This window comes from Streptomyces sp. NPDC057002 (assembly GCF_042673825.1).
Classification (GTDB): domain Bacteria; phylum Actinomycetota; class Actinomycetes; order Streptomycetales; family Streptomycetaceae; genus Streptomyces.
Genome location: NZ_JBHURZ010000005.1, coordinates 541,047 through 767,197, shown reverse-complemented (window position 1 = coordinate 767,197; position 226,151 = coordinate 541,047). Strand labels below are relative to the sequence as shown.

General features: G+C 70.1%; 204 protein-coding genes, 6 tRNA genes and 6 pseudogenes (1 of these 216 only partly in view). 112 read left to right on the top strand and 104 right to left on the bottom strand.

Annotated features, from left to right (window positions below; genetic code table 11):
* A protein-coding gene (locus ACFT32_RS27660) for a FadR/GntR family transcriptional regulator (RefSeq protein WP_382494422.1) crosses the window boundary here: on the bottom strand, positions 1–409 show its 5' portion. It extends 305 nt beyond the left edge of the window; the window shows 409 of its 714 coding nt (coding positions 1–409); its start codon is at positions 407–409; its stop codon lies off the left edge, out of view.
* Between the two features lie 241 nt (positions 410–650).
* A tRNA-Lys gene (locus ACFT32_RS27655) sits at positions 651–724 on the bottom strand.
* A gap of 202 nt (positions 725–926) precedes the next feature.
* Between ACFT32_RS27655 and ACFT32_RS27650 the strand changes: the two genes are divergently transcribed.
* The 5 genes from ACFT32_RS27650 to ACFT32_RS27630 all read left to right on the top strand — a co-directional run bounded on the left by ACFT32_RS27650 (position 927) and on the right by ACFT32_RS27630 (position 6,421).
* On the top strand, positions 927–2,273 hold the full coding sequence (locus ACFT32_RS27650) for a peptidoglycan-binding protein (protein ID WP_382494419.1): 1,347 nt from the start codon (positions 927–929) through the stop codon (positions 2,271–2,273).
* Between the two features lie 61 nt (positions 2,274–2,334).
* Positions 2,335–3,456, top strand: coding sequence for an SPFH domain-containing protein (locus ACFT32_RS27645; protein ID WP_382494416.1), 1,122 nt, complete (start codon positions 2,335–2,337; stop codon positions 3,454–3,456).
* Between the two features lie 101 nt (positions 3,457–3,557).
* Positions 3,558–4,163 carry a lytic polysaccharide monooxygenase gene (locus tag ACFT32_RS27640; protein ID WP_382494414.1) on the top strand — a complete coding sequence of 202 codons (606 nt, stop codon included), beginning with the start codon at positions 3,558–3,560 and terminating at the stop codon, positions 4,161–4,163.
* A gap of 109 nt (positions 4,164–4,272) precedes the next feature.
* Positions 4,273–4,716 (top strand): hypothetical protein, encoded by a 444-nt coding sequence (locus ACFT32_RS27635; protein ID WP_382494411.1) that lies wholly within the window; start codon positions 4,273–4,275, stop codon positions 4,714–4,716.
* A 40-nt stretch (positions 4,717–4,756) separates the two neighbouring features.
* On the top strand, positions 4,757–6,421 hold the full coding sequence (locus ACFT32_RS27630; protein WP_382494408.1) for a long-chain-fatty-acid--CoA ligase: 1,665 nt from the start codon (positions 4,757–4,759) through the stop codon (positions 6,419–6,421).
* Here ACFT32_RS27630 and ACFT32_RS27625 read toward each other — a convergent pair.
* The 6 genes from ACFT32_RS27625 to ehuB form a co-directional block, all read right to left on the bottom strand.
* A tRNA-Lys gene (locus tag ACFT32_RS27625) sits at positions 6,387–6,460 on the bottom strand. The genes ACFT32_RS27630 and ACFT32_RS27625 overlap by 35 nt on opposite strands.
* A 94-nt stretch (positions 6,461–6,554) precedes the next feature.
* Positions 6,555–7,313: an IclR family transcriptional regulator gene (locus ACFT32_RS27620; protein WP_382494405.1), complete on the bottom strand. Its 759-nt coding sequence runs from the start codon at positions 7,311–7,313 to the stop codon at positions 6,555–6,557.
* 196 nt (positions 7,314–7,509) lie between these two features.
* Positions 7,510–8,295: an ectoine/hydroxyectoine ABC transporter ATP-binding protein EhuA gene (gene ehuA, locus ACFT32_RS27615; RefSeq protein WP_382494402.1), complete on the bottom strand. Its 786-nt coding sequence runs from the start codon at positions 8,293–8,295 to the stop codon at positions 7,510–7,512.
* Positions 8,285–8,935 (bottom strand): ectoine/hydroxyectoine ABC transporter permease subunit EhuD, encoded by a 651-nt coding sequence (gene ehuD, locus ACFT32_RS27610; RefSeq protein WP_382494399.1) that lies wholly within the window; start codon positions 8,933–8,935, stop codon positions 8,285–8,287. Before ehuD ends, ehuA begins: the two co-directional genes overlap by 11 nt.
* Entirely contained in the window at positions 8,932–9,633 is a 702-nt protein-coding gene (ehuC, locus tag ACFT32_RS27605) for an ectoine/hydroxyectoine ABC transporter permease subunit EhuC (protein WP_382494396.1), read from the bottom strand. The genes ehuD and ehuC overlap by 4 nt, the downstream gene beginning before the upstream one ends.
* Positions 9,630–10,577, bottom strand: a complete 948-nt coding sequence (gene ehuB, locus ACFT32_RS27600; protein ID WP_382494392.1) for an ectoine/hydroxyectoine ABC transporter substrate-binding protein EhuB — start codon at positions 10,575–10,577, stop codon at positions 9,630–9,632. The genes ehuC and ehuB overlap by 4 nt, the downstream gene beginning before the upstream one ends.
* Before the next feature lie 106 nt (positions 10,578–10,683).
* Here ehuB and ACFT32_RS27595 point away from each other — a divergent pair, with 106 nt between their 5' ends.
* The gene (locus ACFT32_RS27595) at positions 10,684–11,178 is read left to right on the top strand and encodes a DUF3830 family protein (RefSeq protein ID WP_215121167.1); all 495 of its coding nucleotides are present in this window, start codon (positions 10,684–10,686) and stop codon (positions 11,176–11,178) included.
* On the opposite strand, the gene ACFT32_RS27590 is transcribed toward ACFT32_RS27595, so the two are convergent.
* Positions 11,159–12,568 (bottom strand): amidase, encoded by a 1,410-nt coding sequence (locus tag ACFT32_RS27590; RefSeq protein ID WP_382494388.1) that lies wholly within the window; start codon positions 12,566–12,568, stop codon positions 11,159–11,161. The genes ACFT32_RS27595 and ACFT32_RS27590 overlap by 20 nt on opposite strands.
* Before the next feature lie 17 nt (positions 12,569–12,585).
* Complete coding sequence (locus ACFT32_RS27585) at positions 12,586–13,533, bottom strand: D-2-hydroxyacid dehydrogenase (protein WP_382494385.1); 948 nt, start codon at positions 13,531–13,533, stop codon at positions 12,586–12,588.
* A 197-nt stretch (positions 13,534–13,730) separates the two neighbouring features.
* Here ACFT32_RS27585 and ACFT32_RS27580 point away from each other — a divergent pair, with 197 nt between their 5' ends.
* Complete coding sequence (locus tag ACFT32_RS27580; protein ID WP_382494382.1) at positions 13,731–14,546, top strand: aspartate/glutamate racemase family protein; 816 nt, start codon at positions 13,731–13,733, stop codon at positions 14,544–14,546.
* Positions 14,543–15,274, top strand: coding sequence for an aspartate/glutamate racemase family protein (locus ACFT32_RS27575; RefSeq protein ID WP_382494379.1), 732 nt, complete (start codon positions 14,543–14,545; stop codon positions 15,272–15,274). The genes ACFT32_RS27580 and ACFT32_RS27575 overlap by 4 nt, the downstream gene beginning before the upstream one ends.
* A gap of 60 nt (positions 15,275–15,334) precedes the next feature.
* Here the strand turns inward: ACFT32_RS27575 and ACFT32_RS27570 are convergent, their stop codons facing one another.
* Positions 15,335–15,469 (bottom strand): hypothetical protein, encoded by a 135-nt coding sequence (locus ACFT32_RS27570; RefSeq protein ID WP_382494376.1) that lies wholly within the window; start codon positions 15,467–15,469, stop codon positions 15,335–15,337.
* A 165-nt stretch (positions 15,470–15,634) separates the two neighbouring features.
* Between ACFT32_RS27570 and ACFT32_RS27565 the strand changes: the two genes are divergently transcribed.
* Positions 15,635–16,741: an LLM class flavin-dependent oxidoreductase gene (locus tag ACFT32_RS27565; protein WP_382494373.1), complete on the top strand. Its 1,107-nt coding sequence runs from the start codon at positions 15,635–15,637 to the stop codon at positions 16,739–16,741.
* On the opposite strand, the gene ACFT32_RS27560 is transcribed toward ACFT32_RS27565, so the two are convergent.
* Positions 16,717–18,576: a putative bifunctional diguanylate cyclase/phosphodiesterase gene (locus ACFT32_RS27560; RefSeq protein ID WP_382494371.1), complete on the bottom strand. Its 1,860-nt coding sequence runs from the start codon at positions 18,574–18,576 to the stop codon at positions 16,717–16,719. The genes ACFT32_RS27565 and ACFT32_RS27560 overlap by 25 nt on opposite strands.
* A gap of 277 nt (positions 18,577–18,853) precedes the next feature.
* Between ACFT32_RS27560 and ACFT32_RS27555 the strand changes: the two genes are divergently transcribed.
* Positions 18,854–20,146, top strand: coding sequence for a M6 family metalloprotease domain-containing protein (locus tag ACFT32_RS27555; RefSeq protein ID WP_382494369.1), 1,293 nt, complete (start codon positions 18,854–18,856; stop codon positions 20,144–20,146).
* A gap of 60 nt (positions 20,147–20,206) precedes the next feature.
* Here ACFT32_RS27555 and ACFT32_RS27550 read toward each other — a convergent pair.
* The 7 genes from ACFT32_RS27550 to ACFT32_RS27520 all read right to left on the bottom strand — a co-directional run bounded on the left by ACFT32_RS27550 (position 20,207) and on the right by ACFT32_RS27520 (position 26,724).
* Positions 20,207–20,280 (bottom strand) — tRNA-Lys (locus tag ACFT32_RS27550).
* Complete coding sequence (locus ACFT32_RS27545) at positions 20,271–20,870, bottom strand: bifunctional DNA primase/polymerase (protein WP_382494366.1); 600 nt, start codon at positions 20,868–20,870, stop codon at positions 20,271–20,273. Before ACFT32_RS27545 ends, ACFT32_RS27550 begins: the two co-directional genes overlap by 10 nt.
* Before the next feature lie 140 nt (positions 20,871–21,010).
* Entirely contained in the window at positions 21,011–21,379 is a 369-nt protein-coding gene (locus tag ACFT32_RS27540) for a hypothetical protein (protein ID WP_382494363.1), read from the bottom strand.
* Positions 21,380–21,536: 157 nt separating this feature from the next.
* Positions 21,537–22,898, bottom strand: a complete 1,362-nt coding sequence (locus ACFT32_RS27535) for an AAA family ATPase (protein ID WP_382494361.1) — start codon at positions 22,896–22,898, stop codon at positions 21,537–21,539.
* Between the two features lie 178 nt (positions 22,899–23,076).
* On the bottom strand, positions 23,077–24,669 hold the full coding sequence (locus tag ACFT32_RS27530; protein ID WP_382494358.1) for a hypothetical protein: 1,593 nt from the start codon (positions 24,667–24,669) through the stop codon (positions 23,077–23,079).
* Positions 24,660–25,781, bottom strand: coding sequence for a hypothetical protein (locus ACFT32_RS27525; protein WP_382494675.1), 1,122 nt, complete (start codon positions 25,779–25,781; stop codon positions 24,660–24,662). The genes ACFT32_RS27530 and ACFT32_RS27525 overlap by 10 nt, the downstream gene beginning before the upstream one ends.
* Positions 25,732–26,724, bottom strand: coding sequence for a phosphatase PAP2 family protein (locus ACFT32_RS27520; RefSeq protein WP_382494672.1), 993 nt, complete (start codon positions 26,722–26,724; stop codon positions 25,732–25,734). Before ACFT32_RS27520 ends, ACFT32_RS27525 begins: the two co-directional genes overlap by 50 nt.
* Before the next feature lie 189 nt (positions 26,725–26,913).
* On the opposite strand from ACFT32_RS27520, the gene ACFT32_RS27515 reads away from it, so the two are divergent.
* Positions 26,914–27,510 (top strand): histidine phosphatase family protein, encoded by a 597-nt coding sequence (locus tag ACFT32_RS27515; RefSeq protein ID WP_382494355.1) that lies wholly within the window; start codon positions 26,914–26,916, stop codon positions 27,508–27,510.
* Here the strand turns inward: ACFT32_RS27515 and ACFT32_RS27510 are convergent.
* On the bottom strand, positions 27,507–28,958 hold the full coding sequence (locus ACFT32_RS27510; protein WP_382494352.1) for a hypothetical protein: 1,452 nt from the start codon (positions 28,956–28,958) through the stop codon (positions 27,507–27,509). The genes ACFT32_RS27515 and ACFT32_RS27510 overlap by 4 nt on opposite strands.
* Before the next feature lie 297 nt (positions 28,959–29,255).
* Here ACFT32_RS27510 and ACFT32_RS27505 point away from each other — a divergent pair, with 297 nt between their 5' ends.
* Positions 29,256–29,606, top strand: coding sequence for a hypothetical protein (locus ACFT32_RS27505; protein ID WP_382494349.1), 351 nt, complete (start codon positions 29,256–29,258; stop codon positions 29,604–29,606).
* A 90-nt stretch (positions 29,607–29,696) separates the two neighbouring features.
* Positions 29,697–30,566: a spermidine synthase gene (locus tag ACFT32_RS27500; RefSeq protein WP_382494347.1), complete on the top strand. Its 870-nt coding sequence runs from the start codon at positions 29,697–29,699 to the stop codon at positions 30,564–30,566.
* A 61-nt stretch (positions 30,567–30,627) separates the two neighbouring features.
* Here ACFT32_RS27500 and ACFT32_RS27495 read toward each other — a convergent pair whose 3' ends face one another.
* Positions 30,628–31,149 (bottom strand): hypothetical protein, encoded by a 522-nt coding sequence (locus tag ACFT32_RS27495; protein WP_382494344.1) that lies wholly within the window; start codon positions 31,147–31,149, stop codon positions 30,628–30,630.
* Between the two features lie 99 nt (positions 31,150–31,248).
* Here ACFT32_RS27495 and ACFT32_RS27490 point away from each other — a divergent pair, with 99 nt between their 5' ends.
* The 8 genes and pseudogenes from ACFT32_RS27490 to dnaK all read left to right on the top strand — a co-directional run.
* Entirely contained in the window at positions 31,249–31,953 is a 705-nt protein-coding gene (locus tag ACFT32_RS27490) for a response regulator transcription factor (RefSeq protein WP_382494342.1), read from the top strand.
* On the top strand, positions 31,950–33,353 hold the full coding sequence (locus tag ACFT32_RS27485; protein ID WP_382494339.1) for a sensor histidine kinase: 1,404 nt from the start codon (positions 31,950–31,952) through the stop codon (positions 33,351–33,353). Before ACFT32_RS27490 ends, ACFT32_RS27485 begins: the two co-directional genes overlap by 4 nt.
* A 185-nt stretch (positions 33,354–33,538) precedes the next feature.
* Positions 33,539–34,852 (top strand): ABC transporter substrate-binding protein, encoded by a 1,314-nt coding sequence (locus ACFT32_RS27480; protein ID WP_382494337.1) that lies wholly within the window; start codon positions 33,539–33,541, stop codon positions 34,850–34,852.
* Complete coding sequence (locus ACFT32_RS27475) at positions 34,849–35,823, top strand: carbohydrate ABC transporter permease (RefSeq protein WP_382494334.1); 975 nt, start codon at positions 34,849–34,851, stop codon at positions 35,821–35,823. Before ACFT32_RS27480 ends, ACFT32_RS27475 begins: the two co-directional genes overlap by 4 nt.
* Positions 35,820–36,707 carry a carbohydrate ABC transporter permease gene (locus tag ACFT32_RS27470; RefSeq protein WP_382494331.1) on the top strand — a complete coding sequence of 296 codons (888 nt, stop codon included), beginning with the start codon at positions 35,820–35,822 and terminating at the stop codon, positions 36,705–36,707. The genes ACFT32_RS27475 and ACFT32_RS27470 overlap by 4 nt, the downstream gene beginning before the upstream one ends.
* 76 nt (positions 36,708–36,783) lie before the next feature.
* Complete coding sequence (locus ACFT32_RS27465) at positions 36,784–37,194, top strand: hypothetical protein (RefSeq protein ID WP_382494328.1); 411 nt, start codon at positions 36,784–36,786, stop codon at positions 37,192–37,194.
* A pseudogene (locus ACFT32_RS27460) lies at positions 37,181–37,810 on the top strand (caspase domain-containing protein); the annotation flags it as partial. The gene ACFT32_RS27465 and the pseudogene ACFT32_RS27460, both read left to right, overlap by 14 nt.
* Before the next feature lie 390 nt (positions 37,811–38,200).
* Positions 38,201–39,604: pseudogene (gene dnaK, locus ACFT32_RS27455) on the top strand (molecular chaperone DnaK); the annotation flags it as partial.
* 76 nt (positions 39,605–39,680) lie between these two features.
* Here dnaK and ACFT32_RS27450 read toward each other — a convergent pair.
* From ACFT32_RS27450 to ACFT32_RS27435, 4 genes are all read right to left on the bottom strand, one after another.
* Positions 39,681–41,120: a GH1 family beta-glucosidase gene (locus tag ACFT32_RS27450; protein WP_382494327.1), complete on the bottom strand. Its 1,440-nt coding sequence runs from the start codon at positions 41,118–41,120 to the stop codon at positions 39,681–39,683.
* Between the two features lie 114 nt (positions 41,121–41,234).
* Entirely contained in the window at positions 41,235–42,152 is a 918-nt protein-coding gene (locus ACFT32_RS27445) for a carbohydrate ABC transporter permease (protein WP_382494324.1), read from the bottom strand.
* 12 nt (positions 42,153–42,164) lie between these two features.
* A complete protein-coding gene (locus ACFT32_RS27440; RefSeq protein WP_382494321.1) occupies positions 42,165–43,178 on the bottom strand; it encodes a carbohydrate ABC transporter permease in 1,014 nt (337 codons plus the stop codon).
* A 5-nt stretch (positions 43,179–43,183) separates the two neighbouring features.
* Positions 43,184–44,509, bottom strand: coding sequence for an ABC transporter substrate-binding protein (locus tag ACFT32_RS27435; RefSeq protein ID WP_382494318.1), 1,326 nt, complete (start codon positions 44,507–44,509; stop codon positions 43,184–43,186).
* Positions 44,510–44,907: 398 nt separating this feature from the next.
* Between ACFT32_RS27435 and ACFT32_RS27430 the strand changes: the two genes are divergently transcribed.
* Positions 44,908–45,963, top strand: coding sequence for a LacI family DNA-binding transcriptional regulator (locus ACFT32_RS27430; protein ID WP_382494315.1), 1,056 nt, complete (start codon positions 44,908–44,910; stop codon positions 45,961–45,963).
* Positions 45,964–46,003: 40 nt separating this feature from the next.
* Here the strand turns inward: ACFT32_RS27430 and ACFT32_RS27425 are convergent, their stop codons facing one another.
* The 5 genes from ACFT32_RS27425 to ACFT32_RS27405 all read right to left on the bottom strand — a co-directional run bounded on the left by ACFT32_RS27425 (position 46,004) and on the right by ACFT32_RS27405 (position 50,233).
* Positions 46,004–47,194, bottom strand: a complete 1,191-nt coding sequence (locus ACFT32_RS27425; RefSeq protein ID WP_382494312.1) for an MFS transporter — start codon at positions 47,192–47,194, stop codon at positions 46,004–46,006.
* 96 nt (positions 47,195–47,290) lie between these two features.
* Positions 47,291–47,363, bottom strand: a tRNA-His gene (locus ACFT32_RS27420).
* Positions 47,364–47,479: 116 nt separating this feature from the next.
* Positions 47,480–48,082 (bottom strand): oligoribonuclease, encoded by a 603-nt coding sequence (orn, locus tag ACFT32_RS27415; protein WP_382494309.1) that lies wholly within the window; start codon positions 48,080–48,082, stop codon positions 47,480–47,482.
* 166 nt (positions 48,083–48,248) lie between these two features.
* Positions 48,249–49,523, bottom strand: coding sequence for a helix-turn-helix domain-containing protein (locus tag ACFT32_RS27410; protein ID WP_382494307.1), 1,275 nt, complete (start codon positions 49,521–49,523; stop codon positions 48,249–48,251).
* Positions 49,524–49,900: 377 nt separating this feature from the next.
* Positions 49,901–50,233 (bottom strand): hypothetical protein, encoded by a 333-nt coding sequence (locus tag ACFT32_RS27405; protein ID WP_189723843.1) that lies wholly within the window; start codon positions 50,231–50,233, stop codon positions 49,901–49,903.
* Between the two features lie 305 nt (positions 50,234–50,538).
* Here ACFT32_RS27405 and ACFT32_RS27400 point away from each other — a divergent pair, with 305 nt between their 5' ends.
* Both ACFT32_RS27400 and ACFT32_RS27395 read left to right on the top strand, forming a co-directional pair.
* A complete protein-coding gene (locus ACFT32_RS27400) occupies positions 50,539–51,066 on the top strand; it encodes a universal stress protein (protein ID WP_382494304.1) in 528 nt (175 codons plus the stop codon).
* 116 nt (positions 51,067–51,182) lie between these two features.
* Positions 51,183–51,746 (top strand): GPR1/FUN34/YaaH family transporter, encoded by a 564-nt coding sequence (locus ACFT32_RS27395; protein ID WP_382494301.1) that lies wholly within the window; start codon positions 51,183–51,185, stop codon positions 51,744–51,746.
* A gap of 157 nt (positions 51,747–51,903) precedes the next feature.
* On the opposite strand, the gene glmS is transcribed toward ACFT32_RS27395, so the two are convergent.
* Together glmS and ACFT32_RS27385 are read right to left on the bottom strand one after the other, a co-directional pair.
* Positions 51,904–53,721, bottom strand: coding sequence for a glutamine--fructose-6-phosphate transaminase (isomerizing) (gene glmS, locus ACFT32_RS27390; protein WP_215121199.1), 1,818 nt, complete (start codon positions 53,719–53,721; stop codon positions 51,904–51,906).
* A gap of 12 nt (positions 53,722–53,733) precedes the next feature.
* Entirely contained in the window at positions 53,734–53,991 is a 258-nt protein-coding gene (locus ACFT32_RS27385; protein WP_184592987.1) for a hypothetical protein, read from the bottom strand.
* Between the two features lie 165 nt (positions 53,992–54,156).
* On the opposite strand from ACFT32_RS27385, the gene ACFT32_RS27380 reads away from it, so the two are divergent.
* Positions 54,157–55,722 carry a fibronectin type III domain-containing protein gene (locus tag ACFT32_RS27380; protein WP_382494298.1) on the top strand — a complete coding sequence of 522 codons (1,566 nt, stop codon included), beginning with the start codon at positions 54,157–54,159 and terminating at the stop codon, positions 55,720–55,722.
* Between the two features lie 36 nt (positions 55,723–55,758).
* Here ACFT32_RS27380 and ACFT32_RS27375 read toward each other — a convergent pair whose 3' ends face one another.
* A complete protein-coding gene (locus ACFT32_RS27375; RefSeq protein ID WP_382494295.1) occupies positions 55,759–56,640 on the bottom strand; it encodes a DUF4429 domain-containing protein in 882 nt (293 codons plus the stop codon).
* A 95-nt stretch (positions 56,641–56,735) separates the two neighbouring features.
* On the opposite strand from ACFT32_RS27375, the gene ACFT32_RS27370 reads away from it, so the two are divergent.
* Positions 56,736–58,325 (top strand): beta-N-acetylhexosaminidase, encoded by a 1,590-nt coding sequence (locus ACFT32_RS27370; protein ID WP_382494292.1) that lies wholly within the window; start codon positions 56,736–56,738, stop codon positions 58,323–58,325.
* A gap of 135 nt (positions 58,326–58,460) precedes the next feature.
* Here ACFT32_RS27370 and ACFT32_RS27365 read toward each other — a convergent pair whose 3' ends face one another.
* The 10 genes from ACFT32_RS27365 to ACFT32_RS27320 form a co-directional block, all read right to left on the bottom strand.
* Positions 58,461–60,230 (bottom strand): IucA/IucC family protein, encoded by a 1,770-nt coding sequence (locus tag ACFT32_RS27365; RefSeq protein WP_382494289.1) that lies wholly within the window; start codon positions 60,228–60,230, stop codon positions 58,461–58,463.
* A complete protein-coding gene (locus tag ACFT32_RS27360) occupies positions 60,227–60,778 on the bottom strand; it encodes a GNAT family N-acetyltransferase (RefSeq protein WP_382494286.1) in 552 nt (183 codons plus the stop codon). Before ACFT32_RS27360 ends, ACFT32_RS27365 begins: the two co-directional genes overlap by 4 nt.
* Positions 60,775–62,052, bottom strand: a complete 1,278-nt coding sequence (locus ACFT32_RS27355; protein ID WP_382494283.1) for a lysine N(6)-hydroxylase/L-ornithine N(5)-oxygenase family protein — start codon at positions 62,050–62,052, stop codon at positions 60,775–60,777. The genes ACFT32_RS27360 and ACFT32_RS27355 overlap by 4 nt, the downstream gene beginning before the upstream one ends.
* Positions 62,036–63,478 carry a lysine decarboxylase DesA gene (gene desA, locus ACFT32_RS27350; protein WP_382494281.1) on the bottom strand — a complete coding sequence of 481 codons (1,443 nt, stop codon included), beginning with the start codon at positions 63,476–63,478 and terminating at the stop codon, positions 62,036–62,038. The genes ACFT32_RS27355 and desA overlap by 17 nt, the downstream gene beginning before the upstream one ends.
* A gap of 150 nt (positions 63,479–63,628) precedes the next feature.
* A complete protein-coding gene (locus ACFT32_RS27345) occupies positions 63,629–64,507 on the bottom strand; it encodes a siderophore-interacting protein (RefSeq protein WP_382494278.1) in 879 nt (292 codons plus the stop codon).
* Between the two features lie 124 nt (positions 64,508–64,631).
* Positions 64,632–65,675: an ABC transporter substrate-binding protein gene (locus ACFT32_RS27340; protein WP_382494275.1), complete on the bottom strand. Its 1,044-nt coding sequence runs from the start codon at positions 65,673–65,675 to the stop codon at positions 64,632–64,634.
* A 218-nt stretch (positions 65,676–65,893) separates the two neighbouring features.
* Positions 65,894–67,054 (bottom strand): acyl-CoA dehydrogenase family protein, encoded by a 1,161-nt coding sequence (locus ACFT32_RS27335; protein ID WP_382494272.1) that lies wholly within the window; start codon positions 67,052–67,054, stop codon positions 65,894–65,896.
* A 5-nt stretch (positions 67,055–67,059) separates the two neighbouring features.
* On the bottom strand, positions 67,060–68,019 hold the full coding sequence (locus ACFT32_RS27330; RefSeq protein WP_382494269.1) for a hydroxymethylglutaryl-CoA lyase: 960 nt from the start codon (positions 68,017–68,019) through the stop codon (positions 67,060–67,062).
* Positions 68,019–69,932 (bottom strand): biotin carboxylase N-terminal domain-containing protein, encoded by a 1,914-nt coding sequence (locus ACFT32_RS27325; RefSeq protein ID WP_382494266.1) that lies wholly within the window; start codon positions 69,930–69,932, stop codon positions 68,019–68,021. Before ACFT32_RS27325 ends, ACFT32_RS27330 begins: the two co-directional genes overlap by 1 nt.
* Positions 69,933–69,946: 14 nt before the next feature.
* Positions 69,947–71,563: a carboxyl transferase domain-containing protein gene (locus tag ACFT32_RS27320; protein WP_382494263.1), complete on the bottom strand. Its 1,617-nt coding sequence runs from the start codon at positions 71,561–71,563 to the stop codon at positions 69,947–69,949.
* 87 nt (positions 71,564–71,650) lie between these two features.
* Between ACFT32_RS27320 and ACFT32_RS27315 the strand changes: the two genes are divergently transcribed.
* The 3 genes from ACFT32_RS27315 to ACFT32_RS27305 all read left to right on the top strand — a co-directional run bounded on the left by ACFT32_RS27315 (position 71,651) and on the right by ACFT32_RS27305 (position 74,484).
* Positions 71,651–72,253: a TetR/AcrR family transcriptional regulator gene (locus ACFT32_RS27315; RefSeq protein WP_376388238.1), complete on the top strand. Its 603-nt coding sequence runs from the start codon at positions 71,651–71,653 to the stop codon at positions 72,251–72,253.
* 141 nt (positions 72,254–72,394) lie between these two features.
* Positions 72,395–73,552, top strand: a complete 1,158-nt coding sequence (locus tag ACFT32_RS27310) for an acyl-CoA dehydrogenase family protein (protein WP_382494260.1) — start codon at positions 72,395–72,397, stop codon at positions 73,550–73,552.
* A gap of 35 nt (positions 73,553–73,587) precedes the next feature.
* Positions 73,588–74,484, top strand: coding sequence for an acyl-CoA thioesterase (locus tag ACFT32_RS27305; protein WP_382494257.1), 897 nt, complete (start codon positions 73,588–73,590; stop codon positions 74,482–74,484).
* On the opposite strand, the gene ACFT32_RS27300 is transcribed toward ACFT32_RS27305, so the two are convergent.
* Both ACFT32_RS27300 and ACFT32_RS27295 read right to left on the bottom strand, forming a co-directional pair.
* On the bottom strand, positions 74,477–75,265 hold the full coding sequence (locus tag ACFT32_RS27300) for a phosphatase (protein ID WP_382494255.1): 789 nt from the start codon (positions 75,263–75,265) through the stop codon (positions 74,477–74,479). The genes ACFT32_RS27305 and ACFT32_RS27300 overlap by 8 nt on opposite strands.
* Before the next feature lie 93 nt (positions 75,266–75,358).
* The gene (locus ACFT32_RS27295) at positions 75,359–76,978 is read right to left on the bottom strand and encodes a PucR family transcriptional regulator ligand-binding domain-containing protein (protein ID WP_382494252.1); all 1,620 of its coding nucleotides are present in this window, start codon (positions 76,976–76,978) and stop codon (positions 75,359–75,361) included.
* Between the two features lie 144 nt (positions 76,979–77,122).
* Between ACFT32_RS27295 and ACFT32_RS27290 the strand changes: the two genes are divergently transcribed.
* The 5 genes from ACFT32_RS27290 (at position 77,123) to ppk2 (ending at position 82,702) form a co-directional block, all read left to right on the top strand.
* On the top strand, positions 77,123–78,613 hold the full coding sequence (locus tag ACFT32_RS27290) for a sodium:solute symporter (RefSeq protein ID WP_382494249.1): 1,491 nt from the start codon (positions 77,123–77,125) through the stop codon (positions 78,611–78,613).
* A gap of 56 nt (positions 78,614–78,669) precedes the next feature.
* Positions 78,670–79,653 carry an agmatinase gene (speB, locus tag ACFT32_RS27285; protein WP_376388231.1) on the top strand — a complete coding sequence of 328 codons (984 nt, stop codon included), beginning with the start codon at positions 78,670–78,672 and terminating at the stop codon, positions 79,651–79,653.
* Positions 79,650–81,335, top strand: coding sequence for a thiamine pyrophosphate-binding protein (locus ACFT32_RS27280; protein WP_382494245.1), 1,686 nt, complete (start codon positions 79,650–79,652; stop codon positions 81,333–81,335). Before speB ends, ACFT32_RS27280 begins: the two co-directional genes overlap by 4 nt.
* A gap of 99 nt (positions 81,336–81,434) precedes the next feature.
* Complete coding sequence (locus tag ACFT32_RS27275) at positions 81,435–81,677, top strand: DUF6411 family protein (RefSeq protein WP_184592951.1); 243 nt, start codon at positions 81,435–81,437, stop codon at positions 81,675–81,677.
* 32 nt (positions 81,678–81,709) lie between these two features.
* Positions 81,710–82,702, top strand: coding sequence for a polyphosphate kinase 2 (ppk2, locus tag ACFT32_RS27270; protein ID WP_382494242.1), 993 nt, complete (start codon positions 81,710–81,712; stop codon positions 82,700–82,702).
* A gap of 3 nt (positions 82,703–82,705) precedes the next feature.
* Here the strand turns inward: ppk2 and ACFT32_RS27265 are convergent, their stop codons facing one another.
* The 7 genes and pseudogenes from ACFT32_RS27265 to ACFT32_RS27235 form a co-directional block, all read right to left on the bottom strand.
* Complete coding sequence (locus ACFT32_RS27265; protein WP_382494240.1) at positions 82,706–83,134, bottom strand: ATP-binding protein; 429 nt, start codon at positions 83,132–83,134, stop codon at positions 82,706–82,708.
* Between the two features lie 97 nt (positions 83,135–83,231).
* Positions 83,232–83,840 (bottom strand): hypothetical protein, encoded by a 609-nt coding sequence (locus ACFT32_RS27260; RefSeq protein WP_382494237.1) that lies wholly within the window; start codon positions 83,838–83,840, stop codon positions 83,232–83,234.
* A 178-nt stretch (positions 83,841–84,018) separates the two neighbouring features.
* Complete coding sequence (locus ACFT32_RS27255; RefSeq protein ID WP_382494234.1) at positions 84,019–84,621, bottom strand: hypothetical protein; 603 nt, start codon at positions 84,619–84,621, stop codon at positions 84,019–84,021.
* Between the two features lie 130 nt (positions 84,622–84,751).
* Positions 84,752–86,908: an ArnT family glycosyltransferase gene (locus ACFT32_RS27250; RefSeq protein ID WP_382494231.1), complete on the bottom strand. Its 2,157-nt coding sequence runs from the start codon at positions 86,906–86,908 to the stop codon at positions 84,752–84,754.
* An 81-nt stretch (positions 86,909–86,989) separates the two neighbouring features.
* The gene (locus ACFT32_RS27245; protein WP_382494228.1) at positions 86,990–87,598 is read right to left on the bottom strand and encodes a hypothetical protein; all 609 of its coding nucleotides are present in this window, start codon (positions 87,596–87,598) and stop codon (positions 86,990–86,992) included.
* A gap of 93 nt (positions 87,599–87,691) precedes the next feature.
* Positions 87,692–87,916, bottom strand: a complete 225-nt coding sequence (locus ACFT32_RS27240) for a DUF397 domain-containing protein (protein WP_382494226.1) — start codon at positions 87,914–87,916, stop codon at positions 87,692–87,694.
* Positions 87,917–87,999: 83 nt separating this feature from the next.
* Positions 88,000–88,367, bottom strand: a pseudogene (locus ACFT32_RS27235) (Scr1 family TA system antitoxin-like transcriptional regulator); the annotation flags it as partial.
* Positions 88,368–88,538: 171 nt separating this feature from the next.
* Here ACFT32_RS27235 and ACFT32_RS27230 point away from each other — a divergent pair.
* The 7 genes from ACFT32_RS27230 (at position 88,539) to ACFT32_RS27200 (ending at position 96,939) form a co-directional block, all read left to right on the top strand.
* Positions 88,539–88,766 carry a hypothetical protein gene (locus ACFT32_RS27230; RefSeq protein ID WP_382494223.1) on the top strand — a complete coding sequence of 76 codons (228 nt, stop codon included), beginning with the start codon at positions 88,539–88,541 and terminating at the stop codon, positions 88,764–88,766.
* A 23-nt stretch (positions 88,767–88,789) separates the two neighbouring features.
* Positions 88,790–89,080 (top strand): hypothetical protein, encoded by a 291-nt coding sequence (locus ACFT32_RS27225; RefSeq protein ID WP_382494220.1) that lies wholly within the window; start codon positions 88,790–88,792, stop codon positions 89,078–89,080.
* A gap of 63 nt (positions 89,081–89,143) precedes the next feature.
* Positions 89,144–89,995, top strand: coding sequence for a serine hydrolase (locus ACFT32_RS27220; RefSeq protein ID WP_382494218.1), 852 nt, complete (start codon positions 89,144–89,146; stop codon positions 89,993–89,995).
* 71 nt (positions 89,996–90,066) lie between these two features.
* Positions 90,067–91,062, top strand: a complete 996-nt coding sequence (locus ACFT32_RS27215; RefSeq protein WP_382494215.1) for an esterase-like activity of phytase family protein — start codon at positions 90,067–90,069, stop codon at positions 91,060–91,062.
* 76 nt (positions 91,063–91,138) lie between these two features.
* The gene (locus ACFT32_RS27210) at positions 91,139–94,870 is read left to right on the top strand and encodes an ABC transporter ATP-binding protein (protein WP_382494213.1); all 3,732 of its coding nucleotides are present in this window, start codon (positions 91,139–91,141) and stop codon (positions 94,868–94,870) included.
* A gap of 135 nt (positions 94,871–95,005) precedes the next feature.
* Positions 95,006–95,398: a hypothetical protein gene (locus ACFT32_RS27205; RefSeq protein WP_382494210.1), complete on the top strand. Its 393-nt coding sequence runs from the start codon at positions 95,006–95,008 to the stop codon at positions 95,396–95,398.
* Positions 95,399–95,496: 98 nt separating this feature from the next.
* On the top strand, positions 95,497–96,939 hold the full coding sequence (locus ACFT32_RS27200; protein ID WP_382494207.1) for a S28 family serine protease: 1,443 nt from the start codon (positions 95,497–95,499) through the stop codon (positions 96,937–96,939).
* A gap of 26 nt (positions 96,940–96,965) precedes the next feature.
* On the opposite strand, the gene ACFT32_RS27195 is transcribed toward ACFT32_RS27200, so the two are convergent.
* The 5 genes from ACFT32_RS27195 to ACFT32_RS27175 form a co-directional block, all read right to left on the bottom strand.
* Complete coding sequence (locus ACFT32_RS27195; RefSeq protein ID WP_382494205.1) at positions 96,966–97,616, bottom strand: hypothetical protein; 651 nt, start codon at positions 97,614–97,616, stop codon at positions 96,966–96,968.
* Between the two features lie 128 nt (positions 97,617–97,744).
* Positions 97,745–99,580: a glycoside hydrolase family 3 protein gene (locus tag ACFT32_RS27190; protein WP_382494202.1), complete on the bottom strand. Its 1,836-nt coding sequence runs from the start codon at positions 99,578–99,580 to the stop codon at positions 97,745–97,747.
* 432 nt (positions 99,581–100,012) lie between these two features.
* On the bottom strand, positions 100,013–100,843 hold the full coding sequence (locus tag ACFT32_RS27185; protein WP_382494199.1) for a sugar phosphate isomerase/epimerase family protein: 831 nt from the start codon (positions 100,841–100,843) through the stop codon (positions 100,013–100,015).
* Positions 100,840–101,994, bottom strand: a complete 1,155-nt coding sequence (locus tag ACFT32_RS27180; RefSeq protein ID WP_382494197.1) for a dihydrodipicolinate synthase family protein — start codon at positions 101,992–101,994, stop codon at positions 100,840–100,842. Before ACFT32_RS27180 ends, ACFT32_RS27185 begins: the two co-directional genes overlap by 4 nt.
* The gene (locus ACFT32_RS27175; RefSeq protein WP_382494194.1) at positions 101,991–103,142 is read right to left on the bottom strand and encodes a Gfo/Idh/MocA family protein; all 1,152 of its coding nucleotides are present in this window, start codon (positions 103,140–103,142) and stop codon (positions 101,991–101,993) included. Before ACFT32_RS27175 ends, ACFT32_RS27180 begins: the two co-directional genes overlap by 4 nt.
* A 291-nt stretch (positions 103,143–103,433) precedes the next feature.
* On the opposite strand from ACFT32_RS27175, the gene ACFT32_RS27170 reads away from it, so the two are divergent.
* Complete coding sequence (locus ACFT32_RS27170) at positions 103,434–104,483, top strand: LacI family DNA-binding transcriptional regulator (RefSeq protein ID WP_382494191.1); 1,050 nt, start codon at positions 103,434–103,436, stop codon at positions 104,481–104,483.
* A 75-nt stretch (positions 104,484–104,558) separates the two neighbouring features.
* Here the strand turns inward: ACFT32_RS27170 and ACFT32_RS27165 are convergent, their stop codons facing one another.
* On the bottom strand, positions 104,559–105,296 hold the full coding sequence (locus ACFT32_RS27165) for a class I SAM-dependent methyltransferase (protein ID WP_382494189.1): 738 nt from the start codon (positions 105,294–105,296) through the stop codon (positions 104,559–104,561).
* A gap of 147 nt (positions 105,297–105,443) precedes the next feature.
* Here ACFT32_RS27165 and ACFT32_RS27160 point away from each other — a divergent pair, with 147 nt between their 5' ends.
* A complete protein-coding gene (locus tag ACFT32_RS27160) occupies positions 105,444–106,046 on the top strand; it encodes a dihydrofolate reductase family protein (protein ID WP_382494186.1) in 603 nt (200 codons plus the stop codon).
* Positions 106,047–106,143: 97 nt separating this feature from the next.
* Here ACFT32_RS27160 and ACFT32_RS27155 read toward each other — a convergent pair whose 3' ends face one another.
* A complete protein-coding gene (locus tag ACFT32_RS27155; protein ID WP_382494184.1) occupies positions 106,144–106,737 on the bottom strand; it encodes a dihydrofolate reductase family protein in 594 nt (197 codons plus the stop codon).
* A gap of 69 nt (positions 106,738–106,806) precedes the next feature.
* Between ACFT32_RS27155 and ACFT32_RS27150 the strand changes: the two genes are divergently transcribed.
* The 4 genes from ACFT32_RS27150 (at position 106,807) to ACFT32_RS27135 (ending at position 109,854) form a co-directional block, all read left to right on the top strand.
* Entirely contained in the window at positions 106,807–107,385 is a 579-nt protein-coding gene (locus ACFT32_RS27150) for a TetR/AcrR family transcriptional regulator (protein WP_382494181.1), read from the top strand.
* Positions 107,386–107,463: 78 nt separating this feature from the next.
* Complete coding sequence (locus tag ACFT32_RS27145; RefSeq protein WP_382494179.1) at positions 107,464–108,396, top strand: GNAT family N-acetyltransferase; 933 nt, start codon at positions 107,464–107,466, stop codon at positions 108,394–108,396.
* Between the two features lie 44 nt (positions 108,397–108,440).
* Entirely contained in the window at positions 108,441–109,244 is an 804-nt protein-coding gene (locus ACFT32_RS27140) for a sugar phosphate isomerase/epimerase family protein (RefSeq protein WP_382494176.1), read from the top strand.
* 106 nt (positions 109,245–109,350) lie between these two features.
* On the top strand, positions 109,351–109,854 hold the full coding sequence (locus ACFT32_RS27135; protein WP_382494173.1) for a GNAT family N-acetyltransferase: 504 nt from the start codon (positions 109,351–109,353) through the stop codon (positions 109,852–109,854).
* A 186-nt stretch (positions 109,855–110,040) separates the two neighbouring features.
* Here the strand turns inward: ACFT32_RS27135 and rbsD are convergent, their stop codons facing one another.
* From rbsD to ACFT32_RS27110, 5 genes are all read right to left on the bottom strand, one after another.
* Complete coding sequence (rbsD, locus tag ACFT32_RS27130) at positions 110,041–110,430, bottom strand: D-ribose pyranase (RefSeq protein ID WP_382494171.1); 390 nt, start codon at positions 110,428–110,430, stop codon at positions 110,041–110,043.
* Positions 110,427–111,329 (bottom strand): ribokinase, encoded by a 903-nt coding sequence (locus ACFT32_RS27125; RefSeq protein WP_382494168.1) that lies wholly within the window; start codon positions 111,327–111,329, stop codon positions 110,427–110,429. Before ACFT32_RS27125 ends, rbsD begins: the two co-directional genes overlap by 4 nt.
* Positions 111,330–111,411: 82 nt before the next feature.
* Positions 111,412–113,364: a substrate-binding domain-containing protein gene (locus ACFT32_RS27120; RefSeq protein WP_382494165.1), complete on the bottom strand. Its 1,953-nt coding sequence runs from the start codon at positions 113,362–113,364 to the stop codon at positions 111,412–111,414.
* Positions 113,354–114,874 (bottom strand): sugar ABC transporter ATP-binding protein, encoded by a 1,521-nt coding sequence (locus tag ACFT32_RS27115; protein ID WP_382494162.1) that lies wholly within the window; start codon positions 114,872–114,874, stop codon positions 113,354–113,356. The genes ACFT32_RS27120 and ACFT32_RS27115 overlap by 11 nt, the downstream gene beginning before the upstream one ends.
* The gene (locus tag ACFT32_RS27110; RefSeq protein ID WP_382494160.1) at positions 114,871–115,908 is read right to left on the bottom strand and encodes a LacI family DNA-binding transcriptional regulator; all 1,038 of its coding nucleotides are present in this window, start codon (positions 115,906–115,908) and stop codon (positions 114,871–114,873) included. Before ACFT32_RS27110 ends, ACFT32_RS27115 begins: the two co-directional genes overlap by 4 nt.
* Positions 115,909–116,126: 218 nt before the next feature.
* Between ACFT32_RS27110 and ACFT32_RS27105 the strand changes: the two genes are divergently transcribed.
* Together ACFT32_RS27105 and ACFT32_RS27100 are read left to right on the top strand one after the other, a co-directional pair.
* The gene (locus ACFT32_RS27105; RefSeq protein WP_382494157.1) at positions 116,127–116,492 is read left to right on the top strand and encodes a hypothetical protein; all 366 of its coding nucleotides are present in this window, start codon (positions 116,127–116,129) and stop codon (positions 116,490–116,492) included.
* Between the two features lie 82 nt (positions 116,493–116,574).
* A complete protein-coding gene (locus tag ACFT32_RS27100; protein WP_382494155.1) occupies positions 116,575–117,222 on the top strand; it encodes a dihydrofolate reductase family protein in 648 nt (215 codons plus the stop codon).
* 136 nt (positions 117,223–117,358) lie between these two features.
* Here the strand turns inward: ACFT32_RS27100 and ACFT32_RS27095 are convergent, their stop codons facing one another.
* Positions 117,359–117,790 carry a MarR family winged helix-turn-helix transcriptional regulator gene (locus tag ACFT32_RS27095; protein ID WP_382494669.1) on the bottom strand — a complete coding sequence of 144 codons (432 nt, stop codon included), beginning with the start codon at positions 117,788–117,790 and terminating at the stop codon, positions 117,359–117,361.
* Between the two features lie 83 nt (positions 117,791–117,873).
* Here ACFT32_RS27095 and ACFT32_RS27090 point away from each other — a divergent pair, with 83 nt between their 5' ends.
* Complete coding sequence (locus ACFT32_RS27090) at positions 117,874–118,746, top strand: alpha/beta fold hydrolase (protein ID WP_382494153.1); 873 nt, start codon at positions 117,874–117,876, stop codon at positions 118,744–118,746.
* Between the two features lie 16 nt (positions 118,747–118,762).
* Here ACFT32_RS27090 and ACFT32_RS27085 read toward each other — a convergent pair whose 3' ends face one another.
* Both ACFT32_RS27085 and ACFT32_RS27080 read right to left on the bottom strand, forming a co-directional pair.
* Positions 118,763–119,131, bottom strand: a complete 369-nt coding sequence (locus tag ACFT32_RS27085; RefSeq protein WP_382494151.1) for a DUF4345 family protein — start codon at positions 119,129–119,131, stop codon at positions 118,763–118,765.
* A gap of 48 nt (positions 119,132–119,179) precedes the next feature.
* Positions 119,180–119,473, bottom strand: a complete 294-nt coding sequence (locus ACFT32_RS27080) for a hypothetical protein (protein ID WP_382494148.1) — start codon at positions 119,471–119,473, stop codon at positions 119,180–119,182.
* A gap of 263 nt (positions 119,474–119,736) precedes the next feature.
* On the opposite strand from ACFT32_RS27080, the gene ACFT32_RS27075 reads away from it, so the two are divergent.
* Positions 119,737–120,561 carry a Scr1 family TA system antitoxin-like transcriptional regulator gene (locus ACFT32_RS27075; protein ID WP_382494147.1) on the top strand — a complete coding sequence of 275 codons (825 nt, stop codon included), beginning with the start codon at positions 119,737–119,739 and terminating at the stop codon, positions 120,559–120,561.
* Positions 120,548–120,766, top strand: a complete 219-nt coding sequence (locus ACFT32_RS27070; protein ID WP_382494145.1) for a DUF397 domain-containing protein — start codon at positions 120,548–120,550, stop codon at positions 120,764–120,766. Before ACFT32_RS27075 ends, ACFT32_RS27070 begins: the two co-directional genes overlap by 14 nt.
* Here ACFT32_RS27070 and ACFT32_RS27065 read toward each other — a convergent pair.
* The gene (locus ACFT32_RS27065; protein ID WP_382494143.1) at positions 120,744–120,914 is read right to left on the bottom strand and encodes a hypothetical protein; all 171 of its coding nucleotides are present in this window, start codon (positions 120,912–120,914) and stop codon (positions 120,744–120,746) included. The two genes, ACFT32_RS27070 and ACFT32_RS27065, sit on opposite strands and share 23 nt — an antisense overlap.
* Positions 120,915–121,416: 502 nt before the next feature.
* On the opposite strand from ACFT32_RS27065, the gene ACFT32_RS27060 reads away from it, so the two are divergent.
* Together ACFT32_RS27060 and ACFT32_RS27055 are read left to right on the top strand one after the other, a co-directional pair.
* Entirely contained in the window at positions 121,417–123,687 is a 2,271-nt protein-coding gene (locus tag ACFT32_RS27060) for an ATP-dependent RecD-like DNA helicase (protein WP_382494140.1), read from the top strand.
* 178 nt (positions 123,688–123,865) lie between these two features.
* Positions 123,866–125,155 (top strand): citrate synthase, encoded by a 1,290-nt coding sequence (locus tag ACFT32_RS27055; RefSeq protein ID WP_382494137.1) that lies wholly within the window; start codon positions 123,866–123,868, stop codon positions 125,153–125,155.
* A gap of 627 nt (positions 125,156–125,782) precedes the next feature.
* Here ACFT32_RS27055 and ACFT32_RS27050 read toward each other — a convergent pair.
* The 3 genes from ACFT32_RS27050 to ACFT32_RS27040 form a co-directional block, all read right to left on the bottom strand.
* On the bottom strand, positions 125,783–128,020 hold the full coding sequence (locus ACFT32_RS27050; protein WP_382494134.1) for a heavy metal translocating P-type ATPase: 2,238 nt from the start codon (positions 128,018–128,020) through the stop codon (positions 125,783–125,785).
* Positions 128,021–128,180: 160 nt separating this feature from the next.
* On the bottom strand, positions 128,181–128,420 hold the full coding sequence (locus ACFT32_RS27045) for a heavy-metal-associated domain-containing protein (RefSeq protein WP_382494132.1): 240 nt from the start codon (positions 128,418–128,420) through the stop codon (positions 128,181–128,183).
* An 83-nt stretch (positions 128,421–128,503) separates the two neighbouring features.
* Complete coding sequence (locus ACFT32_RS27040) at positions 128,504–129,169, bottom strand: TetR family transcriptional regulator (RefSeq protein WP_382494130.1); 666 nt, start codon at positions 129,167–129,169, stop codon at positions 128,504–128,506.
* A 163-nt stretch (positions 129,170–129,332) separates the two neighbouring features.
* On the opposite strand from ACFT32_RS27040, the gene ACFT32_RS27035 reads away from it, so the two are divergent.
* Both ACFT32_RS27035 and ACFT32_RS27030 read left to right on the top strand, forming a co-directional pair.
* Complete coding sequence (locus ACFT32_RS27035; RefSeq protein ID WP_382494128.1) at positions 129,333–131,543, top strand: MMPL family transporter; 2,211 nt, start codon at positions 129,333–129,335, stop codon at positions 131,541–131,543.
* Positions 131,544–131,618: 75 nt separating this feature from the next.
* Positions 131,619–132,662, top strand: a complete 1,044-nt coding sequence (locus ACFT32_RS27030) for a zinc-dependent alcohol dehydrogenase family protein (RefSeq protein ID WP_382494126.1) — start codon at positions 131,619–131,621, stop codon at positions 132,660–132,662.
* 66 nt (positions 132,663–132,728) lie between these two features.
* On the opposite strand, the gene ACFT32_RS27025 is transcribed toward ACFT32_RS27030, so the two are convergent.
* Together ACFT32_RS27025 and ACFT32_RS27020 are read right to left on the bottom strand one after the other, a co-directional pair.
* Positions 132,729–132,929: an AlpA family transcriptional regulator gene (locus ACFT32_RS27025; RefSeq protein ID WP_215121270.1), complete on the bottom strand. Its 201-nt coding sequence runs from the start codon at positions 132,927–132,929 to the stop codon at positions 132,729–132,731.
* Positions 132,930–133,246: 317 nt separating this feature from the next.
* Positions 133,247–133,498, bottom strand: coding sequence for a hypothetical protein (locus tag ACFT32_RS27020; RefSeq protein WP_382494124.1), 252 nt, complete (start codon positions 133,496–133,498; stop codon positions 133,247–133,249).
* Positions 133,499–133,781: 283 nt separating this feature from the next.
* Between ACFT32_RS27020 and iolC the strand changes: the two genes are divergently transcribed.
* From iolC to ACFT32_RS26990, 6 genes are all read left to right on the top strand, one after another.
* A complete protein-coding gene (gene iolC, locus ACFT32_RS27015) occupies positions 133,782–134,732 on the top strand; it encodes a 5-dehydro-2-deoxygluconokinase (protein WP_382494122.1) in 951 nt (316 codons plus the stop codon).
* Positions 134,729–135,610 (top strand): deoxyribose-phosphate aldolase, encoded by an 882-nt coding sequence (locus ACFT32_RS27010; RefSeq protein ID WP_382494119.1) that lies wholly within the window; start codon positions 134,729–134,731, stop codon positions 135,608–135,610. The genes iolC and ACFT32_RS27010 overlap by 4 nt, the downstream gene beginning before the upstream one ends.
* A 10-nt stretch (positions 135,611–135,620) precedes the next feature.
* Complete coding sequence (gene iolB / locus ACFT32_RS27005; protein ID WP_382494118.1) at positions 135,621–136,433, top strand: 5-deoxy-glucuronate isomerase; 813 nt, start codon at positions 135,621–135,623, stop codon at positions 136,431–136,433.
* On the top strand, positions 136,430–138,307 hold the full coding sequence (gene iolD / locus ACFT32_RS27000; protein ID WP_382494115.1) for a 3D-(3,5/4)-trihydroxycyclohexane-1,2-dione acylhydrolase (decyclizing): 1,878 nt from the start codon (positions 136,430–136,432) through the stop codon (positions 138,305–138,307). The genes iolB and iolD overlap by 4 nt, the downstream gene beginning before the upstream one ends.
* A gap of 14 nt (positions 138,308–138,321) precedes the next feature.
* Complete coding sequence (gene mmsA, locus ACFT32_RS26995; protein WP_382494112.1) at positions 138,322–139,824, top strand: CoA-acylating methylmalonate-semialdehyde dehydrogenase; 1,503 nt, start codon at positions 138,322–138,324, stop codon at positions 139,822–139,824.
* 194 nt (positions 139,825–140,018) lie between these two features.
* Entirely contained in the window at positions 140,019–141,419 is a 1,401-nt protein-coding gene (locus tag ACFT32_RS26990; RefSeq protein WP_382494110.1) for an APC family permease, read from the top strand.
* 7 nt (positions 141,420–141,426) lie between these two features.
* On the opposite strand, the gene ACFT32_RS26985 is transcribed toward ACFT32_RS26990, so the two are convergent.
* From ACFT32_RS26985 to ACFT32_RS26975, 3 genes are all read right to left on the bottom strand, one after another.
* The gene (locus ACFT32_RS26985) at positions 141,427–142,257 is read right to left on the bottom strand and encodes an aminoglycoside N(3)-acetyltransferase (protein WP_382494107.1); all 831 of its coding nucleotides are present in this window, start codon (positions 142,255–142,257) and stop codon (positions 141,427–141,429) included.
* On the bottom strand, positions 142,254–143,456 hold the full coding sequence (locus ACFT32_RS26980; RefSeq protein WP_382494666.1) for an FxsB family cyclophane-forming radical SAM/SPASM peptide maturase: 1,203 nt from the start codon (positions 143,454–143,456) through the stop codon (positions 142,254–142,256). The genes ACFT32_RS26985 and ACFT32_RS26980 overlap by 4 nt, the downstream gene beginning before the upstream one ends.
* A 74-nt stretch (positions 143,457–143,530) precedes the next feature.
* Positions 143,531–144,142: a hypothetical protein gene (locus ACFT32_RS26975; RefSeq protein WP_382494104.1), complete on the bottom strand. Its 612-nt coding sequence runs from the start codon at positions 144,140–144,142 to the stop codon at positions 143,531–143,533.
* Between the two features lie 374 nt (positions 144,143–144,516).
* On the opposite strand from ACFT32_RS26975, the gene ACFT32_RS26970 reads away from it, so the two are divergent.
* The 4 genes from ACFT32_RS26970 to ACFT32_RS26955 all read left to right on the top strand — a co-directional run bounded on the left by ACFT32_RS26970 (position 144,517) and on the right by ACFT32_RS26955 (position 150,560).
* On the top strand, positions 144,517–147,174 hold the full coding sequence (locus ACFT32_RS26970) for a CocE/NonD family hydrolase (protein WP_382494101.1): 2,658 nt from the start codon (positions 144,517–144,519) through the stop codon (positions 147,172–147,174).
* The gene (locus tag ACFT32_RS26965) at positions 147,171–148,037 is read left to right on the top strand and encodes an ABC transporter permease (protein WP_382494098.1); all 867 of its coding nucleotides are present in this window, start codon (positions 147,171–147,173) and stop codon (positions 148,035–148,037) included. The genes ACFT32_RS26970 and ACFT32_RS26965 overlap by 4 nt, the downstream gene beginning before the upstream one ends.
* Before the next feature lie 148 nt (positions 148,038–148,185).
* Complete coding sequence (locus tag ACFT32_RS26960; protein WP_382494096.1) at positions 148,186–149,697, top strand: von Willebrand factor type A domain-containing protein; 1,512 nt, start codon at positions 148,186–148,188, stop codon at positions 149,695–149,697.
* A 143-nt stretch (positions 149,698–149,840) separates the two neighbouring features.
* Positions 149,841–150,560: a chaplin gene (locus ACFT32_RS26955; protein ID WP_382494093.1), complete on the top strand. Its 720-nt coding sequence runs from the start codon at positions 149,841–149,843 to the stop codon at positions 150,558–150,560.
* Positions 150,561–150,750: 190 nt separating this feature from the next.
* Here ACFT32_RS26955 and ACFT32_RS26950 read toward each other — a convergent pair whose 3' ends face one another.
* Together ACFT32_RS26950 and ACFT32_RS26945 are read right to left on the bottom strand one after the other, a co-directional pair.
* Complete coding sequence (locus tag ACFT32_RS26950) at positions 150,751–152,019, bottom strand: FAD-dependent oxidoreductase (protein ID WP_382494090.1); 1,269 nt, start codon at positions 152,017–152,019, stop codon at positions 150,751–150,753.
* Entirely contained in the window at positions 152,019–153,287 is a 1,269-nt protein-coding gene (locus tag ACFT32_RS26945) for an ATP-grasp domain-containing protein (RefSeq protein ID WP_382494087.1), read from the bottom strand. Before ACFT32_RS26945 ends, ACFT32_RS26950 begins: the two co-directional genes overlap by 1 nt.
* 169 nt (positions 153,288–153,456) lie before the next feature.
* Between ACFT32_RS26945 and ACFT32_RS26940 the strand changes: the two genes are divergently transcribed.
* Positions 153,457–154,734 carry a glycoside hydrolase family 26 protein gene (locus ACFT32_RS26940; RefSeq protein WP_382494084.1) on the top strand — a complete coding sequence of 426 codons (1,278 nt, stop codon included), beginning with the start codon at positions 153,457–153,459 and terminating at the stop codon, positions 154,732–154,734.
* Between the two features lie 29 nt (positions 154,735–154,763).
* Here ACFT32_RS26940 and ACFT32_RS26935 read toward each other — a convergent pair whose 3' ends face one another.
* From ACFT32_RS26935 to ACFT32_RS26900, 8 genes are read right to left on the bottom strand one after another with little or no spacing between them, the layout of a single operon-like run.
* Complete coding sequence (locus ACFT32_RS26935) at positions 154,764–155,423, bottom strand: lipopolysaccharide biosynthesis protein (protein ID WP_382494082.1); 660 nt, start codon at positions 155,421–155,423, stop codon at positions 154,764–154,766.
* Complete coding sequence (locus tag ACFT32_RS26930; RefSeq protein ID WP_382494079.1) at positions 155,420–156,571, bottom strand: glycosyltransferase; 1,152 nt, start codon at positions 156,569–156,571, stop codon at positions 155,420–155,422. The genes ACFT32_RS26935 and ACFT32_RS26930 overlap by 4 nt, the downstream gene beginning before the upstream one ends.
* A 1-nt stretch (position 156,572) precedes the next feature.
* Positions 156,573–157,337: a polysaccharide deacetylase family protein gene (locus ACFT32_RS26925; RefSeq protein WP_382494076.1), complete on the bottom strand. Its 765-nt coding sequence runs from the start codon at positions 157,335–157,337 to the stop codon at positions 156,573–156,575.
* Entirely contained in the window at positions 157,321–159,024 is a 1,704-nt protein-coding gene (gene murJ, locus ACFT32_RS26920) for a murein biosynthesis integral membrane protein MurJ (RefSeq protein ID WP_382494074.1), read from the bottom strand. The genes ACFT32_RS26925 and murJ overlap by 17 nt, the downstream gene beginning before the upstream one ends.
* Positions 159,021–160,361, bottom strand: a complete 1,341-nt coding sequence (locus tag ACFT32_RS26915; RefSeq protein WP_382494071.1) for an O-antigen ligase family protein — start codon at positions 160,359–160,361, stop codon at positions 159,021–159,023. The genes murJ and ACFT32_RS26915 overlap by 4 nt, the downstream gene beginning before the upstream one ends.
* 3 nt (positions 160,362–160,364) lie before the next feature.
* A complete protein-coding gene (locus ACFT32_RS26910; protein WP_382494069.1) occupies positions 160,365–161,792 on the bottom strand; it encodes an exopolysaccharide biosynthesis polyprenyl glycosylphosphotransferase in 1,428 nt (475 codons plus the stop codon).
* Positions 161,789–163,039, bottom strand: a complete 1,251-nt coding sequence (locus ACFT32_RS26905; protein WP_382494066.1) for a glycosyltransferase family 4 protein — start codon at positions 163,037–163,039, stop codon at positions 161,789–161,791. Before ACFT32_RS26905 ends, ACFT32_RS26910 begins: the two co-directional genes overlap by 4 nt.
* A gap of 50 nt (positions 163,040–163,089) precedes the next feature.
* The gene (locus ACFT32_RS26900) at positions 163,090–164,175 is read right to left on the bottom strand and encodes a DUF3344 domain-containing protein (RefSeq protein WP_382494064.1); all 1,086 of its coding nucleotides are present in this window, start codon (positions 164,173–164,175) and stop codon (positions 163,090–163,092) included.
* Between the two features lie 401 nt (positions 164,176–164,576).
* On the opposite strand from ACFT32_RS26900, the gene ACFT32_RS26895 reads away from it, so the two are divergent.
* The 4 genes from ACFT32_RS26895 to ACFT32_RS26880 all read left to right on the top strand — a co-directional run bounded on the left by ACFT32_RS26895 (position 164,577) and on the right by ACFT32_RS26880 (position 167,663).
* Positions 164,577–165,287, top strand: a complete 711-nt coding sequence (locus tag ACFT32_RS26895; RefSeq protein ID WP_382494061.1) for a hypothetical protein — start codon at positions 164,577–164,579, stop codon at positions 165,285–165,287.
* Between the two features lie 200 nt (positions 165,288–165,487).
* The gene (locus ACFT32_RS26890; protein WP_382494695.1) at positions 165,488–166,084 is read left to right on the top strand and encodes a hypothetical protein; all 597 of its coding nucleotides are present in this window, start codon (positions 165,488–165,490) and stop codon (positions 166,082–166,084) included.
* Positions 166,085–166,279: 195 nt separating this feature from the next.
* Positions 166,280–166,813, top strand: a complete 534-nt coding sequence (locus ACFT32_RS26885; protein ID WP_382494058.1) for a tyrosinase family oxidase copper chaperone — start codon at positions 166,280–166,282, stop codon at positions 166,811–166,813.
* The gene (locus tag ACFT32_RS26880) at positions 166,797–167,663 is read left to right on the top strand and encodes a tyrosinase family protein (protein WP_382494055.1); all 867 of its coding nucleotides are present in this window, start codon (positions 166,797–166,799) and stop codon (positions 167,661–167,663) included. The genes ACFT32_RS26885 and ACFT32_RS26880 overlap by 17 nt, the downstream gene beginning before the upstream one ends.
* A 145-nt stretch (positions 167,664–167,808) precedes the next feature.
* Here the strand turns inward: ACFT32_RS26880 and ACFT32_RS26875 are convergent, their stop codons facing one another.
* Entirely contained in the window at positions 167,809–168,102 is a 294-nt protein-coding gene (locus ACFT32_RS26875) for a chaplin family protein (protein WP_382494053.1), read from the bottom strand.
* A gap of 446 nt (positions 168,103–168,548) precedes the next feature.
* On the opposite strand from ACFT32_RS26875, the gene ACFT32_RS26870 reads away from it, so the two are divergent.
* From ACFT32_RS26870 to ACFT32_RS26855, 4 genes are all read left to right on the top strand, one after another.
* Positions 168,549–168,827, top strand: coding sequence for a hypothetical protein (locus ACFT32_RS26870; protein ID WP_382494050.1), 279 nt, complete (start codon positions 168,549–168,551; stop codon positions 168,825–168,827).
* Positions 168,828–168,901: 74 nt separating this feature from the next.
* A complete protein-coding gene (locus ACFT32_RS26865; protein WP_382494049.1) occupies positions 168,902–169,180 on the top strand; it encodes a hypothetical protein in 279 nt (92 codons plus the stop codon).
* A gap of 171 nt (positions 169,181–169,351) precedes the next feature.
* On the top strand, positions 169,352–169,621 hold the full coding sequence (locus tag ACFT32_RS26860) for a hypothetical protein (protein ID WP_382494047.1): 270 nt from the start codon (positions 169,352–169,354) through the stop codon (positions 169,619–169,621).
* A 164-nt stretch (positions 169,622–169,785) separates the two neighbouring features.
* Positions 169,786–170,064: a hypothetical protein gene (locus ACFT32_RS26855; protein WP_382494044.1), complete on the top strand. Its 279-nt coding sequence runs from the start codon at positions 169,786–169,788 to the stop codon at positions 170,062–170,064.
* Between the two features lie 160 nt (positions 170,065–170,224).
* Here the strand turns inward: ACFT32_RS26855 and ACFT32_RS26850 are convergent, their stop codons facing one another.
* Genes ACFT32_RS26850 through ACFT32_RS26840 form a run of 3 tightly spaced genes read right to left on the bottom strand, consistent with a single transcriptional unit; the run spans position 170,225 to position 172,085 of the window.
* Complete coding sequence (locus ACFT32_RS26850) at positions 170,225–171,184, bottom strand: D-2-hydroxyacid dehydrogenase family protein (protein ID WP_382494664.1); 960 nt, start codon at positions 171,182–171,184, stop codon at positions 170,225–170,227.
* Positions 171,185–171,225: 41 nt separating this feature from the next.
* Entirely contained in the window at positions 171,226–171,945 is a 720-nt protein-coding gene (locus tag ACFT32_RS26845) for an FtsX-like permease family protein (RefSeq protein WP_382494041.1), read from the bottom strand.
* On the bottom strand, positions 171,942–172,085 hold the full coding sequence (locus tag ACFT32_RS26840; RefSeq protein ID WP_382494038.1) for a hypothetical protein: 144 nt from the start codon (positions 172,083–172,085) through the stop codon (positions 171,942–171,944). The genes ACFT32_RS26845 and ACFT32_RS26840 overlap by 4 nt, the downstream gene beginning before the upstream one ends.
* A gap of 419 nt (positions 172,086–172,504) precedes the next feature.
* Between ACFT32_RS26840 and ACFT32_RS26835 the strand changes: the two genes are divergently transcribed.
* Positions 172,505–173,089: a hypothetical protein gene (locus ACFT32_RS26835; protein WP_382494036.1), complete on the top strand. Its 585-nt coding sequence runs from the start codon at positions 172,505–172,507 to the stop codon at positions 173,087–173,089.
* Between the two features lie 43 nt (positions 173,090–173,132).
* On the opposite strand, the pseudogene ACFT32_RS26830 reads toward ACFT32_RS26835, so the two are convergent.
* Positions 173,133–173,300 (bottom strand): annotated as a pseudogene (locus ACFT32_RS26830) (VOC family protein); the annotation flags it as partial.
* Positions 173,299–173,671, bottom strand: a pseudogene (locus tag ACFT32_RS26825) (hypothetical protein); the annotation flags it as partial. The pseudogenes ACFT32_RS26830 and ACFT32_RS26825, both read right to left, overlap by 2 nt.
* Positions 173,672–173,673: 2 nt before the next feature.
* Between ACFT32_RS26825 and ACFT32_RS26820 the strand changes: the two are divergent.
* A complete protein-coding gene (locus ACFT32_RS26820) occupies positions 173,674–174,468 on the top strand; it encodes a hypothetical protein (protein WP_382494033.1) in 795 nt (264 codons plus the stop codon).
* Positions 174,469–174,731: 263 nt separating this feature from the next.
* Here ACFT32_RS26820 and ACFT32_RS26815 read toward each other — a convergent pair.
* From ACFT32_RS26815 to ACFT32_RS26805, 3 genes are all read right to left on the bottom strand, one after another.
* Positions 174,732–174,804 (bottom strand) — tRNA-Arg (locus tag ACFT32_RS26815).
* A gap of 70 nt (positions 174,805–174,874) precedes the next feature.
* Positions 174,875–175,063 carry a hypothetical protein gene (locus tag ACFT32_RS26810; RefSeq protein ID WP_382494030.1) on the bottom strand — a complete coding sequence of 63 codons (189 nt, stop codon included), beginning with the start codon at positions 175,061–175,063 and terminating at the stop codon, positions 174,875–174,877.
* Between the two features lie 104 nt (positions 175,064–175,167).
* Entirely contained in the window at positions 175,168–175,923 is a 756-nt protein-coding gene (locus ACFT32_RS26805) for a GntR family transcriptional regulator (protein ID WP_382494028.1), read from the bottom strand.
* Positions 175,924–176,001: 78 nt separating this feature from the next.
* Between ACFT32_RS26805 and ACFT32_RS26800 the strand changes: the two genes are divergently transcribed.
* The 9 genes from ACFT32_RS26800 (at position 176,002) to ACFT32_RS26760 (ending at position 186,744) form a co-directional block, all read left to right on the top strand.
* Entirely contained in the window at positions 176,002–176,280 is a 279-nt protein-coding gene (locus tag ACFT32_RS26800) for a hypothetical protein (RefSeq protein ID WP_382494662.1), read from the top strand.
* 523 nt (positions 176,281–176,803) lie between these two features.
* Positions 176,804–177,028 carry a hypothetical protein gene (locus ACFT32_RS26795; RefSeq protein ID WP_382494026.1) on the top strand — a complete coding sequence of 75 codons (225 nt, stop codon included), beginning with the start codon at positions 176,804–176,806 and terminating at the stop codon, positions 177,026–177,028.
* 7 nt (positions 177,029–177,035) lie between these two features.
* Positions 177,036–177,767, top strand: coding sequence for a GntR family transcriptional regulator (locus ACFT32_RS26790; RefSeq protein WP_382494024.1), 732 nt, complete (start codon positions 177,036–177,038; stop codon positions 177,765–177,767).
* Positions 177,764–178,066, top strand: coding sequence for a hypothetical protein (locus ACFT32_RS26785; protein ID WP_382494021.1), 303 nt, complete (start codon positions 177,764–177,766; stop codon positions 178,064–178,066). Before ACFT32_RS26790 ends, ACFT32_RS26785 begins: the two co-directional genes overlap by 4 nt.
* A 1,534-nt stretch (positions 178,067–179,600) precedes the next feature.
* Positions 179,601–180,209 (top strand): hypothetical protein, encoded by a 609-nt coding sequence (locus ACFT32_RS26780; RefSeq protein WP_382494018.1) that lies wholly within the window; start codon positions 179,601–179,603, stop codon positions 180,207–180,209.
* A gap of 692 nt (positions 180,210–180,901) precedes the next feature.
* Entirely contained in the window at positions 180,902–182,473 is a 1,572-nt protein-coding gene (locus ACFT32_RS26775) for an N-6 DNA methylase (protein WP_382494015.1), read from the top strand.
* A complete protein-coding gene (locus ACFT32_RS26770) occupies positions 182,466–183,638 on the top strand; it encodes a restriction endonuclease subunit S (RefSeq protein WP_382494013.1) in 1,173 nt (390 codons plus the stop codon). The genes ACFT32_RS26775 and ACFT32_RS26770 overlap by 8 nt, the downstream gene beginning before the upstream one ends.
* A 63-nt stretch (positions 183,639–183,701) precedes the next feature.
* Positions 183,702–186,059 (top strand): type I restriction endonuclease subunit R, encoded by a 2,358-nt coding sequence (locus tag ACFT32_RS26765; protein ID WP_382494011.1) that lies wholly within the window; start codon positions 183,702–183,704, stop codon positions 186,057–186,059.
* Complete coding sequence (locus ACFT32_RS26760) at positions 186,028–186,744, top strand: hypothetical protein (protein WP_382494008.1); 717 nt, start codon at positions 186,028–186,030, stop codon at positions 186,742–186,744. The genes ACFT32_RS26765 and ACFT32_RS26760 overlap by 32 nt, the downstream gene beginning before the upstream one ends.
* Before the next feature lie 101 nt (positions 186,745–186,845).
* Here ACFT32_RS26760 and ACFT32_RS26755 read toward each other — a convergent pair whose 3' ends face one another.
* Complete coding sequence (locus ACFT32_RS26755) at positions 186,846–188,924, bottom strand: AIPR family protein (RefSeq protein ID WP_382494006.1); 2,079 nt, start codon at positions 188,922–188,924, stop codon at positions 186,846–186,848.
* A gap of 1,054 nt (positions 188,925–189,978) precedes the next feature.
* Here ACFT32_RS26755 and ACFT32_RS26750 point away from each other — a divergent pair.
* Positions 189,979–190,668, top strand: a complete 690-nt coding sequence (locus ACFT32_RS26750; protein ID WP_382494004.1) for a DUF6338 family protein — start codon at positions 189,979–189,981, stop codon at positions 190,666–190,668.
* Between the two features lie 178 nt (positions 190,669–190,846).
* Here the strand turns inward: ACFT32_RS26750 and ACFT32_RS26745 are convergent, their stop codons facing one another.
* Positions 190,847–193,066 carry a caspase family protein gene (locus tag ACFT32_RS26745; RefSeq protein ID WP_382494002.1) on the bottom strand — a complete coding sequence of 740 codons (2,220 nt, stop codon included), beginning with the start codon at positions 193,064–193,066 and terminating at the stop codon, positions 190,847–190,849.
* 370 nt (positions 193,067–193,436) lie between these two features.
* A complete protein-coding gene (locus ACFT32_RS26740) occupies positions 193,437–193,901 on the bottom strand; it encodes an NUDIX hydrolase (protein ID WP_382494000.1) in 465 nt (154 codons plus the stop codon).
* Between the two features lie 18 nt (positions 193,902–193,919).
* Here ACFT32_RS26740 and ACFT32_RS26735 point away from each other — a divergent pair, with 18 nt between their 5' ends.
* The 11 genes from ACFT32_RS26735 to ACFT32_RS26685 all read left to right on the top strand — a co-directional run bounded on the left by ACFT32_RS26735 (position 193,920) and on the right by ACFT32_RS26685 (position 201,391).
* Positions 193,920–194,699: a GntR family transcriptional regulator gene (locus ACFT32_RS26735; protein ID WP_382493998.1), complete on the top strand. Its 780-nt coding sequence runs from the start codon at positions 193,920–193,922 to the stop codon at positions 194,697–194,699.
* Between the two features lie 138 nt (positions 194,700–194,837).
* Entirely contained in the window at positions 194,838–195,194 is a 357-nt protein-coding gene (locus ACFT32_RS26730; RefSeq protein ID WP_215121316.1) for a hypothetical protein, read from the top strand.
* Between the two features lie 2 nt (positions 195,195–195,196).
* Positions 195,197–196,552 carry an FtsK/SpoIIIE domain-containing protein gene (locus tag ACFT32_RS26725; protein ID WP_382493995.1) on the top strand — a complete coding sequence of 452 codons (1,356 nt, stop codon included), beginning with the start codon at positions 195,197–195,199 and terminating at the stop codon, positions 196,550–196,552.
* A gap of 83 nt (positions 196,553–196,635) precedes the next feature.
* Entirely contained in the window at positions 196,636–196,839 is a 204-nt protein-coding gene (locus ACFT32_RS26720; protein WP_382493993.1) for a hypothetical protein, read from the top strand.
* On the top strand, positions 196,839–197,543 hold the full coding sequence (locus ACFT32_RS26715) for a DUF2637 domain-containing protein (protein ID WP_382493991.1): 705 nt from the start codon (positions 196,839–196,841) through the stop codon (positions 197,541–197,543). Before ACFT32_RS26720 ends, ACFT32_RS26715 begins: the two co-directional genes overlap by 1 nt.
* A 63-nt stretch (positions 197,544–197,606) precedes the next feature.
* Positions 197,607–197,798: a mobile element transfer protein gene (locus tag ACFT32_RS26710; RefSeq protein ID WP_215121321.1), complete on the top strand. Its 192-nt coding sequence runs from the start codon at positions 197,607–197,609 to the stop codon at positions 197,796–197,798.
* A 12-nt stretch (positions 197,799–197,810) separates the two neighbouring features.
* Positions 197,811–197,966 carry a hypothetical protein gene (locus ACFT32_RS26705; RefSeq protein ID WP_382493987.1) on the top strand — a complete coding sequence of 52 codons (156 nt, stop codon included), beginning with the start codon at positions 197,811–197,813 and terminating at the stop codon, positions 197,964–197,966.
* Between the two features lie 24 nt (positions 197,967–197,990).
* Positions 197,991–198,308 carry a SpdD-like protein gene (locus ACFT32_RS26700; RefSeq protein ID WP_382493985.1) on the top strand — a complete coding sequence of 106 codons (318 nt, stop codon included), beginning with the start codon at positions 197,991–197,993 and terminating at the stop codon, positions 198,306–198,308.
* A gap of 88 nt (positions 198,309–198,396) precedes the next feature.
* Positions 198,397–199,803: a replication initiator protein RepSA gene (gene repSA, locus ACFT32_RS26695; RefSeq protein WP_382493983.1), complete on the top strand. Its 1,407-nt coding sequence runs from the start codon at positions 198,397–198,399 to the stop codon at positions 199,801–199,803.
* On the top strand, positions 199,800–199,997 hold the full coding sequence (locus ACFT32_RS26690; RefSeq protein WP_261678779.1) for an AlpA family transcriptional regulator: 198 nt from the start codon (positions 199,800–199,802) through the stop codon (positions 199,995–199,997). The genes repSA and ACFT32_RS26690 overlap by 4 nt, the downstream gene beginning before the upstream one ends.
* On the top strand, positions 199,997–201,391 hold the full coding sequence (locus ACFT32_RS26685; protein ID WP_382493980.1) for a tyrosine-type recombinase/integrase: 1,395 nt from the start codon (positions 199,997–199,999) through the stop codon (positions 201,389–201,391). Before ACFT32_RS26690 ends, ACFT32_RS26685 begins: the two co-directional genes overlap by 1 nt.
* Before the next feature lie 181 nt (positions 201,392–201,572).
* Here ACFT32_RS26685 and ACFT32_RS26680 read toward each other — a convergent pair.
* Positions 201,573–201,645, bottom strand: a tRNA-Arg gene (locus ACFT32_RS26680).
* 321 nt (positions 201,646–201,966) lie between these two features.
* Between ACFT32_RS26680 and ACFT32_RS26675 the strand changes: the two genes are divergently transcribed.
* The 12 genes from ACFT32_RS26675 (at position 201,967) to ACFT32_RS26620 (ending at position 219,589) form a co-directional block, all read left to right on the top strand.
* Positions 201,967–203,574, top strand: coding sequence for a dynamin family protein (locus ACFT32_RS26675; protein ID WP_382493978.1), 1,608 nt, complete (start codon positions 201,967–201,969; stop codon positions 203,572–203,574).
* A gap of 3 nt (positions 203,575–203,577) precedes the next feature.
* A complete protein-coding gene (locus ACFT32_RS26670) occupies positions 203,578–205,467 on the top strand; it encodes a GTP-binding protein (RefSeq protein ID WP_382493975.1) in 1,890 nt (629 codons plus the stop codon).
* Between the two features lie 414 nt (positions 205,468–205,881).
* Positions 205,882–206,358, top strand: coding sequence for a single-stranded DNA-binding protein (locus tag ACFT32_RS26665; RefSeq protein ID WP_382493972.1), 477 nt, complete (start codon positions 205,882–205,884; stop codon positions 206,356–206,358).
* A gap of 280 nt (positions 206,359–206,638) precedes the next feature.
* Positions 206,639–208,048: a Cys-Gln thioester bond-forming surface protein gene (locus ACFT32_RS26660; RefSeq protein WP_382493969.1), complete on the top strand. Its 1,410-nt coding sequence runs from the start codon at positions 206,639–206,641 to the stop codon at positions 208,046–208,048.
* A gap of 186 nt (positions 208,049–208,234) precedes the next feature.
* Positions 208,235–208,435, top strand: a complete 201-nt coding sequence (locus ACFT32_RS26655; RefSeq protein ID WP_382493966.1) for a GNAT family N-acetyltransferase — start codon at positions 208,235–208,237, stop codon at positions 208,433–208,435.
* Positions 208,436–208,598: 163 nt separating this feature from the next.
* Positions 208,599–210,047: a hypothetical protein gene (locus ACFT32_RS26650; RefSeq protein ID WP_382493964.1), complete on the top strand. Its 1,449-nt coding sequence runs from the start codon at positions 208,599–208,601 to the stop codon at positions 210,045–210,047.
* Positions 210,048–210,091: 44 nt separating this feature from the next.
* Positions 210,092–211,129: a glutamate ABC transporter substrate-binding protein gene (locus ACFT32_RS26645; protein WP_382493961.1), complete on the top strand. Its 1,038-nt coding sequence runs from the start codon at positions 210,092–210,094 to the stop codon at positions 211,127–211,129.
* 104 nt (positions 211,130–211,233) lie between these two features.
* On the top strand, positions 211,234–212,568 hold the full coding sequence (locus tag ACFT32_RS26640) for a hypothetical protein (RefSeq protein ID WP_382493958.1): 1,335 nt from the start codon (positions 211,234–211,236) through the stop codon (positions 212,566–212,568).
* Positions 212,569–212,585: 17 nt separating this feature from the next.
* A complete protein-coding gene (locus tag ACFT32_RS26635; protein WP_382494659.1) occupies positions 212,586–215,195 on the top strand; it encodes a tetratricopeptide repeat protein in 2,610 nt (869 codons plus the stop codon).
* Positions 215,196–215,198: 3 nt separating this feature from the next.
* The gene (locus ACFT32_RS26630; RefSeq protein ID WP_382493956.1) at positions 215,199–216,605 is read left to right on the top strand and encodes a PP2C family serine/threonine-protein phosphatase; all 1,407 of its coding nucleotides are present in this window, start codon (positions 215,199–215,201) and stop codon (positions 216,603–216,605) included.
* Positions 216,606–216,704: 99 nt separating this feature from the next.
* On the top strand, positions 216,705–218,051 hold the full coding sequence (locus ACFT32_RS26625; protein ID WP_382493954.1) for a VWA domain-containing protein: 1,347 nt from the start codon (positions 216,705–216,707) through the stop codon (positions 218,049–218,051).
* Between the two features lie 32 nt (positions 218,052–218,083).
* Positions 218,084–219,589 (top strand): FHA domain-containing protein, encoded by a 1,506-nt coding sequence (locus ACFT32_RS26620; protein WP_382493951.1) that lies wholly within the window; start codon positions 218,084–218,086, stop codon positions 219,587–219,589.
* Positions 219,590–219,601: 12 nt separating this feature from the next.
* Here the strand turns inward: ACFT32_RS26620 and ACFT32_RS26615 are convergent, their stop codons facing one another.
* Entirely contained in the window at positions 219,602–220,585 is a 984-nt protein-coding gene (locus ACFT32_RS26615; protein ID WP_382493948.1) for a methyltransferase domain-containing protein, read from the bottom strand.
* 78 nt (positions 220,586–220,663) lie between these two features.
* On the opposite strand from ACFT32_RS26615, the gene ACFT32_RS26610 reads away from it, so the two are divergent.
* Positions 220,664–221,077: a globin gene (locus tag ACFT32_RS26610; RefSeq protein WP_215121340.1), complete on the top strand. Its 414-nt coding sequence runs from the start codon at positions 220,664–220,666 to the stop codon at positions 221,075–221,077.
* A gap of 24 nt (positions 221,078–221,101) precedes the next feature.
* Here ACFT32_RS26610 and ACFT32_RS26605 read toward each other — a convergent pair whose 3' ends face one another.
* From ACFT32_RS26605 to ettA, 3 genes are read right to left on the bottom strand one after another with little or no spacing between them, the layout of a single operon-like run.
* On the bottom strand, positions 221,102–221,770 hold the full coding sequence (locus tag ACFT32_RS26605; protein WP_382493946.1) for a hypothetical protein: 669 nt from the start codon (positions 221,768–221,770) through the stop codon (positions 221,102–221,104).
* Complete coding sequence (locus ACFT32_RS26600) at positions 221,767–222,180, bottom strand: acyl-CoA thioesterase (RefSeq protein WP_382493943.1); 414 nt, start codon at positions 222,178–222,180, stop codon at positions 221,767–221,769. Before ACFT32_RS26600 ends, ACFT32_RS26605 begins: the two co-directional genes overlap by 4 nt.
* A 6-nt stretch (positions 222,181–222,186) precedes the next feature.
* Positions 222,187–223,851: an energy-dependent translational throttle protein EttA gene (gene ettA / locus ACFT32_RS26595; protein ID WP_382493940.1), complete on the bottom strand. Its 1,665-nt coding sequence runs from the start codon at positions 223,849–223,851 to the stop codon at positions 222,187–222,189.
* A 277-nt stretch (positions 223,852–224,128) separates the two neighbouring features.
* Between ettA and ACFT32_RS26590 the strand changes: the two are divergent.
* Positions 224,129–224,551 (top strand): annotated as a pseudogene (locus ACFT32_RS26590) (hypothetical protein); the annotation flags it as partial.
* Positions 224,552–224,903: 352 nt separating this feature from the next.
* On the opposite strand, the gene ACFT32_RS26585 reads toward ACFT32_RS26590, so the two are convergent.
* The coding region (locus ACFT32_RS26585; protein ID WP_382493937.1) for a WD40 repeat domain-containing protein at positions 224,904–226,151 on the bottom strand (1,248 nt) is incomplete at its 5' end.

Here is a 226,151-nt window from a genome sequence, read left to right as displayed (position 1 = left end):
CTCCGCGCGCGGCCTCCTCTTCCATACGGTCGACGAGCGCGTCCAGTTCAACGAGGTCCGCGTCCGGTATCCGCCCCGCGAGCCGGGAGACGAGCCCCGTCTCCACCGCCTCCCGCAGTTCGAGCAGCTGGAGCAGGGAGTCCTCGCCCCGGTAGTGCCCGGCGACCGTGCGGAAGGCGAGGCCCTCGATCATCGGGGCCAGGGACATCGGGCCGACATAGGTGCCGAAGCCGTGCCGGATCTCCACGATGCCCATCGCCTGGAGGGCCTTCAGCGCCTCACGCACCGAGTTCCGGCTCGCGCCGAGGTACTCCATCAGCTCGGGCTCGGTCGGCAGCGGGGCCCCGGAGGCCAGCCGGCGGTCGATGATGAGCTTCTTGATCCGCTCTTGTAGGTCACGCGCTGCCATGGCGAGAGGGTATCCGGCCAATCGCGCGGTGCACCTGGTTCCGGCCAGGAAGGGAGGGGCCTCAGGGGTGGAAGGAGTTCAAGGCGATACAAGAAAGCCCCCGCTTCCGCGAGGGGCGTTCCGGTCGGTGCGACTGTGCCCCGCCGGGCTTCTCTTCCCCGGCGCGCGGCGAAGCCGCGCAGAAAAGACGGTGGCGGCTTGGGTTCGCGCTTTCTGCGAAACCAAGCCGCCACCGGCATCGTGCGCCGCCAGGGACTCGAACCCCGGACCCGCTGATTAAGAGTCAGCTGCTCTAACCAACTGAGCTAGCGGCGCGCGCTGACGTCGTAACTCTACAGGACGCCCGGAGGTGCTCAGGACCACCGGAACGGGCTCGGGGCAGCCCCGGCGAGGGCGGCCGGTTACATCATTCGGACCGTCAGCATGCGAGTGCGGAAGACAGTTGAGAAACTGACGGCGCGCGCCCGGGGCTGCACCGGGCGCCGCCATTTTCCGCCGGAACTGTGAGGGGAATCGCATGAAGTCGCCGGTATTCGAGGAATTCGACCCCGGGGGCGACTGCGACTGCCCCGGCTGCGTCCACTGGCGCCGCGTCCTGCCGCGTTCCCCGGCCGGCCGCACCACCACCCATCCGGCCGCGCACCGGGCTCTCGCCCTGGCCGCCGTGGCCGCCGCCACCCTCGGCGCGGGCCACGCCGTACCGGCCGCCGCCGCCCCGCAGGCACCCCACCGATCGGGTGTTTTCGCAGATGACGATCCCGAAACCCCGCAGGGCGACACTGCCCCCCTGCACGGTTCGGACGGCCGCGAGGGCAAGCCCTCCGACTCCGTCGAGCTCGCCGCCATCACCCGAACGGAGATCATCGACCGGGCCAAGACCTGGGTCGCCGCGAAAGTGCCGTACAACATGAACGCGTACTGGTCCGACGGTTACCGGCAGGACTGCTCGGGCTATGTGTCGATGGCCTGGAAGCTGCCCGGAAACGAATGGACGGGCAGCCTCGCCCAATTCGGTGAACGGATTTCCAAGGAGGAACTCCAGCCGGGCGACATTCTGCTGTTCCACAATCCGGCCAACCCGGAGAGCGGCTCGCACGTCGTCATTTTCGGCGGCTGGACGAACACCAGGCACACCTCCTACACGGCCTATGAACAGGCCCGCCCGCACACCCGCCGGCAGACCACCCCGTACGCCTACACGAGCGACTCCGACCGGTACGTCCCCTACCGCTACAAGGGCGTCACCGCGCAGGAGGAACCGGCCACGGCAAAGGACCGGCAGGAGGAGCCGGCCCCGGCCAAGGACCGCGGGATGCCGGGCGCACCGGCCGCCACGCCCTACCCGGGAGCGACGTATTTCGGCCCCGGCGCGAACAACAAGTACGTCACGCGGCTAGGCCGCATGCTCGTCGCACGCGGGGCCGGCGCCTCCTACCCCTCGGAACCGGGACCGCGCTGGTCGGACGCCCACCGGCAGGCGACCCGGGCCTTCCAGCGGGCCCAGGGCTGGAAGGGCGCGGACGCCGACGGGCTGCCCGGCCCACGCACCTGGGAGCTGCTGGTCACAGGGAAGGGCAAGGACGTCACCGCGGCGGAGGCCGGGCCGCCGCCCTCCTCCCACGGTGTGCCCGGCTACCCGGGACGGGCGATGTTCCGGCCCGGTGCGAGCAACCCGTACGTCACCAAGCTGGGGAAACAACTGGTGCGGAAGGGGTTCGGCAGGTTCTACCCGGACGAGCCGGGGCCGCGCTGGGGCGAGTCGGACCGGCGGGCCGTCCAGGCCTTCCAGCGCACCCAGGGCTGGCGGGGCGGTGCGGCGGACGGCTTCCCGGGGCCGGAGACCTGGCGGCGGCTGTTCTCGTAGCACTCCCGGCACGGGGGGCCCACCCGTTGTGACGCATCTGGCGCGGAGGCTGGAGGCACGCATGACCACGACCACTTCCCACACGTCCGAGCCCGAGGGACCGGCCGAGGGGCCGGCCAGGACCGCCCGGCTCATCCAGAACGAGTCGACCACCGAGATCCCCGTCCATCTGCTGTTCCGCGACGAGCCCGACCCGGCGCCGGTACCCCTGAAGCCGGCGGTCGTCGGCCGCCGGCAGGGCACGGGGGAACAGCCGCGTCTCAGGCGCCCGGCCGCCCTGACGCCGCGTCCGGTGCCGGAAGTCGACCCTGACCTGGTGGAGCGGACCGCTCGGGTGCTGCCCGGTGCGGCGGGCGTGCTGGCCGGGGCGTGCGGGGTGGCCGGGTGCGTGGCCACTTCGTGGTGGGCCGGGATGCTGCCGCCGCTCGCAGTGGAGGTGATGCGGCTGCCCGCCCACGCCGGGGCAGGACTCGGTCCCGCGCAGTGGGCCGCGTACGCGGGGGCCGGGGCGCTCGCGCTGTTCGGGTTCGGCGGGCTGGCCCGGGGCCGGACCGGGCGGGCCTGGGTGCTGGGTCTGTTCGGCCGCTACCGGGGGACCGTCCGGCGCACCGGCCTGCTGTGGGTCAACCCCCTCTTGCTGCGCCGCCGGGTGGACGTACGGCTGCGGCACTGGCGCAGCGAGCCGGTGCCCGCGGCCGACGCGCACGGGGTCGCGCTGCGGGTGGTCGTCCTGGTGGTGTGGCGGGTGCGGGACACCGCGCGGGCCACGCTGGGCGTCGAGGACCACGAGTCGTACTTGCGCGAGTGCGTCGAGGCGGCGCTGGCCCGGGTGCCGGTGGTGATGCCGGGCGGTTCGGGGGGAGCCGGGGAGGCTGCGGCCGAGGTGCTGACCCGGCTGGTGTCGGCGGAGGCGGCCCCGGTCGGCCTGGAGGTGTTCTCGGTGCAGCCGCTCCGGGCGGAGTACGACCCCGAGGTCGCCGCCGCGATGCACCGCCGCCGGATCGCGGCGCTGGACGCCCAGCACCGGGCGAGTGTGCTCACCTCGGTCGTGGACTCGGTGGAGGACACGGTGACCCGGCTGACCATGCGGGGGCTGGTCGAACTCGACGACTACGAGCGCAAGGCGCTGGTGAAGGACCTGACGGTGGCGTTCTGCGCGGGGCGCGGGGAAACGCCTCCGTGATTGGTATGGACATGTTCAACTAACCGCCATACATTCAAACTTGGTCTAGACCTACCTGCACGGCTCACTGAACATCCCCCACGTTCTCCAGGAGCGGCAGCATGCGCACTAGGACCAAGTTGTCCGCAGCCGCGGTGGGACTGGCCACGACCGGAGCCCTCGTACTCTCCTCCGGCGGCGCCAGCGGCCACGGCTACACCGACCTCCCCATCAGCCGGCAGAAGCTCTGCCAGAACGGCACCGTGACCAACTGCGGCTCCATCCAGTGGGAGCCGCAGAGCGTCGAGGGCCCGAAGGGCTTCCCGGCGTCCGGCCCGGCCGACGGGCAGATATGCAACGCCGGCCTCGGCCACTTCGGCCAGCTCAGCGCACCGCGCACCCCGTCCGGCGGTGCCTGGCCCGCCACGAGGGTGACGGGCGGCCAGAACTACACGTTCCGCTGGCAGTTCACGGCCATGCACGCCACGACCGACTTCAGGTACTACGTCACCAAGCCGGGCTGGAACCAGAACCACAACCTGGCCCGGTCCGACCTCAACCTGACGCCGTTCTTCACGGTCCCGTACAACGGCCAGCGGCCACCGCAGACGCTCTCCCACAGCGGCAGGCTGCCGTCCGGGCTGAGCGGTCGTCACGTCATCGTCGCCGTATGGACGATCGCCGACACGGCCAACGCGTTCTACGCCTGTTCGGACGTCACCTTCTGAACCGTCCGAACCTTCTGAGGTTCTCTTGAGTCACCGGTGCGGCCGGTGTGGGTAGGTTCCTCCCACGCCGGCCCATCGGGGCCGGCGCACGGACCTCGGGGGACATGCGATGGACGTGATCTTCTACGTCGTGCCCGGCCTGATCATGGCTCTGGCGCTCTTCATGGCCTACCGGATCGTGCGGCGCTGGCTGGAGATCCGGGGCGCCTGGAACAGCGGGCTGACGGCCGAGGGCCGGCGCACCACGCTCCGTCATGTGTACGAGTTCATCACGCATGACGGCCGGGTCATCCGCTTCGAGGAGGACGGCGGCCCCGGGACGGCTCTCGACGGCGACTACGTCACCGTGTACTACACCGCCGGCCGCCAGGTCGTGGCCACGGCCCAGGCGCCGAGCCGGGCGAGGCATGTGATGGCCGTCGTCGGCATCCTGGCGTTCCTTGGTGTCGTCGCCGTGTTCTGTGCCGGCTTCGTCGTCACGTACGCGCAGATCTTCGCCCCGTACAGCGACTTCGTGTTCGGGGGCAGCGGCGACGCGACCGTGATGCCGTGACCCTCCACATCTGACGATACGTCAACTACCGTGCGCGCCCATGGACTCCAGGGCGAGCACGGTCGCGGAACTCGTAGCCGGCCGGTGGGGCGACCACCGGCCGGGGCTGTGGTGCGAGGACCGGGTGCTGACCCATCACGAGGTGGCGGCAGGTGCCGCGGCCCGGGCGGCGCTGCTGGCGGACCTCCTGCTCCCGGCCGCCGAACCCCACCTCGGGGTGCTGCTCGACAACACCCCCGAGTTCCCGCTCTGGCTGGGCGCGGCGGCCCTGGCCGGGGCGGCGGTCGCCGGCGTCAACCCCACCCGCCGCGGTGCCGAACTGGCCCGCGACATCCTGCACACCGAGTGCCGTGTCCTGGTTACCGAACGGGCCCACCTGCCGTTGCTCCGGGGCCTGGACCTGCCCGGGGTGCGCCTGCTGGTGACGGACACGGCGGACTACGCCGGCCTCCTGGCCCCCTACGCGGGCGCCCGGCCGGACCCGTCCCGCGCGACCCCGACCGACCGCTTCCTGCTCTACTTCACCTCCGGCTCGACCGGCGCGCCCAAGGCCGCCCTCTGCTCCCAGGGCCGCCTGGCGGCCGCCGGCCGCTCCCTGGCCGGCCAGTTCTCCCTGGGCCCGGACGACGTCCACTACCTCTGCATGCCGCTGTTCCACGGCAACGCGGTGATCGCCGACTGGGCGCCGGCGCTGGTCACCGGGGCTGCCGTGGCACTGCGCCGCCGCTTCTCGGCGTCCCGCTTCCTGCCTGACGTACGCCGCTACGGGGCGACCTACTTCACCTACGTCGGCCGGGCGATCCAGTACGTCCTGGCCACGGACCCCCACCCCGAGGACCGCGACAACCCCCTCCGTCTGGGCTTCGGCACGGAGGCGGGCGCGGTGGACGCGGCGGCCTTCGAGCGGCGGTTCGGGGTGCGGCTGGTCGAGGGGTACGGCTCGTCGGAGGGCGGGGCGGCCGTGCAGTGGTCGCCGGGCACGCCGGCGGGAGCGGTCGGCCGGGCGACGCCCGGGCTGGTGGTCCTGAACCCGGAGACGGGCCGGGAGTGCCCGCCGGCCCGCTTCGACTCGGCGGGCCGGCTGCTCAACGGGGACGAGGCGATCGGCGAACTGGTCAACCAGGGCCCCAGCCCCTTCGAGGGCTACTGGCGCAATCCGGCGGCCGAGGCGGAGCGCCGCAAGGGAGGCTGGTACTGGACGGGCGACCTCTTCTGCCGGGACGCCGACGGCTACCTCCACTTCGCCGGGCGCGCCGACGACCGCCTCCGCGTCGACGGCGAGAACCTGGCCGCCGCGATGATCGAGAACATCCTCGCGCGCTACGAGGAGGCGGCGGCGGTCTGCGTGTACGCGGTGCCGGACCCGGTGACCGGCGACCAGGTGATGGCGACGATCGCCGGCACCTTCGACCCGCTGTCCTTCGCGGAGTTCCTGCTCGCCCAGCCCGACCTGGGGACGAAGATGGCCCCCCGGTTCGTCCGGGTGACCGACCGCATGCCGGTCACGGCCACGAACAAGATCCACCGGGCGGCCCTACGGCGGGAGGGCTTCCGGTGTGCCGATCCGGTGTGGTGGCGGCCGCCGGGGAAGGGCACGTACCGCAGGCTGACCGGGGAGGACCTCGAACACGCCGAAGGGCCTCTCGCTCCCACGAGAGGCCCTTCACCGGTGCGCCGCCAGGGACTCGAACCCCGGACCCGCTGATTAAGAGTCAGCTGCTCTAACCAACTGAGCTAGCGGCGCATGACTCGCGCCGACCGGTGGAACCGTGTTCCGCGGTGGGCGACGGGAAAATACTACCCGGTCTCCAGGGGTGCTCCTGACCACCCCATGTCGGCTAGATCGCCATGGACAGCAGGACCGGTGCCGCGTTGCGGTTGAGGGCGTCCGCGGCCTGGCGGAGGCGGTGGGCGTGCTCGACCGGGAGGGACAGGGCCAGGCAGCCGACGGAGGAGCCGGCCGTGATGGGGACGGCCGCGCAGACCGTGCCGACCGCGTACTCCTGGAGGTCCAGGACGGGCACGGTGGCCGGCTGGGCCTCCAGCCGGGAGAGCAGCAGCCGGTCGCTGGTGATGGTGCGCGAGGTGAGGCGGGCCATCCTGTGCCGGGAGAGGTGATCGCGGCGGCCGGCGTGGTCGAGCTGGGTCAGCAGGCTCTTGCCTATCGCGGTGGCGTGGGCCGAGGAGCGGAAGTCGACCCACTCGTTGACCTTGGGCGTGGCCGGGCTGTCGGCGTACTGGGTGATGCTGATCTCGCCGTCGACATAGCGGCTCATGTAGACGGCGGCGCCGACCGAGTCGCGCAGCCGGTCGAGGGTGTGCTGGAGCTTGTCGCGCAGGGCCTGCTCGCGATGGCGGGCCGAGCCCAGGCGGGTCAGCGCCTCGCCCGTGACATACGCGCCGTCGGCGATCTGCTCGACGTAGCCCTCGCGGCGCAGCATGAGCAGCAGTGCGGTGAGCCGCTCCGGTCCGATGCCGGTGCGCCGGGCGAGCTCGGCGTCGGTGACGCCTGAACTGTTTCGCGCCACCGTCTCCAGGACGCGCAGGGCTTCCTGGGCCGAGTGGTACGGGGTGGTCGGCTCGTTCCTCAGCGCCACGGTGGTCTCCCCCTGCGCTTGCTGTTGGGCCGTAATCCGGACAGCGAATCACCTCCACGATAACCGGCAAAGGGGCTGTGGAGAGCGGGGGTTGACAAGATTCCGGGCCCTCGGGCTGGGGCATTGACCCTCTGGCATATGCCAGGAGCATGCCCCAGTCCGAGGGCCCGGTGTCAGGCCTGTTCACGGGCCGTAGTCACAGCACCGCGCTGAGGAACTCCCTCGTGCGGTCCAGCTCCGGGTCGCTGAAGATCTTCTCCGGCGGGCCCGACTCGATGACCCGGCCCGAGTCGAACATCAGTACCTGGTCGGAGATGTCCCGGGCGAAATTCATCTCGTGGGTCACACAGAGCATGGTGATGTCCGTGCTGCGGGCGATGTCCCGCAGCAGGTCCAGCACGCCCGCGACCAGCTCCGGGTCGAGCGCGGAGGTCACCTCGTCCAGCAGCAGCACCTTGGGCTGCATCGCCAGCGCCCGGGCGATCGCCACGCGCTGCTGCTGGCCGCCGGAGAGCTGGGCGGGGTGGGCGTCGCACCGGTCGGCCAGGCCCACCAGGTCCAGCAGGCCCTTGGCCCGCTCCACCGCCTCGTCCTTCGACATGCCGAGGACGGTGACCGGAGCCTCGGTGAGGTTCCGCAGCACGGTCATGTTCGGGAACAGGTTGAACTGCTGGAACACCATCCCGATCTTCTTGCGGACCTCGCGGACCTCCTTGTCGGAGGCGGGGAACAGCTGCTGCCCGTCGACCGTGATCGTGCCCTCGTCGGGCTTGAGCAGGGTCATCAGCAGCCGCAGGATCGTGGTCTTGCCGGAGCCCGACGGCCCGATCAGGGTGACGTGCTTGCCGGCGTCGACCGAGAAGTCCAGGTGATCCAGAACGGTGTTCTGGCCGAACCGCTTGGTGACCTGTTCCAGCCGGATCAGCTCGCCGGTGCTCTTGGCGGGGTTCTTCTCGGGATTGGGGAGAGTGTCAGTGGGCAAGGCGTCGCTCCAGGGCTCGCAGGGCAAGGGAGGCCAGGTAGGAAATGACGATGAAGGCCACGCCGATCACTGTGAGGGGCTCGGTGAACTGGAAGTGCTCCTGCGAGAACAGGCGCGCGTGGCCGAGCATCTCCAGGACGGTGATCGCCATCAGCATCGGCGTGTCCTTGAGCATCGCGATGACGTAGTTGCCGAGCGCGGGAACCACCCGGCGCACCGCCTGCGGCAGGATCACCGCGGTCCAGGTCCGCCGCAGCGGCAGGTTCAGCGCCGTCGCCGCCTCCCACTGGCCGACCGGCACGGCCTCGATGCCGGCCCGGTAGACCTGCATCGTGTACGTCGAGTAGTGCAGCCCGATCGCGAAGATGCCGGTGGCCAGCGCCGAGAAGGTCAGGCCCCACTCGGGCAGCACATAGAAGAGGAAGAACAGCTGCACCAGCAGCGGGGTGTTGCGGACGAACTCCGTGACCGCCCCGACCGGCCAGGTCACCCAGCGCGAGGGCACCCGCATCAGCAGCGCCCACACCAGGCCCAGCGCGAACGAGATCAGCGAGCCGAACAGCAGGATCTGGAGGGTGACCAGCAGGCCCTCCCAGAAGTCCGGCATGAAGTCGGAGACCGCGCTCCAGTCCCAGTTCATCGGACCCCCTCCACCACGACCGGCTCAGGCGCCCGGGTCTTGCCGTCGGGCTTCTTCCCGACCCCGGCCTTGAGCTTCTTCTCAAGACCGCGCATGACCCGGGTGAGCAGGAAGGCGATCACGAAGTAGATGAGCAGGATGTACGTGTAGATCTCCGCGCTCTCCTGCAGCGCGAGACGCACCAGGTTCGCGCTGAACGTCAGGTCGCCCATGCCCGTGATCGACACCAGCGCGGTGCCCTTGAGCAGCTCGATCAGCAGGTTCGAGAACGGCGGGATCATCTCCGGCACCGCCTGCGGCAGCAGGATCAGCCGCAGCCGCTGCCAGGGCGTGAAGCTGAGGGCGATGCCGCCCTCCTGCTGCGCCGGGTCGACCGAGCCCAGCGCGCCGCGCACGATCTCCGCGCCGTACGCGCCGTAGGTCAGTCCGAGCGCGAGCGTGCCCGCCCACAGGGGTACGAGCTGCCAGCCGAAGGCGACCGGCAGCACGAAGAACACCCAGAAGATCATGACCAGGGCGGAGGTGCCGCGGAACACCTCGGTGTAGAAGCCCGCGAGGAAGCGGACGATCCGCAGCCGGTGGCTGCGCGCGACGCCGACCACGAAGGAGACGGCAGCGCCCAGCAGGGCGCTGCAGACGAGCAGCTGGACGGTGGTCCACACGCCCTTGAGTACGAGTTCCCAGAGTCCCGGGGTCATCCGCCGCAGAGCTCCTTCGCGGTCAGATCCGTCATCTCGGCCTTCGTGAAACCGAAGGGCTTCAGGATGCGGAACAGTTCGCCGCTCTTCTTGAGCTTGCTCAGCTCGACGTTGAAGGCGTCCCGCAGGTTCGTCTCGGTCGGCCGGAACGCGAAGGCGCCTCCGTCGACGTGCGGCTTGCCGCCCACGATCGGCGTGAAGGGCTTGGTCGCCTCCGCCTTCGCGGACTTCTTCACCACCTCACGGGCGGTGAGCGCCGTACCGGCGAACACGTCCACGCGTCCCGCCTCGACGGCGTTCAGACCCGCGACCTGGTCCGGCACGATGAGGATGTCGCTCTCCTTGTACCCCGCCTCGACGGCGTACTGGATCTCCGCGTAGCCCGTCCCGGTGGCGAACTTCGCCTTCTTGGCGACGACGTCCTTGTAGCTGTGCAGCCCCTTCGGGTTGCCCTTGCGCACGATGAACGCGTCGAGCATCTGGTAGTCGGGGTCGGAGAAGATGACCTGCTCGCAGCGCTCCGGGTTGACGTACATGCCGGCCGCGACGACATCGAACTGCTGGGAGTTCAGGCCCGGGATGAGCGAGCCGAACTCGGTCGGCACGGGCTGCACCCGGTCGACGCCGAGACTCTTGAAGATCACCTTGGCCAGCTCCGGTGCCTCACCGGTCAGCTTGCCGTTCTTGTCGATGAACCCGAACGGGATCTCGCCGGCGATGCCGAGGCGGACGACGCCCGCGGCCCGGAGCCGTTCGAGCAGATCACCGCCCTCGACGTCCGAGGCGGTGGCGACCCGGCTGCATCCGGCGGCGCCCAGCGCGCCGAGCGCCGCGACCCCCGCGAGCAGCGATCGGCGTGTGGGACCGGACACGGACCCGGACCCGGACACGGTCCGGGATACGGGTGGCGGAATTCTGAGGGGGCTTCTCTGTGGTGGAGCCATGGGCGCGCGGCTACCCGACCGCACCTGAGTTATGCCGATCTTTTCAAGCCCCGCACTCCGGCGATGCGCCCTTGACCGCGGGCCCGAGGGGCACTCCCATGGAGGTATGGCTGATCGCTACATCGAACTCTCGCTGGTCAAGCGTGACGTGACCTGCACGGCCAAGCTGCTGGACGACCGCGCGCCGATCACCTGCGCCGCCGTCTGGGATTCCCTTCCGCTGGCCGGCGACGTCTACCACGCGAAGTACGCACGCAATGAGATTTACGCCCTTTTCCCGCCATTCGCCGAAACCGAACCGCCCCTGGAAAACCCGACCATCACCCCCATTCCAGGCGATCTGTGCTATTTCACCTTCGCCGGGGCGGAGCTGGGCACCAAGTCCTACGGCTACGACCGCGAGGTCCGCGCCGGGACCACGCTCGTCGACCTGGCCCTGTTCTACGAGCGCAACAACCTGCTGCTGAACGGCGATGTCGGCTGGGTCCCCGGCATCGTCTGGGGCCAGGTCGTCGACGGCCTGGAGAACATGGCCGAGGCGTGCAACGACCTGTGGAGGTCGGGAGCGGCGGGGGAGACGCTCAGCTTCCGGAGGGCCTGACCCGGCCGGCGGACGCCACCCCGGCCTCGTACAGCGCGTGGGCCGCCCGCAGCACCAGATCGTCCCGGTGCCGGGCGGCCACGAGCTGCAGACCGATCGGCAGACCGTCCCCGTCCGTGCCGACCGGCACGCTCGCCGCGGGCTGCTGCGTCATGTTGAACGGGTAGGTGAACGGGGTCCAGCCCGTCCAGCGCCGGTGGCCGGATCCTTTCGGTACCTCGGCGCCCGCCTCGAACGCCGTGATCGGCAGGGTCGGGGTGAGCAGCAGGTCGTAGGTGTCGTGGAAGCGGCCCATCCGGCGGCCCAGGCCCATCCGGACGTCCACCGCGGCCAGATAGTCCAGGGCCGAGTAGCGGGCCCCCTGGTCGCAGATCTCCCGCAGGCCCGGGTCCAGCAACTCACGCTGGTGCGGGCCCAGATGCTCGGTCACCCGGGCCGCCCCGCTGAACCACAGGGTGTGGAAGGCCTCCACCGGGTCCGTGAGATCCGGGTCGGTCTCCGTGACGTACGCGCCGAGCTCCGCCAGCCGCTCCACCGCCCGCCGCACCGCCGTCGCGACCTCCGGACGCACCGCCACCTGCCCGCCCAGCGACGGCGAGTACGCCACGCGCAGCCCGCGCACCCCGCCCGTCAGGCCGTCCGTGTACGCACCCGGCGGCGGGGCGAGCGCGGACCAGTCGCGCGAGTCCGGCCGGCCGATCACATCCATCAGCAGCGCCGAGTCCGCCGCGTCCCGGGTCATCGGCCCGACGTGCGCCAGCGTGCCGAACGCGCTCGCCGGGTAGAGCGGCACCCGCCCGTACGTCGGCTTCAGGGCGAAGATCCCGCAGAACGACGCCGGGATACGGACACTGCCGCCGCCGTCCGTGCCCAGCGAGAGCGGCCCCGCGCCGAGCGCCACGGCCGCCGCGCTGCCGCCGCTCGACCCGCCCGCGGTGCGTGAGGGGTCGTGGGGGTTGCGCGTCACGCCGCTGAGCGGCGAGTCCGTCACGCCCTTCCAGCCGTACTCGGGCGTCGTCGTCTTGCCGATGAAGACCGCCCCGTGCTCCCGCAGCCGGGCCACGGACGGGGCGTCCTCGTCCCAGTGCCCCGCCGGATCCACGGCCTTCGACCCGCGCAGGGTCGGCGCGCCGCGCTGCAGCAGGATGTCCTTCACCGTGACGGGCACCCCGTCCAGCAGTCCGCGCGGCTCACCGCGCCGCCATCGCTCCTCGGACTCCCGGGCCCGGGCCAGCGCGTCCTCGGCGGTCAGCCGGACGAAGGCGTTCACCTCCGGCTGGATCGCCTCGGCCCGCTCCAGCGCCGCCCGGGTCGCCTCCACAGGACTCCACTCGCCCTTGCGGTACCCGTCGAGGAGCCGTACGGCGGTCAGGTCGGTGAGCTCGGTCATCCACCCTCCAAGGAACGTCAGTGACCAGGTACGTACCCACGCTGCTTGTCGACCACGTTCTTCAGTGGCTCCCCGCTCGCCCAGAGTTCGTACAGGTCCACGAACTGGGCGCCGAGCTCGTCCCGCCAGCCGACGATGTCGCCGCTCATGTGCGGGGAGATGATCAGCTCCGGCAGCTGCCACAACGGGCTGTCCGGGGTCAGGGGTTCGGCCTCGAAGACATCCAGTGCGGCGCCCGCGATCCAGTGCTTGCCCAGGGCGTCGGCGAGCGCGTCCTCGACGACGAGCTGGCCCCGGCCGATGTTGATGAACCGGGCGGACGGCTGCATCACGTCGAAGCGGCGGGCGTCGAACATGCCGTGTGTCTGTTCGGTGAGCGGTGCCGCCGCGATCACCCAGTCGGCGCGCGCCAGCAACCGGTCCAGGTCCTCCGGGCCGTGCACGCCGTTGCGCGGGGCGCGGCCCACGAGCGCGGTCGTGATGTCCAGCGCCCCGAGCGTGCGGGCGATCGCCCGGCCGATCGGCCCGGAGCCCACCACGACGGCCTTGCCCCCGGCGACCTTGTGCGACTCGCGGTGCCGCCAGGTCCGCTCCCGCTGCAACTCCAGCGTGCGCGGCAGGTCCTTGGCCATCGCCAGCACGAGCGCGGCGACGTACTCGGCGATCGGCTGGTCGAAGATGCCGCGCGCGTTGGTCACCACCGTGTCGGAAGCGGCGAGTTCCGGACACATCAGATGGTCCACTCCGGCGCTCGCGGTGTGCACCCAGCGTGGCCGCGGACCCTCGCCCGGCCAGGCTTCCCGCACGGCGCGCGAGGTGAAGTCCCACACCAGCAGTACATCCGCGCGCGGGAGGCGCTCGGCGAGACCCTCCGCGTCGGTGTGTTCGATACGGGCGCGGCCGGTGAGTCGGCCGAGCCGGGGGAGGGGTTCGGCGTCCAGGACGAGGAGGGTGGGAGTGGGCATGAGCAGCCGTTTCTCCAGCCGTGCGGCGGGACAGGCCGGGTTTCGGGCGCCGGCCGGTGACGACGAGTTAACCGGGTGTTGACCAAGGAGTGATCCGGGCGGATTGACCACGCTCGCACCCGAACCTACCGTCGTCAACACGGGCGTTCCCACGATCCGTTGCACACTAGTTGCCCAGCGTGAGGCCGGTGCCTGCCATGGACGTCTCATTTCTCGGCGGGCCCAGCCCGCAGCGCGGGGTCGGCGTTGTCGCCCCCTTCGACTTCGCACTCGACCGCGAGCTGTGGCGCTGGGTGCCGGACGAGGTCTCCCTCCATATGACACGAACACCGTTCGTGCCGGTCGAGGTGAGCCTCGATCTGGCCCGCCTGGTCAGCGAGCACGAGACGCTGAGCGAGGCGGTCCGCACCATCAACGCGATCGCACCCGAGGTCATCGCCTACGCCTGTACGTCGGGCAGCTTCGTCGGCGGTGTCATGGGCGAGCGCGCGATGTGCGAGGCGATGAGCCGGGCGGGTGCCGTACCGGCGATCACCACCTCGGGCGCACTGCTCGAGGCCCTGGTGGAACTGGACGTCCGGCGGGTCGCGCTGGTGACGCCGTACACGGTGTCGGTGACTCAGTCGCTGGAGGCGTACGTCGCCCAGGCGGGCGTCTCGATCTCCGGGTGCGCCTTCATGGGCCTGACCCGGCACATCTGGAAGGTCCCCTACCGGGAGGTGGTGGACATGGCGCGGGAGGCCGTACGCGGCGACGCCGACGCCCTGTTCATCAGCTGTACCAACCTGCCCACCTACGACGTGATCCCCCAGCTGGAGGCCGAGCTGCGGATCCCGGTGATCTCGGCCAACCAAGTGACGATGTGGGCTGCGCTGCGCCGACTGGGTACCCGTGCGGTGGGACCGTATCAAGCGCTGATCAATCCGGAGGCGCGTTCCGGTCTGGTATCGCCGGGGGTCGACCCCGGATCTGTAGTGCCGGAAGAAGAACAGCAGCAGGAAGGCTGGACATGACAGCACTGGGATTTCTCTACCCGGGACACTCCGCCGAGGACGACTATCCGCGCATCGAGCAGTTGCTGGGCAGCGACATCCGGGTGGACCTGGTGCACACCGATATCGGTGAGGACGCGCACCGGGTGGACGCGCTGCTGGAGATGGGCTCCGCCGGGCGGCTCGCGGCGGGCGTCCAGGAGCTGCGGCACGCGGGCGCGGAGGCGGTCGTGTGGGCCTGCACGAGCGGCAGTTTCGTCTACGGCTGGGACGGCGCCCAGGAGCAGGTCCGCTCGCTGGCGCAGACGGCTGGCATGCCCGCCTCCTCGACGTCCTTCGCCTTCGCGCACGCGGTGAAGGAGCTGGGAGCGCGGCGGGTCGCGATCGGTGCGACGTACCCGGACGACGTGGCGCGGCTCTTCGCCGAGTTCCTGCGGTCGGACGGCGTGGAGGTCGTGTCGGTCAACAGCTCCGGCATCATCACGGCCGCCGAGGTCGGCACCTGGGGCGAGGCGGAACTCCTCGCCCTGGCCCGGAACTCCGACCATCCCGACGCCGAGGCCCTCCTCCTCCCCGACACGGCCCTGCACACGGCCGCGCACATCCCGGCCCTGGAGAAGGAACTCGGCAAGCCGATCCTCACCGCCAACCAGGTCACGGTCTGGGAATGCCTGCGCCTGGCCGACCGCCGGGTGAACGCGCCGGAACTGGGCGCGCTGTTCACGAGGGAGCCGATCATCCAGGCGTGAGTGACGAGTACCGTCCCCGCCGCGTCGGGCTGTTGCCCGGGCGGCGGGGACGAGTTCGGCCTATGACCGCTTGCGCCGGACCAGGAAGACGACCAGCCAGACACAGAGAAGCACGGCGAGGGCGATCGCCGCCCAGTCAGGCAGCAGCCCCAGGCCCTTGTAGGCCAGCGTGACGTCGTCTGCCGAAGTTCCCATCGCAGGCACCTCCTCACCAGGTGCTGTTCCCTCGAACCTCTGCTCCATGGGGTCCGGAATCGGCCACACCTCTTTGTCGGGCCCGCCCCGAGGGGAATAACCGGAGACAGTCCCCTGTTAGAGCCGGGACGACAGCACACGGCCCACAGCAGGAGGCACCCCACCGTGGCGGCAGACGAGATTCGCGGCGACGAGATTCGCGGCGCGGCACAGGGCAGCGCCCCCGTTCCCCTCTCCGTACTGGACCTGGTCACCGTAGGGGCCGGCCGCACCGCCTCCGACGCGCTGCGCACCAGCGTCGAGCTGGCCCGCCTCGCGGAGGCCCGCGGCTTCCACCGCTACTGGGTCGCCGAGCACCACTCCATGCCGGGCGTGGCCTCGTCGTCCCCCGCCGTGATCCTGGCCCACCTCGCCGCCCACACCGACCGCATCCGGCTCGGCTCGGGCGGAGTGATGCTGCCCAACCACGCCCCGCTCGTGATCGCCGAGCAGTTCGGCACGCTGGAGGCGATGGCCCCGGGCCGTATCGACCTCGGCCTCGGCCGCGCCCCCGGCACGGACGGCGCCACGGCCGCCGCCCTGCGCCGCACCGACCGGCTGAACGAGGGCGCCGACGACTTCCCCGAGCAGCTCGCCGAGCTGACCCGCTTCCTCGACGACGACTTCCCCGACGGGCACCGCTACCGCCGTATCCACGCCGTGCCGGGCCCGGTCCAGGCCACGTCCCCCGGCGGCGTCCAGTCCCCGCACCGGCCGCCCGTCTGGCTGCTCGGCTCCTCCGGCTTCAGCGCCCGCCTCGCCGGTGTCCTCGGGCTGCCCTTCGCCTTCGCGCACCACTTCTCGGCGCACAACACCCTCCCGGCCCTGGACCTGTACCGGGAGTCCTTCCAGCCGTCCGCCGTGCTCGACCGGCCGTACGCCCTCATCGGCGTCTCCGCCCTCGCCGCCGACGAGGAGCAGGAAGCCCGCCGCCAAGTGCTGGCCGCGGCCCTCAGCATGGTCCGGCTGCGCACCGGCCGCCCCGGCCTCGTGCCCAGCCCCGAGGAGGCGGCGGCCTACGAGTTCAGCCCCATGGAGCGCGACTTCGTCGACTCCTGGAACGCCAACGTCATCCACGGCACCCCGGACGAGGTCCGCTCCGGCCTGGACGACCTCGCCAAGCGCACCGGCGCCGACGAGCTGATGATCACCGCCAACGCGCACGGCGGTGACGTCCGCGTCCGCAGCTACGAACTGATCGCCGACGCCTACGGGTTGCCGACGCCCGCCTGAACGTCCGGCGTGCCCAGCAGCTCGGAGATACGGTCCGGCGACACCGGACGGGAGTACAGCCAGCCCTGTCCGGTGTCGCAGCCGATGCGCCGCAGCCGGACCGCCTGGGCCGAGGTCTCCACGCACTCGGCCGTCACGGTCAGCCCGAGCCGGTGCGCGAGCTGGATCATCGCCTCGACCACGACCTCGTCGGCGGGGTTCGGGCGCGCTGCCGCGTCCCGGTCGTCGTACTGGAAGCCCCGCACGAAGGAACCGTCCAGCTTCAGCACCGACACCGGCAGCCGGCTCAGATACGCGAGGTTCGAGTAGCCCGTGCCGAAGTCGTCGATGGCGATACGCACGCCCATGTCGCTGAGGGCCTTCAGGGCCTGCAACGGCCGGCCGCCCGAGCCCATCACCGCCGACTCGGTGAGCTCCAGCTGGAGCAGGTGCGGCGCGAGGCCCGTCTCGGCCAGGGTCTCGGCCACGTCGGCCACCAGGTCCGAGTCCCAGACCTGGCGGACCGCCACGTTGACGCTGACGAAGATCGGCGGCTCGTCCGGGTGCTCCCGCTGCCAGCGGCGGGCCTGCCGGCAGGCCGTACGCAGCACCCAGCGGCCCAGCGGGACGATCGAACCGTCCTCTTCGGCAAGTCCGATGAACCGATTCGGCGTCAGTACGCCGAACTGAGGATGATTCCAGCGGATGAGGGCCTCGACCCCGTGCAGCCGGTCGTCCTCCATGCCCACCAGCGGCTGGTACTCCAGCCGGAACTCGCCCCGGTCGATGGCCGGCCGGAGCGTGGAGGCGAGGGCCTGGCGGGTCATGCGGTGGGCGTTGCGCTCCGGGTCGAACAGGGTCCAGCGGGCCTTGCCGTCGGCCTTCGCCCAGTACAGCGTCGTGTCCGCCGCCTGCACCAGGGCGGTCGGGGTGGTGCCGGCCGCGTGCCGCTCCACCACCCCGATCGACGCCGACACCGACAGCCGCTGGCCGGAGATGTCGAAGGGGTCCTGGATCGCCCGCAGCACTGCTTCGGCCAGCTCGGCCAGCTGTTCGGTGCCCGTGGAGTCCTCGACGAGCAGCGCGAACTCGTCACCGCCGAGCCGGGCCACCAGCGGGGTGCTGGCCCGGGCGAAACCGGTCTCGTCCGCGCAGCGCATCAGGCGCTCGGCGACGGCGGCCAGCAGCCGGTCGCCGACGCGGTGGCCGAGGGTGTCGTTGATGGCCTTGAAGCCGTCCAGGTCCAGGTAGCACAGCCCGATCCGGCCCGTGCCGCTCTGCTCGTACGACTCGGCCTCCAGTGCGGCAGACAGGCGTTCGAAGAACAGTGTGCGGTTGGGCAGCCGGGTCACCGCGTCATGCATCTGCAAGTGCCGCAGCCGGGCCTGGAGTTCACGGCGGGAGCTTATGTCGGCGACGGACATGAGCACGCCCCGGTCCTCGGCGGGCAGCGGGGCGACCGTCACCTGCACCCACAGCGAGTGCCCGTCGGGGTGCTTGAGGCGGCGTGTGCAGCGCAGCCGGGACTGCCGGCCGCGCAGCACCTCGCGGTAGGCGTGCCAGGTGCGGGCGTCGGAGGTGAGGTCGACCAGATCGGCGGCGACGGCCCCGGCGAGTTCGTCCGGGGCGGTGCCGAGCAGCGCGGCGAGTGAGTCGTTGGCGCTGACGACCGTGCCCTCGCGGTCCACGACGGCCATGGCGAGCGGGGCGGCCGTGAAGACGGAGCGATAGGGCGACTGCGACAGGTGCTCGGTACGGGGGGACGTATCGATCTCACTCTCTGTGACGACCGGCCGGTCGAGGTCTGCCGCGGGCGTCGGCCCTTCGGAGGTTCCGCTCACCGCTCGCTCCCGCATGTATTCGATCTCTGTCCGTGCAGGAAAGGTCAGGAAAGTGTGCCGATCATAGAGGCTGGCCCCAGGGCCTTCCAGCCGGTGTCCAGTGTTCCCGACCAACCGGCCCTTCTGCCAGATCGTTTCTGCTCGCACCTGGACGGCTTCTTCAGGCCCCCGACCAGTTGTGACGTTCCGTGAGTGCTTCTGGGGTGTCGGCTTCCGTGTTTTTTCGGCTCCTTCACCCGACTGGTGCAGGCAAACAGGGCGCAGTACTACAAATCGCCACAGGCTGGGTGCGGTGTCCCGCGAACCGTACCCGGAGGTATCCGTGCCGCGTCAGTTCTCGCGCGCCCGACTGCGCAGTACCGCGGCCGTGTTCACCACCATGTCGGCGCTCGCCGCGACCTCCCTCGGCACCGGCCACTCGGCCGCCGGGCCCGGTTCGGCCGAGCCCTGCGCCCTGACCCGCACCGACGCCCACCACTCGGAGGGCCTGGACACCTGGAACGCCGCCTATCCGCGCCCCGCCCGGTCGCTGGACGCGGTCATGGTCTTCCTGTCCTTCCCGGACGCCCGTCCGCTGGCCACGCCGCAGGAACTGACCGCCGACCACTTCCCGGACACCACCCGATTCTTCGAACAGGCTTCCTATGGCCGGTTCACCCTGCGCCCGCACCCGCTCGGGCACTGGATCCAGATGCCGCGCCCGTCCACGGCGTACGCCATACAGCGCGACTGGAGCGCCGAGCACCGGGCCGCGTACCTCCGGGACGCGCTCTCCGCGGCCGACCCGGAGGTGGACTTCTCGCGCTACGACGTCGTGTACTTCGTCGCCGACCCGGACGCGCCCGGCGTGGACTCCGACGCGACCAAGGTCGTCAACCTCACCAGCCCGATGCGGGCCGACGGCACCGACCTGCGCCGGGTCGTTACGGTGTTCGAGCAGCATCCGCCGGACCGGCTCGTCCTCGCCCACGAGACCGGGCATGTCTTCGATCTGCCCGACCTCTACCACCGGCCCGCCGACGGCAAGGGCGACTGGGACACCCATGTCGGCGACTGGGACCTGATGGGCAGCCAGTTCGGACTCGCCCCCGACCTGTTCGGCTGGCACAAATGGAAGCTGGGCTGGCTCAATCCGCGGCAGGTGCGGTGTGTCCAGGATGCCGGGCCCGCCCGGCTGACCCTGGAACCGCTGGCGGCGGCGCCCGGGGTGCCGGTCTCGGGTGCCGCGGGGGCACCGGCCTTCGGTCTGGGGCGGGGCACCAAGCTCGCGGTGGTGCGGACGGGCCCCGACAGCGTGCTCGCCCTCGAGGCGCGGGGGCCGGTCGGCAACGACGTGGCCGCGTGCCGGCAGGGGGTGCTGGTGTACCGGGTGCGGGGCGAGGCGCAGTCCGGGGGCGGTCCCATCGAGGTGATCGACGCCCATCCGCGGACCGAGGCGTGCTGGGAGGACTCGGTGTACCCGCCCCTCGCGGACGCGCCGATCGCCCTCGGGGAGAGCTTCACGGTGCCGGGGGAGGGGGTGCGGGTGGAGGTGGAGGGACGTACGGCCTCGGGGGCGTGGACGGTGAAGATCACGGTCCGCTGAGGGCGGTTGCGGACATGCGAAAGACCCCCTCGCTCTTGCGAAGGGGTCTTTCACCGTCTGTGCGCCGCCAGGGACTCGAACCCCGGACCCGCTGATTAAGAGTCAGCTGCTCTAACCAACTGAGCTAGCGGCGCCTGCTGACGTCGTAGACCTTAGCACCCTGGTCGGCGGGAGGAAAAATCGAAATCCGCACCGCCGAACGGGCCGCCCGCACGGCCGCCCACAGCAGTACTTCGGGGCCCGGGAGCCAGGGCTGACGGGTGTCCGGGGCGACGAGCCAGCGGGAGCCGGAGCGGGTGGGGGCGGTGGCCTCCGCCGGTGCGGGGATGGTCACGGCGTCGCCCGTGCCGTGGCACAGCAGCGGCGGCACGGCGCCCGTGCGGCCGGTCTCCCCGCCGTCGCGGCCGTGCGTGCCCCACTCCTCCCACTCCAGCAGCGCCGGCAGCCGCTGTGCCGTGCCCGGGGCGGCGAACAGCAGCATGCGGCCGCGGAACTCCGCGACCGGGCCCGAGCCGGGGCCGTGGTCCCAGAGCCGGTCGAGCATCCGCCGCCCGAACATCGAGGGCGCGCTGACCACGTCGAAGACCGCCCCGCAGGGCAGCACGACCGGCGCGGCCGGCCGCTCCTCCCAGAGGGCGAGAGTGCTTCGCGGATACGTTCCTGCCGAAGCGAGCCAGGCGGCTCCGTCCGGGGTGACATGGGAGGCGTTCCATCCGCTGCTCATGACATCTACATCTACCGGCCGTGAGCACGCGGTTCCCGAGGGTTGCGGGAAACCGGGACAGGAGGGGGTGGGAGGGAGTATCTTGCCCGCCTGGCATATGCCACGTAGATCGGGAAGGGGCGGATTTCCGCCCTCCGCTGTCACACCGGGTCGACAGGACCCCGGCCCTCGACAGCGCCTCGCATCAGGTCCCGGCCGAATTCGACCATCTTCTTGGCGTAGTCCTCGGTCCACTCGGCCCGCTCCGCGATGTCCGCGGTCGTCAGCCGGTCGAACCGCCGGGGATCGGCGAGCTGCGCAGCCGCGATCGCCTGGAACTCCAGGGCCCGGTCCGCCGCGGCCCGGAACGCCAGCGTCAACTCCGTCGAGCGGGCCAGCAGGGCCCGTGGATCGTCGATCGACTCCAGGTCGAAGAAGTGCTCAGGGTCGGAGGCCGCCTCCGCGGGCTCGAAAAGCAGGGGCGCGGGGCGTAGCCGCGGTTCGTTCCGACGCGGCGTGGGCTCCGCCATGTCTTCTCCTCCTCGTACGTCGCGCACGGCCCTCCCGGTGGAGCGGGCCACCGTCCATTGTCTCGCGGGCGCGCAAGTGGGCATCGCGGGAGTGGGTACGGCTGCCACACCACCCGGCGTTCGCCGGGGCCGCCGGAACCCACGATGTTCGGCCACGTCACGAACGCCACACCACGCGGTGCTCTGCCAGATGCGCCAGCACGGCGTGATTCGCCTCCCACCCATCAGGAAACTTCACCACCGTCCCCAGCTGCACCGGCTCCGTCGACGGATAGTCGTCCAGCAGGTCGCTCACTCCCGCCCGGCACACCACGATGCACGCGTGCCGGTGCCGGGAGGCCAGGACGCAGAGGCGGCCTGTCTCCAGGTGGAAGGCCGTGGCGTCGGGGCGGCCGGAGAGGGGGTGCAGGACCACCGTGACGTCGTACTCGCGGCCCTGCAGCCGGTTCGCCGTGTCCACGACCACGTCGGTGACGCCGAGGTCGGCCAGGGCGGCACGTACCGCCGCCGCCTGGTCCCGGTGCGCCGTGCCGACGGCGACGCGGTCGGCGGTGAGGGGCGCCGGGTCCGGTGAGCGCTCCGACGTCGCCGCGCCGCCCCGGTCCAGCAGGCGCCGTACGACCGTCGCCACCGCCCGTACCGCCTCCGGGTCCGTGCGCGGGGTGTGCCGCGCGGGCAGCTCCAGCAGGCCCCAGCCCGACAGGGCCGCCTCGTCGATCACCCGGTCCGGGCCCGAGCCGTCGGAGGGGACGGCGAAGGACAGGGCGCGGTCGCCCGGCCCGGTGCCGCTGCGGAACGGCGTGTACGGGTAGAACGCGTCCGAGACCAGGGGAGCCGCCGAGGCCGGGAGCCGCCAGGAGACCGGCAGGCGGTGCTGGGGCAGCTCCGGGTTGTGCGCGAGCAGGGTCGTCACCGCCGAGGCCGACGGGTCGTAGGCGAGGCCCGCCCACTGCTCGCTCCCCACGATCGCGAACGGGTCCAGCTGCCCCGGGTCGCCCACGAACAGCGCCCGCTCGAACAGCCCGGCCACCGCGAGCAGCGCGTCCGAGCGCATCTGGTACGCCTCGTCGACGATCGCGTGCCGCCACGGTTCGTCGACCTTGACGTGAGCCCACTTCGCCGCCGTGGAGAGAACCACTGCCAGTCCGGTCAGGTCGCCCGCCTTCGCCGACTTGCGGACGTTCGGCAGATCGTCGAGCGCCTTGTCGTACGGATCGGCGTCACTGCTGTGCAGCCGGCCCACCGGCAGCTCGGGGTTCTTCTCGGCGAGCCTCAGGACGAGATCGTCGACCTGGGCGTTGGTCTGCGCGACGACCATCAAGGAGTGGCCGGCCTCGGCGAGTTCCAGGGCCGCGCGGACGACCAGCGTGGACTTGCCGGCACCGGGCGGGGAATCGACGACCACACCGCGCGCGGTGCCGTGCAGCGTGTCGTGGAGGATCGCGTCGGTGGCCTTGGCGGCTTCGGCGCCGGGGTTGAAGGCGGTCTCCTGAGTCATCACCGGCAGTGCCGCTCGCATGACAGATGGTAGTACCGCGGTGTGCTGAGCGAGAACCAAGCCAGCACAGCAACCTCCAATCTCTGGGGAAACCGGGCTGGTTCCAACCCGGCTGGTGCTGATCGCGGAAGACTCGATCGCTCGCTGAGCAATCGAGCGGCGTGAGCCAGGAATCCCGCTCGTTCGCGAGAGGGAGGGTTCAAAGCACATCCTCCTCGGTCACCGGGTCGGCCGACTCCAGCGCCGGTTCGCCGGGCGGCCCGCCGTGCGTCCACGGCGTCTCCTCCGGGTCGGGCAGCTTCGCGCCGCCCCGCTGCTCGTGCTCGAAGAGCGTGAAACAGACCCGGTCGCCCTTCTCCGGCACCGACCCCCGCTCGGGCTCCTTGGCGCGGCCCATCTTGTCGAGGACCCGCAGCACGACGTACGCGCCGTCCTCCTCGTCCCCGACGAACTCCGCCGACTGCGGCTTCCCGCCCAGCGACCGGTACACCTTCGTCCGCTCCCCGAGATGCGGCCGGTCGTCCGTACGGACCGTGACCAGGGGGCGCGGGCTGGGCCGCTTGCCCTCGCTGTACGTCATCACGACATCGGTGACCTCGCCCGCGAAGGCCTCCCCGGACAGCCGACGTCCGGCCATCACCAAGGGGTCGTCGAGGGCCTCCTGCGCCTCCAGCCGGGCCTGTTCGCGCTCGCGCGTGGCCAGCTTGTTGGCCGCGGTGACCGCGTCGTCGCGGCGCGGCTGCGGGGGTTCGCCCGCCAGGACCCGGTCGCGGTGGCCGGTGAAGGACCAGCGGTCGCGCGTCCACCGCTCCTCGGCATGCGCCCCCGCGGGCAGCTCCCGCAGCAGGTCCAGGCCCCGCCAGATCGTGTCCCAGGTGGGCCGGGTGCGGCTTAGCACCAGGTCGCGGATCTCCCGCTCGGCGGCGGTCAGCGAGCCGAGCCGGCCGTCGGCCTGCAGACCGTCCTCGGCGACGGCGTGGGCGGTGCGGGCCCGGTCGTAGCGCTCGATGGCCGGGGCGAGCAGCTTGTTGTCGAACGCCGGGTCGGTGGCCGGACCCGCCGGGGGACATGTCAGCTGGCCCCGCTCGTCCCGCTCCAGCTCGGCCCGCAGCGCCGCCTCCGCACCGGACAGGCCCTCCGGCGGGTCGATCCAGGCGAGCAGCGCCCCCAGGTGCTGGTCCTCCAGGGTGGACTGCCCGGTCGCCCAGTGCCGGCCCAGGACATCGGTCATCGCCAGCAGCAGCGAGGAGCCGGGCACCCGGGCCCGCTCCCCGAAGTGAGTCAGCCACCGCCCGAGCAACGGCACCCGGGGCGGCGCCGGATACGGGGCGTCCGGATCCTGTTCCGCCGTACGCCGGAAGCGCGTGGAGCGGCCGAGCAGCCGCACCAGGTCGATGCCCGCGCGGCTCGGCACGATCAGCTGCGGGGCGTCCGCGCACAGGTCGACCTCGACCTTGACGCGCTTGCCGGTCTCCGGGTCGGTCTCGGTGCGCTCGGCGGCCTCCACGGCCTCGGCGTACGCGTCGATGTACGGCAGTACCACGTCGGCCAGTTCGGCCAGGAACGCGAACCTGAGGTCGCGGTCGCGGGGCTGGGGGACGACCAGGAGGCGCGGCGCGTCCCGGTCGGTGCCGACCAAGGCGCCGAGCGGGGCGCCCGCCTCACCGGCGGTGATGAGCGGCACGAACACCAGCGGGCGATCGCCGAGATGCCGGTGCCGGACGGTGGCGGCGGGCTGGGCGCGGCCCGTGCTGACGGCCTCGAGGCGGGCCAGGGTGGAGATCAGCGACACGCCGCCTCCAGGGCCTCCGCACGCAGGGCCGCAGCACGCCGCAGCGCCGCCACCGCCGGGTCGCCGGGATCCCCGGCCTCCCCGCGGGCCGCCGCGAGGACGTCCTCGACGGTCTCGAGGCCGCCCAGTTCCGCCCGCGCCGGGCGGCCGAGCGTCGTCACCGCACCCGCCTTGCGGGACCGGCCCCGGCAGTGGAAGGCCAGCTCGCACGCGGACAGGCACTCGGGCGCGTACGTCGCCGGGACCGACTCCACGGCGGCCGTCAGCTCGTCGGCGGGCAGCTCGGGGGAGAAGCACGTCCCCTCGGCAAGCTCGTCGGCGATGTCCTCGATACGGGTCAGCCGGGTCAACTGGCGGGCCGTCACCGCCCGCTGCTTGCGGATGTCGACGGCCGAAGCGGCAGGCAGGTTCGAGAAGTCCCGGGGGCAGACGAGCAGGATCCGGTGCCGCACGCGCGGGGACGGATCCAGCTGCGCGGCGACCTCCTCCAGCGCCAGCACGTACACCGCCGCCTGCCGGGCCGCGGCCCCGACCTTCGACGGGTCCGCCGAACCGTCCAGCAGCGGGAACGACTTGATCTCGACGACCGTCCAGCTGCCGTCCGGGTGCACCACGACCGCGTCCGGCTCCAGGAACGCCGGGGAGCCCGCGACGTCCAGCGCGAGCATCGGGTGGTCGAGCAGTGTCCACGCGCCCGGGTGCGCGGTGGCCTCGCGCAGCTCCAGCGCCGTACGCGCCGTACGCCCCTGGGGGCCGGTCGCGGTGAGGTCGGGCACGCGGGCCTCGGCGGGCGGCTCGGCCGCCCGGTCCAGCTTCTCGTGCACCAGCCGCAGCAGCTCCGCGCCGCCGTCGGCCTTGACCCGCGCCTCGAACGCGTTGCCCCGAGTGAGCGCGAACTGGGACTGCCCGAAGACCGACGGCGCACCCAGCGCGCTCGCCAGCTCCGCCTTGTTCACCCCGGCACCGTCGAGGATCGCGCGCCGCGCACAACCGGGGTTGGCGGCCAGCGCCGCCAGAGCGCGCGCGTCCAGTGCCTTCGCGGGTACGTCGGGCCCGCGCAGCTCAGCGAGCCGCTGCCGGAGCGCCGTCCCCCGCGTCCTGGGGAGAGGCACTCGGCTCGGCTCCCGCTCCGAACCGCGCATCGCGCTGCCGTGGAATTCGCTCACCCGCGGAAGTCTGGCATCCGGCACTGACATTCGAGGAACCCGCGACGGAAGAGGCTGCTGAAGATGCCGCGGAAGTGGCTGCGGAAGAGGTGTCCGCCGCGACCGGCGCGAACCGCGGCACGAACCGTGCCCTGGCCCGGTCCGCCGTGCGCATCACCAGCGGCGCCAGCAGCAGTCCGACGCCCATGACGGCCGCGCCCGCGACCGCGTCGAGGAAGTAGTGGTTGGCGGTGCCCATGACCACGATCGTGGTGATCAGCGGGTAGGCGACAGCGGCCGCCTTCGCCGTGCGCGTACCGCCGTAGCGCCACAGCATCACTCCGCACCACAGGGCCCAGCCCACGTGCAGACTCGGCATGGCCGCGTACTGGTTGGTCATGCCCCCCAGGCCCCGCGGGGCGCTCGCCTCGCCGCCCCACCAGCCGTACGAGCTGTACTGGGCCATGGTGTCCACGAAGCCGTGGCTCGCGGAGAGCAGCCGGGGCGGGCAGGTCGGCAGCAGGGTGAAGCCGATCAGGCCGACGAACGTCGACGTCCACAGCCAGGTGCGGGCGGCGCGGTAACGCACGGTCCGGGAGCGGAAGAGCCATATGAGGATCGCCGGCGTGACCAGGTAGTGCAGCGACGCGTACCAGAAGTCCGCCGGTATGCCTATCCACGCCTCGTTCGTGAAGAGGCGGTTGAGCGGGTGCTCGGCGTTGAGGAACAGCGCCTTCTCTATTCGCAGGATCGCCAGACCGTTGTCGACCGCCCCGGACACGTCGCCCCGCACGAGGAGCCGGCCCGCCGAGTAGCACGCGTACACCAGCAGGATGAGCGGCAGCTCCGTCCACCAGCGCAGCCGGGGCGCATGGGCCGCCTCGGTGCCCGGTGTCTCGGTGTGCGGCATCCGATCGCCCTCCCCCTTCGTCGTCACGGCTCCCCGCCGGCCGGTCGTGCCACTTTACGGTGCGTGTGCGCACCCTGGGGGCGCCCTCCGGACCTCAAAGACGCAGAGATCGCCCCCCGGGTTGCCCGCGACCAGCGTGCGCGATGATGGAGGAGTTCCGCTCGCGTTTTTCTCCCGGAAAGGTCCTCCATGGCTCCGCGCATCCTGCTGGCCCGGCACGGACAGACCGAGTGGTCCCTGTCCGGCAAGCACACCGGCAGGACCGATGTACCCCTCCTGGAGGAGGGCAGGCGTGGCGCCAAGCTGCTCGGCGAGCGTCTGCACCGGGCCCCGTACGACGGCCTGCCCGGCGTCGAGGTGCGCACCAGCCCGCTGGCACGCGCGCGTGAGACATGTGAACTGGCCGGTTTCGGCGACCGCGCGCGTGCGTGGGACGCGTTGCTGGAGGTCGACTACGGGGCCTACGAGGGCATGACCCCGGCGGACATCCATGCCGTCCGGCCCGGCTGGCTGATCTGGCGCGACGGCGTCCCCGAGGGCGAGACCCTTGCCGAGGTGACGGCCCGGGCGGACGAGGTGGTCTCCTGGGCACGCTCCGAGGACCGTGACGTCCTGGTCTTCGCCCACGGGCACATCCTGCGCACCCTCGGGGCGCGATGGCTGGGCCTGCCGATCGACTTCGCGGCACGGATACGGCTGAACCCGACGTCCTTGTCGGTCCTGGGGTGGGCGTACGGCGAGCCGGCGATCGAGAGCTGGAACGACACCGGGCATCTGGGGGGCTAGGTGATCCTCGGCGTCGACGCATGCCGCTCCAGGAACGCCGACACCCCCGAAGCCCGGCGATGCGGCAACAGCACGCGTGCCGTGGCCGCCAGCATCGTCTGGATCCGGGACGACTGGACCTCCTCCAGCAGATCCAGCACCCGCATCCCCGCCACCGCGGCCTCGTCCGGCCGTCCGCCCCGCGCGAGGTCGTCCGCCAGCTCCGCCGTGTACAGCGCGATGTTCCTGGTGAAGTGCGGATCCTGAAGGTCCGCCGCCCGTCGCGCGTGCCGTGCCGCCCGGCGCCAGTCGCCCAGCGCGGACCAGCACTGCGCCTCCAGTCCTTCCAGTTCGGCCTCTCCGTAGAAGCTCATCCACTCGGGGTCGGCCTCCGAGGTGCCGCGGTCGAAGAGGGTCTGCGCCCGGGCCAGTGCCTGCTCGCAGCCGACGCGGTCGGCGAGTCCCGCCCAGCCGCCCGCCTCGCGCAGCGCGAGCAGCGACATCAGCCGGGCCGAGGCCACGGGCCGGGCGACGCGCTGCGCGGCCTGGGCCGCCCGGACCGCCTCGCGCGGCCGGCCCGCGTCGCGCGCGAGGAACGCCGTATTGCAGAAGGCGTGCGCCTCCAGGCCGGGATCGCCGGTCATCCGGGCGGTCGCCAGTGCCTCCGCGTAGTGGGAGCGGGCGTCGTCGAAGCGTCCCGAGTCGTGGGCCAGCCAGCCCACGGAGATGGCCAGTTCACCGGCGCCGTAGTAGAGCCGGTCCGCGGTGGTCTGCCGGGTCGCGCCGGCGTCCAGCAGGGCGTAGGCGGCACGCAGCGGGGCGGCCGCGCGGCGGTAGAGGCCGTCGGCCCCGTGCCGGTCGTCCAGCAGCCGGATGCGGCGGACCGCTTCCTCCAGGGCACCCGCGTCACTCGCCCCGGCGCGGCGCCCGGGGCGCTGTGCCGCCGAGGCGTCGAGGGCGAGGCCGACGGGTCCCAGCGAGGCGGCGGCCACTGTGGCGCCCCCGCTGGTCATGAATGCGCGACGTAGCACGTCGCTCTCCTCGTAGGTGTCGTGCGGGTGGTACGGGTCGTACGGGTTCTGCGTTTCATACGGCTCGCACGCCCCGCTGGTCTCACTCGTGGCGTCCGCCGGGTTCGAGGTGCACGTCAGGGGCGCGTCCTCGGTGTCGCGCGCCCGGCGTCCGCGTACGGACGATCGGGGCGCGAACCCCAGGTCGGTGAGCGTGCGGCCTGGGAACATATGCAGGAACACCCGTTCGTACGCGTAGTTGGGGCAGCGGATCTCACCCGCCTCGACGCGGCCGATGTACCGCGCGTCACAGCTGACCTGCTCGCCGATCTCGAGCGCGGCCCGGCGGATCACCGCGGCGAACTCGGCCGGCGAGCGCTGTCCGCGCAGCTGCCGGAAGGCGAGGTTCGGCCGTGGTGGCCGATCGGGTCGGGACGAGGTCACTGTTGACGACGCCATGGCCGGGTCCTCTCGTGCGAACCGTCGAACCATGCCGGAAATGGGGAGACTTGTACGAGTTGTCCGTAAGGCCATGCCCTGTGTCCGGCGAGCAAGAACGTACCTGCTGTGCCGGAGTCGTCACGCTGGGTTTGGCTACAAACCGGATATCTCATACGTGATCTGCCATGAACTGCCATCCTTTGCGGCTGACTTCCGCCGTAGCCGTTGACGGGCGGCCGCGTTGAACCCCGCGGACCGGGAGGCCCCCGACTTCCGACCGCTCGTCCAAGCAGGGGTTCCGTGGTGGAGGCCGGGATGGAGATCAGCTGCGATGTCGTGACGGTGCCGGCCCGGCAGGGGCTGGAGGCGGTCGACATCCTCCGGCGCGGCACCGCGGAAGCGGTCGGACCCGTCCTGCACGATGACGGGGGCGGCACGCTGGGTTTCCTGGTGCCGCCGGGGACGGCCGAGGCCTGGGACATGCCGGGGAGCACCTGCACCGGAACCGACGGGCGCGGCACGACCCTGGCCCCCGAGCCGCCGGTGGAGGGCTCGGACTGGCTGCTGCCGCCCGGGGAGGCGGACCTCGCGACGGACCCCGCGGTGCTGCGCGAGGCCCTGGGGGAGGCGGCCCGGACGATCAAGGCGGCGGACAGCTGCCGCTGAGGCGCGCGGCGGACAGCTGCCGCTCAGGCGCCGGAGCCGCCGCCCGGGAGCGTATGCCCTGCCTACCGACCGGACCCCGATAATGACCCCATGGGAAAGTCGAGGAGCGGCCGGCGCAGACAGGCCGACGCGGAGGCCGTCGTCGAGAGCGTCGACGGCGGGCTCGCCGAGCTGATCCCCGACCGCGAGCGGGCCCGCGCCTGGACCCTGGTGATCGACGGAGCCCCGCAGTCGCACGTCGACCTGGACGATCCCGCGTATCTGTCCTTCGAGTACCAGCGCCGGCTCGGGCACGTCGTCGACCTCGCCGCCCCGCCTGGCCGGCCCGTGCACGCCGTGCACCTCGGCGGCGGCGCGTTCACCCTCGCCCGCTATGTCGCCGCCACCCGGCCCCGCTCCACCCAGCAGGTCGTCGAACGGGACGCCGCCCTCGTGCAACTGGTCCGCCGCGAGCTGCCGTTGGATTCGAACGCCCGGATCCGGGTGCGGTCCGTCGACGCCCGCGAGGGCCTCGCCAAGGTGCCGGACGGCTGGGCCGACCTCGTCGTCACCGACGTGTTCAGCGGGGCCCGGACACCGGCCCACCTGACCTCGACCGAGTTTCTCGACGATGTGCGCAGGGCCCTCAAGCCCGGCGGTGTCTACGCCGCGAACCTCGCCGACGGGCCGCCGCTGGCCCACCTGCGCGGCCAGATCGCCACCGCCGCCGCCCGTTTCGAGCAGCTCGCGCTGGTCGCCGACCCGACGGTGCTGCGCGGCAAGCGCTTCGGGAACGCCGTCCTGGTCGCCTCCGACCACCCGCTGCCCGTAGCCGAACTGACCCGCCGCGCCGCCACCGACCCGCATCCCGGCCGGGTCGAACACGGCAGGTCGCTCACCGACTTCACCGGCGGGGCCGTGCCCGTGACGGACCTCGCGGCGGTGGCGTCACCGGCGCCGCCCGCGTCGGTGTTCAGATGACCCCGTACGGCAGTTGACCGGTACGGCACTCCGCATTTCTCTCAGTACTTCCCGACTTCTCTCAGTAGTTCCCGATCTCCACACGCGGCGGTCCGTCGTGCCAGGTGCAGAACACCGACACCCGGTCCGCGCCCGAGGAGAACTCCACGCGGATCCACGACTCCGTCTTCCACACCTGCATCGACCAGCCCGCCCCGGGGGTCGCCGAGACCAGGGAGGCGGAGGTCCGCCCGAGGTCGAAGACGACCCGCCCGCCGTCGGTGTCGTAGCTCTTGACCTCTCCGGGTGCGGAGGCGGAGGCGGGAGCCCTGGGGGAGGGGCTGGACGGCTCGGTGGGGGCCGGACTCGGCTTCTTCGGGGCGGGCCGTGCGCTCGGGGTGCGCTGCGGCGGACTCGGCACCCGCGTCGGTGTGGCCGACGGCTCCGGCTTCTGCCCGGTCCCGTCGGCGGCCTTGATGGGCAGGGCTCGCGGAGGGTCATAGGCCGTGCCCGCCATCACCGTGTGGACACCCCACCACGACAGCGTGACCGCCGCGCCCGTGGCGAGCAGCCAGGCCAGTACGTGTACGAGTCCTCTGCGCATCGCGGGCCATACTGCCCCACGCATCCCACGAGTTGTCCACAAGCGAGAGTTGTCCACAGGCCCGTACCCGGCTGTTCGAGATGGCGTACGGTGCGGCGCATGGCACGTGTACTCGTGGTCGAGGACGACCAGTTCGTACGCTCGGCGCTCATCCGGCACCTGACCGACGCCTCGCACACCGTGCGCAGCGTGGGTACGGCGCTGGAGGCGCTGCGCGAGGTCGCCCATGTCCGCTTCGACGTGGTGATCCTGGACCTCGGACTGCCCGACCTCGACGGGTCCGAGGCCCTGAAGATGCTGCGTGGCATCACGGACGTGCCGGTGATCGTCGCCACGGCCCGGGACGACGAGACGGAGATCGTCCGGCTGCTGAACGCGGGAGCGGACGACTATCTGACCAAGCCCTTCTCGGTCGAGCACCTGTCGGCCCGCATGGCGGCCGTGCTGCGCCGCGCCCGCTCCGGAGCCGGAGAGGGGGAGCCGTCCCCGGTGATCCGGGTCGGCGGTCTGACCGTCGACCCGCTGCGGCGCCAGGCCGAGCTCGACGGCGCCCGGCTCGACCTCACCCGCCGCGAGTTCGACCTGCTCGCCTTCCTGGCCCGCAGGCCCGGCGTCGTCGTCCCCCGCAAGGAGCTGCTCGCCGAGGTGTGGCAGCAGTCCTACGGCGACGACCAGACCATCGACGTCCATCTGTCCTGGCTGCGCAGGAAACTGGGTGAGACGGCCGCGAACCCGCGCTATCTGCACACCCTGAGGGGCGTCGGTGTGAAGCTCGAACCGCCGGGGGCGGAGGTGCCGCGATGAGGTGGGCCCTGGTCAAGGTGTCGCTGGCGGTGACCACCATGGTCGTGCTCGCCTTCGCGGTGCCCCTTGGGCTCGTCATCCGGGAGATGGCCCGGGACCGCGCTTTCTCCAACGCCGAGCGGGAGGCCGCGGCCGTCGCCCCCGCCCTGTCCATCACCACCGACCGCGATCAGCTCGAACGGGTCGTCGCCTCCGCCGGCTCCGACGCCGGGATGGCCGTGCACCTGCCGGCGGGCGACGGCCAGGACGCCATCGAGCTCGGGCGGCAGCGCGCCGCCGACCAGGACATAGCGGCCGTGCGGAAGCTGGGCCGCGCCTCCTCCACCGGTGTCGCCGGCGGCTCGACGCTGCTCCAGCCGGTCGCGCTGAGCACCGGCGAGATCGCGGTCGTCGAGGTGTACGTACCGGAGTCCGAGGTCACCAACGGCCTGGGCACGGCCTGGGCGGTGCTCGCCGCGGTCGGTGTCGCGCTGATCCTCGGCTCGGTCGCGGTCGCCGACCGGCTGGGCGTGCGGATGGTCCGGCCCGCGAAACGCCTGGTCGAGGGGGCGCATGAACTGGGGGAGGGCAAGCTGGGCGCCCGGGTGCCCGAGGAGGGCCCGACCGAACTGCGGCTCGCGGCGGTCGCGTTCAACTCCATGGCCGACCAGGTCGTCCAACTGCTGGCGAACGAACGGGAGCTGGCGGCCGACCTGTCCCACCGGCTGCGTACGCCCCTGACCGTGCTGCGGCTGAACACCGCCTCGCTCGGCGAGGGACCGGCGGCCGACCAGACCCGGACCGCGGTCGAGCAGCTGGAGCGCGAGGTCGACACCATCATCCGCACGGCCCGGGAGGCCAAACCGCAGACGGCTGCGGCCGGTCCGGGTGCCGGATGCGACGCGGCCGAGGTGGTCCGGGAGCGGATGGCGTTCTGGTCGGCGCTGGCGGAGGACGAGGGCCGCAAGTGGCGGGTGGCCGGGGCCGAGCGGCCGGTGCGCATACCTGTGGCCCGCGCCGACCTGGCCGCCGCGCTCGACGCGCTGCTCGGCAACGTCTTCCGGCACACCCCGGAGGGCACCGCCTTCGCGGTCGACCTGCACAACGGCGAGGACGCGGTGATCGTCCTCGTGTCCGACGCGGGCCCCGGCATATCCGACCCGGCGGCCGCGATGGCCCGGGGCCGCGGCTCCGGGAGCGACGGCTCGACCGGGCTCGGCCTGGACATCGTGCGCCGGCTCGCCGAGACGACCGGCGGTGACGTACGGATCGGCTCCTCCGTGCTCGGCGGGACCGAGGTGCGGATCTGGATCCAGCTGGACGGGAGGGCACCGGTCAGCGGGGGACATCGCGGGGCGGTGCGACGCCGGCGGCCCGGCAGGCTGGCCGCCGCCTATCAGCGCTCCCGGTCTTCTCACTGACCCTGCCGGAACGCCCGGCGCACGGGTCGGTCACGTTTCGACAAATGAACTCGACGGCTCTTGACGCATGACCGGACATACGGCTGTTATTGCGCCACCGTGTTCGGTCAAGTTGATTTCTGGTCGATTACGACCGGGTTTCACGCCACACCCTCGTGGCCGAACCCTGCCCTCAGGAGCCGTTCATGCACGACCTCACCCCCTCCGGACTCGCTCTCCCCGCTCCCAGCCGCCGCACCCTGCTGCGCGGCGTCGGCGGCGCCGCCCTGCTCGGCGCCGGCATACCCCTGCTGAGCGCCTGCGGCGGCAGCGGCACGGCCGCCGACCCGAAGACGGTCAGCCTCGGGTCGAACTCCTCGGACGCGGTGCCGAAGAAGGCGTTCGCCGAGATCTACGCCGCCTTCACGAAGAAGTCCGGCATCAAGGTCGATGTGAACACCAAGGACCACAACACGTTCCAGGAGCAGATCAACTCCTATCTGCAGGGCGCGCCGGACGACGTGTTCACCTGGTTCGCGGGCTACCGGATGCAGTTCTTCGCGTCGAAGAAGCTCGCCGCCCCGATCGACGACGTGTGGCAGAAGATCGGCGGGGACTTCCCCGAGGCGATGAAGAAGCTCAGCAAGGGCGAGGACGGCAAGTACTACTTCGTGCCGCTGTACACCTACCCGTGGGCGGTCTTCTACCGCAAGAGCGTCTTCGCCCAGCACGGCTACGAGGTCCCCACCACCTGGGACGACTTCGTCGCCCTGTGCAAGCGGATGCAGAAGGACGGACTCGTCCCGATGGCCTTCGGCGACAAGGACGCCTGGCCCGCGATGGGCACCTTCGACCAGATCAACTTCCGCACCAACGGCTACGACTTCCATGTCGAGCTGATGGCGGGCAAGGCCTCCTGGACCGACGCCAAGGTGCGCAAGGTCTTCGACCACTGGACGGAGATCCTGCCCTTCCACCAGGACGGCGCGGTGGGCCGCACCTGGCAGGACGCGGCACAGACGCTGGTGGCGAAGAAGGCGGGCATGTATCTGCTGGGCACCTTCGTCGGCCAGCAGTTCACCGACAAGGCCGACCTGGACGACCTGGACTTCTTCGCCTTCCCGGAGATCGACCCGGCCTTCGGGCAGGACACGGTCGAGGCGCCCACCGACGGCTTCATGCTCTCCAAGGCGCCGAAGAACAAGGCGGGCGCGGTCAAGCTGCTGGAGTACCTCGGCACCCCTGAGGCCGAGCAGATCTACCTCAAGGCCGACTCCAGCGTGGTGGCCGCCTCGGCGAAGGCCGACACCTCCTCCTACACCGCGCTGCAGAAGAAGTCCTTCGAGATGATCTCGGGCGCGAAGAGCCTGACGCAGTTCATGGACCGCGACTCCCGCCCGGACTTCACGTCCACGGTGATGCAGCCCGCGCTGCAGAACTTCGTCCGCAACCCCAAGAACGTCGACAGCATCCTCTCGTCGATCGAGCGCCAGAAGAAGACGATCTTCGCCTCCGCATGAGCACCGACACGACCATCGAGAACCCGGAGGCGGCCGCCGAGCCGTCTCCGGGGGCCGCTCCGCGCAAGAGCCCGACGGGCCACCGTCGCCTCCTCACCCGCCGCGACCGGATCACGCTCGGTCTGATGGCGGGCCTGCCGACGATCCTGCACATCGCCCTGGTGTGGCTGACGGCGCTCGCCTCCATCGCGCTGGCCTTCACCAGCTGGAACGGCATCGGGTTCGACTCCATCCAGTGGGTCGGACTGCAGAACTTCAGGGAACTGTTCACCAACAACCCGCAGTTCTGGCCGGCCCTCGAGCACAACGTCGTCTGGTTCGTGGTGCTCATCCTGCTGCCCACGCCTTTCGGGCTGTTCCTCGCCGTGCAGCTGGACAAGAGGATCCGCTTCAGCCGCGTCTACCAGACCGCGTTCTTCCTGCCGGTGGTGATGTCGCTGGCGGTCATCGGGTTCGTCTGGCAGCTGGTCTACAACCCCGACACGGGCCTGATCAACAGCGTCATCGGCGCCAACAAGCCCGGCCATTACATCGACTGGATCGGCGACCCCGACCTCAACCTGTGGGCCGTACTGATCGCCGCGTCCTGGCGGCACGCCGGCTACATGATGATCCTGTACCTGGCCGGCCTGAAGGGCGTCGACCCCGCCCTGCGCGAGGCCTCCGCCCTGGACGGCGCCAACGAGTGGCAGACGTTCAAGAACGTCGTCTTCCCCACCCTTCGGCCCACCAACACCGTCGTCCTGGTCGTCACCATCATCGAGGCGCTGCGCGCCTTCGACCTGGTCTTCGTCTTCAACAAGGGCGCCCAGGGCACCGAACTGCTGTCGATCCTCGTGACCAACAACATCATCGGCGAGTCCAGCCGCATCGGATACGGCTCCGCCATCGCCGTCGTCCTGCTGGTGATCTCGCTCGCGGTGATCATTCCGTATCTGATCGCCACCTTCCGGAAGGAGCGGCGCGCATGAGCACCGTCGCAGGCGCTCCGAAGCAGCGCACCCCGATCCGCCCCGCACGGATCCTGCTGCACACCTTCCTCGTCGTCACGGCGCTCGCCTGGCTCGCCCCGCTGCTGTGGGCGGTCCTCGCGGCCCTGCGCCCATACGCGGAGACCAGCGAGAAGGGCTATGTCTCCTGGCCCGACAAGCTGACCCTCGACAACTTCACCGACGCGTTCACGCAGTCCGACATGACGCACTACTTCGTGAACACCCTGATCATCGCCGTCCCGGCGGTGCTGCTGACGCTGCTGCTGTCGTCGATGGTCGCCTTCTACGTCAGCCGCTTCGACTTCCGGGTCAATCTGTCGCTGCTGCTGCTCTTCACGGCGGGCAATCTGCTGCCCCAGCAGGTCATCATCACCCCGCTGTACCGGCTGTACCTGCTGATCGACCTGCCCGGCATCACGATGAGCGGCAAGCTGTACGACTCAGCGCTCGGCCTGGTGCTGATCCATGTGGCGTTCCAGTCCGGCTTCTGCGCGTTCGTGCTCAGCAACTACATGCGCTCGCTGCCGCACGAGCTGACCGAGGCCGCCCTGGTCGACGGCGCCTCCGTCTGGCGGCTGTACTGGCAGATCGTGCTGCCCCTGTGCAAGCCCGCGATGGCCGCCCTCGCGACCCTGCTCTCCATCTGGATCTACAACGACTTCTTCTGGGCCATCGTGCTCATCTCCACCGGCGAGAACATGCCGATCACCTCGGCGCTGAACAACCTCTCCGGCCAGTACTTCACCGACCCCAACCTGGTCGCCGCCGGCGCCCTGCTCACCGCGATCCCGACCCTGATCGTCTACTTCGTGCTCCAGCGCCAGTTCGTCAGCGGCCTGACCCTGGGGGCCAACAAGGGCTGACCATTCCCCTGACGGGCCGGACTCTTTCCAACTCTCCGTGCGTCACTGGGTGATCCTCTCGTAGGGTGCCGAGACAGTGACTCTTCGTACGGGGGCAACAGTGGAGTACCGGCTGCTGATCGACGACGCCGGCCCGGGGGCGGCGGCGACACAACTCGGAGAACTGGCCGACTGGCTCCGCCACGAGCGGGAACTGCGCGGCCGGGTGCGCACGGAGCACGGCGAGATCGCCGGTGGCGAGATGGGCGGGCTGCCCGAAGCCGTGGTCGTCGCCGTGGCCGCGGGCGGCGCCGTGAGCGTGCTGGCCCGCGCGGCCGTCGAGTGGGTCAAGCACCGCACGCGGGACGTGACCCTGAAGGTGGTCGAACCCGGCGGGGAAAGCCTCGAGATCAGTGTCCGGCGCGCGACCTCACAGGACACGCTGGTCACCGAACTCCTCGACTTCCTGGAACGGCGGCAGAGCACGGACTCCGATGAGACGGCCTGACCGCGCCACCTCCCGTGTCGTGCTCATCGGCACGGCCGCGTACTCGGCCGACGGCTCACTGCCCGACCTTCCCGCGGTGCTGAACAACCTCACGGACCTGGGGAGCGAGCTGAGCGAACCCGCCCACGGCTGGTTCGACCCGGGGATCTGCGAGGTCGTCCGAGACCCGGGCACGGCCGAGTACCTGGCCGACCGGCTCAACCTGCGTGCCCGGCAGGCGGAGGACCTGCTGCTCATCTACTACGCCGGTCACGGACTGCTCGACAGCCGCGGGAACCTCCACCTGGGACTCACCACAACGAAGCGGAACCTGCTCCGCTACACGGCCATGCCGTACGACGGGGTGCGGGAAGCCGTTGCGGACAGCCCGGCCCGCAATCGAGTCGTCATTCTCGACTGCTGTTTCTCGGGACGCGCCATCGACGTCATGGCACCCGACGACGTCGTGAGGGAACAGACCCAGATCACCGGTACGTTCACCCTCACCGCGACCGCGAGCGGCGTGACCGCCCTGGCCCCGAGCGGTGAGCGCAACACCGCCTTCACCGGCGAACTGCTGAGGCTGCTGCGGGAGGGAGACCCCAGAGCCCCCGAGCAGTTGACGCTGGACCACGTCTACCGGTCCCTCTTCCGCGGGCTCAAGAGCCGCGGTCTGCCCGAGCCGCGGCGGCAGGGCACGGACACCGTCGAGGACCTGGTGCTGGCCCACAACCGGGGCTACCGCCCGCCATCCGCCGACAGCCCCCGGGACGGCGCATACCAGGGCACGGCCGGCGGCGGCCGACTGGTCGTCGAGGACGCCGAACAGCTCGGCCACGGTGGCGACGCGGCGTCGGCCGTCCGCCGGTACACGGAGATCACCCAACTGCTCCTCCCGCTGTACGGCGCGGACTCCCCGAACGTGCGCAGCGCACAGGCCAGCCGTGACTTCTGGAGACAGCGGGTCACCTGGACCACTCCACCTCCGTGGCGGCTCTTGTCCCCTGCCGCCGTGACCCCCGTCTGTATCTGCGTCGACTACGGGGCCGGCAACTCGGTCGTCAGCGTGCTGCAGGACGGCGAGCCCATCGTCCTCGTCAACGCCGAAGGGGCGAAGAGCACCCCGTCCGTCGTCGCCTTCGCCAAGAACGGTGAGGTGCTCGTCGGCGAGGAGGCCAGACGCCAGGCCGTCGTCAACGCCGAGCGGACGATCCACTCCGTGAAGCGTCACCTGGGCACCGACTGGACGTTCCAGCTGGACGGAAAGACATTCCGCCCGGAGCAGATCGCCGCCTTCACCCTGCACAAGCTGAAGCGGGACGCCGAGGCCCGCCTGCGGTGCGAGATCTCCGAGGCCGTCATCACCGTCCCGGCCCACTTCCACCAGGCCCAGAGGGAGGCGACCAGGAAGGCCGGGGAGCTCGCCGGCCTGAACGTCCTGCGTATCGTCAGTGAGCCCACCGCGGCCGCACTCGCCGCCTACGGCCGCCGCAGGAACGACCGGACCGTCCTCGTCTTCGACCTGGGCGCGGGCACCCTCGGCGTGTCCCTGCTGGAGGTCGGCGACGGTGTCGTCGAGGTGAAGGCCGCGAGCGGTGACATCGCGCTCGGGGGTGACGACTGGGACCAGCGCATCGTCGGCCACCTGGTGCAGCGGTTCCGGGCCGACCACGGGGTCGACCTGCGCATGGACAGGATGGCTCTGCATCGCGTGCGTGAGGCCGCCGAGAGAGCCAAGATCGACTTGTCCTTCTCGGCCGAGACCTTTGTCAGCCTGCCGTACGTCGCCTCGTCCGCGAAAGGAACGCTGCATCTGGAGGAGAAGCTCACCCGGGTCCGGTTCCAGGAGCTGACGGCCGATCTGCTGAAGCGCTGCGAAACCCCGTTCCACACCGTGCTCCGGGACTCCGGCACCGGCCTGGCCGACATCGACCGGGTGATGCTCGTCGGAGGTTCCACCCGGATGCCCGCGGTCGCCGAACTCGTCAGGGAACTGACCGGAGGCAAGGAGACCGGCAGAGGCATCAACGCGGACGAGGTGGTGTCCATGGGCGCCGCCCTGCAGGCCGGTCTCCTCAAGGAGCAGATCGAGAAGGTCCTGATCCTCGAGGTGACGCCGTTCTCCCTCGGGGTCGAGACCAAGGGCGGCGTCATGACCAAACTGATCGAGCGCAACACCACCATCCCGACGAAGCGCTCCGAGATCTTCACGACAGCCGAGGACGGCCAGCCGTCCCTCCAGATCCGGCTCTACCAGGGGGAGCATGAGCTGGTGGCACACAACACGCTGCTCGGGACGTTCGAGCTGTGCGACCTGCCGCCGGCGCCGCGGGGCGTCCCGCAGATCGAGGTCACGTTCCATGCCGACGCCGACAATCTGATTCGGGTGTCGGCGAAGGACCTGAACACGGGCAAGGAGCACCCCTTCACCTCCTCCCCCTGAGCGCCCGGGGCGCGGCACCCCCCGTCGGGTGCCGCGCCCCTTCCCCGCTCCCCCAGGGGGTGGCCTACGCGGCCGGCTCCAGTGGCGGCAGCGCCCCGGTGCGTGCCGCCTGTCCGTACCACAGGGCGCTGGACTTCGGCGTCCGCTGGAGCGTCGCGTAGTCCACGTACACCGCGCCGAAGCGCTTGCCGTAGCCGTACGCCCACTCGAAGTTGTCCAGCAGGGACCACAGGAAGTAGCCGCGGACGTCCGCGCCGTCGGTGATCGCGCGGCGGACCGCGGACAGATGGCCGTGGAGATAGGAGACCCGCTCCGGGTCGTGCACCCGCCCGTCCGAGTCGATCTTGTCGTCGTAGGCCGCGCCGTTCTCCGTGATGTACAGCGGCAGGCCCGGCGCCTCCCGGGTGTAGCGCATGATCAGCTCGTGCAGACCCGTCGGGTCGATCGTCCAGCCCATCTCCGTGCGGTCACCGGGCGTCTGGTGGAAGGCGACGTCGCCCGCGGCCGGCCAAGGCGAGTGGTCGCTCGCCCCGTGGCCGTCGGCACGCGGCGCCCGCGCCGCCGCGTCCGCCGCCGAGACCAGCGCGGGCGTGTAGTAGTTGAGGCCCAGCGCGTCCAGCGGCTGGTTGATCAGCGTCAGGTCGCCGTCCAGGACGTAGTCCCAGTCGGTGAGTTCCGCCGTCGCCACGTACAGCGACTCCGGGTAGGCGCCGTGCAGGACCGGGCCGTGGAAGACCCCGTTGGCCAGGTCGTCGATCTTCTTGGCCGCCGCCAGGTCCGCCGGGCTCTGCGAAAGCGGCCGTACGGTCGCGGAGTTGAGGGCGATCGCGACCTGGTTGCGGGCCGGCATCACCGACCGCAGCGCCGACGCGGCCAGCCCGTGCGCCAGGTTCAGATGGTGCGCGGCACGCAGCGAGGCCGCCGGATCCGTACGGCCCGGCGCGTGCACCCCGGACGCGTAGCCCAGGAACGCGCTGCACCACGGCTCGTTGAGCGTCATCCACTGCTCGACGCGGTCGCCCAGCGCCTCACCGACGATCTGCGCGTACTCCGCGAAGCGGTACGCCGTGTCGCGCTCCGGCCAGCCGCCCGCGTCCTCCAGATCCTGCGGCAGATCCCAGTGGTAGAGCGTGACGGCCGGCTTGATGCCCTTGGACAGCAGCTCGTCGACCAGCCGGCGGTAGAAGTCCAGGCCCTTCTGGACGGCCGGGCCCCGGCCGGTCGGCTGCACCCGCGACCACGAGACGGAGAAGCGGTAGGCGCCCAGGCCCAGGTCCGCCATCATCGCCACGTCCTCGCGGTAGCGGTGGTAGTGGTCGACAGCGATGTCACCGTGGTCGCCGCCGACGGTCTTGCCCGGCGTATGGCTGAAGGTGTCCCAGATCGACGGCGTACGGCCGTCCTCCCGCACCGCACCCTCGATCTGGTACGCGGAGGTGGCCGCGCCCCAGACGAAGGCGGGAGGGAAGGTCACCGCGGTGGCCGGGTTCTCGGAGTCAGGCATGGAAGCGCTCCCATTGGGGGTCGTGGAGAGGCGACGGGTGGAGGGGGAAAAGGGAGTTCACGAGCAGGGGCCGGAGCGGCACCGGTCCGGCCCCCTGGAGAACGGGCGAGGGCGTCAGCCCTTCACGGCGCCCTGCATGATGCCGCCCACGATCTGCTTGCCGAAGATCGCGAAGACCAGCAGCAGCGGCAGCGTGCCCAGCAGCGCGCCGGCCATGATCAGGGACTGGTCGGGGGTGTACCCGCGGCCCAGGCCCGCGACCGCGACCTGCACGGTCGGGTTGCCCATCTGGGTCAGCACCAGGAACGGCCACATGAAGTCGTTCCAGGTCTGCACGAACGTCAGCATGCCGAGCACGGCCATCGCCGGCCGCGCCGCCGGGAACACCACGTGCCACACCACGCGCCAGCTGCTCGCCCCGTCGACCCGGGCGGCCTCTATGATCTCGTCCGGCAGCGCCTGGAGCAGGTACTGCCGCATGAAGAACACACCGAACGCGCTCACCAGCGACGGGAAGATCACCGCCTGCAACTGGTCCGTCCAGTCGAGCTTGGCGACCATCATGTACAGCGGGATCACGCTCAGCTGCGGCGGCACCATCATCGTGCCGATCACGATCAGCATCAGCGCGCCACGGCCCCGGAACCGCAGCTTGGCGAAGGCGAAACCGGCGATCGTCGACAGGAAGACGATCGTGGCCGCCGAAACACCCGCCACGATCGTGGTGTTGAGGAACGCCTCACCGAGATTGGCGTCCTTCCAGGCGATCTCCAGCTTGTCGAACAGACCGGAGCCGAACCAGAACGGCGGCGGCGTCTCGGCGAGCCGCTGGTTGTCACGCGAGGCGGCGATCGCCGTCCACACCAGCGGGAACAACGAGACGATCGTGAACACGATGAGGATCGCGTAGGCGATCGGACCGCCGTGCAGCTGCCCGCCGGCCCGGGCCGACTTCGGCAGGCGCGGGCGCTTGGAATCCTTCACGGGCACACCGGGCGGCGGCGCGTCGGGGGGCGTCACAGTCGTCGTCACGGCCACCACTCCTTAACTACTGGCGCGCAGCCGGCGCGAGATGACGTAGTTGACGATGCCGATGACGATCAGGATCAGGAACATCGTCCAGGCGATCGCCGAGGCACGGCCCAGATGCTGGGCCACCCAGCCCTGCTCGTACAGATACAGGCCGAGCGTCTGGAACTGGTGCTCCGCGCCGCCGGACGTGCCCTTGTTGGCGTCGAACAGCAGCGGCTCGCCGAACACCTGGCTCGCTCCGATCGTCGACACGACACAGGTGAACAGGATCGTCGGACGCAGCGCCGGCAGGGTCACATGGATGAACTGCTGCCAGCGGTTGGCCCCGTCCAGGGCCGCCGACTCGTACAGATCATGGGGGATCGCCTGCATCGCGGCCAGGTAGATCAGCGCGTTGTAGCCGGTCCAGCGCCAGATGATGATCGTCGAGACGGCGATCTGCGAGGGCCACTTGTCGTTCTGCCAGTCGAGCGGGTCGATGCCGGCGAAGTCCAGCGCCCAGTTGATCATTCCGTAGTCGCGGCCGAAGAGCAGCACGAACACCAGCGAGGCGGCGGCGATCGATGTCGCGTACGGCGCGAGCATCGCGACCCGGAAGAAGGTCGAGGCCCGCAGCTTGTAGTTGAGGATGTGGGCGATGCCCATCGCCATCAGCAGCTGCGGGACGGTGGAGATGATGCCGATGGTCAGGGTGTTCTTCGCCGCGTTCCAGAAGAAGTCGTCGTCGAAGATCCGGGTGTAGTTGCGCAGCCCGACCCAGTTCATGTCGGTCGGCGCGGTCAGCTCCACCTGGTGCAGCGAGGCCCAGCCCGTGTAGATCAGCGGGAACAGGCCGAACGCGATGAACAGTAGGAAGAACGGGGACACGAAGGCGTACGGGCTCCAGCGGATGTCCCGCTGCCAGCGGCGGGACAGCCGGTCCCGGCGCCGCCGCTCCTTCTCCGCCCCCGAGGCGTCCCCGGGCGGGCGGCCCGGGGCCGCGCCCCCCTCCACGGGGGGCGCGGCGGTGTCATGACGGGTGGCCATACGGGTCACTGGTCCAGCTTGTTGTCGATGGTCTTGACCGCGGACTCCCAGGCCTCCTTGGCCGACTTGCCCTTCGTCACCAGGAACACGCCGTTGTCCGACAGGCCCTGCTGGATGATCTGGTCCTTCGGGCCGATCACCTGGACCGGGGCGGCCTTGGCGGCCTCCGCGAAGATCGGGCCGATCTCCTGCTTGCCCGTCATGTCGTTCGTGGCGCCCGTCACTTCGGGCATCGTGTAGGTGGACGGGGCGCTCGGGAAGCTGGCCTGCACCTTGAACAGCTTCGCCTGCTGCTCCGGCGCGGTCAGCCAGGCCACGAACTTCTGGGCCTCCTTCACGTTCTTGCCGCTCTTCGGCACGGTGAGGAAGGTGCCGCCCCAGTTGCCGCCCTTGGGCGCCTCGGCCACGGCCCACTTGCCGGCGGCGTCCGGCTTCGAGTTGGCCTTGATGTGGCCGAGCATCCAGGGCGGACAGGCGACCGCGGCGAACTTGTTGTTGGCGATCGTGGAGTTCCAGGCCGGCTGGAACTGTGTCTGCGCCTGTACCAGGCCCTTCTCGGCGGCCTCGGAGGTCAGGTCGAAGGCGGCCTTCACGGCGGGGTTGGTCTTGTAGATGACCTTGCCGGAGGCGTCGTAGAACTTCTCCTTCTCGCTGCCCAGGATCGCGTTGATCAGACCGCCGGGGGAGTCCATGAAGAAGGTGCCGTCGGGAGCCTTCGACTTGTAGCGCTCGCCGACATCGACGAGCTTGGCCCAGTCACCGGCCCACAGCTTGCCGACCTCGGCCGGGTCGGTGGGCAGACCGGCCTGCTTGAAGAGGTCCGTGCGGTAGCAGATCGCCATCGGGCCGACGTCGGTGCCGAGGCCGACCGTCTTGCCGTCCTTGGTCGTGGCCTGCTGCCACTTCCAGTCGAGCCAGTTGCTCTCGCTCACGCCCGAGATCTTGGACATGTCCTCGAGTTTGTCGGCCTGGGTGGCCGTGACCTCGGCGATATTGGCGACTTCGACGGCCTGGACGTCCAGCAGACCACTGTTGGTGGTGAGGTGGTTCAGCAGCGCCGGGTAGTAGTTCTCGTTCCGCTCGACGACGTTCTGCTCGATCTTGATCTTCGGGTTGAGCTTCTCGTACTCGTCGTAGAGGCCGGCCTCCTTGAAGCCCATGGTGCCGAAGAGCCCCACCGAGATCGTGGTCTTGCCGCTGCTGTCGCCGGACGAGGAGCCGGAACTGTCGTCGCCGCCGTCGTCGGCACAGCCGGCCAGCAGCCCGGCGCCCAGCGACGCGACGGCCGCGACGACCATCGCCTTGCGGGCGGTTCGGATGCGTGCTCGCATGTCGTCCTCCTGTTGCCCTGACGTGCCGACCCCCCGGCCAACTGCATTGTTGGACCCGTTTTTGCTCGCTTCGGCTCGGGCGGGGAACGTGCGGGTTGTGTATGTGTCAGGTACTGTGGGAGCGCTCCCACCGGTGATGTGTTGAAGGTTGTCCGGTCGGGGCGGGGGTGTCAAGGGACCGGACAGGGAGAGATGCGTTCAGTTATCGGGCCGTTAACTGGACCCGGGCCGGGGCCTGTTGCGGCCCGGGCCGGCGGTATCGAGCCGGTCGGTCCGGCTCGTCCGGCTCAAGCGGAGGCCGGGGGCGGGAGGCCCTCGGTGGCGGTCACTACAGCTGACGAGCCTGTTAAATTCCAGGCCAGCCGCAGAGTGCGGGTGTGGACGGGAAGGCGGAGCCCATGGCAAGCCACGGAGCGCGGGGCCGAAGCGGTGGCCGGCCCACCCTCGAAGAGGTGGCGGCGCGCGCCGGTGTCGGCCGCGGCACCGTCTCCCGGGTGATCAACGGTTCGCCCCGGGTCAGCGACGCGACCCGCGTGGCCGTCGAGGCGGCGGTCGCGGAGCTCGGATACGTCCCGAACACCGCCGCGCGAGCCCTGGCGGCGAACCGCACGGACGCGATCGCGCTGGTCGTCCCCGAGCCGGAGACCCGGTTCTTCGCGGAGCCGTACTTCTCGGACATGCTGAAGGGCGTCGGGGCGGCGCTCTCCGACACGGAGATGCAGCTGCTGCTGATCTTCGCGGGCAGCGACCGTGAACGCCGCCGCCTCGCCCAGTACTTGGCGGCCCACCGGGTGGACGGCGTCCTGCTGGTCTCCGTGCACGCGGACGATCCGCTGCCCGACCTGCTGGCCCAGCTGGAGATACCGGCGGTGATCAGCGGCCCGCGCTCGTCGGCGGAGACCCTCCCGTCGGTCGACTCGGACAACTACGGCGGCGCCCGCCAGGCCGTCGAGCACCTGCTGTCCGGTGGCCGCCGCCAGATAGCCCACATCACCGGACATCTCGACGTCTACGGTGCCCAGCGCCGTATCGACGGCTACCGCGAGGCCCTGAGCGACGCGGGCCACGAGGAGGACGAGGCGCTGATCGAGGCGGGCGACTTCACGGAGGAGGGCGGCCGCCGCGCCATGGCGGCCCTGCTGGAGCGCCGCCCCACGCTGGACGCGGTCTTCGCCGCCTCCGACGTCACCGCGGCCGGTGCCCGCCAGGCCCTGCGCGAGGCGGGCCGCCGCATCCCCGACGACGTGGCGCTCGTCGGCTACGACGACTCCGCCATCGCCCGCCACATGGACCCGCCCCTCACCAGCGTCCGCCAGCCCATCGAGGAGATGGGCCACCGCATGATCGACCTCCTCCTCACGGAGATCGCCGACCGCCGCCCCTCGGCCTCCCGGGGCCTGGAACGACGCCAGATGGTCCTGGCCACGGAGCTGGTGTCCCGGGCGTCTTCGTGAAACGGCGAGCCGTCCGCGGACATGACTCCGGCCGCGGGAGTCACGTCCTGGCCGGTGCCGGCCGCCGGAGCAGATAGGCGGCCGCCGTCGAGACCAGGACGGCCATGCACGCGATGAACACCAGGCCCGCGCCCTCCAGGCCGACGGGGCCCGTCAGCAGGCCCACGCCGATCACCGGGACGGAGATGCCCGCGTAGGCCACCACGAACAGGGCCGAGATCACCGCGGCACGCCGGTGTGCGGGCGAGGCCCCCGCCACCTCGGACAGCGCGCCGCGGAACGCCAGTCCCTGCCCGGTCCCGCCGATGAGCGCGCTCAGCACCACCAGCGCCATCAGGTCCCACCGCAGCGCCCCCGCGAGCAGGGCGAGACCGGCGAGAAGCCCGGCGCAGCCCAGGGGGAGGGAGCGCCGTACACCGACCCGGCCGACCGCGAGTTGACCGGCGGTCGAGGCGAAGAAGGCCAGCGCGACGATCAGCCCGCTCACGGCGTGGTCGGTCACACCCAGGGACTCGGCGAGGAACTCGGGGCTGACCGACGTGAACACCCCGAACAGCGCGAACCCCACGAAAGAGGCGGTCGCCGCCGGTCCGAACACCGCCCGCACCTGCGGGGGCAGAGCGGGCCGCTCGGGCCGTACGGTGCGCAGCGGCCGCCGCTCCCGCACGGTCTCGGCGAGCCGCAGCAGGACGGCGGCGGAGGCGGCCACCAGGACGAGATGCGTGAGGAACGGCAGATACAGCGGCCAGGGCGCGTACTGCGCGAGCACCCCGGACAGCAGCGGACCGCAGCCCAGTCCGCCCATGTTGGCGGCGGTCGCCACGAACGTGGCCCGGGAGGCGCCGCCCTCGGGCGCCAGCTCCATCACGTACGCGGTGGCCGCCCCGGTGAACAGCCCGGCGGACAGTCCCGACAGCAGCCGCCCCGTGTACAGCCAGCCGAGCCCGGTGGCGCACAGGAAGCAGACGGCACTCGCCGCGGCGAGGCCCAGGCCGCACAGCAGCACCGGGCGTCTGCCCACGGCGTCCGAGGCGTTGCCGACCAGCAGCAGCACGCCGATGACCGCGAAGGCGTACAGGGCGTACACCACGGTCACCGTCAGCTCGGAGAACCCGAACTTGTCCTGATAGAGGGGGTAGAGGGGGGTCGGCAGCGTGGTGCCGGCCATGCATACGGCGAACACCGCACCGCTGAGCACACACGCGCGCCACCCTCGGCGTCCACCGTCCATGCCGCCGACCGTAGTCCCGCCTGCCGCGTCGCCCCGGAGAGGCGCGCAAAAAGCTTCAGCCGGTGGCTTCATCGAAGCCACCGGCTGATTACTCAGGGTGAGTGACGGGACTTGAACCCGCGGCATCCTGGACCACAACCAGGTGCTCTACCAGCTGAGCTACACCCACCATGACCGGCTTGGAGGTCAGTGACTTCCCTGACCGGCCGAGAAAAAGTGTACAGGGTCCGAAGGGGTGCTCGCGCCCGGCTTTCGCGGCGCCCCTCGACGGGCCCCCGGATGCCCTTACTGAGCAGGCAGGACGTGCTTCGCGGCGATCTTCTTCGCGGTGTCCGAGTCGGGCCCGGGCTGCGGGACGAACACGGCCTCGCGGTAGTAGCGCAGTTCCGCGATGGACTCGCGGATGTCGGCGAGCGCGCGGTGGTTGCCGTTCTTCTGCGGGCTGTTGAAGTACGCCCGCGGGTACCAGCGGCGGGCCAGCTCCTTGACCGACGAGACATCGACGATCCGGTAGTGGAGGTAGTCCTCCAGCGTCGGCATGTCGCGCAGCAGGAAGCCGCGGTCCGTGCCGACGGAGTTGCCGCACAGCGGGGCCTTGCCGGGTTCCTTCACATGCTCGCGTACATACGCCAGGACCTGCTCCTCGGCGTCCGTCAGCGTCGTGCCGGCGGCGAGTTCGTCGAGCAGTCCGGACGCGGTGTGCATCTGACGCACCACCTCCGGCATCGTCTCCAGCGCCGCGTCCGGCGGGCGGATGACGATGTCCACCCCCTCGCCGAGCACGTTCAGCTCGGAGTCGGTCACGAGGGCGGCCACCTCGATGAGCGCGTCGTCCGACAGCGAGAGGCCGGTCATCTCGCAGTCGATCCACACCATGCGATCGTTCATGTGTCTAACCTTACGGCCCACTGCCCCGAGCTCGGCCCGGCCGTGCAGTGACCTTGTCGTCGAAGGCCGGCCCGCTCCGGAAACGGCGCCGGGCCCGCGGGGAGGGCTTCCTCCCCGGGCGCCGCCCCCGGGGGGGGGGGCCCCCCCCCGCGGGCCCGGCGCCGGCTCATGTCGCGCTGCGCTGCCCCGGCAGACTCGCCCGGGCCGATATGTAGGCCTCCCGCCCGTTGTCGGACGCGGCCGACGCCGACAGGGCTTGGGACGCCCCGACCGCGCTCGCGGCCGCCGTACGGCGGGACTGGAGCGGGACCGGGTGCTCCGGGTGCAGTGCGGCGGGCGCCTGGCCGGGATGCCCCGGGTGGCCCGGCATGCCGCCCCCGGGACCGCCCGGTCCGCCGTCGACGTCCTGGGGCCGCTCGGCCTGCGGACGACGGGCGCGGTACGCCGCCCGGTACGCGGCCGGGGACGAGCCCAGCTGGCGGCGGAAGTGCCCGCGCAGGGCGACCGGCGACCGGAAGCCGCAGCGTCCCGCCACCTCGTCCACCGAGTAGTCCGACGTCTCCAGCAGGCGCTGCGCCTGGAGCACCCGCTGGGTGATCAGCCACTGCAGCGGGGCGCTCCCGGTCAGCGAGCGGAAGCGGCGGTCGAACGTACGCCGGCTCATGTACGCGCGTGCCGCCAGTGTCTCCACGTCGAACTGTTCGTGGAGGTGCTCCAGCGCCCAGGCGACGACCTCCGCGAGCGGGTCGGCGCCGATCTCCTCCGGTAAAGACCTGTCGAGGTAGCGCTCCTGGCCGCCCGACCGGCGCGGCGGGACCACCAGACGGCGGGCCAGCGCACCGGCCGCCTCGTTGCCGTGGTCCGTCCGCACGATGTGGAGACAGAGATCGATTCCGGCCGCGGTGCCCGCCGACGTCAGCACGTCCCCGTCGTCGACGAACAGCTCGCGCGGATCGACGTGCACCGACGGATAGCGCTTCGCCAGCGTCGGCGCGTACATCCAGTGTGTCGTCGCGGGCCGGGCGTCCAGCAGGCCCGCCGCCGCCAGGACGAAGGCGCCGGTGCACAGCCCGACGATGCGGGCGCCCTCCTCGTGGGCGCGGCGCAGCGCGTCGAGCGCCTCGTCCGGTGGCGGAGAAGTGATCGAACGCCAGGCCGGTACGACGACCGTGCCCGCCCGCGAGATCGCTTCCAGGCCATGCGGTGCGCTGAGTTCGAGGCCCCCTGTGGTCCGCAGCGGGCCGTCCTCACCGCCGCACACCAGCAGTCGGTAGCGCGGCACGCCGGCGTCCTGGCGGTCGATCCCGAACACCGACAGTGGTATGGAACTCTCGAAGATGGGGCCGCCGCTGAACAGCAGCACCGCGACGATCTCCTTGCGGCGTCGCCCGGAAAGCTTCCGGACGCCGGCTTCCGGCGCGGCAGTGGAGTCGTGGCTCATACTGCTAAGCCCCCCTCGGTGGTCGCGGCTCCTCGGTTGTGTCGCTCCTGCACGTTTCCCCTCGGTCCTGCACGAGTCCCCCGCCGTAGACAGTCAAGATCGAATCTACTGTGTCCCGTCGTGCCGAGGTGGCCGGTTCGGCACTCGGCACATTGTCGACTTGGCAACTTGGCGTGAAGCATTCGATCACGAAGCGTTGCACTCGTGGGGCGTGCAGGGAAGTGCGCCTTGTCGCAGTGGCCAATCCGCGTAGGGTGCGCAGGCCCCCTGAGGCCCTTTCCGTGCAGGTCGAACGGGGGTTGGGGGGTGCTCCGGCAGGGTGATGCACAGGTGCGAGAAGTTGGCTGAAAACCAACGTGCACGTGCACTGAAACCGGTCAGCCGACCGGTGTATCTCCTCCAGTGTGCCGTCCGCCCCGGTGTGACCCCGTTCCGGTGCGGTGGTGCCGCCCCCGGTGGGGTGCCCGGTCCTCGGCCGCGAGCCGGGCCGCGCCGCGCTCCGACTGGCGCAGCAGCACCCGGCAGGCGCCCGTGACGGCGGCGAGCCCGAGGGCCGTGCCGGCGGCACCGGCCAGGGAGCTGCCGTAGCCGAGGAGCACGACCGGGACGAGCAGGCAGCTGAAGGCCGCCCAGCGAACCACATCCGTCGCGGTGTCCCGCGGCGGCGGGGCCGCGCGGTCCGCCTCGGCGGCGATGCTGGGTCCGGACATGGGCGCTCCCTGTGGCGTGACTCACGGAGTTCAACGCGCGGCCGGGGCGTCGGTCACTGGGTGAGCGGATCACCCCCACGGGTAAGTGAATCCTGTGCAAACCGCCTGTACAGCGCAGCAACCATTGCGTTACGGGCGTCGCCTCGTGCATGCTCCCTGGAACCCGCACGCACGGCGAGCGGGTTCTGGGCTAAGGAGGCGTGCCGCCGTACCCTTGGGGGTATGGGGTTGGGAAGACCATTCCCGGACACAGCTCCGCCGCACACTGTTGTCCCCCATATAAGGATCACAACGCCGAGACAGCCATGGCCGGTCACGAATTCTTCGAACCAGCGGACCGCAAGCGGCCCGTCGCCGATCCCACGGCGGCCGAGCCCCTGGCGGCGGAAGAGTCACGCCATTCCTGCGATCCCGCCTTCAAGCACGGCGTCGTCGTCGGATTCGACGGCTCCACGTCCAGTGAGCGAGCCCTGGCCTACGCGATCGGGATGGCCCATCGCTCCGGGTCGGGCCTGATCATCGTCCATGTCGCCAACCGGCTGCCGACCACGGTGTGGGCCGGCTGCGAGCCGCCCGTCTTCGTGGACGTGCCGGACCACCGGACCGAGGTGCTCGGGCTGGAGCTGGCGTGTGCGGAGTATCTCGCCGAGGTGCCCTGGATCCTCGTGGAGCGCGGCGGGGACATCTGCCACGAACTCGAAGAGGTCGGGCGGGAGTACGAGGCCGACGCGATCGTCGTCGGGTCGAGTCACGGCATCGTGGGGCGCATCTTCGGCTCGGTCGCGGGGCGGCTCGCCAAGCGGGCGCAGCGGCCCGTCATCGTGATTCCCTGACACTCCACTCCCTTTGTGCAACGCGCGTATCGACTTGTGTGCAGAAGGTGTTTGTGCCCTTGTGAAGGGCATATACGGGACACCGCACAACTGCACATGCACGAAGGGAGCCCGCCGTGGACAAAGACGTCTCCGCGGGAAGCGGCATCACGACCGTGGCCGGTCGACTCGCCCTCGGAATCACCCTGTTGGCCTTCGGGCTGGGGCACACCGCCGTGATCGACGGTGTGTCAGCCGCTGACGCCGCGTCAATCGCCCAGTACGTGGGCGGCATTGCCCTCTTCGCCGCCGGGCTGATGGCCCTCCGGGAGGGGGACTCCGCCGGTGGTACGGCGTTCTCGGTGCTCGGGGCGCTGTGGTTCACGTGGGCCGTGGCGGACGGCGCGGCCGGTAACGAGGCCGGGCTGTTCCTGCTGTTGTTCGCCCTCGTGGCGCTGTCTCTGACGCTCGCGGGTGGGGACCAGCTGGGTCAGGGGATGTACGGGCTGTTCTTCGTCGCCCTGTTGCTCATGGCGATCGCGAGTTTCGCCGGCAATGACGGGCTCGTGAAGGCGGGCGGCTGGTTCGCCGTCGCCGCGGGGGCGGTGGCCTGGTATGCGGCGACCGCGGCCCTGGCGCACTGGCCCACGGCGGTTCCGCGACGGCGTGCTGCCGGTCGGGGCGTGACGGCCACCGGCTGAAATGGCAGCCGACGCCGGGATATTGGGCGAACCCGGCGTGTGAAAACGGACCCCCTGTGCGCTGGTGGCAGCACCTGGGGGTCCGTCCTCTTGTTTGGCCTGTGCGGGTGCGTTGGGGTTGTTCGCGCAGTTCCCCGCGCCCCTAAAAGAGGGTCACTTACTCAACCGTCACCGACTTGGCCAGGTTGCGGGGCTTGTCGATGTCCCTGCCCAGGGCCAAGGCCGTGTGGTACGCCAGGAGTTGGAGGGGGATGCCCATCAGGATCGGGTCGAGTTCGTCCTCGTTCTTCGGGACGACGATCGTCTCGTCGGCCTTCTCCTGGTGCTGGTGGGCGACCGCGAGGATCTTGCCGCTGCGGGCCTTGATCTCCTCCAGGGCCGCGCGGTTCTTCTCCAGCAGGTCGTCGTCGGGGACGATCGCGACCGTGGGGAGGGCAGGCTCGATCAGGGCCAGCGGGCCGTGCTTGAGCTCGGAGGCGGGGTAGGCCTCGGCGTGGATGTAGGAGACCTCCTTGAGCTTCAGGGAGGCCTCGCGGGCCACCGGGTAGCCCCGGACGCGGCCGATGAAGAGCATCGAGCGGGCCTCCGCGAACTGCAGGGCCAGCTTCTTGACGTCCTCCTCGTGCTCCATGATCTCGGCGATCTGCGCGGGCAGCTTCCGCAGGCCCGCGATGATCCGCTTGCCGTCGCGGACCGAGAGGTCACGGGTACGGCCCAGGTGGAGGGCGAGCAGGGCGAAGGCGACCGTGGTGTTGGTGAAGCACTTGGTGGAGACCACGCAGACCTCCGGCCCGGCGTGGACGTAGATGCCGCCGTCGGCCTCGCGGGCGATCGCCGAGCCGACCACGTTCACCACGCCCAGGACCCGTGCGCCCTTGCGCTTGAGCTCCTGCACGGCGGCGAGGACGTCGTAGGTCTCGCCGGACTGGGAGACCGCGACGTAGAGGGTGTCGGGGTCGACGACCGCGTTGCGGTAGCGGAACTCGGAGGCGGGCTCGGCGTCGGCGGGGATGCGGGCCAGTTCCTCGATCATCTGGGCGCCGATCTGGCCCGCGTGGTACGAGGTGCCGCAGCCGAGGATCTTCACACGGCGGATCCGCCGGGCCTCGCGGGCGTCCAGGTTGAGGCCGCCCAGGTGCACGGTGGAGAAGCGGTCGTCGATGCGGCCGCGCAGCACGCGGTCCACGGCGTCGGCCTGCTCGTGGATCTCCTTGTGCATGTAGGTGTCGTGGCCGCCCATGTCGTACGACGCCGCCTCCCACTCCACGGTGGTGGGCTCGGCCGTGGTGCGGGTGCCCTCGGTGGTGTAGGTGCGGAAGTCGTCGGCCTTGAGGGTGGCCATCTCGCCGTCGTCCAGGGTGACGATCTGGCGGGTGTGGGCGACCAGCGCGGCGATGTCCGAGGCGACGAACATCTCCTTCTCGCCGATGCCGAGGACGACGGGGGAGCCGTTGCGGGCGACGACGATCCGGTCGGGGAAGTCGGCGTGCATGACGGCGATGCCGTAGGTGCCCTCGATGAGCCGGAGGGTCTCGCGGACCTTGTCCTCCAGCTTGGTGGCCTGGGAGCGGGCGATGAGGTGGGTCAGCACCTCGGTGTCGGTCTCGGAGAGGAACTCGACGCCGTCCGCCTCCAGCTTGCGGCGCAGGTCGGAGGCGTTGTCGATGATGCCGTTGTGGACGACGGCGACCTTGCCCTCGGCGTCCAGGTGCGGGTGGGCGTTGACGTCGGAGGGGGCGCCGTGGGTGGCCCAGCGGGTGTGGGCGATGCCGGTCGTGCCCTTGAAGCGGGCCGGGACCTTGGCCTCCAGGTCGCGCACGCGGCCCTTGGCCTTGACCATCTTCAGGCCGGACGTCTTCGGGGACGTGACGACGATGCCCGCGGAGTCGTAGCCGCGGTACTCCAGGCGCTGGAGGCCCTCCAGCAGGAGGGGCGCGACGTCACGCTTGCCGATGTAACCGACGATTCCGCACATGTATACGTATTCCTAGCCGTAGACGATGCGTCGCAGCTGCCGGAGCGAGAGCTCCGGCGGTGCCACCGCGCGATATTTCAGATCCGCCTCGATCCGTTCGAAGATCGCCGTGTTCACCAGGCCCTGGGCCTGGAGCTCACGGTGGCGGCGACGGACGTACTCCTCGGTCGTCTCGTCGAAGTAGGCGAGCACGTCCTGGATCACGCGCAGCGCCTCGCCCCGGCTGAGGGGGCTGGACCGCGTCAGATGATCAACGAGTTCGTCGTGCACTCGCTAGATCCTGAGGCACCGGCAGCACTTTCGCAAGAAATCTGCCCGGTTTCGGGCAGATGAGTGTTGGAACACTTATGGGACGCCCATGGGGGTCTGATGGGTGATTGTTCCCCGGGCGGATGTGTAGGGCGAGCAATTTGTGGCGCCATGGACATTCCTCGTATGGGCGTACCCGAGCGGCTCGCCGAGCGCATGAGCATGGCTGAGCAGCACGAGTACCTGCGCGCCAGATTTTCCCGGCGCACGATGATCAGAGGCGGTGCCGTCACCCTCGGTGCCGTCGCGGGTGGCGCCTTCGTTCCGGGTGCCACCGCCCAGGCGGCCGTACCGACCGCCCGCACCGCTCCCGCGACCGAGACCGTCGACGGTGCCTTCGTCGCCCCCTTCGGCCGCCACCTCGCCTACGGCGCCGACCCGCGCACGGAGATGACCGTCTCCTGGCAGGTCCCGGTCGCCGTCAAGAAGCCGTTCATCCGGATCGGCGCCCACCCCACGGACCTCTCCCGGAAGATCGACGCCGAGGTCCGCACCCTCTTCACGCCCGCCGGTGTCGGCGCCAGCGGCAACCACACCCAGTACTACGTGCACGCCGAGCTGACGCATCTGCGCCCGGGCCGGACGTACTACTACGGCGTCGGCCACCAGGGCTTCGACCCGGCCGAGCCGCACCTGCTGGGCACCCTGGGCACCTTCACCACCGCCCCCGCGCACAAGGCGCCGTTCACCTTCACGGCCTTCGGCGACGAGGGCGTCAGCTACCACGGCCTCGCCAACAACAGCCTGCTGCTCGGCCAGAACCCGGCCTTCCATCTGCACGCCGGCGACATCGCCTACGCCGACCCGTCCGGCTCGGGCCAGGCCTCCGACACCGGCTTCGACTCGCGGATCTGGGACCAGTTCCTCGCCCAGACCGAGTCCGTCGCCAAGTCCGTCCCGTGGATGCCCGCCTACGGCAACCACGACATGGAGGCCTGGTACTCGCCCAACGGCTACGGCGGCGAGGAGGCCCGCTGGAACCTCCCGGGCAACGGCCCCGACAAGAAGAACCTGCCGGGCGTCTACACCTTCGTCTACGGCAACACGGCGGTCATCTCGCTCGACGCCAACGACATCTCCTTCGAGATCCCGGCCAACCTCGGCATCTCGGGCGGCACCCAGACCAAGTGGCTGGAAGCCCAGCTGAAGAAGTACCGGGCGTCGAAGGACGTCGACTTCATCGTGATCTTCTTCCACCACTGCGCCTACTGCACCTCCACCTCGCACGCCTCGGAGGGGGGTGTGCGCCAGGAGTGGGTGCCGCTGTTCGAGAAGTACACGGTGGACCTGGTCATCAACGGCCACAACCATCAGTACGAGCGCACGGACGTCATCAAGGGGAACAAGGTCGCCAAGAAGCTGCCGATCGGCGGCACGGCCTACCCCGAGACCGACGGCGTCGTGTACGTGACAGCCGGTGCGGCGGGCCGCAGCCTCTACGCCTTCAGCGCCCCGCTGTCCTACGAGGGCAACGAGCAGAACGTGGACTCCGTGGCCTCGTTCGTCAACGTCAAGGGCGGCAAGCAGAACGAGACCGTCGCCTGGTCCCGGGTGCGCTACCTCGACTACTCCTTCCTGCGCGTGGACGTCACCCCCGCGCCGAAGGGGCGGACGGCCACGCTGAAGGTGCGCGGAATCGCCGAGAGCGGGGAGCAGGTGGACCACTTCACCATCGCGCGCCGGGCGAAGTAGCGCCTCCCGGGGGAGTGTTCCGGCTTCTCCGGGGTGTTACATCCGCTTCAGGATCGCCTGCTTGGCGAGCGCGAACTCGTCGTCCGTCAGTACGCCGGTGCGGTGCAGTTCGCCGAGTTCGCGCAGGCGGCGCAGGAGGGCGTCGTGGTCGTCCTCCGTGGGCGCGACCGGGAGGGAAGGCGTTTCCGGTCGCTCGTCCGGTACGTCGGCGGTGGTTCCGGCCGGGTGTGGAAGCCTGGCCTGGACCGCCGCCGCGACCAGTGCCATCAGCGGGTCCTTCTTGAAGCCCCACAGCTCCACGGAGTTGGGGTCGTACTTGGGCGGGGCCTTGGTGGGCGCGTTCCGCACGGTGAAGCGGACGTAGCCGTTCTCCAGGCCGGCCGCCGGCTGCCACTCCACGCCCGTGATGTCGCGGAGCGCGAGCGTGCGGGCGCCGGCGGCGGCCTTGGCGTCCTCCGTCTTCCAGTTCCACTCCAGGCGTATGCGCTCGCCGTCGAAACTCGCGGTGCCGTCCCCGGCGGAGACCGAGAGCGGCACGGCGGGCCCGGGCAGCAGATACGCGGTCACCGGGTCGGCCGGCACCTGGTCCAGGAGCAGCGCGCTCCGCACCTCGTCCGTGAAGTACTCGGCGACCCCGTAGCGGTCCGACTCGACGAGCAGCTGGTACGGGTCGTGGGGCTCGGTGAGCCGCCCGCCGGTCGCGTGCAGCAGGGGATCCGCACCGTCGCGCAGGCGCAGCCGCAGACGGCCGCTCTTCTTGCCCTGCTCGAACGAGACTCCCGCCAACGCCCCGAGCGGGACGACCAGTTCACCCAGTTCCCTGCGCAGCAGGCTGACGTTCTTGTCCCGTCCGGGAGTCAGTCGCAGGGCATCGCTGTCGAAGGCCCATGTGCCGTCCTTCTGGATGATTTCCGCCATGGGGTGGATTGTTCCACCAGTCTCACGAGAGAGTGGTCCAGACCTCTTAGGGCTCAATGGCTCGATGAAGGGACACGCTTGTGAGAGACGGCCGTGTGAGACAGCACCACAGAACGCTCCGCCTTCTCGGTTCCCTGCTGCTGGTCGCGATGGGCGTCTCCGTGACCGGAGCCGCCCCCGCGCCGGCGGCCTCGCCCACCCCGCTCGACCGTGTGGTCCCCGCGCCCGCCTCGGTCGCCCCGGGCGGGTCCGCCTACCGGATCACCCGCGGCACGCACATACGCGTCGACGGCTCGCGTGAGACCCGGCGCATCGGCGAGTACCTCGCGAAGCTTCTCCGGCCCTCCACCGGTTACCGCCTGCCCGTGACCGACGTTGGCGCCGGAGGCATCCGGCTGCGGCTCGCCAAAGGCCCGTTCGGCGCCGAGGGCTACCGCCTCGACAGCGGGCGCAAGGGCGTCACCATCACCGCGGCGGCGCCCGCAGGCCTCTTCCACGGCGTGCAGACCCTGCGTCAGCTGCTCCCGGCGGCCGTCGAGAAGAATTCCGTCCAGCCCGGCCCCTGGCTGGTCGCGGGCGGCACCGTCACGGACACCCCGCGCTACGGCTGGCGCGGCGCCATGCTCGACGTCTCCCGGCACTTCTTCACCGTCGACCAGGTCAAGCGCTACATCGACCAGTTGGCGCTCTACAAGATCAACAAGCTGCACCTGCACCTCAGCGACGACCAGGGCTGGCGCATCGCCATCGACTCCTGGCCGCGGCTGGCCGCCTACGGCGGTTCGACGCAGGTCGGCGGCGGACCCGGCGGCTTCTACACCAAGGCCGACTACAAGGAGATCGTGCGGTACGCCTCCTCCCGCTACCTGGAGGTCGTCCCCGAGATAGACATGCCCGGCCACACCAACGCGGCCCTCGCCTCCTACGCCGAGCTCAACTGCGACGGCGTCGCACCCCCGCTGTACACCGGGACCGAGGTCGGCTTCAGCTCGCTGTGCGTCGGCAAGGAGATCACGTACGACTTCGTGGACGACGTCGTCCGGGAGCTCGCCGCGCTGACTCCGGGCAAGTACCTGCACATCGGCGGCGACGAGGCGCACTCCACCAGCCATGAGGACTATGTCGCGTTCATGGACCGGGTGCAGCCGGTCGTCGCGAAGTACGGCAAGACGGTCGTCGGCTGGCACCAGCTGACCGGGGCGACGCCGGCGAAGGGCGCTCTCGCGCAGTACTGGGGGCTGGACAGTACGAGTGCGGAGGAGAAGGCGCGGGTGGCGAAGGCCGCGCAGAGTGGTACGGGGCTGATCCTTTCGCCGGCGGACCGGGTGTATCTCGACATGAAGTACACGAAGGACACGCCGCTGGGGCTGTCCTGGGCGGGGTATGTCGAGGTGCGGCGGTCCTACGACTGGGATCCCGGGGCCTATCTGCCGGGGGTGCCGGGCGGTGCGGTGAAGGGGGTTGAGGCGCCGATGTGGTCGGAGACGCTGTCGAATTCCGAGCACATCGAGTTCATGGCGTTTCCTCGGTTGCCTGGCGTTGCCGAGTTGGGGTGGTCTTCGGCGGCTTCGCATGACTGGTCGCGGTACAAGGTGCGGCTTGCTGCGCAGGCTGAGCGGTGGGATGCGCTGGGGATTGAGTGGTATCGGTCGCCGCAGGTTCCGTGGGGGGCCGCCGGGTTGTGATTCGTCTGCGGGCCGGTGGGGGCTGGTCGCGCAGTTCCCCGCGCCCCTAAAAGATGCGCAGTTCCCCGCGCCCCTGATAGCAAAATGGACGAGCACCCCGGAGGACCGTACTCCGGGGTGCTCGTCTGCTTGGGGTCAGAACTCGGCGATCGGGTTCTTGAGGGTGCCGATCAGTTGGAGGGCTCCGGAGGGGTCCGAGAGGTCCACCATCTGTTCGTTGTTGCGGAGCTGGAGGCGGTTGAGGCAGGAGAGGGAGAACTCGGGGGCGAACATGTCGTACTGCTTGAACTTGTCGGCGAGTTCGGGCATCGACTCCTGGTAGGCGCGGGTGACGTCCGCGACCGTGCGCCAGAAGTCGTCCTCCTCCAGGATTCCCTCGGTGGCGAGGTTCGCCGCGAGGAAGCGGAAGAAGCAGTCGAAGACGTCCGTGAAGATCGACAGGAGTTTCTTGTCCTCCGGGACCTCGACGCGCAGTCGCTCGACCGTCGGCGGCAGTACCGCGTCCGGGTCCATGACGGCGATCTCCTCGGCGATGTCCTTGTAGATCGCGCGCCGCACGACCCCGTCCTCCAGCACCAGGATGACGTTCTCGCCGTGCGGCATGAAGACCAGGTCGTAGGCGTAGAAGCTGTGGAGGAGGGGCGTGAAGTAGGCCGTGAGGTAGTGGCGCAGCCACTCCGTGGGGGTGAGGCCCGACTGTTCGATCAGTGCGCCCGCGACCGAGGCACCCTCGTGGTCGACGTGGACCAGGGACGCCATCGTGGCCAGGGACTCGCCCTCCTGGAGGGACGGCACCGGGCTCTCCCGCCACAGTGCGGCGAGCATCTTGCGGTACGGCGAGTAGCGGTCGGTCGCCTGCTCGTACTCCAGGTGCCGGTAGCCGACCGCCGCGCGCTCCTTGATGATCGACAGGCCCGTGGACTTCAGCACCGGGTCGCCCTCGATGAGCTGGGCCAGCCAGTCGTTGATCGCCGGGGTGGCCTCCATGTAGGCGGCCGACAGACCCCGCATGAAGCCCATGTTGATGACCGACAGCGCGGTCTTGACGTAGTGCTTCTCCGGGCTCGTCCTGTTGAAGAAGGTCCGGATGGACTGCTGGGCCAGATACTCGTCGCCGCCCTCGCCCAGGCACACCAGGTGCCCGCGGGCGACCTCGGCGGCGAAGGTGACGGTGAGCTTGTTCCACCACTGCCAGGGGTGGACCGGGATGAGGAGGTAGTCCTCGGGGTCCTTGCCCTGGTCGCGCAGGGTGCCGTGGAAGCGCTCGACGGTCTCCTCGCCGAGCTCCTCGCGCAGGAACGACTCGTACTCGATGCCGACACCGGCGGTGAACGCCGCCCGCGAGCGGTGTGCCGCGAGCCAGACGAGCCGGACCGGGCTCGCCGTCTCCGGGGCGTACGACAGGTACTCGTGGATGCCGAAGCCGAGCCGTCCGTTGTTGGCCACGAAGCAGGGGTGGCCCTCGGTCATGCCGGTCTCGATGGCCTGGAAGTCGCCGCGCGCAAGCTCGGACGCGGTGATTTTCGGCTTGGTGAGCTTGTAGCAGGTGCCGGAGAGGGTGGAGGAGATCTCCTCCAGGTAGACCGGCAGGATCTGCTCGCTCAGGCCCAGGGTGTCCTTCAGCTCGATGAAGAAGTCCAGGGCCGCGAGCGGAAGCTCGGCGCCGTCCCGGTGCCGGGTGATCGAGCCGGCGTCCACCTGCCAGTGGTCCAGGGCCCGGCGGTCGGCGGAGAAGGCGTACCGGGTGAGGCCGTCGTCGCTGCGGACGACGAAGCGCTCCCCGTCCGCCTCGGGGGTGATCAGCCGCTCGTGCGCGAACTCGGCGAGGGCTTTGCGGATCAGCAGGCGGTTGGCCTGGTCCCAGCGCTCGGGGGACAGGTGCGCCACGGCGTCGGACAGGGTCATATCGCCACTCCTAGTGCGGCCAGGTACTGATCGCGCGTGCAGAAGCTCAGCAGCGCGCGCTTCTCCGGCTTGTCGATCTCGCGCTCGGGCACGAAGCCGACGGCCTCGTTGAGCGCGTGTACTGCCTTGTTGCTCACGTCGGGCTCCACCACGACCCGGCGGGTGCGCGGGTCGGCGAACAGCTCGTCCATCACGGCGGTGATGACGGCCTTGGTGAAGCCGTGGATCGGCCGGTCGGTCGGCGCGACCAGGAAGTGCATGCCGACGTCGCCGGGCTCCGGGTCGTACAGGCCTTCCAGCTCGACGTACCGGGGGTCGTACGACTCCATCAGGAACGCCGGGCGGCCCTCGTGCAGACCGAGGTACGCGTGGTGGTACTCGTGCGCCGCGATGCGCATGTACTCGCGCTCGACGTCCTGCAGTTTCGCGTCCTGCATCATCCAGTAGGACGCCTTGGGGTGGGTGACCCAGGAGTGCAGCAGCTCGGCGTCCTTCAGCGGGTCGAGTGGGCGGACGGTCAGTGTGCCGATGCCGGTCGTGGCGCTCATACCGCGAACTCCTGGAAGGCGATGGTCTTCTCCACCGGGTAGTACTCGCTGCCCAGCAGCTCCCGGATGATGTACGCGTTCCGGTACGGGCCCATGCCCAGGTCGGGGCTGGTGATGCTGTGCGTGTGGACGCCGGCGTTCTGCAGGAAGACGCCCCGTCCGGTGACGTCGACGGCGTAGTTACGGGCGACGTCGAAGTTGCCCTGGGAGTCGTAGACCAGGCGGTCCTTGACGGGGGCGAGGAACTCCGGCTCGGCGTACTTGTAGCCGGTGGCCAGCACCAGGCCCTCGGAGTCCAGCTCGAAGTCCTTGCCCTGCTCCTCCTGGCGGAAGCCCAGCGTGTACGTGCCGTTCTCGTACGCCGCGCTGTTCAGCGAAGCGTTGGTGATCAGCCTGGTGGGCACCGGGCCGCCGAGGTTCTTCTGGTACAGCAGGTCGAAGATCTCGTTGATCAGGTCGCCGTCGATGCCCTTGAACAGACCCTTCTGCTCGGCCGTGAGGCGGTAGCGGGTCGCCTCCGGCAGCTCGCGGAAGTAGTCGACGTACTCCGGGGACGTCATCTCCAGCGTGAGCTTGGTGTACTCCAGCGGGAAGAAGCGCGGGGAGCGGGTGACCCAGTTCAGCCGGTAGCCGTGGACGTCGATCTCGCTGAGCAGGTCGTAGTAGATCTCGGCGGCCGACTGGCCGGAGCCGACCAGTGTGATCGAGTCCTTCTTCTGCAGCTCCGCCTTGTGGCTCAGATAGCGGGAGTTGTGCAGGAAGTCGCCGTCCAGGTCCTGGCAGGCCTCGGGGATGTAGGGCGGGGTGCCCGTGCCGAGGACGAGCCGGCGGGCGCGGTAGACGTCTCCGGCCCCGGTGTGCACGACGTAGAGGTCGTCCTCGTAGCGGACCTCGGTCACCGTGGTGCCGAAGCGGATGCTGCTGAGCTTGTTCGCGGCCCAGCGGCAGTAGTCGTCGTACTCGACGCGCAGCGGGTAGAAGTTCTCGCGGATGTAGAACGAGTACAGCCGGCCCTTCTCCTTCAGGTAGTTCAGGAAGGAGTACGGGGACGTCGGGTCGGCGAGGGTGACCAGGTCCGACATGAACGGGGTCTGGAGGTGGGCGCCGTCGAGGAACATCCCCGCGTGCCATTCGAAGTCGGGCTTCGACTCGAGGAAGACGCCGTCGAGTGCGTCGATCGGCTCGGTCAGGCAGGCGAGGCCGAGGTTGAACGGGCCGAGCCCGATCCCCACGAAGTCATGGGTTTTGGTGGGGTTTTCAGGACGCGCGGTCAAGGGACTCTCCCAGGTACTGCTCGGCATGGCCGGCGATCAGATCGAGGACGGCGGCGATGTCGGACGCCTGCGTCTCGGGGTTGAGCAGGGTGAACTTCAGGTAGTGGCGGCCGCCGACCTTGGTGCCCGCGACGATGGCGTCACCGGAGGCGAACAGGGCCTTGCGGGCGTAGAGGTTGGCGCGGTCGATCTCGGCGGGGTCGGTGACGGCCGCCGGGATGTAGCGGAAGACCAGGGTGGACAGGCGCGGCTCCACGACCACGTCGAAGCGCGGGTCGGCGGCCAGCAGCTTCCAGCCCTCCCGGGCCAGCTCGCACACCTCGTCGAAGAGCTGCCCGATGCCGTCGGCGCCCATGGTCCGCAGGGTCATCCACAGCTTGAGGGCGTCGAAGCGGCGGGTGGTCTGCAGGGACTTGTCCACCTGGTTGGGGATACGTTCCTGCACCATCCGGCGCGGGTTGAGGTACTCCGCGTGGTAGGTGGCGTGGCGGAGGGTGGCCGCGTCCCGCACGAGCACGGCGGAGGAACTCACCGGCTGGAAGAAGGACTTGTGGTAGTCGACGGTGACCGAGTCGGCGCGCTCGATGCCGTCGATGCGGTCCCGGTGCTTCACGGAGGCGAGCAGGCCGCAGCCGTAGGCGGCGTCGACGTGCATCCAGGTGCCGAACTGCTCGCAGAGCTCGGCGATCTCCGGCAGCGGGTCGATGGAGCCGAAGTCGGTGGTGCCGGCGGTGGCGACGACGGCCATGGGGACGAGGCCGGCTTCCTTGCAGCGCTCCAGCTCGCGGGCGAGGGCGACGGTCTGCATGCGCTTGTCGTGGTCGACGGGTATGGAGACCACGGCGTCCTGGCCGAGCCCGAGCAGCTTCGCGGACTTCTTCACGCTGAAGTGGCTGACCTCGGAGGCGAAGATGCGCAGTTTGGCCAGCGTGTCCGTCTTGGCCTCCTCACGGGCGAGCAGCAGCGCCTGGAGGTTGGACTGGGAGCCGCCGGAGGTGAACACGCCGTCGGCGGCGGGGCCGAGGCCGATGCGCTCATTCGTCCAGTCGATCAGTTTCCGCTCGATGAGCGTGCCGCCGGCCGACTGGTCCCAGGTGTCCAGCGAGGAGTTGACGGCGGACAGGACCGCCTCGCCGAGCACGGCCGGGATGACGACCGGGCAGTTGAGGTGGGCGAGGTAGCGGGGGTGGTGGAAGTAGATCGCGTCCCGGAGGTAGACGTCCTCCAGTTCGTCCAGCACCGCGGCGGTGTCGTGCAGCGGCCGGTCGAGGTCGATCTCGTCGATGCGGGGAGAGAGGGCGTCGACGCTGACGCCGGTGAAGGGCCGGTCGGTGGCGGCGAGTTTGGCGGCCACCCGCTCGACTCCGTCGGTCACGGAGCGGCGGTACTGCTCCGCGGTGGTGTCGTTGAGCAGGTGCGAGCGCATGTGGGGGTCCTCCGGTGGGGACAGTCCGGTTGCGGGACAGGGGTGGGCTGAGCCGCGGGTCTAACTTAGGTAAGCCTAACCTAAGTTGCTTGGGGGGAGAGTTGGCTCTGCCGTGACTGTGGTCACGCGTGGGTCATCGAAGGCCGTCGGTCAGCCTTCGGCGCGGAGTTGCTCCTCGCTCACTCCGCGGCGCCAGTAGCCGACGAACGTCACCCGGCGGCGGTCGATCCCGCGCTCCCGCACGAAATGCCGGCGCAGCTGCTTCACGCAGCCGGACTCGCCGGCGATCCAGACGTACGGCCGCTCGGCGGACGGGAGTTGGGCGTCGCGGAGGGTGTCGAGGACCATGGGGGAGCCCTCGACGGACTTGGGGTCCCCGGGGGTCTTCGGGGTCTCGTCCTTGACGAGCCAGGTGATCTCGGCGTCGGCCTCGGTCACCAGGTCCTGGATGTCCCCGGTGTGCGGGACCTCCAGCCAGACCCGGGCACGGGTGCCGGCCGGCAGCGCCTCGACGATGGCCGAGGCGGCCGGTACGGCGGTCTCGTCGCCCCAGACGACCACGAGGTCGGTGTCCTCGGGCGGCCGGAAGCGGATCGCCCGGTTGTCGGCGACGGCCGGGCCGAGCAGCAGGACCCGGTCCCCGGCGGCGGCCCGGTCGGCCCAGCGGGAGGCGGGGCCGGCCTGGACCGAGGCGCCCGGCCCGATGCCGTGCAGGGCGAAGTCGATGTCGATCTCGTCCGGGTCGCGGCGCAGTGCGCGCAGCGTGTACGACCGCATCACGGCCCGTACGTCGTCCGGCAGTTCGCGCCAGCCCTGCCACCACCCGTCCCCGAGCTCGAGCGGCACGACCGGCTCGGGCTGCCCGGGATGCGGCAGGAACAGCGACAGCGACTGGTCACGCCCGTCGGAGTGGAATGCGTGCAGATCGGGCCCACCGAAGGTGACACGGACCAGAGACGGACCGAGCCGCCTCGTCCGCACGACCTGAAGAGAGAAGAAACGGAAGGGGGCGGCTACGGCGGTGGTCATGGGGGCTCCTGAGTTGTCGTCAGGGGGTGGTGCGGCCTACCTCTCAGGGGCGCGGGGAACTGCGCGACAAGCCATATACGGCTCGCAGCCGCAGCCGTCGCGCAGCCCCCACGGCGCTGAACGCCTAGCCGACCTTCTTCGCGTTCTCGATGGCCTTCGCCAGGTTCTCCACCAACGGCACACACTTGTCGTACGACAGAATCGGCTCGGCCGACCGCGAGATGACCTGCCCGGCCTTCACCGCCGGCAGCTTCTTCCACGTCGCCTCGGAGATGTCCGCCGGCTGGATCGCCGAGGAACGGTCGTCCATCATGATGACGTCCGCCGCGTACTTGTCGACGTTCTCCCAGCTCAGGCTCTCGAACCAGCCGCCACCCTGCGCCTTGGCCTTCTCCGGCGGCTCGACGAAGTTCACGCCGAGGGACTTGAAGTACTCCAGGTCGACGGAGAGGTTGGTGCCGGAGACATAGAAGAGCTCCTGGCTCGCGGAACCGACCAGCACCTTGATGTCGGGGTGCGCCTTGGCGGCCTTGCGCAGCCGCTCGGAGGCCTCCTCGAACCGCTTCTTGGCGTCGCTGGCCTTGGCGGACTTCACGTCGCCGCCGAGGGACTCGGCCAGCTCCCACATGCGCTGCAGCGGCCCGGTGAGCTGGCGGTCGTAGACGGAGATGCCGACGCTCGGGGCAAGCTTGGCGATCTTGTCCTTCGAGGCCTCCGGGACGTACCAGAGCGTGCCGGCGTCGTCGAACATCGTGCTGATCAGCACGTCGGGGGCGAGGGCGGCGTACTTCTCGACGCTGAACTGGTCGAAGGTGTTGCCGAGGATGGTCACCTTGCTGATGTCCATGTCGCCGGCCTGGACGTCGGGCTTGCCGTCCTGGGTCTTGGTCGGGCCGAAGACGCCCTTGACGGAGACGCCGTAGTCGTGGAGGGCGGCGGCGACGCCGGTGAAGGCGACGATGTTCGTGGGGGTCTTCTTCAGCTGTACGTTCTTGCCGCGGTCGTCCTTGAAGGACCACGGGCCGGACTTGGCGCCCGCCGCCGCGTCCGAGTCGCCGTTCTTGGAGTCTCCACTGCCGCAGGCGGTCACGAGGGCGCCGAGTCCGAGGGCGCCCCCGGCGGCGAGGATGCCGCGTCGGGAGAAGCGGGCGGTTCTGGCGTTCGACATGGCTGAGTCTGCTTTCGTGCGTACGGAGCCATTGCGGGCACGGCTGAGAGCCGCCTGGCTGGAATCAAGCTTAGGCTAGCCTAACCTCACGAGGAGTCCAGGGGGCCCTGTGGCCTGTGCCGCTTGAGCGCCGGGCGTGAAGATTATGTGCCGCGGGCACGGTGGGTGACGGACATGCGAAGGGCCTGCGCCGTGTCCGGCGCAGGCCCTTCGGTTTCTCAGCCTGCCAGTCCCAACTCCCGGGCGATCAGCATGCGTTGGACCTCGCTCGTGCCCTCGCCGATTTCGAGGATCTTGGAGTCGCGCCACATGCGGGCGACCGGGTACTCGTTCATGAAGCCGTAGCCGCCGTGGATCTGGGTGGCCTCCCGGGCGTTGTCGACCGCGATGGTGGAGGAGTGGAGCTTGGCGAGGGCCGCCTCCTTCTTGAAGGGGGCGCCGGACACCAGGCGGGCCGCCGCGTCGCGCCAGGCGAGGCGGGCCGTGTGGGCCTTCATCTCCATGTCGGCGATCTTGAACTGGATGGCCTGGTTGGCGGCGATGGGCTTGCCGAAGGCCTGGCGTTCCTTGGCGTACTTGACCGACTCGTCCACGCAGCCCTGCGCCAGGCCCGTCGCCAGGGCGGCGATCGCGATGCGGCCCTCGTCGAGGATGCGGAGGAACTGGGCGTAGCCGCGGCCCTCCTCGCCCAGGAGGTTCGCGGCCGGGACCCGGACGTCCGAGAAGGACAGCTCACGGGTGTCCGAGGCGTTCCAGCCGACCTTCGAGTACGGGGCCGCGACCGTGAAGCCGGGGGTGCCGGACGGGACGATGATCGAGGAGATGTGCGGCTTGCCGTCCGCCGACCGGCCGGTGACCGCCGTGACCGTCACCAGGCCCGTGATGTCCGTGCCCGAGTTGGTGATGAAGCACTTCGTGCCGTTGATCACCCACTCGTTCGTGGCGGAGTCCAGGCGGGCCGTCGTACGGGTCGCGCCGGCGTCGCTGCCGCCGTCCGGCTCCGTCAGGCCGAACGCTCCCAGGAGTTCGCCCGAGCAGAGACGGGGGAGCCACTCGCGCTTCTGGGCCTCCGTGCCGTAGCGGTAGACCGGCATCGCGCCGAGTGAGACTCCGGCCTCCAGTGTGATCGCGACCGAGGAGTCGACCCTCGCCAGTTCCTCCAGGGCCACGCCCAGCGCCAGGTAGTCGCCGCCCATGCCGCCGTACTCCTCGGGGAACGGCAGACCGAACAGGCCCATGCGGCCCATCTCGCGGACGATCTCGTACGGGAACTCGTGCCGCTCGTAGAAGTCGCCGATCTTCGGCGCCACCACCTCGTGGGCGAACTCCTCGACCGTGCGGCGGAGTTCCTCCAGTTCGGGGGAGAGTCGGTAATCCATCGTGATCAGTGCTCCTCGGTGTCCACGATGTCCTCGTGGGACAGGGCTCGGACGGTGCGGGACGGGCTGGGTCGGCCCAGGTGGGCGGCCATCCAGACGCTCGTGGCGACGAGGCGGCCGAGGTCGATTCCGGTGTCGATGCCGAGGCCCCGCAGCATCCACACGAGGTCTTCGGTGGCGAGGTTGCCGGTCGCCGACTTCGCGTACGGGCAGCCGCCCAGGCCGCCCGCCGAGGCGTCGACCGTCGTCACGCCCTGCTGGAGCGCCGCGAGCGTGTTGGCGAGGGCCTGGCCGTAGGTGTCGTGGAAGTGGACGGCGAGGGTGGTGGGCGGGATGCCCGCCTCGTCCAGCGCAGCGAGAAGGGCGACCACATGGCCCGGGGTCGCGACGCCGATGGTGTCGCCCAGGCTCAGCTCGTCGCAGCCCATGTCCGCCAGGGCCTTGCAGACCCGCACCACCTGGGGGACCGGGACCGCGCCCTCCCAGGGGTCGCCGAAGCACATGGAGAGGTAGCCGCGGACATGGGCCCCCTCCGCCTTCGCGCGGGTGACGACCGGGCCGAACATCGCCAGCGCCTCGTCCACCGTGCGGTTGAGGTTGGCCTTGGCGAAGGACTCCGTGGCGCTGGCGAAGACCGCGACCCGCCGGGCGCCCAGTGCCAGGGCGCGGTCCAGGCCGCGTTCGTTCGGGACCAGGACCGGGAGGGCGGCGTCGAGATCGCTCACCATCGGGAACAGCGCTTCCGCGTCAGCCAGTTGGGGGACCCACTTGGGGTGGACGAAGCTCGTCGCCTCGATGGTCGTCAGGCCCGCGGCGGCCAGGCGGTGGATGAACTCCGCCTTGATCTCCGTGGGGACCGTCGCCTTCTCGTTCTGGAGGCCGTCGCGGGCGCCGACCTCGTGGATGCGCACGCGGGAGGGGAGGTCCTCGGCCGGGACCGTCATCGGGAGACCGTGGGCCGTCATCACTCCGCCTCCTCGTGGGGTGCGATGACCGCGAGGACCTGGTCCATGGCGACCGTCGAGCCCGGCGCCACGTCCAGCTCCGTGACCTTGCCGGCGTGCGGGGCGGAGATGACGTGCTCCATCTTCATCGCCTCGACGACCAGCAGGCTCTGGCCCGCCGTCACCTCGTCGCCGGCGGCGACCTTCACCACCGTCACCGTGCCGGGCATGGGCGCGGTGAGGGAGTCGGCGCCCGCGTGGGCCGCGCGGCTGAGCGACGCCGCCACCGGGTCGTGGTCGCGTACGTGCCAGGCGTCGCCGTCGCGGCCGAGCCAGTCGGCGGCACGGTGGAAGGTGTGTCGGACGCCGTCCAGGGTCACCGCGACCCGGTCGCCGGTGACCGCGGCGGTACCCCGGGGGGTGTACTCCAGCGGGTCCTGGACGCGCAGGGGGAAGGCGGGCGGTTTCCGGGTCCCGCCGAGTCGCCACCCGGTGGGGAGGGAGAAGGGGTCCGTCCAGCCGCCGGGTTCGGGCGTCAGGGCGTCCAGGCGTACGGCCGCAGCCGCCTCGTAGACCTCCTCCGGTACGTCCGAGGGGATCAGCCCCTCGACCTCGCGCTCGACCAGGCCCGTGTCCATGTCGCCCGCGATCACCGCCGGGTGGGCGAGCAGACGGCGCAGGAACCCGGCGTTCGTCTGCACGCCGAGCGTGACCGTATCCGCCAGGGCCGAGCGGAGTCTGCGCAGGGCCGTCGCGCGGTCGGGGCCGTACGCGATGACCTTGGACAGCATCGGGTCGTAGAGGCTGCCGACCTCCGTGCCCTCGGTGAGGCCCGAGTCGGTGCGGATGCCGTCGCCCTGTGGTTCGCGGAGCCGCAGGACCGTGCCGCCGGAGGGGAGGAAGCCGCGGGCCGGGTCCTCGGCGCAGATACGGGCCTCCACCGCGTGGCCGGTCAGGCGTACGTCCTCCTGGGCGAAGCCGAGAGGCTCGCCGGCCGCGACCCGCAGCTGCCACTCGACCAGGTCCAGGCCGGTGATCAGCTCCGTGACCGGGTGTTCCACCTGGAGGCGGGTGTTCATCTCCATGAAGTAGTACGAGGACGGGTCGGAGCCGTTGACGATGAACTCCACGGTGCCCGCGCCCCGGTAGCCGCAGGAGCGGGCTGCCTGGACCGCCGCCTCGCCCATCGCGGAGCGGGTCTCCTCGTCGAGGAGGACGCTCGGCGCCTCCTCGATGATCTTCTGGTGACGGCGCTGGAGGGAGCACTCGCGCTCCCCGAGGTGCACGACCTGGCCGTGGCCGTCGGCCAGGACCTGGATCTCGATGTGCCGGGGGCGGTCGATCCACCGCTCCACGAGGAGCGTGTCGTCGCCGAAGGAGGCGCGGGCCTCACGGCGGGCCGACGCGATCTCCTCCTCCAGCAAGGTCAGGTCCCGCACCAGGCGCATACCCTTGCCGCCGCCGCCCGCGCTCGGCTTCAGCAGCACGGGCGCGCCCAGTTCACGGGCCGCCTCGGCCAGGTCAGGGTCCCGCCCGCCGGGCACCACGGGGACTCCGGCCGCCTGGACCGTCTCCTTGGCGCGGATCTTGTCGCCCATGAGGGAGATCGCGTCGGCGGGAGGGCCGATGAAGACCAGGCCGGCCTTGGCGCAGGCGCGCGCGAAGGCGGCGTTCTCGGCGAGGAAGCCGTAGCCGGGGTGGACGGCCTGGGCACCCGTGCGGGCGGCGGCCTCCAGCAGGCGCTCCGCCGACAGATAGCTCATCGACGCCGGGGCCGGTCCGATCCGGACCGCCGTGTCCGCCTCGCGGACATGCCGGGCGTCGGCGTCCGCGTCGGAGAAGACGGCCACCGAGCGCACGCCCATCGACCGCAGCGTCCGGATGACGCGTACGGCGATCTCGCCCCGGTTGGCCACAAGCACTGTCTCGAACATCGTCGTCCGTCCCCTCACATCCGGAAGACGCCGAACTGGGGGTCACCCAGGGGCGCGTTGGCGCACGCGGTCAGGGCCAGGCCCAGGACCTGACGGGTGTCCAGCGGGTCGATCACGCCGTCGTCCCAGAGCCGGGCCGTCGCGTAGTAGGCGTTGCCCTGGCGCTCGTACTGGGCGCGGATCGGGGCCTTGAAGGCGTCCTCGTCCTCCGCCGGCCAGGACTCGCCACGGCCCTCCAACTGGTCGCGCTTGACGGTCGCGAGGACCGAGGCGGCCTGCTCGCCGCCCATGACGGAGATCTTGGCGTTCGGCCACATCCACAGGAAGCGGGGGGAGTACGCCCTGCCGCACATGGAGTAGTTCCCCGCGCCGTAGGAGCCGCCCACGACGACCGTCAGCTTCGGGACCCGGGTGCAGGCCACTGCCGTGACCATCTTGGCGCCGTGCTTGGCGATGCCGCCCGCCTCGTAGTCCTTGCCGACCATGAAGCCGGAGATGTTCTGGAGGAAGACGAGGGGGATGCCGCGCTGGTCGCACAGCTCGATGAAGTGGGCGCCCTTCTGGGCCGACTCGGAGAACAGGATGCCGTTGTTGGCGACGATGCCCACCGGGTGGCCGTGGATCCGGGCGAAGCCGGTGACCAGCGTCTGGCCGAACTCGGACTTGAACTCGGCGAACCGGGAGCCGTCGACGACCCGGGCGATGATCTCGCGTACGTCGTAAGGGGTGCGGGAGTCCACGGGGACAGCGCCGTAGAGACTCTGCGGGTCGACCTTGGGCTCGGTCGCCTCCGTGACCTCCCAGGGGAGCGTCCCGCGCGCGGGGAGGGTGGAGACGATGGTGCGGACGATGCGCAGGGCGTGCGCGTCGTTCTCCGCCAGGTGGTCGGTGACGCCGGAGACACGGGAGTGGACCTCGCCGCCGCCCAGCTCCTCCGCCGTGACGACCTCGCCGGTGGCCGCCTTCACCAGGGGCGGGCCGCCCAGGAAGATCGTGCCCTGGTCGCGGACGATCACCGCCTCGTCGCTCATCGCCGGGACGTACGCCCCGCCGGCCGTGCAGGAGCCGAGGACGGCGGCGATCTGAGGGATGCCGGCGCCGGACATACGCGCCTGGTTGTAGAAGATCCGGCCGAAGTGGTCGCGGTCCGGGAAGACCTCGTCCTGCATGGGGAGGAACGCGCCGCCGGAGTCCACGAGGTAGACGCAGGGGAGGCGGTTGTCGAGGGCGACCTCCTGGGCGCGGAGGTGCTTCTTGACCGTCATCGGGTAGTACGTGCCGCCCTTGACCGTGGCGTCGTTGGCGATGATCACGGTTTCGCGGCCGCTGACCCGGCCGATGCCGGCGATGACACCGGCGGCCGGGGCCTGGTCCTCGTACATCCCGTCGGCCGCGAGCGGGGCCAGCTCCAGGAACGGGGAGCCCGGATCGAGGAGGGTGTCGACGCGGTCGCGGGGGAGCAGCTTGCCGCGCGCGGTGTGGCGGGCGCGGGCCCTCTCGCCGCCGCCCTGGCCGGCTGTGGCCAGCTTGGCGCGCAGCTCGTCGACGAGGGTGCGGTGTGCCTCCTCGTTGGCCCGAAAGGGCTCCGACGCGGGGTCCGCCGCGGTCGTGAGCTCCGGTGCCTCGTACATCCTGCGGGTCCCCTCACCTTGTTAATGAGCGTTAACGCATTTCCTTCAGGTTAACGACCGCTAACCTCCCTGTCTAGAATTGTTTTCATGGCAACCAGGACCGACGCACCCACCCGCCGCGAGCAGATCCTCAAGGAGGCCGCCCGGCTCTTCGCCGAGCGGGGCTTCCACGGGGTCGGAGTCGACGAGATAGGTGCCGCGGTGGGGATCAGCGGGCCCGGTCTCTACCGGCACTTCGCGGGCAAGGACGCGATGCTCGCGGAGCTGCTGGTGGGGATCAGCGGGCAGTTGCTGACCGGGGCGAAGCGGCGGTTGTCGGAGGCGGAGGCGGACGGGGGCGTGGGGGCGGGGGTGGTCCTCGACTCGCTGATCGAGGGGCATATCGACTTCGCGCTCGACGACCGTCCACTGATCACCCTGCACGACCGGGAGCTGGACCGCCTCCGGGACAGTGACCGGAAGATGGTGCGCCAGCTGCAGCGGCAGTACGTGGAGCTGTGGGTGGGAGTGGTGCGGGAGGTGTATCCCGGCCTGGCGGAGCCCGCCGCGCGGTCGGCCGTGCATTCGGTCTTCGGGCTGCTGAACTCGACGCCGCATCTGGGGAGGGCCGGGGCGCTGGCCGGGCGGGGTGCCGTGGCGGAGCTGCTGCACCGGATGGCGCGGGGGGCGTTCGCGGCGGCGGGGGAGTGACGGCCGGCCGCGCCCCCAAGGCGCTCCGCCCCTCGGCGTGACGAGCGTTACCCCACTCCCACCCTGGACGCTTGTTGATACTCGCCGGTATCTTGGGGTGAGCAAGCGCTTAGACATACCGAGGTCCGTGGAGGTGGCGGCGTGCGCCGTACGGTGTTCAACGAGGATCACGAGGCGTTCCGGGAGACCATCCGCGCCTTCATCGAGGCCGAGGTCGTGCCCGTGTACGACGAGTGGTTCGCCGCCGGCCAGGCGCCGCGCGACTTCTACTACAAGCTCGGTGAGCTGGGGGTCTTCGGCATCAACGTGCCGGAGGAGTTCGACGGCGCGGGCCTGGAGAGCCACAAGTTCGAGGCCGTGCTCTACGAGGAGACCGCTCGCGCGGGCGTCGCGTTCGGCGGCTCCGGCGTGCACGTGCTGCTCGCCCTGCCCTACATCAAGATGCTCGCCACCGACGAGCAGAAGAAGCGGTTCCTGCCCAAGTTCGTCTCCGGCGAGGAGATGTGGGCCATCGCGATGACCGAGCCGGGCACCGGTTCCGATCTCGCGGGCATGAAGTCCACCGCCAAGCTCTCCGAGGACGGCACGCACTACGTCCTCAATGGCGCCAAGACCTTCATCACCGGCGGTGTGCACGCCGACCGCATGATCGTCTGCGCCCGCACCTCCGCGCCGACCGCCGAGGACCGCCGCCACGGCATCTCCCTCTTCGCCGTGGACACCAAGTCCGAGGGCTACTCCGTCGGCCGCAAGCTCGACAAGCTCGGCCTCAAGACCTCCGACACCGCCGAGCTGGCGTTCGTCGACGTCAAGGTCCCCGTCGAGGACCTCCTCGGCGAGGAGAACAAGGGCTTCTACTACCTCGGCCACAACCTGGCCTCCGAGCGCTGGGGCATCGCCTTCGGCGCCTACGCCCAGGCCAAGGCCGCCGTACGGTTCGCCAAGCAGTACGTCCAGGACCGCACCGTCTTCGGCAAGACGGTCGCGTCCTTCCAGAACACCAAGTTCGAGCTGGCCGCCTGCCAGGCCGAGGTGGACGCCGCCGAGGCCGTCGTCGACCGCGCGACCGAAGCCCTGGACGCCGGTGAGCTCACCCCCGCCGAGGCCGCCTCCGCCAAGCTGTTCACCACCGAGGTCGCGCACCGCGTCATCGACCGCTGCCTCCAGCTGCACGGCGGCTACGGCTTTATGAACGAGTACCCCATCGCGCGCCTGTACGCGGACAACCGCGTCAACCGCATCTACGGCGGCACCAGCGAGATCATGAAGTCGATCATCGCGAAGGACATGGGCCTGTAAACCGACCGTCGTCGAAGGCCGGTACAACAGTTCTCATGAGCCAGGCACTTCAGGATCTGCTCGATCTGCTCGACCTCGAGCAGATCGAGGAGAACATCTTCCGCGGCCGGTCCCGGTCCGCCGTCGTCCCCCGGGTCTTCGGCGGGCAGGTCGCGGCGCAGGCGCTCGTCGCCGCCGGGCGTACGGTCCCCGAGGACCGGCCCGCGCACTCCCTGCACGCGTACTTCCTGCGCCCCGGGGATCCCGGCGCGCCCATCGTCTACACCGTCGACCGGATACGCGACGGCCGCTCCTTCACCACCCGCCGGGTGGTCGCCGTCCAGCACGGAAAGCCGATCTTCCATCTCTCGGCGTCGTTCCAGGTGTACGAGGACGGCCTGGACCATCAGGAGCCGATGCCGGCCGCGCCCGACCCCGCCACGCTGCCCACCGGTGAGGAACGGCTGCGCGGGTACGGCCATATCGACCCGGCCGTGGTGGAGAAGTTCGCTCAGGCGCGGGCGGCCGTCGATCTGCGGTACGTCGAGGAGCCCCCGTACGGGAAGTTCGGCGAGCCGCGCGAGCCGCACTCGCAGGTGTGGTTCCGGACCAACGGCAAGCTGGGCGGCGCGGTCGACGAGCCGCTGCTGCACATCGTCCTCGCCACCTATGTCTCCGACATGACGCTGCTCGACTCCGTGCTGCTCGCGCACGGGCGCGGCGGCTGGGCCGTAGGGGACGTGGTCGGGGCCTCGCTGGACCACGCGATGTGGTTCCACCGGCCGTTCCGGGCCGACGAGTGGCTGCTCTACGACCAGGAGTCCCCGTCCGCGTACGGCGGCCGGGGACTGGGACAGGCCCGTATCTACACACAGGACGGGCGCCTCGCCATCTCCGTGATCCAGGAGGGCGTGGTCCGCGTCCCGCGCGAGCAGGGCCCGTCGTCTAGCTGAGGCCCGCCTCCGCCAGCAGGTACGCCGTCATCGGGTCGTAGTGGCGCGGGCTGACCACGTGGTCGTCGAGGGGCACCGTCACCTGCACGGTGCCCTCGGCCTCGGCGATGAACAGGGCCGGGTCGTTGCAGTCGGCGTAGCCGACGGAGTCGACGCCGTGCTGTCCCGCGTATCCCGCCCAGCCGTGGTCGGCGACGACCAGGTCGGGCAGGGGGCGGCCCTCGCGTTCCATGGCGGTCAGGATCGCCTTCATGGGTTCGCCCGAGTGGGTGTGCCAGAGGGTGGCGCCGTGCTCCAGCACCGCCACGTTCGCGAACTGCATGACGTAGCCCTCCTCGGTCGTCAGACCGTCCGGGATGACGACGATCTCGCAGCCCGCTGCGCGCAGCGCCGACGCGGTCGCGCCGTGCACGTCCAGCAGACCGCCGGGGTGGCCGGTGGCGAACAGCACCCGCTGCTGTCCGTCCGCCGCCTTGCGCAGCCGCCCGGCCATGCGCTCGAGTCCGGCGACGGTCAGCTCCGGGTCGATGGTGTCCTGGCCGTACCGGTGCTCGGGATCGTCGTTCACGCCCACCCGTTCCGCCATCACCGCGAGGACGTCCTGTTCGTCGGTCCAGCGGGTGCCGAGTTCCAGGCCGAGCCAGTAGTGGCGGTCGTTGTTCGCCAGCTTGCGGTAGTGGGAGAGGTTGTTCTCGCGGGGGGTGGCGACGTCGCCCGCGATGCGCGTCCTGACGAGGTGGTCGACGAGTTCGGCGCGGCTGGGTGTCCCGGGTATCGGCATGACAACCATTGTGGAGCAGCCGCCTGTGGGCGTCCCTGGCGTATCGAACGCTGGGATGTGCGTCACGTACTCAGAAGGGCTCCGCTCACATACTCAGATGTGCCGCAGCGCGAACCAGAGTTCCATCCGCACGTCCGGGTCCTCGAGGTCCGTCTCCAGCAGCGTCGCGCACCGGGTGACGCGCTGCCGCACGGTGTTGCGGTGCACGGACAGGGCGACGGCCGTGCGGTCCCAACTGCCGTGCAGGGACAGCCAGGTGCGCAAGGTCTCGGTGAGCGCGGGGTGTGCCGTGACGGGGGCGAGGAGGGTGCGGGCGTGGGCCGTCGCCTCGTCGGGCGGCACCAGGTCGGCGAGGGCGGGGCGCGGGGCGTGCCGCAGCAGCGGGGTCCGGGTGGCGCGGGCCCGGGCCAGGGCGCGGGACGCCTGGGTGTCGGCGGCGGGCCAGTCGTGCGGGGCGACGGCGGCGCTGACGCCCAGGGTCCAGCCGGGCAGCGGGGCCGGTGCCCGGTCGGCCGGGACCAGGACCCTCACGACGTCGCCCGCCGGGTCGACCAGGGCGGAACCGAGCGCGGCGCCCAGCGCGGAGGCCGCGACGGCGTCCGCAGCGCCCTCCCCGTCCGGCCGTGCCCGTACGACGACCCACCGCTCACCCCCGAGCAGCGGAGCGACCTCCTCGGGCGGCGCGCCCAGCAGCAGCCGCACCAGCGCCGAGGAACGAGCGGCACCGGTGCCGCTCTGCTGCTCGCCGGTGAGGAGCGAGAGAAGCACGGCGGCGACGGAGACGACGGTGTGATCACCGGGTGCCCGTTGCGGGCTCGCGACCCCGAGCACGAACCCGTGCCCGGCCCCTAGCGCGTAGGCGGCGAGGTGCGTGGCGGCGACGGTGTCGGTGGCGGAGGTGGGGGAGGGGCGGCCGGGGTCGGCGGGTGGCTGACGGCCGGCCGGCGAGGCGGGGCCGTGGGCCGAGCGGGAGGGTGCCGCCTCGGGCTCACCCGCCTGGGCCCTGGTCGAGTGCGCACGCGGTGTGGAGCCGGTCTGCGATGCCGCACCCGCCGGAGGCGTGGGGCGGTCCGGCCGTACGACCTCCGCCAGCCCCGCCAACGCCTCGCGCACCTCGTCCCCGGGCCTCCGCCCCGCCCCCGCGATCTCCGCGCCCTCCGGTCCGTACAGCACCGCCCATCCGCCCAGGCGCTGGGCGAGCTGGCGGAGGACCGAGGGGACCGGGTCGGGGCGGGAGGCGGCGGAGGTGAGGCTCTGCTGGGCCTCTGTGACGCGGCGGAGTTCGGCCAGGCGGGACTGGGCCATCAGCTGCCAGACCGCGCGGGCCACGCCCGAGAAGGTGGTCTGCGGCGGCACCTCCAGCAGCGGCAGGCCGTGTGTCTCGCAGGCCGCTACCAGCGCCCTCGGGACCGTGTCGTGCACCGGCGCCACCCCGAAGCCGAGAGCCGCGCCGCCCGCCGCCACGATCCGCGAGACGTAGTCGTCGAAGTATGTACCCGACCCCGCCGCCTCCGGGATGTGCACGCCCGCCGTGAGCAGCAGCTCCCCGCCCAGCAGATAGGGGTACGGGTCCGCCATCTCCGAGGTGTGCACCCAGTGGACGACCGTCCCGGGGTCCTCCGGACCGGCGATCCGGCGCAGGGAGAGGTCCTCTCTGGCCAGGAGGGACGTGAGGAGGACGGGGGGTGTCGGGGGGACCGCCGGGTCCGGCATGGTGTGCGTTCCCTCCATTCGATGCCGCTCGAATAGATGAAACGTACACTTCGCATTCGCTTTCCGGCCACCTAGTGTCAGTCCTCGTCAACCTCGTCCCCCGCGACCGAGCCCTGCGCCCTGTGCGTGCGCGAAGGAGGCCCCATGGCCGTCGACTACCTCGTGATCGTCGTCTACCTGGCCGGAATGCTGGCCATGGGCTGGTGGGGCATGCGCCGCGCCCGCTCCAAGAGCGAGTTCCTGGTGGCGGGCCGCCGGCTCGGCCCGGCCATGTACTCCGGCACCATGGCGGCCATCGTCCTCGGCGGCGCCTCCACCATCGGCGGTGTGGGGCTCGGCTACCAGTACGGCCTCTCCGGCGCCTGGATGGTCTTCACCATCGGCCTCGGCCTGCTCGCCCTGTCCGTCTTCTTCTCCGCCCGCATCGCCCGGCTGAAGGTCTACACCGTCTCCGAGATGCTCGACCTGCGCTACGGCGGCCGGGCCGGAGTGATCTCCGGCCTCGTCATGTGGGCGTACACCCTGATGCTCGCGGTGACCTCGACCATCGCGTACGCCACGATCTTCGACGTCCTGTTCGACATGAACCGCACGCTCGCGATCGTCCTCGGCGGCTCGATCGTCGTCGCGTACTCCACCCTCGGCGGGATGTGGTCGATCACCCTGACGGACATGGTGCAGTTCGTCGTGAAGACCATCGGCGTGCTGCTCCTGCTGCTGCCGATCGCCGTGGTGAAGGCCGGCGGGTTCAGCGAGATGAAGGCCCAGCTGCCCACCGAGTACTTCGACCCCCTCGGCATCGGCGGCGAGACGATCTTCACCTATGTGCTGATCTACACCTTCGGCATGCTCATCGGGCAGGACATCTGGCAGCGCGTCTTCACCGCCCGCAGCGACACGACCGCCAAGTGGGGCGGGACCGTCGCCGGTACCTACTGCCTCGCGTACGCCCTCGCCGGTGCCGTCATCGGTACCGCCGCCAAGGTGCTGTACCCGAAGCTCGCCAGCCCGGACGACGCCTTCGCGACCATCGTGAAGGAGGAACTGCCCGTCGGAGTGCGCGGGCTGGTGCTGGCCGCCGCCCTGGCCGCCGTGATGTCGACGTCCTCCGGCGCGCTGATCGCCTGCGCCACCGTCGCCAACAACGACATCTGGTCCCGGCTGCGGGGCGTCGTCAAGGCACCGGCCGAAAGCGCCGAGAACGCGGAGGAGCACGACGAGGTGAAGGGCAACCGGGCCTTCATCCTGATCATGGGGCTCGCGGTCATCTGCACGGCCATCGCCATCGACAACGTCGTGGAGGCGCTGACCGTCGCCTACAACCTCCTCGTCGGCGGACTGCTCGTGCCGATCCTCGGCGGGCTGGTGTGGAAGCGGGGCACCGTCTACGGCGCCCTCGCCTCCGTCGTGGTCGGCGGCCTCGCGGTCGTCACCCTGATGGCGACGTACGGCATCCTCGCCAACGAGCCCGTCTACTACGGGCTGCTCGCCTCGCTCGCCGCCTATCTGGTCGTCTCCTTCGCCACCCCGGCCACCGACGCCGCCGTCCTCGCCGCCTGGCGCGAGCGGCTCGCGGGACGGGCACCCGAACCCGAGTCCGCACTCGCGTCCGAACCGGCCGCGACTCCCCGGTAAGGTCATAAGGCAAGCAGTACATACGCGATGAAGCGTAGGAAAGAAGGCATTTCTTCATGAGCAGCAACGAGACTCCCCGCGGGCCCGTCGACTCCTCCCGTGTGCCGCGGTACGCGGGCCCCGCGACCTTCGCCCGGCTTCCCCGGCTGGACGAGGTCGGCGGACGGGCCGATGTCGCCGTGGTGGGCGTGCCGTTCGACTCGGGTGTCTCGTACCGGCCGGGCGCCCGCTTCGGCGGCAACGCGATCCGCGAGGCGTCCCGGCTGCTGCGCCCGTACAACCCGGCGCAGGACGCCTCGCCCTTCGCCCTCGCGCAGGTGGCGGACGGCGGCGACATCGCCGTGAACCCGTTCAACATCAACGAGGCCGTCGAGACCGTCGAGGCGGCCGCCGACGACCTGCTCGGCACCGGCGCCCGCATGATGACCCTCGGCGGCGACCACACCATCGCGCTGCCCCTGCTGCGCTCGGTCGCGAAGAAGCACGGCCCGGTCGCCCTGCTCCACTTCGACGCCCACCTCGACACCTGGGACACCTACTTCGGCGCCGAGTACACGCACGGCACCCCCTTCCGGCGCGCGGTGGAGGAGGGCATCCTCGACACCTCCGCCCTGTCCCACGTCGGCACCCGCGGCCCGCTCTACGGCAAGCAGGACCTGACCGACGACGAGAAGATGGGCTTCGGCATCGTCACCTCGGCGGACGTCTACCGGCGCGGCGCCGACGAGGTCGCCGACCAGCTGCGCCAGCGCATCGGCGACCGGCCGCTGTACATCTCCATCGACATCGACTGCCTCGACCCGGCCCACGCGCCCGGCACCGGCACGCCCGAGGCCGGCGGCATGACCTCGCGCGAACTGCTGGAGATCCTGCGCGGGCTGGCCTCCTGCAACCTGGTCTCCGCGGACGTCGTCGAGGTGGCCCCCGCGTACGATCACGCCGAGATCACGTCGGTCGCCGCGTCCCACACGGCGTACGAACTGACCACGATCATGTCCCGCCAGATCGCCGCGGCCCGGAAGGACTCGGAAGCGAAGTGACTCACGACCACGACCTGGTGCTCCGCCCGACGCCCGCCCAGACGGAGGCCGCCCTCAACCCTCCACCCGGCCGCAACGGCGGGGACCTGGTCGTGGAGACGCTGGCCGGGCTGGGCGCGACGACCGTCTTCGGTCTGCCCGGCCAGCACGCGCTCGGCATGTTCGACGCCCTGCGCCGCTCGGACCTCAGGTACATCGGCCTGCGGGTGGAGAACAACGCCGGGTTCGCCGCGGACGCCTACGGCCGGATCACGGGCGAGGCCGCGCCCCTGCTGCTGTCGACGGGCCCCGGCGCCCTGACCTCCCTCGCCGCGCTCCAGGAGGCGGCGGCCGCCTCGGCTCCCGTGCTGGCGATCGGTAGCCAGATCCCCAGCGCCGGCCTGGGCGGCGGCCGCCACGGCTATCTGCACGAACTGCCCGACCAGGCCGCCTCGTTCCGGGGCGTCGTGAAGTCGGTCCACACCGTCCGCACCCAGTCGCAGATCCCGTCCGCCATCGAGGCGGCCTGGAAGTCGGCACTGAGCGCCCCGCACGGACCGGTGTGGGTGGAGATCCCGCAGGACGTACTGCTCGCGACGACGGCGATCCCGGTGGTGACGGGCGGCGACGCCTTCCCCGAGGAGCTGCCGCCGCGCCCCGAACTGACCGCCGTGGCCGCCCACCTGCTGTCCCATGCCGAGCGCCCGGCGATCATCGCGGGCGGGGGAGTCGTACGGGCGGACGCCTCGGGCAAGCTGAAGCAGCTGGCGGAGCTGATCCAGGCCCCGGTCGTCACGACCCCCGGCGGCAAGGGCGCCTTCCCCTGGAAGCATCCCCTCTCGCTCCAGTCCTGGATCGAGGACCGGCACACCACGGACTTCCTTGAGGACGCTGACGTCCTGCTGGTGGTCGGCTCGGGACTCGGCGAACTCTCCTCGAACTACCACACGTTCGAGCCGCGCGGCCGGGTCGTCCAGATCGAGGCCGACCTCGGCAAGCTGGAGTCCAACCACCCGGCCCTGGGCATCCACGCGGACGCCCGCCTCGCGCTCCAGGCGCTGCTGGAGACGGTGTCGCAGCGAACGGACCCGGACGCTCCGGAGCGCGTACGCGAGGTGCTCGGGAAGGTCGCCGAGCGCATCGCCTCCCAGGAACTCACCCTGGAACAGGACGTGCTGGCGTCCGTCCGCAGGGCGCTCCCGGCCGACTCCCCGTCCTTCTGGGACATGACGATCCTCGCGTACTGGGCATGGTCGGCCTTCGACGCCAAGGGCCCCAACCACATGCACTCCGCCCAGGGCGCGGGCGGCCTCGGCTACGGCTTCCCGGCGGCACTCGGCGCCGCGGCGGCCGACCCGACCCGGCCGGTCCTCGCGGTCTCCGGCGACGGCGGCGCCCTGTACTCGATCGCCGAGCTGGCGACGGCCCGCCAGTACGACCTGAACGTCACCTGGCTGATCGTCGACGACGGCGGCTACGGCATCCTGCGCGAGTACATGAGCGACGCGTTCGGCGAGGCGACCGCGACGGAACTGACCCGGCCGGACTATGTGGCACTGGCGGAGTCCTTCGGCGTCCCCGGGGTCCGTACGACCCCTCAGACCCTGGAGCAGGACCTCGCCAAGGCACTCGCGTCGCCCGGCCCCTCGGTGGTCCTGCTCCCGGCCGTGCTGCGGATGTTCGCGCCGACGCATCTGGACTGAGCGCCGGCCGGACCGGCCGGGCCGCGTTCTCTCCCTCCTCACATGTGTGGGAGAAGGCGGGGCACTCGTGGAGCAGTCCACCAGCGAGAGGAGTCGATCATGGTAGTCGCCGTCGTCATCGGCGTGTGTGTGGTCCTGGCCGTCCTGGCGTTCCTCGTCCCCCGTCTCTCCCGCCATCCCGAACGCGGCACGCAGCGTACGCTCGGGGCCGGGGCGCGGGCCGGTGGCAAGGCGCCCGGCGTTCTGGGACGGCTCTTCAGCAAGCCCTTCCACAGCAGCTCGCGGGCGGTGAGCCGCAGCGGTTCCGCAGGCCGCCGCACCCGCGGCCGCATGCCCTTCTGAGCGACGGTGCGGGCCGAGCGGGGAGCGCGGTGATGAACACCGAGAACACCGAGAACGCCGAGAACGCCGAGAACGCCGAGAACGCGGACAAGCTGCTGGACGGGCTGACCGTGGATGCCAGCCGACGGGAGCGGCCGATCGTGCTGGACGCGGACGGGCGTCCCATCCGGACGTGGCAGGAGAACCATCCGTACGACCACAGGGTGGGCCGCAAGGAGTACGAGCGGACCAAGCGCGTCCTGCAGATAGAGCTGCTCAAGCTGCAGCGCTGGGTCAGGGACACCGGCGCACGCGTGGTCGTCGTGTGCGAGGGGCGTGACGCGGCGGGCAAGGGCGGCACGATCCAGCGGCTGACCGAGCGGCTCAACCCGCGCGGCGCACGCGTGGTCGCCTTGGACAGGCCCACCGAACGCGAGACGGGGCAGTGGTACTTCCAGCGGTACATCGCGCAGCTGCCGACGGCCGGGGAGATCGTCCTGTTCGACCGCTCCTGGTACAACCGGGCCGGCGTGGAGCGCGTGATGGGATTCTGCTCCAAGGACGAGTACGAGCTGTTCCTCGACCAGTGCCCGGCCTTCGAGCGGATGCTGGTCGACGACGGCATCCTGCTGATGAAGTTCTGGTTCTCCGTGTCCCGCTCCGAGCAGCGCACGCGCTTCGCGATCCGGCAGGTCGACCCGGTGCGCCAGTGGAAGCTCTCGCCCACCGATCTGGCCTCGCTGGACCTCTGGGACGACTACACCGAGGCGAAAGTCGACATGTTCCGCGCCACGGACACCGCACACGCCCCCTGGACGGTGGTCAAGAGCAACGACAAGCGGCGCGCCCGGCTGGAGACCATGCGCAGTCTGCTGTCGCGCATCGACTACGCCAGCAAGGACCGTGAGGCGGTCGGCACACCCGACCCCCTCATCGTCGGTGCCGCCGACACCCTCCTGGAGCCCGGCGAGGAGGACACCACGCTGTCACCGACGCCGCTGTCCGCCGGCGCCGACGGGCCCGGCAAGCACCCCGGGACCGACTGACACTCACTCACCGGGGCCGGTGCCGGTATCGGTGCCGGCCCCGGCGGGGCAGAAGCACGCAGTCACCGTCTTGCCGTGCCGCTGACACCTCATCCCCCACGCATCGGCGAGCTTCCGCACGATGGCCACGCCACGGCCGGAGACATCCCCGGGCTCCGCGTCGCGCCGGCGCGGCAGCGTCGGGTCCTCGTCGTGGACGCTCACATGAAGGCAGTCACCGTCCCACGTGAGGACCAGGTGCGCGTCGCTGTGCGCGTGGATGTGCGCATTGGTGATCAGCTCGGACACGGCCAGCACGATGGCGTCCACCATGTCCGGCTCGGCAGCGGCCCAGGGCAGGGACTCGAGACGTTCACGTGTCCACTGCCGCCCGGCGCGCACTCCCTCGGACATGGGGAACGAGTGCGCCCACCCCATCGCCTTCACCGCCACTGCCCGGCCTCCCGTCCTTCGTGCACACAGCAGCTCGTGCCTGAACCGGGTACCCGGCACCCGCGGCGACAGACCTGGATGCCGGGTTCGAACAGGTCTACAAGCCGTCGCGGACCATCGCGGCGACGATGTGGACGTGCCGGTCGGCCGCCGTGCCCGACCACTCGTTGTCGTAGTTCAGTCCGTAGGGCCAGAAGTGCCCGCCGCCGGTGGAGATCTTGGCGCCGGAGCCGTCGTACTGCCTGACGAGGGCGGTGGCCTGTCCGCCGGTCCAGGTGCCGCTGCCGCCGAGGCGGGACCAGCCCGAGCTGGTGCCCACGCCGATGGTGTGGGAGATCTCGTGCAGGGCCGTCCGCTCGTTCATATAGCTGCGGTTGCTGCCGAAGCGGATCGTCCCGTTGATGTTGCCGTCGGCGGTGGGGACGCCCGGCTCGTAGCGGACGGTGAGGGTCTTGCCCAGGTCGCTGAGGTTGTTGTAGCGGGCCACGGCGGCGTTCATGGCCCTGGTGATGAGGTCGTAGGCCGAGCGCTGGTCCTCGGTGGGGTTGCTCGCGCGGACGAGGGACCAGGTGATGGTGGCCGCCGCGGCGCGGTCGCGTGCCGGGGCGGGGGCCGCGGTGGTCTGCGGGGTGGCGGCCTGGGCGACACCGGGGCCGGCCAGCAGGGCGGCGGTCAGGGCGGCTATGAGTGCCTTGCGTGGGCTCATGTGCGGATCCTCCTGTGGGGGTGGTCGTCACGAAACTTGCGAAACTTCGCACGACGTTCGGGATCTCGGACAAGCGGCGCCACCGTCCGCACAAAGCCCTTGAACGACACGGCAGTTGGCGCGCTGTCGACCGCAAGTATCCCGGCGGGAAAGGAGGCGTCAAGAGTTCCGGCAGGGATCAGTGGAACCAGAAGAGCAGCGTGTCAGGGTTCGTCCCGAGCTTCCGCGCGCTCTCCCACTCCTCCGCCTCGAACCGCATGGCGTCGACGAACCGGCGGGCCGCGCCACGGAATTCGGGGTCGAGGCGGTCGAGTACGCGCGTGTAGGCGTCGGCGAGGTCGGCGGCGCGCCGGGCCGGCAGTGTGCCGATCGCGGGCACCGCGTCGCCGGGGTGGGGCAGCCGCAGCGGCGGGCCGCTGAACAGGAACGTGCCCGGGAGCAGGTCGGACGGTACGCCGTGACGGGCCAGTTCGTCGTCCATGGCGAGGAACCACGTCGGCCGGCGCCAGGCGCCGAGGTCGGCGGGGTCGGAGAAGTGCGCCGCGACGGCCTGGTAGAAGGCGTAGCTGTAGGCGGGGCAGAGGTCGGTGCTCGGGGTGCCGTCGATCAGCTCGTCCAGGGCCCGGCTGATGGAGACGTCGAGGCAGATGCCCTGCTCCCGGAAGCGGGCGTCGGTCCGCTCGCACTCCGTGCGCACGCGGGCGAGTGTGCGCTCCTGCCGCTCGGTCCGCTCCACCGCCGTGAGCAGCCGCACCACCGTTCTCATGTCGCCGGTGCTCATCTCGAGGCAGTAGCCCACCGCTGCGTTTCCCTTCACCCGTTCGCCGGACACCCGTGTACATGATCGGGGACGCGGGAACGGCCCCGGACCGAGAGGCCGGGGCCGTTCGACTGCGTGTGGTCGGGTCGGGTCAGCTGACGTCGGACGCGTCCAGGCGGTAGACGGCCGACTGGCCGGACTGTGAAGAGGAATCGGAGCCGTTGCCGGAGTCCGTACTCGTACTGTTGCTGTAGTCGCTCTCCTTCACCGCGGTGCCGTGCTTCTGCACCCACGCCGTGACCTCGGAGCTGACGGAGGAGCCGCCGCCCGGGCCGCCGCCCATGCCGCCGCCGAGCTGGATGTAGTGCAGTTCGCCCTTCTTCACCAGTTCCTTGAGCTTGGCGAGCGTCATCGCCTTGTCGCTGCCGGACCAGCCCCACATGGAGATGACGGGCTCCCCGCTGCTCACGATGAGCTGGGCGGCGCCCTGCGAACTGGACACGGCCAGTAGCCACTTGGCGCCGTCCTGGTGCTTCTTCAGGTACGCGATCAGCTCGCTGCTCGCGCCGCCGCCCATGCCGCCGGGCTGACCGCTCGCGCCGTTCTCGGCCGTACCGCCGCCGGGGGCCTGCCCGCCGGACGGCACCCCGCCACCCGGGAAGCCGCTACCGGCCTGGGCGTTGCCGCCGCCCGCCTGCGCGTTCCCGCCCTGCTGGCCACCGCCACCCGGCATCCCGTCACCGGAACCGCCCGGGAATCCCCGGCCGCCACCGCCACCGCCACCGCCACCGGGCCCGCCGAAGCCGCTGCCCGTCGACGGCCCGGCGGTCGGGTTCGTACCGCCCATTCCACCGCCGCCGCCCGACCCGGACGGCACAGACCAGGCGTACGCGGCCGGACCCGCCACGGCGGCGACGACCGCCGTCACCACGGATACCGCCAGCAGCCGTACCCGTACACCGGACGCGGAGCGGAAGACGAGCAGTCCCACGATCGCCAGCGCCATGACCACGGCGATCACCGGCCACAGCCAGGTGTTCCAGCCGGAGGCCCGCCGCAGGAGTACGACAGCCCAGACGGCCGTGATGCCCAGCCCCGCCGGCAGCACCCACGCCCACCGCTTGTCGGCGCGGAACGCGCGCAGCAGCATCACACCGCCGCCTCCGCACAGCGCCGCGATGCCAGGGGCGAGCGCGGTCGTGTAGTACGGGTGCATCGTGCCCTCGGCCAGGGCGAAGGTCAGGTAGTGCAGGGCCGTCCAGCCGCCCCACAGCAGCAGCGCGGCGCGGGTGAGGTCGGTGCGCGGGGCGCGGCCGCACAGCACCAGTCCGCCGACGCAGGCGATGGCCGCGAAGGGGATCAGCCAGGAGATCTGGCCACCGAGGATGTCGTTGAAGAGGCGGCCGAGCCCCGCGGTACCGGAGAAGCCGCCGCCTCCGCCACCGCCGCCTCCGCCGTTGCCCTCGCCGCCGAGGATTCGGCCCAGGCCGTTGTAGCCCATGATCAGGTCCCAGGCCGTGCCGTCCGCCGAACCGCCGATGTAGGGGCGGTCGTCGGCCGGGACGAGGGAGACCGCCGCCGCCCACCAGAAGCTGGAGACGGCGAGGGCGACGCCCGCGACGAGGAGGTTGACGACGCGCTTCACGAGCTTCGGCTTCGCCGCGTACAGGTAGACCGCGAAGACAGCGGGCAGCGCGATGTACCCCTGGAGCATCTTCGTGTTGAAGGCGAGGCCGAAGCACACCGCGGAGCCGACCAGCGGCAGCAGCTTGCCGTTGTGGACGGCCCGCAGGGCGAGCGCCGCGCCGCCGGCCATCAGGAACACCAGCAGCGTGTCGGGGTTGTTGTCACGGTTGATGGCGACTGTGATCGGGGTCAGGGCCAGGACCAGCGCGGCCACCGTCGCCGCGCCGTGGCCCCACACCCGCTTCACCGAGGCGTGCACGATCCAGATCGTCGCCAGCGCGACCAGGACCAGCGGCAGCATCATCTGCCAGGTGCCGTAACCGAACACGCGGCACGACAGGCCCATGACCATCAGCGCGAACGGCGGCTTGTCGACGGTGAGGAAGTTCCCGGCGTCCAGCGAGCCGAAGAACCACGCCTTCCAGCTCTGTGTGCCGCTCAGCACGGCCGCGCTGTAGAAGCTGTTGAGGCTGGATCCGGACAGGTTCCAGGAGTAGAGCACCGCGGCCAGGGCGAGGATCGCGAGCAGAGCGGGCAGCGACCAGCGCGGGGCGGCGGTGTCCCCGGGCGGGGGCGCGGCGGGCTCGGCGGTGCGGATCTGGGGTTCGGTGGCAGATGTCACCCCTGCACGATGCACACCGCCGATGGGGGCGGACTGTGTCCTGTCTGGGAGCAGGCTGTGGATGACCCGCTGGACGGGACGTTACGGAGATGTGCTCCAGGGGGTGAGCAGGTCTTGGAGCAGCTGGGCGAAGACGCTGTCCAGCGTGTCCTCCCAGGCCTGGTTGCCGGCGGCTTCGGGGCACAGGGCGGTGGGGCGGGCGATCCAGAGGATCTTCCAGGGCCTGGTGTTCAGCGCGGCGTCGCCCCAGATCCCGCCGTGCGGGGAGAGCGGGTGTAGCAGATCGCTGATCCGTTCCGTGGCGACCCGTACCAGTGGGCCCTCGATCACGCTGTGCGCGGTCGTGAAGGCCCCAGGGGAGGAGCGGGCGATGGCGGCCGTGGTCGGATGGCGACGGATGGTGCGCGCGACTTCGGTCAGGTGGTGGGTGATTCCTGTGGCGGTGCCGTCGCTGGGACAGGTGCGCTGAGCCTTGTCGAAGGCGTGCGCCAGTTCCGTCCTGAGCGCGAGCAGGTGCAGCGCGGTAGCCGACTTCCAGTTGGCATAAAGGAAGTTGCGTGACGTTCCGCAGCTACGGGCGATGGCCGCCAGAGAGACATGCAAGCCGTCGGTGCGCATGAGTGTGCGCACTGTGGCGATCACGTGCCCCGTGCTGTGAGGGTCGTGCAGGTACGAGAATCCCGGGCTCATGCCACCCATCCTTCGTAAAGCGTGAGCACGTGGGAGGCAGTCGCCATTGATGCGCTCGAATGAGCGACGGGTGAACGGGGGAGGGAGGAGTGCTCAGGGGTTTTGGGAGAGGTGCTGTTTGATGGCGGTGATGAACGATGACCAACCATCAGAGCCAAAGACCAACGCCGGGCCCTGCGGGTTCTTGGAGTCCCGGACCGGAAGGCCTGATCCGTAGTCGTCCAGCACCTCGACGCAGCTGCCTCCGTCGTTCCCGCTGTACGACGACTTGCGCCAGCCGCTGAGTGTGGCGGCGTTCGGTATCGTGCGCTCAGTCATGGTGTCCGTATTCCTTCGCTGTCGCCTTGAGCAGGGCGAGTGACTCCCTCAATGGCAGTGCATCGCCCATATGGAGGCCCTCACACTACGGGCGTCAGTGGGTCGGAGAGGATCTTTGATCGCTCAAGCCGTGTGACGACGAGCCTGTCACACTCCTCTTCACTCCACGGGGGGAAGGCGGTGCTCAGGACCGCACGTACGTACCTCTCCGTTTGCAGGATGCCGGGCACATGGGACAGCGCGAACTCGCGGATCATTGTTGCCTGTTGTTCGAGCTCCAGCGCCGCCGCGAAGTGATCAGCAACTGCTCGGTCATCCTGCGGCAGGGGCGTCCCGCCTCGATGTGCGAGATGTGCGACCGGGTCATGACCGCCATGTCGGCCAGTTGCTGCTGCGTCAGCCCTGCCGCCTCGCGCTGCTGCTTGAGCCAGTCACCGTACGTGCTGGTCATGGCCACTCCCTTGCGCCAAATGCCTGGTCACACCGCACCCTCTGGCGAGCCTAGCCCGGCACCTCTCACTCTGTGAGTGGATCGCTACACAAAGCGATACCCCCGCGACCGTGTCGACCGGTCCGGGGGCGTGGCTATCAACGCCCCTAACAGACCTGCGGAGTTGAAGACATGAGTCACCGTATCGCCCGTCTCGCCGAGCCGCTGTTGCGGTTCCGTCACGCGGGCTCCCGCCCCCTGCGTGGTGAGGACAACGCCCTGGTCCGCCCCTATCTGGTCGCCCATGAGCGGCGCGAGGAAGCCCGGCGGCGGCAGGCCCGACGACGCGGCCTGCGGATCGCCGTGCACGGCATCGACATCGCCCCGCGGGTCATCCACGGCGTCGAGGCGGCCGCGTGACCGGCGACGGCCATGCCGAAACCGTGAGACTGCTCCCCTGGTCCGGTCAGGGAGGCAAGCCCTGTTACCTCGTCGGCGACGGGACCGGATACCTCTCCCGCGTGGCCGACGACATCGAGTGCGTGCAACTGGGTATGTCGGCCCGGCTCCTGGACCACGCCACCGACATGCTCGCCGACCACAAGGTCACCATCGCGCAGCTCCGTTTCCTGGTGGCCCGGATGACCGAGGCGCTGCGCGATGTTCACCGCATCGCGGAGAGCAGGGGCGCCAGACTTCCCGCACCCGACAGCGGTCACGTCGCCTCCCGGTAACGACTCGTACAAGCCTTCACCAACGCCTACAACCTTTGCCCCCGGTCCGCGAGTCAAGGGTGCATGACTTCTGGGATATCCCGCCGCGCGAGAGTGCTGGCGGCGGCCGTGGGTACGGGTGTGCTCGTGCCGCTCGTCGCCACCGCCACGCCCGCCGCCGCTGCCACACCGACCGTGACCTGCACCTCGGCCAAGGCCGGCCTCGCCGCCAAGCTGAAAAAGGACATCACCGCCGCGCTCGCCACCCGCAAGGGCACCGTCGCCGTCGGCCTCTACGACCGCAGTACCAACACCACCTGCACGCTGCGCGCGAGTTCCGCCTACGACTCGGCCAGCGTCGTCAAGGTGACGGTTCTCGCCACCCTGCTCTGGGACGCGAAGAAGACGAACCGGTATCTCACCGACCGCGAGAACACCCTCGCCAAGGCCATGATCACCAAGTCGGACAACGCGGCGACCTCCACCCTGTGGAAGCAGCTCGGCATGACGAAGATCAAGGGCTTCCTCAGCGCCGCCGGCATGACCCAGACCAAGCCCGGCGCGAACGGCTACTGGGGCCTGACCCAGATCACCGTCACCGACGAGCAGAAGCTGCTGAAGCTCCTCACCGCCAAGAACGCGGTCCTGAGCGACAACTCCCGTTCCTACATCCTGAAGTTGATGGGCCAGGTCGTCTCGTCCCAGCGCTGGGGCACGCCGTACGGGGTGCCCTCGGGAGTCACCGTGGCCGTCAAGAACGGCTGGCTGCAACGCTCCACGAACGGCTGGCGGGTGCACAGCGTCGGCGCGTTCAAGGGCGGCGGCCACGACTATGTGATGACCGTGCTCACCCACGGCAACAGCACCATGGACTACGGCATCGCCACCATCCAGGCCGTGGCCAAGGTCATCCACAAGGACCTGGCGGCGAGCTGACCGTTCACCACGAGCCCAGCCTTCACCCCGCGGCCTACCCGGCGTCACCGGCCCGTCCTACGGTGACGCCCATGCCCCTGAGAACCCGCCTCGCCCTTCTCACCGCAGGCCTGACGGCGGTCACCTGCCTGACCGCCGCCGGCCCCGCCCAGGCACACACCTCGCACACCTCGCACACCTCACACGCCTGCTCGCCGTCCGTCTCCATCGACCGCTTCTCCGACGCGCTCGACAAGACGACATACGAGGACACCTTCGTCGGCAATTTCTCCGCGCTCGCCGTCGACAGCGACGGTTCACTGGCCGCCCTGTCCGACCGCTCCTCGCTGTTCCGCCTGGACGCGAGGACACTGAAGCCCCGCTCCGTCCTCCCGCTCACCGACGAGACCGGGGCCGCGCTCGACTCCGAGGGCCTGGTCGTCGACCGGGACGGCACCCGCCTGGTCACCTCGGAGACCGAGCCCTCCGTACGCCGCTACTCCCGCACCGGCACGATCCTCGACCGTCTCCCGGTCCCGGACGACCTGCGCGTGACCCCCGCGGGCCGCGCGCAGCCCAACGGCACCTTCGAGGGCCTGACCCTGCTGCCCGGCGGTCGCACCCTGGTCGCGTCCATGGAGTACCCCCTCTCCGGCGACAGCGCCGACACCGTCCGCTTCCAGACCTGGGACCGCCACCGGGGCCACTTCCGGCTCGGGCGCCAGTTCGCCTACCGCACGGACCCCGGCCTCGGCGTCTCCGAGATCCAGGCGACCCCCGACGGCCGCCTCCTGGTCCTGGAACGCGGCTTCACCTCCGGCGTCGGCAACACGGTCCGCCTCTACCTGGCCGACCCCCGCCACGCCATGAAGAAGACCCTGCTCACCGACCTCGCCACCTGCCCGCCCCTGGGCGCCACGGCCAAGCAGCCCCAGCCGAACCCCCTCCTCGACAACATCGAGGCCATGACGATCACGGGCCGGACGAAGAACACCCTGAAACTCCTCCTGGCCAGCGACGACAACCAGAACCCGACCCAGACGACCCGCTTCTACTACTTGCGGGTAAGGACAACGCCGTTCTCTTAGTGTCACGGCGGGATGAAATCCGCCCCCGATCGCGTTGGTGTCTTCCGGCAGCTCAGGACGACCGAAAGGCACCGGTGTGACACCGAAACGGGGATGGGCACGACGACTGTGGGCCTACGCATGGCGCCACCCGAAGGACGTCGTACTCGCCCTCGGCTCCTCCCTGGCGGGCATGGCCGTCATGGCTCTCGTCCCCCTGATCACCAAGGTGATCATCGACGACGTCATCAGCGACCACACCAGGGACATGACCACCTGGGCCGGCCTCCTCGTCGTCGCCGCCCTGGTCGTCTACGTCCTCACCTACATCCGCCGCTACTACGGCGGCCGCCTCGCCCTGGACGTCCAGCACGACCTGCGCACGGGGATGTACGACACGATCACCCGGCTCGACGGCCGCCGCCAGGACGAGCTGTCCACCGGCCAGGTCGTCGGCCGGGCCACCAGCGACCTCCAGCTGATCCAGGGCCTGCTCTTCATGCTCCCGATGACCATCGGGAACGTCCTGCTCTTCCTGATCTCCCTGGTGATCATGGCCTGGCTGTCCTGGCCGCTCACCCTCGTCGCCCTGGCCGTCGCCCCCGCCCTCGCGTACATCGCCAAGCGCAGCCGCACCCGGCTGCACCCCTCCACCTGGTACGCCCAGGCCCAGGCCGCCGCCGTCGCGGGCGTGGTCGACGGCGCCGTCAGCGGCGTGCGCGTGGTGAAGGGCTTCGGGCAGGAGGAGCAGGAGACCGGGAAGCTGAGGGAGGTCGGCCGCAGGCTCTTCGCCGGGCGGCTGCGCACGGTCCGCCTGAACTCGGTCTACACCCCGGCCCTCCAGGCCGTCCCCGCCCTCGGTCAGGTCGCGATGCTGGCTCTCGGTGGCTGGCTGGCGGTGCGCGGGCACATCACGCTCGGCACGTTCGTCGCCTTCTCGACGTACCTCGCCCAGCTGGTCGGCCCGGTCCGCATGCTCGCCATGGTCCTCACCGTCGGCCAGCAGGCCCGCGCCGGTACCGAGCGGGTCCTGGAGCTGATCGATACCGAGCCCTCGCTCCAGGACGGCTCCAAGGACCTCCCCGCCGACGCGCCCGCGACGGTCGAGTTCGACGACGTCTCCTTCGGCTATGAAGCCGCCGACGGCAAGACCAGCCCGGTCCTCGACGGGCTGTCCTTCGAGATCCGCCCCGGCGAGACCCTCGCCGTCGTCGGCTCCTCCGGCTCCGGCAAATCCACGGTCTCCCTCCTCCTGCCGCGCTTCTACGACGTCACCCGAGGTGCCGTCCTCGTCGGCGGCCACGATGTGCGCGAGCTGACCCTGGAATCGCTGCGGTCCGCGATCGGGCTGGTCCCGGAGGACTCGTTCCTCTTCTCCGACACCGTCCGCAACAACATCGCCTACGGCCGCCCGGACGCCACCCAGGAGGAGATCGAGAAGGCCGCCCGGGCCGCCCAGGCGGACCGTTTCATCAGCGACCTGCCCGACGGCTACGACACCACCGTCGGCGAGCACGGCCTCACGCTCTCCGGCGGCCAGCGCCAGCGCGTCGCCCTCGCCCGCGCGATCCTCACCGACCCGCGCCTGCTGGTCCTGGACGACGCCACCTCCGCCGTGGACGCCCGGGTCGAGCACGAGATCCACGAGGCCCTGAAGGGCGTCATGCGGGGCCGTACGACCCTGCTGATCGCGCACCGCCGCTCCACCCTGAACCTCGCCGACCGCATCGCCGTCCTGGACGGCGGCCGGCTCGCCGACATCGGCACCCACGAGGAGCTCCAGCGGCGCTCCGCCCTCTACCGGCGGCTGCTCACCGACCCCGACGAGCTGGGCGCGGTCTCCCCGGGCCACACCCAGCCCGTCTGTCCCGAGGAGGACACCTCCGTCCGGGACGAGCTGGACGCGGAGTTCGACGCCGAGCGAGGCGTCACCCCACGGCTGTGGACGGGCGACCGGGAGCGCAAGGACCTGGCCCTCGCCGAGAGCCCCGCCACCCCCGAGCTGCTCGCCCAGGTCGATGCGCTGCCCCCGGCCACCGACGTCCCCGACATCGACGAGTCGCGTGCCGTCCAGCCCGAGGAGTCCTACGGCCTGCGCCGGCTGCTGCGCGGCTTCAGGGTGCCGCTGCTGGTCAGCCTCGCCCTGGTCGCCACCGACGCCGGCATGGGCCTGCTGCTGCCCGTGCTGATCCGGCACGGCATCGACTCCGGCGTCACACAGGCCGCCCTCGGCGCCGTCTGGGCGGCCTCCCTGCTCGGGCTGCTCACGGTGGTCGTGCAGTGGGCGGCGCAGATCGGCGAGACCCGGATGACCGGCCGGACGGGGGAGCGGGTCCTGTACTCGCTCCGCCTGAAGATCTTCGCCCAGCTCCAGCGCCTCGGGCTCGACTACTACGAGCGGGAGCTGACCGGCCGGATCATGACCCGGATGACGACCGACGTCGACGCGCTGTCGACGTTCCTCCAGACGGGCCTGGTCACGGCCTTCGTCTCGGTCGTCACCTTCTTCGGCATCATGGTCGCCCTGCTGGTGATCGACGTACAGCTCGCGCTGGTCGTCTTCGCGACGCTGCTGCCGCTGATCATCGCCACGTTCTTCTTCCGCCGGGCGAGTGTGAAGGCGTACGAACTGGCCCGTGAGCGGGTGTCGGTGGTCAACGCCGACCTGCAGGAGTCGGTGTCCGGGCTGCGGATCGTGCAGGCGTTCCGGCGCGAGCGGGACGGCGGGCTGCGGTTCGCCGGGCGCAGCGACAGCTACCGCAAGGCGCGCATCCGGGGCCAGTGGCTGATCTCGGTGTACTTCCCCTTCGTGCAGTTCCTGTCGTCGGTGGCGGCGGCGGCCGTGCTGATCGTGGGCGGCGCCCGGGTCGACGACGGCACGCTGGCGATCGGCTCGCTGGTGGCGTATCTGCTCTACATCGACCTGTTCTTCGCGCCCGTGCAGCAGCTGTCCCAGGTCTTCGACGGCTACCAGCAGGCGACCGTCTCGCTTGGCCGCATCCAGGAGCTGCTCCGGGAGCCGACGTCGACGAAGTCCGCCGACGAACCCCTGGAGGTCCTGTCCCTGCGCGGCGAGATCGCGTTCGAGGACGTGCACTTCGCCTACGGCGACGACGAAGAGGCTTTGGGCGGAGTCGACCTGCGCATCCCCGCCGGGCAGACCGTCGCGTTCGTCGGAGAGACCGGCGCCGGGAAGTCCACCCTCGTCAAGCTCGTGGCCCGCTTCTACGACCCGACCGGCGGCCGGGTCACCGTCGACGGCACCGATCTGCGGTCCCTGGACCTCACCTCGTACCGGCACCGTCTGGGAGTCGTCCCGCAGGAGGCGTACCTCTTCCAGGGCACCGTCAGGGATGCCATCGCCTACGGCCGCCCGGACGCGACCGACGCCGAGGTCGAGGCGGCGGCCCGGGCGGTCGGCGCGCACGACATGATCGCCACGCTGGACGGCGGCTACCTCCACGAGGTCGCCGAGCGCGGCCGCAACCTGTCCGCCGGACAGCGCCAGCTGATCGCCCTGGCCCGTGCCGAGCTGGTCGACCCGGACGTCCTGCTGCTCGACGAGGCGACGGCCGCGCTGGACCTGGCCACGGAGGCCCAGGTCAACCAGGCCACCGACCGCCTGGCAGGGCGCCGCACCACCCTCGTCGTCGCCCACCGCCTCACCACCGCCGCCCGCGCCGACCGGGTCGTCGTCATGGACGACGGCGGGGTCGCCGAGGACGGCACACACGAAGAGCTGCTCGCACGCGACGGCCGCTACGCCGACCTGTGGCGCACGTTCATCGGCACCGCCGAGCCGGAGGAGCCGGTCGGAGTGTCCAGCTGACGGGACCGTCGGGGCGTCCCGCTGACGGGGGCGGCGCGGTGTGTCCGTGACGGTCGTGCAACCGTCCGACATACGTCATGCGTCCGTACAGCCGTACGCCGATGGTCGCGCACGACGCGGTACGGGAGGACAACAGTGGACAGTGGAGCGATACGCCGGCGGTTCGCGCTCGGCCTGGCCGTGCTGACCGCCTCCGGCTTGCTCGCCGTGGCGGCACCGGGCGAGGCGCAGGCCGCCGGCACCGCGTCCTGCCCCGGCCGCAAGGTCCGCACCCTGCCGTTCTCCACCGGAACCGTGTACGTCTACAAACGCGGCGGCTACGTCTGCGCCGTGACCGTGGCCAAGAAGCCCGGTGTGAAGCGCGCGATGAAGGTGAGCGTGCAGGCGCGCGGCAACCGGCCGGTCGTCGACGAGGGACGGTACGCCTACCTCGCCGGCCCGGTCACGGTGCACGCCGGGCGCCGCTGCGTCTGGCTCAAGGGCAAGGTCGGCCCCAAGTCCGTCAGCACCGGCTGGATCCTGTGCTGAATCCCCGCCCGCGCACAGGGTTTTCCCTATGTCCCCTGGTGCTCCGGTGAGTTGGTCCGCTAGCTTCCGGCGCACATCTGTCTCACAGGGGAGTGCGCATGCGCAAGGCGCTCAGATGGCTGCTGGCGCTCACGGTGCTCATAGGCACACTGGGCACGGCGACAGCGGCCACCGCCGCCGAGCCGGAGGCCACCGGCACCGGCAGCACCACTGACATCAAGGAGAGGCTGCTCTCCATACCGGGCATGAGCCTGGTCGAGGAGAAGCCGTACACCGGCTACCGCTTCTTCGTCCTGAACTACGCCCAGCCGGTCGACCACCGGAAGCCGTCCAAGGGCACCTTCCAGCAGCGCATCACCGTGCTGCACAAGGACGTCGCCCGCCCGACGGTCTTCTTCACCAGCGGCTACAACGTCTCCACGACGCCCCGCCGCAGCGAGCCCACCCAGATCGTGGACGGCAACCAGGTCTCCCTGGAGTACCGCTTCTTCACCCCGTCCCGCCCCGACCCGGCCGACTGGACCAAGCTGGACATCTGGCAGGCCGCCAGCGACCAGCACCGCGTCTTCAAGGCCCTGAAGAGCGTCTACAGCAAGAAGTGGATCTCCACGGGCGGCTCGAAGGGCGGCATGACCGCCACCTACTACGAGCGCTTCTACCCGCGCGACATGGACGGCGTCGTCGCCTACGTCGCCCCCAACGACGTGGTGAACAATGAGGACTCGGCCTACGACCGCTTCTTCGCCGGCGTCGGCACCAAGGAGTGCCGCGACCGGCTGAACGCCGTGCAGCGCGAGGCGCTGGTCCGCCGCGAGCCGCTGGAGAAGAAGTACGCGGCCTACGCGAAGGAGAACGGCCTCACCTTCGAGACCATCGGCAGCCTCGACAAGGCCTACGAGGCCACCGTCCTCGACTACGTGTGGGGCTTCTGGCAGTACAGCCTGCTGAAGGACTGCGACCAGATCCCGGCCGACGCCAAGAACGCCACCGACGACGACATCTGGACCTCCATCGACACCATCGCCGGCTTCTCCGCCTACGCCGACCAGGGCCTGTCGGCCTACACGCCGTACTACTACCAGGCTGGCACGCAGCTCGGCGCGCCGACGATCCACTTCCCGCACATCGAGAAGAAGTACGTCCGCTACGGCTACCAGCCGCCGCGCAACTTCGTCCCGCGTGACATCCCCATGAGGTTCCAGCCGGGGGCGATGCGGGACGTCGACACCTGGGTCCGGCACAACGCCCGTCAGATGCTCTTCGTCTACGGCCAGAACGACCCGTGGGGCGCGGAGCCGTTCCGTGTCGGCAAGGGCGCGAAGGACTCCTACGTCATGACCGCCCCGGGCATGAACCACGGGGCCAACGTCGCGGGCCTCGTGCCCGAGCAGAAGGCCCTCGCCACCGCCCGCATCCTCGAGTGGGCCGGTGTCGCCTCCGGCGCGGTGCAGGCCGACCCGCAGGCGGCGAAGCCGCTGGCGAAGTTCGACGCCAAGCTCGACAAGCGGGACCCGCAGCGTGAGATGACGCTGCGCCCGTAACACATGTCGCTGTCGCGCCCGGCCGCTCACAGCGGCCGGGCGCACCCCACCGGCCGATCGCCGCCGAGCCGGACGTACAGGGCGGTCGTGCCGGGGCAGTCGGCGCGTCCGGCGACCGCCCGGGTCACCCGGTACTCCGGCTGCCGCTCGCCCGTCCCGTCGCACGCGGTCTCGCGGACCTGCCCGTCGCCGGAGCTGTAGACGCAGTCGCCGACGATGGTGCGCGGCCCGCCCCCGCCGCCCGGGTCGCCGGGGTGCGGCGGCTGGAGGTTGCGCATACAGGCGTAGCCCCGCGGCACCGCCCCGTCGCCGTCCTCGTCGGACGCGGGCAGCTGCTCGCTGATGTGCAGCACGAAGTCCGTGGTCCGCGGGCAGCGCGGCCCGTCACGCACCGCGCCGTCGTGCCGCGCCACGACCCGCGCCGCCGCCCGCTCACCGGCGCACGGCACCTCGGTGAAGCTCGTCGTACCGAACGAACTGCACTCGTCGACCGCGAGGAACACCGCCCCGTACCCGGAAGGCCGGGTCGCCGACGGCGAGACCGCGACGCTCGTCCCCGTGGCCGGCTCGCCCAGCCGGCCGTCCTCCGCCACCCCCGCCGACGGACTCTGACACCCGACCAGCAGCGCGACCAGCATGAGCAGCCCGCACACCCCCGCCGAACTCCTCTTGCGCATTGCCGTCCCCCTGATCGCTCAGAGCCCTGGGGCCCTGCCCCAGCGTGACCCGCGATCGCGGGCGCACGCCAGGCACATGGGGCGGTTTGCGCACGTTGGGGGTGGTGCGCCCGGTCCGTGGCGTACGGCTAGTACGACAGACCGTGGCCGATCGGGTACAGCACCTGTTCCGGATCATCCGCCCGCTGCACGGCGACCGGCAGCTTCCCGCGTGGCTTCACCCGGCCCGCGATCACCCGTGCGGCGGCCCGCAGTTCGACGTCCGTCCAGGAGTAGGCGGCCAGGCAGGCCGGGACGGACGCCAGCTGGGCCACGTCGTAGGGATTGCGGATGGCGACCGCCACGACCGGTTTCCCCGTCGCCACGAGCTGCTCGACCAGGGTCTTCTGGCTGCTGCCCGCCGTGACGTTGTACGTCGCGGCCACCACCGCGTCCGCGTCCCGCGCCGCCGCGACCGCCTTGGCGATGGTCGCCGCGGAGGGGGCGGTGCCGGTCGACAGGGCGGTGGCGGTGAAGCCCAGTTCCGACAGCGCGCCCGCGAGCACACCCGTGGGCGGCCCGGTCGTCCCCGACGGCGAGGCGGGATCGGCCCCCACCACGAGCACCCTGGGGTGGCGGCGCCGGGACAGCGGCAGCAGCCGGCCCTCGTTGACGAGCAGGGTGGTCGTCCGCTCGGCGATGCGGTCGGCCGCCTTCAGGTGCGCGCGGATGCCGACGGTCCGGTCGACGCCGCCCTGACCGACGTACGGCGCCCGGAACAGCCCCAGCTTGGACTTCAGCCGCAGCACCCGCAGGATCGATTCGTCGAGCCGGGCCTCCGTCAGCTCGCCCGCCCGCACGGCCGTCAGGACGGCGTTCCAGGCGAGGTCCAGATCCGGCGGGTTGAGCAGCTGGTCCACGCCCGCCTTCAGCGCGAGCACCGGCACCCGGGCGTCGCCGTACTTGGTGCGTACGCCCTGCATGCCGAGGGAGTCGGTGACCACGACCCCGTCGTAGTCGAGCCGTTCGCGCAGGATGCCGGTGAGGATGGGGCGGGAGAGGGTCGCCGGGTCGCCGGAGTCGTCGAGGGCCGGGACCATCAGATGGGCCGTCATGATCGAGTCGATGCCCGCGGCGATCGCCGCCCGGAACGGCGGTGCGTCCAGCTTCTCCCACAGCTCCCGGCTGTGCGTGATGGTCGGGAAGCCGGTGTGGCTGTCGACGTTGGTGTCCCCGTGCCCCGGGAAGTGCTTGGCGGTCGCGGCGACCCCGGAGCCCTGGTACCCGGCGACCTCGGCGGCCACCAGCCCGGCCACGGCCCGCGGGTCGGCGCCGAAGGACCGTACGCCGATGACCGGGTTGGCCGGGTTGACGTTCACGTCGGCCACGGGGGAGTAGTCCTGCCGGATCCCCATCGCCCGCAGCTCGGCGCCCGCGATCCGGCCGAGCGTCCGGGCGTCGGACCGTGATCCGCCCGCCCCTACGGCCATGGCCCCGGGGAACAGTGTCGCGGGCTTCCCGACCCGGGCCACGATCCCGTGCTCCTGGTCGGTGGAGATGAGCACGGGCAGCCCGCGGGGCAGTCCCAGGGAGGCCCGCTGGATGCCGTCGGAGAGGTCGGCGATCTGGTGCGGCTCGCGGGTGTTGTGCGCCCAGGCGAAGTAGATGATGCCGCCGACCCGGTACTTCGCGACCAGCTCGGCGGCCGTACGGACCCCGATCTCCTTGAGGTTGGCGTCGATGTCGGCCTGGTCGGGGGCGGTGGCGGAGTGGCCGTAGACCCGCATCACGAAGAGCTGGCCGACCTTCTCCTCCAGCGTCATCCCCGAGACGAGGGCGCGCAGTCGTGTGTCGTCCGGCGAGCCGGCGGCGTACGAGGGCCCGGCGGCCGCGAGGGCGGCGGTGACGCCGGCCGTGGCGGCGAGAACGGTGCGTCTGGAGGGCTGTGCGGTGCTTCCCGTGCTTCCCGTGCCGGTGTCGTGCACGTGCGCTCCTTCCGGAGGTGATCCTCTTGGATCCGCTGAAGGAAACTTCCAAGAGGTCACCAATAACCGGGAAGTTTCTGCCAGTCAAGGGAACGCGCGGTAACCGTACAGGGGCCGCCACCGGCGCGGTTGGAGGGGGACGCGCCGATGGCGGCGGGGCCGCCGGCCGCGGTACGGCGGAGAGGGAGGTCAGCGATCGCAGCCAGCAGCGAGGGCCGACACCGCACCGTGGTGACTCTCCGGCGGCCTGCGATTGGACGACGGTAGTCCGGGCCGGGTTCCCGGCGCGGGCCGTATTTCCGGAAGTCGGTACTCGGGATGAACCGGTGGTCCAACGGGGCGTGTGAGCCGACGTTTTCGGCCACACGCCGGTACGGCAGCTGCCCCGCCCGGTTCCGCGGGGCGGGGCAGCGAGCCTGGTTCAGCAGCGGATCACCGGGTGTGCTCGACGAACCTCGCCGCCGTCTCGGCCAGCACCTCGCGGCCGTCCCGGGCCCACAAGCCGTCGTTGAACAGCTCCACTTCGATGGCGCCGGTGTACCCGGCCGCCTCCACGTACCCCTGCCACTCCCGCATGTCGATGGCGCCGTCGCCGATCTGCCCCCGGCCGGTCAGCACGCCCTCCGGGAGGGGAGTCGTCCAGTCGGCGAGCTGGAAGGTGTGGATGCGCCCGGACGCGCCCGCGCGGGCGATCTGCGCCGGAGCCGTGTCGTCCCACCAGATGTGGTACGTGTCGACGGTGACGCCGACCTGCCGGGCCGGGAACCGTTCGGCCAGGTCCAGGGCCTGGGCCAGCGTCGCCACCACACAGCGGTCGGAGGCGTACATCGGGTGGAGCGGCTCGATGGCCAGCCGGACGCCGTGCTCCTCGGCGTACGGCCCCAGCTCCGCCAGCGCGTCCGCGATCCGCTCCCGCGCCCCGTGCAGATCCTTCGAGCCCGCCGGGAGCCCGCCCGAGACCAGGACCAGCGTGTCCGTGCCGAGCGTCGCCGCCTCGTCGATCGCGCGGCGGTTGTCGGCCAGGGCCTCGGCCCGCTCGTGTGGGTCGATCGCCGTGAAGAAGCCGCCCCGGCACAACGTCGTCACCGTCAGGCCCGCGTCACGGACCAGCTTGGCCGTGGCCTCCAGGCCGTACGACTGGACCGGCTCGCGCCACAGGCCGACGTTGACGACGCCCAGCTCACGGCAGGTGCCGACCAGTTCCGGCAGCGACAGCTGCTTCACCGTCATCTGGTTGATGGAGAAACGCGCGAGCTCCGTCACTGGTTCACCCCGTACAGGGACAGCAGGTTCTTCATCCGCTCCTGCGCCAGCTTCGGGTCGGGGAACAGACCGAGACCGTCGGCGAGTTCGTACGCCCTCGCGAAGTGCGGGAGCGAGCGGGCCGACTGCAGGCCGCCGACCATCGTGAAGTGGGACTGGTGGCCCGCCAGCCAGGCCAGGAACACCACGCCCGTCTTGTAGAAGCGGGTCGGCGTCTGGAAGAGGTGGCGGGAGAGCTCGACCGTCGGGTCGAGGAGCGCGCGGAACCCCGCGACGTCCCCGGTGTCCAGCACCCGGACCGCCTCGGCGGCCAGCGGGCCCAGCGGGTCGAAGATGCCGAGCAGGGCGTGGCTGAAGCCCTGCTCGTCGCCCGCGATCAGCTCGGGGTAGTTGAAGTCGTCGCCGGTGTAGCAGCGGACCCCGTCGGGGAGCCGGCGGCGCAGGTCCACCTCGCGCCGGGCGTCCAGCAGGGAGACCTTGATGCCGTCGACCTTGTCCGGGTGGGCCGAGATCACCTCGAGGAAGGTGTCCGTCGCCGCGTCCAGGTCGGACGACCCCCAGTAGCCCTCCAGCGCCGGGTCGAACATCGGGCCGAGCCAGTGCAGCACGACCGGCTCGGCGGACTGGCGGAGCAGCCGGCCGTAGACCTCCAGGTAGTCCTCGGGGCCGGAGGCGGCCGCCGCGAGCGCCCGGGACGCCATCAGGATGGCCTGGGCGCCGGACTCCTCCACGACCGCGAGCTGCTCCTCGTAGGCCGCGCGGACCTCGGCGAGGGAGGCCGGGCCGGTGAGCTGGTCGGTGCCCACGCCGCAGGCGATACGACCGCCCACCGACTTGGCCTCGGCGGCCGACCGGCGGATCAGTTCCGCCGCGCCTGCCCAGTCCAGTCCCATACCGCGCTGCGCGGTGTCCATGGCCTCGGCGACACCCAGCCCGTGCGACCACAGATGGCGGCGGAAGGCGAGGGTGGCGTCCCAGTCGACGGCCGCGGGCGAGTCGGGGGACACGTCCGCGAACGGGTCGGCGACGACATGCGCCGCCGAGAAGACCGTGCGGGAGGTGAGCGGGGAACCGGTGGTGAGGGCGAGCGGCTCCTGGCGGGGCTCGTAGGCCCTCAAGGACCCGCTCGCGTCCGGGAGCTGGATGGTCACAGTGAGATCTCCGGTACGTCGATACGACGGCCCTCGGCCGAGGACGCGAGACCCAGCTCGGCGAGCTGGACACCGCGGGCACCGGCCAGCAGGTCCCAGTGGTAGGGGGCGTCGGCGTAGACGTGCTTGAGGAACAGCTCCCACTGGGCCTTGAAGCCGTTGTCGAACTCGGCGTTGTCCGGGACCTCCTGCCACTGGTCGCGGAAGACCTCCGTGGCGGGGATGTCCGGGTTCCAGACCGGCTTGGGGGTGGCCGAGCGGTGCTGGACGCGGCAGTTGCGCAAGCCCGCCACCGCCGAGCCCTCCGTGCCGTCCACCTGGAACTCCACCAGCTCGTCGCGGTTGACGCGGACGGCCCAGGAGGAGTTGATCTGGGCGATCGCGCCGCCCTCCAGCTCGAAGACGCCGTAGGCGGCGTCGTCGGCGGTGGCGTCGTACGGCTTGCCGTTCTCGTCCCAGCGCTGCGGGATGTGGGTGGCGGTGAGGGCCTGGACCGACTTCACCCGGCCGAACAGCTCGTGGAGCACGTACTCCCAGTGCGGGAACATGTCGACGACGATGCCGCCGCCGTCCTCGGCACGGTAGTTCCAGGACGGGCGCTGGGCGTCCTGCCAGTCGCCCTCGAAGACCCAGTAGCCGAACTCGCCGCGCACGGAGAGGATCCGGCCGAAGAAGCCGCCGTCGATGAGGCGCTTCAGCTTCAGCAGGCCGGGGAGGAAGAGCTTGTCCTGGACGACGCCGTGCTTGATGCCGGCCTCGTCCGCCAGCCGGGCGAGGTCCAGGGCGCCGGCGAGGCCGGTGGCGGTCGGCTTCTCCGTGTAGATGTGCTTGCCTGCCGCGATGGCCTTCTTCAGGGCCTCCTCGCGGGCGGAGGTGACCTGCGAGTCGAAGTAGATGTCCACCGTCTCGTCGGCGAGGACCGCGTCCAGGTCGGTCGAGACATGCTCCAGCCCGTGCCGCTCGGCCAGCGCCCTGAGCGCGTGCTCACGGCGGCCGACCAGGATCGGCTCGGGCCACAGCACGGTGCCGTCGCCGAGGTCGAGGCCGCCCTGCTCGCGCAGGGCCAGGATGGAGCGGACCAGGTGCTGGCGATAGCCCATGCGCCCGGTCACGCCGTTCATGGCGATACGCACCGTCTTGCGTGTCACGTCGTTCCCTTCGTACGCGGTCGTCGCGCCGCGTACGCCCACTGGTGAGCGTTGCAGCAAGCGCTTTCTACATACGAAGAAGCTAGCCTCTGAACCGTGGTCCGGACAAGACCGTGACCAGGACGAGTTGTTCGAGGGGGCGAACAACCGGGGGTCGGGGGCTTAAAGTCTGCTCGGAAACCTTGGCCACGGATTTGGTGAGGCCAGGGCTGCCCACCTGCTCGGAACCGTTGTCATGGCTCCGGGTGTGTACGAGGGCGACGACGAGATGCGCGACCGGAGGACGACGAGATGACGGTGACCCTGGCGGACGTGGCGGCCCGCGCGCAGGTCTCGCCCGCGACGGTGTCGCGCGTGCTGAACGGGAACTACCCCGTTGCCGCCTCCACCCGCGAGCGGGTGCTGAAGGCCGTGGACGAGCTGGACTATGTGCTCAACGGGCCCGCCAGCTCCCTGGCCGCCGCCACCTCCGACCTGGTCGGGATCCTGGTGAACGACATCGCCGACCCCTTCTTCGGGATCATGGCGAGCGCGATCCAGGCCGAGATCGGCGGCCCGGGCGGCCGTGCGGGCGGCGAGAGGCTCGCGGTGGTCTGCAATACGGGCGGCTCCCCGGAGCGGGAGCTGACGTATCTCACGCTGTTGCAGCGGCAGCGTGCGGCGGCCGTGGTGCTGACCGGCGGGGCGATCGAGGACGCGGCGCACAGGGCGGCGATGGACGCGAAGGTGCGCAAGCTCATGGAGGCCGGGACGCGGGTCGTGCTGTGCGGGCGGCCGCCGGCGCCGGAGACCGGGGCGATCGCGCTGACCTTCGACAACCGCGGGGGCGGGCAGGAACTGACCGAGCACCTGATCGGGCTCGGGCACCGGCGGCTCGGCTATATCGCGGGCCCGGAGGAGCGGACCACGACCCGGCACCGGCTGGAGGGCCACCGGGCCGCGCTGGCCGCGCACGGCATCGAGGAGGACCCCCGGTGGACGGTGCACGGGCGCTACGACCGCAGGTCCGGCTACGAGGCGACGCTGGAGCTGCTGCGGCGTGACCCGTCGCTGACAGCGGTCGTCGCCGCGAACGACTCCGTCGCACTCGGGGCGTGCGCGGCGCTGCGCGACTCCGGGCTGCGGATCCCCGAGGACGTGTCGGTGGCCGGGTTCGACGACCTCCCCTTCAGCATCGACGCGGTGCCTTCGCTGACGACGGTGCGGTTGCCGCTGGGCGAGGCCGGGGCGCGGGCCGGGCGGATCGCGATGGGGCGGGAGGAGGCGCCGCCCGGGGGGATCGCGTCGGTGCGGGGGGAGTTGATGGTGCGGGGGTCCTCCGGGGTGCCGCGGGTTTCCTAGTACTGGGCGTTGCCGCCCGGTCCTGCTGGGGGCTGCCGCCCCCAGGCCCCCGCTTCGGCCTGAACGGCCTCGTCCTCAATCGCCGGACGGGCTGGGGTGTGGCTGATCGGCGTCGTTCGCGTACACGCCGGACGGGCCGGCAGTCGCCGCGAAGCCGAACAGATCCGGCACCCCCTCCGGTCCCGCCTCCACCGTCCGCTCGATGCGCAGGCCCGCTGCCGTCGCCCCGTTGAGCAGGTCCGACAGCGGGGCGTGCCAGGCACCGAGGCGGGCGCGGACGCCGGTGGTGTTCCAGGAGGCGAAGGTGCGGGACCGTTCGGCGTACCCGGCGTCGATCACGGTCCTGGACGCGTCCCCGCGGTCGGCGAAGGCGCCGACGAAGCACGGGTGCACTCCCAGATGGACGAAACGGCCGCCCGGGGCCAGTACGCGGGCGATCTCACGGAGCACGGCGGCGTAGTCGGGCACATCCGTGCTGGCCAGGACGCATACCGCGGCGGGCACCGAGCTGTCGGCCAGAGGCAGAGCGGTCGCGTCGGCGACGGCCACGGGCAGGCGGTGGGAGGCGTGGCGCAGCTGGTTGCGGGAGAGGTCGAACCCGACAGGGCTCCAGCCCAGGGCGGCCACGGTCGGCGCGTGGGCGCCCGTGCCGCAGCACACGTCGAGGCAGGTGCTTCCGTCGCCGCTGCCCAGCAGGTCACCGAGGGTGGCATGGACGCGGCGGATGTAGTCCCCGCCGCCCGCCGGGGACATGAACTCGTTGTACCAATCGGCGTGTTCGTCGTACACGGCCGTCGTCTTCGAGGTCACCATGACCCGGACGCTAGTCCCGCCGCGCGAGTCCCTTGGCGGCGTTCGCCGCGAGCGTGACGCACCCGGATGCCCGGCGGCGATGAGTTTCGCGTCGTACGCAGGTCTGCAGTGCCGTCATCGCCCGAGCGAGAAAGCGGAGTGAGTCCCATGCGCATCGTGATCACCGAGTTCATCAGCCTGGACGGCGTCGTACAGGCGCCCGGCGGGCCGCAGGAGGACACCGACGGGGGCTTCGCGCACGGCGGCTGGTCCCACCCGTACTTCGACGAGGAGGTGCTGGGCGGCGCCTTCGACGCGGGGCTGGGCAGAGCCGAGGCGCTGCTGTTCGGGCGGCGGACGTGGCAGACGATGGCGGGGGCCTGGCCCGAGCGGGCCGGGGACCCGTTCGCCGACCGGATGAACTCCCTCAAGAAGTACGTCGTCTCCAGCACGCTCGCCGAGGCCGACCTCACCTGGAACAACACCTCCCTCATCCCCGGCGACCGGGCGGTGGCCAGGATCCGGGCGCTGCACGAGGCCGAGGGCGGCGACCTCGCGATGATGGGCAGCCCGACGCTCGTGCGGACGCTGCTGTCCGAAGGCCTGGTCGACGAGCTCCAGCTCATCGTCATGCCGGTGATCCTCGGCGGCGGTAAGACGATCTTCCCCGGGGACGGGGCGAAGCACCCCATGGAGCTGGTCTCCACGACCACCGCCAAGACCGGCGCCCAGGTGTGCGTGTACCGTCCGGCGGCCCCGGCGGAGGGCTAGGGCCTGGCGTTCGGATCACGCCGCAGACGCTGGGCGCCGGCGCTGACAAGGTGATCGCGGGCATTCTCCTCTGGTCCGCCCGCTGGATCGAAACCGCCTAGCGGCGGGTGAGGCGGGTGAAGGTGGCCCCGTTGGGGAAGGCGGTGCGCTCGGCGACGTCGAAGACCGTGGGGTCGAAGGCACCGTCGAACACCGGGATTCCGGTACCGGCAACGACCGGATAGGTCTTGATCAGCAGCTCGTCCAGCTCGGGCAGCAGGGTGCCCGCGAGCCGGCCGCCCCCGCAGAGCCAGATGTCCAGGCCGGCGCCCGCCTCGCTCTTGAGCTCGCGGACGAGGGCGAGCGGGTCGCTGGGCACGACGGTGACGGCCGGGTCGGTGTCCGGCTTGAGGGTGCTGGACACCACGTACTGGCGCAGGTGCGCGTACGGGCTGGTGATCCCGTTGTCGAGGGCGGGGCGGTAGGTACCGAGGCCCATGACGACGGTGTCGAAACGCCGGTTGGGCGCGTCGGCGACACCAGCGGCCGCGCGGTAGGCCGTCGGGAGGGTCTCCGGGTACAGCGCGTTCATCCAGGTCGAGTAGGCGGCGGCCTGCTGCTCGTCGCCCTGCGGGAAGAAGTCGAACTCGCCGCCGGGGCCGGCGATGCGGCCGTCGAGCGAGACGCCGATGTAGTACACGAGCTTTCGCAAAGCGATCCCCCACACGTAGTACTCTACTTGAAGTGCTTTGAAAGTAGTACTACACATGGAGTGGTGTCAATGGTGAGACGGAACGACCAGCGGCGTGCGGCCCTCGTTGACGCGGCGATCGAGGTGCTGGCCCGGGAGGGCGCACGCGGCCTGACCTTCCGGGCTGTGGATGCCGAGGCGGCCGTTCCCGCCGGTACGGCGTCCAACTACTTCGCCAGCCGCGACGACCTGTTCACTCAGGCCGGCGCCCGGGTCTACGAGCGCCTCCAGCCTGACGAGGCCACGATCGCCCGCCAGCAGGCGGCCGGTCGCGACCGGGGAGCCTATGCGGAGCTGATGCGCGAACTCGTCGGCCGCGTCGCCTCCTTCCGCACCGGTTACCTCGCGCTGCTGGAACTCCGCCTCGAGGCCACCCGTCGCCCCGAACTGCGCAAGGTCCTCACTGAACGAGTCCGGGCCGACGTCGACGCCAACGTCGCCTATCACGAGGCCTCCGGCCTCCCCGGCGACGCCACGGCGGTCAAGTTGCTCATGCTGACGCTGAACTGGCTGATCGTTGAGCAGCTCACCCTGCCGGACGTCTTCACGGAGGCGGAGCGCGAACAACTGGTGACGGCCGCTGTGGAGCGCATCGTGGCGACGGAATAGCCCCGGAAGTCCTGGACGGTCTAAGCTCGGCTCATCGGATCTCTGACTGAGTCAACTATCAATACGGGGGCCGGGCCCATGACCGTCCAGGACATCCGCTCCTTCAACCGCTTCTACACGAACGTCATCGGCGCGCTCGACTACGGCCGGCACATGTACGCCCCCTACACCCTCACCGAGTCCCGTGTGCTCTACGAGCTCGCCCACGCGCCGCGCACGGACGCCGCCGACCTGCGGACCCAGCTGCATCTGGACGCCGGATACCTGACCCGCATCCTGAACAAGTTCGAGCAGGACGGACTGGTCGAGCGCGGCCCGTCCGAGACGGATCCGCGCCGCCGCCGCATCACGCTCACCGCGCCCGGCCGGGAGGCCGCCGCACTGCTCGACGAGCGGGCCCGGGAGACGGTCGGGGCGATGCTGGACACGGTGCGGGCCGAGGACCGGCCCCGGCTGGCGGAGGCCCTGCGGACCGTTCGGAGTCTCCTCGGCGAGGGCCGTGCCCCGCGTCCCGAGGACGTCGTCCTGCGGGAGCCCACCCCCGGCGACCTCGGCTGGATCGTGGAGCGCAACGCCGCGCTGTACGCCGCCGAGTACGGCTTCAACCTCGAGTACGAGGGCCTCGTCGCCCGTATCGTCGCCGACTACGGCAAGGACCACGACCCGCGTCTGGACCGCACCTGGATCGCCGAGCTGGACGGCCGGCGGGTGGGGTGCGTGATGTGCGTCCGGGACGAGGCACCCGGCGCCGCCCGGCTCCGGCTGCTGCTCGTCGAGCCGGACGCGCGCGGCCTGCGCATCGGCGACCGGCTGGTGGGCGCCCTCGTCGACTTCGCCCGCGAGGCCGGCTACCGCGAGGTGGTCCTGTGGACCAACGACATCCTCGGCGCCGCCCGCCGCATCTACCAGCGCCACGGCTTCGAGCTGGTCGCGGAGAAGCCGCACCACTCCTTCGGCCAGGACCTGAACGGCCAGGACTGGCGGCTGGATCTTTCCGCAACGCCCGAGTGATGAAGGGGAGTCGCGGGCGGGGGTGCCGGGTAGGGTCCGTCCGTATGAAGCTGGCGTTCTCCACCCTCGGTGTCCCCGGCATGCCCCTGCCCGACGTCCTGCGGCTCGCGACCGCGCACGGCTACCACGGCGTGGAGCTGCGCACCCACGCTGAGGAACCGGTCCACACCGACCTCGACCCGTCTCAGCGGGCCGAGGTGGCGGCCGAGTTCAAGGGGTCGGGCGTAGAGATCCTGGGCCTGGCGGGATACGCGCGCGTCGCCGCGCCGGGCGACGACGAACCCGTCCTGGCCGAGATCCGCGCCCTCCTCGACCTGGCCCGCGACCTCGGCGCCCCGTACATCCGCGTCTTCCCCGGCGGCGACCTGGACGTCCAGACCCCCGAGGAGGCCGACGCGACGGCCGCCCGGCGCCTGGGCACGGCCGCCGAGTACGCGAACGACCTGGGCGTGCGCATCCTCCTGGAAACCCACGACTCGCACCGCACCGCCGCCGACGCCATGCGTGTCCTCGGCCTCGTCGGCCACCGTCAGGTCGGCGCGCTCTGGGACGTCATGCACACCTGGCTGGGCGGCGAACAGCCCTCGGAGACCTACGCGGCGCTCTCCCCCCACCTCGGCTACGTCCAGGTCAAGGACATCGCCTCCGCCGAGGACAAAACACCGCTGCCCCTCGGCGCGGGCGTCCTCCCCCTGGCCGAGTGCGTGGAGGTGCTCTCCCGCCACAACTGGGACGGCTGGCTGTGCTGGGAGTACGAGAAGCGCTGGTACGAGACCGCCCAGCCGCTGCCGGACCTGCTGGGGGCCGGACGAGAGCATCTGGGCAGGCTGCTGAACGACTCGGCGTGACGGGGAGCTCCCGCGGAAACCACACCTACGCGCGCTCCCGCGGATACCGACGCTTCCCCGGAAACCCGATTGCCGCCCGGCCCCCGCGTAGCTAGCGTCCCCGCTCATGCCCCCGACACTGCGCACCCCCCGCCTACTCCTGGACCCCTACACCCCGGAGGACGAAGAGAGCTTCGTCGCTCTGTTCCAGGACCCGAGGGTGTCGCGGTGGATGGGGGAGGGTCCTTCGCCCGAGGCGGACGACCGGGCCCTGTTCGGGCGGATCTTCAGCAAGGTCTACGCCCAGGACCTGTTCGACGTGTGGGCGGTCCGGCGCGACCGGCGGCTGATCGGGCACGCCGAGATCAAGCGGACCGACGCCGTGGACGGCCACGAGATCGTCTACGCGCTGGCTCCCGAGGCCTGGGGCGGCGGGCTCGGCACGGAACTGGCCGAGGCGCTCGTGGGGTACGGGTTCCGGACGCTCGGGCTCAGCGAGGTGCACGCCACCGTCGACGCACGGAACACAGCCTCGCTGCACCTCCTCGGCAGGATCGGATTCGCGCACGTCAGGGACATCGCAGAGGACGACGGGAGTCTCACCCAGGTGCTGACCCGACCGGCTCGGTGATCTTCGCAAGAATCCGGCAAGAAATTCTTACCCGAGCGTGCAACCCTTTGCGGCCCTTGGCAGTCGTACATGGTGTCAGGACTTCTGGGGGGAGATCTGGGGGGATCGCGGGGTTCCTGACGGGAGGGGAAAAGCCGAGGGGGCCCGGTCGACGGACCGGGCCCCCTCGAAACCTTTCAAGGCGCCTCAGAAGAAGACGCCGCACCTCAGCAGCACATTCGCGTACGGCCGTGCCTCGCCCGTGCGGACGATCAGCCGCGCACCCGCCGACAGCTCCTTCAGCCGCTCGTGCGAGACGAGGTCCAGCGACGGGAAGTGGCTCTCCAGGAGCCGCGAAGCCTCAGCGTTCGCTTCCCGCACCTCCGTCGCCGCCGTCGCACCCTCGACCACCAGCTCGGCCAGCAGCCCTTCCAGCACCTCCGCGAACGCCGGCACCCCGGCCCGGAAGGCCAGGTCCACCACCCGGGGCCCGTCGGGAATGGGCATGCCCGCATCGCACACCAGCACCCCGTCCCCGTGGCCCAGTCCGGCCAGCGCACCGGCGAGGTGACGGTTCAGTATTCCGGCCTTCTTCACAGCTCAGCGACCTCCGCCGCCGTCGGGAAGGACGCCTGCGCGCCCTCCTTCGTCACGGTCGCCGCCCCGACCCGGGCCGCGTACGACGCCGCCTCCGCGAGGGACTCGCCCGCCCCCAGCCGGAAGGCCAGCGCCGCGGTGAACGCGTCTCCCGCGCCGGTCGTGTCCACGGCGCTCACCTTCACGGACGGGACCCGGGAGACACCCTCCGACGACGCCACCAGCGCACCCTCCCCGCCCAGCGTCACCACCACCGACCGGGGCCCCTTCGCGAGCAGTATCCGGGCCCAGTCCTCCGGGCTGTCCCCCACGGCGGCCGAACCCAGGATCACCTTCGCCTCGTGCTCGTTGACGATCAGCGGATCGCAGGCCGCCAGCACCTCTGACGGGAGGGGGCGCGGCGGCGACGGGTTCAGTACGAAACGGCTCTCCGGAGCCAGGTTCCGTACGACCGCCACCACCGTCTCCAGCGGGATCTCCAGCTGCGCCGACACCACCCGGGAGCTCTGGAAGAGGCACGCGGCGGCGCTCACGTCCTCCGGGGCCAGCCGGCCGTTGGCGCCCGGCGAGACGACGATGCTGTTGTCCCCGGACGGGTCGACGGTGATCAGTGCGACCCCGGTCGGCGCGCCGCCCACCAGGACACCCACCGTGTCGACACCGGCCTCCCGCTGCGAGTCCAGCAGCAGTCGGCCGTGCGCGTCGTCGCCGACCCGGGCCAGCAGAGCCGTACGGGCCCCGAGCCGGGCGGCCGCGACCGCCTGGTTCGCGCCCTTGCCGCCCGGGTGGACGGCCAGATCGGAGCCGAGTACGGTCTCGCCGGCACCGGGCCGGCGCTCGACACCGATCACCAGGTCGGCGTTGGCCGACCCCACGACCAGGAGGTCGTAGTCGTACATGAGTTGTCTCCCCACGTGAGTGACATGGCCGGGCGGGCCCATGCGCTGGGCGCCGCCCGGCCGTTCCCCGATGTCAGCGATATCAGCCGCTGAAGCCGGCCACGTTCTCCTTCGTGACCACCTTCACCGGCACCTTCACCGTCTCCTCGACCTTCTTGCCCTGGAGCGCCTTGAGGGCGTTGTCCACGGCGATCTTCCCGAGCTGCGAGGGCTGCTGCGCCACCGACGCGTACAGGCTGCCGCCCTCGACCGCCTTCAGTCCGTCAGGCGTGCCGTCGAAGCCGACCACGGAGACCGACTTGCCGGCCTTGGAGCCCAGCGCCTTGATCGCGCCGAGCGCCATCTCGTCGTTCGCGGCGATGACGCCCTGGACGTCCGGGTGGGCCTGGAGCAGGTTCGACATCACGTCGAGGCCCTTGGTGCGGTCGAAGTCCGCGGGCTGCTGGGCGACGACCTGGATGCCCGGGTAGGCCTTGAGGCCGTTCGCGAAGCCCTGCGCGCGCTCGCGGGCGGCTGAGGTGCCCGCCTGGCCCTGGAGGATCACGATCTTGCCCTTGCCGCCGAGCTTCTCGCCGATCGACTTGGCGGCGAGCTCACCGCCGGCGACGTTGTCGGAGGCGACCAGCGTGTCCAGCTTGGCGTTGTTGACGACGCGGTCCACGGCGATGACCGGGATGTCCGCCTTGTCGGCGGCCTTCACCGAGTTGCTCGCCGCGTCCGAGTCCACCGGGTTGACGATGATCGCGCCGAGACCGGAGCTGGTGAAGTTCTGCAGCTGGTTGGCCTGCTGCGAGGCGTCGTTCTGGGCGTCCGTGACGGTCAGGTCCACGCCCAGCTTCTCCGCCTCGGCCTGGGCGCCCGCCCGGATCTGCACGAAGAAGGGGTTGTTGAGGGTGGACAGCGACAGGCCCATCTTCGGGGTGCTCGCGGCGGAGGAGCCGTTGTGCAGGAACGACGTGGCACCGACGATCGCGACGGTGACGACGGCCGCGAGCCCGTACGTCGCCGCCTGCTTGCCCTTGCCTCCCGGTGAAGTGCCGGCGGCCCCCGGAGTGGCCCCCGCCTTGCGCCGCAGCGTGTCGAACAGCACCGCCAGCGCGATGACGACACCGATGACGACCTGCTGCCAGAACGCCGACACGTTCAGCAGGTTCAGCCCGTTGCGCAGCACGGCCAGGATCAGCGCGCCGATCAGCGTGCCGGACGCCTTGCCCGTACCGCCGGCCAGGGACGCGCCGCCGATGACGACCGCCGCGATCGCGTCCAGCTCGTAGCCGTCGGCGGCCTGCGGCTGCGCGGAGGACAGCCGGGCGGCCAGGACGACACCGGCGACGGCGGCGAAGACGCCGGAGAAGGCGTAGATGGCGAGCTTCTGCTTCTTCACACGCAGGCCGGACAGCCGCGCGGCCTCCTCGTTGCCGCCGATCGCGTACATCGAGCGGCCGATGTAGGTACGGCCGAGCACGAATGCCGCGATCAGACCCATCACGATCATGACCAGGACCGGCACGGGCAGCCAGCCGCCGAGCGTGTCCCCGAGGTGGGAGACCGAGTCGGGCAGGGCGATCGGGGAGCCCTCGGAGATGACGAGGGACAGACCGCGGGCCACCGACAGCATGGCCAGCGTGGCGATGAACGGCGGCAGCTTGCCGTAGGAGATCAGGATGCCGTTGACCAGGCCGCACGCGATACCGGTGGCTATGGCCAGCAGGACGGCGACGAAGACGGGGACACCCGCCGAGGTCGCGGTCCACGCGAGCACCGTGGCCGACAGCGCGGCGACCGAGCCCACCGACAGGTCGATGCCCGCCGAGACGATCACGAAGGTCACGCCGAAGGCGAGGATGGCGGTCACGGCCGCCTGGACGCCGACGTTGAGGAGATTGTCCGTGGTCAGGAAGTCGCCGGACAGCGCCGACATCGCGACGACCAGGACGATGAGCGCGGTGAGCGCGCCGTTGTCGAGCAGCAGGCGGCGCAGGCCCCCCGAGGCGGCTCCCGCGCCCGTCGTGCTCTTGAGCGTGTCAGTGGCCACGGGAGGCCTCCTTGTCAGTGCTGGGGTTGCTTACGGCGAGCGCCATCACGGCGTCCTGGGTGGCCTCGTCGGCGGAGAGTTCGCCCGCGATCCGGCCCTGGGCCATCACCAGCACCCGGTCGCTCATGCCGAGCACCTCGGGCAGATCGCTGGAGATCATGAGTACGGCGGCACCGGCCGCCGTCAGTTCGTTGATGAGCTGGTAGATCTCGACCTTGGCGCCGACGTCGATACCGCGCGTCGGCTCGTCGAGGATCAGCACCTTGGTGTCGGCGAGCAGCCACTTGCCGATGACGACCTTCTGCTGGTTGCCGCCGGACAGCGTGCGCACGTGCTGGCCGAGGCCCGCCATCCGCACGCCGAGCTGCTCGGCGATCCGGGCGGCGGCCTCCCGCTGCCCCTTGAGGTCGACGAGCCCCGCGCGCGTGGCCGACCGCAGCGTCACCAGGCCCAGGTTCTCCTCGACCGAGGCGTCCAGCACCAGGCCCTGGCCCTTGCGGTCCTCGGGGATGAGGCCGATGCCGGCGGTCATGGCGGCGTTGACGTCGTGACCCTTCAGGGCGGCCCCCGAGACCTTCACGGCTCCCTTGTCGTACGGATCGGCCCCGAAGACCGCCCGCACGACCTCGGTACGACCGGCGCCCACGAGCCCGGCGATACCGACGACCTCACCGGCGCGCACCTCGAAGCCGACGTCGTGGAAGACGCCGTCCCGGGTCAGCCCCTCGACGGTGAGCAGCGCGTCGCCCTTCTCGGGCCGCTCACGCGGGTACTGCTGCTCGATCGACCGCCCCACCATGAGCCGTACCAACTCGTCCTCGGGCGTGGCGGCGGGCACCTGCCCGACGCTCTTCCCGTCCCGGATGACCGTGACCCGGTCGCCCAGGGCGGCGATCTCCTCCAGGTGGTGCGTGATGAAGACGATCCCGACGCCGTCCTCGCGCAGCTTGCGCACGATCGCGAAGAGCTTCTCGACCTCCTCGGAGGTGAGCACGGCGGTCGGCTCGTCCATGATCAGCACGCGCGCGTCCAGGCTCAGCGCCTTGGCGATCTCGACCATCTGCAGGCGCGCGATACCGAGTTCGCGTACCCGCGCGCGGGGAGAGACGCTGACCCCGACGCGCTTCAGCAGCACCTCGGCGTCGGCCTCCATCCGCCCCCGGTCGATCATCCCGAACCGGCGCGGCTGGCGCCCCAGGAAGATGTTCTCGGCGACCGTCAGATCGGGAACGAGGTTGAACTCCTGGTAGATGGTGGCGATCCCGAGCCGCTCGGAGTCCTGCGCACCCTGGATGCGCGTCTCCTCGCCGCCGACCAGGATCCGCCCGGCGTCGGGGGTGTAGGCGCCGGAGAGCATCTTGATGAGGGTGCTCTTGCCCGCGCCGTTCTCACCGAGCAGCACATGCACCTCGCCCCGGCGCAGGTCGAAGTCCACGCCGTCCAGCGCGACCACGCCCGGGAAGGTCTTCCGTATGCCCTCGATGCGCAGCAACTCGTCCGCGTTGCTCACGTCTGGCTCCTGTTCGTTACGGGGGACGGCTCCAAAGAATCCGGTTGCTCGCCGCACGAGCGGCGTACGACGAGCCGGGCCGGGAGCGTGACGGACTCCCCGGGCCGGCCCTCGATCCGGGCGACCAGCGCACGCACGGCGGCACGCCCCAGCTCACCCGTCGGCTGGGCGATCGCGGTGACCGGCGGATCGGTGTGCACGAACCACGGGATGTCGTCGAACGCGGCCAGCGCGATGTCCTCCGGCACGCGCACGCCACGCGCGCGTACGGCGTCCAGCGCGCCGAGCGCCATCAGGTTGTCGGCCGCGAACACGACCTCGGGCGGCTCGGCCAGGTCGAGGAACCCCTCGGTGACCCGGCGCCCGCTCTCGGCCTGGAAGTCGCCCTGCCCTATGTAGGCGTCGGGGAGTTCGAGGCCGTACGCGCCGAGCGCCTCCCGGAAGGCCTCCACGCGCTCCCGGCCGGTCGTGGTCGCCGCCGGCCCCGCGATGATCGCGAGCCGCCGGTGCCCGAGCCGGTGCAGATGCGCCACGAGGTCCCGTACGGCCCTCCGGCCGTCCGCCCGCACCACCGGCACGTCCACGCCCGGGATCCACCGGTCCACGAACACCATCGGCGTCCCCGCGCGGACCGCGTCCAGCATCAGCGGCGAGCCGCCGTCGGTGGGGGAGACGAGGAGCCCGTCGATACGGCGGTCCAGCAGGTTCCGTACGTGATGGTCCTGGAGGTCGGGCCGCTCGTCGGCGTTGCCGATGATGACGCTGTAGCCGAGCGCGCGGGCCTCTTCCTCGACGGAGCGGGCCAGTTCGGTGAAGTAGGGGTTCATCACGTCGCTGATGACCAGGCCGAGGGTGTGGGTCTGGTCGGTGCGCAGGGAGCGGGCGACGGCGTTCGGGCGGTAGCCCAGGGTCTCGACGGCGGCCAGCACGCGGGTGCGTGCGTCGGCGCTGACCGACGGGTGGTCGTTCAGGACGCGCGAGACCGTGGCGACGGATACGCCGGCCTCGGCAGCGACGTCCTTGATGCTGGCCACCGCCGCTCCACCTCCTTGTGGATCAGTCGTGGGAGCGCCCCGTGCGAACACTCGGGGAACTCGTGGAATCGATTACATCGACGGGTGGATGGAATCGATTACACGCCGGTAAATCAAGACCCCGGCGGCACCTCGAAACCGGATCGTGATGTCGCGGGGGGCTCCCCGGCGGTTCAGGGTGGAAGGAGGAGGTCCGTTTCCAGGCGAGCGGAGGAGTCATGACGGCGGCGACCCGGAACGACGTACCCGTCGCCCTCGAAGGCGACGGTGTGGAGGTCCGCAACATGCCGATCGGGGGCGACATGTCGGTGAGCTACATCAGCCTGCCGCGCGGCACGGACATGGGCCCGGCCCTCAAGGGCCTGCCCGACGACGCGTGCCAGTGCCCCCACTGGGGCTATCTGCTGAAGGGCCGGATCAGGATGAGCACGGCATCCGGCGAGGAGGAGTACGAGGCGGGGCAGGCGTACTACTGGGCTCCGGGCCATGTGCCGCTCGCGCTGGAGGACAGCGAGCTGGTGGAGTTCTCCCCGACCGACGAATTCAAGCAGGTCATCGAGCACGTGGTGGCGCAGTCCGGGTGAGACGGGCAGGGGGCTCCCCAGGGGGCCGATGAGTTTCGCCGGCCGGAGGGGTCCACCCCTCATCGACCACAGGAGGAGCCCCGTGCCTCAGCTACTGCGCGTGCAGAACTTCAACGTCTCGAGCGACGGATTCGGCGCCGGCGAGAACCAGAGCCTGGAGCGTCCGTTCGGCCACGCCGACCCCGGAACGATGTTCGCGTGGGCCGGGGCGACGGCGAGCTGGCCCAACCGCACGGACCCCGGCGGCAGCCGTGGCCTCGACGACTACCTCACCCGTGACTTCGCCAACAACATCGGCGCCGAGATCATGGGCCGCAACAAGTTCAGTCCCCATCGTGGCCCCTGGCAGGACCACGACTGGAAGGGCTGGTGGGGCGAGGAACCGCCGTTCCACACCCCGGTGTTCGTGATGACCCACCACGAGCGCCCCTCCTTCACCCTCTCCGACACCACCTTCCACTTCGTCGGCGGCGACCCGGCCGAGGTCCTGGCCCAGGCGCGGGAGGCGGCGCGGGGCAAGGACGTCCGCCTCGGGGGAGGGGCCGCCACCATCCGGGAGTTCCTCGACGCGGACCTGGTCGACACGCTGCACGTGGCGGTCTCGCCGGGGGTGAAGCTCGGGTCGGGTTCACGGCTCTGGGAGTCCCCCGACGAGCTGCTCGACCGCTTCCACCGCGACGTCGTACCGAGCCCGAGCGGGGTGACGCACCACCTGTTCTGGAGGCGGTGAGAGCCACGGGAGACGGTGAGCCACGGGAGACGGTGAGGCAAGTGGAGCGTTCGGGACAACGGGGAGTCTGGCTGCCTGGGCTTTCGTGGATGGGGACGGCCCGAGCGCTCCACTCGCCCATCCTCCCCGCGCGCCCCTAGTCGCCCTCCCCGGCCGCGGCCTCCCGCACCCCGGTCAGAAAGCCCCTGATCGCGGCCAGTTCCCGCTCGTCGTACCCGCTCAACAGACCCACCGTCCGGTCGATCAGGGGTCCGAAGTGCTGCCGGCCGAGGGTGATCGCGCCCTCGGTCACCTCGATACCGACCTTGCGACGGTCCCGCTCGCCGCGCACCCGCCGCACATGCCCGGCCCGCTCCAGCCGGTCGACCAGTGCCGTGGTCCCGGCCGAGTTCAGACCGAGCGCGGCGCCGAGTCGCCCCGCCGTGGTCTCCTCACCCGCGCGGTGGGCGTCCATCAGGACGATCAGCGCCCGGACATCGGTGGGATGCATGCCGTTGCGCTGGGCGAACCGGGCGCTGTGCAGCCCCAGATCGACGGTCACGGCGCGCAGCAGATGGACGAGCTCCATCTCCTGGTCGGACACGGGCCGCCTCCGATATCATCTCGCTGAGCAAGTATCTCGCTGAGCAAGATAATAAGGGGTCCTGGCTCATGAGCGCTCGTGGTACGTACGACAGCGGCAACTTCCTCGCCGCCTACGACAAGGTCATGGCCAAGTGGCCGACGGCGCGGGAGGCCGCGACCGTGCCCACACCCTTCGGCTCGACGCACGTCAACATATGCGGTCCTGCCGACGGGCCCCCGATCGTCCTGCTGCCGGGCGGCGGAGGCCCGACCTCCGCGTCCTGGTACCGGCAGGCCGCCGAACTGTCCCCTGTCCACCGGCTGTACGCCGTCGACCTGTTCGGTGCCCCGGGCCGCAGCACACCGGTCCCCGGCCGCCACCCCCGTACGACCGCCGACCTGGTGTCCTGGCTGGACGCGGTCCTCAAGGGCCTCGGCCTCACGGAGACGGACCTGGGCGGGCATTCGTACGGCGCCTGGATCGCGCTGCAGTACGCCCTGCGCGCACCCCATCGGGTGCGCCGCCTGGTCCTCTTGGACCCGACCATGTGCTTCGCCAAGCTGAAGCCGGCCTACGGACTGCACGCGGTGCGGATGGCGCTGCGGCCCACGCCCCGCCGGGTCCGGACCTTCCTGGAATGGGAGACCGGAGGCGCCTCCCTCGACCCCGACTGGCTCGCCCTCCAGGAGGCGGCCGTGGGTTTCCCCTCCGTGCGGCCGGTGGTGGGACCACGCCCGAAGCCGGGCGCGCTGCGCGGCTTGGACCTGCCGGTCCTCGTGCTCCTCGCCGAGAACACCCGGACCCACAACCCGTCCAAGGTGGCCGCCCGTGCCGAGAAACTGCTGCCACGCGCCACGACGGCGACACTTCCGAACGTCTCCCACCACGCCCTGCCGCACGCCGCCCCCGCCGAAGCGAGCCGCCGCATCACCGACTTCCTGACCGGCCCGGCCGGCTGAGCCCCGTCCACGCCGACTACGCACAGCTGACCAGCACAACGGCTCCCACGGTCTCGACCCAGAAGTAGAACCAGGACGGGTAGAACGCCGACGGTCGCTCCACCACCCACGCCCCCAACCGCCCGAACGCCATCCCCGCCAGCGACACCGCCACCGTGATCACCACGCCGGACCGCAGATCGCCGGAGGCACCGAGGGCTGTCAAGGCGAGGAGGGCACCGACAGCGACACCAAAACCGCCGTAGACAGCCCGGACTTCAGCACGCGCCTCGGGAACGGTCAGCTCGATCCCGAAGGGCCGGATGAGCGCCCTCGGAGCGACAAGCCCGAAGAGGCCCATACCCAGGAAGAACAGTGCGACGGCGCCGATAAGGACGGAGGACATGACGGCGAGGGTGCCGCAGGAGGGCGCGGCCCTCAATTACCTCCCTGGTCATGGACTTTCGGGCGGGGAGAGGCGTTCCCCCCTGCTCTCCGCGACCCGCCTGACGTCCCGCAGGCACTCGGTGAGCCGCATGGCCAAGTAGTGCAGCTCCGCACTCGTCACCCGTTGCTCCGCGAGGAGTTCGTCGGCGTGCCCGAGCAGGTCGTCCGCCATACCGAGCTGTACGTCCTCGATGTCGTCGGCGAGACGGGAGACGTAGCCGGTCCCGTCACCCACGAGATAGCACGGCTTCCCGTCGGAACCGGTCCATGGCAACAGGCGTTCCCGTGCTCCACCGGTCATGCGCCCGCCTCCGTCATCAGGCATGCACACCGCCGGCACGGGACCGGTGCCGACGGCCGCCGTCGCCGCCCGCGAGGCGGGAACAGGAAGCGGAGGATCGGCTCGAGGAGCCGGGCGATTCGGTCGGTCATGTCTGTCGGCCTGCCTTCTCACCTGCGGTGACTGCGTTCTGTGCTGAATCACTCACAGAGTGGGGTCGGCTCTGGCTACGCTGCCAGGGGTCTGGGCTTGACATCGCGCTTGTCAAGAAGAGGAGTTGGCCGATGGGCGATCGCCGCGCACTTCGAACGCCGCGTCAGAAATACGGAGAGGAGCTGCGGCTGAGGCGGACAGCGGTCGGCCTCACCCAGGAGGAACTGGGCGACCAGGTCGTGTGCTCACCCACACTGATCAGCCATTTCGAGGCCGGGAGGCGCCTGCCGAAGCCGGATGACGCGTTGCGGATCGACCGGGCGCTGGGGACGGATGGGTTCTTCGCGCGGTGGCTGGAGGATCTGGAGTCGAAGTACACCGATCACTTCGCAGCCGTGGCCGAGCTTGAGCAACTCGCCCTGCTGATCCAGCAGTTCGCGCTCTCGCTGGTCCCCGGAGTGCTGCAGAGCGACGACTACGCACGCGCTCTCTTCCGGGCGTACCGACCGAATCACACGCCCGAGGAACTTGACGAACTCGTTGTCATCCGAACAAGGCGTCGCCGAATCCTCGACGGACCGGCGCAGCCCGTGGTCTGGACACTGCTTGACGAGGCGGTTCTTCGGCGATGTGTGGGCGGGCCGCAGGTCATGGCGGAACAGCTGCACAGGATCGCGGACATGGCCGAGTCGGGGCGGCTGCGCCTGCACGTCCTTCCCTACGGCGTGGGGGCGCACGCGCTCATGCAGAGCCTGCTGACGCTCATGACATTCGAGGACTCGGCCCCGGTGGCCTACGTCGAGGGCTTCCAGACCGGGAACTTGATGGACGACCCTGCCCTGGTGAGTGCTTGTCAGACCGCTTACTCTCTGGCCCTGAGCGACGCGTTGTCGCAGCAGCAGTCACTGTCCCTAGTCAGGGCGGCAGCGGAGGAACACGCGAATGGTCAGCAGTGAGCGCCCTCTCACCGGCTGGTACAAGTCCAGCTACAGCGGTGGCGACCAAGGCGAATGCCTGGAAGTGGTAGGCGGCCACACCACCGTCCCCGTCCGCGACAGCAAGAACACCCCCGGCCCCACCCTGACCTTCTCCCCGACCGGCTGGACCGCCTTCGTCACCGCCCTCAAGGACGGCCACCTCACCGCCGCAAGCTGTAACTGACCAGCGACGCCCCCACCACCGATCCGAACGCCGGCAGCAGAAACTGTGCGAAGGCCTCCCAGCCCCACACGATCCCCGCGCACGCCGCCGTGATGTTGATGGCCAGGGACATGATCCACAGGGCGACGCTCTGAGCCTGGGGTGACATCGTTCCTCGTTGTCATACGGTGCGGGGGGAATTCGCTGGGCGGGGCGGAATCAACCCGGCCCCGGGCTCGGAAGGGGGCGGAATTCCGGTGTGGGTGTCCGGTCCGCAGGGGGAGAGCCGGGGGTGTTCTCGTCCGGCGCGGAAGGTCCCGGAGCCACGATCGCGTGGTCCCCGGAAATCGCCGGAGCCATCATGAGCAGCGTCAACGTGCTGACGGCGCACAGGCCGACGAGAAGGGTTCCTGCGGAGTGCGCGCGCCGAAGGGCGTTCGGGCCTGGGGGACGCATCGGCATCACGGTCACTCCGGAATCGAAATCCGCCCCCCTTGATGAACTCCTGGATCCTCCCACGGGTAAGAAGCTCAAAAGGGACGACACTGATGCTTGAACTGTAAAGCTTCAGGCTTTCGTGTGAATCCAGCGTGAAATGTGAGAGCCCGGCCGCATACTGATCGGTCGCTTTATCCGAGGGCGTTGTCCTACCCAGGCGGTACGGTCCCACCATGACCGATCAGGGCGAGCGCCGACTGGCCACGCTGGAAGGCGTGCTGGAGCGCATCACATACGCCAACGAGGAGAACGGCTACACGGTCGCCCGGGTCGACACCGGCAGAGGCGGCGGTGATCTGCTCACGGTCGTCGGCGCGCTGCTCGGCGCCCAGGTCGGCGAGTCCCTGCGGATGGAAGGGCGTTGGGGCTCGCACCAGCAGTACGGGAAGCAGTTCCATGTCGAGAACTACACGACCGTTCTGCCCGCCACCGTCCAGGGCATTCGCCGCTACCTCGGCTCGGGGCTGGTCAAGGGCATCGGGCCGGTCTTCGCCGACCGGATCACGCGGCACTTCGGGCTGGACACGCTCCAGATCATCGAAGAGGAGCCCAAGCGGCTGATCGAGGTCCCGGGTCTCGGCCCCAAGCGGACCAAGAAGATCGCCGACGCCTGGGAGGAACAGAAGGCCATCAAGGAGGTCATGCTCTTCCTCCAGACCGTCGAGGTGTCCACGTCCATCGCCGTGCGCATTTACAAGAAGTACGGCGACGCCTCCATCTCCGTCGTGAAGAACCAGCCCTACCGGCTCGCGTCCGACGTCTGGGGCATCGGCTTCCTCACCGCCGACAAGATCGCCCAGTCCGTGGGCATCCCGCACGACAGCCCGGAGCGCGTCAAGGCGGGCCTGCAGTACGCGCTGTCGCAGTCCACCGACCAGGGGCACTGCTTCCTCCCGGAGGAGCAGCTGATCAAGGACGCGGTCAAGCTACTCCAGGTCGACACGGGCCTGGTCATCGAGTGCCTCGCCGAGCTGGCCGAGCCGGGGGAGGACGGCGAAGAACCGGGCGTCGTACGGGAGAAGGTCCCGGGGCCGGACGGAGGGGAGCCGGTCACCGCCATCTACCTCGTGCCCTTCCACCGCGCCGAACTCTCCCTCTCCGCCCAGCTGCTGCGCCTCCTGCGCACCGAGGAGGACCGGATGCCGGGCTTCCGTACGGTGGCCTGGGAGAAGGCCTTGACCTGGCTCAAGGCCCGCACGGGTACCGACCTCGCCCCGGAGCAGGAGGCCGCCGTCAAGCTGGCGCTGACCGAGAAGGTCGCCGTCCTCACCGGCGGCCCCGGCTGCGGCAAGTCCTTCACGGTCCGCTCGATCGTGGAGCTGGCCCGCGCCAGGAAGGCCAAGGTCGTGCTCGCCGCCCCGACCGGCCGGGCCGCCAAGCGCCTGTCCGAGCTCACCGGCGCCGAGGCCTCCACGGTCCACCGCCTGCTGGAGCTGAAGCCGGGCGGTGACGCGGCGTACGACCGGGACCGTCCGCTCGACGCCGACCTGGTGGTGGTCGACGAGGCGTCCATGCTGGACCTGCTGCTCGCCAACAAGCTGGTGAAAGCCGTGCCGCCGGGGGCGCATCTGCTGTTCGTCGGGGATGTGGACCAGTTGCCGAGCGTGGGCGCGGGGGAGGTGCTGCGGGATCTGCTCGCCGACGGGGGACCGATCCCCGCCGTCCGTCTGACCCGGGTCTTCCGGCAGGCCCAGCAGTCGGGCGTGGTGACGAACGCCCACCGGATCAACGCCGGCCAACACCCCGTCACCGACGGCATGAAGGACTTCTTCCTCTTCGTCGAGGACGAGACAGAGGAGGCCGGGCGGCTCACCGTGGATGTGGCGGCCCGTCGTATCCCGGCCAAGTTCGGGCTCGATCCGCGCCGCGATGTGCAGGTCCTCGCCCCCATGCACCGGGGCCCGGCGGGCGCGGGCACCCTGAACGGCCTGCTCCAGCAGGCCATCACCCCCGGCCGCCCCGACACACCCGAGAAGCGGTTCGGCGGCCGGGTCTTCCGCGTCGGGGACAAGGTCACCCAGATTCGCAACAATTACGAGAAGGGCGAGAACGGCGTCTTCAACGGCACCGTCGGCGTCGTCACCTCGCTCGACCCGGTCGACCAGCGGCTGACCGTGCTGACGGACGAGGACGAGGAGGTTCCGTACGACTTCGACGAGCTCGACGAGCTGGCGCACGCGTACGCGGTGACGATCCACCGCTCCCAGGGCAGCGAGTACCCGGCGGTCGTCATCCCGGTCACCACGGGCGCCTGGATGATGCTCCAGCGGAACCTGCTCTACACGGCGGTCACCCGGGCCAAACAGCTGGTCGTGCTCGTCGGTTCGCGCAAGGCCATCGGCCAGGCGGTGCGCACGGTGTCGGCGGGCCGGCGGTGCACGGCACTCGATTTCCGGCTCGGATCGCACGGATCGCAAAAAAATGATCGATCAAACGAGTCGTGAAGGTCACAGAGGCTTCCGGATGGGGAAGACAGGGGGCAGGATGAGCAAGTTGACGGCACTCAGTGCCGCCAATAGGCCCGATGGTCGACCCCGAGTGCACTCTCCTGAGCCAAGTGGGGGATGGTAGAGACAGTCAGGGCAACCTCGAAGATGAGGCACAACGTCGGTGAGGGAAGACGTGAGCGACAACTCTGTAGTACTGCGGTACGGCGACGGCGAGTACACCTACCCGGTGATCGACAGCACCGTAGGGGACAAGGGCTTCGACATCGGGAAGCTCCGCGCCCAGACCGGTCTGGTGACACTGGACAGCGGTTACGGCAACACCGCCGCGTACAAATCCGCCATTACCTACCTGGACGGCGAAGCGGGCATCCTGCGGTACCGCGGCTACCCGATCGAGCAGCTGGCCGAGCGCTCCACGTTCCTGGAGGTCGCCTACCTGCTGATCAACGGCGAGCTGCCGACCGTCGACGAGCTCTCGACGTTCAAGAACGACATCACGCAGCACACCCTGCTGCACGAGGACGTCAAGAACTTCTACAAGGGCTTCCCGCGTGACGCCCACCCGATGGCCATGCTGTCCTCGGTCGTCTCGGCGCTGTCCACGTTCTACCAGGACAGCCACAACCCGTTCGATGAGCGCCAGCGGAACCTCTCCACGATCCGCCTGCTCGCCAAGCTCCCGACGATCGCGGCGTACGCGTACAAGAAGTCGATCGGTCACCCGTTCGTCTACCCGCGCAACGACCTCGGCTACGTCGAGAACTTCCTCCGCATGACCTTCTCGGTCCCGGCGCAGGAGTACGACCTGGACCCGGTCGTGGTCTCCGCGCTCGACAAGCTGCTGATCCTGCACGCGGACCACGAGCAGAACTGTTCGACCTCCACGGTCCGCCTGGTCGGCTCCTCGCAGGCGAACATGTTCGCCTCGATCTCCGCCGGCATCAACGCCCTGTGGGGCCCGCTGCACGGCGGCGCCAACCAGTCGGTGCTGGAGATGCTGGAGGGCATCCGCGACTCCGGCGGCGACGTCGACACCTTCATCCGCAAGGTGAAGAACAAGGAGGACGGCGTCCGCCTGATGGGCTTCGGCCACCGGGTCTACAAGAACTTCGACCCGCGCGCCAAGATCATCAAGGCCGCCGCGCACGACGTGCTGTCCGCGCTCGGCAAGTCCGACGAGCTGCTGGACATCGCGCTGAAGCTGGAGGAGCACGCGCTCTCCGACGACTACTTCGTCTCGCGCAGCCTCTACCCGAACGTCGACTTCTACACGGGTCTGATCTACCGGGCCATGGGCTTCCCGACCGAGATGTTCACGGTCCTGTTCGCCCTCGGCCGGCTGCCGGGCTGGATCGCCCAGTGGCACGAGATGATCAAGGAGCCGGGCTCCCGCATCGGCCGCCCGCGCCAGATCTACACGGGCGTGGTCGAGCGTGACTTCGTTCCCGTCGAGGCCCGCTGAGACGCGGTAACCGCACGAGCCCCCGTATCCGGCTGCCGGGTGCGGGGGCTCTCGCGTAGGCCCTGAGAGGGGCGATCTCTTACGTGATTTCTTACGCAATGAAGAAGGCGCCCCGGAACGCCGGTCCCCCCACGGGCCGACGGCCAGGGCGCCTTCTCAGTCCCGGTGCGGATTCCCCCCACGGGATCCGGCCGGGCGTCTGTGAGGACAGCGCCTGAATCGCTGTGAGCACAACGAGCAAAACTCGTCGTGCCTCTGTCGTGTGCGATCTGCCGGGACAGCGCACGTCCGGGAGGGCCGCTCAAAGCTTCCCGGTGTGCGTGCCCCGGCAACGCATCTCTGGAGAAGTCCCCCAAGACATCTCCAGATGTCAGGTCACGCCCCCCAAGACGCTCCCTGACATCGTCAACTTAGACCTTCGAACCCCTTCGATGGTTACGTTCACATCACTGTGATCTGCGTCTCTTGCATATGTCCGTTAGCTGCGCAAGAGCCCGGAAATGCCGTCCGGGACTCAAGCGTAAGGATGATGCGCGAGCCTTGTGAAGAGCTTATGTGAGCCGGGCTCGGGACTCCAGAGGGGCTCATATCAGGTTCGCCGCGAACTTAGGCCGAATTCGGGGGACTTCACCGGAATGTCCGGAGACGGAGGCTGTTCGTGACGACGAAGACCGACGAGAAGGCCATCGCGGCCCCCGCGATCATCGGGTTCAGCAGCCCCGCGGCGGCCAGCGGCAGCGCGGCCACGTTGTAGCCGAAGGCCCACACGAGATTGCCCTTGATCGTGGCCAGCGTCCGGCGCGACAGCCGGATCGCGTCCGCGGCCACCCGCAGGTCGCCGCGGACCAGCGTCAGATCGCCCGCCTCGATCGCCGCGTCCGTGCCGGTGCCCATGGCCAGGCCCAGATCGGCGGTGGCGAGCGCGGCCGCGTCGTTGACGCCGTCGCCCACCATGGCGACGACCCGCCCCTCGGCCCGCAGCCGCCGTACGGCGTCGACCTTGTCCTCGGGCAGTACCTCCGCGACCACCTGGTCGATCCCCACGGCCTTCGCCACCGACTCGGCCACCGCCCGGTTGTCACCGGTCAGCAGCACCGGAGTGAGCCCCAGTGCGCGCAGCTCCCGCACCGCCTCGGCGCTGGTCTCCTTGACCGCGTCCGCCACCGCCAGCACGGCCCGCGCCGTCCCGTCCCAGCCGGCCACGACGGCCGTACGCCCGGCCCGCTCGGCCTCGTCCCGCGCGCGGGCCAGCTCCGGCGGTACGTCGTCGAAGAGCCGTCCCACGGCGACCTCACGGCCCTCCACCCGCCCGCGTACGCCCCGCCCGGGGACGCTCCGGAAGCCCTCGACCTCCGGGAGCTGTCCGGCCCTCTTCTCGGCGCCCAGCGCGATCGCCCGCGCGACGGGGTGCTCGGAGGCGTGCTCGACGGCGCCCGCGAGCCGCAGCACCTCCTTCTCGTCGGTGCCCTCGGCGACGTACACCTCCTGGAGGGTCATCCGGCCCGTGGTGACCGTGCCGGTCTTGTCCAGGACGACCGTGTCGATCCGGCGCGTGGACTCCAGGACCTCCGGGCCCTTGATGAGGATGCCGAGCTGAGCGCCGCGGCCCGTGCCGACCATCAGCGCCGTCGGGGTGGCCAGGCCCAGCGCGCACGGGCAGGCGATGATCAGCACCGCGACGGCCGCCGTGAAGGCGGCGACACCGTCGCCGGTCAGCCCGAGCCACGCCCCGGCCGTGGCGACGGCGATCAGCAGGACCACCGGCACGAAGATCCCGGAGATCCGGTCGGCGAGCCGCTGCACCTCGGCCTTGCCGTTCTGCGCGTCCTCCACCAGCTTCGCCATGCGCGCGAGCCGGGTGTCGGCGCCGACCCGGGTGGCCTCGACGACCAGCCGGCCGCCCGCGTTGACCGTCGCGCCGGTGACCGTGTCCCCGGCCGTCACGTCCACCGGCACCGACTCGCCGGTCAGCATCGAGGCGTCCACCGCGGAGGCCCCTTCGACGACCGTGCCGTCGGTGGCGATCTTCTCGCCGGGCCGTACGACGAACCGGTCGCCGACCGCCAGCCGCTGCGCCGGGATCCGCACCTCGCGCCCGTCCCGCAGGACGGCCACGTCCTTGGCGCCCAGTTCCATCAGCGCCCTGAGCGCGGCCCCGGCGCGGCGCTTGGAGCGGGCCTCGAGGTAGCGGCCCAGCAGGATGAAGGCGGTGACGCCGGAGGCGACCTCCAGGTAGATCTGGGAGGCGCCGTCGCCGCGCGAGACCGTGAGCTCGAAGGGGTGCCGCATACCCGGCATGCCCGCGTCGCCGAGGAACAGCGCCCACAGGGACCAGCCGAACGCGGCCAGCGTGCCGAGGCAGACCAGTGTGTCCATGGTGGCGGCGCCGTGCCGGGCGTTCGTCCAGGCGGCCCGGTGGAAGGGCAGTCCGCCCCAGACGACGACCGGCGCGGCGAGGGTGAGCGAGAGCCACTGCCAGTTGTCGAACTGGAGGGCCGGGATCATCGCGAGCAGGATCACGGGCACGGCGAGCACGGCCGAGACGGTGAGGCGGCGGCGCAGGGCCGACAGCTCCGGGTCCTCAGCGGCGGCGGGTTCCTCCTCGCGCGGGGGCGCGGGCTCCTCGGCGGTGTACCCGGTCTTCACCACGGTGGCGATCAGATCGGCGACCTCGGTGCCCGCGGGGTAGCTGACCCTGGCCTTCTCCGTCGCGTAGTTCACCGTGGCCGTGACGCCGTCCATGCGGTTGAGCTTCTTCTCGACGCGGGCCGCGCAGGAGGCGCAGGTCATCCCGCCGATGAGCAGCTCGACCTCGGCGGCCGCCGGCTCGCGGTCCGGCGGCGCCTGGGCGGTGGTGCTGGTCATGTCCTTCACTCCAGGAGGTGGCGGGGCGCCCGGGAAACGGAACGGGCCGTACGGGCCGGGGCGGCGGCCGTACGGCCCGTACGTCGGTACGAGTGCCAGGCCTTGAGCGTCTCAGGCATGGCTTCCGGGCTCTGGGCCCGGCGCGCTGTGAACGCGGGGGTCAGGCCCGGCCGGCCAGCTCGAAGCCGGCCTCGTCGACGGCGGCGCGTACGGCCTCTTCCTCGAGCGGGGCCGCGGAGACGACGGTGACCTCGCCGGTCTTGGCGACGGCCGTCACCGAACTGACGCCGGAGATCTCGGAGATCTCGCCGGAGACGGCGCCCTCGCAGTGTCCGCAGCTCATGCCGCTCACCTTGTAGACGGTGGTGACGGGGCCCGTGGTGTCGGTCTGGGCGGTCATGTCGTTACTCCTCGTCGAGGCATGTGGGGCTGTGGGGACCCGCGAGGGGCCCGCACACTTCCCCACTGTACCCCTAGGGGGTATCAGTGGACGACGTCCTCGACCAGAGGTCGCAGGTAGCGCACCAGGACGTCCTTCAGCTCCTGGATGTACGCCTCCCGCTCGGCGCCCTCGTGGGCCAGGACCAGCTCCAGGCCGGCCATGTAGATGGCGACGCACATCTGGGCGGTGCGGGTGACGGCGGGGGCGGGCGCGTCGGGCACGAACGGGGCGAGGATCGCCTCGACCCGGGCGACCAGTGTCGTGTGCAGCGCGTCGTGCTCCTCGGCGATGCGACCCGGGATGTCGGGGCCGTGCAGGAGCGCGAAGAAGGCCGGGTGGCGGCAGTTGAACTCGATGAAGCGGTCGACGGTCCCGGCGATCACCTCCTCGATCGGGGTGGCCGCGGGGTCGATCGGGGCGAGGATCTCGTCGTACGACTGCCGCATCTCGTGCATGAGCCGCCCGCCCAGCTCGATCGCGATCGCTTCCTTGTTCGGGAAGAACTGGTACAGCGTGCCCGGCGAGACGCCCGCCTCGCGGGCGATGGCGTTGGTGCTGGCGGCCGTGTAGCCGGTCGTGGAGAAGACCGTGGCGGCGGCTTCCAGTAGTTGGGTGATCCGGCGCTCGCCGCGGGCCTGGCGTCGGCGCGGCCGGTCCTCGGCCGCCGCCGTCGTCTCCGTCGCGGGTTTCTCGGTCTTCTCGGGCACGCGTTATCCCCAGGTCTCATCACGCGATTGACAAACGCGAGTGGCCGCTCGCATTCTGGAGTCGGCAGAAATGCGAGCGAACTCTCGTGTTTGCCAGTCTATGGCAGCCCCGCGCTGTCAGGCTGCGCCTGGACACGGGTCACGGTGAAGGGGACACCGCACGATGACCGAAGTCAACACACCACCACGCACCGGCGGCTGGACCCGCTTCGTGACCGCGAGGCCCAGACTGTCGCTGCTGGTGGCACTGGTGATCACCGCGCTCGCGGTGCTGGCCGGCAGCGGCGTCGCCGACCGGCTCGGCGCCGGCGGCTGGGAGGATCCGGCCGCCGAGTCCACCCGCGCGACCAAGGCCCTGGAGCGCGAGTTCCCCGGCTCCCAGCCCAACCTGCTGCTCCTGGTCGACGCGGGCGACGCCTCGGTCGACGACCCGGCCGTGGCCGCCCGGGCCGAGCGTCTCGCCGAGCGGCTGGCGAGCGAGCGGGGCGTCACCGGTATCGGTTCCTACTGGCAGTCCGGCACCCCGGCCCTGCGCGCCGAGGACGGCCACGAGGCGCTGATAGCCGCCCGTATCACCGGTGACGAGAAGACCGCCGCCGAGACCCTGGAGCGCATCGCGCCCCAGTACCGCGGCGCGCACGGCCCGCTGGAGGTCACCGTCGGCGGCCCGGTCGCCGTGCGGCACGAGATGCAGACGATCATCCAGGAGGACCTGACCAGGGCCGAGCTCATCGCCCTGCCGGTGACGCTCGTGCTGCTGGTGATGGTCTTCGGCAGCGCGGTCGCGGCCCTGCTGCCGCTCGGCATCGGCATCGTCGCCATCCTCGGGACCAACGCGATCCTGCGCGGCCTCACCGAGCTCACCGACGTGTCTGTGTTCGCGATCAACCTCACCACGGCCCTCGGCCTCGGCCTCGCCGTCGACTACGCACTGTTCATCGTCCGCCGCTTCCGCGAGGAACTGTCCACGGGCGCCGAGCCCTTGACGGCGATCGGCACGACCCTGCGCACCGCCGGCCGCACGGTGCTGTTCTCCGCGCTCACGGTCGCGGTGTCCCTGGCCGCGATGCTGGTCTTCCCGCAGTACTTCCTGCGGTCCTTCGCCTACGCCGGGATCGCAGTGGTGCTGCTGGCCGCGGCGGCCGCGCTGATCCTGCTCCCGGCGGCGCTGATGCTGCTCGGCAACCGGGTCAACGCCCTGGACCTGCGCCGAGTGTTCCGGCGCGGACACCGGCCGCAGCCCGCCGGGGAAGAGGGCAGAGCGTGGGCGCGTACGGCGACGCTCGTCATGCGCCGCGCCCCGTTCTTCGCCCTGGGCACCACAGCCGTCCTCGTCCTGCTGGGCCTGCCCTTCCTGGGCGTGAAGTTCGGCACCGCCGACGACCGCCAGCTGCCCTCGACCTCCGAGTCCCATGTAGTGCAGCAGCACATCCGGGAGGGCTTCCCCGGCAGCCCCGACGGCGGCCTCGAAGTACTCGCCCAGGGCCGCGCGACCGAGGCGCAGTACGGCGCCTACAAGGAGCGGATCGCCGGCCTGCCCGATGTACAGCGGGTCGAAGGGCCGCTGGTGAAGGGCGACTCGGCGTACTTCACCGTGCTGCCGAAGGGCGAGGCGGTCGACGATCCGGCCCAGCGCCTGGTCGGTGAACTGCGCGAGGTCCGGGCCCCCTTCGACACCGAGGTGACCGGCACCGCGGCCGCCCTGGTCGACTCCAAGGACGCCATAGGGGAGCGCCTTCCGCTCGCGGCCGTCTTCATCACGATCGTCACGCTGCTCCTGGTCTTCCTCCTCACGGGCAGCGTGCTGATACCGATCCAGGCGGTCGTGCTCAACGCGCTCAGTCTGACGGCCATGTTCGGCGCGGTCGTCTGGGTCTTCCAGGACGGCCACCTGTCCGGCCTGCTCGGCTTCACCAGTCCCGGCTCCATAGAGACGACCCTGCCGGTCCTGATGTTCTGTGTGGCCTTCGGCCTGTCCATGGACTACGGGGTGTTCCTGCTCTCCCGTATCAAGGAGGAGTACGACCACACCGGCGACCACGACCAGGCCGTCCGGCACGGCCTGGCGCGCACGGGCGGGCTGATCACCGCGGCGGCGGTCATCCTGGCCGTGGTCATGGTCGCGATCGGCACCTCCCGGGTGACCAACACCAAGATGCTCGGCCTGGGGATCGCGCTGGCGGTCCTGATGGACGCGATGATCGTCCGCAGCCTCCTGGTCCCCGCGGTCATGCGCCTCACGGGCCGCGCCACCTGGTGGGCCCCTCGCCCGCTGCGCCGCTTCCATGAGCGCTTCGGCCTGAGCGAGGGCGAACCGGAACCGGCGAAGGAGACGGAAGAGGCCAGAGACAAGGTCGGAGCGTCGCATGCCTGATCGCCCGGGAAGGTAGGGGTACTCCGGGATCTCGGACGTGCGCGATCCGGACATGAGCGAGAAGGCGGGTGGACCATGCGGGCCGTGGTGTTCGAGCGGTACGGGGAGACGGCCGAGGTCCGGGAGGTCGCGGATCCGGAGCCCGCGGAGCACGGGGTCGTCGTGCGGGTCGAGGCCACCGGCCTGTGCCGCAGCGACTGGCACGGCTGGCAGGGCCACGACCCGGACATCGCCCTGCCGCATGTGCCCGGGCATGAACTCGCCGGTGTCGTCGAGGCGGTGGGTGCCCGGGTGACCGGATGGCGGCCCGGCGACCGGGTCACCGTGCCGTTCATCTGCGCCTGCGGCACCTGCCCGTCCTGCGCGGCGGGCGACCATCAGGTGTGCGAGCGCCAGACCCAGCCCGGCTTCACGCACTGGGGCTCCTTCGCCGAGTACGTGGCGCTGGACCACGCCGATGTGAACCTCGTGGCGCTCCCCGGGGAACTGTCCTTCGCCACGGCGGCCTCCCTCGGCTGCCGGTTCGCCACGGCGTACCGGGCGGTGGTGCGGCAGGGCCGGGTCGCGGCGGGGGAGTGGGTCGCGGTGCACGGCTGCGGCGGGGTCGGGCTCTCGGCGGTGATGATCGCGGCGGCGTCGGGAGCGCGGGTCGTGGCCGTCGATGTGTCGGCCCGGGCGCTGGACCTGGCGCGGAGGTTCGGGGCCGCGCAGTGCCTGGACGCGACAGCGGCGCCGGACACCGCGGCGGCGGTCCGCGATCTGACCGGCGGCGGCGCCCACCTCTCGCTCGACGCCCTCGGCTCACCCGCCACCTGCGCCGCCTCGGTGAACGGCCTGCGCCGCCGCGGCCGGCACGTCCAGGTCGGTCTGCTGCCCTCACCGACCGGCACGACACCCGTCCCGATGGCCCGCGCCATCGCCCTGGAGCTCGAACTCCTCGGCAGCCACGGCATGGCCGCGCACAGCTATCCGCCGATGCTGGAACTGGTCCGCGGCGGTGTGCTGCGCCCCGACCTGCTGGTGACGTCCACGATCACGCTGGACGAGGTCCCGTCCGCGCTGGCGGCGATGGGGACGGCACCGGGAGCGGGGGCGACCGTCATCGAGCCGTGGAGCTGACGCCCCCGCAGAAGATCAGAAGACCGTGCCCCACGCGACGGTGGGGCACGGGGCCGGCACGAGAGGTCAGTCGTCTCTTCGCCCGCGGTTGCCGGGCCTGGAGGCGACCCAGGCCCGGACCGTGTCGGCGTACCAGTAGGGCTTGCCGCTCTCGACATGGTCGGGCGGCGGCAGCAGTCCGTGCTTGCGGTAGGACCGCACGGTGTCCGGCTGCACCTTGATGTGTGCCGCGATCTCCTTGTAGGACCAGAGCTTTCGGTCGGTCATGACGTGCACCTCCCCGCGCGAGCCACGGGGACGGCGGAAGGGCCGTCAGGGGGAGCCGGGCATCGCGCTGGCGATCAACTAAGCCTGTGCCGGGTCCAACGACACCCGGTGACGGCGGGCAGGGCCTGTGTGCCAGGTGTGACGGAAGGCCCGCGTCCTTGCGACACGTGTGACAGGAAGCGGGCGTTTGTGACACAGCCGGGGCAAAGGCGCCCTTGCGGACCGTCGCGGACAAGGCCTAGCCGTCAAGACCGTCCAGCAGCCGCCATGTCGTAAGGGCGATCCCGGCGCGCAACAGGCCTGCTGGCTCGGTGAGTTCACGCCTCGGCGGCGCCGGCGATCGCGGCCACGTCGGTGTTGTCCCGCGCGGCGTCGGGAGGCACCTGGGCGAGCAGGGCCAGTGCGCCCAGGCTGTCGTAGGGGACGACCGCCCGGCGCGAGGTGGTGAATCGGAGGGCTGTGCGGGCCTGCTGCCAGGACCGGTCGGGGCTGTCGGCGGCACCGATGCCCGCGAGGACGCCGTGCGGGAAGCGCTCCCGGTCCACGGTGGTGGCCAGGACGACACCCACGTCGCCGACCGGCAGATCGGCGGCGAAACCCAGGAGCCGCCGCGCCCGGGCCCGTAGCGCTCGACGACCGCGGCGGCGGCGAGGCCCAGCCGCTCCAGCAGCACCTCGTCGAGCGGCAGGGGTGCCCGTCACCCTGCCCCGCGGCAGCCGTCTGGACTCGCGGGCCGACCAGAACACGCGGAAAGCGCTGTCATGATCTGGTCCGAATGTCCGGACAAAACATTGACAGGGCTTCGGGAAGGGGACTAGAACACCGGGGAGAGCCGACACCGAGGGGTATCCGATGGCGTACGACCTGATCACCATGGGGCGGATCGGAGTGGATCTGTATCCGCTCCAGACGGGCGTCCCGCTGCCGCAGGTCACGTCCTTCGGCAAGTTCCTCGGCGGCTCGGCGACGAACGTCGCGGTCGCCGCGGCCCGCCTGGGACATCGGACCGCGGTGATCACGCGCACCGGCGACGACCCCTTCGGCACCTACCTCCACGAGGCCCTCAAGGACTTCGGCGTGGACGACCGCTGGGTCACCCCGGTCCCCGGCCTGCCCACCCCGGTCACCTTCTGCGAGGTCTTCCCGCCGGACGACTTCCCGCTGTACTTCTACCGCCGCCCCAAGGCCCCCGACCTTGAGATCGATGCCCACGAGCTCGACCTCGACGCCCTCCGTGACGCCCGCGTCTTCTGGGTCACCGGCACCGGCCTGAGCGAGGAGCCCAGCCGTACGGCGACGCTGGCGGCGCTCGCCCACCGCGCCAAGTCCGGTACGACCGTCTTCGACCTCGACTGGCGCCCCATGTTCTGGCCCGACCCCGACGCGGCCCGCCCCTTCTACAAGGAGGCCCTGCGCCACACCACCGTCGCGGTCGGCAACCTCGACGAGGTGGAGGTCGCCACCGGCGTGCGCGAACCGCACGCCGCGGCCCGCGCCCTCCTCGACGCGGGCGTGGAACTGGCCGTCGTCAAGCAGGGCCCCAAGGGTGTCCTGGCCGTCAACCGCGAGGGCGAGAGCGCCGAGGTCCCCCCGCTGCCCGTGAACGTCCTCAACGGCCTCGGCGCCGGCGACGCCTTCGGCGGCTCCCTGGTCCACGGCCTGCTGGCCGGCTGGGACCTGGAGAAGACCATGCGGCACGCCAACGCCGCCGGCGCCATCGTCGCCTCCCGCCTGGAGTGCTCCTCCGCGATGCCCACCCCGGGCGAGATCGAGGCGGCCGTCACCGCGGGGGCCGTCAAGTGACCGTCGACGTCTCCGAACTCGTCCGCCTGCGCAGCCACCGCCCGGAGGCGATCGCCGAGGCCGCCGCCCGCCGCCCCCGCCGGCCCCTGCTGAACGACAACGGCCGGCTGATGATCGTCGCCGCCGACCACCCGGCCCGCGGCGCCCTCGGCGTCGGCGGCCGCAGCATGGCCATGGCCAACCGCGCCGACCTCCTGGAGCGCCTCTGCCTGGCCCTGTCCCGCCCCGGCGTGGACGGCGTCCTCGCCACCGCCGACATCCTCGACGACCTGCTGCTGCTCGGCGCGCTCGACGGCAAGGTCGTCCTGGGCTCGATGAACCGCGGCGGCCTCCAGGGCGCGAGCTTCGAACTCGACGACCGCTTCACCGGCCACCGCCCCGAGGACATCGAGCGCCTCGGCTTCGACGCGGGCAAGCTGCTCCTGCGCATCGACTACGACGACCCGGGCTCCCTCACCACGATGGAGTCCACCGCACGCGCGATCGACGCCATGGCCGCGCGCCGGCTCCCTGTCTTCGTCGAGCCGTTTCTCAGCCACCGCACCCCCGAGGGCAAGGTCAGGAACGACCTGTCCGCCGAGGCCGTCACCAAGTCGATCGCCATCGCCTCCGGCCTGGGCGGCAGTTCCGCCTACACCTGGCTGAAGGTGCCGGTCACCGCCAACCCCGACGACATGGCCGAGGTCATGGCGGCTTCCACACTGCCCGCCGTACTGCTCGGCGGGGAGGTGGGGGACGACCAGGACGGGGCGTACGAGAAGTGGCGCGGCGCCCTCCAACTGCCCACCGTGCGCGGGCTGGTGGTCGGCCGTTCGTTGCTGTACCCGGCGGACGGCGATGTGGCCGCCGCCGTGGACACCGCCGTAGGACTGCTGTGAGGGCCGCTTCATGACCAGTGAGCTGTACGTTCCCAAGGGCACCACCGGCGATGTGAACTACGTCCTGGACATCGACCCCAAGCGGGCCGGCTGGACGCACTGCAGCCTGCGGATCGTGGAGCTGGCACCGGGCGGCACCCACACCTTCACCACCGGGGACAGCGAGTGGATCGTGCTGCCCCTGCGGGGCGCGTGCACCGTGCGCGTCGAAGACGAAGAGTTCCACCTCTCGGGCAGGAGGAGCGTGTTCGCGTCGGCCACCGACTTCGCGTACGCGCCCCGTGACGCCCGGGCCCAGATCGCCTCCGGCGCGGGAGGCCGCTTTGCTTTGGCAGGAGCGAAGTGCGAGCGACAACTCCCCGCCCGCTACGGCCCCGCGCCGGAGGTCCCCGTCGAGCAGCGTGGCAGCGGCACCAGCCTGCGGCACGTCCGCAACTTCGCCTCCGCCGACGCCTTCGACTGCGACAAGCTCATCGCGGTCGAGGTGATCACCCCCGGCGGTAACTGGTCCTCGTACCCGCCGCACAAGCACGACGAGCACCGCCCCGGCGAGGAGTCGGAGCTGGAGGAGATCTACTACTTCGAGATCGACGGCCCGAACGGTTTCGGCTATCAGCGCGTATTCCCCTCGCGTGAGGGCGGCTCCGACGTCCTCACGGAGGTCCGCTCCGGCGACGCCGTCCTCGTCCCCGACGGATGGCACGGCCCGTCCATCGCCCAGCCAGGCCACGACATGTACTACCTGAATGTCATGGCCGGACCGGGTGACACGAGGGAGTGGCGGATCTGCTTCCACCCGGACCATACGGAGGGTTACCGATGACGACCCGGCTGACCGTCGCGCAAGCGCTGGTCCGTTTCCTCGCCGCCCAGTACACCGAACGCGACGGCGTACGGCAGCGGCTCATCGGCGCCACCTGGGGCATCTTCGGCCACGGCAACGTCGCCGGTATCGGCCAGGCGCTCCTGGAGCACCCCGACGCGATGCCGTACCACCAGGGCCGCAACGAACAGGCCATGGTGCACGCGGCGGTCGGCTACGCCCGGCAGTCCAACCGGCTGTCCACGCACGCGGTGACGACCTCCATCGGCCCGGGCGCCACCAACCTGGTCACCGGAGCCGCCCTCGCGACCATCAACCACCTGCCGGTGCTGCTCCTGCCCGGCGACGTGTTCGCGGCCCGCCCCGCCGACCCGGTCCTGCAGCAGCTCGAAGTGCCGTACGCGGGCGATGTGTCGGTCAACGACTGTCTGCGCCCGGTGTCGAAGTACTTCGACCGGATCACCCGGCCGGAGGCCCTGATCCCCTCCGCGCTGAACGCGATGCGCGTCCTCACCGACCCCGTCGAGACCGGCGCCGTCACCCTCGCGCTGCCCCAGGACGTGCAGGCCGAGGCGTACGACTGGCCCGAGGAGTTCTTCGCCGAGCGCGTCTGGACCGTACGGCGTCCCGGTGCCGACCCGACGGAACTCGCCGAGGCGGCACGGATCATCCGCGCGGCGGCCAGGCCCCTGGTCGTCGCGGGCGGCGGCGTCCACCACAGCCGCGCCGAGGATGCGCTCGCCGAGTTCGCCGGAACCACCGGCATCCCGGTCGCCTCCACCCAGGCCGGCAAGGGCTCCCTGCGCCACGACCACCCCCAGGACGTCGGCGGCGTCGGCCACACCGGCACGGCGACGGCGGACGAGCTGGCCCGCACCGCCGACCTGGTGATCGGCGTGGGGACCAGGTACACCGACTTCACCACCGCCTCCGGCACGCTCTTCTCGAACCCGGATGTCCGGTTCCTCAACCTCAACATCGCGCCCTTCGACGGCCACAAGCTCGCCGGGCAGCCCCTGATCGCCGACGCCCGCAGCGGCCTCACGGAACTCACCGACGCCCTCCGCCTGCACGCGTACCGGGTCGCGGACTCCTACGCCACCGAGTACACCGAGGACAAGGAGCGCTGGGAGCAGCGCGTCGACGCCTGCTACGAGGTGGACGAACCGGACACCCGCCCCAGTCAGCCGCAGGTCCTCGGCGCCCTGGACGCCCTCGCCGACGAGTCGGACATCATCGTCAACGCGGCCGGTTCACTCCCCGGCGACCTGCACAAACTGTGGCGGACACGCTCCTGCGACCAGTACCACCTGGAGTACGGCTACTCCTGCATGGGCTACGAGATCCCGGCCGCGATCGGCGTGAAGATGGCCGCGCCCGACCGGCCCGTGTGGGCGCTGGTCGGCGACGGCACGTATCTGATGATGCCGACCGAGATCGTGACGGCCGTGCAGGAGGGCATCGCGATCAAGGTCCTGATCATCCAGAACCACGGCTACGCCTCCATCGGCGGGCTGTCCGAGTCGGTCGGCGGCGAGCGGTTCGGCACCGCCTACCGCTACCCGTCCGAGGACGGCACGTACACGGGGCCGCCGCTGCCGGTCGACCTCGCCGCCAACGCGGCCAGCCTCGGCATGCGCGTACTGCGCGCGAAGACCGTACGGGACCTGCGTGAGGCGCTCGCGGAGGCCCGTGCCGCCGACACTCCCACATGTGTCTACGTCGAGACCCAAACGGCAGACACAGTGTCGGGCGCGCCTCCCGCGCAGGCCTGGTGGGATGTACCTGTGGCCGAGACCGCGACACGACCGTCCGCGGTCAAGGCACGTGAGCTGTACGAACGGCACGTCTCCACCCGACGCCGCCATCTGTGAAGGAGTTCCCGGCCATGACGAAGATCGTCAACCACTGGATCGGCGGCAAGACCGTCGAAGGCGCCTCGGGCACGCACGGGCCGGTGACCAACCCGGCGACCGGCGCGGTGACGACGAAGGTCGCGTTCGCCTCGGTGGACGAGGTGGACGCGGCGGTAGCCGCCGCCAAGGAGGCCTACGCCACCTGGGGCCAGTCCTCGCTGGCCCAGCGGACCTCGATCCTCTTCAAGTTCCGGGCGCTGCTGGACGCCAACCGGGACGCCATCGCCGAGCTGATCACCGCCGAGCACGGCAAGGTGCACAGCGACGCGCTCGGCGAAGTCGCCCGCGGCCTGGAGATCGTCGACCTGGCCTGCGGCATCAACGTCCAGCTCAAGGGCGAGCTGTCGACGCAGGTCGCGAGCCGCGTCGACGTCTCCTCCATCCGGCAGCCGCTCGGGGTCGTCGCGGGCATCACGCCGTTCAACTTCCCGGCGATGGTGCCGATGTGGATGTTCCCCATCGCCATCGCGTGCGGCAACACGTTCGTGCTGAAGCCGTCCGAGAAGGACCCGTCGGCCTCCCTCAAGATCGCCGAGCTGCTGGCGGAAGCCGGGCTGCCGGACGGCGTCTTCAACGTCGTCCACGGCGACAAGGTGGCCGTCGACCGGCTCCTGGAGCACCCGGACGTCAAGGCCGTCTCCTTCGTGGGCTCGACCCCGATCGCCCGCTACATCCACACCACGGCCTCCGCGAACGGCAAGCGCGTCCAGGCCCTGGGCGGCGCCAAGAACCACATGCTGGTCCTCCCGGACGCCGACCTGGACGCGGCTGCCGACGCCGCCGTGTCGGCCGCCTACGGCTCGGCGGGCGAGCGCTGCATGGCGATCTCCGCCGTCGTCGCGGTCGGCTCGATCGGCGACGAACTGGTGGAGAAGATCCGCGAGCGCGCCGAGAAGATCAAGATCGGCCCCGGCGACGACCCGACCTCCGAGATGGGCCCGCTCATCACCAAGGTCCACCGCGACAAGGTGGCGTCGTACGTCGAGGGCGCGGCGGCCGAGGGCTGCGAGGTCGTCCTGGACGGCACCGGCCACACCGTCGACGGCTTCGAGGACGGCCACTGGATCGGCATCTCGCTGCTCGACAAGGTGCCCACGTCCGCCAAGGCCTACCAGGACGAGATCTTCGGCCCGGTGCTGACCGTGCTGCGCACCGAGACCTACGAAGAGGCGCTGGACATCGTCAACGCCTCGCCGTTCGGCAACGGCACCGCCATCTTCACCCGGGACGGCGGCGCGGCCCGCCGCTTCCAGCTGGAGGTCGAGGCCGGCATGGTCGGTGTGAACGTCCCGATCCCGGTCCCCGTGGGCTACCACTCCTTCGGCGGCTGGAAGGACTCGCTCTTCGGCGACCACCACATCTACGGCAACGACGGCACGCACTTCTACACCCGCGGCAAGGTCGTCACCACCCGCTGGCCGGACCCGGCCGACGCCCCGGCGGGCGTGGACCTGGGCTTCCCGCGCAACCACTGAGGTTTTTTCTCCGGGGGCGCCTGCGGTTCTCGCAGGCGCCCCCGGACCTGTTCCCACTGACTTCAGGGTGCTCAAAAGGACAGTCAGATCGTCTTTCTGCTGCGGATTTCGCAGGCAAACAGGCATTGACGGGCTGCTTTTCGTCGGGGTTCGATGCTGCGCACATCCACCGCCGAGCCGATGGGAACCGCCGCATGACCGACACGCTCCGTCCTGTCGAGACAGCCGTGGCGCACGCGCCGGACAGTCACCCCAGGAAGCTCAAGCGCTCCATCGGAGTCGTCGGCGGCACCCTCCTCACCCTCTCCTGCGTGACCCCCGCGTCGACCCTCTTCGTGGTGGTCCCGGACCTGTTCGGCTCGCTCGGCACCGCCACCGCCCTCACCATCGCCGTCGGCTCGCTGCTCTGCGTCGCGGTGGCGTTCTGCTACGCGGAGCTGGGCACCCTCATCCCCAGCGCCGGCGGCGAGTACGCGATGGTCTCGACGATGGCCGGGCGTCTGGCGGGCTGGCTGGTCTTCGTCCTCTCGCTCCTGGTCGTGATGATCGTCCCGCCGGTCATCGCCATGGGCACGGCCGACTACCTCGCCCCGGTCGCTCACCTCGACCCGTCCTGGACGGGCGCCTCGGTCATGCTGCTCGCCACCCTCGCCGGCCTGCTCGACCTGCGCGCCAACGCCTGGATCACCGGCGTCTTCCTGGTCCTGGAGGTCATCGCGGCGGCCGTGGTCGCCGTCCTGGGCTTCACCCACGCCGAGCGCGGCCCGGACAGCCTGGTCTCGATGCAGGTGGCCGGCCCGAGCGGCGCCCCGGACACCGTCACGGCCCTGCTCGTGGTCTCCGGCCTCGCGATCGCCCTGTTCGTCACCCAGGGCTTCTCCACCGCCGTCTACCTCTCCGAGGAACTGGAGAACCCGCGCCGCACGGTCGCCCGTACCATCCTGGCCACCCTCGCCATCTCCGCCGTGATCATCCTGGTCCCGGTCGTCGCCATCACCCTGGGCGCGTCCGATCTGACCGAGCTGACCGGCGGCGACATCGGCACCATGGTCACCGCCTGGTCCAACTCGGCCGTCGGCACGTTCGTCAGCCTCTGCGTGGCCCTCGCGATCATCAACGCCGGGATCGTCATGGTCATCCAGAACTCCCGCGTCCTGTTCGCCTCGGCCCGCGACAAGGCCTGGCCCGCCCCGGTGAACACCCTCTTCTCCCGCCTCGGCCGCTTCGGCTCCCCCTGGGTGTCCACCCTCGCCGTGGGCGTCCCCGGCGCGGCCCTGTGCTTCGTGAACCTGGACACCCTGTACGGCGTCACAGGCGTCTCGGTCACCGGCATGTACCTGCTGGTCGCGATCGCCGCCCTGCGCACCCGCCGCGGCCCGCACCGCCACACCCAGGCCTGGCGCATGCCCCTGTGGCCGACGGCCCCGGTCCTGCTGATCGTGGTCCTGGTCTACATCCTGAGCGAGCAGGACCCGACGTACCTGCTCTGGACGGGCGGCATCACAGCGGCAGCGACCCTGTACTGGGCGTTGTACCTGCGCCCGCGCGGGGAAACGCGCTGGCTGGTGACGGTCCCTGAGGATGCCCGGGACTGAGGACCCCTCAAGCTCGTCGGCCCGGACGATGGGTGGACAGCCACGTCACCGCGTGGTCGACGGCGTCCCGGAGGGGAAACACCCTGACGGCGGCTCTTCCGACTGTGCCAGTGGTGACAGATGCCCCGCTCCGCTCGAACGACGAGCCCAGCGCCGCGAAGTCGCTGTCGTCGAGCGCCACATCCGCGTAACTCCACCAGGTACGTTCGCCCCGGACCCGGACGACGCAGTGGTACTCCCGCTGCGGCCGTTCCGGCACGCGGTACTCGGCCAGGTGAAACGCGGTACAGGAGGCGAACCCCACCCCCAGGAGGAGCACCTTGGCATGCTCCTCGTACAGCCGTGCCAGTGGGGAGCGTTCCCCGAGATGACAACTGGCGGAATGATCGGAGACGACCTTCCGGGCGAGAGGGCCGATGGCGGCAAACGACGTCTGGGGGTGATCGCTGCGCATCCCGTCGGGATGGGTCCGCACCTCTTCGGCCACGCGCCCCATCGACGGCGCCGGCGTGTGCTGCGGGTCATAGGGCGGCATTGTCCTTCGCAGCTCCGCCACCTGTTGCTCGGTGCATCCTTGGACGCGCCGGAGGTACGCGGGTGAGGTGTCCGAGTTCTCGGGCGTGAAGGCCGGCACCACAAGCGTGCCATCGGGCCCGAGCGCCGTAAGCAGCGCGCGCACCACCGCCCGGCTCCCGTCCTGCACCGGGCCCAGGCTTCGCAGGGATGAGTGCGTCAGCAGAAGGTCGCCGGCTCCGATGCCCAACGCCCGGAGTTCAGCGGTCAGCGTGGCTTCGTCGATGGCTGGTCGATCTGAACGGTCGTGGAGTCTCTGCATCATGACCTTTCTGCGTCGGTCTGCCGCGATGCCCTCACGAGCCGAGGCCTGTCCTGGAAATACGAGATCATTTTCTTCAGGTCGCGGCAGAAGACGGAGGGGTTGTCGAATCCGTTCTCGGCCCTGAAACGGTGGGCGTAGAGCCCTCCTCCGCACATCCTCACCACTGAACACGACCGACAGGAGGTGCAGAGGCCCGCGATGCCGCGCCGACGCTTCCGCATCGCCGGATGAGCAGCGACCTCGTCCAGGCTGTGCGAGAAGACGGTCATGCCCATCGCAGGGGCCCCGGGATAGGCGATCTTGAGGGAATCGGCCTGCTCGAATGTTCCGTCGGTTTCGACCACCACGAGTTCGACCGAGTCCGTGCCCATCGACTCGACGAGCGAAGGGCCGCCTCCCAGAAGGCTCAGCACCGAGTCGAAGAGCCGCACCGGCACGGGGCACCCGGCGGCGAACCACTGTTCGGCGATGGTGATCAGCCAGTCCGCGTACGGAGTGGCTCCCGGGCCCGACCGTGGAGGCGGGGTGTTCCACGTGGCGTGCGGCAGCAGAAAGTCGATCTTTGGAGGGTCCAGTGCGAGCAGGGTCTCGTAGGTTCGCAGGGGATCGTTCTCGAGGTCGATCGTGCAGAGAATTCCCGCGAACGAATTGCGATGGCGTGACTCCTGGAGAAGCTGAACCGCGCCCACGACACGGTCATAGCTGCCGCGTCCGTCCGCGAAGCGGCGATGCCGGTCGTGCGCGGTCCGGTCACCGTCCACCGATACGCCGACCTTGATGTCGTACGCCCGGAAAATCTCACAGAACTGCTCGTCCAGACGGACAGCGTTCGTCTGGAGCCGTAGATCCAGTCGACAAAGGCCGTCGAGTGCGGAACGGAATTCCTGCGCGATCCGCCGCAGTCGCGTGTGCCCCACGAGAAGCGGTTCGCCGCCATGCAGTACCAAGTGCACGGTGTTCAGCCGGTGAGCGATCACGTGCTCGGCCATCCTCGCGGCGGTTTGTGCGACGACGTCCTGGGACATGACCCGCGGCCGGCCGCGCCAGCTCTGATCAGCATGCTCGTAGACGTAGCAGTGGTCGCATGCCAGGTCGCAACGACTGTGCACCTTCACCACGAACTGCCGTAATGCCGGACCGGACCCGGCTGCAGATGCGTCAGATGCAGGATTGGAATGCGGCAGACCAGCCTTGGTCATGGTCACCCCACTCTGTTCTCCGGGCGGGGCCCTCGGCTTCCACGGGGCTCTGTGCGGTAGAGGTCGAATCCTGCTCACGACTCGTCGGTGGCCAGCGCGCTGCGCACTTCGACCTCGGCTCCACGGAGACAGTGGAGGATTCGCTCATGGGTATCCCCTACGCCATCGGTCACTCGTAGCCGGATGTACAGATTGTCGAGCACGGAGATTGCAGGGATGGACAGGCGGGCCGCGTACAACCCTTTGTCGTTGGCGGCGCTGAGCGGGAACCCGGCGCCGAGCGGGTTGATATCGAAGTCCTTGCCGATCTGCAGGCCCAGTGACTCGAGTTTTTCGACGGCCGCTTGATAGCCGTGCCACGGGACGTTCTCGGGAAAAACCTCCGTGTCCCGTGGCTGGACGTAGTACTCGACGCTTTCGGCCACGGCGTTGTGTGTGCCTCCGCTGCGTATTTCGACGACCCACACGAGCTTGCTGCTCATGCCGTGCCCAGCACTGCTCACCTGGCCGCCCCAGCCGATGATGGGCCGTACAGTCCGCGCATACTGAGCGCGTGCGAAGACGAAGCCGAGCGCCACGGCGAGGAGGCTTCCCAAGGCCTCCTGATCAAGCAGGGAGAGTCGCCAGGGCCACTCCTGCCTGACTGACCGGGGCAGGTTGCTCATGACCATCTCCCAGATGGTCATGGTGACGAGTGTGATGAGTAGAGCAACAGGTGCTGTGAACAGTAGTGGGCTTCGGTGTGTCCGATGCTGACGGTCGTCGAGATGTCCTGAACCCGGCAGGGTGGTGCCACCTGGCATAGGGGATTTCCCGCTTTCGCTCAACGGGCACTCGGGTGCCGCACAGCATGGCAGTAGGGAAATTGCCCTCCCAGGCACTTTCTGGACATTCTCGCGTCGATGCTCCTGTGGCTGCCGTGGTAATTGTCGAAAGGACGGCTGCGATCTCCGTACTGCGGATGCGGTACAGCGGCGGAGCTCCGTACTCCCCTGGGAGGTCCCGCACTTCCGTCTCCGGTCGACAACTGTTCGACAGGTTGACCCCGTACCGTTGACGCATGGATCTTCGACTGCCCGGACTCCACGGGCTGCTTCGGCGACCTCGGCGGCTCCTCGCCGCCGGGGCCGCCGTCGTCGTGCTCGCGGGCGCGGGAACGTGGACGGCCGTCGCGAACGACGAGACGCCCCCGGTCCACCGCGAAGACCGGACCCTGGCCACCGCCGACGGCGTGCGCGTCGACACCTCGTACTTCACCTCCGGCGGCGACGGCCGCCGCCCCGCCGTGCTGCTCGGTCACGGCTTCGGCGGCAGCAAGAACGACGTACGGCAGCAGGCCGAGGGCCTCGCCAGAGACGGCTACGCGGTCCTGACCTGGTCGGCGCGCGGCTTCGGCAAGTCGAACGGGAAGATCGGCCTGAACGACCCCAAGGGCGAGGTCGCCGACGTCTCGAAGCTCCTCGACTGGCTGGCGAAGCAGCCCCAGGTCGAGCTGGACAAGCCCGGAGATCCACGCGTGGGCATGGCGGGCGGCTCCTACGGCGGCGCCATCGCGCTGCTGACGGCGGGGCACGACGACCGGGTCGACGCCATCGCCCCGGCGATCACGTACTGGAACCTCGCCGACGCGCTGTTCCCGAACGGCGTGTTCAAGAAGCTGTGGGCCGGCATCTTCGTCAACTCCGGCGGCGGCTGCGATAAGTTCGAGCCCGCGCTGTGCCGGATGTACGAGCGGGTCGCCGAGTCGGGCACACCGGACGCCGAGGCGCGCAAGCTGCTGGAGGAGCGCTCACCGTCGGCCGTGGGGAAGGACATCGACGTGCCGACCCTGCTGATGCAGGGCCAGTCCGACTCCCTCTTCCCGCTCGGCCAGGCCGACCAGGCCGCGAAGGCCGTCCGCGCCAACGGCGCCCCCGTCGACGTCGACTGGATCGCGGGCGGCCACGACGGCGGCGACATGGAGACCGGCCGCGTCCAGGACCGCGTCACCACCTGGTTCGACCGCTATCTGAAGGACGACAAGGCCGCCGACACCGGCCCCGCCTTCCGTGTCACCCGCACCCTCGGCACCGGCTCCGGCGACGGCGAACCCCGCCTGACCGGCGTGACCTCGGACCGCTACCCCGGCCTGGAGGCCGAGCAGCGCTCCATCGCCCTGGCCGGCCGCGAGCAGCGCTTCGACAACCCGCCCGGCGCCAGCCCGCCCGGCGTCTCCGCCCTGCCCGGCCTCGGCGGCGCCGGCGGCCTCAGCCAGCTCTCCACGCTCGGCATCGGCATCTCGCTCGACTTCCCCGGCCAGTTCGCCGCGTTCGAGTCGAAGCCCTTCAGCGAAGACGTCCAGATCACCGGCTCGCCCACCGCCACCGTCCACGTGAAGTCCACCAGCGACGACGCCGTGCTCTTCGCGAAGGTCTACGACGTCGGCCCGGGCGGCGCCGCCCAGCAGGTCCTGCCCTCCCAGCTCGTCACGCCCCTCAGGGTCGAGGGCGCCAAGGCGGGCAAGGACGTCACGATCACCCTCCCGGCGATCGACCACGAGATCGACGACGGCCACCGGCTGCGCCTGGTCCTCGCCTCGACGGACCTCGGCTACGCCTCCCCGGCCTCCCCGGCCACCTACACCGTCTCCCTCAAGGGCGATCTGAAGGTCCCCTCGGCCCTCGGCCAGCGCGACACCCAGGGCGGGCTGCCCGCCTGGGTGTGGTGGATGCCGATCGCCGGCGCCGTGATCGCCCTGGCCCTGCTCGTCACGGGCCACCGCCGCACCGCCGCCCCCGCCCCGCCCGACCCCGAGCTCGCCGAAGTCCCGCTCCAGATCACGGACCTGACCAAGCGCTACGCGAAGTCGTCCGAGCGGTACGCCGTCAAGGACCTGTCGTTCCGTGTGGAGAAGGGCCAGGTGCTGGGTCTCCTCGGCCCCAACGGAGCGGGGAAGACGACCACCCTGCGCATGCTGATGGGCCTGATCAGGCCGGACGGCGGCGAGATCCGCGTCTTCGGCCACGCCATCAGCGCGGGCGCCCCGGTCCTCTCCCGGGTCGGCGCCTTCGTCGAGGGCGCGGGCTTCCTGCCGCATCTGTCCGGCCGCGAGAACCTGGAGCTGTACTGGCGCGCCACCGGCCGCCCCGCCGAGGACGCGCACATGGAGGAGGCCCTGGAGATCGCGGGCCTGGGCGACGCGCTCGCCCGCGCGGTGCGCACCTACTCCCAGGGCATGCGCCAGCGCCTGGCCATCGCGCAGGCCATGCTCGGCCTGCCTGACCTGCTCATCCTCGACGAACCGACCAACGGCCTCGACCCGCCCCAGATCCGCGAGATGCGCGAGGTGATGATCCGCTACGCCGCTGCGGGCCGCACGGTCATCGTCTCCAGCCACCTGCTCGCGGAGGTGGAGCAGACCTGCACCCACCTGGTCGTGATGGACCACGGACAGCTCGTCCAGGCGGGCCCGGTCGAGGACATCGTCGGCTCGGGCGACACGCTTCTGGTCGGCACGGCCACGCCCGTGGACGAGCCCGTCGTGGAGAAGGTCACCGCCCTGCCGGGCGTCGCCTCGGCCGTGCGCACCGACGAGGGCCTCCTGGTCCAGCTCGACGCCGACGGCTCCCCGCAGCGTCTGATCGCCGAACTCGTACGGCTCGACGTGCCGGTGCGGTCGGTCGGCCCGCACCGCCGCCTGGAGGACGCCTTCCTCACCCTGATCGGAGCCGAAGCATGAGCAAGCTCGCCGAGCCGCCCGTCGAGGTCGCCGACGGCTACCGCGCGGGCCGCACCCTGCCCTTGCGGGTCGAGCTGGTCCGGCAGCTGAAGCGGCGCCGCACGATGGTCATGGGCGGCGTCCTGTTCGCCCTGCCGGTCATCCTGCTCATCGCCTTCCAGGTCGGCGGCGCCCCGGGCGGCAACAACAACCGTGTGAACCTCATGGACACGGCGACGGCGTCCGGGGCGAACTTCGCCGCGGTCAACCTGTTCTCCGCCGCCGGCTTCCTGCTGGTCATCCCCGTCGCCCTTTTCTGCGGGGACACCGTCGCCTCCGAGGCCAGCTGGTCCTCCCTGCGCTATCTGCTCGCGGCGCCCGTGCCCCGGGCCCGGCTGCTGTGGTCCAAGCTCGCCGTCGGACTCACCCTGAGCTTCGCGGCGATGGTCCTGCTCCCGGTCGTCGCCCTAGCCGTCGGCACGGCGGCCTACGGCTGGGGCCCGCTCGAACTCCCCACCGGCGGCAGTCTGTCCACGGGCACGGCCGCCCAGCGCATCCTGATCGTCGTCGCGTACATCATGGTGTCCCAACTGGTCACCGCCGCCCTGGCGTTCTACCTGTCGACCCGGACGGACGCACCGCTCGGCGCGGTCGGCGGCGCGGTGTTCCTGACCATCATCGGCAGCGTCCTCGACGAGGTGACGGCCCTCGGCGACTGGCGCCACTTCCTGCCCGCGCACTGGCAGTACGCCTGGCTCGACGCCGTCCGGCCGCAACTGGAGTGGTCGGACATGATCCAGGGCACATCGATTTCCGTAACGTACGCGCTCGTGCTGTTCGCCCTGGCCTTCCGCGGTTTCGCCCGCAAGGACGTCGTCTCCTAGGTCAACGGAGGATCTCCCACCGGTCTCGGAGGGCCGTCTCCGTGGCCGCTTCGAGACGCTTCCGCAACGCTCCGTACCGCACGTTCTCACCCCCTGCGCCGTCACAGTCGCAAGAAGCCGACACCGACGGACCCAGGGGGCACGGACGATGGAGCCGTACCGGACACGAAAACTGTTGCTCGCTCTCACGGCGGCGAGCGGACTCCTGCTCACCGCGTGCAGCGGAGGCGCCGACAGCAGCGGGGGCAGCAGGGCGGCCGACCGCGACGGCTACAGCTCGGGCCTGACCGCACCCACGCACGGCGACGAACTCAGCGAGCAGGAGGACCACCGCCGGGAGAACCCCCGCCACCTCTCCACCTTCGCCCTCGACGTCGACACCGCCTCCTACGACTACGCCCGCCGCGCCCTCGCCGACGGCCGGTTCCCCGACCCCTCGACGGTCCGCCCCGAGGAGTTCGTCAACAGCTTCCGCCAGGACTACGAACGCCCGGACGGCGACGGCTTCTCGGTCACCGTCGACGGCGCCCGCACCGACGACGAGGACTGGTCCCTGGTCCGCGTGGGCCTCGCCACCCGCTCCGCGGAACGCACCGGCGAACGCCCGCCCGCCGCCCTCACCTTCGTCATCGACGTCTCCGGCTCCATGGCCGAACCGGGCCGCCTGGACCTCGCCCAGGAGTCCCTGGCCGTGATGACGGACCGGCTGCGCGACGACGACTCGGTCGCCCTCGTCGCCTTCAGCGACGAGGCCGAGACCGTCCTGCCCATGACCCGCCTCGACGGCAACCGCGACGAGGTCCACGACGCCATCGCCGAGCTGGAGATCCAGAACTCCACCAACCTCGGCGCGGGCGTCGAGACCGGCTACGAACAGGCCGTCGAGGGCCTGCGCGAGGGCGCCACCAACCGGGTCGTCCTCGTCTCCGACGCCCTCGCCAACACCGGCGACACCGACGCCGACGCCATCCTGGAGCGGATCTCCGGCGAACGCCGCGAGCACGGCATCACCCTCTTCGGCGTCGGCGTGGGCAGCGACTACGGCGACGCCCTCATGGAGAACCTCGCCGACAAGGGCGACGGCCACACCGTGTACGTGTCAGACCCGGACGAGGCCCGCAAGGTCTTCTGCGAGCAGCTCCCGCGCCACATCGACCTCACGGCCCGCGACGCCAAGGCCCAGGTCGCCTTCGACCCCGAGACCGTCGAGGAGTTCCGCCTGATCGGCTACGACAACCGCCGCGTCGCCGACGAGGACTTCCGCGACGACCGCGTCGACGGCGGCGAGGTCGGCCCCGGCCACACCGTCACCGCCCTGTACGCCGTCCGCACCGAGCCGGGCGCCGAGGGCCACCTCGCCACCGCCACCGTCCGCTGGCTCGACCCGGACACCCGCGACCCCCACGAGGAGTCCGGCGACCTCGAGACCGACGCCCTCCACGACTCCCCGCGTTCCGCCCCGAAGCGCTTCCAGGTCACCGCGGTGGCCGCCTACTTCGCCGACGCCCTCCGCCGGGGAGACGACCACATCCCGGGAGCCCCGGCCGGCTTCAAGGAACTCGCCGACCGCGCACGCACGTTGGCCGACAGCACCGAGGACGGGGCCGTGGAAGACCTCGCCAAGGCCGTCGAACAGGCGGCCCGAGGGCGGGACCGATAAGCCTCCCGGCCTTCGCCCGCACGGCGGGCCAACCGGGTGAACCTGCGGAACCAATCCTCCCGCGACGGGTTGATGAGGCAGTAGAGCATGCGGTGCTGCGATTTTCACCGCTGCCGCTTTCTTCAAGCAGGAGGACGACTACATTGCGACAGACCCTGAGCAAGGGAGCGTTCGCGGCGGCCGCGGCCACGGGGCTTCTGTCCCTGTACGGCAGCCCCGCCCTGGCTGACGCCGATGCGTCGGGAGTGGCGAAGGACTCCCCTGGCGTGCTCTCCGGGAACAGCGTGCAGGCTCCGGTCCACGTGCCGGTGAACCTGTGCGGCAACACCGTCAACGGACTCGCCGCGTTCAACAAGGCGATCGGCAACTCCTGCGAGAACACCTCGCACAAGCCGAAGCACCACGACTCGGGTGCGGACGCGTCCGCGGTCGTGAAGGGTTCTCCCGGTGTGGGCTCCGGGAACAACGTGCAGCTGCCGGTCGACGCGCCCACGAACGTGTGCGGCAACTCCGTCAACGGCGGCGCGCTGTTCAACACGGCGTACGGCAACGACTGCGAGAACGAGTCGTCCGGTGGCGGCTACGGCCACGACCACCACCACGACACCCCGTCGACGGACGAGGAGAAGACGCCTCCGGTCAAGGAGGTCCCCTCCAGGCCGGACCACGAGACCCCGGACTCCACGACTCCGGACACCGAGACCTCGTCCACCTCGGAGGAAGAGGAAGTGGAGGAGGGCACGGTGCCCCAGCTGGCCGAGACCGGCAGTGAGGCCATGGCGGCCGCTTCGGCCGCCAGCGCCGCCCTGATCGTCGGCGGAGTGATGATGTACCGCCGCGGGCGCACCACCTCGTCCCGGTAGCCGTTCCCGGGTGCCGGACGCGATCCGTCCGGCACCCGTGCTCCGCCCCACCCGCACCCCCCGTCGATCACGATCCGGGGGGTGTCGGCCGTCCCCCCACCCCGCGTGCCCCGGCCGCGGGTCCCCGCACGGGAAGGGCCGCTGACGGCTCCGCAGCCGTCAGCGGCCCTTGGGGCATCTCCGGTTCCCGTCAGCGGTGTACCGGCGACACCGACTCGCTCCGGTTGCCGTCCACCGGCGCGGGGACGGTGCCGGCCACCGGCATCGCACCGAGCCGGCGGCGCACTCCCGCGACGAGCGTCGACGCCGTGAAGGCCGCGCCCTGGACGAAGCGCATCGCCGGGCCGAAGCCCGAGGCCGTCACCAGGCCCGCGAGGAAGAGGCCCGGATGGGAGGACTCGAAGCTGTGCCCGACCTCGGGGGAGCCGTCGGGCAGCGCCGCCAGCGAGCCGCGCAGCTCGGGGGCGAGCAGACCGAGCCGGTCGCAGCGCGCCCGGAACCCCGTGGCGGCGATGACGTGTTCGGTCTCCAGGCTGCGCGGTGCGCCCGTCCGGCTCACCGTGTCCAGCCGGACCCCGCCCGGCACCGCGGAGGCCGCTGCGACCTCATGGCCCGGCAGCAGCTCCACGACACCCTCCACCCGGTCCCGCACCCACCAGGCGCCCGCCGGTCCCAGCGCCGTGGTCGCGATGCGTGCCCGGGTCGGCTCCGGCAGCCGCCGGAACAGGCCCGGGCGCTCCGCGTAGAACCAGTTCCGCCAGCCGGGGCCGAGGCCGCTGTGCGGGGAGCGGGCCGACTGCCACCAGGGGCGCTCCCAGGGCGGCGGCACATCGTTCCACACCAGCTGTTCCGCCCTGGCCAGCACACGCACGCGCGTGCCCTGTTCGGCGAGCAGCGCCGCCGTCTCCAGGGCGGCCTGGCCGCCGCCGATCACCGTGACGTCCTTGCCGCGGAACCGGTCGAGGTCGCTGTGGTGGCTGCTGTGCGTCACCAGCGCGGGGTGCAGTCCGCGCAGGGCCTGCGGTACCTCGACGAACGGCATCACACCGACCGCCAGGGCCACCGCCCGCGCCTGCACCTCCTCGCCGTCCTCGGCGATCGCCGTGAAGCCGCCGGGCCCGGCCGCCACACGGGTCACCGTGCGCTCGTCCACCCCGGGCACGGCGTTGCGCGCGAACCACAGGCCGTACTGCGCGAACGCCTCGACCGGGATCGGCTTCGCGTGACGCGCCGTCAGCCCCTGCTCCGCGCAGTAGACGTCCAGACGCCACCGCCCGGCCGGGTCGGAGAGGTTGGACGCCCACGGCTCCGACTTGAGGAACATGCCGCTGGGCATGTTGTCCCGCCAGGACGCCATGGGCCGGCCGAACACGCGCAGGTTCAGCCCCGCGGCCGCGGCGTGGGACGCGATCGACAGGCCGTACGGGCCTGCGCCCACCACCAGAAGGTCGTACACCATCAACTGCTCGCTTTCTCGTTGTCGGTCAGGGAGGGCGAGGCCGCCCGGGGGATCAGCCGGGGCGCGGGCGCCGCCACCGCCGGCGTCGTCGTGCCCAGCCGTTCACGCAGCCGGCGGGACACATGCCGGCACCACAGGGCCCACATGACCCGTCCGGGGGAGCGGTCGTCCCCGGCGTACCAGGCCAGTTCGCGTTCGCGGCCGCCGGGCGCCGCGCTCAGGGCGGCCAGCGGCGCGTAGTTCTCCACCACGAACGTGCGCCCGGCCAGCGGGGACCCGTCCGGCAGCGGACGGCCCGTCATGTCAAGGTGCAGGGCCCGTACGACGTCAAGGCCCGCGCTGTCGGCGAAGAGCCGGAACTGGGCGCCGGTGCGCGGGTTGAAGTCGAGCAGGTGGTAGCGGCCCGTGGTGCCGCAGCGGCGGAAGTCGAGGTCGAAGATGCCCCGGTAGCCCAGTTCGTCGGTGAGCCGCTCGGCCAGCGCCCGCACCTGTGAGTTGGGCGTCCAGCAGCCCACCGCGGTCAGCCCCGCCCCGCGCGGCCAGGCCAGCTGCTTGCGGCCGGGACCGCCCGCGCGCACGGTCCCCGCGTGGTCGGCGTAGCCGTGGAAGAACCAGTCCCGGTCCGGCCCCGGTGCCAGATACGCCTGGAGCAGCAGCCGGCTGCCCGCCTCGCCGGTGCGCACGAACAGCTCCCGGGCCTGCTGCACGGACTTCACCAGCACCGTGCTGCGCAGCCCGCTGCCGGCGGGCAGCAGCCAGGGCCGGCTCCACTTCGCCACCACCGGCAGCCCGAGCCGCCGCATGGCGTCGGCGACCTCGGCCGGGCTGTCCGGGACCAGCGTCTCCGGGTACGGGACGTCGACGGCCGCGCACACGGCGGCCAGTTCCGCCTTGTCGGCGACGCGCTCGGCCAGGGTGCCCGGCATCGCCGGCAGCAGATAGGAGGGGGCGAGTTCGTCCCGCATCCGGCCCACGGCGATCGCGCTCGCGTCGTCCATCGGGACCAGGACGGCGGGCCGCCCGACGTGCTCGGCCACACGGCGCAGCACGGCGAGGATGTCGTCCGGGGAGGCTCCCGGGAGCGGCGGGGAATGCATATGGCGTACGTAGCGTGACGCGCCGACGGGACTTCCCGCGGAATCAGCGACGACGTGCACCTCCACGCCCGCCCTGCCGAGCGAACGGGCGGCCCCCAGCGTTCCGTGATGAAAAGGGTTCCGGTCGATCCGCAGTACTACAGCGGGGACGCGGGTGTCGAGCAGCGACACGAATTCTCTCTTTCTTTTTCGGTCGGCTCACCCGCACGGGCGAGCCCGGCACTCGAAAGCCGCAACGGCAGTGGCGTCATTGCCTTTTCTATGACTGACTTCATATGACTGCCCGTCAATAACAAAAACCCAGGCAGTAGTCCGGACGAGAGCGAAGAATGGAGCAGGCATGGCCCCACAGCACAAACGGGCCGGGGTCCGCCGGCTGGCCCTGGGGGCGGCGGCGGTCGCCGCGTCGGCCGCCCTGGCGTCCGGCCCCGTCGCCGGGGCGGGGGTGGCGCGAGCCGCCGAACCAAGGGCTCCGGCGCCGACCCCACCGCCGCCGCCCGTGCCCACGCCCTCGGCCCTCGCACCGCCGGCCGTTTCCCAGCCGTCGACTCCGGCCCCGGCCGCCACCACCCCGGCCGCCACCACCCCGGCGGCGGTCGAGGAGGCCCCGGCCTTCGGTGTCTTCCTCAAGTCCGATGCCCGAGGCGTGGCCCGGATGCCGCTGTTCAGCCACTGGCTGGGCGGTACGGAACTGCGCGCCGGACACACCTATCTGCCGGGCCACCGCTGGCGCGACATCGAGGGCGCTCCCGGGTTCCTGGACGTGTGGGCGCACTGGCGCAACAAGAAGGCCGACCGGATGCTCGTCCTCAACGTCCCCATGCAGGAGCGCAACGAGGAGGGTGTCTCCGACAGCGAGGTCCGGCGGCTGCTGCAACGGGGCGCGGCCGGGGAGTTCGATCACCACTTCCGTGTCCTCGCCGAGCGGCTGGTGGAGTTGAAGGTGCCGGACACGGTCCTCGTGCTCGGCTGGGAGATGAACGGCACCACGTACACGCATCGCTGTGGGCCGGACCCGGAGGCCTGGAAGAAGTACTGGAACAGGATCGTCACCACCATGCGTTCCGTGCCAGGTCAGAAATTTCGGTTCGATTTCACGCCGAGCCGTGGCCGCGACGCCGTTCCCTGGACGAAATGCTATCCGGGGGACGACACGGTCGACATCATTGGCATGGATTCTTATGACCAGCCTGCCGGGATGTCGTTCGAACAGCAGGTGAAAGAGCCCTACGGGTTGCAGGACCACGTGGATTTCGCCAAGGCTCACGGCAAACCCATTTCCTATCCGGAATGGGGGCTCTTCCGCAACGGTGACAATGCCGATTACATGCGGGACATGCTCGCCTGGATGGAGGAGCACAAGCCGCTCTACAACACGCTGACCGACTACTGCCCGCACGGGGTGTGGCAGTGCGGGGCCAACCCGAAGTCGTCCCAGCTCTACCGGTCGGTCCTGTTCGGCCGTACCGACCAGGCGACTCCGCCCCTCGTGCCCACGCCGAAGCCGACCCCGCCCGGCACACAGCCGCCCCCGGCGGACTGCACGCCACTGGACCTGGGCAGCTGGGTGGAGGAGTGGCTGGGCGGGAAGCTCTGCCTGCGCTTCGACTGGTGGTAGTCCGGCTGATCCGACGCGGCCCGCCGTCGTCACCGTTGTCCGCGGACATCGGCGGCGGCGGCCGGGCTCGGCACCGAGGGGGCCGGGGCCGGATCGTCCTCCTGGCCGCCGTTCCTCCTCGGCCGCGCCAGCAGGGCCAGGCCGCCCAGCAGACCGCCCGCGCTCGCGCCGACCAGACCGGTCACCGCCGTTGACGTGGAGGTCGGCTCGCTCGGCTCCACCGCCCGCGAGAACTGCACCAGCCGCACATGGGTGTTGCCCCGGGTGTCGTCCGCGTGCCGGGTCAGCGAGCGGGTGACCGCGTTGGCCATGTCGACGGCGAGCTCGGGGCGCGAGGAGGTGGCCGAGACGGCGACCATCGGCGCGTCGGGCGAGGTCGCCGTGCGCACACTGCGCTGCAGGGTGCGCACCGGCACACCCGCGTACACCTGCGCGTCCCCGAGCACCGCGAGCTGCGTGGCGACCCGGCCGTACGCCTGGGCGAACCCGAGGGCCGCGTCCGGCGAGGACTTCCCTGCGGGCACGGCGATGACGTAGCTGGTGGCCGTGTACGTCGAGGGGGTGAGCAGGCCGTACGAACCGCCGAGCAGGCCCCCGACGAGAGTGCCCGCCGCGACCACGGACCACAGGGGAAGCTCCCTGAGGCGAGCCGGGGACAGGCGGTGCTGACGGATCGGAGTGTCGGTCATGAGGAGTTGGCTCCCGGAGAAGAGGGGGACGTCGAACTGGAGACCGCTGCCGCGTACACGTCCGTGAGACGGGCCGCGCAGTGGGTGATGCTGTAGTGGTGCGCGACCTCCGAGGCCGTGCGCGGCCGGGCACCGGCCGCCCGGACCTCGGCGATCGCGCGGGCGTAAGCCTCCGGGCCGCCGTCCACCCGCCGGACACCGGCGGAGGCGGGCGGCCGTACGTCCTCGATGGCCGGGCAGGAGGCGTAGAGCACGGGCAGTCCGGCGGCCAGTGCCTCCACGGCCGCCAGGCCGAAGGCCTCCTCGGTGGACGGGGAGGCGAGCAGGTCCATCGCCGAGGTGAGCGAGGGCAGGTCGGGGCCGGGCGAACCGTCGGGCACGTAGGGACGTTCGCCGGTGAACACGACACGGCCGGCCACACCGGCCTCCTGGGCCGTGCGGCGCAGGACGGGCTCCTCGGGGCCGCCCCCCACCAGCAGCAGCCAGTGGTCCTTCGGGAGCAGCGTGAGCGCGCGGACGAGGACGTCGAACCGCTTCCCCCGGCTGAGCCGGCCGACGCCGCCGACGACGAACGCGCCCTCCGGCAGGCCGAGGTGCCGGCGGGTGTGCTCGCGCCGCCCGGCGTCGAAGCGGAACCGGTCCAGGTCGATGCCGTTCGGGACGACCTCGATGCGCGGCGCCGGCACGCCCCAGCGCTCCAGACGGCCGGCCACCGTCGGGGAGACGGCGACCGTCGCCGAACCGAGCCGCTCGCTGGCGAGGTACAGCCGGCGCACCCCCGCCGTCAGCCTGCGGCCCTCCATCTGCGAGTCGCCCAGGGAGTGCTCGGTGGCGACGACCGCCCGGACCCCGGCGAGGCGTGCGGCGAACCGCCCGTAGACACAGGCCCGGTACAGATGCGTGTGCACCAGGTCGTAGCCGCCGGAGCGGATCAGCCGGACCAGCCGGGGCAGCGCGCCCAGGTCGCGGTTGCCGCCCATGCCGAGGTGGGTGACGCGGACACCGTCGGCGGTGAGGCCCTCGGCGACCGCGCCGGGGTTGGTGAGCGTCACGACGTCGCAGTCGACGGGCAGATGACGCAGCAGCAGACGCAACTGCTGCTCGGCGCCGCCGACTCCGAGGCCGGTGATGATGTGCAGAGCCCTCATCTCACAGGCCCTCCACCGGACGCCGGCGCAGCCGGTGCAGCCGGTGCTTGAGGTGCAGGCGCACGGCCGTGTCGTTCTGGCCGACGTGTACCCGCGGCAGGGCGTGCGGCCCGGTCAGCGGGCCCGGGTCGATGGCGCAGGCGTAGGTGTAGCCCGCTTCCCGTACGGCCTCGACGGCGCGGGCGTCGACCGTGCCGTACGGATAGCAGAATCCGTCTACCCAGGCGCCGGTCAGCTCCGTGAGCAGCGCACGGCTCTCGCCGACCTCTGCCCTGAGGGTGAGGTTGTCCGCCCGGGTGAGGTCGACGTGCGTCAGCCCGTGCGAGCCGATCTCCACGCCCTCGGCGGCCGCGTGCCGGATGCCGTCAGCGGTCAGCAGCGGCTTGCGCGGGCCGAGCGGATCCCAGGCGTTGTCGCCGCCGAGCCGCCCGGGCAGTACGAAGAGGGTCGCGCGGCAGTCGTAGCGGCGCAGCAGCGGCAGGGCCTCGGTGACGAAGTCGGCGTACCCGTCGTCGAAGGTGAGCCCGACCAGGCCCCGTGCCTCGCCCCGGGCGCGGGCGGCGAGCAGCTCGGCCACGGACACGCCCCGCAGCCCCCGGCGGCGCAGCCACGCCAGTTGCCGGTCGAGCCGCTCGGGCGTGACCGTGATGCGGTACGGGTCGTCCGAGCAGTCGCCCACCGAGTGGTACATCGCCACCCAGGGGACGGGGCCCCGGTGCGGGGCCGGGGGTCTGCCGGTGTCGAGGGAATCAACGGAAGCGGCCATGTGCGAGCCTTCGTGTGACGGCGCGTAGGGAGCGCAGAGCGGACGCGGAGCCCTGGGCACCGAGGGCCCAGGTGAGCGGAACGAAGACGAAGGTCACGGTCAGGAAGCCGGCCGCGAGGCCCGCCGCGGGGGAGTCCGGCCGGCTCGCGGCGAACGTCCCCGCGAGCGTGGCGACGACGGCGGCGCCCACCAGCCTGCTCAGTTCGGCCAGCACCTGCGGCACCCGGACCGAGACGCTGTGCGGGCTGTTCAGCCGGCCCGAGCGCAGCCCGGCGAGCAGCAGGGCGGCCGTGACGGTGATGCCGAGGGCGTTGGCCGCGGCGATCCCCGCCACGCCCCAGGGGTGCACGCTCGCGGCGCCGACGAAGGACGTCACGACGATGCCCGCCGTCATCGCGCCCAGGGGATACCAGCTGGCCCGGCCCGCCGAGAAGTAGGCGCGCACAAGGGCTCCCACCAGGGTCTGGCCCAGCAGGCCGAGGGCGTAGACGCGCATGACGTCCGCCGTCGCCGCGGTGTCGCCCGCGGTGAACGCGCCCCGCTGGAAGAGCAGTTCGATCATCTGCGGGGCGCAGGCGATCACCGCGCACATGCCCAGCAGCACCAGACAGGCGGCGAGCGCCAGATCCCGCTCCACGCGGCTGCGGGCCCGTGCGGTGTCGCCGTCCGCGAGCGCCCGCGCCACCACCGGGAAGGTGACCGTGCACACCATCAGCGACAGCGTCATCGGGATCTGGGCGACCTTCTGCGCGTAGTTGAGGTGCGAGATGGCACCGGAGGGCAGGCCGGAGGCGAGGAAGCGTTCGGCGAGGACCTGCGACTGGCGGCACAGCGCGAAGAGGAGAACGGCGGCGACCAGGGCGACCTGCATCGGCCGCTCCTCGACGACGGCCCCGGCCTTGGCGAGGGGCTGGGTACGCGAGGCCAGTCGCCGCCACAGCGACGGCACCTGCACCGCCACCATCAGACAGCCGCCCGCCGCCACCCCGACCGCGGCGGAGCGCACGCCCCAGCCCTCGCCGAGGAGGAACATCGCGGCGATGATGCCGGTGTTGTAGGCGACGTAGATCGCCGCGGGCGCGAGGAAGCAGCGGTGTGCCCGCAGGGCGGCGCTGCAGTACCCGGCGAGCCCGAAGGCCAGCACGCAGGTCGCCGTGATCCGGGTGCAGTCGGCGGCGAGCCGCGGGTCGGGCAGGCCGGGTGCCAGGGCCTGGACCACGTAGGGGGCGGTGCCGGCGACCAGTGCGGCCACCGCGGTGAGGGCGAGGCACAGCCGGGGCAGGGTGGCGCCGACCAGGGCACGGACCGGGTCGCCCGGAGCGCCCCGGGCGCGGCGGGCCAGCGCCATGCTGAACGCCGGGATCAGCGCGATCGCCAGCCCGTCCTCGATGAGCAGCGTGGCGGCGAACTCCGGCACGGTCCAGGCGACCAGGAAGGCGTCCGTGTCGCTCCCGGCACCGAACAGCCGCGCCAGCGACTGGTCGCGCACCAGGCCGAGCAGCGAGCCGGCGATGGACAGCGACGCCGTCACCAGCGCGGCTCTGGCCAGGAAGCTTCCGGAGGCCGAACCCGACGCCGACGCCGCCGGGTCGGCACCGTCCCCGGTCTCGACGGCGGCACGCGCCGGGGGAACGGTCGTCGCGCCGTCCGTCTCGGGACCGGGGGTCTGCGAAGGCACCACCGTCATCGCGCCATGGCCTCCTCGGCGCGCTCCCGTACCCGGGCCCGGGGCGGTTCAGCAGGTGTCTCGCCGGCCAGCGCCCACCACGCCACGAGGCCCATGGCCACGGCGATCAGCACGGTCGAGGGACCGCCGATGTCTCCGTACACGAAGTCGGTCAGCAGCCAGACCAGCAGCCCGCAGGCGACGAGCCCGCAGTCGAGTCCCGGGCCGCGGTCGCGGACGCGCAGCAGCCGCCGCACCCCGCACACCAGCAGCGCCAGCCAGCTCCCGGCGAGCGCGAGCAGCCCGATCAGGCCCTGCTCGCTCAGCACCAGCAGGTACATGTTGTGCGGCGACAGCAGCGGCTGCCGCTGGTACGCCACTCCCGCGCCGTCGGTCTCGCTGCCCGACGACAGCGCCAGCGTGGCGTGCCCGTCCCGGTACTCGGGAAAGCCCTTCAGCCCGACGCCGGTCAGCGGGTGCCCGCGCCAGATGTCCGTGGCGGACGCCCACAGGGTGTACCGGTCGACGACGGACTGGTCGGGGGTGTCGGCGACCTGGGCGATGCTGTCGATCCGCTGCTGCAGAAGCGCCGAGCCCACGCCGAACCCGCCCACCAGGATCACGCCCGAGGCGACCGCTGCCGCGGCCACCTTCAGCGCGCGCCGCCACCCGGTCAGCACCAGCTGCACGGCGCAGGTCAGGACGGTCGCGATCCAGGCTCCCCGGCTGAAGGAGAGCGCGAGCGGCAGCATCAGCACCAGCGCGCACCCGGCGGCGACGAGCCGCTCCCGGGCGGAGACCCGGCCGAGCGCGATCCCGACCGCGCACACCAGGCCGAGCGAGACCGCCGTCGCCATGCCCATCACGTCCTGCGGCCCGAAGGTGCCCACCGCCCGGATGTTCGCGCCCTGGTAGGAGGCTCCGGTCCGGGTGACGAACTGGTGGACGCCGACGGCCCCCTGACACAGACCGAGCCCCACGAAGGACCAGGCCACCAGCCGGAAGCCGGCCCGGTCGCGGAGCAGGAGCAGCACGGCCGCCGGGACGAGGACGAAGGTCTGCAGATAGCGTCCGAGGCCGGTGAGCCCGGCCTCGGGCGAGAACGCCCCCATGGCGGCGATCGCGAGCCCCACGACGGGCAGGCCCAGCACCACTGCCGCGGCGGGCGACAGCGGGCGCCGCCGCTCGCGCAGGAGCCGGATCACGCAGTAGACCACCACGAGCCCGGAGAGCACATCGGCGGGCCCCGCGCCGTCCGGGGACCGAGGCAGGGCCAGCAGGGCGGGTACGGCCACCACGGGCAGGGCCGGCGTCAGCGCGACGACGCGGCGCGGGAGCGGTGTCAGAGCGAGGCTCACCTCTCAGCTCCCCGTCGGACGGACCACCGTGGCCGCGGTGCGCAGCAGGATGCACACGTCCTGCCACAGGGACCAGTCGTCGATGTAGGCGTTGTCGAACCGGCAGCGGTCCTCGATCGAGGTGTCGCCGCGCAGCCCGTGGATCTGGGCGAGGCCGGTGATGCCGGTCCGCATGCGGTGGCGGACCGAGTAGCCGGGGTAGGTCTGGCCGAACTGCGCGACGAAGTAGGGGCGTTCGGGCCGCGGCCCGACCAGGCTCATGTCGCCCCGGAGCACGTTCCACAGCTGGAGCAGCTCGTCGAGCGAGGTGCGCCGCAGCATCCGGCAGAACCAGCGCATCTCGTTCTCGTTCGCCACGCTCCACCGGGTCGCCGACTCGTGCTCGTCGACCGGGCGGTGCGTACGGAACTTCAGCAGCGTGAACGGCTCCCCGTCCTTGCCGATGCGCTCCTGCCGGAACACCACGCCCGGCCCGTCGCTGAGCCGCAGCGCCACGGCGAAGGTCAGCAGCAGCGGGCCGGCCAGCAACAACAACGCCCCCGACACCAGGATGTCGAGGGCCCGCTTGCCGGCGCTGCCGTGCCGGGCCGGGGACAAGTCCAGACGCCGGCAGGAGAACCCGGCCAGCCGCTCCCGCGTCGCGTACGACGGGGAGTCGGCGTCCACTTCCCAGACCACGCAGCCCGACTCGGCCAGCGCCCGCAGCAGCGGCCCCTGTTCGGCGCGTACCGAGGGGTGCACGGCCAGCACCGCCCGCACCCCGTTCTGGATGACCGCCCGCTCGACCTCCTCGGCGGTCGTCAGCACCGGCAGGGTCTCGGTGCCGTCCGGCTGCTCGGCGACGATGCCCACCGGCCGTACCCCGCACCGCGGCTGACGCAGGACGGCGGCGGCCACGCGCTGCGCGGTCGCGACCGGGCCGAGGACGAGTGCGGTGTGCGGGTGGCGCAGCAGCGCGGCGCGCCGCCGCGCGTGCACGGCTCCGCGCAGCACACAGCCGGCCGTCGCCTGCAGCGCGAGCCCCATGAGCACCGTACGGAGGGACAGCGCGTGCTCCGGCCGGTACGCCGCTAGGAGGGCCGCGAGCGCCAGCCAGGCCACCGCGACACGGCCGCACACGGCGGGCAGTTCCTCCAGCAGCCCCGGTACCGGCGGCCGCCCGTCGCGCCGGCGCAACAGCAGCGAGAGGACGATCAGCAGGGTGACGAACAGTGGCTGGCGCGGGATCTCGGCGAGCGCGGGCGCGCTCGCCAGGGCGGCGACGCCGTCCGCGGCGAGCAGCGGCACGGGCGAGGCAGGACGGGCCGGGCGCCGCGGGGCGGACAGCCGGAAGCCGGGGGCGGTGCCGCGCGGCGGCATGACCGAGACTGATGAGGATCCGTGCTCCCGTGGCGGTACGCCGGGGGAGGGCACGGTACGTTCGGCGGTCACGAGTGGATGGACTCCCTGTACTCGGTGGGCTCGACGCGCTGTGTCGTCCGGTTCGGCTCGGCGCCACGTCCGGGGTCGAGCCGCTGACCGTGCTCAGCGCCGGTGTTGGCGGCGGTCCATGGGCCGAGCAGATCGCGATAGACGTCCGAGACGGCCTCGGCGGTGTGCCGCACGTCGTGGGTCGACAGCACGTGCCGGCGGCCCTGCTCGCCGAGCGACTCGCGCAGCAGCGGGTCGATCAGCAGCTCGGTGACGGCCCCGGCCAGCGCCGCCGGGTCCTCCGGCGGGACCAGGCACCGGGCGGAGAAGGCGGGCGGCAGGCTCTCGCGGGCGCCGTCGACGTCCGTGACCACCACGGGTCGCCCGCAGGCCATCGCCTCCAGCGGCGCCAGGGCCATGCCCTCCCAGCGGGATGGCAGGACGACGAGGTCGGCGACCTGGTACCAGGGGGAGGCGTCGGCGACGGCTCCGGCGAACACCACGGATTCCGGGGCGTCCTCGCGCAGCCGGTCGTGGTCCGGCCCGTCGCCGACCAGGACGAGGCGGGCGTCGGGCACCCGGCGCACGATGTCGTCCCACGCCCGCAGCAGGACGTCCTGCCCCTTCTGCCGGCACAGCCGCCCCACGCACACCACGAGCGGTGCCGCCGGGTGGAGGCCGGTGAGCGGTGCGAGGCCGGAGCGCACGAGGCCGGCGGTGGCCGGGTGGAAACGCTCGGGGTCGATGCCGTTGGGGACGACGGTCCACCGGCCGGTGATCCTGGCGCCCATGCCGGTCGCGCGCTCCGCCTCGCTCACACACACCGTGCGTGAGGCCCAACGCGCGCCCCAGCGCTCCCACATGAGCGCCAGGGCCGCGGTGGGCCCGCCGACCGCCTCGAACGACCAGGCGTGCGGCTGGAAGACCGTGGGGATCCGCCCGCGTACCGCGAGCCGTCCGACGAGTCCGGCCTTCGCGCTGTGCGCGTGCACCAGATCGGGACGCACCTCGTCGATGACCCGTGCCAGGTGCCGCACCTCCCGCACGAGCGACGTACCGGGCGACCGCGTCGCGTGCCAGTGCCGTACGCGCGCGCCGAGCGTCCGCAGTCTCGTGGTGAGCACGCTGTCGGGGCAGGCCACGGTGACGTCCATGCCGTCCGAGAGCTGTGCCGCGACCAGGTCCGTCACGACGCGCGCCACGCCCCCGTCCACCGGTTGGGTGAGATGCAGGACTCTGGGGTGGGGAGCGGTGGATGACAGATGCATGTGCGCGGATTCCTCGCTCGCGAAGGCGTTCGGGGCGGGCGGCGACGTACTCACCGCCGTGCGTCGACGGCGACGAAGAGCACGCCGGCCCATGCCGCGTCCTGCTGGGACTGGATCCGGAAGGTCGCCTGGTCGCCGCCCTGCTGCAGACCGTCTCCGAGGTCGAACACATCGGAGTCGTAGCCGAGGGTGTTGGCGTGGGCGGGCACCCGCGAGACGTCCGCCCCGGGCTCGCTGATGGTGGAGTTGAGGACGTCGTCCCGGGGGTTGGCGCCGTTGCCGAGAGCGACAGCGGACTGGCCGGTCGCCACGGTGAGCGAGTCGCCGCCGGTACCGCGGTCGCCGTTGTACGTCACCAGGCCCGCACGGCCCCACGCGCCCGCGGCGAAGCCCAGGCCGGTCACGCGGATCTCCTGGGCATTGGACCCGAGCGAGGTGAAGCCGTCCCAGACCGCGAGGTTCCGCAGCGGGTCCGACGGGTTCTCGTAGGCCACCACGAGCGTCCAGCCGCCCCATGCCCCGGCCGTCGACCTGCCCATGGCGATGTTGATCTGCGCCACGGTGTACAGACCCGATCCGCCCTCCCGCACCAGCCCCGTCACGTCCGCCGAGGCCTGGAAGGCGTCCATGCCGTCCAGCACGCGGTGGCCGACCAGCGTGTCGGCGAGCAACTGCTTGTACTCCCCGCCGGGTTCGGCGATCAGCACACGCCCGTTGTCCTCCGGCGGCTTCTGCTCGCCCACCCGCAGGTTTCCGCCCCAGTAGAGGCGCGCGTACGTCACCCGGGAGCCGCTGGGCAGGCGGACCTGCGAGCGGGAGGAGTTGTAGGTGTTGGGGTCGCGGTCGACATCGACGTAGAACATGTCGAAGTCGCCGTTCGCGGCCACACCGCCCGCCTGTGCGTCCGGGCACGAGGGCCGCTGGGCCGCGCGGCAGGTGATCGAGGCGTTGGCAGCGCGTACGATGCCGCCGTGCTGGAGCGCGCGGTACCGCTCGGCGAAGGCGAGGCTCTCGGCCTCCGGCGAGGGCGCCGCGGCCGGTGCGGCGGCCGGGGAACTGCTGGCTGCCCACATGGCGGCAAGGGCGAGGGCGCCCACGGTCGCGCGGCGAAACAGCGGGCCCAGGGAATGGCGCATGACCGGTCGTTGCCCTTTCGGAACAGGTGGCCGTGGCAGCAGCGCCACGAGTGCGATGTGTCCGCGCTGAGGAGTGCGTCGGGCGGTTCGCAACTCTAGTCATCAATCGGACATAGTCGATGAAATTCGGTGAAGTCTGACAAGTGTGTCGGAATCGTGAAATCGCAAGTGTTTGCTGGTTCCGGCAGCCGCCGCGGCGCCGCGCGCCGTCTCCGCCCGGCGTGGGCGGCGCCATTACTCCATCAGGGGCCGAGGGTCATGCGACCTGACAAAGCGTCTGATCAGGCCGGACGCGGCGAAAGGGGGAATTGTGTATTCCCGAAAAGCCTATGAATGCTTGCGGAAAGTCCCTGTTTCTTTCACGGTGGGCTCAAGATCCATCGCCGTCGAAAGGAATCCCCATGCGTGCTCTGCCCGCACGGCGCATCGCGTCCAGCGCTATGTGCGCCGCCCTTCTGGTCGGGATCACCGGCCCCGTCGCCATGGCGGCCGACTCGGCCCGCGGGCATGGCCATGTGGCCTCCGATGCCCGGCTTCCCGGCGCTGATGTGCGCCTCGTACAGATTCAGAGAATCAACTGGGGCACGCTCACCCCCGTCGCCGACCTGCTGAACGCCGTACTCCGGGACAACAACGGCCGGCTGACCGCGGCCGAGGCCATCAAGCTGGGAGACGCCGCGAAGGCCGCCGTGGCCGAGGCGGCCGCCGAGGACGCGCACACCCCGGCCCCCGTGGCGCCCCTGACCCCGGCGCCGGTCATCCTGCCGGCTCCCGTCCTGCCCGCCCTGCCCGCCATGGTGCCCGAGCGGCGCGCCGCCGACCCCGTGACCGACCTGCTGGATCTCGTGCTGGGGGCTGTCAACGGCCTCCTGGAAGGGATCACCGGTGGTGCCGGAGGCCTCCTTCCCCTGGTCGACGACCTGCTGGGCGGAGTGGACGAACTCCTCGCCGAGCTGACCTCGAGCGAACCGGTGCTTCAGGACCAGGAAACTGTTCCGTCGGCGACGTCGAGCATGACCTCCAACATGACGGTGACGTCGGAAGCGGAGCCCGACGACTTCTTCTCGACCCAGACCTCGGTGCTGACGCCGCTGGTTCCGCCGGCCCCGTGAGCCCGTCCAGTCGTGGTGCCGGCCTCAGGGAGCGGCGCCACGACTGCTGTTCTTTTGCAGCCTGAAGTCCGGTCCTTTAATAGATCTCGTATGAGGTATTGGCAATCTTCGGCAGTTCCGGTTTCCGCCCAGGCCAGGGCTCGTTAGGCACGGCGACAGAAACCACTCCGGCGACGTGCGTTGCCGAAGAAAGGAACACGATGAAGTCTCTGAAGGCTGCCGCCGTCTTTGCCGGGTCCTTGATCGCCGCCGGTTCCGCCACCCCGGCGTTCGCTCATGACGCCATGGTCGCCCCGAGCGCTCCCGCCGCTCAGAGCGCTCCGGATGTGCAGAGTGCCCCGGTTGCCCAGAGTGCCCCGGCTGCCCCGGTCGCCCAGGCCGCTCCGGCTGCCCCGGTTGCCCAGGCCGCTCCGGCGCAGAGCGCTCCTGTCGCTCAGAGCGCTCCGGTTGCTCAGAGTGCTCCGGTTGCCCAGGCCGCTCCGCAGCCCGCTCCGCAGCCGGCTCCGGTCGCTCAGCCCGCTCCGGCTCCCCAGCCTGCCCCTGCCGTTCAGAGCGCTCCGGTCGCTCCGCCTGCCCCGCAGCCCGCTCCGGCCGCTCAGCCCGCCGCCGCCCCCGAGCCCGCTCCGGCCGCCCAGAACTCGCGCGACCTGGCGTCCACCGACCTCACCGGCGGTGTGAGCACCAAGGTCCCGCTGGACGTGACCGCCGAAGGCAAGGAGTCGCTGGTCCACACGGTGAAGAACGCCGCGTCCACGGTCAACGACGCCAAGCCGGCGCACGGCAACCTGTGGTTCTAGGGCTGGAACCACGCCCTGCGGAGGGCCGGTCCCCGGAAAGTCCGAGGACCGGCCCTCCGCATGTGTCCGGCCACTGACGCGGGCCCCTCCCCCGGACGGACACCGATGATCACTTGTCTGGCCGCGCGGCGGTGACCGCGCGGGACGTCCGGCGGTTACGGCTACGACACCGGAAACCGGACGAGGAGTTGGGCCATGGCCGTCAGCATCGGCGGAGCACCGGCGGGGGACGGGGCGCCGGCCCCGGCGGACCCCCTGCCGGCCGGCAGCACACGGCGGGAGGTGACACGCGGCCTGCGCGTCTGCGCCCTCGCCGCGGCCCTGGCGGCCCCGGTGGCAGCGGCCTTCTGGCCGCAGCGCCCGGGTTCCGGGGGTGTTGGGGAAGTTGGCGGCGTCGGGGGCGCTGGGGGCGCTGGGGGCGTTGGGAAGGACACCGCCTTTGCCGAGACCTACCGCGGCCGTCGCATCGGAGTGGCGTGGGCCCCGCCGCACGGCCCGGCCGGGCAGGACCGCTGGCATGTCACCGTGGACGGCCGCCCGCTCCATCTGATGCGCCGGGCGGACGGCACCTGGCTGAGCATGGTCGACCACTACTGCTCCTACCGGACACCGCTCGAGGCAGCCCGCGCCGCGGTCGACGCACTCGGCCCCGGTCAGCGGCTGCGCGCTCCGGGACCGGGAAGCGCGGGGCACGTCCACACGGAGGACCGGCGTGGCGTACGTACGTAGGGACGCCGCCACGCTCACCAGGGCCGAGCAGCGCCGGTTCGTCAAGGCGCTGCTGGAGGTCAAACGGCGGGGCGAGTACGACGAGTTCGTCCGGACGCACGTCGAGTACTTCTCGTCGGACGGCGAGCACGGGCTGCGCGCCGCGCACATGGGGCCTTCCTTCCTGCCCTGGCACCGCCGGTTCCTGCTCGAGCTGGAGCGCGCGCTGCGCCGGGTGGACTCCTCGGTGACGGTGCCGTACTGGGACTGGACACGCGACCGCACGACCACCTCCGCGCCCTGGACGGACCGTCTCCTCGGGGGTGACGGACGCCGTTCCGACCACCAGGTGATGACCGGTCCGTTCGCCTTCCGGCACGGCAACTGGACCATCAAGGTGAACGTGGCCGACAGGGAGTTCCTCACCCGGGAGCTCGGCCGCCCCCGCAAGCCGGTGGACCTGCCCACGAAGAGCGAGCTGGCCTGGGCGCTGAAGGACCCGGTCTACGACGTGGCGCCCTGGGACTCGACGGTCACACGGGGCTTCCGCAACAAGCTGGAGGGCTGGGACACCGGCCGGGGCAACATGTCCTGGCGCAACCACAACCGGGTGCACGGCTGGGTCGGCGGGGACATGCTCGGCGGCGCCTCCGTCAACGACCCCGTGTTCTGGCTGCACCACGCCTTCATCGACCTGCAGTGGTATCGCTGGCAGCGCCGGCACCGCGGTGCCCGCTACCTCCCCGAGACGCCGCCGGGCCGGGGCGACCGGCAGCACGGCCGGATCGTGGCACGGCGCCAGAGCATGCCGCCGTGGGACGTGACGCCGCGGGAACTGGAGGACGTCGGCCGGATCTACCGCTACGCGTGAGGGTGGGGCAGGGGTTCCGTACGGGGGTCCGTACACGCTATGGGGGTCCGTACACGCTATGGGGGTTCGTCCACGCTACGGGGGTTCGTACACATGGGGAGAGCCCCGGCATTCGGGGGGCCGGGGCTCTCGGGTCAAGCGAACGTCAGTGGCGGTGGCCGCTCTTCTTGCCGTGCTTCTTGTCGTCCTTCTTGTGGCCGTCGTTGTTCTTGCACTCGTTGCCGACGGCCGGGTTGAGCGCGCCGATGATGTTGACGGTGTTGCCGCACACGTTGACCGGAACGTGGACCGGCACCTGAACCACGTTGCCGGACAGCACGCCGGGCGAGCCGATGGCCGCGCCCTTGGCGCCGGCGTCCGCCGCGGCGAGACCGGCCCCACTGAGCACCACGGCGCTCGTGCCGAGAGCAACAGCGCCAACCTTCGCGATGCGAGACATCACGTTCTCCCTTACTGACTAGGTAAGTGCGGCAGCAGTACGCGCTACCGCACTGCCCGTTCAACGCGGCGGCCCCGGACCGGTCACGAGAAATCTTCTGTGGATCACCCATCTTGAACAGGGGCTCCGCCAAACGGGTGCTCATCGGCGGCCGGCCGCGTAGTTCCCGGCCGTCTCCCCGTTTACCGGCCGGGACCGCTCCGCACACGCTGCGGAACGGGCCCCGCGGGTCGCGAGCAGCGGCTGCCCGAAGGGGAGTTGGTTCGGCGTCGCGCCCCGGAATGGACCACCCGGTGGAACCGTCGCAGCGCTGTGACGTGCACTTTCACAAGAAACCCACTCAACAAGGCGTTTCGCGTGGCAAAAGTCGCAAACCCGGCTTATCTTAGCGACTGTCAGTGACCGGACCATAACGGTCTGTGTCGACTCGAGAAATCGGAGAAGTAATGCGCAAGTACCAGAAGGCCGCGGTCGTCGTGGCCATGCTCGGCAGCGTCAGCTTCCTCGGCGCTGGCGTTGGTCACGCTGCGGGCGGGGACGGCAAGTTCAAGCTCGAGAACGAGCAGGCCCAGTCCTGCGAGCAGAACGACAGCACCCAGGGTCTGGTCAACGTCGACGACGTGAACGTCAACGTTGGCGCTCTGCTCGGCCTGGCCAACCAGGACAACAGCGAGCGCGAGTCGCTGACCTGCTCGCAGTCCTTCTCGCTGCGTGGCGGCCACTGATCAGGTTGATTCAGGCAGGCCCCGGGGCTCGTCCGAGCCCCGGGGCCTGCCGCCCTGCTGAAGGAAAAAGGTAGATGTTCAACTCGAAGAAGATCGCGGCGGCGGCGGGAATCCTGGGGAGCTTCGCCCTGATCGGCGTCGGTGCCGTCCAGGCCTCCGCGCAGGGTGGTCCCGGCACGTGTGTCCAGGACAGCAAGGGCAACGTCCACTGCGTGCAGATGAGTGAGTATCAGGTCCTCAGGGACAAGAGCGGCAACGTCACCGTCCGCAATGACTCGACGCAGACCTGTCCCAGTACTCGCGGCCAGGTCAGCTGCGTCGACAGCGTCACCGCTCCCGTCAAGAGGGGCTGACGGGTGGGGCTGACGCTCCGTCGGTCGGCACGGTCGTACAACAGGTTTTATCCAGAAAATTACGTGATTGGGCGTTTCGCCCCGGCAAGAGGTGCGCGCCCCGCCTAAGCTTGGCAACTGTCGGTGACCAGTCCATAACGGTCTGTGTCAATTCGAGAAATCGGAGAAGTAATGCGCAAGTACCAGAAGGCCGCGGTCGTCGTGGCCATGCTCGGCAGCGTCAGCTTCCTTGGCGCTGGCGTTGGTCACGCTGCGGACGGCGACGAGCAGTTCAAGCTCGAGAACAAGCAGGCCCAGTCGTGCGAGCAGAACGACTCGCGTGAGGGTCTCATCAACATCGACGACGTCAACGTCAACCTCGCCATCCTGGGTCTCGCCAACCAGGACAACAGCGAGCGCGAGTCTGTGACCTGCTCGCAGGCCTTCTCCCTGGGCAAGTAATCACCGACCAGGTGATGCAGGCAGGCCCCGGGGCTCGAACCAGGTGTCCGAGCCGCGGGGCCTGCCTCTTGGTTTCTCAGCCGGTATTGGCTTCTCGGCCGGTATATGCGTCAGGAACGACTCCTCGCCCAGCGGCGGGGAGTCGACCGCAAAGGAAAAGGTAAATGCTCAATTCGAAGAAGATCGCGGCGGTGGCGGGAATCCTGGGGAGCTTCGCCCTGATCGGTGTCGGTGCCGTCCAGGCCTCCGCCCTCGGCGACCCCGGCAAGTGTGTCGACGACGGCAACGGCCAGGTTCGCTGCGCGGAACTGAGCCAGTACACGTACACCACCGACAAGGGCGGCAAGGTCACCGTCGTCAACAACTCGACGCAGGACTGCCCGACGTCGCACAGCCAGGTCTCCTGCACCAGCAGTGCCGTCGTCCCCGGCAAGAGGGCCTGACTCCCGCCGAGACCGAGGTGCCGCCCTGTCCACGCCGGCGCCCCTCGCGAGAGTCCACCCGCGCAGCGGAGGATGGCCGGGACCCGATACCGGGTCCCGGCCATTGGTGTGTCTCCTGCCGTGTCCCGACTCCCGTGTCCCTGTCCCGTGTCCTACGGCCTCAGGGCAGGCGTCGTACGGGCTCGCCCGCGAGGAACGCGCGGATGTCCTCCACCGCCTGGCCGTAGTACGTCGTGTAGTTGGCCTCGGAGACGTAGCCCAGGTGCGGGGTGGCGAGGAGGCGGGGGGCGGTGCGCATCGGGTGGCCGGCGGGCAGGGGCTCGATGTCGAAGACGTCGATGCCGGCGCCGGCGATCCGCCCCTCGTGCAGGGCGGCGAGGAGGGCCTCCTGGTCGACGATGGCCGCGCGCGAGGTATTGACCAGATACGCGGTCGGCTTGAGGAGCGCGAGTTCGGCGGGCCCGACCAGTCCGCGGGTGCGGTCGCTCAGCGCGAGGTGGACCGAGACGAAGTCGCTGCTCGCGAGGAGGTCCTCGCGGGAGGGGGCGAGTTCGACGCCGACCTCGTCGGCGCGCTCCTTGGTGAGGTTCTGGCTCCACGCACTGACGTGCATGCCGAAGGCGAGGCCGACCCGGGCCACCCGGCCGCCGATCTTCCCGAGGCCGAGGAGTCCGAGCCGGCGGCCGTGCAGATCGGCGCCGACGGTGGACTGCCAGGGGCCGCCGGAACGCAGGGCGTTGCTCTCCTCGACCAGACCACGGGCGAGACCGAGCAGCAGCGCCCAGGTCAGCTCCACCGGCGGCGTGGAGGAACTGGCCGTCCCGCACACGGTGACGCCGTGCTCCTCGGCGGCTGCGTAGTCGATCACCGAGTTGCGCATGCCGGAGGCGACGATCAGTTTCAGCCGGGGCAGTCGGGCGATCAACGACCCGGGGAACGACACGCGCTCGCGCAATGTCACCACGATGTCGAACCCGGCCAGCGCAGTGGCCAGGGCGTCCTCGCCGTCCAGATGGGTGTCGAACGAGACGACCTCCACCTCACCCGCGACCGCCGACCAGTCGACGACCTCGGTCGCCACCCTCTGAAAGTCGTCCAGCACAGCACAGCGCAGCCGCACGTCGCGCCCCTTCCTCGGCCAGGTCCGGTTCCAGACCATGATCAGGCCTGGGACCGGCAGGGGGGAAGCCCCCTCAGTGGGGGACGTCGCGGCATGTCAGAAGAGGGCCCTTGCCAGGCCCCTGGCGTGGCCGAGGCGCTCCGCATGGCCAGCCGGCCCGCGATCGTGACCGTGACGACGGCGACAACCGCCGCGCCGAAGCACAGCGCGGCCAACGGCGCGCCGGCCAGGGCCGGGACCGCGGAACCGGTGACCGCGATACTGAGCGGCACCAGCACCGACGCACAGACCACAGCGGCCAGCAGCAGCGCGACCACGCAGGTGAGCACGGCCTCCCAGGCCAGCATGCGCAGGACCTGCGCGGACTGTGCGCCGGCCAGGCGCCACAGGGCGAACTCCCGTCGGCGGCCCGCCGTCGCCATGCTCAAGGTGTTGACGACGGCGATGGCCGTGAAAGCGTTGATCATGGTCAGTAACAGCAGGACGAACAGGTTGGCCGCCGCACCGGACTCCGCTCGGCTCTCCGTCACTCCGTCACCGACCCGCGCGCCAGGGAAATCCGCCGCCAGGGCCGTCAACTCTCGCTCGACAGCGCTCCGATCGGCCCCGGGGGCTGTCCGTACGGGAACCGTGTCGTCCAGCGGGGCGGCCGCGTGCCGGGCCGCCGAGACGCGGGGCAGCAGCGCGTCGGCGAAGTCCCGGTCACGGGAGTAGACGGCCGCGACGCGGTAGGTGTCCCGGCCGCCGTCGTCCCAGTTCACCCGGACGCGGTCGCCCACCCCCTGACGCCCAGGCTGCGGGCCGCGCCGTCGCCGAGCGCCAAGGACGAGTCACCGAGGTGGGCGAGCGAGCCCGCGCGGACACCGAGGTCAAGGAGGTCGGGCACCGCTTCGGCCCGCATCACGATGAGGCTGCCGCCGATGAGGGACGGCCCATCGTCATGATCAGCGCCAGCACGAGAAGCACGAAACCGGCCGCCCGGCTTGCCCTGCGCCCCGGAAGGGTCCGCCATGCGATGCGTAACACGGGTGCCTTTCGAAGTGGGCGAGGATTTCTTCCTTGGGGCCGCTGAAAGGCTATCCACATTTGAGTTACGCGACGGTCCGGAAGGGCGTCTTGCCCCCGCCGCAGAGGCGCGCTTGGGAGAAGCATCCGCTCGCTGTAGCACGCGAGTGGCACGTGCGGTGAACCCTGTTCAGGTGGTATGCGCTCCCGTTGTGCGCTGGGTGCCACCTTGTGTGACTCGCCTGAGCGCCGCACGGTTGAGGCGGATGCTGCTCGGTGCTGTGCTCCAGGACCACCAGGGAAGGGCGGTACGTCGTGGGTTCAGCCAGTCCATGGGCACGTGAGACGTTCGGAGACGTCGCCGGTGAACTGGCGGACATCATCCCGGCTTGCCTCGTCAGGGCCCATGAGCGGGCCCGCACCGGGCACGAGGGCGTCCACACGCAGACGCTCGAAGCCTACGGACATGGTCTCTACGCGGTGCAGTACGAGGAACTGGCTGCCGGCATCGCCGGGATCGGAGAACCCGTGCGCCTGCAAGGACGCACCATGATGCTCGTCCGGGACCATCTGATCTACCCCCTCCGCTACGCGAAGAAGGACGTCCCCGTCACGGCCGCCCGCCTCCGCCGGGCCTCAGGCTTCCGAGCAGACCTGATCCGCCGCCACGGCCCGCCTCCCAGACAACAGGCGTTCGACCTGGACTGGGGAGAACTCGACGAATCCGAGGTACATCCAGACCTGGAACTGCTTCCCGAAGACGTACGACTCGTCCTCGTCGCCTATACCTGTTCCATGGAAGCAGGCGTCATGCGCATCGAGTGGGGTTCCGCGGAGTTACGCCACGAGGACCGATACCTGATCTGGCACCGCCACGAGCCGCTGCCGACCATAGCTTGATCCGGGCCGGTGTCAGGGCCTGAGCGATGTGCCCTCAAGTGCGGGGATCGACGCAGGCGAACCAGGAATCCCGCTGCTCAGGTGGCTGCGAGCGCTTGAGATCGTCCCAAGTGGCAAACCCGGCCGGTGGCGGCGGTATGACATATCCCAGCACCTCGCACCAGAAATGAGCGAGCCGCTCAGGTTCCGCGCAGTCGAAGGTGACTTGGAAGGGAGAGTCCCTCGGCGGCCGCGACGGCGGCGATCATCACCTCGGCCACATGGCGACGGGGCTTGCGGCCTGCGGAGACGACGGCGGCGCAGGTTCTGCCGTAGATGCGGGCCGCCCCCCCCCACGTCGAACGGGATGGGATCGAATTCGTTTTCGGCGCGCTGCAGGAAGTCCATCGGCTGCGGTCGTGGTGGTTGCTGTAATCCGCCGCTGTACAGCAACCCGCGCCAAGTGCCGTGCGTCGAGAACGTCAAAGGACTTCGACCTGTGATCATGGGGCGTTCATTGAAAGTGATCGACGAGAAGTTCCTGGTCGCGGGGGCCGAAGCGTCGACGCCGTGGGGCGCTGGTGGAAACACGCTGTAGGTGATCTATGAACTGGTTGACCTCGCTGCCGGCGGCGGTGCTGGTTGTGGGAGGGCTCCTACTTGCCCTACTGGTCGCGGCTGCGGCGCGCATCGGCGTCCGGATGCTCGTACCCGTTGGGGAACGGGATCGGGTGCCGCAGATCGCCACACCTCTGATGCCGACACTCGGTGCTGCCTTCGCGATCTTTGCGGCACTCTCACTGGCCAGCGAGGCCGGCTACCTGCGTGCAGCCGAGGGGTTGGTGAGCGACGAGGCGGCCGCGGCCTCCCGCCTGGCATGGGCGGCGACAAGTCCGCGAGTCCAGTCGGAGCCGATCCATGCGGCACTTCTGGACTACCTACAGACCACGCGTGCCAGGGAGTGGAGGGGCACAGCAGCGGCGTCCGGTGATGACCCGGGCACCGCTCGCGCGATCGCACGGATGGAGCGGAGTGTTCGCGCCGAGGCGGCCCGGCCCAAGGTGGGGAGTGCGGCAGGGACGGAGTTGCTGTCTTCCCTGGACGGTGTCACCAGTAGTCGTCGCGCCCGCGTCGCGGCCGCCTCGCGTGATGTTCCGTCGCTTTACGTCGTCACGCTTGTGGTCAGCGGACTGGCCTTGATCGTGAACTCCGGCGCCCTGGTCTTCCGCAGCAGCCTGCGAACGTCGCTGCTCATCGTAGGCGTTGCGAGTGTGGTCGGACTGAGCCTGGCGTTGCTCTTCGCACTCAGCGCGCCATGGGGTGGACCGTTCATCGTGAGTGGGCGTCCACTCGACGCCGTCATCGGGGACCTGAATTCCGGCTTCTTCGAGGGGCGATAGGCGGCGGGCGAGATCGTAAGCCGAGAACGCACTCACCAGCCCCACAAACCCGTCAGGGTCTGCTCCACCCAGTGGATCAGACCCTGACCTGGTACCTCACTGTCGGGGTGGCGGGATTGAACCTACGACCGGGCTGCCCTGGACAAGCTAGGAGGCCTGCTGGCCGTCGAGTGACGCGGTCGTTGCCGTCAGCGCCGCGTCAGAGACGCGAAGCGCCCTGGAGGAGATGACCCCTCTGGGGCGTTTGTGCTGGTAGGAGTGTGCGCCCCCGGCAGGACTCGAACCTGCGGCCAAGCGCTTAGAAGGCGCTTGGTGGGTAGCGTGCCACGCCCTGGCTGACCTGCTTTTCTTATCGTGCAGCGCGCGTCATCGTCTCGACTTCGACACGCATTCGACGCGGCTCGGGCTACTCGTACGTCGTCGCCGCTTGCAGAGCTTGCGCGAAGAACGCCCAGTCGCCGCCAGGCGGCAACTCCCGGCCGGTGTTGCGGTACCAGCCGTCCGCGTCATCCATCCAGGCGGCCAGAGCGTCCAGGAAGCTCGGAAGGTCCGCGTTCTCCCATGAGCCTCCGTCCCCGGCGTGACTGCGACGCAAGGAACGAACGAAGGCTGCCAGGTCTTCTCTACTCTCGACGTGATCAGGAGAACTGGTCATGCCTGGCGACCCTACTTGGTGCGCCAGTCGCCCTGTGAGGAGAGCTAGCGGTTGATCGGGATCTCGTAGACGATCTCGCAGTGAGCGGCGGGCACCACGATGTCCGCTGTCTCGACGGGCCGCCCCTCGTCGCTGTAGTACGTCCGCCGGATGTGCGTCACGAGTGCGGCCTTTTGGATACCAAGAAGTGACGCCTCCTCGGCGGTCGCCTGCCTCGGCTCCGGCTGTTCCACGGCGTGGCCGACGGTGACGCCGATCGCGGCCATGCGGTTCACGACTCCCGCCCCGGCGTGCGGTCCTCCCTCGGGGAGAACGACGAGGGTGCCAGCGGTCAGGTCGTACGGCTCCCAACTCGTCGAGAGCTGCACGGGCCTGCCGTCCGCCAGGAACTCATACGTGGTCCGGACGCACAGGTCGCCCTCGGCGAGGCCGAGCCGCGCAGAGATGTCCGCCGGAGCCGGCACCTTGGCCTCGGTCCGGCTCTCCCAATCCCCTTGCCTGCCCACGGCCTTCATGTCCGCCCGGAAGGGTGATCCGCTGGGCTGCTCCCGGGCTGATGACCGGACGACCCGCACCCGCTGCCGGGGCTCGGCGACGTACGTGCCCGAACCGGCGCGCCCCTCAAGCACACCCTGGGAGATCAACAGCTCCTGAGCCCGGCGGACCACGTTCTCGCCCACCCCGCACTCCTCGCCGATCTGGGTGCGGGACGGCAGGCGGTCCCCGGGCTCCCATACGTGTTCCGCGATCCGCCGCCGGAGTTCGTCGGCGATACGGAGGTAGGGCGGCTGCTCAGACATATGGAAAATCTAGTCCACTAGCTCTAATCTAGTTAACTAGCTTCACTGAAAGTGATCGCCGGTGACGGAGGCTGCCCTGTGCCCGCTTCGGGAGTTAGCGCGGCGGCCATCGCTGCCCGGCTATCCGACCTCGGACTTCCCGCGCGCATGGAGGAGCACGACCGGTACGCGTCGGTCCAAGCGGAGGTGCCGGAGTCGCTCTCCAACGACTTATGGCGGGAGGTCCTGGAAGTGGTGGCCGAGGCCGATCGGTTCGGGCTCCTCGCCACCAGCCTGAACGACCGCACCCTCTGGGCGGTCGTAAGCAAAGCGGTCCCCACGACGGGCGATGTCGGGGGACCGAGCCATCAGCGATAGGAGCTGAGCAGCATGCTCAACCGTATCCGCCGTGCCGCCTCGCTCACCAGAGCGCGGTACTTCCCCAAGGGCAGGCACCGCCGCCCCTTACGGCCGTCCCGGCCGCTGGCGGCCCCCGTTCTCCCTGCGTCCGCTGACGCGTCGACGGTCCCCCTGGGCCGGTCTCCCGACGCCGCGAGCCACCGTCACCCGCTCGTGGGGGAGGAGAACGCGCTTGTCCGCCCGTACGTGCTGGCTTGGGAGGTGCGAGTACGGCCGCGCGAGGTGGCAGTCGCTTCACACCTGCCGGCTGAGGCCTGGTCGTCCCTCACGGGAGTCAGCTGATGACTCCTCGCCAACAGCCCAGCATCACCGAGGCTTCGGCCGTTCCCTACCGGTCGACCGACTGCCGCATCGGCTCGCATCTTGCTTGTGCGGAGTCCTCCCCGGTCTCCGCACCGATCGACCTGCCGGTTGTCGTCGAGACGTGCGCCTGTCCGTGTCACTCGGCGCCCCACTACTCCACACCAGCGGAGGTGGAGCGGTGAGCGGCTGGGCACCCGGCGGTGCGCTGGCATCCAACGTCGAGGTCACCGCGACGACCGTGCAGCGTGGCGACGTCATCCAACTCGGCGGCACAGCATGCCGGGTGAGCGACCTCATCCAGCTACCCCAAGGCGGCAAGCGACTCCTCTTCGAGTCCGGCGAGCTGCTGACCATACACGCGCGCACCCGGCTCGCCGCCGTCCGTATGCAGAGAAGGCGGTGATCGGTCCGTGCCTTCACGACATCATGAAATTGCCGAGGATCTGCGGCACCAGATCACGACCGGCGGCATCAAGCCCGGTGAGCGTCTTCCGTCTGAGGCCGGCCTGGCCGATCGGTACAAGGTCAGCACGGTGACGCTGCGGAGAGCCCTCGCAGTGCTTCAGGGAGAAGGCCTCGTCGAGAAGATCCACGGCAGGGGGAACTTCGCTCGTCATGCGCCGCGCAAGATCCTCTACGTCGGAGGATGGGGGACGCTCGACCCGTGGACCGCCGCTGAAACGGCCCTGCGTGTCACCGTTCGCACCAACACGGTTCCGGCACAAGGGCACCTGGCGACCTTGCTGTCAGTGCCGACGGGCAGCCCTCTCGCCGAGTTCCTCTGCACCAGTCATGAGGGAGAGTCACCGCATGGGTTGGCCCGCATCTACATCCCTCGCGATCTGGCACCGGCCGGAATGCTGGACGACGAATCCTCGTGGCGGGAGACGGTCACGCGCTTTGCCGTTCTGAGCTCGCCGCCGGCGGTTGTCCGCGAAACGGTATCTGCCCGCCCACCGTCACCGGACGAAGCATCGGCCTTGCGGATCGGCTCCGCCGCGCCAGTCGTCGCCATCACACGCATCGCGACCGACACGACCGGGCGAGTTGTCGAGGCCGCGCTTTTGGTGTTCCCGGGGGACCGCGTCGACGCCGTCTTCACCACCCACCACGTGACCGACGAGAGGCAGAAGCAAGAATGACGGCACCGAACGAACTGCGACTCCTCCCGTGGTCGGGACCGGAGGGCAAGCCCTGCTACCTGAGCACCGAAGCCAGCGGCGGCTACATGTCCCGCCTGGCGGACAACATCGAAGCGGTGCAACTGGGCACGGCAGCCCAGCTGCTGGAGGAGACCTCAGGCGCCCTTGTCGACCAGGAGGCGGGCCCGGAAGACCTGCGACGGTTGGTGAAAGAACTGACCGGAGCTCTGCGGGACGTGCTCCGCGTTGCAACCAGCCGCGGTCACCTACTGGCCGTGAGCGAACCTCACCGTTCCTAGACCGCGGCAGCAAACCGCGTCTGCTGAAAGCAGCCTTCCGTACACGTCAATGAGAGGGAAGTCCGGTCATCCACCCGGGCTTCCCTCTTCATTGGGCTGCACGAAGGCATGGGAACGGCTGGTTAGGTCTTCGTGGTGGGAGATCCGCAGCGCTCACACGGTCGATACCTCACGTCCCGTGCATCGCCCAGAAGCATCCAACTGGCCTGAGCTAGGTGTCGTCCGTTGCCGACCATGAGGCCGCAGCGCTCGTTACCGTGGAAGACCTCCCGGCTACCGGCAGCGCTGGCGCGCACCAGTACCGCTGGCTCCCCGGACCGGTCGACACCTTCGTCCGCGTAACACTCTTGCATGTACTCCATTGCATCACGCTGGCCGAACGCACTGGTATACGGAAGCTCTCTTCCTCGCATGCTCATCCTCCGTCTGACCCGGGCTCCATCGTTTGATAAGGCAGACGTACCGCAAGTTGTCTTCTCAACGATCCGGTTCGGCGAAACTCAGCACATCCACCCTTGGCTGCGCTAGGGAGATCGACGCATCCGATACACCGGACTCCGGGTGCTGCGGCTGCCCACGGTCCTTACAGACTGCTGGCGGCGACTTCGCCCTGTGACCACCGCTTTAGGAGAGAGAGGCTGGGTGATCTGCGGGTTGAGCTGCGGCTTCACCGGGTGAGGAAGCGGGTGGGTACTCGACCATGAGGCACCGGTGTTTACCGTGCCTGGCCCTGCATCTGGCAACGTTGTGGCACGAACCTCAACCGCCGACAGTCAGCCACGAGGGCGGGTCCGGCGTGTTCATCAGTCTCGCCAAGGGACAGGATGTCACTGAGGAAACTGAGGACTTCGAACCGTCGCCTGACCCCGTAGCCGAGGGTCAGAAACGCCAACCCCCTCGCGAGCACGAGGTATCCGCGTACAAGAGGATGACCAAATACGGGGTTCAAAATGTTCAGTCGTACTCCCGGGGTGGCTCCAAGGCTGAAGCCGACTGCGCTCCCTGCTAGCCCTTCCGGCGTCGGTCAACCCGCCGACCAGTGTGCCGCTGTCCAGGTCACACAACGGCCGGCACGTGCTGACGGTGCCTGAGCCCTCAGCTTGGGAAGCTTGGGGCCCACGCGCTCGATAGGCTTGCTGACCTGCTGCGGAGCGGCACTACGACGGGTGAACGTGCTTACTGAGTGACCGCTGATTCCCGTGGTTCCGGCACTATCCGGCACGCTGCTCACCGCGGCCCTGGCGGGTTGGGGGAAATCCTTGTGCATCAGCGCGTGGATGAACTCGATCGCGAACTGGTGGGATTCGGATGACACGTCGGTGGGCTCGCCGGCGTACCAGCGGAAAGTGTCGGGTTCCGCTCCGCCTCGTCCAACCAGTGGGCCAAGCGGTGAAGCTCCCCCTCGCTGAGCTTGATGGCGGCCTGATGAACCCACGTCTCATCAGGCCCGGCGTAGGTCTTTAAAGCCATGACAAGGGCGCTACAGTCACCCCTCATGCGAAGATTTGGAAGGCGCGTTGCGCCCTTCATCCTCATGACGCTGCTGGCCAGTTGCGCCACAAAGACCACCACGACAAAGGCTGGTGGTGTGACGACCACGGTAGTGCAAGACAGTCAGTGGGTTACGGCACTGATATCTGCTGCTGCTGTCCTGTTCAGCTCTGCTCTGACCGCGTGGACCGCTCACTACTTCACAGGTCGAACGGAAAAGGCACGACAGGACCATGCTGAGAGGCAAGAAGAGTCCCAGCGTCGCCACGACTCAAAGCTTGCCGAGGAGCAGCGGGTGAGGGAGCAGGTGATCGCTACAGCGACAGCCATATCGAAGATGCTCCACGACTTCCGCGAGAAATCCCGGGCAGCAGCTGAGGCGCTCAACGTCGATGCAGCCGAGCTCTACGGCGAATGCGCGGCGCTAGTACGCAAGCACCATGACGAGGGCTTGCCCGTGATCGAGGTCATGCCGGACTTTGACCTGCGGCAGAGGGCCAACAACGTCTTCCACGTCCACGGGCTCTGGGCTACTCAGACGTCCGAGGCCCTCGTCAACGGCATCGCGCTGCCCGACGCTGACGGACTGGACGACAGCCGAGAGCGGTTCTATCGCCACGCTCGGACGGTCATCAAAGACGCTGCGGCCTGATCCACACGCTCCTCACGTCGCGCACCGTGAGGGACAGCGAGAAAGGCGGGATCCCAGTGAGACTGACTCCCGCCCTTTGCTGTCGACATCCGCCCTGGTCAGAACGTGGTCTTGGTCTCTGCTCGGCGAGTGCCCGACCTGCGCATACGGCTCCGGAGGCCGGTTCTGCCTCGCTAGATGTTGCAGGTCAAAGCCACGTTCGCGACCGACTGAGCGAGGGCTGTCCACGGATGGTCCACGACGCCTGTCGGAACCGCGTCTGTCCTAAGGCCCCTTGCAAGCTGAGGGCCTCCTGGCCCAGTACTCCAGGCCCAGGGTGCCGGGCGAACATGCTGTTTTGGTTCATGGCGGGGTTCGAAGCCGAGGTTATGCAGGATCCCAGACAGGACGGCCACCACGGCACGTGCCTGGCCGAGAGGTTCGGCAGCACGGCTCAGGCGGGCAGTCTGCTGCTGAAGCGGGAAGAAGATCAACAAATGGAGAGTCTGACACCGCTGGCCGCGTCGTCTGGTTGGGCTGTTTGCCATATTTCAATAGTCTTGGGGAGGGACATCGTTGGCGAGTCACTCGCGCAGGCAATCGGCAAGACACGCCCGACGTGTACGTGCCGGGCACGCTCGGAATAGGGTGACCAACCGGACACCACGGCCTTCGGGCCGCCGCCCTTTGACGAGCAAGGACATCCCCGACTGATGGCAGTGACTCAGCAGGAGATCGAGAACCGGCTGTGGGACTCCGCCGACGAGCTGCGCGTGGCGATGCCCGAAGCGCAGTACTCCTCGGTCGTCTTCCCGCTGATGTTCTGGAAGTACCTGTCGGACACCTGGGAGCACCACCACCAGGAGTTCCTGGAGGAGAACGACCTGGACAGCCTCTCCGCGGAGGAAGCCCGCGAAATCGAGTACCGCGACTACCAGTCGTTCGAGATTCCGTGCATCTACCCCGGCATCGTCGCCGAGCGTCGCGCCTCCTGGTCGTCCATCCTGGCCACCATCACCCAGCCCGGCCTCGGCCAGCGGGTCCGCGCCTCTCTGCAGGCCATCGAGACGGCCAACCCCGACAAGTTCTCCCGCCTGTTCGGGTCCATGACCTGGACCTCCGAAGAGGTACTGTCGGGGGAGGTGCTGGCGGCGGTCATGCAGGCGATGGACCGCACTCCGAAGATGCACGAGGGCAACATGTCCCACGACGTGCTCGGTGGGGCGTACGAGTACCTGCTGAAGCGGTTCTCCGACGGGTCCGGCACCCGTGCCGGCCAGTTCTTCACCCCGCGCGAGGTCGTCGAGCTGCTCGTCGAGCTCCTCGACCCCAAGGGGCACGAGTCGGTGTACGACCCGACCTGCGGGTCGGGTGGCATGCTCATCGCCTCCGCGAACCTCCTGAAGGCCCACGGCGGCCGGGGCTACACGCTCAAGCTGTACGGGCAGGAAGCCGTACCGGACACCGCCGGTGTGGCCCGCATGAACCTGTTCATGCACAACCTCACCCGGTTCCAGGTTGAGGTCGGCGACACCCTGAAGGACCCGCGCTTCAAGAAACCGGACGGATCCGTTGCGACCTTCGACGTGATCCTCGCCAACCCGCCCTACAGCCTGAAGTGGAAGCCCTGGACCAACGACCCGCGCGCCCTCGGCGGCGTTGCACCGCAGTCGTCGGCGGACTGGGCGTTCGTCCAGCACATGATCGCGTCGATGGACCCGAAGAAGGGGCGTGCTGGCGTCGTTCTGCCCCACGGCGTTCTCTTCCGCGGCGGCCAGGAAGCATCCATCCGTCGGCGCGTCCTGGACGATAACCTGCTCGAAGCCGTCATCGGCTTGCCGGCCAACCTCTTCTACAGCACCAGCATCCCCACGGCGATCTTGGTGTTCCGTGCTCCTGGTACCAAGACCTCGGAACGGCAGGAGGGGGTGCTGTTCATCGATGCCTCCAAGCGGTTCGCCAAGGCCAAGAACCGCAACATCCTCACCGACGCCGACATCGCCGACATCGTGACCGCCTACCACTCGAAATTCGACGCCGTCGGCAACCCGGTGTACCCCGATGTAGAAGGCGGACTCACGGCACGATTCGTCCCCACCACGGAGATCGCGGCGAACGGGTACGACCTCAACCTCGGCCGCTACATCAAGCAGGCCGCAGCTGAGGCCGAAGACCTCGGCACCCTCATCGAGGCGTACAACCTCGCCCGAGCCGAGCGCCAGAAGACCGAGCAGCGCATGCTCGCCGTCCTCACCGCTGCTGGAATCGAGGGCTTCGATGAGTGAATGGCAGAACTTTCCTGCGGGGAATATTGTCCGCCAGCGGCGGGAGGCCGTTCGCCTGGAATCGGGAGCCGAATACCGCACTATGGGTGTGCGGTGGTACGGAAAAGGCGCCTATGGCAGGGGTGTCGTAACGACTGAGACGGTGAAGGCCAAGTCTCTCTATCGAGCGCGGGAGGGAGACTTCACATTCAACCGGATCGACACTCAGAAGGGTGCATTCGCTGTCGTCTCCGCTGAGCTTGATGGCGCGCTGGCGACGAACGAATTCCCCCTCTATGAAGTGAACGAAGAGGAAATGGATGCCCGTTTCCTGCTCCTCAACTTCCAGCGGGCAGAAGTTCTGCGGCAGATCAGTGCCGTGCGTGCAGGCTCCGAGGGGCGTGCTCGTTGGAAGGAGGCTGACTTCGAGGCGTGGATGGTTCCCGTGCCGCCGCTTCCTATCCAGCGGCGGATCATCGAGGTCATCGGATCGGTAGACGACCAGATCACCGCACTCGACCCAGAGGCAGAGGCGCTGGCAGCGGTTTTGCGTCGCCGACGAGCTGACCTCATCACCGACGACTCGGTTGAAGCCGTGAGGGCCGAGCACGCCTTCGATTTTTCTACCGGCGTGCGCCGGACACCTGACCGGGCGACCGGCCCATACATGACGCCCTACCTCCGTTCCGCGAACGTCGGCTACGGAATGCTCGACCTGTCCGACGTGCTCGAGATGAACTACGACCCGGCGGAGCGAAAAAAATTTGGCCTCCAGTACGGCGACGTCGTGGTGTCCGAGGGGAGCGCAAGCGCGAACGCGGTTGGGATGCCCGCCATGTGGCGAGACGAGCTGCCAGGGCCCGTCTGCACCCAGATGACCCTGCTCCGTCTTCGGGCGCTGGAAGGGATTTGCATTCCTGAATTCGTCTTCCACTGGTGCATGTGGGCCTACGAGTCCAAAGCTTTCCTTGACGTCGCGGGTGGCACCAACATCAAGCACATCAGTGCCAAGCGGGCAAAGGGCATGGCCGTGCGTCTACCGTCGCTCGCCCGCCAACGCGAGATGGCTGTGGAACTTGACGCAACGACGTCTGCGTTGGAGGCGATCCGCGCGGAGGCCGCCCGTCTTCGTAAAGTCCGAGCACGGCTGCTGTCGGGACTGCTGGATCGCACCATCGAGATTTAGTCGGCTGAGCGGGGGGTCTGAATCGTGGCAAGGGGCATTCGGGAGCGTGAGTTCCAAAACCTGATGATCCGGTGGTCCCTGCCAATGGGCTGGGGCTACACCGCGGGCAGGTCGCTGCCGCGTGAGACGACACAGACGGTGCTTGCCGGCCAACTGCGGGATGCCCTCGTCCGGCTCAACCCGGACGTGATCGGTGGGTTCGACGTGGACACGGTGGTGGAAGAGATCGTCGCCACGGTCAACGCCGTCGAGGGCGGGCTGGTGCGGGCCAACGAGCAGGTGCTGCGCCTGCTGCGCGGGCGCAAGGAGTTCCGGGATGCCGAGGGCGTGTGGCACGCCCTGAAAGTCATCGACTTGGAGCACCCGGCCGCCAACACGCTGGTGGTGTCGGACGAGGTGACCATCAGCGTCCCTGGCAAGACTTCCCGCCGGTTCGACCTGGTGTACTGGGTCAACGGCCTGCCCCTGGTTGTGGTGGAGGTGAAGTCGCCGACAGCGAAGCCCGGATGCGCCGATGCCGCCCGCGAGATCAATGACGTGTACGCCACCGAGTACCCGTGGTTCTTCACCCCCAATGTCTTCGCCGTCGCCTCCGACGGGCTGAGACTACGGTTCGGTGCCGCCAGCGCGCCTACGAACCTGTGGCAGCCGTTCCGCTCCACCGCGGATGACGAGAACCTGTCCGGGCAGGCCGACGTGCAGCGCTCCGTCGAGCTGCTGCTGAACCCGGCCACGGTCTTGGACATGCTCGCGAACTTCGTCCTGTTCGGCACTGCCGGGGGCGGGGTGGACAAGAAGTACCTGCCCCGCTATCCGCAGATGGAGGCCGCGCTCCTGATCCACCAGCGGGTGCTCGCGGCCGGGTCGAAGGGCCTGATCTGGCACCACCAGGGCTCGGGGAAGACGCTGCTGATGGTGTTCGCCGCCTCGCTGCTGCTGGCCGACACCCGCACAGACTCGCCCACAATCATCCTGCTCTCCGACCGCACCCAGCTGGTCCGGCAGACCTCCGGGGTGTTCACCTCCGCGATGGGGGACGCCTACTTCCACCAGCCCGCCACCAGCGCCGAGCTGCGCGCCCTGCTGGCCGACGACGTGCGCGGCGTCATCTCCACGACCGTCCACAAGTTCGCCGACGCCGGCAAGAACCTGTCTCTGCGGGACAACATCATCGTGCTGGTCGACGAGGCGCACCGCACCCAGTCCGCCCGGTCGAAGTCCCTGGCCGGGCAGATGCGCGCGGCGTTGCCGCACGCGAGGTTCTTCGGTATGACCGGCACCCCCGTGCGCAACCTGGCCACCGACACCTTCGCCCTCTTCGGCGACGAGAGTGACCCGGGCAGGGTGCTGCACCGGTACTCGGTGTCCCGGTCCCTGCTGGACGAGGCGACCGTCCCGGTGATGCTGGACCCGCACCCGGTCTCCTTCGAGATGAACGACCGGGAACTGCAGGCCGAGTTCGACCAGTTCGCCGACGCCTTCGACCTCGATGACCCCGACCGTGAGGCCCTGTCCCGCAAGTTCGGGCGCCTGACCTCGGTGTTCTCCAACCCCGACCGCATACATACGGTCTGCCAGGACATCGTGGACCACTACCTGGCTGGCGCCTACCGCAACGGCCTCAAGGCCCAGGTCGTCACCTTCAACCGTGAGCTGGCCGTGGCGTACACGGACAAGATCAACGAGCTGCTGGCCAGGTTCGAGGCCTCCGAGGTGCTCGCCGAGGTCGGCAGGCACGGCCGGATCACCGCCGAGGTGAACATCTCCGTCTCGGACTCCAAGGACGAAGACCCTGCCCTGCGGAAGTTCCAGCTCTCGGAAGTTCAGGAGGAGGAGCAGAAGCGGCGGTTCCTCACCCCGGACGACCCGCTGTGCTTTCTGGTGGTGACCGCGAAGCTGATGACCGGGTTCGACGCCCCCAACGAGGGCGTCCTCTACCTGGACAAGCCGCTGAAGGCCCACACTCTGTTCCAGGCGATCACCCGTCCGAACCGCACCTGGATCTCCCCGACCGGGTTCATGAAGACGCAGGGCGTGGTCGTGGACTACATCGGCCTGGCCGAAGAGGTCCAGCGGGCCGTCACCGACCCCACTGTGGAGAAGGCCGGCGGCAGGGGGGGGCGGGTTCGTCACCGACGTGTCCGAGCTGGTCGCGGAGTTCCGCACCGTCTTCGCCCGCATCGAAGACCTCCTCGTGCACGTGGACGGCCTAGACCTCACGGTCCACGGCTACGAGTCCGTGCGCGCCATCAACACCTTCCTGGACGCCCACCCCGGCGCCGCCGAGGTGTTCACCAGGGACTACCGGCTCCTGGCCCGCCTGTTTTCGCTCATCAGCACCGACAAGCGGGTCACCAAGTTCCGCGACGGCTTCGCTCTGTTCGGGTCCGTGTACACGACACTGTTCAAGAAGTCCTCTGACGAGGAGCGCAAGGAACGGCTCAACGAGCTGGGGCCGATGGTCCTGGAGATCATCAACGCCCACGTCCACTCCTTCTCCGTGGTCGCCTCCCAGGAGGAAGCCCTCGTCCTGGACGCCCAAGGCATCGCCATCCTCAAGGAGCTGCTGGCCCTCGTCCGCCCCAAGCCCGGCAAGGACGACCCCCAGGACAAGACGCCGCCGTCCGCGGCGGAGATCCTGGACCACATCAAGGCCGCCCTCGACAAGGACGTCGAACCGGGCTCCGCGAAGTACACCGCCCTCGCCGAGCGGATAAAGCAGCTGCGGGAGCGGATCATCCAGAACGCCCAGGACGCCCTGGAGTTCCTGTCCGAAGCGCTCCGGGTCGCCCGCGCCATCGTAGACGCCGGGAAACACCCCGCCGAAGCCATCGTCGTGCTGGACGACGACCACGTGGGCGTCCTGTCCCGGATCATCCACGACCACGCACCGTCCGGGCTCACTGTCACGGAGAGGAACTTGGCCGAGGAGATCGACCAAGTGGTCACTCACACCCTCGCCCAGTCATGGGACAACGCCGACGCCCGTAACCGAGGCGCCCGCCGCGCCACCGCCGCGGTCTTCCGCCGGTACATGTTGAAGCCGGTGGGGGAGCCGTACGACTCCACCGTCGCCTACATCGAAGCCCACTACCTCGTCGACTGACGAATACGAGACGGCCCTGAGCGGCCTGGACCTTCGTCGTCTTGGCTGCCAGTTCGGACACCCTCAGCTGGCCTCGTGTCCTGCGAGGTTAGGCAACAAGCTCATTCATCCTCTTCTTCTGCTTCCTGGCGCAACCGGTCGGCGATGTCTACTAGGGAGCCGCGCTGCGGAACGAACCACCGCCGCGTGCCCTGAAGCGGTTTGCTCTGGTGACCGGCCTCCACGAGCATCTTCTGGGCCAGGCCGGTCGGTGAATAGGCGATACCGTCCACCGCCCACACCAGGCAGTTACGGCGATTCCGGGTCCAAGTTGCACGCGCCCGGCGCGGATCCGCCGTGAGCCAGGGGGTGAGTTGTCGCTGTTCGCGGCCGGGGACTGGGCGGAACTCCAGGAGCGTTCCTTCCTCCAGCGCGTTGTTCTCGAAGATGACGGTGACTGCTTTGGCTTTCCGTGCGTGCCCTTCGCGCTCGGACGCGCGGTACTCCGTCGAGAGGGGCGGAGGCTGGTTATCGCCCTGTAGGGTCGCCAGCGCTGAACCAGCGACGTCAGAATATCGCTCTGCATTGCGGAAGATGCTGCTCACCTGGCTCTTGGGTCCGTACCCTGTGTCGATCCAGTGGATCAAGGTGGCTACGGAGGCGTCAACGAGTGGGGCGACGCGCGCCGGTACCGTTGGCCAATCGGACTCTGGAATCTCCTGCCAGCCTTTAGGCAAGCGCTGGAAGGTCACGTGAGCGATGAGCAGTCGCCCAAGATCGGCGAGTGTGCCGGCGCGCCCCTCCCAATGCGGGCGTTGTTCGTCGATCTGCTGCTCGACCTCCCGAAGCACGAGGATGGTGCGCCAGGTCTTCACCGCGTCGGTACGGTGCAGCGGAAATAGTCGGTGGTGCTGTTTCGAATCCCAAAGAAGGTCGATGTCCACGTTGGCTTGGAAGGACAGTTCTGGCGAGGCGTGAGCGCAAGCGAGCGCGGTTGCGGCCTCCCTGAGGGTGCAACCGTCGTCCTTGGACTGTGGTGGCTCCTCGCCACGGCGTAGGACGTAGGTCTTCCGCAAACGAAGTAGGAAGTCGTCGCGGAGTTGTTGCTGTACCTTTTCCAGGGCGATGAAGTCCTGGGGCTCTACCCTATTCTGGGTGTTGGTCTTTCGGGTGACGTCGTGGTCGAAGCCCTCTGGGCACTCCGTCAAGGAGATGATGCGGACGCCGATCCGTGCACGTGTAACGACACCCGGGGTTTGCTGGTGGGCCTCGTGGACTGAGGCGACCGTCTGGGCACCGTTGACAATGCTTGCTCCCTCCATTTCCAGGTCTCCTCGAGGGCCCGTGATCACTTTGTCGCACAGAACCGTGATCCCGTTGTTGAAGTACCAGAAGTGCTCGGGCTTTCTACGAAGGGTTTCCACAAGGGTGCGATTGACCGCGGTGACGCCGAGAGGATTGCGGATGTTTCGCTGGAAGAGCCGGTGGTGGTTGTCCTCGTACCAGCGGGCGACCTCCGCGCCTCCGATCGTGCCGTGGTATGCCAGGATGGGCTCCTTGATCTGACTGACATCGACGGCCGAGGCCGAGGCCTTCAGATTGATCTGGGGTTCGGCGATTCCGGAGCGCAGGATGCGGATGAAGTCCGGCAGCCGAAGGGCGCGCAGGCGCACGGAGTCCTCGTACTCCGTGCAGAACCGGTCGAGCACCTCCTTGGCTTCGGCCCCCATCGGCTGGGTCCCCGCCCAGGCCGGCAGCAGGGTGATCTGTACCCGCGGATTGCTGAGTGCCCGTTCCAAATCGGGGATGTGTGGCGTCAACTTAGCGTTGAAACACTGGTAATCCCGTGAGATCAGTAGTTCCAGACCGTTCTTCAGGTCGAGGGCAGCGCTCTTGGAGAAGGTGGCTGTTCCGTCGCTACTCCACTTCGCCTGCACCACCCAGACCTGGGGCTCTTCAGAGGTGAGATCGACCGCCACGGCGTCGATGCCCTGGTCGCCGAACGAGTCGATGACGAGCTCAGCACAGCGCTCCAGCGGATAGCCGGTGAACTCTCGGATCGCAAGGGCAGCCAGGGAACGGGAGAGAAATGAGTTCCGCCGGGTTTGCTTCCCAAACTGAGATAGATCGTCAACGGCGATGACCCCAGTGAACTGCTCATCGAGGGCGTGTTCGAGCTGCTGGGCGTGCAGAGCGGTCACTGTGCTCCTGTCGGCGGCTGGCGGCCGTGCTGGGACGGTGGCGAGGGGGTACGCCCACGCGTCATCAGCGATTCAGGGTGCTTGCCTGAGAGCCTGCACGTCAAGCGCTTCGCCGCACTGCGTAGTCAGCATGGGACTGAGAGCAGCGGATTCCCGCTGAGGGTAACAGCGCTGACTTCGTTAGACGTCGTTGATCTCGGTAAGCACCAGCCGGCGCGCGTCCTCCTCGGTCAGCATCATCCGATGATGACATGGCACCTTCACCGCCTGGCTCGAACGAGCTCCAACGGGGGCCCGAGCGCACCGCGCCGCCGGTCCAACCGCGTCCTCGAGGTGGTCCCTTCCCCCGCCTGCCGGGGCGGTCGGTGAGGACGGCACCACGACCCACACCAACTGGGCCGAACTCCACGCCTGGTAAACCCGCTTTAGGAGAGCGGTGGAGATGGCGGGCCGGTGACTTGCCGCTTCGATACCCGGTGAAGGGGTGAGCAATTCGACCGCCAGGTACCGTCGTTGACCCTGACTGACCCCTGCATCTGGCACGGTTGTGGCACGAACCTCAGCCGACGAAAGTCAGACACGACGGAGGGTGCGCCGACCGATCACGCACGCGTGTGCCTCGCCGCACCCCCACCGGCTTCAGCCACGCTAACGGCTTGTGTGGTTGATGAGCGCTCACTTGCTGCCTGTTGGCCTAATGCCCTGGGCGAGCGAACTGGGCAGCGCTCCAGTGATCAAGCGCGCAGGCTTGTGCGCACTGTTGCCTGTTGCTCTAGAGGTACCCCGATGACCTACTGCAAGGCGGTCGCAGCATCAGGTGTGCCTAGCAGGTCAGAATCACCTATGACGCAGAACCGGGGCTGAACGTGGCAACTGGAGAAGCGGCGAGCCTCAGAAGGAATCCGTAAAACTGAAAATTGGACGAAGGCTTGGTTACCACTATTGATTGCACCCGAAGGGGCGACTGCTTTCGTTACAAGCCGTTTGTAGCCCGTAGTCCTGCTTGGACGCCAGTACCCTGTGAGGCGAGCCAAATATGGAGGAGGCATTCCCTGTGCCCACTACTCTTTCGGGACTCCTGCTATTCATCGTGCTGCTGCTGCCCGGACTCGCCTACGCGACGATCCGGGAACGGAGGAGCGCCGAGCGTAGACTGTCGACTTTTAGAGAGACTGGCTCGGTCGTCTTCGCTAGCGTCATTAGCGAACTATTCGTTCTTGGCATTTTTGCAATCGCGCGAGCTTCATGGCCGGAAAAGACGCCAGATGTTGGACGACTTATTCGTGAAGGCGCCGACTATGCGCAGGATCACTATGCTTCGCTCATCCTCTGGGCAATTTCACTCCTTGTGCTGGCCACGCTGCTGGCTTCCTTCGTAGCTTGGCGAGCACCAAGCGTGCCTCATGAGTCAATCATGTCAGCATGGTGGTTGATCTTTGAAAGATTCCACAAGGATTCAGATCGATATGTTGGATGTGTGCTTGAGGATGGCTCGTTCATTCAGGGCCGTCTGGCGTCATACAACAAGAGTTCGGACGATTCCCCAGATCGAGACATCGTCTTGGTGGGGCCGCTCCAATACCGTCCAGCTGGAAGCACCGACGCGGTTGAATACCCAACTGGCGCTGTTTGTCTCTCGGCTCGGAAAATGATGGCGATGTTTGTTAGCTATCTTGATCCTGACCTGGGGGAGGAGGGGGAGGGGGAGGGGGAGGAGGAACGACAGGCGACTTCGGCGGCGTAACACCGGGCCTCAGACGCTGCCCTCCTCTGTGACTGGGCTTTACGTTGCTCTTCTTAGCCGGGCTTGGTAGCTGGTCACCCGGTTGTTTAGGGTTTCGATCACTGGGGTTATCGGCGGATGGCATTCTGGTCTCCTTGCGAGCCGGATGGAGCTCAATCTTCGACCACTATTAACGTCCTCATCCCCACTGCTCAATAGCATCAACTGCCTTGGATATTACTTGGGTGACGCGATTAATCCCGGTTACATCAAATGGCACATCACGCATAACAAGAAATACCTGATAAGCCCCCTTGCTGCCTGAATGGCGACTAACGCCGGAAAGGTTTCCAATGCTCTTATCCAACCGGGTATTGATGGACTGTCGCGCCGAGCGCCCTGTTTTTAGAGATGGCACAGGAAGGGCATGGCTGACCGAGCATTCAATTTCCAAAGATGTTACCCCAGAGGTCTTTACACCCAACTTCGTTACCAGAACTTCCACCTGCCCTGATCGGCTACTCATTCGGCATGTTGCTTCGGTGGCATGGTACTCGCCTATGTTTGCGTATAGTTGCCCAATGCGGCGACAGAAGTCCTCCTCGTCGATTTTGTCTGTGCCGCTTGCCATTTGTATCACGGACTCTGCCTGCCTGAGGACGTCAACGAATTCGATGACTCGCTGAGGGCGGGTGGCAGGGTCTTTTGATGTAGCCGATACATAAAGAGTTATAAGTGCCTCCGCGGCTCTATCGTCGATCCAACTATGGAGTTCGCGGGTAAGACTCTGAGTATTCTTTGAGAAATCTTCCCCGCTTGGATCTTCTCCAGTCGCAATGAAGAACATCAACTGTGCCAGACTAAAAACATCTACCGTTTCGATTCGAGCAGTTTTTGCGTTTGGTTCGTAGAGTTGCTCAGGGGCTGCGTAATTTATTACACCCCCAACACCGATGTTTCCTGTGACTGTCCTGTTGGTCTCATGGTAGGCCAAGTCGAAATCAGTCAGGTGAGGTACTAGTCGAACATCTTCCTGATACTCTCCAATTATGTTTTCCGGTTTGATATCGCGATGTTTAACCTGCTGGGCATGGGCGTGCTGCACTGTTTCGCAAATGTCAATGATCAGTCGTATTACGGATTCAGGATCGCTCTTGTCGATGAACGCCTTGCGCAAGTTGTCGCCCGGTATGGCATCCATCAGGAAGCCAAACGGTGCTTGTGTCATTTCGTGAACGCGAACAATGTGGGGGTGCTGCAATTTACGCATATTGTTGTAGCCGTTGGTGAAGCGCTGCACCTTCACTTCGTCATCTAGCTCATTGCCGTGAAATACCTTGAAAGCATAGGATTCGCCATTCTGGCCTTCAATCTCCCATACATGACCATAGCCGCCGTGCCCAAGATGTTTCACCACGCGACCGAAGCGTGTGTTTTCTTCCGGGCTAATATCAGCTAGATTCTTCTGGTACTCTCGCACTCGCGCAGTCAGGGGTCCCCAGTCTCGATTCCTTCGCAGGTCCGGTAGTGCTCGTTCGGTTTCGTTGAACCAACTAACTATGGATTCCAAAGAGTAAGCGCATTTTTTGGCCCCCTCCTCAAGTCGCACATTCCGCTCAGTGAGTTCAGAGAGTGCCAGGTAGTGGTACTGATCCACTAGTTGGTGAGCTTTGGAAAGGGTCTTCGTCAGTTCACTCTTGTCAATCGGAGGACCTTCCCTGGGAGGGAACCCTCTTCCGATGACCACTGTTCCGGCGATGTCTCCCTTAAATACGGGTCTCTGCAATTCTGGATTGATGGCGCCCGCGATGTACTCATAGATTCCGAGTAGCGTTATATCGCCATCCCAATTTACCGCTGCACCCAAGAGGGCATCAGTCAAGGCGCTTGTGAATACTCCATGTCCTTCGATTTCTATTGATGGTTCCTCGGGTCTGCATGCAGCCAAGATGCATCGACTTTCGTTGACTGCCGGCACTTCTCGCTCTATGTCCCCTGGTTGGAGAGGCCTGCTGTTCGTCCAACTAAAGGCTGACCCTGAATAGCAGCAATCCAAGATAGCGACTACGTGGGAGAACTTTCTGCTTGCGGACTCCATGATTTGGGCGAGATGGCTAAGTGATATACCGGGATCAAAGTTCTGGGCGTCGTATGTGACCAAATGACCAGCCTGTCCGAGAACTTCGCCATGGCCAGCAAAATAGAAGAGGAGCGTCTCGCCTCCCTCGTCTCCATAAGCCGCCTCGGAAAGAGGCTGCAAGAGGTTGCTGCGCGCTGCCTGTCCGTTGTAGAGCGTCTTATTGTCGAAATCGTACTGTTCGAGAGACAGGCAGGATGCCACATCTTGCGCGTCGTTTACGCAGCCGTAAAGCGGGTTCTCGGGGTACGCGTCAATTCCAACTATGATTGCCTTGTTCATCTTTCCTCCCTCGGCGCTGTGCGAGATCGCTCGCCGAGGTCTTTATCCCATGTTAAGGCTGCTTGGGTATGTGGCGCATTAGGATCTTGCGAGCGAAAGTGGTCCTGCCGAACCGTTGATGTAGCAGGTTGCCAAGACATATGCAGGGGTTGGGGCGAGCGGTTCGGCAATTCTGTTGCCCCTGCGTCTTCCCCCACGCGGGACTGGGCCCAGCAGGGGCTGCAGCGATGCGGCCAGGGTGATTGCCTGTTGTGAGCGGCACGGACGCCGGCCGGGCTGGAGCGGGACGAAGGCAGGAGCGCAGGCCCGGCCGGGGGCCGGGCCGCGCGCGGTGAGCGAAGCGAGCCGCCTTGATGAAGTAGAGAAGGTCTTATCCCGCTGGGATCAGGCGCGTGCCGTCGTGGCTTCGTACGTGGGGGCCATTGCCGTCCAAGGCGTCCAGGAGCCTGACTGCGAAGACCTCGGACATGCGCTCGCTGACCTCGTCGGGCGTGAGCCAGGAGACTGCTGTGGACTCGCTTGAGGTGCGTTCGGTGCCGCCCGAGGGCTTGCAGCGGAAGACCAGGGCCACGATGCCGCGGGTCAGGTTCTTGTAGACGCCGGTCAGTTCATCCACCTCGACGTGGATACCCGTCTCCTCCAAGACCTCGCGGGCAACGCCGACCTCGGGGGTCTCGTCGAGTTCGAGGATGCCGCCGGGGAGTTGCCAGGTGCCGTTGTCGGCTCGGCGGATTGCCAGGAGGCGGCCGTCCTCGCGCACCACTACTCCGGCCACGGATACGGAGTGCAGGGGGGACGGTGTCGCTTCCTGTGGTTGACTCATGTAGAGGAGCATAGGAGGCAGGGAAGGACTATGGGAACTGCTGCTGGAGGGGTCGGTTCCGGGCCTCGGTATGTGCAGATCGCGGAAGAGATCGTGCAGCAGATTCGGGCGGGGGTTCTCAAGCCTGGTGACATGGTGCCGAGTGAGTCCGAGCTGGTGGAGCGCTACGGCGTATCCGGCGGGACGATCCGTAAGGCCATGGTCGAGGTACGGGCGAGTGGGCTGGTGGAGACCCGGCACGGCAAAGGCTCGATCGTGAAGAACCGGCCTCCCGTGCGGCACCGCTCCTCCGATCGCTTCCGGCGCTCGCTCCGGCAGGGAGGGCAGGCCGCCTACCTCGCGGAGTCCGCCCAGTCCGGCGCCACCGCCAAGGTCAGCGTCCTCTATATCGGGCCCATGGAGGCGCCCGCAGATGCCGCCGAACGCCTGGGCGTCCCTGCCGGCTCGCAGGTCCTAGCCCGCCGTCGCCTCTACTTCCGTAACGGCACCCCGGTCGAGACCGCCTCCTCCTACCTCCCCTGGGAGGTCGTGAAAGAGATCCCGGAGCTGTTCGCCGAGAACCCCGGTGGTGGTGGCATCTATGCCCGACTCGAAGATCACGGGCATGAGTTCGCGGAGTTCGTCGAGACGCTGCAAGCGCGGCCGGCCTCCAAGGCGGAGGCCTCGGAGCTGGCGCTGAGCCCGGGTGCGCCCGTGGTCCACCTGATCCGTGAGGCCCGTACGACCGAGGGTCTCGTGGTCGAGGTGTGCGACACGCTCATGGCCGCTGACCAGTTCGTTTTCGAGTATCGGATCCCCGCCGCCGACTGACGCCCGCTCAACTTCCCGCAACCCGTCGCGAGTTCTTCTTCGCGGCGGGTTGACTCATGTACAGGAGTGATGCACTCTTCTTCATGTCACTCATATACATGAGTGACGGAGTTCAGCATCTATAGAGGAGTGATCTCTGTGCGTCAGATTCCCGTCGACACCGCCGGTGCGGTCGTGATGGTTGCCAAGTCCCCGCAGGTCAAGGTCCGTGACCGTCGTACCGGTGAGGTCGCGACCGACATGGAGACCGGGGCGAAGCTGATGACGGTCGACGTGATGTTCGCGGCCAACGAGGAGGTGGAGATCCTGTCCGTCACCGTCCCGGAGCCCGGGATCACCGGCGAGCTGTCCATGGGCACGCCGGTCGCGCTCACCGGCCTGATCGCCCGGCCCTGGGAGAACGACTTCAACGGCCAGAAGCGGCACGGCATCGCGTTCCGTGCGGTCGCGGTCACCTCGCTCGCCGACGCCGCCGCAGGGTCCAAGGCGGCCTGATCATGACCGCCTTCACGGTCACCCTGGTGCTGGTCGCCGCCGCCGTAGGACTCCTGCGGTGGCGGCGCCCCGCCTGGTACTGGTTGACCTTCGGGGTCACGCTGGCCGTGGTGCGGGTCTTGGCCCGGTACGGCTCGGTCATGGACGCGTGCGGGCTGACCGTTCCGCCTGCGCGGTGGCGGCTCGCCCTGGCCCGTGCCACCAACCGGCCGTTACCGGAGCCCCGTTCCCCGCGCATCCTGCGGCTGCGTCCGACTCGTACTGGCCTGGTGCTGCGGCTCAAGCTCCGGCCCGGGCAGGACGCCTTCGACATTGCCGCCGCCTCGGACCGGCTCCGGCACTCGTTCTCGATGTACGGCGTGACCTCGCGTGAGCTCCGCTCTGGTGTCGTAGAGGTGCGCATGACCGGCTACGACGTGCTCAAGCGGGTGCAGATGCCAGCCGAGACGGACACCCGGCCGATGCGCGTGCCGGTCGCTCTGCGGCAGGACGGCTCAGTGCACTACCGCGACTACCGGGCGATACCCCACGCCCTCACCCTCGGGGCCACGGAGTCCGGCAAGTCCGTCTACCAGCGCAATCTTGTCGCCGGACTTGCCCCGATGGACGTTGCCCTCGTCGGCATCGACTGCAAGCAGGGGGTTGAGCTGTTCCCGCTGGCCCGCCGGTTCTCCGCGCTGGCCGACGACCCCGAAACCGCGGCCGAAGTGCTCGATGCGCTCGTGGTTCGGATGGAGCGCACCTATCAGCTGATCCGGGCTCAGCAGCGGATCGCGGCCGATGTGCCGGATGCGGAGATCGCCGCCGACATCTGGAACCTGCCGACCGATCTGCGTCCCGTCCCGGTCGTGGTCCTGGTCGACGAGGTGGCCGAACTCGCCCTGTACGCCAACAAGGAGGAGGAGAAGCGCCGGGACCGCATCATCACCGCCCTGGTCCGTCTCGCCCAGCTCGGCCGTGCCGCCGGGATCTACCTGGAGATCTGCGGGCAGCGCTTCGGCTCCGAACTCGGCAAGGGCATCACCATGCTCCGCGCCCAGCTCACCGGCCGTACCGCCCACCGCGTCAACGACGAGACCTCCGCCAACATGGCCTTCGGTGACGTCGCTCCGGACGCCGTCCTCGCCGCCATCCAAATTCCGGCCGAGCAGCGCGGGCTTGCCATCGCGGGCGACTCCTCCGGAGGGTGGCACCGCATTCGGGCACCGCACACCTCGCTCCGGCAGGCCGTGAACATCTGCAACAAGCACGCCGACCGGACTCCGGACCTGCCCGAGCTGGCACCGTACCGGCCCGCGCTCTCTGGCCCCGCCGACGCTCCCTTGTGGCCGACCGAGCCGTCCCCGGCCACCGCCTGATCCCTCGCACTCCCACCGGTCGGCGTGACCGCCTTCGCGCCAAGTCCCTACCCCCGCCATGCCCAAAGAAGGGAGAACCCGCCATGTGCCCCAGCTGCGAGGACTTCGCCCGGACCGTGCTCCTGCTCGGCCAACTCGCCCTGTACGCGGACATGGCTGGCGCCGACCTCGACTTCGTGGAAGCCGTCAGCCTGTCTCTCGCCGTCTCGCTGCCCGAGCCGCCGCCCGGGATGTTTCCGGACGGCTATGACTCCGACGGTGGTCCCGCCTCCGCGGGTGACTGCTGATGGGCGCCCGCCACGGCTTCCGTGTCGACGCGGTCCTGGTGCAGGCCGTGATCGCAGGTGCGCTGTCCTTCGCCCACCTGCACGACCTCGCCGCCGCTGCTGGACAGGACGGCTGGAAGGCGTGGGCCTACCCGGTCAGTGTCGACCTGCTTCTCGTGGCTGCCTGGCGGCGCCTGCGCAGTGAGGGACCATCCCGGCTGGCCTGGTGCTGGTTCCTCGTCGCACTGTTCGCCTCACTCGGTGCCAACGTGGCCACCGCCGGGTTCCTCGACCTGAACGACCCGCCCGCCCTCCTCCGCCTCGGCATCGCCGGTTGGCCTGCGGTCGCCTTCCTCGGCGGCACACTCCTCGCCCACTCGGCGGCTGTGGAGTCCGAGCCGATTCCGGCGACACCCGTCGCGGATACGTCGGACGCTGAGCTCCCGACCGAGCAGCCGGCACCGGACGCCCAGCGTCCTTCGGTCACGGAAGCAATGCCCGAGCCTGATGCGGCCCCCGCCCTCGCCACGGCACCCGTCCCTCTGGCTCCGGATCCCGCCGCGGACCCGGCCCCTCAAGTGCCCGCCGTCCTGGTCGACCACGCCCGCAAGGTCGCCGACGAGTACCACGCCCGTACCGGCGCCCCGATCGACACCGACACCCTGCGCTCCCGCCTCGGCGTCCCGCCCCACCTTGCCGACGCCATCGCCGCCCACCTCGCCTGACCGCCGCCGGTGTCCGCTCCGGCTCTCCCGCCCCAACCACGGCCCGAAAGGGGACCCACTGACATGCCCGCCCGCGACCACTTCCATTCCGTGATGCACATCGGCCCGGTACAGATCGGCACCCACCGCGACCGCAGCGGCCAGACCAAGCACGCCGCCGTGTGCACCGCCGACAACTGCGGCTGGTCGTCCGACTACTCCAGTCAGTCCGCCGCCCAGCTCGCCGCCCGCACCCACCGCTGCCGCATCCGCTAGGAGGCCACCGCCATGCAGGTCCCGCTCTGGCTCGCGCTGCTCGTCGTCGGCTACCTCGGCATCAAGCTCATCCGCCCGCCCGTGTGGCTCATCGCCGTAGTCCTGCTCGGCGGCTTCCTCCTCGCCGACAGCGTCCTGGCCCCGGCCATCAACGCCCTCGTCAAGTAGCCCGCCCGCGAGAGGAGAGCACCAATGTTCCGCACGAAGATCCCCACCATGCCCACACCGACGGGCCTTGGCACCCCGCCCGCCGTCGTCGAGCCGACCACCGTCATCCCGAACGTAGAGACCCCGCCGGCCGCCCCGACGACTCCGACGCCGTCCCGGCCCTCGGTCCAGCTCACCCCCGGCACCGCGCTCGCCCTCGTCGGCGGCGGTACGGCAGTCGTCCTGGTCCTCGGCGCCGTCCTGGTCTCGCTGCTCCTAGCGGTCGCCATCACCGGCGTCTCGGTCGCCGTCTGCGCGGTCGTCCTGCGCTCCCTGCTCGCCTCCGACGCCAAGCAACGCTGACCGGCCCCCGGGCGGCCTCGATACCGCCAAGCATCCGCCGCCCGGGCGCCGTCCCTGTCCGATCTCGCAACCGGAAGGAACACCCAGCATGGCCCACCGCGCCTCACGCGCGACACCGAGTGCGCCCACGCCAGACACATTGCTCGACCCGATCACTCTCGGGGACGTGCTCCGGGTGGCCTCGGCCTCCGACTACGCCCGCTGGGAAGACCAGGTCCGCCGCACCGGCGGCTGCTCCGACCCCGTCCACCTCACCGGCTGGGTCATCCAGAAGGACAAGACCACCGGCGAGACCCTGCACCACTACTCCACCGCGAACGAGCCGGGCGGACGACTCCGGCTCGCCTGCGGCAACCGCCGCGCATCCCGTTGCCCGGCCTGCGCCTGGACGTACGCGGGGGACACCTACCACCTCATCCGTGCTGGACTCGCCGGAGACGACCGACGCGACATCCCCGCCACCGTCCGCGACCACCCGCGCGTCTTCGCCACCCTCACGGCTCCGTCGTTCGGCCCGGTCCACAACCGCCCCGATCACGGCACCTGCCGCTGCGGCACCTCGCACGCGTCCGACGCCCCGGAGCTGGGCACTGCCCTCGACCCGGACGCCTACGACTACGCGGGCGCCGTGCTGTTCAACAACCACGCCGGACAGCTCTGGCAGCGCTTCACCACCCGACTCCGCCGCGAACTCGCAGCCCGCGCCGGCCTGCCCCGCCGGGAACTCGCCGACCACCTTCGGCTCTCGTACGGCAAGGTTGCCGAGTTCCAGAAGCGCGGGGCCCTGCACTTCCACGCCGTCGTACGCCTCGACGGCCCGGAGGGGCCCGGGACGCCACCGCCCGCCTGGGCCACGGTCGGCCTCCTCACGGACGCGCTGCTCGCCGCCGCCGAGCATTCGTACACGTCGGTCTCGGTCCCGGCTGCCGGTGACCAGCCCACCCGGACGTTCCGATGGGGCCAGCAACTCGACGTGCGCCCGGTAAGGGCCTTCGGCGACGGCTCCGACATCACCGAACAGGCGGTCGCCTCGTACGTGGCCAAGTACGCCACCAAGGCCGCCGAGAACACCGGCACGCTGGACCGCCGCATCGGCGAACTCGCCGAACTCGACCGCCACCAGGTCCCCGACCACACCCGGCGGCTCATCACCGCGTGCCGCGACCTGGACGGCCTCTACCCGGACCGGCGCCTCTGGGCCTGGGCTCACATGCTCGGCTTCCGCGGGCACTTCTCGTCCAAGTCGCGCACCTACTCCACCACCCTCGGCGCCCTCCGCCAGGAGCGCGCCGGCTACCGCTCCGCCCAAGAACGAGACGCCCTCGGCCTCGACGACCGCGAGCCGGACACCGTCCTCGTGCTGACGGACTGGCAGTACGCCGGCCACGGCCACTCACCGGGTGAAGCCGCCCTCGCCGCGACCATCGCCCGCGACCTCAAGACCAACCGCGAGACCGCCCGCGACGCCCTCCTGACCGAAGGGAGTACGGAATGACCACGGCCATCCGGTCACGCACCATGCTCACCCTCGCGGAGGTCTGCGAGGAACTGGGCGTCTCGCGCTCGACCTTCTACGACTGGCGGGCCAAGCGTCGCGCACCGCGCTGCATCAAGCTCCCGAACGGCGACCTCAGGATCCGGCGGAGTGACCTCGATCACTGGCTCGACGACCGCGAGGACGCCGCCTGATGGAGACGACGTACGACGTCAAGGTCTACAAGATCCTCACCTATAAGGGAGCCCGGAAGACCACATACACAGTGCGCTGGGTGGTCGCGGGGAAGCGCTGGCGCGAACCGTTCGACACCGTCGCCCTCGCCGAGGGCTTCCGCTCCGAACTCATCCGGGCCACTGGCAAGGGCGAGGCGTTCGTCATCGATACCGGACTCCCGGTGTCGCATCGCTCCAAGTCGGCTGCCATGACCTGGTACAAGTTCGCCGTCGAATACGTTGATGCCCGATGGGCACAACTCGGCGGCAACAGCCGTAAGAACATGGCCAAGACCCTGACCGCGACCACCATCGCGCTGCTGCGGGCCAAGCCCACCCAGTTCGCACCTGCGGCCGTGCGCACCGCTCTGCGTGAGTGGGCGTTCAACACCAACCGGCGCCCCGACGCACCCCAAGACGTGGTGGCCATCCTCCGATGGGTCGAGCGCAACTCCCTGCCCGTCTCGGCCTGGGAGGACCCGGAGAAGGCCGACCAGGTCCTGAGCGCCATCGACACGCGCCTCGACGGCAAGCAAGCGGCGGCCTGGTCCCGCAAGCGCAACCGCCGCATCCTCAACGTCGCCATGAAATACGCCGTCCGGCGGCGCATCCTGCGGGCCAACCCCTTGCCCAAGGGGAAGGAGTCGACAGCCGCCGTGAAGACCACGAACGCCGTGGACAAGCGGTCCCTGCTGAACCCCGAGCAGGCGGCAACGATCCTCGACTGGATACGGCGCCGGCCACGCGGCGGCGAGCGACTTCACGCCTTCTTCGCCACGCTGTACTACTGCGGCCCACGGCCCGAGGAAGCCGTAGCCATGCGCGTGGAGGACGTGACCCTGCCCGAGCCCGACGCCGCCGACCAGTGGTGCGAGCTGCTGTTCCACACCGCAACCCCAGAGGTCGGAAAGCAGTGGACCGACACGGGAGAGATCCACGAGCAACGCGACCTGAAAGGCCGTGCGGAGGGTGAGACTCGCACTGTCCCGGGGCATCCCGCCCTCACGCGCATCCTGCGGCAGCACATCGAGAGCGAAGAGCTCAAGCCGGGGGACCTGCTGTTCCAAGGAGAGTCTGGCGGCATCCTTGCCGGTTCCGTCATCCGTCGGGCATGGCGCAGCGCGCGTGAGGCCGTACTGCCCCCGCACACCTTCGAGTCGCCCACCGGACGGCGCGTCTACGACAACCGGAACACGCGCCTGACGAAGTGGCTGAACGACGGGATCCCACCCGCCCAGGTGGCCGAATGGGCCGGGAACAGCGTTGCCGTGCTCCTGGCGACCTACGCCCGATGCGTAGAGGGCCAGCTGCCCGACCTAAAAAGGCGACTCGAAGCTGCCGGAGATCTCCCCGAGCGGCCGTCCGCCGACTGACCTCGCGGCCCGCAGAAACTTCGACACGTATTCGACACGGCCACCCGCAAAAACCCGGTAACAGCCGGACAGCCCCGGAGCCCGCCCTTGATCATCAAGAGGGCCTCCGGGGCTTCACCATGCCGTCTGGCATGCACCCTGACCAGCAAAAAGCCCTCCCGAACGGGAGGGCGGAGACTTGCGCCCCCGGCAGGACTCGAACCTGCGGCCAAGCGCTTAGAAGGCGCCTGCTCTATCCACTGAGCTACGGGGGCCGGGTGTGGTGGCCTCTGTCGTGGTGCCCTGGTGTGGGCTGATCCGTGACGTTGCCGGGGACAAGGATAGGGCTCCCGCGTCCTTGTCCCTGTTGCTTCGCCTCCGTGGCTCGATGTGGAGGTTCGGTGAAGCGGTCCTGATAATCGCAGGCAGGTACGAATCGTGCACCGCTTTTGGCGTCAGAGGCATCGGGTGTTGTGCACTCGTTATGCCTGGAGTGTGCCTGTGTCCCAGTCGCCCCTTCCATCCCTTGTGTCCTGTCGGCGCGCAGACATGCTCATATGCTTCAGAATTCCCCTAAAATTGGGCATTCTTCGCATGTGGTGACCTTGGACGTAAGGCCTCAGCTGCTCGACGCACTCTCCGCCCTGCGCGACCGTGTCGCCGCCGCACGCTTCCCGCTGCCCCTGGCAGGGGCCCCACGCGCGCGTGCCAACCGCGATGAACTGCTCGCGCAGCTCGACGACTACTTGGTGCCCCGGTTGCGGGAGCCCGAAGCACCGCTTCTGGCCGTCGTGGGCGGATCGACCGGAGCCGGGAAGTCGACGCTGGTCAACTCTCTCGTAGGGCGGCGGGTCAGCGAGGCGGGCGTGCTGCGGCCGACGACCCGGACCCCCGTACTGGTCTGCCATCCGGAGGATCATCACTGGTTCGGCGGGATGAGGGTGCTGCCCGATCTCACGCGCGTGTGGGCACCCCAGCGGAACGACACGGACGACCTGCTGCTCCCCGGCGAGGACCCCGCGCGCGTGCTGCGCATCGAGAGCGCCGACACGCTGCCGCCCGGCCTCGCCCTGCTCGACGCGCCTGACATCGACTCCCTGGTCTCCGACAACCGCGTCCTGGCCGCCGAGCTCATCTGCGCGGCCGACATCTGGGTCATGGTCACCACGGCCGCCCGCTACGCCGACGCCGTGCCCTGGCACATGCTGCGCACCGCCAAGGAGTACGACGTCACCCTCGTCACCGTCCTCGACCGGGTGCCCCACCAGGTGGTCGCCGAGGTGTCGCGGCAGTACGGGGCGCTGCTCACCAAGGCCGGTCTCGGACATGTGCCGCGGTTCACCGTGCCCGAGCTGCCCGAGTCGGCCTTCGGCGGCGGTCTCCTGCCGGTCACCGCCGTCGCCCAGCTGCGCACCTGGCTGATCCACCAGGCCCAGGAGCCGCAGGCCCGGCAGCAGGTCCTGGCCCGCACGGCGTACGGCGTCCTCGATTCGCTCAAGTCCCGGATGCCCGAGCTGGCCGGCGCCGCAGCCGCGCAGTACTCGGCCGCGCTGCGGCTCACCAGCGCCGTCGAGGGGGCGTACGACAGCGAGCACAAGCGCGTGCGGGGCCGGTTGCAGGCCGGGGCGGTGCTCGCCGGGGACGCGCTCAAGCGGTGGCGTGCCTTCCCCCTGGACTGCACCGCCGGTGAGCTCCTCGACGCGCTCGTGGAGAGCCTCAGCGCCCTGTTGCTGTGCGCCGTCACCGCCGCCGACGAGCGCGTCGACGACGCCTGGCGGCGTGAACCGGCCGCGGCCGCGCCGGAGCTCGCGCCGCGCGATTCCGCGGCGGAGAGCGCCGAGCACCGGATCGGGCTGGCCGTACGGCGGTGGCGGCGGGAGCTCGAGGAGTACGCCGAGGACGAGGTGAGCGAGCTCGAGCGCAACGCCGCGCCCGACCCCGAGCTGGTCGCCGCCCTGGTCGCCACCGGCCTGCTGGGCGGCCGCCGGGGCCGGATGGCGGGGGAGGGGCTCGCCGAGCGGATCGGCGCCCACGGCGCACTGCGCCTGCGCGACCGGGCCGGCCGGCTGCTCACCCAGCACGTCGACCGGGTCCTGTACGCCGAACGCGAGCGCCGGCTCGCCCCGCTCGACGCGCTCGACGTCCACCCCGAGCACCAGGCCGAACTCATCGCCGCGCTGTCCGTACTGCAGAAGGAGAGGTGACCGGTGACCGCCGTCACTGACCAGGACCACACCGAGCACGCCGATCAGCCGGGCGACAGGGACAAGGCAGGATCCGCCGGGAGCCCCTCCGCGCGCACCTCTCAGGCCGCCCAGCAGGAGCGCGCTGGCAATGACCCCCACGCGCGCGTGGGAGTCAACGACCCCCACGCGCGCGTGCAGGACGCCCGTACGGACTCCACGGGTGCCTGGGACGACGGGCTCATCGCGCGCCGCGTCAATGAGACGCCCGACGGAGGCCAGTTCGCCGTCGCGGACAGCAGGTCCGCCGCCCCGCCCGCGATGAGACCACTGGTGTACGACGGGCTGTTGCGCTCGCGTCTCGAAGCGCTGCGCGAACTCGTGGGGCTCTCCCGCACCCGGCTCGACAGCAGGACGCTGTCGGAGGCGGGCCGGGTGCTCGACGAGGCGTCCGCACGGCGCAGGCTCTCCGGCCAGCACACCGTCGTCGCCATCGCGGGCGCCACCGGCAGCGGCAAGTCACAGCTGTTCAACGCGCTCGCCGGCGTGGCCATCTCGGAGACCGGAGTACGCCGTCCCACCACCGCGGCGCCCATCGCGTGCAGTTGGAGCGACGGGGCGGCGAGCCTCATCGAACGGCTCGGCATCCCGCCCCGGCTGCGCCGGCGGCCGTTGCCGACCGCGGACGCGGAGTCCCGGCTGAACGGGCTGGTCCTGATCGACCTGCCCGACCACGACTCGGCGGCCGTACAGCACCGCGAGCACGTGGACCGCATCCTGGCGCTCGTCGACGCGGTCATCTGGGTCGTCGACCCGGAGAAGTACGCCGACGCCGTCCTCCATGAGCGCTATCTGCGGCCGATGGCGGCCCACGCGGAGGTCATGTTCGTGGTCCTCAACCAGATCGACCGGCTGCCCGGGGAGGCCGCCGATCAGGTCCTCGACGATCTGCGGCGACTCCTTGACGAGGACGGCATCGCCCTCGGGGAGTTCGGCGAACCGGGTACGACCGTGCTCCCGGTGTCCGCGCTCACCGGGGAGGGCATCGGGGACCTGCGCGAGGCGCTCGGCCAGTTCGTGGGGGAGCGCGGGGCGCCGGGCCGCCGCGTCTCGGCCGATGTGGACGTAGCGGCGGCACGGCTGTGGCCCGTCTACGCCACCCGGCGGCGGACGGGGCTCAGCGAGCAGGCCCGGGAGGAGTTCGCGGACCGGCTCGCCGACGCGGTGGGCGCCACGGCGGCGGGCGAGGCGGCCGAACGGGCGTGGCTGCGCAACGCCAACCGCGCGTGCGGTACGCCCTGGCTGCGGTTGTGGCGCTGGTACCAGGACCACGGCGAGGCCACCACGGGCCGGCTGCCCTCGCGCACGCAGGCCGACGAGGAGGCGACCGCGCGACAGCGCGTCGAGCAGGCGGTCCGTACGGTGGCCGACCGAGCCTCGGCCGGGCTGCCCGTGCCCTGGGCGCAGGCGGTGCGCGAGGCGGCCGTCCGCGGTTCCCAGGGGCTGTCCGAGGCGCTGGACGAGCTGACCGTGCGCGCGGGAGTGCCGACGGGGCGGCCGCCGCGCCCGGGGTGGTGGCCGGTGGCCGTGCTGTCCCAGGCGTCCATGACGATCCTTCAGTTCCTGGGCGGCCTGTGGCTGCTGGGCCAGATCTTCCAGATCATGTCGCCGAATCTGGGCGTGCCGGTGCTGCTGATGGTGATCGGCATCGTCGGCGGTCCGCTGGTCGAGTGGAGTTGCCGGATGGCGGCCCGCGGCCCGGCCCGTCGCTACGGACTGGAGGCGGAACGCCGACTACGCAAGGCGGCGGCCGGGTGCGGAAGGGCCCGGGTGCTGGATCCGGTGGCGGCGGAGCTGCTGCGGTACCTGGAGGTTCGGGAGCAGTACGGGAGGGTGGTGGGGGCCGGGCGGTGACGGCGAGGGCGTGGCGGCTGTGACGGGCCGCATGCGCGGGTACGGCGAGGGCGGCGTCCGGTCGGGCGCCGCCCTCGCCGCGTCCGTGTCCGGCTTGGTGTCGGGTTCGGTGCCGGGTTCGGTGTCGGGCTTGGTGTCGGGCTTGGTGTGTGCTCGGCGGCGGGCCAGGCGTGTGGTTCGGCGTCGGGCTAGGCGGCGGGCTTGGCATGTGGCTCGGCGTCGGGCCAGGCCGCGGGCTCGGCGTGTGGCTCGGAGTCACCCGCCGGGGTGGCGGAGTTGTCCACAGGCAGACGGTGATCCACAGCGCTCAGCGGGCTCGGCCCGGCCCCGGCAGTCTGGCGGACACAGCCGTACGGGACGGACCCGTACGAAGGTCGGCCCGGTGTCGCAGTCCGGGCGAGGGAGGGGTTCGCGATGAACGAGACGATGGTCTGCGCGGTCGGCAGGGTGGCGACGCAGCCGGTGTACCGGGAGATGGCGTCCGGCCCGTCGGCGAGGTTCCGGATGGCCGTGACCGCGCGCTACTGGGACCGCGAGAAGAACACATGGACGGACGGGCACACCAACTTCTTCACGGTGTGGGCCAACCGCCAGCTCGCCACGAACACGGCGGCATCGCTGACGGTGGGCGAGCCCGTGATCGTGCAGGGCAGGCTGAAGGTGCGGACCGATGTGCGCGAGGGGCAGAGCTGGACCTCGGCGGACATCGACGCGGTCGCGATCGGCCATGATCTGGCCTGGGGCACCTCCGCTTTCCGGCGCGGAGGCAAGCCCGAGACGGCCGCCTCTCCGGCTTCACCGGAGCCCAACTGGGAGACACCGCCGGACGATTCAGCGGTGCGCTCGGACGCGTCCGCTCAACGACAGTCGGAGCCAGCTGTCTTGACGTGACGTCAGTCACCACCGCTCTGTCCGAACTGCGGCTTATCGGCGAGTGCGCACCATGCGACCGGGGGTGGATTTGTCGATAAGCCCTGCCCGTAAGGGATCTTGGCGATAACGATTCCGAGTCGGATCACTCATCCCGACCGTCTGACCGGCGGGCGGGGTCCGACGCCTCCCTAGGATGCCGGACATGGTTCTCGGGGCTCGCGATGCCCGTGAGACTTCTGATTTCTGCTGGTGGGACCGTACCCCCCACATCAACGGGTCCTGCTCGAAAGGAAATTTGGTGTTTGCTTCGTTCTCGGCGGTGTTCGTACGCAGGCGAGGGGCGGCCCGCCCAGGCGCCGCGACGCTGGTGTCCGGGCTCGTCGCCGCGGGCGTGCTGGCCGGTGCCGGCCAGGCGTCCGCCGACGAGACGACGCAGGGTGAGGGCGGGGCGACCGCGACCATAGCCGGACTCAAGACGTACGGCACCGCGGTGATACACGGCGGCACCGGGGACCAGCAGGTGTCGGCAGGCCTGTTCGAGATGTCCGTCGAGGGCGGCGGCATGCTGCAGACGTACTGCGTCGACCTCCACAACCCCACGCAGCGGGACGCCAGGTACCACGAGACGCCCTGGGGCGGCACGTCCCTGGGCGCCAACAAGGACGCCGGCCGGATCCGCTGGATCCTGCAGAACTCCTACCCGCAGGTGAACGACCTCGCGGCGCTCGCGCGGAAGGCGGGCGTGCGAGGTGCGCTGACCGAGCAGGACGCGGCATCCGGCACACAGGTGGCGATCTGGCGCTACTCGGACGACGTGGCCGTCGACGCGCTCGACCCGCAGGCCGAACAGCTCGCGGACTACCTGGAGAAGAACGCGCGGAATCTGCCCGAGCCCCGGGCCTCGCTCACCCTCGACCCGCCCGCGGTCTCCGGCCGCCCGGGCGAGCGGCTCGGCCCGGTCACGGTGCACACCAACGCGAGCGGCGTGTCGGTGGCGCCGCCCGCCGACGCCGCCACGAGCGGGGTGCGGATCGTCGACAAGCAGGGCAGGGCGATCACGTCCGCGGCCGACGGCGGGCAGGTGTTCTTCGACGTGCCCGAGGACGCGGCGGCGGGCACGGCCGAACTGACCGTGCAGGCCTCGACCACCGTGCCGGTCGGCCGGGCCTTCGCCTCCGAGAGCCGGAGCCAGACGCAGATCCTGGCCGGCTCCAGCGAGTCGACGGTGTCCGCGACGGCCGGGGCGAGCTGGGCGAAGCAGGGTGCGATACCGGCACTGTCGGCGGCGAAGAACTGCGACAAGGGCGGCGTCGACATCCTCGCCTCCAACAAGGGCGACGAGCCGTTCACCTTCGAACTGGCAGGCCTTGAGCACACCATCGCCGCGGGCGAGACCAGGACGGTGACGGTCCCGCTCCAGGAGGACCAGGCGTACGACTTCACGATCCATGGCCCCGGCGGCTTCACCCAGCGCTTCACGGGCGTGCTGGACTGCCAGACCCACAGCAGCGAGACGGGCACGGCCACGCAGACCCTGAGCGAACCGAGCCCGGCCACGGTGGGCGGCACGGCCACCGACACCAACCTCGCCGAAACCGGCTCCTCCGTCGTCACCCCGCTCATCACGGGCATCGCCATCACCTTGGTCGTCATCGGCGGGGCAACCCTGATCGTCCTCCGCCGCAAGTCGACTCCGACGAGCGACTGACCGGCCTGGACGGGCACGGGCCTGTGGCGGCTCGACAGGGACGCCACAGGCCCTCACACTGACTCGCGGCTCAGATGCACCAGCCCTTCGATGGAGTCCAGGCTGATGCCGACGGCACTGTCGCCGGGACAGCCGACTGCATCGTGATGCCGAACCTCACCCGCGGCGGTCGGGGCGATCCTCTTCGTGGAGAACGTCGTGGTCGCCGCCCGCTTCAAGCGGCGTGGCGTCGGGCGGCAGCTGATGGAGGCGGCCGTGCGGCTGGGTGAGTGCGCCGGCTGTCACAAGGTGCAGCTGCTGGCCGCGGACGACGCGTACGTCCACAGCTTCTACGAGGCGTGCGGCTTCAAAGCCCTGGCGCAGGGGTTTCGCCGCTACGTCGAGTAGCCGCGCGCATCCGCGCGGGGGAACCGAACCGATCGCCCTGACGTGTTCCAGTGCGGGGGTGGTGGTTCACGCTGCGATCCGATCAAGATCGAGGCAAGGCCGGTGCGGATGTCAGTGCCGGCAGCGATACTTGCGGTGACGGATGACCATGGGGGAGGTCACATTGACACACCTGCCGAAGAGCAGTTCACCACCACGGGGCCACAGCACGCCCATTCTCCCGGCCGTTCCGGCGCAGCCGGCACCACCGTCCAGGCCCCCCGGCAGCGGCTCAGCCGCCTCCCCACCCCCGGCGCCCCGCCGCACCGCCTTCGCGGAGGGCCTCGACCAGCTCCGCGCCGCCGCCACCACAGAGCCCGGCCGCCTGCGCATCATCGGCGCCCTCCTGGCCCTCCTGGTCGTCGCCTTCGGCGCCGTCACCGCCTGGCAGATGACCGACCGCGCGGCCGCCGCCGACGACGTCCTCACCAGCAGTCAGCCCCTCAGCTCGGACGCGGCCGACATCTACCGCTCCCTGGCGGACGCCAACACCGCCGCCTCCAGCGGCTTCCTCGCCGGCGGCCAGGAATCGGCCGCCTCCCGCGACCGCTACGAGCAGGACATCCGCACGGCCGCCGACAAGCTCGTCAACGCCGCCGCCAACGCCGACCCGGACTCCCCGTCCACCGCGACGATCGCCAAGCTCAACAAGCTCCTCCCGGAGTACAAGGGCCTGGTCGAACGCGCCCGCACCTACAACCGCCAGGGCTTCCCGGTGGGCGGCGCCTACCTCCGCTACGCCAACGAGAAGATGCAGCAGCAGATGCTCCCGGCGGCGGAGGACTTGTACAAGAAGGAGAACCAGCGCCTGCGCGCGGACTACGAGGACGCCACGCCCTACCCCTGGGCGGCCATCGCCCTGGGCCTCGCCGCCCTGGCCGCCCTCGCCTGGGCCCAGCACCGCAACTACCGGCGTACGAACCGGGTGCTGAACCACGGCCTGGTCGCCGCCACAGCCACCGCGACGGTGGTCCTGCTCTGGCTGGTCGTCGGCCACAGCATCGCCCGCGCGGGCCTGAACGACTCCTACGACCACGGCGTCCGCTCCCTGAATGTGCTGCACGACGCCCGCATCGCCTCCCTCAAGGCACGGGGCAACGAGAACCTGACCCTGGTGGCGCGCGGCGCCGAGACGAAGAAGGTCGGCGCGCAGACCTACGACGCCTACGACTACGACTTCCGCACGGACATGGCCGACCTCGGCAAGTACCTGGCGGATGCCGCGAACCTCGCCGACGACACCTCGGGCGAACAGCCCGTCACCGCCGCCGTAGGCAACATGACGGAGTGGAAGAAGCGCCACACCGCGGCCCGTGAGCAGGACGAGAACGGCAACTACCAGCAGGCGCTGGACCGGGTCATCGGCACCAAGGGCGCGACCGGCGAGTGCTTCGACAGCGTCGACGCGAACCTCCGCACGGCGCTCGCGCACGAGGAGACCGAGTTCAAGCGCGCGGCCGACGACGGCAGGGACGCCCTGACGGGCCTGTCGGCGGGTGCGGCCGTCCTCGCGGTCCTGGGCGCCGCGGGAGCGGTCCTGGGCATTGGCCGCAGGCTGTCGGAGTACCGATGAACGGGGCGCGGGAGACAAGGGGAGACGTGAAAGGGGGCGTGAGCATGCGAGCACGACGTCTGCGGGCCAGCCTGAAGGGCTGGGGAGGGGTGGCGACGATGGCGGTCGTCTGCGCCCTGGTGGCGGTCTTCGCGCTGTGCGTCCCGCTGTCCGGACCGGGCATCGGTGACGGCCGGGCCGTCAGCCAAGCCTCCCAGGCCACGGTCGAAAAGGCCGAAGAGGACTGCGAGGCCCCCGAGAAGCAGACGCTGTCCCCCTCCTCCGCCGACGGCGACACCATCAAGGCGATCAAGGACCGAGAAGGCGAGAAGCGCAAGCTGATCGTCGGCGTCGACCAGAACAGCTACCGCTGGGGCTACCGCAACCCCAACAGCGGCAAGACCGCGGAGCTCGAGGGCTTCGACATCGACCTGGTCCACCGCATCGCCGAGGACATACTCGGCGACCCGGACGCCGTCCAGTTCAAGGCGATCCCCACCGATCAGCGCATCCCGGCGATCCGGGACGGACGCGTGGACATGGTCGTCCGCACGATGACGATCAACTGTGACCGCATCACGGACGTCGCCTTCTCCGCGCCCTACTTCAAGACGGGCCAGCAGGTCCTCGCCCCGAAGTCCTCGCCCGTCAAGGGCTACGACGACACGCTCGCGGACCGCAGGATCTGCACCGCGGCCGGCTCGACGGCGTACTCCACGCTGGAGGCCGACCAGAAGGACGGCAAACTCCCCGCCAGCACCGACATCTCCACGACCGTTCCGAACCAACTCGACTGCCTGGTACGGCTCCAGCTCGGCGAGGTCGACGCCGTGGTCACCGACGGTGCCCTCGCCGCGAGCCAGGCGGCGCAGGATCCGACGGTCCAGCTCAAGGGCGACGCCTTCACTGCCGAGTACTACGGCGTGGCGATGAAGAAGGACGCCGACGATCTGGTACGCCGGGTCAACCAGATCCTGGTGGACTACCGCAAGGACACCGCGAACGGCTGGCAGGCCTCGTACGACAAATGGCTGTCGGCGACACTGGGCAAGGATGCGAAGAAGTCGGAACCTCCGGCTCCGCAGTACCTCCGCAGCACCTGACCTGACCACTCGACCGACACCCCGACCGCAAACCCCAACCACCAACCCCAACCACCAACCTCAACCACGAACCCAACCGGCACTACCGCAGCGAGAGGTGATCGATGGGCGTCACGGGATCCACCGGGCCGGTGATGGACCGGGACGAGGTGGACCGTGCGCTGGCGCGGCTCGGCGCGGAGCACGAGGCGATCGAGACCTCGCTCCTCGCCCTGCAGGACCACGCGGGCCGCAGACTCCTGGAGGGCGCGGAGCTCACCGGCGTCACCCAGGAGCGCTGGACGTCCACGGAGGCGTCGATCACGCTGCTGTGGACGTACTTCGACGCGTACACGGACGCCCTGCGCACCGCCCGCGACATCCGCTCGCGCCGCCGCTGGTCCAGCCGCGAGGACCTCGTGGAACTGACGGAACTGCTGAACGGCGAGTCCGTCACCGTCGCGGGCAGCGCCACCGCGACCGCCAACGCCCCCACTCTGCACGGCTCCGCGAACAAACTCAGCGAGCGCTACTCGCTCACCACCCTCGTCGACCGGATGAACGAGCTGTACGCGACGAGCCTGGACATGGTCGTCGCCGCCGACGCGGTCTGGTCGGCACTGCCCGCCCGGATCGACCTGCTGGCGGCCGAACTCCAGCGCACCCGCCGGCTCGCGCACTCGGTGGGCGTGCGCCCCGGCGAGCACCCGGCGGGCGACGACCTGGAGCGCATCACGCGCACCCTGACGAAGCTGCGCGAGCAGGTCGTCTCGGACCCGCTGGAGTTCTGGCTGGCGGCGGAGGGCAGTTCGGCCCCGGGAGGGGGCCGGCCGGACACCACGGTGTACGACCGTGAGGCGCGTGCCCTGGAGGACGTCCGCCGGGAGATCGACGCGGTCCTGACGGTCCGGCAGGACGCCGAGAAGCGGATCGTCAGGCTGCGGGACCTCCTCAGCCGCGCCGACCGCACACTGGCCGAGGCGCGCACCGCCCGCGGCGAGGTCCTCGCGAAGATCGCGGCGACGGAGGTGCCGGTCGTCAGCGGACCGCCGACGGTGTTGCAGGAGCAGGTGGCGGCGGCCGCGGAGTACCGCAGGCAGGGGCAGTGGCACCGCCTGTCCCCGCTGCTGGAGTCGCTGGAGCAGAAGGCGGAGGACGAACTGCTCCGCGCCCGCGAGTCGTTGACCGCGGTCACCGCGCCCTTGGCGGTCCGGGCCGAGCTGCGGGGCCGGCTCGACGCGTACAAGGCGAAGGTCGCGCGGCACGGCTTCGCCGAGGACGCGCTGCTGGTGGAGCGGTACGAGAAGGCGCGCCGCATGCTGTGGAGCGCCCCCTGCGATCTGCGCGCCGCCGAAGGGGCCGTGCTGCGCTACCAGCAGGCAGCCCTGGAGCTCCTCGGCGGCCCGCGAGTGCCGGATCAGGGCGTACGCGAGGACGACCGGAGGGGGCCGGGCGCATGAGCGACAAGGGGGAGTCCATGACCGAGGCACGCACCTGTCAACGCCCCACCTGCACGGGCACCTACGAAGACGTGGGCGGCGGCGAGCTGTACTGCGACACCTGCGGCCTCGCCCCGGTCGTCGCAGCGAACGGCATGGTCGCCTCGCCCCCCACCGGCATCACCGCCGGCGGCAAGGGCGGCTCGCGCGGCTCGGGCGCGAGTGGCAGCTCCCGCTCCAGCAGCCGCAGTTCGCGTACGTCGTCCCAGTCGTCGAAGTCCCGCCGCTCGGTGTCGGGACGCCTCTCGCGCTCCCTGTCGGGCAAGTCGACGAGCCGCTCGGTGTCGGTGCGCAGTTCCGGTTCCGGCGCCGGTTCCTCGTCCCGGGGCCGGCTGGGCGCAGGGCTGGTGCAGGTGCCGCCGATCCCGCGGCCCGACCCGCGCGAGATGGTCCTGGACAATCCCGAGGTGCCCGAGCGGAAGAGGTTCTGCTCGCGCTCCGACTGCGGGGCTCAGGTGGGCCGGGCGCGCGGTGACCGGCAGGGGCGCACGGAGGGGTTCTGCACCAAGTGCGGCCACCCGTACTCGTTCGTACCGAAGCTCAAGTCCGGTGACATCGTGCACGGCCAGTACGAGGTGGTCGGCTGCCTCGCGCACGGCGGCCTGGGCTGGATCTACCTCGCCGTCGACCGGGCGGTCTCGGACCGCTGGGTGGTCCTCAAGGGCCTGCTGGACACCGGCGACCAGGACGCGATGGCCGCGGCGATCTCCGAGCGGCGCTTCCTCGCGGAGATCGAGCACGCCAACATCGTGCGGATCTACAACTTCGTGGAGCACCTGGACCAGCGCACGGGCTCCCTCGACGGCTACATCGTCATGGAGTACGTCGGCGGCAAATCGCTGAAGGAGATCGCCAACGGCCGCCGCACGGCGCAGGGCAGACGCGATCCGCTGCCGGTGGAGCAGGCCTGCGCGTACGGCATCGAGGCGCTGGAGGCGCTCGGCCATCTGCACAGCCGCAACCTGCTGTACTGCGACTTCAAGGTCGACAACGCGATCCAGACCGAGGACCAGCTCAAGCTGATCGACATGGGCGCGGTGCGCAGGATGGACGACGAGGAGTCGGCCATCTACGGCACGGTGGGCTATCAGGCGCCGGAGGTGGCCGAGGCCGGCCCGTCGGTGGCGAGCGACCTCTTCACCGTCGCCCGTACGCTCGCCGTCCTGACCTTCGACTTCCAGGGCTACACGAACGTCTACGCGGACTCCCTGCCGGACCCGGACCACATCGAGGTCTTCCGGCAGTACGAGTCGTTCTACCGTCTCCTGGTCCGTGCCACCGACCCGGACCCGGCCCGCCGGTTCGCCTCCGCGCAGGAGATGACCGAGCAGCTGACGGGCGTGCTGCGGGAGGTCGTCTCACTCCAGACGGGCCGGGCCCGGCCCGCCCTGTCCACCCTGTTCGGGCCCGAACTGCGGGTCACGGACACGGAGCTGTTCCCGAGGCTGGACGGTGAGGTGTCCCGGCTGGGGGCGCGGGTGGTGCGGACCCGGCGCGGTTCCCCGACCGCGGTCGCGCTGCCCGCGGCCGCGCCGTCCGCCGCCCCCGGCCCGGCCGCAGCTCAGCTCACCGCCGGCGGGGAGCAACTCCAGGCCCAGCGTGCCGCCGGCGCGCAGCAACCCCACGCCCCGCTTCCCCCCGGCCTCGTCAGAGCCGTCGACGCCCCCGCCGCCACCCTCGCCCTGCCCGTTCCCCGGGTCGACCCGTCCGACCCCAACGCCGGTTTCCTGGCGGGCCTGATGACCTCCGCGCCGGCCGAGCTGCTCGGAGCCCTCGCGGCGGCCCCGGCCCCGTCGACCGAGACGCGGCTGCGGCAGATCCGGGCCTGGCTGGAGACCGGTGAGCCGGCCGCCGCGCTGGAGGCCCTGGTCGCGCTGGAGGGCGAGCGGCCCGACGACTGGCGGGTGGTCTGGTACCGGGGCGTGACCGCGCTGGTCACCGGCGACGACGAGGGCGCCGCGCTAGCCTTCGACGCGATCTACGACGCCTTCCCCGGCGAGATCGCGCCCAAGCTGGCGCTGGGCCTGTGCGCGGAGGTGCTGGGCCAGCTGGACAACGCCGCCGAGTACTACCGGCTGGTGTGGTCGACCGACCCGAGCTATGTGAGCGCCGCGTTCGGGCTGGCCCGCGTACAACTGGCCACGGGCGACCGGCACAGCGCCGTGCGGACGCTGGAGTCGGTCCCGGAGTCCTCCATCCACTACACGGCCGCGCGTGTGGCTGCCGTACGGGCGCGGCTGAGGCAGCGCACGGCGGCCGCCTCAGACGTACCGTTCCTGGAGGATCTCACGGCCGCCGCGGCGCAGGTCGAGGCGCTGGAGGCGTACGGTCTGGACCCGGCGCGGCGGGAGCAGTTGTCGGCCGAGGTCCTCGGCAGCGCCCTGGACTGGGTACTCTCCGGGGGCCAGGGTTCCGTCCCTCCCGCCGCCGGGGGACGGACGCTGCTCGGCAGCGGCCTGGACGAGCGGGGCCTGCGTTTCGGCCTGGAACGCTCGTACCGCACGCTGGCCCGGCTGGCGCGGGGCGGCGAGGAGAGGATCGACCTGGTGGAACGTGCCAATCGTTACCGCCCCCGGACGTGGGTGTAGTTGATGTCGCAGATGCCCCAGTTGTCCGCCTGCCCGAGTTGCGAGGAACCCCTCGAATCGGGTGACCGTTTCTGCGGCGCGTGCGGATATGACCTGTCCGCCGTGCCCGAACGGCCGCAGGACAACCCGACCATCACCATGAACGGCTCGGTGCCCGCCCAGGGCGCTCCGGCCGGTGAGTATCCCGAGCGCCCGCCGGCGCCACCCGCCGGCGCGCCCTGGCCCGCTCCAGGGCCGGCGGAACCTCAGGCCCCGGCCCCGGTCGGGCCCATGCCACCGGAGGCGACCCCGGCCGCCGGCGTCCGGTTCGACCGGCGGCCCGACAGCCCCGCCGCGCCGCCGGAGACGTATCAGACCCAGCACGATCAGACCCAGCACGATCAGGCCCAGCCCGAGCAAACCCAGCCCGATCAGATGCAGCCCGACGAGTACCTCCTCCAGGCACCGGACCCGCGGGTGTCCGCCGAGCCCGCGGCCCCGGCCGCCGGCGCCGGCGGCAAGGTCTGCGTGGCCTGCCGTGCCGGCCGCGTGGACGACGACGGCTACTGCGAGAACTGCGGCCACGCCCAGCCGCGTGAACGGGACCACATGGAGCAGGAGTCCGGCCCGGTGGCCGCGGTCAGCGACCGCGGCCTGCGCCACCACCGCAACGAGGACGCGTTCGCCATCGGCACCACCGCGCTGCCCGACGGCACTCCCGCCTCCGTGGCGATCGTCTGCGACGGCGTCTCCTCGGCGACCCGTCCCGACGACGCCTCCCAGGCGGCGTCGAGGGCCGCGAGCGAGGCGGTGCTGGCCGCCCTGCCGCGCGGCGCGCACCCGCAGCAGGCGATGCACGACGCGATCGTCGCCGCCTCACGCGCCGTCAACTCACTCGCCGACGAGCCCGCCACGGCGCGTGAGCAGGCCCCGCACCAGAACGCCCCGGCGTGCACCATCGTCGGCGCCGTGGTGACGTCCGGCCTGCTGATCGTCGGCTGGGTCGGCGACAGCCGTGCCTACTGGGTCCCGGTCGACCGGAGCGCTCCCCCCGCCCGGCTCACCGAGGACGACTCGTGGGCCGCGCAGATGGTCGCCGCGGGCCTGATGAACGAGGCCGAGGCCTACGCTGACGAGCGCGCCCACGCGATCACCGGCTGGCTCGGCGCGGACGCCTACGAGCTGGAGCCGCACACCGCCGCGTTCAAGCCGGACCGGCCGGGCGTGGTGGTGGTCTGCACGGACGGGCTGTGGAACTACGCGGAGGCGGCCGAGGAGATGGCCCGGGTCCTCCCGGTCGACGCCGCCGCGCATCCGCTGCACAGCGCCCGGGTGCTCGTCGGCCACGCCCTGGACGGCGGGGGCCACGACAACGTAACAGTGGCCCTCGTGCCGTTCCCCGCCGTGCCCCAGGGGGCAGGATCGGCCTGAGGCCACGTACGGGGACGCCTCGGCGGACCGGAGGGGACCGGTCCGCCTACCGTCATCACCCCGCTCCGGTGGGGGCTTTCGAGGGGGATCGAAGCAGGCATGGCCATTTTCTCGAAGTCGAACGTGCCGCAGTTCTCGGTGGACGTGTACCAGAACGAGTACCTGCCGGAGAGCGCCGTCGAGGTCAACGCCATCGTCACGGTGACGGCGACCGGCGGCGGCACGATCGGCAGCGCGGTCGCGGCTCCCCACCTCTACTCGCCCGGCCAGGGCCCGTCCGCGGCCGTGGCGGTCATGGTCGACTGCTCGGGGTCGATGGACTACCCGCCGACCAAGATGCGCAACGCCCGGGACGCCACGGCCGCCGCGATCGACACCCTGCGCGACGGCGTGCACTTCGCGGTGATCGGCGGGACGCACGTGGCCAAGGAGGTCTACCCGGGCGGCGGGCGCGTCGCGGTCGCCGACGCGACCACCCGCGAGCAGGCCAAGCAGGCGCTGCGCTCGCTCAGCGCGGGCGGCGGCACGGCCATCGGCACCTGGCTGAAACTCGCCGACCGCCTGCTGTCCTCCGAGGACGTCGCCATCCGGCACGGCATCCTGCTCACCGACGGCCGCAATGAGCACGAATCGCCCGAGGATCTGAAGGCCGCGCTCGACGCGTGCGCCGGGCGTTTCACCTGTGACGCGCGCGGCGTGGGCACCGACTGGGAAGTGAAAGAAGTCACAGGGATCGCCTCCGCCCTGCTCGGCACCGCGGACATCGTCGCCGATCCGGCCGGGCTCGCCGCCGACTTCACACAGATGATGGAGACGGCGATGGGGAAGGAGGTCGCGGACGTCTCCCTGCGGCTGTGGACCCCGGTCGACACCACTGTGAAGTTCGTCAAGCAGGTCGCGCCGACGGTCGAGGAACTGACCGGCAGGCGCACCGAGGCGGGCCCCCGCGCGGGCGACTACCCCCTTGGTTCCTGGGGAGACGAGTCCCGTGACTACCACGTCTGTGTCGAGGTCCCGGCCGCGCACATCGGGCAGGAGATGCTGGCGGCGCGGATCTCGCTGGTCATTCCGCAGCCCGACGGCAGTGTCCAGAACCTCGGCGCGCAGGGCCTGGTGCGGGCCGTGTGGACCGACGACATGGTCGCCTCGACGTCGATCAACCCCCAGGTCGCCCACTACACCGGGCAGGCCGAACTGGCACAGGTCATCCAGCAAGGCCTGGACCTTCGTAAATCGGGGGATATGGATGGAGCAACGGCCAAACTGGGCCGGGCCGTTCAGCTCGCGAGTGCCTCCGGGAACGCTGATACTGCGAAACTGCTTGCGAAGGTGGTGGACGTGGTCGATGCCGCGACCGGTACTGTGCGACTGAAGGCGAAGGTTCAGGAGGCCGACGAGATGACGCTCGAGACCCGGTCCACCAAGACCGTTCGTGTAAAGAAGTGACCTAGAAGAGATCGAAGGAGGGACGGGCCGACATGCCGACCTGCCCGAACGGACACCAGTCGGGTTCCGACGACTGGTGCGAGGTCTGCGGTCACCGCATGGCGGGTGCCGTGCCTCCGCCCCCTCCACCGCCCCCGCCCGGCGGCTACGGCTTCCCGCCCCCCGGCGGCCCGGGGGGTCCCGGAGGCCCTGGCGGCCCCGGTGGCCCGCCCGGCGGTCCCGGTGGGCGCCCTCCGCACCTGTCCGCAGTACCGAACGCCGAGCCGGAGCTCTGCCCGCAGTGCCGTACGCCGCGTGAGGGCGGCGCACCGTTCTGCGAGGAGTGCCGGTGGAACTTCCTGACGAACACGGCGACTTCGTACACCCCCGCGGCCCCGCCCCCGCAGGCGCCCGGCCCGGGCGTGCGTTTCCAGCCTCCGGGCCAGCCCGGTCCCGGCCCGTCGGGTCCGTCCTACGGCGGCGGTGACTCGTACGAGTACCAGGGCTCCCGCCCGTCGCAGATGAACCGTCCGGCCGAGCCGATCCCGCCGTTCGGCAGCGATCCCTCGGGCCCTCCGCCGCCTCCCGGCGGCGGTTTCCCCGGACCGGGCGGCGCGCCCGGCCCCGGCGGTTACCCCGGCCCCGGCGGCCCTCCCGGACCTGGTGGGCCTCCCGGCCCCGGCGGTCCCTCCGGTCCTGGCGGTCCCCCCGGCCCCGGCGGTCCCTCCGGTCCTGGCGGTCCCCCCGGCCCGCCCGGATTCGGTGCCGACCCCTCCCGGCCGTTCCCGCCGCCGCCCGGCCCCGGCGGACCTGGTGGCCCCGGCGGTCCCGGTGCGCCCGGTGCTCCGCAGGGCTTCCAGCAGTCCGGCCCGCCGGCCCCGCCCGGATTCCCGCAGGAGACCCAGCGGCCGTCGCAGGGCGGTCCGTTCGGCGGCGGTGACGAGGACTGGGTGATCTCCCCGCCGACCACCGGCCCGGGCGGCCCTGGTGGCCCCGGTGCCGGTCAGGGCGGCGGCTACGGCTTCCCCCCGCCCGGCGCCACCCAGGCCCCTCCCGGTCAGGGCGGTGGCTACGGCTACCCGCAGCCCGGCGCGACGCAGGCTCCTCCCGGCCCCGGCGGCTTCCCGCAGCAGCCCCAGGCGCCGCAGGGACCCGCGACCTGGACCGCGACCATCGGCCCGGACCGCGACTACTTCATGGCGATGATGCAGCGCTCCGGCCCCGAGGCCGCGGGCCTGAACCTGCCCGCGTACTCGCCCGAGCAGCAGCGCACGCTCACCGGCAACCAGATCACGATCGGCCGCCGCCGGCACTCCACCGGCGACACCCCCGACGTCGATCTGGCGGTGCCGCCGGAGGACCCGGGCGTCTCGCACCAGCACGCGGTACTGGTCCAGCAGCCGGACGGCAGCTGGGCGGTCGTCGACCAGAACTCCACGAACGGCACGACGGTCAACGGCTCGGACGAGCCGATCCAGCCGTTCGTCCCCGTTCCGCTGCAGGACGGTGACCGGGTGCACGTCGGCGCCTGGACGACGATCACGATCCGCCGGGGCTGAGCCCCACCGGGCTCAGGAAGGGAGGGGCCAGGCGTACGGCCCCTCCGGGTCGTCCAGCCAGGCCCACTCGTGGTCGCCGCTGACCGTGATGCCGTAGCGCTCCCGCTGCGGCATGCCCTCCTGCTCCCACAGCGCGTGCGCCTCCTGCGGATCGAGGCTGCCCCGGGTCAGCGTCAGCAGGAAGCGGAACAGGTCGTCCTCCCTGGCCCGGCGCGGCACCCCGCCCAACTGGGCGGGTTCACCCCAGGGCCGGCTCACGCCGCGCAGCGGCACGAAGTAGGCGGGCGTGTGCAGGAACCGCCCCTCGGCATGCCCGGCGTCGCTCACCGTGAGCACGATCAGGCCGGTGCCGAGCGGCATGAGGATCCGGCCGCCGGGACGGCTCTGCGCCAGCCAGGCGCGCGGCACGGTGCTCAGGGCGCAGGTGGCGATGATCCGGTCGAACGGCGCACGCTCGGGCACACCCCGGGCGCCGTCGCCGGTGACGACCACCGGGTGGTACCCGGCCGCGGCCAGGTGCCGGCGGGCCGACTCGGTGATCTCCGGGTCGAGGTCGACGGTGGTGACCCTGTCGTCGCCCAGCCGGTGGGCGAGCAGCGCGGCGTTGTAGCCGGTGCCGGCGCCGATCTCCAGGACCGCGTTCCCGTCCCTCACGCACAGCGCGGCCAGCATGTCCGCCATCAGGGAGGGCTGGCTGCTGGAGGAGAGCAGTTCGCCGTCGCGCAGCCGCGTCGCCAGCGGGGTGTCCTCGTAGGCACCACGCACCCACCGCTCACGCGCCCGGGGGTCGGGGCTCTCGCCCCAGCGCCGTTCGTAGCCGCCCGCTACGCCGACGTAGTAGTACGGCACGAAGAGATGGCGCGGGACCGCCGCGAACGCCTCGCGCCAACCGGGGTCGGCGGCCCAGGCCCCGCTCGCGTCGATCCGGCGCACCAGCGCCGCCCGCACGGAGGCGGCGAGCCCGTCCGGGTCCCTGTCGGGAGCATGCCCGCCCATACCCCCACAGTAAGGGCAGCGGTGCCGGGCAGTGGGCCGGTCCTAGGCCTTCCGTCCTATGTCCTCGCGTCTGAGAGCATGGAGGGCGTGAATGAGATTCGGCGCGGCACGCTTCAGGAGCAGACCTTCTACGAGCAGGTCGGCGGGGAGGAGACCTTCCGTCGGCTCGTTCACCGTTTCTACGAGGGAGTAGCCGAGGACCCGCTGCTGCGGCCCATGTACCCCGAGGAGGACCTGGGCCCGGCCGAGGAGCGCCTGGTGCTGTTCCTCATCCAGTACTGGGGCGGTCCGACGACGTACAGCGACAACCGCGGCCATCCCCGTCTGCGGATGAGGCACGCGCCCTTCACGGTCGACCGTGCGGCGCACGACGCCTGGCTGAAGCACATGCGGGTCGCCGTCGACGAACTCGGGCTGTCCGAGGAGCACGAGCACACGCTGTGGAGCTACCTGACGTACGCGGCGGCCTCGATGGTGAACGCGCCGGGCTGATCCGCGGGGGAGGGGGCGCGGTGGTCAGCGGACGCTGACGTCCAGCGCCCCGAGCCCGGCACGTCGTACGGCGATCGACCCGTACGGCGTGCGCAGCCGGAGCCACGCGCCCGAGGAGAACAGCCCCAGCGGCACCCCCGGCCGCAGGAAGCCGAGCGACTGCGCGGCGTGCACCACCCGCACGGGGAGACCGGTGTCGCCGACTGTACGGGACCAGATGTCCCGCCCGATCCGGTCCAGCTCGGCCCTGGTGCGCCGATCGGACGGCAACTCCTGCGTACGGGACCGGAACTCGGCGACCACGGCGGCGACCAGGGACCGCAGGGCGTCCGGCGCCGGCAGCCCCGGCTCGGCCCGCCAGCCGCCGCGCGGCGGCAGTACACCGGCCCACGGCGGCCCGGTCACGGCACCCGGAACGACAGCCGTTGCAGCCTTCTCGTCCACCGACTCCAGCAGCTCACCGGCGGACACGGTCACGTCGAGCGTGACGTCCAGCCCGTTCTCGTACGGCTTCGCCAGCCGCACCGCGCGCACGGCCAGCACCTCGAAGGACGGCGGCCGTCCGAAGACGGCCAGTGCGGTGCCCGCGGCCTGCAGGCGCACCGCGGCTCCACGGTCGTAGTGGAGCAGCCGGGAGAGGAAGGCCGCGAGATCCGCCGCCTCCCCCTCGTCGACGAGGTGCAGGACCGTCATGCGGCGACGGCCTCCTCCTCGGTGTCGTCCGTGTACTCCTGGAGGAACTCCCGCTCCTCCGCGGTGATCCGGCGCGGACGCTGTGCCTCGAAGTCGAACGGCACGACCACCGTCGAGGCCCGGACGTAGACCACGTCGTCGTCCTTCACCTCGTAGGTGATGGTGAAGGACGCCGCCCTGATCTGGGTGATCCACAGCTCGATGTCCACCGGGTGGTGCCGGTGGACGAGCTGCCGCTTGTAGTCGATCTCATGGCGTGCCACCACCGACCCCTGCTGGAAATCCTTCTCCGGCCGGAAGAGGAAGTCGATACGGGCTTCCTCCAGGTAGCGCACGAAGACCGCGTTGTTGACATGGCCGTACGCGTCCATGTCCGACCAACGCAGCGGGCAGCGGTAGATGTGCCGCAAGATCGATCAGCCCCGGGTCAGCTTCTTGTAGGTGGCGCGGTGCGGACGGGTGGCGTCCGGGCCGAGCCGCTCGATCTTGTGCTTCTCGTACGATTCGAAGTTGCCCTCGAACCAGAACCACTTGGACTCGCCCTCGTAGGCGAGGATGTGCGTGGCGACCCGGTCCAGGAACCACCGGTCGTGGGAGACGACCACGGCGCAGCCGGGGAACTCGAGCAGCGCGTTCTCCAGGCTGCTCAGGGTCTCGACGTCGAGGTCGTTGGTCGGCTCGTCGAGGAGCAGCAGGTTGCCGCCCTGCTTGAGGGTGAGCGCGAGGTTCAGGCGGTTGCGCTCACCGCCGGAGAGCACCCCGGCCGGCTTCTGCTGGTCCGGGCCCTTGAAGCCGAAGGCGGAGACGTAGGCACGGCTGGGCATCTCGACCTGGCCGACGTTGATGTAGTCGAGCTCGTCGGAGACCACGGCCCACAGGGTCTTCTTCGGGTCGATGTTCTCGCGGCTCTGGTCGACGTACGAGATCTTGACGGTGTCGCCGACCTTGATGGAACCGGCGTCCGGCTCCTCCAGGCCCTGGATCATCTTGAACAAGGTCGTCTTACCGGCGCCGTTCGGGCCGATGATGCCGACGATGCCGTTGCGCGGCAGCGTGAAGCTGAGGTCGTCGATGAGGACCTTCTCGCCGAAGGCCTTGCTGAGGTTGTTGATCTCGACGACGACACTGCCCAGACGCGGGCCCGGCGGGATCTGGATCTCCTCGAAGTCCAGCTTCCGCATCTTCTCGGCCTCGGCGGCCATCTCCTCGTAGCGGGCCAGACGCGCCTTGGACTTGACCTGACGTCCCTTGGCGTTGGACCGCACCCACTCGAGCTCTTCCTTCAGACGCTTCTGCCGCTTGGCGTCCTTCTGGCCCTCGACCTTGAGGCGGGCGGCCTTGGTCTCCAGGTACTTCGAGTAGTTGCCCTCGTAGGGGTAGAGGCGGCCGCGGTCGACCTCGCAGATCCACTGGGCGACGTTGTCGAGGAAGTACCGGTCGTGGGTGACCGCGACGACGGTGCCCGGGTACTTGGCCAGGTGCTGCTCCAGCCAGTTCACCGACTCGGCGTCGAGGTGGTTGGTGGGCTCGTCGAGCAGCAGCAGGTCGGGCTGCTCAAGCAGCAGCTTGCACAGCGCGACGCGGCGGCGCTCACCGCCGGACAGGTTGGTGACGGGCCAGTCGCCGGACGGGCAGCCCAGCGCGTCCATGGCCTGCTCCAGCTGGGCGTCCAGGTCCCACGCATTGGCGTGGTCGAGGTCCTCCTGGAGCTTGCCCATCTCCTCCATGAGCGCGTCGGTGTAGTCGGTCGCCATCTGCTCGGCGATCTCGTTGAACCGGTCGAGCTTGCCCTTGATCCCGGCGACACCCTCCTGGACGTTCTCCAGGACGGTCTTGTCCTCGGTCAGCGGCGGCTCCTGCTGGAGGATGCCGACGGTGTAACCGGGCGTGAGGAAGGCGTCACCGTTGGACGGCTGCTCCAGACCCGCCATGATCTTCAGGATCGTCGACTTGCCGGCGCCGTTCGGGCCGACGACGCCGATCTTCGCTCCCGGGTAGAAGCTCGTCGTCACGTCGTCGAGGATCACCTTGTCGCCGTGCGCTTTGCGCGCCTTGCGCATGGTGTAAATGAACTCAGCCAAGAGAAACCGTCCGGCAGCTTGAAACTGGCAGTGGGCAGATACACCCCATCTTGCCGTACCGCCACCCCTGGGTGGAAACGCGTATAGCAGCGCGGGCCTGACCTGGGTCTTTGTGATGGACGGCTGAGACTCGCCTGTCACTGTCGGTCGCCGCTGGTTGGCCTCGGGCGCCCTCGCACGGCCCAGAGACGGCCCAGGACAGGAAGTGTCGCCTGCCCTGCCACGTCGGACTATGGTGCGGCCGTGACAAGCGCAGCGGAGCGCCCAGGTGTCCGTCGAACAAGGGAACCCCTTGCTTGGGCGCCTTGCCCCTGATCTTGGATCGCGCCTCACGGCCCTGGACTGTGATCCCGTGTGGGCTTCGACATGGATCGAAGAGGCAAACGAGGCCGTCGCCCCACGCATCGGACTACCAAGGCTGCCCGTCGTCGAGTGGCCGGACGCCGAGGCCGACGCCGACCGCAGTCCGCGGGACCTTCACTGGAAGACCCCTCGTCTCGTCGAGTGGGCGAAGTGCCGGCCGTTCATCTGGGTTGACGACGAGATCAACAGCATGGACCGCCTCTGGGTCGCTGCCCAGCATCCTGGTCCGTCACTTCTTCATCGCGTCGACCCGACCAAAGGCCTGGAAGACGCCGACTTCTCCGTGTTCGCCGATTGGCTCGGCGCGCTGAGAGCCAGCCGAGGGGCAGGCGCTTAGAAGGCGCTTGGTGGGCCGGGTGTCACTTTGCTGCTGACCTGCTGCTCTTCCGTCCCTGGGGGTTTCGTCGATCGGCCTTCGACACGCATTCGACTTCGACATCGGGCAGGGGCAGGGTTGAGGGTCTGCTGTGAAAGTCTTGGACCCTCGCAACCCGCGCGACCAGCATCGCGGCGCAGACTTAACCTCTTGCCTCCCGGAGCAGGTCTGCGATTTAATGGCAAGTTTCCCACACGAGAGGCGACGGCACATGAAACCGGAAGACTCGGCACTCCTGCGGGATGCAGTAAACAAGCCTGATGACCTCTGCGTGAATGTCGTTGCCTCCGTCTTCCGATTGCAGTTATGCCGTTCACTTCTTTTTAGTGCCTGAGGTGCACGGGGGAGAGAAGGGTACTTGTGGAAGGCTCTCCTTCCATTGCTCGCGGGTGATATTTTCTGCCACTTGGCACACTCGGGTGATGGGGGAATAGCCGCTCATCGTCCACAACCGTACTGTGAAGTCCTCGCTTGCGCTGGCCAATGTATTCTCGTCAGGACTCAGGTCGAGTGACGTGACTCCTGCGAGGTGACCGACAAGGGGTTTCCCTATCCGTAGAGGAGCTGTTAAGTCGCTGGAATCCCAAACCCGCAGCGTCTTGTCTTGGCTGGCAGCATAAAGCCGCTTCCCGTTACGATTGACCAGGACCGAGTTAACGATTCCAGCGAACCCGGCTAGGGAAGAAGTATTTTTGGGGTGTACGGGATCCATGACGTTCCACAACCGCACTATGTTGTCGCTCCCACTGCTGACTAGCGTGTGCCCGTCTGGAGTGAAAGCCACGGAGCTGACGGGCGCGGCGTGACCGGTCAGTCGTTCACCCAATTGCTCGACGTGGGCGCGGTCGGTGACGTTCCACAACCTCACTGAAATGTCATTGCTGGCGGTTGCCAGAGTGCGGCCGTCTGGACTGAAAGCGGCTGACCAGACTCCGTCGGTGTGGCCGATAATGGGTGCGCTCCAGGGGCGGGGGTGAGCCGTGTCGGTGAGATTCCAGAGTCTCACCGTCTTGTCTTGGCTAGTGCTAGCCAGAGTTCTCCCATCTGGGCTGAACACCACGTATGTGGCAAGGTTGGTGTGGCCGCGAAGGGGATTTCCCAGCGGTTTGGGACGAGAGCGGTCAATGAGATTCCAAAGCCTCACGGTCTTGTCGGCGCTGGCGCTGGCTAATGTGCGCCCGTCGGGGCTGAAGGCGACAGAGTAGACGGCGCTGTCGTGGCCTTTGAGCGGTTCACCTAACGGCGCAGGACGAGCGGGATTGGCCATGTTCCACAACCTGACGGTCCCGTCCTGGCTGGCACTGGCCAACGTGCGGCCGTCTGGGCTGAAGCCGACGGAGTAGACATGCCCCGAGTGGCCAGTCAGTACGCTCCGAGGTCTGCTCCACAACCGGACCGTGCCATCGGTGCTGGCACTGGCCAGCGTGTACCCGTCTGGACCGAACGCGACAGAGGTGACAGGACCGTCGTGGCCTTTGAGCGGTTCACCTAACGGCGCAGGACGAGCGGGATTGGCCATGTTCCACAACCTGACGGTCCCGTCGTGGCCGGCACTGGCCAG

Excerpts from the sequence above, each read along its gene's own strand:
- ACFT32_RS27065 (WP_382494143.1), bottom strand. The coding sequence starts at position 120,914 with ATGTCACCCCAGGCTCAGAGCGTCGCCCTGTGGATCATGTCCCTGGCC.
- ACFT32_RS27540 (WP_382494363.1), bottom strand. The coding sequence starts at position 21,379 with ATGGCGGAGCCCACGCCGCGTCGGAACGAACCGCGGCTACGCCCCGCG.
- ACFT32_RS26605 (WP_382493946.1), bottom strand. The coding sequence starts at position 221,770 with ATGACGGTCCTGCACCTCGTCGACGAGGGGGAGGCGGCGGATCTCGCG.
- ACFT32_RS27255 (WP_382494234.1), bottom strand. The coding sequence starts at position 84,621 with ATGAGCACCGGCGACATGAGAACGGTGGTGCGGCTGCTCACGGCGGTG.
- ACFT32_RS26725 (WP_382493995.1), top strand. The coding sequence starts at position 195,197 with ATGACCGCCTTCACGGTCACCCTGGTGCTGGTCGCCGCCGCCGTAGGA.
- ACFT32_RS26785 (WP_382494021.1), top strand. The coding sequence starts at position 177,764 with ATGACGGCACCGAACGAACTGCGACTCCTCCCGTGGTCGGGACCGGAG.
- ACFT32_RS26775 (WP_382494015.1), top strand. The coding sequence starts at position 180,902 with ATGGCAGTGACTCAGCAGGAGATCGAGAACCGGCTGTGGGACTCCGCC.
- glmS (WP_215121199.1), bottom strand. The coding sequence starts at position 53,721 with ATGTGCGGAATCGTCGGTTACATCGGCAAGCGTGACGTCGCGCCCCTC.
- ACFT32_RS26930 (WP_382494079.1), bottom strand. The coding sequence starts at position 156,571 with ATGAGGGCTCTGCACATCATCACCGGCCTCGGAGTCGGCGGCGCCGAG.
- ACFT32_RS26980 (WP_382494666.1), bottom strand. The coding sequence starts at position 143,456 with ATGACCAAGGCTGGTCTGCCGCATTCCAATCCTGCATCTGACGCATCT.
- ppk2 (WP_382494242.1), top strand. The coding sequence starts at position 81,710 with ATGAACACCGAGAACACCGAGAACGCCGAGAACGCCGAGAACGCCGAG.
- ACFT32_RS27400 (WP_382494304.1), top strand. The coding sequence starts at position 50,539 with ATGGCCGGTCACGAATTCTTCGAACCAGCGGACCGCAAGCGGCCCGTC.
- ACFT32_RS26805 (WP_382494028.1), bottom strand. The coding sequence starts at position 175,923 with ATGTCTGAGCAGCCGCCCTACCTCCGTATCGCCGACGAACTCCGGCGG.
- ACFT32_RS27635 (WP_382494411.1), top strand. The coding sequence starts at position 4,273 with ATGGACGTGATCTTCTACGTCGTGCCCGGCCTGATCATGGCTCTGGCG.
- ACFT32_RS27320 (WP_382494263.1), bottom strand. The coding sequence starts at position 71,563 with ATGTACGAGGCACCGGAGCTCACGACCGCGGCGGACCCCGCGTCGGAG.
- iolB (WP_382494118.1), top strand. The coding sequence starts at position 135,621 with ATGACCAGTGAGCTGTACGTTCCCAAGGGCACCACCGGCGATGTGAAC.
- ACFT32_RS27245 (WP_382494228.1), bottom strand. The coding sequence starts at position 87,598 with ATGAGCCCGGGATTCTCGTACCTGCACGACCCTCACAGCACGGGGCAC.
- ACFT32_RS27560 (WP_382494371.1), bottom strand. The coding sequence starts at position 18,576 with ATGCGGGAGCGAGCGGTGAGCGGAACCTCCGAAGGGCCGACGCCCGCG.
- ACFT32_RS27535 (WP_382494361.1), bottom strand. The coding sequence starts at position 22,898 with ATGCGAGCGGCACTGCCGGTGATGACTCAGGAGACCGCCTTCAACCCC.
- ACFT32_RS26820 (WP_382494033.1), top strand. The coding sequence starts at position 173,674 with ATGAACTGGTTGACCTCGCTGCCGGCGGCGGTGCTGGTTGTGGGAGGG.
- ACFT32_RS27585 (WP_382494385.1), bottom strand. The coding sequence starts at position 13,533 with ATGCCCACTCCCACCCTCCTCGTCCTGGACGCCGAACCCCTCCCCCGG.
- ACFT32_RS27340 (WP_382494275.1), bottom strand. The coding sequence starts at position 65,675 with ATGTCGAACGCCAGAACCGCCCGCTTCTCCCGACGCGGCATCCTCGCC.
- ACFT32_RS27330 (WP_382494269.1), bottom strand. The coding sequence starts at position 68,019 with ATGACGGCCCACGGTCTCCCGATGACGGTCCCGGCCGAGGACCTCCCC.
- repSA (WP_382493983.1), top strand. The coding sequence starts at position 198,397 with ATGGCCCACCGCGCCTCACGCGCGACACCGAGTGCGCCCACGCCAGAC.
- ACFT32_RS27150 (WP_382494181.1), top strand. The coding sequence starts at position 106,807 with ATGGTGAGACGGAACGACCAGCGGCGTGCGGCCCTCGTTGACGCGGCG.
- ACFT32_RS27480 (WP_382494337.1), top strand. The coding sequence starts at position 33,539 with ATGCACGACCTCACCCCCTCCGGACTCGCTCTCCCCGCTCCCAGCCGC.
- ACFT32_RS27405 (WP_189723843.1), bottom strand. The coding sequence starts at position 50,233 with ATGTCCGGACCCAGCATCGCCGCCGAGGCGGACCGCGCGGCCCCGCCG.
- ACFT32_RS27450 (WP_382494327.1), bottom strand. The coding sequence starts at position 41,120 with ATGCCTGACTCCGAGAACCCGGCCACCGCGGTGACCTTCCCTCCCGCC.
- ACFT32_RS27360 (WP_382494286.1), bottom strand. The coding sequence starts at position 60,778 with ATGAGCGCCACGACCGGCATCGGCACACTGACCGTCCGCCCACTCGAC.
- iolC (WP_382494122.1), top strand. The coding sequence starts at position 133,782 with ATGGCGTACGACCTGATCACCATGGGGCGGATCGGAGTGGATCTGTAT.
- iolD (WP_382494115.1), top strand. The coding sequence starts at position 136,430 with ATGACGACCCGGCTGACCGTCGCGCAAGCGCTGGTCCGTTTCCTCGCC.
- ehuC (WP_382494396.1), bottom strand. The coding sequence starts at position 9,633 with ATGACCCCGGGACTCTGGGAACTCGTACTCAAGGGCGTGTGGACCACC.
- ACFT32_RS26740 (WP_382494000.1), bottom strand. The coding sequence starts at position 193,901 with ATGCTCCTCTACATGAGTCAACCACAGGAAGCGACACCGTCCCCCCTG.
- ACFT32_RS27275 (WP_184592951.1), top strand. The coding sequence starts at position 81,435 with ATGGTAGTCGCCGTCGTCATCGGCGTGTGTGTGGTCCTGGCCGTCCTG.
- ACFT32_RS26720 (WP_382493993.1), top strand. The coding sequence starts at position 196,636 with ATGTGCCCCAGCTGCGAGGACTTCGCCCGGACCGTGCTCCTGCTCGGC.
- ACFT32_RS27300 (WP_382494255.1), bottom strand. The coding sequence starts at position 75,265 with ATGCCGATACCCGGGACACCCAGCCGCGCCGAACTCGTCGACCACCTC.
- ACFT32_RS26735 (WP_382493998.1), top strand. The coding sequence starts at position 193,920 with ATGGGAACTGCTGCTGGAGGGGTCGGTTCCGGGCCTCGGTATGTGCAG.
- murJ (WP_382494074.1), bottom strand. The coding sequence starts at position 159,024 with ATGACGGTGGTGCCTTCGCAGACCCCCGGTCCCGAGACGGACGGCGCG.
- ACFT32_RS27365 (WP_382494289.1), bottom strand. The coding sequence starts at position 60,230 with ATGACCCTGTCCGACGCCGTGGCGCACCTGTCCCCCGAGCGCTGGGAC.
- ACFT32_RS27035 (WP_382494128.1), top strand. The coding sequence starts at position 129,333 with ATGACCGAAGTCAACACACCACCACGCACCGGCGGCTGGACCCGCTTC.
- ACFT32_RS27195 (WP_382494205.1), bottom strand. The coding sequence starts at position 97,616 with ATGCGCAAGAGGAGTTCGGCGGGGGTGTGCGGGCTGCTCATGCTGGTC.
- ACFT32_RS26890 (WP_382494695.1), top strand. The coding sequence starts at position 165,488 with ATGAAGTCTCTGAAGGCTGCCGCCGTCTTTGCCGGGTCCTTGATCGCC.
- ACFT32_RS27075 (WP_382494147.1), top strand. The coding sequence starts at position 119,737 with ATGGGCGATCGCCGCGCACTTCGAACGCCGCGTCAGAAATACGGAGAG.
- ACFT32_RS26665 (WP_382493972.1), top strand. The coding sequence starts at position 205,882 with ATGAACGAGACGATGGTCTGCGCGGTCGGCAGGGTGGCGACGCAGCCG.
- ACFT32_RS27045 (WP_382494132.1), bottom strand. The coding sequence starts at position 128,420 with ATGACCGCCCAGACCGACACCACGGGCCCCGTCACCACCGTCTACAAG.
- ACFT32_RS27485 (WP_382494339.1), top strand. The coding sequence starts at position 31,950 with ATGAGGTGGGCCCTGGTCAAGGTGTCGCTGGCGGTGACCACCATGGTC.
- ACFT32_RS26960 (WP_382494096.1), top strand. The coding sequence starts at position 148,186 with ATGGAGCCGTACCGGACACGAAAACTGTTGCTCGCTCTCACGGCGGCG.
- ACFT32_RS27435 (WP_382494318.1), bottom strand. The coding sequence starts at position 44,509 with ATGCGAGCACGCATCCGAACCGCCCGCAAGGCGATGGTCGTCGCGGCC.
- orn (WP_382494309.1), bottom strand. The coding sequence starts at position 48,082 with ATGAACGATCGCATGGTGTGGATCGACTGCGAGATGACCGGCCTCTCG.
- ACFT32_RS26985 (WP_382494107.1), bottom strand. The coding sequence starts at position 142,257 with ATGATGCAGAGACTCCACGACCGTTCAGATCGACCAGCCATCGACGAA.
- ACFT32_RS27490 (WP_382494342.1), top strand. The coding sequence starts at position 31,249 with ATGGCACGTGTACTCGTGGTCGAGGACGACCAGTTCGTACGCTCGGCG.
- ACFT32_RS27425 (WP_382494312.1), bottom strand. The coding sequence starts at position 47,194 with ATGGACGGTGGACGCCGAGGGTGGCGCGCGTGTGTGCTCAGCGGTGCG.
- ACFT32_RS27060 (WP_382494140.1), top strand. The coding sequence starts at position 121,417 with ATGACCGATCAGGGCGAGCGCCGACTGGCCACGCTGGAAGGCGTGCTG.
- ACFT32_RS26610 (WP_215121340.1), top strand. The coding sequence starts at position 220,664 with ATGGAGGGCGTGAATGAGATTCGGCGCGGCACGCTTCAGGAGCAGACC.
- ACFT32_RS26940 (WP_382494084.1), top strand. The coding sequence starts at position 153,457 with ATGGCCCCACAGCACAAACGGGCCGGGGTCCGCCGGCTGGCCCTGGGG.
- ACFT32_RS27570 (WP_382494376.1), bottom strand. The coding sequence starts at position 15,469 with ATGGGAACTTCGGCAGACGACGTCACGCTGGCCTACAAGGGCCTGGGG.
- ACFT32_RS27095 (WP_382494669.1), bottom strand. The coding sequence starts at position 117,790 with ATGGAGCTCGTCCATCTGCTGCGCGCCGTGACCGTCGATCTGGGGCTG.
- ACFT32_RS26875 (WP_382494053.1), bottom strand. The coding sequence starts at position 168,102 with ATGTCTCGCATCGCGAAGGTTGGCGCTGTTGCTCTCGGCACGAGCGCC.
- ACFT32_RS27595 (WP_215121167.1), top strand. The coding sequence starts at position 10,684 with ATGGCTGATCGCTACATCGAACTCTCGCTGGTCAAGCGTGACGTGACC.
- ACFT32_RS26630 (WP_382493956.1), top strand. The coding sequence starts at position 215,199 with ATGTCGCAGATGCCCCAGTTGTCCGCCTGCCCGAGTTGCGAGGAACCC.
- ACFT32_RS27515 (WP_382494355.1), top strand. The coding sequence starts at position 26,914 with ATGGCTCCGCGCATCCTGCTGGCCCGGCACGGACAGACCGAGTGGTCC.
- ACFT32_RS27230 (WP_382494223.1), top strand. The coding sequence starts at position 88,539 with ATGAGTCACCGTATCGCCCGTCTCGCCGAGCCGCTGTTGCGGTTCCGT.
- ACFT32_RS27170 (WP_382494191.1), top strand. The coding sequence starts at position 103,434 with ATGACGGTGACCCTGGCGGACGTGGCGGCCCGCGCGCAGGTCTCGCCC.
- ACFT32_RS26895 (WP_382494061.1), top strand. The coding sequence starts at position 164,577 with ATGCGTGCTCTGCCCGCACGGCGCATCGCGTCCAGCGCTATGTGCGCC.
- ACFT32_RS26970 (WP_382494101.1), top strand. The coding sequence starts at position 144,517 with ATGGATCTTCGACTGCCCGGACTCCACGGGCTGCTTCGGCGACCTCGG.
- ACFT32_RS27495 (WP_382494344.1), bottom strand. The coding sequence starts at position 31,149 with ATGCGCAGAGGACTCGTACACGTACTGGCCTGGCTGCTCGCCACGGGC.
- ACFT32_RS26900 (WP_382494064.1), bottom strand. The coding sequence starts at position 164,175 with ATGCGCCATTCCCTGGGCCCGCTGTTTCGCCGCGCGACCGTGGGCGCC.
- ACFT32_RS26860 (WP_382494047.1), top strand. The coding sequence starts at position 169,352 with ATGCGCAAGTACCAGAAGGCCGCGGTCGTCGTGGCCATGCTCGGCAGC.
- ACFT32_RS27650 (WP_382494419.1), top strand. The coding sequence starts at position 927 with ATGAAGTCGCCGGTATTCGAGGAATTCGACCCCGGGGGCGACTGCGAC.
- ACFT32_RS27145 (WP_382494179.1), top strand. The coding sequence starts at position 107,464 with ATGACCGTCCAGGACATCCGCTCCTTCAACCGCTTCTACACGAACGTC.
- ACFT32_RS26700 (WP_382493985.1), top strand. The coding sequence starts at position 197,991 with ATGTTCCGCACGAAGATCCCCACCATGCCCACACCGACGGGCCTTGGC.
- ACFT32_RS27510 (WP_382494352.1), bottom strand. The coding sequence starts at position 28,958 with ATGGCGTCGTCAACAGTGACCTCGTCCCGACCCGATCGGCCACCACGG.
- ACFT32_RS26865 (WP_382494049.1), top strand. The coding sequence starts at position 168,902 with ATGTTCAACTCGAAGAAGATCGCGGCGGCGGCGGGAATCCTGGGGAGC.
- ACFT32_RS27220 (WP_382494218.1), top strand. The coding sequence starts at position 89,144 with ATGACTTCTGGGATATCCCGCCGCGCGAGAGTGCTGGCGGCGGCCGTG.
- ACFT32_RS26685 (WP_382493980.1), top strand. The coding sequence starts at position 199,997 with ATGGAGACGACGTACGACGTCAAGGTCTACAAGATCCTCACCTATAAG.
- ACFT32_RS26640 (WP_382493958.1), top strand. The coding sequence starts at position 211,234 with ATGGGCGTCACGGGATCCACCGGGCCGGTGATGGACCGGGACGAGGTG.
- ACFT32_RS27645 (WP_382494416.1), top strand. The coding sequence starts at position 2,335 with ATGACCACGACCACTTCCCACACGTCCGAGCCCGAGGGACCGGCCGAG.
- ACFT32_RS27165 (WP_382494189.1), bottom strand. The coding sequence starts at position 105,296 with ATGGTGACCTCGAAGACGACGGCCGTGTACGACGAACACGCCGATTGG.
- ACFT32_RS26855 (WP_382494044.1), top strand. The coding sequence starts at position 169,786 with ATGCTCAATTCGAAGAAGATCGCGGCGGTGGCGGGAATCCTGGGGAGC.
- ACFT32_RS27335 (WP_382494272.1), bottom strand. The coding sequence starts at position 67,054 with ATGGATTACCGACTCTCCCCCGAACTGGAGGAACTCCGCCGCACGGTC.
- ACFT32_RS27345 (WP_382494278.1), bottom strand. The coding sequence starts at position 64,507 with ATGACCACCGCCGTAGCCGCCCCCTTCCGTTTCTTCTCTCTTCAGGTC.
- ACFT32_RS27080 (WP_382494148.1), bottom strand. The coding sequence starts at position 119,473 with ATGACCGGTGGAGCACGGGAACGCCTGTTGCCATGGACCGGTTCCGAC.
- ACFT32_RS27030 (WP_382494126.1), top strand. The coding sequence starts at position 131,619 with ATGCGGGCCGTGGTGTTCGAGCGGTACGGGGAGACGGCCGAGGTCCGG.
- ACFT32_RS26715 (WP_382493991.1), top strand. The coding sequence starts at position 196,839 with ATGGGCGCCCGCCACGGCTTCCGTGTCGACGCGGTCCTGGTGCAGGCC.
- ACFT32_RS27215 (WP_382494215.1), top strand. The coding sequence starts at position 90,067 with ATGCCCCTGAGAACCCGCCTCGCCCTTCTCACCGCAGGCCTGACGGCG.
- ACFT32_RS26925 (WP_382494076.1), bottom strand. The coding sequence starts at position 157,337 with ATGGCCGCTTCCGTTGATTCCCTCGACACCGGCAGACCCCCGGCCCCG.
- ACFT32_RS27260 (WP_382494237.1), bottom strand. The coding sequence starts at position 83,840 with ATGAGCCCACGCAAGGCACTCATAGCCGCCCTGACCGCCGCCCTGCTG.
- ACFT32_RS27630 (WP_382494408.1), top strand. The coding sequence starts at position 4,757 with ATGGACTCCAGGGCGAGCACGGTCGCGGAACTCGTAGCCGGCCGGTGG.
- ACFT32_RS27160 (WP_382494186.1), top strand. The coding sequence starts at position 105,444 with ATGCGCATCGTGATCACCGAGTTCATCAGCCTGGACGGCGTCGTACAG.
- ACFT32_RS27640 (WP_382494414.1), top strand. The coding sequence starts at position 3,558 with ATGCGCACTAGGACCAAGTTGTCCGCAGCCGCGGTGGGACTGGCCACG.
- ACFT32_RS27105 (WP_382494157.1), top strand. The coding sequence starts at position 116,127 with ATGACGGCGGCGACCCGGAACGACGTACCCGTCGCCCTCGAAGGCGAC.
- ACFT32_RS27500 (WP_382494347.1), top strand. The coding sequence starts at position 29,697 with ATGGGAAAGTCGAGGAGCGGCCGGCGCAGACAGGCCGACGCGGAGGCC.
- ACFT32_RS26975 (WP_382494104.1), bottom strand. The coding sequence starts at position 144,142 with ATGACCATCTGGGAGATGGTCATGAGCAACCTGCCCCGGTCAGTCAGG.
- ACFT32_RS27135 (WP_382494173.1), top strand. The coding sequence starts at position 109,351 with ATGCCCCCGACACTGCGCACCCCCCGCCTACTCCTGGACCCCTACACC.
- speB (WP_376388231.1), top strand. The coding sequence starts at position 78,670 with ATGAGCAGCAACGAGACTCCCCGCGGGCCCGTCGACTCCTCCCGTGTG.
- ACFT32_RS26620 (WP_382493951.1), top strand. The coding sequence starts at position 218,084 with ATGCCGACCTGCCCGAACGGACACCAGTCGGGTTCCGACGACTGGTGC.
- ACFT32_RS27375 (WP_382494295.1), bottom strand. The coding sequence starts at position 56,640 with ATGGCGGAAATCATCCAGAAGGACGGCACATGGGCCTTCGACAGCGAT.
- ACFT32_RS26645 (WP_382493961.1), top strand. The coding sequence starts at position 210,092 with ATGCGAGCACGACGTCTGCGGGCCAGCCTGAAGGGCTGGGGAGGGGTG.
- ACFT32_RS26625 (WP_382493954.1), top strand. The coding sequence starts at position 216,705 with ATGGCCATTTTCTCGAAGTCGAACGTGCCGCAGTTCTCGGTGGACGTG.
- ACFT32_RS26885 (WP_382494058.1), top strand. The coding sequence starts at position 166,280 with ATGGCCGTCAGCATCGGCGGAGCACCGGCGGGGGACGGGGCGCCGGCC.
- ACFT32_RS26690 (WP_261678779.1), top strand. The coding sequence starts at position 199,800 with ATGACCACGGCCATCCGGTCACGCACCATGCTCACCCTCGCGGAGGTC.
- ACFT32_RS27505 (WP_382494349.1), top strand. The coding sequence starts at position 29,256 with ATGGAGATCAGCTGCGATGTCGTGACGGTGCCGGCCCGGCAGGGGCTG.
- ACFT32_RS27475 (WP_382494334.1), top strand. The coding sequence starts at position 34,849 with ATGAGCACCGACACGACCATCGAGAACCCGGAGGCGGCCGCCGAGCCG.
- ACFT32_RS26705 (WP_382493987.1), top strand. The coding sequence starts at position 197,811 with ATGCAGGTCCCGCTCTGGCTCGCGCTGCTCGTCGTCGGCTACCTCGGC.
- ACFT32_RS26745 (WP_382494002.1), bottom strand. The coding sequence starts at position 193,066 with ATGAACAAGGCAATCATAGTTGGAATTGACGCGTACCCCGAGAACCCG.
- ACFT32_RS26905 (WP_382494066.1), bottom strand. The coding sequence starts at position 163,039 with ATGCATCTGTCATCCACCGCTCCCCACCCCAGAGTCCTGCATCTCACC.
- ACFT32_RS27580 (WP_382494382.1), top strand. The coding sequence starts at position 13,731 with ATGGACGTCTCATTTCTCGGCGGGCCCAGCCCGCAGCGCGGGGTCGGC.
- ACFT32_RS27295 (WP_382494252.1), bottom strand. The coding sequence starts at position 76,978 with ATGCCGGACCCGGCGGTCCCCCCGACACCCCCCGTCCTCCTCACGTCC.
- ACFT32_RS26950 (WP_382494090.1), bottom strand. The coding sequence starts at position 152,019 with ATGGTGTACGACCTTCTGGTGGTGGGCGCAGGCCCGTACGGCCTGTCG.
- ACFT32_RS27325 (WP_382494266.1), bottom strand. The coding sequence starts at position 69,932 with ATGTTCGAGACAGTGCTTGTGGCCAACCGGGGCGAGATCGCCGTACGC.
- ACFT32_RS27200 (WP_382494207.1), top strand. The coding sequence starts at position 95,497 with ATGCGCAAGGCGCTCAGATGGCTGCTGGCGCTCACGGTGCTCATAGGC.
- ACFT32_RS26710 (WP_215121321.1), top strand. The coding sequence starts at position 197,607 with ATGCCCGCCCGCGACCACTTCCATTCCGTGATGCACATCGGCCCGGTA.
- ACFT32_RS27290 (WP_382494249.1), top strand. The coding sequence starts at position 77,123 with ATGGCCGTCGACTACCTCGTGATCGTCGTCTACCTGGCCGGAATGCTG.
- ACFT32_RS26635 (WP_382494659.1), top strand. The coding sequence starts at position 212,586 with ATGACCGAGGCACGCACCTGTCAACGCCCCACCTGCACGGGCACCTAC.
- ACFT32_RS26990 (WP_382494110.1), top strand. The coding sequence starts at position 140,019 with ATGACCGACACGCTCCGTCCTGTCGAGACAGCCGTGGCGCACGCGCCG.
- ACFT32_RS26840 (WP_382494038.1), bottom strand. The coding sequence starts at position 172,085 with ATGCGGGCCGAAGCGGTGCCCGACCTCCTTGACCTCGGTGTCCGCGCG.
- ACFT32_RS27240 (WP_382494226.1), bottom strand. The coding sequence starts at position 87,916 with ATGACTGAGCGCACGATACCGAACGCCGCCACACTCAGCGGCTGGCGC.
- ehuD (WP_382494399.1), bottom strand. The coding sequence starts at position 8,935 with ATGAACTGGGACTGGAGCGCGGTCTCCGACTTCATGCCGGACTTCTGG.
- ACFT32_RS27520 (WP_382494672.1), bottom strand. The coding sequence starts at position 26,724 with ATGCCGCACACCGAGACACCGGGCACCGAGGCGGCCCATGCGCCCCGG.
- ACFT32_RS26870 (WP_382494050.1), top strand. The coding sequence starts at position 168,549 with ATGCGCAAGTACCAGAAGGCCGCGGTCGTCGTGGCCATGCTCGGCAGC.
- ACFT32_RS27380 (WP_382494298.1), top strand. The coding sequence starts at position 54,157 with ATGGGCGTACCCGAGCGGCTCGCCGAGCGCATGAGCATGGCTGAGCAG.
- ACFT32_RS26780 (WP_382494018.1), top strand. The coding sequence starts at position 179,601 with ATGACGCTGCTGGCCAGTTGCGCCACAAAGACCACCACGACAAAGGCT.
- ACFT32_RS27410 (WP_382494307.1), bottom strand. The coding sequence starts at position 49,523 with ATGAGCCACGACTCCACTGCCGCGCCGGAAGCCGGCGTCCGGAAGCTT.
- ACFT32_RS27050 (WP_382494134.1), bottom strand. The coding sequence starts at position 128,020 with ATGACCAGCACCACCGCCCAGGCGCCGCCGGACCGCGAGCCGGCGGCC.
- ACFT32_RS27590 (WP_382494388.1), bottom strand. The coding sequence starts at position 12,568 with ATGACCGAGCTCACCGACCTGACCGCCGTACGGCTCCTCGACGGGTAC.
- ACFT32_RS26965 (WP_382494098.1), top strand. The coding sequence starts at position 147,171 with ATGAGCAAGCTCGCCGAGCCGCCCGTCGAGGTCGCCGACGGCTACCGC.
- ACFT32_RS27430 (WP_382494315.1), top strand. The coding sequence starts at position 44,908 with ATGGCAAGCCACGGAGCGCGGGGCCGAAGCGGTGGCCGGCCCACCCTC.
- ACFT32_RS27090 (WP_382494153.1), top strand. The coding sequence starts at position 117,874 with ATGAGCGCTCGTGGTACGTACGACAGCGGCAACTTCCTCGCCGCCTAC.
- ehuB (WP_382494392.1), bottom strand. The coding sequence starts at position 10,577 with ATGGCTCCACCACAGAGAAGCCCCCTCAGAATTCCGCCACCCGTATCC.
- ACFT32_RS27545 (WP_382494366.1), bottom strand. The coding sequence starts at position 20,870 with ATGAGCAGCGGATGGAACGCCTCCCATGTCACCCCGGACGGAGCCGCC.
- ACFT32_RS27085 (WP_382494151.1), bottom strand. The coding sequence starts at position 119,131 with ATGTCCTCCGTCCTTATCGGCGCCGTCGCACTGTTCTTCCTGGGTATG.
- ACFT32_RS27125 (WP_382494168.1), bottom strand. The coding sequence starts at position 111,329 with ATGTACGACTACGACCTCCTGGTCGTGGGGTCGGCCAACGCCGACCTG.
- ACFT32_RS27025 (WP_215121270.1), bottom strand. The coding sequence starts at position 132,929 with ATGACCGACCGAAAGCTCTGGTCCTACAAGGAGATCGCGGCACACATC.
- ACFT32_RS26770 (WP_382494013.1), top strand. The coding sequence starts at position 182,466 with ATGAGTGAATGGCAGAACTTTCCTGCGGGGAATATTGTCCGCCAGCGG.
- ACFT32_RS27070 (WP_382494145.1), top strand. The coding sequence starts at position 120,548 with ATGGTCAGCAGTGAGCGCCCTCTCACCGGCTGGTACAAGTCCAGCTAC.
- ACFT32_RS27575 (WP_382494379.1), top strand. The coding sequence starts at position 14,543 with ATGACAGCACTGGGATTTCTCTACCCGGGACACTCCGCCGAGGACGAC.
- ACFT32_RS26615 (WP_382493948.1), bottom strand. The coding sequence starts at position 220,585 with ATGGGCGGGCATGCTCCCGACAGGGACCCGGACGGGCTCGCCGCCTCC.
- ACFT32_RS27470 (WP_382494331.1), top strand. The coding sequence starts at position 35,820 with ATGAGCACCGTCGCAGGCGCTCCGAAGCAGCGCACCCCGATCCGCCCC.
- ACFT32_RS27315 (WP_376388238.1), top strand. The coding sequence starts at position 71,651 with ATGGCAACCAGGACCGACGCACCCACCCGCCGCGAGCAGATCCTCAAG.
- ACFT32_RS26935 (WP_382494082.1), bottom strand. The coding sequence starts at position 155,423 with ATGACCGACACTCCGATCCGTCAGCACCGCCTGTCCCCGGCTCGCCTC.
- ACFT32_RS27305 (WP_382494257.1), top strand. The coding sequence starts at position 73,588 with ATGAGCCAGGCACTTCAGGATCTGCTCGATCTGCTCGACCTCGAGCAG.
- ACFT32_RS26765 (WP_382494011.1), top strand. The coding sequence starts at position 183,702 with ATGATCCGGTGGTCCCTGCCAATGGGCTGGGGCTACACCGCGGGCAGG.
- desA (WP_382494281.1), bottom strand. The coding sequence starts at position 63,478 with ATGCGCTCGCACCTGCTCAACGACACCACCGCGGAGCAGTACCGCCGC.
- ACFT32_RS27140 (WP_382494176.1), top strand. The coding sequence starts at position 108,441 with ATGAAGCTGGCGTTCTCCACCCTCGGTGTCCCCGGCATGCCCCTGCCC.
- ACFT32_RS27440 (WP_382494321.1), bottom strand. The coding sequence starts at position 43,178 with ATGGCCACCCGTCATGACACCGCCGCGCCCCCCGTGGAGGGGGGCGCG.
- mmsA (WP_382494112.1), top strand. The coding sequence starts at position 138,322 with ATGACGAAGATCGTCAACCACTGGATCGGCGGCAAGACCGTCGAAGGC.